Origin of the sequence: Cupriavidus sp. SW-Y-13, assembly GCF_009793345.1 — a bacterium.
Lineage (GTDB): Bacteria > Pseudomonadota > Gammaproteobacteria > Burkholderiales > Burkholderiaceae > Cupriavidus.
Genome location: NZ_WHLX01000003.1, coordinates 57,672 through 286,075 on the forward strand (window position 1 = coordinate 57,672; position 228,404 = coordinate 286,075).

Here is a 228,404-nt window from a genome sequence, read left to right on the forward strand (position 1 = left end):
ACAACGCTGGCTACGCTCAACAGGGCACCGTCGAGGCGTTGTCCGACGAGGAGCTGCGCCAGAACTTCGAAGTGAACTTCTTTGCGCCGATGGTCGTGCTGCGCCATGCGCTGCCGCATCTGCGTGGCCAACGCAGCGGGCACATCATCAATATCGCGTCGATCGTCGGCTATCAAGGCGGCTATGCGGGCTGGGGCAGCTACGTCGCGAGCAAGTTCGCGCTGGCGGGCCTGACGGAGTCACTGGCCGCGGAAGTCGCCGAACTGGGCATTCGCGCCACGGTGGTCTATCCCGGGCCGGTGCGCACCGATTTCCTAGCGAGCGGCGCCCTCGCAGTGGCCAAGCGGCAGATCGATGAGTACTTGGAGGCCAAGGCATCCCTTGACCTGCATCTCGGCACGCTGCATGGCCACCAAGCCGGAGACCCGGACAAGCTGGCACTGCTGATCATCCAAGCCGCCAGTGTCGAGTCGCCGCCGTTGCATCTGTTCGCCGGCAAGATCGCCAACGAACTGGCGGCAGTCAAAGCCAAGGCCGTCGCGACGGATCTCGACGCGTGGCGGGGTTCGTCCGAAGCCACCGATTTCTCGGACTGACTTTGCAGTATCTGAATGTCCCGGCTCTGCCGGGACATTTTTTGACGACGATAGGCGGGCAACAAACAAGTTAGGAGAGGTTCAGGCTCCTTCTCAATACCGTCGCGGGGTAGCTGCTAACGGCGGGCTCGATCTGACAACTATCGCCAACAAGCGACGTCATTCGGGTGCTAGCGGTACCTAAAACTGGCGCAGTATATTTCCGTATCGTTGTCCCGCAGATCGGGCCCCTCCGAGAAAACCAGACTCCACTGTGCAGGGGCTGCGCAGTCAAGATCGAGGCGACGAAGCCCAATGGTAACCATGGTCACCGAAAGGAGCAATTGAGCAAGGAAAGCTTCAGCACCCGCAGACCCCAAAAAGTGGGGTATCGGGCTGCACAACAGACTCATCAGATCGCCTACCTTCAAGCCGCGAAACACCCTATCGGTAGTGGTAGTCTTGATGCCGCGCCGCCCCTTCCTTCCCTTCCTTGCCGATGGCTCAGTACAGATCCGCCCGCGAAGTTAATGCGCCTCGGCCCATTGTCGCCTTTCGGATGGGTCTGATCCACGGCCGGCCGCAACTGACTTCCAATGCACTGTCATCTCGTGCGTCTCCGCAGCCCAGCCTTTTCGGGGGGGCGAGGAAGGTAGGGACTCGCAGGCGTGCCGATCGAAATCGCCCCACGATTGGGGGATGCTGCTACAGCCGCCCTACGTTTAGTATCGCGCGATACAACTATAAGCGCGGGAGGGGCAAGTGAAAGCGATACTCGGACTGTCTTCGTACGGCAGCGCCAAAGTGCAAAAGCGTGATAAGCAAAGGAACGATGTCTTTGAATCGGCTGAGCATCCGATCATGCGTTATACGTCCAAAGATATCGATTTGCGAATTATCCTCCGTGACTTTGAGAGCGTTACAGCGCCACGGCCCAGGCTGAATGCGTCAGCAATAGTCAGGGAATCAAAGCCGAACACTGTGCAGAGACCTATTACTTAAAACCCAACGTGCAATTTGGGTAGCGCGTCTGAAAAATTCTGCACGGTTTGGCTCAATTGGTTGAGGAGTTTCAGTATCCCGCGGCGAGCATTACTTCGGAGAGCTTTCATGAAGTGTCCCCCCGTATTGGCAACCGAGGCGGAGCGGCTACAAGCCCTGGCAGGATACGGGCTAGGCAGCGATAGGCCGCTGCCCAGCCTGGACCCGGTGGTGAAAATCGCCGCACGTATGTTCAAGATGCCTGTTGCTGCCGTGAACATGATCGGCAACGATCACGTATTTTTTGCGGCAAGCACGGGTTTCGAGGGCGCACAAGTCGACATGACCCGAGACGTTTCTTTCTGTGCACATGCGATCACCCGTAGCGAAGTCATGGTGGTGCCGGACGCCACGGTCGACGAACGCTTTTTCGACAATCCGCTAGTCACAGGGCCGACCAAGCTGCGCTTCTACGCCGGCGTCCCGCTGATGTCTCCAGATGGCCACGCCTTAGGTGCGCTCTGTGTGATGGACGGGCGGCCGCACTGCGACTTCTCAGAGGACGACTGCGAGCGTTTGCGCGAGCTGGCCAAGATGGCAGCGGATAGGCTGGAGTTGCGGCGCATCGAAATTCGTGCCGAGGAGCTACAAGGGTGTTCCCCGGACCTGCTGACCGATAGTCCGCCCACAGCTGTTGTGCTCTTCGATGAACGAGGAGATGTAGTTTCCTGGGACGCTGCTGCTGCAGCCCTGTATGGGTATGAGCTGACCGAGGGCTCAAGCCTGGCCTTTGGCAACCTGTTCCCCACGCGTGACAGGGCTGGATTGAATCGGTTGGTGACGGGTGCCGCGTCGGATGCGTTCGACAGGCCGCCAATGTTCGGGGGACTTCACGGTTTGCGCAAAGACGGCACGGAATTCCCTCTCAGGTTATCCGTGACGTGTGTGCGTACTGAAAAAGACAGGATGTTCAACGCCCATATTCAGGATCTCACAGCGCTGCAGCGTGAGGAACAGGCGTTAAAACGGCTTACGAACGTCGACATGCTCACCGGACTTGCCAACAGAGCGTCCTTTTACCGCCGAGTGGAAGACGCACTGACGCGTGCCTTGCCGATATCCGTAGTCATCGTGGACATTAATCGGTTCAAGGACGTCAACGCCACCCTTGGTAACGTGGTAGGCGATAGAATCCTTTGCGAACTGGCTCGCCGCTTGGAGAGAGCCGTTGGACCGAACGCTACGGTCGCACGCATCGGTGGGGATGAGTTCGCTATCCTGCAGCCAGAATGTGACGACTCCGGAAAGGCCAAGGATGTTGCTCACGCCGTGATCGGCCAGATGGCCGAGCCAATCGTCATCGACGGGCATGATGTACGCCTCTCGGTCAGTTGCGGCGTGGCCATTGCCCCACTTCATGCTCAGGAAGCGCTGGAACTAATCGGCAATGCGGAGCTTGCCCAGTTCAAGGCAGCAAGCATTGGCCACGGCCGATCGTTTGTCTTCTCTAGCGCGTTACGGAATGAAGCCGTTGCGCGCCGGATCCACAATATCGAGTTACATCGGGCCGTCAGCGACGGCGAGTTCGTTCTCTTCTATCAACCCCAGGTTCGCCTAAGCGATGGCTCTCTTACCGGTACCGAGGCGCTGATCCGCTGGCTGCATCCGCAGCATGGCCTTCTGTCTCCAGCGGCTTTCTTGCCCGCCTTGGAAGAGGGGGCACTGGCCTTGATTGCAGGATCGTGGATTCTTGACGAGGCATGTGCCCAAGCGGCGCAATGGCGCAGAGGTGGCGCCAAGGATTTCCGCATCGGCGTCAACCTCTTCGGTGCACAGGTTCACGCGAATGACATTTGTTCACAGGTCCTTTCAACCTTGGAGCGGCATGGTCTGCCACCGGAGGTGCTCGAGCTTGAGGTGACCGAGAATATCGTGCTCGATGGCGACGAACTCGTGCTGAAATCGCTCCAGCGCTTGCGTAGTCTTGGTGTGGGAATTGCCTTCGATGATTTCGGGACCGGTTATGCGTCGCTCAGCCTGCTCAAGCGCTTTCCACTGAGCCGGATCAAAATCGACCGTTCCTTCGTGCAAGGCATGCTCGAGTCAGATCGGGATGCTTCCATTGTCCGCGCGCTCATCGACATGGCACGCAGCTTCGGCCTCGAGACGATTGCCGAGGGGGTCGAAACCGAGGAGCAACGCGAACGCTTGTGCCGTCTCGGATGTCAGGAAGCGCAAGGCTACCTATTCAGTCGCCCCGTGCCAGCGTTTCAACTTGCCGAAGCCTTCAAAGCCGGCCCATCCATGGGCCGACTTTGAAGGAGGTCAATTGGCCGCTGCCATGTGGTTCGTCGGTATCGACAGAGAGCGACCCGCATACCAGTTGACGTAGTGCATTTCCCCAATTAATATCCGACCGTTCGGAAATAAATGTATCCACAATGGGGCGAACACGAGTTATTGATCAGGATCTGCTGCTAGACGCAGCCGAAGCAGTCGTCGCGCGCGACGGCGCTGCCAAGCTAACCTTGGATTCCGTGGCAGTGGAAGCCGGCGTGAGTAAGGCCAGTGTTATCTATGATCACAAGACGAAACAGGCCTTGATTGACGCCCTGGTAGCTCGAGCGCTGGCGCGCGATAATGCATTCAATCATTCGGCGGCTGAGGCGTTAGGCGATATCGACGCACGCGTGATTCGCGGCCGCATCGCCGCCGCAGCCCAGCCCCTCGCTCCCCGGCAGCGTGCTGTGGCATTGAGTCTGTGCGCTGCTCTAGCTCAAGATGCGGCATTGCGAAAGTCAATTCAGTCCAACCAGGGGGCAGTTATCGCCGCGGTGCAGCGCGATGCTGCGCAACCTGGCAAAGCATTGCTGGCGTACTTGGCGCTCGAAGGACTGAAGCTACTCGAAAGTCTGGACTTTTACACTTTCCCGAAGAAGGAGCGTGACCTCTTGCTTCGCGACATTGCTGGGCTCGTCGATCCGATTCCTCTTGCCGCCCTGCCAACGACCGCCGCCAAGCATCACCGTTGAGCATCGCTGGACCGGCGATGTTCGCGCTGCGAGCTACCGGTCGGCGGTGTTCCTCGCAGCCTCAAAAGTTTCAGGAAAAATTCTTCAATGCAAACTCCAGCTTCCGAGAATGCCGATCCGCCGTTGCCTGCTCGATTGTTTCTGACGGGAGGCAGCGGCTACGTTGGCCGCAACCTGATCAGGCACTTCACGGCGCGCGGGGCGGAAGTGATCGCGCTCGTTCGTACCGATGGAGCCCGCCGCATTGTGGAGTCTCTGGGCGCCATCCCGTTCGGGGGCGACCTGCACTCGGAGCAGCTTGTAGCCGGTATGGAGGGTTGCCAGGCGCTGATCCATGCCGCTGCGGATACCGATCATGGTCCGGCATCCGCGGCGCAGCGTCGCACGAATGTCGATGGCACGCGTAACGTGTTTGTCGCCGCCGCGAAGGCTGGCATCAGGCGCGCGGTCCATCTGAGCAGCGAGTCGGTTCTGTTGGACGGACACCCGCTTGTGGATGCGAACGAACGCATGCTCTATCCTGATCGACCTGCGGGTGGCTATTCCGCAACCAAGGCAGAAGCTGAGCGCATTGCATTGTCTGCCGTCAGCAAGGGAGTCGAGGTATGCGTGGTGCGTCCACGTTTTGTTTGGGGCCGCGACGACACGACGGCACTACCTCAACTGCTAGAGGCCGTCGATTCCGGGAGGTTCGCATGGATCGACGGCGGTCGCTACGCGACATCCTCGACGCACATCGCCAACCTGGCCCATGGCATCGAACGGGCACTGGTTGCAGGGACCTCTGGAGAAATTTACTTTATTGCGGACGCCGATTCCATCGAGTTTCGATCCTTCATCAACGCGCTGCTACAGAGCCAGGGTAGACTCGTGCCGGACAGGAACGTCCCACGGTGGCTGGTCTTTGCAATTGCCGCCGTTTGCGAACGAATTGCCGCTGTGACAGGTGGGCGCTGGCGCCCACCTGTCACGCTACAGTCTCTGGCCCCCTCCGCCGTCACTGTCACCGTGGACATCGCCAAAGCTCGCCGTGATTTGGGTTACGAGCCAGCGATTAGCCGCGAAGAGGGGCTTGCCGAGTTGCAGGCACTCCACGACGCCTGAAATATTCCACGACGGGGAGTACCCGGTGGCCATCACGCACCCGTCGGCCATCAGACGGCGGCTCCCTGGACGGCCTTCGCCAGTGGCTCAATGGTAGCCATCTCCTGGTCACTAAGTTCAATGCGTGTGGCTGCCACATTTGCTTCCAGGCGATCCGGGCGGCGCGTGCCGGGAATAGGTATCACGGTTACCCCGAGCTGCCTTGCTCGCGCGTAGAGCCAAGCTAGGGCGAGCTGCGCAGTAGAAACGCCGAGAGCGCTACTCATGCCGTCCAGCATCGATACCAAGTGACTATTTGCCTCCCGATTTTCGGCTTGAAAGCGCGGGAACTGATTGCGAACGTCCTTCGCGACGAGTCCTTCGGAAAATGCTTTTCCCGTTAGAAGTCCGCGACCGAGGGGCGCATAAGGGACCACCGCGATGCCTAACTCTGCCGCGACGGGAGCGACCTCCCGTTCAATCTGTCGACTAAAGACAGACCACTCGGACTGCAGTGCGGCGATTGGATGGATGGCGTGTGCAAGCCGCAGTTCCTCCGCGCTTACCTCGCAGAGTCCTATCGCCCGCACTTTGCCCACCTCGACCAGCTCTGCCATCGCCCCAATCGATTCATCTAGCGGAACGTCGGACGTACGCCGATGCATGTAGTACAGGTCAATGATGTCAACGCCCATTCGCTTGAGAGAGCCATCTACCGCCCTGCGGATGTAGTCAGGTCGATTACTGATGGTCCAATCGTCCGGACGATCTGCCGTCCTTGTGTAGCCGAACTTGGTGGCAACAACAGCATGCTCCCGATTCGCGCGGAGAAATGGACCGAGGAGGGTTTCGTTTGCCCCCAACCCGTACATGTCGGCCGTATCAAATAGCGTTACACCAAGGGACAGTGCACGATCGAGCGTGGCACGCGCCTGTAGGGCGTTGGTGTCACCGTAAAACTCGCTCATGCCCATGCAGCCCAGGCCCTGCACACCAACAAGTGGCCCAGCCTGGCCGAGGCGAGCCTTGGATAAAGAGGGGGTAGCGATTTGCATCCACGAGACTCCGATTCGAGATAGAGTCTGTTGTTATAAGCGTGTAGTTAGCTACAGAGTCAAGGAATTGAAGATGCGGATATCCGAATTTGCAAGACAAACGGGTCTTTCATCAGAGACGATCCGTTTCTATGTGAGCAAAGGCCTCCTGAAACCCAAACGTGGCACAGTGGGTGGGAGAAATCCCTACCAGATTTTCTCAGCCGATGACGTCACGGCCGCCCGGATGATTCTTCTGCAGAAGTCACTGGGATACTCGCTCGACGAGATCGCCGCGCTAAGCAAGGAGTACCGCTCAGGAGAGCGGTCGGCAACACGAACGGCCGAAGTGCTCCGCGCACAGATCGGCAAGCTAGAAGACAGACGCGCTCACCTGGACAACGCCCTGGCATTCCTGCATGGCAAGCTCGCCTGGATCGAATCGGGAAAGCAAGGAGACTCTCCACTGCTCCAAGCATACGAATGTCAAGATCCAACTAGCCTTTCGGTGCCAGCGCCATGACCGCCACGCCGCTACTGGTAGTCGCGCGCCGACGCATTTCCGGCGCTGTGTATTTCATTCCCAATTTGTCAGCACAACGCACAAGTGCCGGGAGTGAATCGATTTCCAGCTTGCTCATGACGTGCGCGCGATGGACCTTCACAGTTTTTTCGACGATGCCAAGAAAGTTGGCAATCTGCTTATTTCGCAGACCCGTCGTGACCATTGCCATCACCTCTCGCTCACGACTTGTCAGCCGTTCCATCTTTGCATCAAGTGCCGACTTGACTTCGCGTTCGCAATTACGTTGCGCCGCCAGATCCAGGGCGCGAGTAACTGCCCTGACCAGCCGATCTTCAGCAACGGGTTTTTCAAGCAGGTCGATTGCGCCCGCGAGCATCGTTTGCACCGTTTGGCTTACGTCAGCGTAGCCCGTCAGCATGATGAAGGGCATGTGCGGCGGGAGCAGCTTTAATAGTTCGTAACCGCTGATTCCCGGCAAAATGAGGTCGGCGACCACGCAGGTGGGACCTGTGATGGTATCCAGGGCGGGCCGAAACTCCTCGGCCGAACAAAATGTCCTTGATGAAAATCCTTTGGCGTTCAGTAGCCTACCTAACGCCTTACGAATGCTCTCGTCGTCATCCACAACAACCACAGTGCCCGTCATTGTGCACCCCCTCTAAGGAGCCAGGATTGACTCTCCTCACATTATTCAGCGCTCTCTCCGCCCACAACTGGGGTGGTACGAAAATTTTCAATACGATATTTAAAGATTTTTTGACGAACGCTTGAATTAAAAAAACTACGATGCCAGTTCGGAATCAACGTGTGAAGAACGCCAACAGAGAGGTGGTGTGGAGTCGACATCATTTTGCTTTTGCCCCGCCCCCTTGTCGTTGCGCCGGAGTCGGACGACCCGAGAGCCGTTTTTCCGTCCGAAGACCGAAGACCCTCAGACTCATTGGACAGGTTTCATTGCCAATGGCCAGTTGCAGCTCGCTTTGCAAACGACATTAAATGGCCGAACTCGGCCTTGATACTTGCTGGGCGAGCCCTCAATCTTGTCTCTCTCGCTGCTTTCGTTGCCACAGCACAACAGTGACGGCATGGTTGGGTGACTCTGGGGAATTGGCTACCCGGCCTGCCGCTGAGAGGACTATAGCCTACGCGATGGCTGGTAGGAAACCCACATTGGTGAACGCCAGGCGTATCGCGGCTTGAACCAAAAAAGTGCGGCGGCGCAAGCGTTATGTGCAGGGACCCGGGGCGCACGTGCTGTGTATCGCTGCGTCGAACGGTCGGCGCGCGATCTGCCTGCGTTGGAGGCGCAGGTCGACTGATTTTTCCGCGTTCTGCCTTCGCTGCTGCGGGCCTCGAGCTGGAGCGCCTGGAATCGCTCGCGCAGATAACAACGCGGATGCCCTCGAGCGTTTCGCCGCTGTGCGAGGTCGCTTGCGGTTTGGGCGAAAGCCGAGGACTCCCCCCGGCGAGCATTACCGCTGCGAGGATGGATTCGCGCAGCATATTCGTGCCTCCGGGTGTTTGCTCCCCTACGGTAAACTTCTCTCTGCCTGCTTTTGAACCAAATTTCTGCGGGAGGCCGGGCGTTCAAGATGAACGTTATTGGAGTCGAGATCACTACATTTGAGTATCGATTATTCTCACTCCCTGATAGAAATGCATTATCTATCGCGCTACGAGCGTTGTGCGACTTCCACCAAGGAGCCTTTCAATGCCCACGCCCCGGGTTCTTCCGCTTCACGCCCATCTATGGATGCTTTTCGGTAGTCTGGTTCTTGCGGTTGGGGCACTGACCTGTGCAATCAACTTTGTCATGACCAAGCAGACTCTGGAAAGGGCGACCGCTGACGCGATGCACCGCATCAGCCTCCACACTCTCGACGAGGTGGAAGATCTGATGCACCCAGCCCAGATGGCCGTCAAACTCGTCAGCCATAGCTCCCTTGCAGATGCGACTACATTGGAACAGCGGGTGCACAGACTCGCCTTGATTCGAGACGCGCTGGAAACTTCCCCCGTCCTGCAATCTCTGTACCTCGGATACGCCGACGGCAGCTTTTTTTACTTGCGGCTGCTGCGGACCGACGCCGAACGCCGACTGTTTCGCGCCCCTAAACAGGCTGCCTACGTCGTGCGCAGCATCGAAGCAGTCGCGCCAAGGTCGGCTGGCTCGAAAGGCAGACTGATTTATTTCGATGCGAGCATGGCGAAGGTAGGGGAATCCGAGGATGCAGGCTTTGCGGACAAATTCGACCCACGACAACGACCATGGTACCTCGGGGCGATAGGCGCCGGCGGACTGATCCGCACCGAACCCTACATGCTATTCGCCGACCAAGACGCGGGCGCGACGCTTGCCGTGCCGACGCCGAGCGGCCACGCCGTGGTGGGGGGAGACTTTCGGCTCGACTCGCTGGGACAGATGCTGGCCCGTGAAGAAAGCACGCCAGGATCGATGCTTGCGCTGCTGGATGCCGGCGGCAGGGTCATTGCAATAGATCGAAAGCCGCCGGAATCCGAATCCGCCCCGGATGCCATCAAACTGGAAGTGCTGCCTTCTGCTGCTGACTTCCAGATCCCCATTCTGACGCATGTTGCCGCGGGAATTGCAAACCTGCGATCGCAAGCGTCCGTGGGATCGGTGGAGTCGGTCGACGGCAGGAACTGGTACACCCAGATCGACCTCCTGACGCCAAGCGGTGGCAATCCGTTATTTTTAGTCGCGGCAATCCCGCAATCCGAATTGCTCAAGGACGCGCGGCGGCGGGCATTGGTGGGTTTGGCAGCGACGGCCATCATTATATTGCTTTCCATTCCACTAATTTGGTTAGCGGCGCGGCGTATTTCGGATCCATTGCATGCGTTGGCGGAGGGGTTGGAGGCGATCCACAAATTCGAGTTTCATAAGCCTGTCGTTGTGCAGTCGCGCATAAAGGAAGTCAATGCGCTGGCCGCGGCCACAGAGGTAATGCGACAGACTATTCAACGTTTTCTCATAATTGCGACAGCAGTCTCTGCAGAAACCAGACTGGAGAAACTTCTACCTTTGCTCCTCCGAAAGACGCTCAATGCGGCCGACGGCCGCGCCGGCGTACTGTATCTGGCCGATGACCAAAATTTGAAGGCGGTAGCGGCATTTGATCGAACTGGCGGGGACGTAACGGAAGACCTACCGTCGACGTCGATGGAGCAAGCCGTGCCGCTAGTGCGCTCGGCAGCCCTCACCCTTCTCCCACAGGTAGGCACCATGCAGGTCGACACAGTGAGCTCCACTGGTCTCGAGAAATTCGTATCGGGAGGCGTATGCCACGCCGCTGCGATCCCTCTCGTCACACGACTGCAAGAGCTGCAAGGTGTGATCCTTATCGTTAGAGATAGTCCGATGGAAGCTGCGCAGCTCGCCTTTGTCACGACGCTGTCGGGGCTTTGCGCAGGAGCCATCGAAGTGCGTGCGCTGACAGAGGCGCAGCGCGCGCTGTTCGACGCATTCATTAAACTGCTTGCAGGTGCGATCGACGCGAAAAGCCCGCATACGGGAGGGCATTGCGAGCGCGTGCCGCATTTAGTCAAGATGCTCGCCGCAGCGGCGTGCGAAGTAACTGAGGGCCCGTACGAGTCGTTCCAGATGACCGACTCACAGAAAGAAGCGCTACATGTTGCGGCTTGGCTGCATGACTGCGGCAAGGTGACAACGCCTGAGTACATCATTGACAAGGCGACGAAGCTCGAGACGCTTTACGATCGCATCCATGAAATTCGGATGCGATTTGAAATACTCAAGCGCGACACCGAAATTGAATTTTTGCATGCGGTTTCAGCCGGCGAGGACGAACGCGCGGCAAGGGCTTTGCGCGACGCGAAATGCCAGGCCTTAGACGATGAATTCGCATTTGTCGCCAGTTGTAACCAGGGCGGAGAATTCATGGACACCGCGCATAGGGATCGCTTGTTGGGAATTGCGTCGCGCAAGTGGCTGCGAACGATCGACGATCGACTCGGCGTTTCGCACGAGGAGTTTTCGCGCAAGGCTCGGGTGCCAGCACCGGCGCTGCCCGTATGGGAGCCACTGCTGGCCGACAAGGACGAACACATCATCGAGCGGACCGCGCACGACAGAATTCCTGCCGATAACCCCTGGGGCTTCAAGTTGAATACCCCACAACATCTTTACGATAGAGGCGAGTTGCACAACCTGCTCGTGAGCCGCGGCACACTCAGTACCGAGGAACGCTTCAAGATCGAGGATCACATCGTTCAGACACAGATCATGCTGTCGCTACTGCCATTTCCCAAAGCGTTACGCAACGTGCCGGAAATCGCGGGCGGCCATCACGAGAAGATGGATGGAACGGGCTACCCTCGACGGTTGCATCGAGAACAGATGAGCCCGCTGGCCAGGATGATGGCCATAGCGGATGTCTTTGAAGCGCTTACCGCGGCGGATCGTCCATACAAGCGTGCGAAAACGCTTTCGGAATCTATTCGCATAATGGCAACGGCTAGGGACCAGCATCACATTGACTCGGAACTATTCGACCTGTTTTTGACTTCGGGCGTCTATCTTCGCTATGCGGAACGCTATATGCGGTCAGAGCAAATCGACCACGTCGACATTGCGCAATACGTACGACCTGTCTGACGACAGCAACGCTACACTGGCATTTCTTCCAAAAAAAACCTATAAACCTTGCAAACGGCAATAATTCATATGCTTGCCGCTCAGCCTGGGACATCGTTCTCTCGCAAAGACTTTTGCTTGCCTTGAGCTCCCGAGAGAATCGGGCCGACACTCTTGAGAAGGATCAGGGATGCTCACAAAACTGAAGGCGGCGTTTCAATACTTCAACAGCGTGGTCCCGTTTCGGCTTGGCCCCGCCCTGATCACGACGGTCGTGCTGGTCACCCTGCTGCTGTGGCCGGTGCCGGCGGGGCTCACGCCCAAGGCGTGGGGACTGGTTGCCATCTTTCTGACAACCATCGTGGCGATCATCCTGAAGGTCATGCCTATCGGCGTGATGGCGATGATGGCTATCGTGGTGCTTTCGCTCTCGCAGGTGACATCGACGTCGTCCAAAGGCGCGATTGCCGATGCGCTGACCGCCTTCGACAGCCCTCTGATTTGGCTGATCGTGGTGGCCATCCTGATCTCCCGTGGTGTGAAGAAGACAGGCCTGGGTACCAGAATCGGCCTGATGTTCATCGCAATGATGGGGAAACGGACAATTGGCATCGGCTATGGGCTGGCCACCTGCGAACTGGTGTTGGCGCCGTTCACACCAAGCAATACCGCGCGTGGTGGCGGCATCGTGCATCCGATCATGAAGTCGATCGCCACGGCCTTCGACTCGGACCCGGCCAAGGGCACCGAGGACAAAGTCGGCACCTACCTGGCGTTGGTCAACTATCACGCCAACCCGATCTCTTCGGCCATGTTCGTGACCGCCACCGCCCCGAACCCGCTCGTGGTGGACTACATTGCCAAGGCAACCAATCAGGCGCTGCATCTGAGCTGGATGAGCTGGGCGCTATGCATGTTGCTGCCAGGCCTGCTATGCATGCTGGTGATGCCGCTGGTGATCTATGTATTGTCGCCGCCGCAGCTCAAGGCAACACCCAATGCGGTGGAGTATGCGCACACCGAAATGGCGAAGATGGGCCCGCTGTCGCCCAAGGAGCGGGTCATGATCTTCACCTTCGCCCTCCTGCTGCTGCTGTGGGCCAACATTCCGGCGATGCTGTTCGGCCCGGCGCTCACGCTGGATCCCACGGTGGTCGCCTTTGTCGGCCTGTTCGTGCTGATCATTACGGGCACCATCGACTGGGACGACGTGCTGTCCGAAAAGAGCGCTTGGGACACGCTGATATGGTTTGGTGCGCTGATCATGCTGGCGGAGCAGCTGAACAAGCAAGGCGTGATCGGGTGGTTCTCAACGGGCATGAGCAACGCGATCGTGGCCAGCGGCATCGGTTGGGGCGGTACTGCTGCGATCCTGGTGGCGGTTTTCGTGTTCTCGCACTACCTGTTCGCCAGCACGACGGCCCATATCAGTGCGATGATGCTTGCCTTCCTGACGGTCGGCGTCAATCTGATACCGTCAGCGTATGTGGTGCCATTCATGCTGCTGATGGCGGCCGGGTCGGCGATCATGATGACGCTGACCCACTATGCAACGGGTACGTCGCCAATCATCTTCGGCAGTGGCTACGTCACGATGGGAAACTGGTGGCGCGTCGGTTTTGTAATGTGCGTGGTCGAATTGCTGATCTTCGCGGTCGTTGGCAGTGTCTGGTGGAAAGTTCTCGGTCTCTGGTGAAGGGACTACTGAGACCCGTTTGGGCTCAGGGCGTGTTGCTCTTGCGCAATCAGGCTCATATTCCGTCCGAAACTGCCGTGACGAGCTCTTCGCCACGGTCACGGCATCATCAATAAGACCCCGTACGCCGCTGCCAGGCAGGATTCGACACAAGTTCTCCAGCGCTTTCAGGTTGGCGAGCATGGCCACGACCAGTGTCGAGCCGGACGAGCAATCGCATCAGTTGGAAGGTTCTGCACTTGCAGGGGACACTGTCCGCATGAACCCTGACCGTAGACGTTCACGTACTTTCCGTACCTCGCGAACGATACACGACCAGCGTCTTCAAAACCGAGGGCAGTCTTCACGTCCCGCTCGCCGCCGTGGCGCTCTAGGACCCGGCAGGCGCCGCAGACGCCCTGCCGCATGCAGCCGGCGCCTGTGCTTGATGGCCTTCGATGCTCAAGCGTCCCAGTCCCATCGGGTTTCCCTCCGCCGTTCGCGGCGCCAATGCCACACTGGCGCTTCCATCGAAAAGATCATATAAACCATAACATATGAAACACCGACGAAGCGCCACGCGGCCTTCGCCCAACTTTTCTCCAGACACGACGGAGGCACGCCATGCGGCAACCTAAGATCGTCATCGTCGGAGCAGGATTAGTTGGCGGGTCGGCGGCCCTATTTGCATCGGGGGCCATCCCAAGCGCGGAAATCGTGATCATCGATGTCGCGCGAGTCCGGGCTGAAGGGCAAGCGATGGACCTCGCCCACGCTGCGGCATTTTGGGGGCACAACCGCTTTTATGCAGGTGATTATGAGGACGCGCGCGGGGCGGACCTTGTCGTGATCACCGCCGGCGTTGGCGTGAAGCCGGGGGGGACGCGCCTGGACTTGGCCAAGACCAACGCGGCTATCGCGACGGAAATCGTCGATCGCCTCGCCTCCCTTGCCCCGGAAGCGATCTACCTCGTCGCGACCAATCCGTGTGATGTATTGGCCGCGGTTGTGTTTGACCGCCTGCGCGGCGCACGAGGGCGCGTCATCAGCACCGGTACTTCTCTCGACACCGGCAGGCTACGGTGGCTCCTTTCAGAACGGCTGGGCATCGTGGCACCTGCAATTCATGCCCACGTTCTGGGCGAACACGGCGAATCCGCGCTGATCGGCTGGTCCGGCGCAACGGTCTCTGGCATGCCCCTCGAAACGTTCTTAGCGAAGAGCGGCAAGGACCTTGGGCCTGCCAGTCGGGACCTGATTCTGCGCTCCGTTCACGAGGCGGCCAAGCTCATCAAGGAAGGCAAAGGCGCCACCCACTACGGCATCGCCAGTGCGATCGGGCGGATTTGCCAGGCAATAGTGCACAACACTGACCTCATTCTTACGGTGGGCATTGTGCATGCGGAAGTCGAAGGCGTGCCAGAGGTGTGCTTGTCGCTGCCGATGGTGGTCAACGGCAGTGGCGCGCAGTTGCTGGCGTATCCGGAGCTGGATTTCACCGAGCGCGAGGCCCTACGGCGCAGTGCGGGCGTCGTGAAGGACGCCACTGACAGCGTGCTAAAAGCCCGGTAGGGATTTTGCGCTCTTCAAAAACGACAAGCATCGCCGCCGCAAAGCGGCAGAACGGATCGTTTGTTCGTACACCTAGAAATCGTCGGTGTGAAGGACGATGTGATGGCCGCCATCCAATTCGCACTTACTGCGCGCCGCAACGTTGCGAATGCGTTCCCACCCTCTCTGAAACGCTTCGCCTATGGCCACATCTCGTTGCTGCGAGGCCACCGCTGCTGGATTGAGGCCGAAGTGGTCCTCAAGCGCTTGCAGCGTGACTACATACGTTTGGCTACGTCCCGCAATCAGGTAGTTGAATTGAACTGCAACGTCCCCTTCGACGTAAGCGATCCTGGGCTCTATCGGGTAGACCATCCCGCCTCCATGAGTTGGCGACGCCATTAGAATACACTGGCGCGAGCAGCGGCAGGTACGCCTTTTAGACGCGGCCTACGGTGAGCGCACTATCGGCGGACTGGCTGCGCGGTTTTACTATCGTCCAAGCGCCACGCCTCACGACCCGTCTCAAAATGGTGTCGAACTTTCCTACCGAATGTCCAGGTGGAGGAGCACGGGAAGGAGGCGGATAACCAGTACCCGCTAGCGACCGCCAACTAGCGCCCCTCTAATTAGCAGGATGGTGAGGCGCCTCGGATTCTTGATACCGTCTACTTCCGCCGCCAGCAACGTCTGGCGTCGACAAGACAAACGGAAAATGGGAAGAAGGGGTTAAGCCATGTTGAAGTGGAAATATCTATTTGGAGCACTGGTCGTTGGGACTGCCTTGGCTGGTTGCGGGGGAGGAGACGGCCAGAGTCCCGTGCAAACCGAGACGCCGGCGGCCCCCGCCGCACCGTCGCCAATCAAGTACTCGGGCACACTGTCCTTTGGCGACACCATCGCCCTCACCATAGACGCACCGGCCTCCGGCAAGCTCAAGCTCAGCTTTGTCGATTCAGCCTTTGGGCTGCGCGGCACCCTGATCGGAGTCTACGCGCGCACGGGCGAGAACTTCTCGGTGAGCGGCTTTGAGGCCGACAGTGCGGATCCGCCGCCGAGCGCCCTGATTGCCAAGCTGGCGGGCCTTGGCCTGAGCTTCCGGCTCGGCATGGATGGCCTTGTCGGCGAGATCTCCGGCGTGCCAAGCCTGCTTGGCACCAGTACCAGCATGCTCGCCGGTGACCTCTCTGCGAGCGCCGTAGCGACCGATATGCCGCCGTTGAGCAGCTTAGCCGGCACCTACAACGTATTGATGAACTTCGGCATCTACGACCAGGGCACCGGCAAGCCGCAATTGGGTCCAGTGAGCACACCAGCTAGCATGCGCTTCGATGCCGAAGGCAACGTGCAGCTGTGCACCAGCGTGGATATTGCGACTTGCGCTACCCCGCAACTGGGCCGCCTGACGCTAGCTGACCAGACGCGTTTTCCGGGTGCATATGACCTGGTGATGAACGGCGGCGGCTACTTCCGTGGTCGGCTGTTCGTCAACCCGAACGCCGGCATGCGCTTCGACATGAACTACGCAGAGTCGGGGGTGGTCGCGACCGGCACGTGGACCATCCAGCGCGCACGCGTGCTGGTCGCCGATGAACTGAACGGCACGTGGGCTTGCTCGTACGCCAACCGTGTCTTCGATGGCGCGACGGCAGTGCTGGACGGTACCTTGGCGCGGGAGACGCTGACCATCGCTGGCGGCAAGCTCACCATCGCTAGTAAGGCGCTCACGTTGCCGCTCCTGTTGAACAAATTCCAGGATGGCGTCACGTTGAACGGCGTGGCGATCGCTGCCGATGGCGACCTGGATGCCGAGCCAGGCGATCCGGCCGCCGTGCCGCCCACCTTCGCCCATGTCTTCCTGAAAACGGGCGCCGATTCGCTGGCGTGGCTCAACCTTTCGGTTGGCAGCGTCGTCCAAGGTACGTGCCGTCGCGCGTCCTGATATCGCGCTATCCTCGGACATTACTCTGCGCCGGCCTCCTGGCCGGCTTTCTTTTTACTTAGGTTCTCAGTCGCGCACCACGTGCCGCAGCCATAGGCTCATCAGCCCCGCGCGTCCGTGGACGCCGAATTTGCGGTAAATGCCGGTAACGTAGGAGTGCGTAGTGGAGACCGCTAGCCCGAGCCGTTCGGCGATCTGCTTCTCGCCGGCTTCGGTCAGGAGCAGGTTTAGCACCCGGCGCTCGTGCGGGGCAAGCGCGTCTAGCCCGTTCAGATGATCTGGCCGTTGGGGCAAGACGACGGGTCCGTGGCGCAGTGCAGTTACGTCCCGTGCCACACCAATGCGAAGCTGGTGCGCCGGGTGCCATTGAGCCGACCACGAAAGGTGGACGTCCGCACCGTTTCGGTGGCGATAGCGATTCTCGAATCCCACACGCTTCTTGCCGGCCAGAACCCTGTTGGCCTCGTGCAACGTCTCCTCACGATCCGCCGGCACCACCAATTCGAGCATGGGCTGGCCGACCAGATCGGACTGCCGGTAGCCGAGCACCTCCTCGCACACCGTGTTGGCGTAGCGAATCTCCCCGGTTTCGTCGACCAGAAAAACGGCGTCGGGAAGGCTGTCGGCCAGCGCAATCGCGCCATCCTCATTAAGAAGTGTCGTCATCGTGTGAGTAGCGATGCCTTTGCGAAGACGCAACTGCTGTGTGCGGGAGAAATTAATACGGATACTGCGGTTCAGCTTGAGCCGCTTGGGACAATAGCGCAGCGGCGCGCAGCGTCCTATCCGAAATCGCTCATCTGTGATGGTCGAACCCATGCACTCCTCGACCGATACGCATCGGCTACTGACGGCGCCACCTACGCGGGCGAGCCATGGACGCATGCGGCACCAGGGGGTGCCGGAGGACAACTCGTCGCCCCCGATCTGCGGAACCGCACGGCACAAGCAAGGCAGCCACTCTCCCACCTACTACTGCGCGATCAGCTTGACCCGCAAAGTGCGAGGCTATGGCCCGCCGCGGGCCATACATGCGGTCTGCCGAGGGAATCGACGTTACTCAAAAGGCGTGACTTTGAAAACTCTGCTATCACGAGAGCCGGCCAACGGCCAGCGCACCCGTTTTCTTCACGCACTGAGTTCTTCAATGAACTCGATGCAGCGGGTCTCAAAGAGGTGGGGACACCTTAGTAGCCCAGCGCGGCCTAGTGCCGACTAGCCGTGCGAGACTGTTACCGACGGTACCTGGAACGACGTCATGATCGAGCGCGCGTTGGGGATCGTCATCTGTTCGCCGGGCGGCGCCACGCCGGTCCACTCCCTTCACGTGCGCTGCCTCGACCAGGACGCGCGAAACTGATCGACAGCCGCAAGAATCCTTGGGCGGTGTTGATGCCATGCGCGGTGCCACGCGACGACGGGACCTTCCTACGGAACCGCGGATGTCGCTGTTGGCCTCGGCGAACCCGACGTGGTCATCAAAGCGAGTCGGAGCCAAACCAGTTGTTCTGCCTGTGGCGGAGTACGTGGCCGCCGACATCCGCTAAGACAATATGGAGAGACAACGGCTGCAGAATGCAAGCGCCCCGGCTGCGGCGACCCCTAGCAGGCTGCTGAAGTACTCATCGCGCTAGCGATGAGTCTTCCCCCCGCAAGGGTGGGGAGCTCTGCTTTTCACAATCCGGAAGCCGGACGTTACTGCATCGACTTTTCCCGCGTTTTGGCGCCCATTTCCGGCCTCATTACCGCGATTACTGCAACCGCGGACGGATTTGTCCCAGCGAGCGCATACGCACGAGGTTGTAGGCGGCCATGCTCAGCACAAACATCTGATCGACTTTCTTCAGGCCACGCACCATCACCTGACGCATGCGCCCCACGGTCTTGACCCACCCAAAGCCTTGTTCGATCAGCTTGCGCTTTTGTTGTGAGACCGCATACCCAGCGCTGCAAGCAATCGCCTCAGGAACTGCAGAGCGCCGCCCCGAGGTGTTCTGCGCCACGTGGGGCGTCACCTTCATTTCCAGACAGGCCTGAATGAACTCGTGCGCGTCGTAGCCCTTGTCCGCGCCCACGGTGACTTCTACATTCAGGTCTTCAATCACCTGCCTGGCATCGTTGAGCATGACCTTCGCTGCTTCGCGCTCGGCGTGTCCGTCTGCGTTGGTCACCATGGCGCTCACGACCAGGCCATGGCGGTTGTCGCTCAGGGTATGACCCATGTAGCGCAGCTCGCTAGCGGTCTTACCCTTGCGGTAGAGCTTGGCATCGGGATCGGTCTTGGAATCGTGCGTCTCGTTGCTGCGCTTGTGCCCCTTGAAGTCGCCGCCGTCGTTGTCGTCCTCGTCGCCGCCATCCTTGCGCACGAAGCTCTTGTGGCCGGCCCACGCCTGAATCAGCGTGCCGTCGACGCTGAAGTGTTCGCCTGACAGCCAGTTCTTCTTTTGCGCGATGGCAAGCACCTCGTTGAAGAACTGGATCACCGCATCATGCTTGATCAGCCGTTCGCGGTTCTTGGTGAAGACCGTGGGCACCCAAACTGGATCGTCCATCGACAGCCCGATGAACCAGCGAAACAGCAGGTTGTACTGGGTCTGCTCCATGAGTTGACGTTCGGAACGAATGCTGTAGAGCACCTGCAGCAGCATGGCCCGCAGCAGCTTCTCCGGCGCGATGCTGGGCCGACCGCCCTTGATATCGGCCTTGTACATCTGTGCGAACAATCGGTCCATCTTCACCAGTGCCTGGTTGGCCATAGCGCGAATCGAACGCAGCGGGTGGGATTGCGGAACGAAATCCTCCAGCCTCCGCATAGTGAACAAACTCTCGGTAAAGGTGTCTGCGCCGCGCATGAAAGTAGCGTTGGGTGGGGTCCTCAAATCAACGCTTCATCCAGTCGTCGCGCTGACGTCCGCTGGAGGTATTTCAGCAGCCTGCTAGGCCAAAGGATGTTCGAAGTGGTTTCTTGCGCCAATGTCGCAAGGCATACTGGAAAAGATACATGGCAGGCCACCTTCAATGGCGGTGGACGTGCTGCAGACAGCTACTACGTCTTCTTTGCCACCATTTACCCGTCGCTACGCCCAGCGAAAGTTCGGCATCAGATCTTTGTGCTCGTCGATGCTTAAGCCGCCGAGATCGTGGACGACTTGTTTAGTGACTTCCTTGGAGGCGGAGTCGCAGCCGGCGATCATGAGAATTTCATTGGGCGCCACACCGGATCGCTTCTGGGACAGGCTAAGGCGAGCGATCCCGCCACCCAGTAGACCCCCAAGCCACCAGAAGATCATGGCGCCAAAGGCACTGGAGCCCACGTACGCGAGAAAATTGGTCGCGGAGTCGGCTGGTGTGCCGAATTGATAGACAATCACCGCGCCTACAACTGATCCGATAAGAAGTCCCGAGACCGCAAATTCCTCCCGGTACGAAGTATGAGCTTTCTCTACGAGGGGAAGTCCTTCGACGGGCTGATCTCCGTTCTGAGCGAACCACGGGCCGCTGATTTTGGACGCGCCCGAGATGTCTCCGAGCGATGCTCGCACCTCTTGCGCCATCACCAAATCTTTGATCCGAAAATACAGTAGCGTGCGCATGATGTGCTCCAGTCAAGAAGGACGACTTCCATCGAGATTGCGGGGAACAGTACGAAAAATGATCTTTGTCTCGCAACTCGTTGAAACGTTATCTGTATTGCACCTTCTAGTCTGTCCGGTGACGTACACGCGCCGGAAGAAGTCGTGCATGTCCGCCACCGTACCGATTTTCCGCTGCCAGTCTGCCATTATCATCTGCCGGCGCGACTATCCATAGTTGTCGCGAATCTCTCTCAGATCAGAAATGCCGTTGTCACTCCGATCCGCTTTCCGATGTAGCCATGGTCTTTCATCACTGGCACCCATGTCTTAGACATAGGAAGAGATTTCAATAATGTAGTTAGTTCCTCGACGCGTTGGTCACTCAGAAAAAATCCCGCGATGTAAGGATCAAAAAGCGGCGGCGTCGTTGTTGAGTCGTTCCCCCATCCCAGGCTCTGTCATGGATACCTTGCCTGCGTTAATACAACCAGCACAAGGAGTTGCCATGAGAATTGCACAGATTGCGCCTCTTGCGGAGCGCTGCCCGCCTAGCCTCTATGGCGGGACCGAGAGGATTGTTTCTTATCTGACCGAAGAGTTGGTTAGACAGGGTCACGACGTGACGTTGTTCGCGAGCGGTGACTCCCTTACTCAGGCGGCACTCGTTTCGAGCTGTGATGTGGCGCTCCGACTAGGCGTGCGAATGCGCGACCCGCTTCCGTATTACATGATGATGCTCGATGACGTGTTCGCGAGGGCCGGTGATTTCGACATCCTGCACTTTCACATCGACATGATGCATTACCCGTTGTTGCAACAGGTGCGTACAGGGTTTGTCACGACCCTACACGGACGACTTGATCTCCCGGACATTTCCCCCTTCTACGCCCACTTTTTTGAGTTCCCCTTGGTCTCCGTGTCCATGGCACAGCGTTTTCCTCTGCCGGTCGCGAAGTGGGCCGGCACCGTTCTGCATGGTCTCCCAGAGACACTGCTTGCGTACCGAGCAAAGCCCGCAGGTGGCTACCTGGCATTTCTAGGCCGGATTTCGCCCGAGAAGCGCCCTGATCATGCTATTGAGATTGCCGCGAAGGCCGGTTTGCCCCTCAAGATTGCGGCGAAGATTGACGACGTCGACCGCGCGTATTGGGAAAGCACTATTCAGCCTCTTTTGGCAGCCTATCCTCAAGCGGAGTATATCGGTGAGATCAATGAGCATGACAAAGCAGCTTTTCTAGGAAATGCTTCAGCATTGCTATTCCCGATCGCGTGGCCAGAACCCTTTGGGCTTGTCATGATCGAGGCCATGGCATGTGGCACACCAGTGATCGCCTTCGATTGCGGCTCTGTCTCGGAGGTGATCGAACCGGGAGTGACTGGCTACATTGTGAAAACTGTCGAGGAGGCAGTGGCCGCCGTTGGCAAGATCTCAGAACTCCCACGAGCAGCTGTTCGATCGGCATTTGAATCCCGTTTTACTGCCGAGCGTATGGCTCGCGATTACGTTCAAATTTACCGGCGATTGACAATATCGACCACTGGTGAAGTCCCGCGCGGTACGACTGATGAACTCGTACTCGCCTAATGAGGAAAAAGATTCTATGCCGTCCGCATCGCCCACCCTGCTGGCCAATGCTGCACTGGTAAGTGGTGCCCCGCATGTTGCGCAGTTCTATATCCCAACATCGGCCTCGTTACAAGAGCGCCGGCCGCGGACGCTAAAACACGGAGACACCTTTGGACTGTTCGATCATAACGGTGACGCGGTCGGTGCCTCGGGCAGTCCTGAAGGGCTATATCACTTAGATACCCGACACCTGTCCTTTCTGCAACTCACAATCGATGGCGCTCGACCCATGCTTCTGTCATCGACATTGAGCGATGACAACTCCGCATTGACCTGCGATTTGACTAATCCTGATCTATCAGACATGGACGGTAGAGTTCGGTTTGAGCGCGACTTGATTCATATTCGCCGAACCCGATTTCTTTGGAACGGCACCTGTTACGAACGTATTATCGTGAGGAGTTTCGACGAGTTTCCGCGTCAGGTGCGACTTGAAATTAGCTTTGATGCGGACTTTGCTGACCTCTTCGAGGTGCGGGGCGCCCTGCGTCCGCGCCGGGGAACGCTGCACGCCCCGAGGGTCTCCGAAGAAACGGCAACTTTACGCTACACCGGCCTGGACAATGTCGTGCGAACTACACAGGTGAGCTTTCATCCAGCCCCGCTGGGCATGGGCGGCGACTGTGCAAGTTATGAGTTGATGCTCGAGCCAATGTCGACACAAAGACTCAGTCTCGAAATCCGCTGCGCATCGGTCTCGGAAGAGCCCGCCGAGCCCAGGAAATTTCTCAAGGCATTGCGGCAATCTCGGCGTGAGTTACAGCGAATGTGTCGTCCCGAAGCATTCGTCCATTCGTCTAACGAAATGTTTAACGAGTTATTACGCCGTAGTGTGTCCGACCTACATATGCTACTGACCAACACGCCGTACGGCTTGTATCCATATGCGGGGATCCCCTGGTTCAGTACGGCCTTCGGCCGCGACGCAATCATTACTGCGTTGCAGACGTTATGGATAAATCCTGATCTCGCTCGGGGTGTGTTGCAATATCTGGGCGCAAAACAGGCGAAGTTTGTAGATCGCCAGGCTGACGCAGAACCGGGCAAGATTCTGCACGAGACCCGACATGGCGAAATGGCGTTGCTTGGAGAGGTTCCCTTTGGACTTTACTTTGGGAGTGTCGACGCCACACCGCTGTATGTGGTTCTAGCAGGCGCATACTTGCAGCGAACGGGAGACCTTAAGACGATTGCCGGCCTTTGGCCAAATATTATCGCCTGCCTTAACTGGATCACAGACTACGGCGACCGCGACGGAGATCTCTTCGTCGAGTACGGCAGACAATCTGCGGATGGACTCATCAATCAGGGGTGGAAGGATAGTCGTGACTCCGTCTTCCACGCAGACGGCAAACTGGCCCCCGGCCCAATCGCGCTAGTCGAGGTGCAAGCGTATATTTACGGTGCGTGGCAAGCTGCTGCTTCCATTCGTGCTGCGTTGCAAGACACGAGCGGCGCGGCGGACTACACCGCCAAGGCTGAAGCACTACGCCAAGCTTTCGATGCGCGGTTCTATGATCCCGATCTCGGAACCTACGTTCTAGCCCTCGATGGGAACAAGCGACCATGCAGAATTGTAACGTCTAACGCGGGGCATGCCCTCTTTACAGGTATCGCGCTGCCTGAGCGCGTATCTTCGGTAGTCGCTAAGCTGATGAACAATACGAGCTTCTGCGGGTGGGGAGTTCGGACGGTATCTACCGATGCGCCGCGCTTTAATCCGATGAGCTATCACAATGGCTCCGTCTGGCCACACGACAATTCGATGATCGCGGCGGGCATGGCTCGTTATGGCTACCATGCCGAGGCTAAGCGTATCTTCGAAGGCTTGTTCTCAGCATCTGGATACATTGATCAACGTCGTTTGCCCGAGTTGTTTTGTGGATTTCCTCGCCAAAGAAGCCAAGGGCCGACCTTTTATCCTGTAGCCTGCGCACCGCAGGCTTGGGCGGCTGCCGCGCCGCTACTGCTCCTACAGGCATGTCTCGGCCTGGACTTTGACCCGTATGAACCTGCAATTACGTTCGATTCACCGTCGCTGCCGGGATTTCTTAATGAGGTATTCCTTGGCAATCTGAGTGTTGGCGGTGGGAGCGCCGACGTTGCCATTCGCCGTGTCGGCGCTCGGGTTGTCGTCGATGTTATTACACGCCGAGGCGAAGTCCAAGTGCTGACGCGAAACTGATCTCGCCATGCCGTTCGCCGCTCTGGAGCCGTCGCCGACTCAGTGAGCCGGTTGCCACCTTCAATCTCGGAGTTTCCCTGCGTATCCCACTAACGTGGGATGCGCGGAGTAATACGAGATCGGTGACGGCACAACGGAACGTCCCAATAGACAGGACGTCCGGTCGCCGTATCAAAATCCACAAAAGAACAGCCAACTACGTGGCTGCACCTCTGCATTGGACGACGCATTACACGCTTTGCTCGTTATCCTCGCGACCAGCGGTTCGCTGCGGTTGGCGTTCTTCCTCTTCGTCATCCTGTTCGGTCTCTTCGTCGATGCCGCCTGCTTCCTTTTCAGGCTGCGTGTAGACGCTTCCCACTTCCTCTTCGGGCTGCATGCCCCGCTCGCTATTTTTCTGTATCGGGAGCGCCCCACTCTCTTGCTCTGCGCCGCTGGTCTTATCCTGTTGTTGCGGTTTTCCTTGCTGTTGATTCTGTCCAGACTGCGTTTGCGGTGCCATGGTGTACTCCTAGTCGCGGCAGAATGCCACATATGGCTTATCGCAAGGGGCGTGCCAGCTCGCACACTTAGTCTTGTGGTAAGAAACGCTGCGCACAAGCGGCCAAGGCTGTGCCGGACGGTCGTATCAGGAACGACAGCTGCTACGTATCTCGTAGTCCTACCGGTAACGAACTTCCTTCTTGTAGGAATCGTTGGACCGTGATCCGTCCCCAGTCGACCCCATCGCGATACGCTTCGCCCATAAGATCGTTATCTCGACGCGTGGACGGCGTCCCGTCCAGACCGCTACGCCCTTTTTCCCATAGCGGCAATGCCGTCAACTCGTTGCGACATGTTGCATGATGCCCGCCAGCATACTCACCACGTCGCCATCACCGAGGGGGCGGTCACCGTCGCCACCGCCGCCAGGTGTGTACTGGCATCGGTTTCACTTACGAACAGCAATTGCCTTTAGCTTGTTGCTGCTGTGAGCCGGAAGGCGATTAGAAAGGGGGCGGACCACCCGACCGCGAGAGCGAGCCACTCGAGCGGCTAGTGAGCTAGAAGTTCAGGCGCCTCGCTGACTAGGCTGAACGGACAGACCAACTCCTTGCTCTCTCGCCGATGCAAGCTATCGGGCGGGCTCGACACCCATCGGTGTATCGCCCGGTGGTTCGTCGGTGGGGTCTGGCTGGAAATACCTCGCTGCTGCGCTTACTCCCGGTGAGCTCAGCTCGTGTCCCTCAAGAGGATACCTGTCCTGCACCTGGAACGTGGCCCCCGGCGCCCATCAGTACGACGTTGCGCAGCGGCCATTGGTAAGAAAGTGACGGCGCTCCTCTGAGGCCCTCGCGATCTGTTCTGGACCAGGCCCCTTGATTGGCTCTGGAGGCCAGGTCGTCGGGTATTCGAGGCGGGGGGGCAACCACGATCATCGCGCCGCCTCCGCGCCGCCCTCGACAGAAGGCACGATTACGGCGCCGACATCCTTTAGCAGCCGTTGAAATTCCGGCGATGCCAGAATTATTCGACCCGCGGCCGCCCGAAGGCGGTCGACGGATTCAGCCGACAGGGAAAACGAGGTGGGCAGCTGGTTCAGGTAATCCAGTTCTGCCTTGTCTTTCAATTGCGCAAACGACACGTCGATGGCGTATATGGTTGTGTCCGGTGTGCGTAGTGTCGGAGCTATAGAGGTTTCCGTATTCGCCGCGAAGGCGGATGATTGGCGGACGTCGCCCATCGCACGCCACCGCGCCTGGGTGTCCTTCAGCAACTCGATCGCCTCGTACGAATAGTGGTCGATAGGGACCCCCGTCGCCTTCACCAGTATTTCCAGCGTGCCGGGCGGAGACTCAAATTTGTCCCACTTGGTCCGCGGCGTGGAGAGAGAATTAACGACGAAAACAACAATTCTTCTTGCTCGGTCGAGCGGGCTTGGCCGCCCGATCAGATGCAGTGCTTCCATGAGTTCCAGGGAGTCCAGTACGCTGCGCATACCCAAGTTATCGGAGACTCCCCCATCGACAAGATGAATGTAAGGTCGCTCGGAGCTGTCTTCCAGTTCCGCTTCCTCTTTTAGGTGGCGCACTGCCCGTGCAGCCGGTCGCGGCGCTTCGGCAGCACTGATGAATGGCTTGACCCATTCGGGAGCACTATAGCCACAGTTTCCCCCGTAGTTGTTAAGTGTCACTGGGGTCAGTACCACGGGTACGGCCGACGAGGCGGCGGCAGCGCGCGCAAGCCGTACTGCATTGAGGTCGGAGCACAAAACGTCGAATGTGGCTTGTGTAAAGCCAAGGCGAGCGCCTGTCGAAATGTCGGTGGCGGAGGCAATTACAAACGGTCCATTCGCGCGTTGCAGGTCACCAAAGGTGGCACCGTTAAACAGGATCTCGTCGTAAAGATCGGCGGCAAGCTCGGAGCGACCCCACGCCTCCGCCCAGAGCGACGGCCAATAGGCAGGACTGAGCGTGCGCAGCGTAATTTCGCCTTGTACGTCCCTCTTGAGAAATCGCTGCTCATAGTCGTCGAAGAGCTTCTCGCCGTAGAGCCCATAAGCGAGAGCGGTGAAGCTTCCCCCAGAGACACCCGTAATCACGCTGACATGGTCGAGCAAACGGGATCGCGTCCCATTCGATCCGGTGATCTTTGTCCTTCGCAGAAACTCGAGCACGCCGTAGGAAAAAGCCGCAGCCCGGGTGCCGCCACCCGAGAATGCCAGGACCACTAAAGTTTCATTCGTAGCCAAATACTGCGACCGCGTGGTAAAGCGATAACCGGCGCTGGGGTCGGCGTGCTCGAGGGGCGGATTAACTGGCCGGCTCGCGCAGCCGCAAATTAGTAGGGATAACGCCAGTAGTGCGTATGCCGGATTCAAAATATGTGTCATTGAACGCCTCCTAGTTCTGTCGTGCTATCTCCCGGTCTAATGCGTAACCTCGCCTAGCGAGGGTCGTAGTGCCAAGACGTGTCAAATCTGAACAGCGGGGAGAGGAGACTCGCTCAAGATTAAAAGTCGCGCTGAGAGGCCATGCCGAGTGCAGCGAGGGCCGCAGCTCGCAAGTCGGCGCGGGCGGATAGATTGACAGCGATCGCGGCCAGTGTACCGCGAGCATCATGCCCCCCGGCGTATCCAAGACCTGCGATAGCACCCTTGCGAATATCCACGTCGACGCCGACGTTGGCCGCCTCGATCAAAAGGCTTACAGCTTCTTGTTTACTCAGACCCATGCGATTCTCCTAAAAACTGGGGTTACGAGACGGCCGCTCTGTAGCAGTAAGGATGACTGCTGCTGAGTATGGTCCCATTCTTGAGTTCATAGGCTCTGATTTCCTAGTGTCGGCAGTAGTCGACACGCCTCATTGCCAGCACGGTGCACTGAGTGGGTCATCCTCTATGCGTCGTTGCTCGTCGTGATTTTGTACACCCCCGTTGCCTGGGTCGACCAAACACTTAGCACGCGGTGTAGGCAGATGCGCAGACTTTCTCGACACGCAGCGGACGAGGGCCACTGCTGTGTTGCACTGAAGCCAGTCCAACAACGATACTGCGCGCCCTTGCTCGAAGACGTCGAAGAGTAGGACGAATACCCTGAAGAATGTGACATGCGGATCGCCCCGCCCGCCCCGATGACTATGGAGTCCCACGCGTTGGTCATACTGCGCTCCATCGGAGCACCATGATGGCGGCGCTGCGAGGCGAAAGGCGCCCTTTCTTGACGGAAAAAATGTCGGCGCGAAGCGCCGATTGGATTGTGTACTAGCTTACTTTCAGTATATAAATCTACATGACCAAACTTTGGCATTCTGACCCTGCCCGCGCCTACGCGGAATGGCAGTTCCGTGAGGCTACCGGCGCTGACCGGCGCCGATTTTCACAGCGATCTATCGTTCAGCACCGTGCAATGTTTGATCGATTTCACCGCTATGTAATTGCCCGCGGCACAACCTTAGCCAGCTTTGGTCCCGACGTATTGGACGGCTTTTGGCTTGACGGTGATGCTGTCCGCTACACCCCGGCAACTCGGATGCGTTATCTCAAGCTCATTGAGCGCTTGTGCAGGCATCTAGTTGCCATTGGCGTACGTGATGTCAATCCCGCTAGTGAAATCCTCTGCGGCCAGCCATGGCCGGCGATTGACCCCGAAGCGTTGTTCCTCTCCGAAGAGTTGGACAAACGACTACAGGAGTTCGTGCGGCCAGACGTCGAGGACAACCCGACAAAACTGCAGAAACGCGCTATCGTCGCGCTCTTCCTAGGGACCGGAGTCACCGCCAGCGAGGGCCGCGCAGTGCGGTTGCGGGACGTTTACCCGGAGGCATCCCCCCCCTACCTACACGTGCCAGCTCGACCACCGAAAACTGCCAGGACCGTCCACCTCGAGCCATTTGCTGTTGCGGCGCTCAAGGCTTGGCTCCAACTGCGGCGTACCTACGCCCACAATGGCGCCCTCCTCTTTACGCTAACGCGCGCCGGCACGCCCATCACAGACATGAGCTTCGGCAACATTGTTCGGGAGGCTTTTGCAACGGTTGGATGCGAAGCAGAAGACAAAGGCCCGCGGATCCTGCGCAATACCTACTGTCGCCGACAACTGCTAAAAGGCGTGACGGCGGATGAGGTCTCAGCTAGATTGGGGCTGACAAGCAACCGAACAGTCGCACGAATTGCTGCAACTATCGCTATACAAAAGGGGCGCTGATGCGCCCCCCTGTGGCATGTGAACGCTTCCGACGAAGGTTGCGCCATGGTCGCTGCTTGCAATGCCGGGCCTACGCACAGAAATTCCAGTGTCACACCCGCTAACACTGCCGGCATCCTGATACGCGACGTCATTGCCTTCGATGTCCGAGGCTCGCCTCGAGCACTACTTTCTGTTGGGCGCAGATGCTCCTGAGCGTGATCCAGTTCAAGCTCCTTGAAATTGGTGCTGCCCCTCCGCCGGGTGGACGTGCCCTATTGCCTTAGCTCAGTGATCTCGGGCGGCCGGCGGGGGAGTAATTCCCTGGCTCGTACACGGCCGAAGTCAGCCGAATGCGACTTGCTTCCTTGGAGTGAGCCGTTGCATGATACGGATATGCCCTTATCGCCGTATTTTTCCAAGCCACTCCGCAGTGTGCCGGGTTTAGCCTGCTCCGACTTCTTGCCTCGACGGACTCAAGCACACTTCTTGAGTGATTGGACGATTTCGCGTGTTGCTCATGAAGTTACTTAGGCCTTTTTCGGTTGACTTGCGTGGGCTGATTTTCCTTTTCGTTTTATTGTCAGTCCTTGCAACACTGAGCAACAGCCTCTTTGTCGCTTATCGCGTGCAGCGGGAGGCTTTGATCCGTGCGACGCTCGCGAGCAACGAAGCCTATGCGGCAAAAGTCGCATCGAGCATCGGCGAGTTCCTGGGCTCGGCGCACAATCACTTGAGATTCAGTGCCCTGGTTCTCTCCCGGCGATGGGACGATCCCGTGGCAATGCGTGAGGAGGCGCTGCGCCTGCAGGCTCAGGACTCAGACTTCAATGCCGTCGCGATCGTGGATGTGAATGGCAAGTTGTTGCACACGTACCCCGATGACAAAGAGACGATTGGCACGACGCTGCCGTCCGAAGGCATCCGCAAAGCACTTACCGAGCGTCGTCCATTGGTCAGCCCGGCGTACGTCTCCCGAGCCGGGAATCTGATCGTATTGATCTCGCAACCGATTTTCGATCAGTCCGGCGTGTTCCTCGGCGTGGTGGGCGGTGCAGTCCATCTGGTCGAGCAAGGCGCGTTTCACACCGTCATCAGTAACCACTTTCATCACGATGGGACTTTTGCCTTCGTCGCCGATGGCAATCGACGGCTGCTATATCATCCCGACCCGAAACGGATTGGCGAAGTACTCGGCTGGAGTCTGACGGTAGATGCCGCACTGCGCGGTGAGCGCGGCTCGGCTGAGGTTCCGAACTACCACGACATCCCCATGTTGGCTGGATATGCTCAGGTCGCTGATGCAAATTGGGCGGTAGTGGTGCAACAGCGCCGAGAACGTAGTCTCGCACCGCTTGGGAAACTGATGTGGGACATGCTCCTTGGAATGATTCCGGCTGGAATCCTCGGATTTGGACTTGTATTGGCCGGTACGGCATTGATCTCCTTGCCCTTGCGGCAGTTGTCCGCAGCTGCCGACCGATTGTCAGCAGCGGAGACCTCCGACGACCTGCGACGGATTCACGCCTGGTACCGCGATGCATCGGCCATTCGACAAGCAATGCTTACGGGGGTGCAGTTGCTCCATCAAAAGCTGGGGCGGCTTAGCCGCGAGGCGCACAGCGATCCATTGACTGGTCTGGCAAATCGCCGGGCAATGCAGGACCTCCTGACTCTGCTTTCCAGGACCGAGCAGCAATATTCGGTGCTTGCGCTAGACATCGACCATTTCAAGCGAGTGAATGACACTCATGGTCATGACGCGGGTGACACTGCCTTAAGAACGGTCGCGGAAATCCTCAAGGAGAACACGCGGGCTGGCGACCTTGCCTGCCGCTCCGGGGGCGAGGAGTTCACTTTGATTCTCCCCGATACATCGCGCGATACTGCGACGGCCATCGCAGAGCGGGTACGCGATACCATCGCCAGCACCCATGTTCCACAGGTTGGATATCTGACTATTTCCATTGGGATAGCGGTTCGAGACGCCAGCGCCATGACGCCGGAAAGCGTGCTGAAGCTGGCTGATGAACGTCTCTACAGCGCCAAAGAGGCTGGCCGCAACCGGGTAGTCGGGCCATCGTAAATTTCGTATCCAGCGTCGCCGAGAACCATCAAGCAAGCGCAAGCTCAATACACCTCGATGAGCCTTGGATCAGGGGCTTTTCTCATAGGTTGTGCCCGTCTGCCCGGGATGCCCAGCTCGGGAAGGTGCACGAGGCTGCCTATTGATTGCGGGTACCTTTAGCCGAACCACGGCCGGCTGAACGTACCAGTTGTCTTGGCCCGTTCAGCCGACGCCCCGCACGTCAGAATATTGTCGCCATCACGTGGTCTGCTCTGTCCTGCCCAAAGGGCGTTGGGAACTTCTGAATTGCGTGTCAGGCGGATGCCAAAACGAACCATTTTGGGTCATTTATCGGCGATTACGAGGCCAAAAAACGATCGATACGGCAGTCTTTGAGTACAGCCCCACCGTATAAGACAACCGTTTGATCACCCTCGCCCGTGCGCGACAGCGATGGCGGTCGTGGACCGATCCACTCACAATAGAATCGCGGCGCTTTGCGTCGCGGTACGAATGCCATTAGGCCCCCTAGCATAGATATCAGTGGTGCATTTGGCGTACCGGCGTCCTGCCCCGGGGATATTTGGCGGTGTGACCGGCCAGGACGAGGGATAGAAACCGGGGAGCTTCTTACACCTTGCCGCTTAGCCAGCGGATACTGCATATCCATGCAGTTCCGACGACGGACCCCGTGTGTCGCTTGGGCCACCCCTGCCCATCCCGCAAGGCTATGCCCCTCTGCGGTCTAGGCTACAACCTTTCAACCGGGATAAGGCGAGCCAGCCGTCCAGTGCTACGACTACACCGCACCCCTCCTATCGCTTTGTGAGCCACGGGCAAAGGCCGCCGATGTTGCGCACAACGATCGCGGCTGCATAGAAGATGCTCTGCGTTACTGACCTAGCAGGAGGCAGAGGAAAAGAAACCATCGCGGGTTGGAGAAGATAAAGCGAACGTTACGCGCAACGACGTCTCCAGGCGATAAACTATGCCTGCGCATCGGTGTCGTAGCGAGCCGCCTGTAGACTGTATCCAGCAGATTAGGAGATGGAATGTTGGCACTTTCTCCCGAGCGAGCCCAGCTGGAAGCAGTGGATCGTCATCTCGCACAATGCAGATCCCGAATTAGAGAGCAGATCCGGCGTATCAGGGCATGTCGCAATCGCGGCGGGGATGATCGGACGTCGCTGGAGCTACTCTCGCTTTTGCGGGAGAGCCAAACCCTTGTGCGTTGGCGCCGCCGCCAGATCTGCCATGCGCTGGTAAATAAGCTTCCCCTACAGCAAGACGTGGGCGGGCCTGCTTGACGTGCTCGCATTCCACCGCGAAAAACAACCCGTCCCGCTCTGGCATTTGAGCTGGAAGGGATGCTAGGTGGGAACCACTGGGTTCTGTGTACCCAAACGAAAAGCGATTTGCCGACGGGATCAAAGCGAAACGACCTCGCACCGTGGCACCTACCAATGGAGGGTGCCATTCATCGCGCACCGCGCCGATAATTATCCTGCGGGGGAAACTCCGTTCCTAACCCTTCGAGGCCACGCTATCCCTGCTTGGCCTTTTCTTTCTCCCCCCGGTGGCACAGTTCCCCTGCCCGTCCGCACTTTCTCCTTGGGGTCATGCAGGTTCTGAGGCTCGCGGATGCTATTTTTGAGCGCCTCCCATGCGTGCGAATGAGGCGCCCGACCCGAGTCTCGCCGCTCAGAAAATGGTGATGGAGAAAGGATTTACGGCAGCCGGCTGCGCGCCGCCGATTGCGACGGGCGCGCCAGTCAACGGGTCAATGCGGTACATGTAGACGTCGTCCGAAGTCGAGTTCGTGACATACAGGAACTGGCCACTCTCATCGATGGCCAGATTGATCGGCTGGGCGCCTGTCGCAACGGTGGTCGCCGCCGTGAGGCTTCCCGTCGCAGGGTCAATGACATAGGCGGTAAGGGTGTTGGCGCCCTGGTTGGACACATACAAATAGCGGCCGGAGGCGTGCAGCGCAATGCCCCGCGGACCCGCTCCCGAAGGGCACTGTGAAGCCAGCGTCAGTGCGCCGCTATTCACGTCTATTGCATACACCGCAATGGTATCGAGGCCCGCCTGCGTGACATACAGAAACGTCCCTTCCGGGTTCACCACCAGGTTGTACGCCCCCGCGAGCGTGTACGGCGAACCGGCAGCCGGCGCGAGCGCGCCCGTCGCGCTAACGTTGAACGCATAGAGCGAATTCGTACCCGTATCGGCCACGTACGCACGCTTGCCGGTCGGGTCCAGCACCATGGCGCGTGGCGCTGCACCCGCGGCGAACGGCGACCCGGCGATCGGCGTGAGCGCGCCGGTCAGCGCATTGACCGAGAACGCCGTGATGGTGCCGGACAGGCTCAAGGCGTAGACAGATTTGCCGCTAGGATGGGTCGCCACGGCCTGCACCGACGTTCCCGTCGGATAGGGTGAGCCGGGTCCCAAGGTCAGCCCGCCAGTGGCAGGATCCACCGCAAAGACGGCGAGTCCTCCGACATTGCCATTACCGACGAACAGCCGCATGTTCTTTGGGTCACCGCTCGCGGAGAGTGGCGCGGTGAACGGTGTGGGGACCGTACCGATCGAGGCCAGCACACCCGAGGATGCGTCCAGGGTGAAAGCCGTCACGCTGGATGCGCTGTAGTCGCCGACGTACGCAAAGCGGGACGCCTGGGTCGTGCAACTCACGGCCACGCTCGTGACATCGGCGTCTGCAGCGACGCCGGTGCCGGCGGTGACAACGCACTGCTGGCTTGGGAAGGAAGGCTGCTTGCGAACGGACACGCCATAGTGCGCGCCCCGTGCCACAGGCAACGCGAAGACGAACGCGCCATTGCTGCTGACCGCGAGGTCGTCGCCGGCGTTGTTCTGCAGGACCAGCCCGGCCCCTGCGAGTCCGCTCACGGCGCCCCGTACGTTGATGCTGGTAGTCGAACACACCACCGTGACGGCAGCAACGCCGTTTGCTGCGGCCGCGTTGCCACCCTCCACCGTGCATTGTTGATTGGGCGAAATGGGTTGCGTCTTGACTGTGACCGAGGGCGAGGTGCCCTCGTCAATCTGCTGGCTAAAGGCGAGCTCTCCATCGGCAGTCACCGGTAGCGTCTCGCCGAGACGGCTCTGAAGCACCAGGCCCTGCCCCGTCAGGCCGGAAACCTTGGCGCGGATCGTAACCTTGGGGACCGGCTCGGACGAGCCCATACCACCGGACTGATTCGACTCGTTATCGCCATCGGACCCGCATGCGGCCAGCGATGCAGCTACGGTCGCCAAGGCGGCGACGGCAAGCCAGCTTGCATGCCGGCGGGTTTGCGCACTCTTCCCAAAAGACCTGAGCATGTTCGACCCCTACCCGTATGAGTTCTTGGACGCTTTAGGCCGAGATCGTAACATCCAATGCGCCGCGCAGGACTCTTCGTCGAGGCCGGCATCATTGCCTGACGACCAGCCGCACGCAGCAAGTCAGCGCGCGCCGGTGTCACAACGGCGCCATGGGTAGTGCTAATGGCAAGCAGACGCGTCGTAACTTGGCCTGAGATGTGCGAACCGACCTATCTTGGAATCGGTCGAGGGAAAAGCGATGATCGAAGCGTGGCCGCCGCGCATGGGCCGATCTTAGTGGCGCAAGCGCTCATCAGGATGAGCAACCTGCGCACTACCTCTTAACCAATATCCGTCGGCCACTCGCCTCTCATTACAGATGTAGCTACCGCCGCACAAGCATCATGCCTCGCCCCCATGCGGAATTCCCGGGATGGGGCACTCGGAAGTTCCAATCGTCGAGCGTGTCAGTGCCTCCACCATTTCCCTGGTGCGCTCCGGCTCCTTCGTCCATCGCTCATAGAACTCAAATGGGCACTTGGCGACGCCGTGTGCGCCCTCACCCGAGTTGAGCTTGCCGGTGTAGCCGCGATGCAAAAGCTTGAATAGATGGTTGTTCGATTGTAAATTTCTGCGAGCATCCCGGATTAATCCCACTGACAGTTCGGCGTATTGGATACCCATTTCTTCCGTGCCGCACTCGCCCAGCGTACGTCCGTCGAACCCAATGACTGAAGAGCCGCCGAAGTACGAATAGACACCGTCAAAGCCCGTGGCATTTGCAACCGCCACGTAGCAGTTGTTCATCCAGGCCATGGTTCTGGCGACCATCATCTGCTGGTCTCGCGCCGGGTACATATATCCTTGGCAACGAACGACGAGTTCGGCTCCACGCATCGCGCAATCGCGCCAGATTTCCGGGTAGTTGCCGTCATCACAGATAATGAGGCTGATTTTGAGGCCTTTGGGACCGTCAGAGACGTAGGTTCGGTCACCGGGATACCAGCCCTCAATTGGGGTCCACGGCATGATCTTGCGATATTTCTGCACGATTTCGCCGTGGTTGTTCATCAGAATCAGAGTGTTGTATGGCACCTTACGAGGATGGTCTTCGTGACGCTCACCGGTCAGCGAAAATACGCCCCACACATCTGCTTTGCGGCACGCCGCGGCGAATATCTCGGTCTCCGGCCCCGGGATCGCCGAAGCCGTATCCAGCATCTCCGTCGCGTCGTACATGATTCCGTGCGTCGAGTACTCCGGAAAGACTACCAAATCCATTCCCGGCAGACCCCGCTTCATGCCTACGAGCATGTCGCCGATCTTTCTGGCGTTGTCGAGTACCTCCGCCGTCGTGTGCAGGCGGGGCATCTTGTAGTTGACTACCGCAACGCCAACCGTCTCATTCGAACTTCCAATATCACCGTGTCGCATCGTTTTAGCCTTTTATCCGTTTGATCTGCTTGCTCTTTGTCGTTGAATTGACTCCTCTTTTCCAAGAATCGGGCGCAATGATTCCGCCGTCGTCAGTCGGCGGCCCGACCCCGGTCAAGTGAGTGGATAGCTAGCGAAGACGGAGGTGACGCCGCGCTCCCCAAATGGCGGCACCACTCAGCGCCGCGCCCACCATCACGTAGTAGCTCGGTGACAGCGGATCGCCTGTCAACGAGCCGAGGCCAGTGAGAACAAACGGCGCGAATCCACCGAAGATCGTGACGCCGATGTTGTAGCTAAGGGACAGTCCGCTAGTGCGGATGCGGGCCGGGAAGATCTCTGACATCAGGGCAGGCAGAGGACCGAAGTAAAAAGCGATGAGCAAGCCGAGCATGCCCTGCACAAGGATGAGCGTTCCCAGGCTCGGCGATCGTTGCAGCATCGAGAATGCGGGGTGAGCAAAGAGGAACGCGACCAGCGCGGCAAGAATCATGGTCCGGGTTCGACCGATACGATCCGACAACATACCGATGAACGGTGCAACCATGAAGATGACGCCGCCGGTCACGATCGTGCCGACGAATGCGCTGGTCGGATCGACGTGAAACTGCTTGGTGGCATAGGTTGGCATGAACACCGACATCCAGATCGTGATCGTCGCAAGAATGATGAGTCCGGCGGATATAAGAACGCGCGCCTTCTCGTGCTTCAGCATCTCGACCATGGGGTGCTTCTCGGGCCTGACCTCGGAAAACTCCGCGGACTCATCGGTTGCGCGGCGAATGTATAAGCCGATGGGACCGAGGATCGCACCGAACAGGAACGGAATTCGCCACCCCCAATCCTGAAACTGATCGGGCGTGAGGGACCAGGTAAGGAACGCGCCGAACGCGGAAGCCATCATCATGGCAAGCCCCTGCGTCGCGGTTTGCCAGCTCGCAATGAAACCACGACGATGCGGATTGTGCTCGGCAAGCAAGGCCGTGGCGCTGCCGTATTCGCCACCGGCCGAGAAGCCTTGCAGCATCCGTCCACCGACGACCAGAATCGGCGCGATGATACCGATGGACGCATACGTCGGAGCCAGCGCGATGACAAGCATCCCGACCGTCATCAAAAGCAGTGAGAGGCTCATCACCTTTTTACGCCCGAGCTTGTCGCCGAGATTGCCCAGGTAGACCGCGCCCAGGGGACGCATGAAGAACGTCACGCCGAACGTCCCGAGAAACAATAGCAGCGATGCAGTCTCGTTGACCGCCGGAAAATAGAGCTTGGCGATCGTTCCTGCCATGATGCCGTAGATGTAAAGATCAAAACATTCGAACACATTGCCAAGCGTCGCGGCAATAATGGTGCCGCGTGCCGTGGAGGCACGATGCGTGGCGGTTACCATATCGATTGCAGCTTCTCTCATTATTTCCTCCTGACGGGAACAGCAAGCTGCGTTCGGGCAGCTCGCGGAACCCAGGACTACGATGGTGTGGGCCTGGAAGCGGCGGGCGTGGGAGTGCCTCAACTCCGCTTCTTTCAGGGGTCGGTGTGCTGGAAATAGCTGCTGTCGGAAACCGGGTGCTCAGAAGAACGGTACGATCAACGAGGCGTTACGCTTCGGGGGCGAACATGCCAGGACCGTGGTGATTGATTACGGTTTCGCCCTGCCCCACGCGAACGAACACGTAGTGGACATCGTCGCCACCCTCCAAGACCTCGCAGCGGTGGATCGCACGGCGAGGGAAGAAGGCATAGTCACCCTTGCCGATCTCGAACGACTGCTCGCCGTTCTCACCGAAGTCGACGCGAATTCGGCCCGACAGCATGAACATCACGCTGTCGAACTCCTTGTGGTGATGCCACTGGCTCGGCGCATCGATTGCCGTGACGTGGCATTGGCCCACCCATAGCTCTCCGGCCTCGAGCGCCTTTTTGCGGACCTGACCCGGCGTTTGCGGACCCATGGTCAACTGATCCGCCCTGATGAATCCGATCTCCTTGAAAAGGCCTGTGCTCATGTCTGTTTCCTTTGTGGTTGAAATCGTCCGACTTGTGCGACGGAACACCCGTAAGGTAGACTGATTAAATGAAGACAACCGGCCAAGTTCTGTCGGCAATCGGACACGCAGAAACACCCGCATTCGAGACGGCCGCGCGCCCGGTCGTCGGCTTTTCCTGCGACTACCACTCAGGCGTCTCGTCTGGCGTCCACAGCCACGCAAGGGCGCAATTACTCTACGCCATCGCGGGCGTCATGCGTGTCGAGACCTGCGATGCCAGCTACATCGTTCCCCCGACGACCGCCCTCTTCCTGCCCGCACACGCATTGCACTCCGTGAGCATGGATGGCCCGGTCGCCATGCGAGAGCTCTTCCTGCGAGAAGACGCTGCCGCCTCTGTAGGCGCGTCACCCAAGGTCATCGCGGTCTCCGGCCTGCTGCGAGAAGTGATCGTCGCTACGTGCGAGGAGCCCGCCGAGTGGGAACCGAACGGGCGCACACACCATCTCGCCGCGCTGGCGCTTGACGAGATCGCGCGGTCCTCGGCGCTTCCACTGCGGCTGCCGATGCCGAAAGACGACCGCCTGCGGCGCGTCGTCATCGCGCTCAGGGAACGCCCACACGACGACAGGACCTTCGAGGAATGGAGCGAATTGGCGAACGCCTCAAGCAGAACACTCGCGAGAATATTTCGGATAGAAACGGGTCTTAGTTTCCGTCAGTGGCGGCAGCAAGCACGATTGACTGAAGCGCTGAGCGCGCTCACCATGGGCGCGCCACCAGCGAAAGCTGCTGCTATCGCCGGATTCCAAAGTATTCCTGCATTTGGTGCTGCTTTTCGAGCGCTCTTCGGAATTACGCCAGGTCAAGCGCGGCATCCAAAACATGAACATAAGGGTTGACGGCAGGTAACTGCATGTTCAAAAACCGGTGTGGACAAAACATGCAGCGGCGTACTGAATCGCCGGCGCCTCCGCCCTCTCGATGCTCTCCGACGTCGATCCAGGAAAGACGCTCTCGGTGGGCGTTGCCGGTGCGTCGTATCAGGGCTACAGCGCTGGCGCGATCGGGATTTCCGCTCGAATCAACCCAGAGCATCAAGCTGCGGGCCGAGGCTGGCGTTTCTGCGGGCGGGACGACCGTCGGGGGGCATCGCCCACCAGTGGTGAGCCGGCTTGGTTTTAACAGAGGGACACCACAGAGGTCCGGCAGTTCTGCCCTCGGGCCTCCATCGGTGACTACAACCATCTATCCAAATCCATTCTGTGCGACGACACAAGCGGCCGAAGGCATCGCCATAGCCGAGGTCATTCAGCAAAATACGGACAGCAAGTCATCAAAAGACGAGTCTCTTCAAGCCCTGTATGAAATGCTCTCCCACGGGCATCGGTGCTCTCGCTATATATATTGGCCTTTGCAGCCAGCCTTCAGGATGCGGTCAGAGAGGTGATCGACCCCGAAGCAATGGCGTTCGGTGGGTTCTATCACGACGTGGGGAAGATATGGGTTCCGCCCGGTTACGTGCGAGAACTGCCGTTGATCAAAGCTGCGACGCTATCAGCAAGGCAAGGCGATCTCGAAGTTTTTCCGTCCAGGGACGATTTTCCCAGGCAATGTGAGTGACCCGCTCAGACACACTCAAATCCTGCTCGAAGATCTCAGTCTGCTGGGCGGCAAATTCCACATCCATGATATTGAGCGTAGCTTCGTCATTCAAGCGGAATGAGCGGTTATCAAAGTTTGTGGACCCCACAGATACGAGTAAATGGTCAACGATGAGTACCTTGCAGTGGTACATCGTTGGCCCATATTCAGCGATCAAGATGCCGGCCTTCAACAGTGCGCCCCAGCGCGCCCTCGACGCTGCGCGCACCGTCTCCGAGTCCATATACTTCCCCGGCACTATGACCCGAACTTTCACGCCTCTCGCAATTGCAGCCAACAACGCCTGTTCTGTAATCGCATCGGGGACAAAATAGGCTGCCGACAGATCAATAGTCCGAGTTGCCGCTGTGATGGCGAGCTGATACATCAACGCCATGCTTTCACTGCCGCCGGTAGGAGAACTGCTGAACATCTGCGCACGCACGCTTCCAAGAGGTTGCAACAGCGGAAAATAATCTTTCCCATGGGGCACGCGTCCTGTCACCTTGATCCAGTTATCAACGAATACCGACTGCATCTGCCCCACGACCGGTCCCTCCACCTGGAAATGTGTGTCGCGCCAGTGATCCGGATCTTGCGCGTTCCCCGTCCACTCCGGCGCAATGCCGACGCCGCCGGTAAAACCGATAGTGCCGTCAACGATGAGTAGCTTGCGGTGTGTGCGGTTGTTAAGCTTTCCCAGCGTAAACCATCGCACGGGGTGATACCGTTGAACCTCGACACCTGCTTTCGACATCGCATCGAGCACCGATTGATCGATCTTTGAACTTCCGACGGCGTCAAGCAGAACCTGGACCTTAACGCCCGCCTGCGCGCGTTCTGACAGAGCGCTCGCGAACGCGTTGCCAATGTCACCGGACCAGTAGATATAGGACTCGAAATTTATCGTTTCTCTCGCACCGCGTATGGCGTCCAGCATTGCGGGGAAAATTTCATCACCGTTCCTGAGTACGCGAAATCGATTCCCTTCAACGACGGGCGGCCCCAGCAGCACACCAAGTTCGTGCGCGAACTGCGGCGAGTCCAGACTATAAAGGCGATCCAGACGCGTCTCTATGCGCTTCTCACTGCCGATAAAGTTGTAAGCAACAAGGCTCAAGATAGCGGTAACGGCCGCCACGAAAAAGACCAGCAGGCAGTCGCGCGCAGTGAGAGATCGAAATGCGGAACGACGAATCACGCAGTCACCTTATAGTTGAATCCAAATTACTGTCTGAGGCGCAGCGAGAAGGCATGTCGCGCCAGCCGAGATCTGTCCGAATGAGAGGGCTAAGTCAACCTGGCTTAGACGTGTCCGTAGCTTGGGCGGATTTTTTTAGATATCGGTGTACCGGGGAAAGCTGGCACCGAGTGCGGTCAGCGGTGCGGAGGGAGGTTAAAGAACGGCCAGAGCGGCCAACCTGATCCGCATCACCATAGCCATGAAAATGGGAACAGCAAGCAAGAACACCAGGACTCTCAAGACGAACATGCCGCCGGGGAAGGCGCTGCAATCGTGCCCGGCCACGACAGGAGTTACTGGACGCAGCAGCGTGAGCCAATGCGCCTGCTCGCGACTCAAGATGGCTAATCGCGATCGACCATCCCGCGCCACACCGCCAGCCGCCGTCGCAGCATAGGATAAACTTCTGCGCTCCATGAGTTGCCGCTGAATAAGCCGTAGTGGTTGCATTGGGAGAGCGTAATGTGGTCCCGATATGGCGAAGGTATCTGTGTGCACAATGCATGCGCGGCGTGGGTCTGTTGTGCGCCCGTAATGGCGTCATCTGCGCCTTCTACGGTCAGCAGGCGGGTTTTACGCAAGCAATCCAGTCTGACAAGTGCGCCGTCGACACGCCACTTGCCGCGCGGCAACAGGAAGCGCCGAAAGACCACGTCAATAGTGCTCTCGATAAACTCGGCGGGCAAGTCAAGTGGGGCCGAATGGTCCGCTACCTCCGCCACGCTTGCCACTATGCCGCCAACATCTCCCCGAGACACGTGACACATCGCCTCGAGGAACCGTCCGACTTGCCGCGATGGGTCACCCGCCTGAGCAGAGAACTGGAGAAAACCTGGATACACTCGACGGCCGGCACCTGCGTAACCAAGCGGAACCCGTCCGGTACAGCGCTGTGCGAACCATTCCCGAGAAAGCTCCCGGGCCGCCCGACCGAGCGCAGTAGGATGACTTCTTGCGTCGATGGGCCCGCCCATCAGGGCGAGCGAGCGCAGTTCGGGACCGCCGCTGGCCGCCAACCGCGCGGCCGCTGCTAGCGCCGGCACCGTCGCTTGGCAGATCGCCAGGACGTCAAGTTCCCCGGGTCCGAGCCCAGACATGAAACTTTCCAGCGTCAGAACATGGTTGTTGACGTTCAGTGCGCCCGCTTCCACCGGAATGTCCCGGGCATCGATCCATTCGGTTACATACACGTCGGAATCATCGAGGAGTGACCGTACTACAGCGCGCATCAGCGCCGCCGGGTGGCCTGCTTGTGGCGTGCACAACATTAGCTTCGGACGCACCGAGTTATCTGTGCACGTGCGCGCGGAGAAATGAAGAAGCCGGCAGAACGGAGTGTGCGCGACGACGGTCACGCTGACGGGCACCGGCTCTCCAGATTCAGTGTGAATCGTCTCGATACCGAACGCCGGCGTACCAACGAAGCGCTTGGCCACTTGGTAAAGTCCGTAGGCCTGCACAAACTGTAGATGACGCAGGGTTTCAGCCACGCTCGGCTGCACATAAAACGGCCAATACGGGAGTCTATCCATCGCAACGACTTCGGCTAGCGTCAGTGACGTGGTATGTCTTTTCCATCTTTCTTTCCTTTACTCCCGTGGCGGAGCACCGCGAGGCGAAGTCGTTATCCGGGTCTGCGCCCGAGTGGGGAGGTTGCGGAAAAAAGCCCGCTAGCAGAGATGGTCGTCCATTGACGAACAAACATTTATGCACACGTCCTAACTGTAGATCCCCCGTTTCGACATGTGTGTCAGGTATCGTCTGAACGTTCTGCGATGCACAAAAATAGACAACTAAAAGCGTGGCTTCATTCACCCTGACGTTTTCCCCGGTTGCTCACTCTGTTCGTTAGGCACGCCTCCCGTAGTGGCGAGAAGCAGCAATGGTCAAGGCATCTCGCAGAACACTTCCAGAACGCTCCGTCAAGCGATCCCCGCTGATAGCTCGCCGTGCATCGAACGGGATCCACGTGGTCGGACGCGAAGCGTTTAGGACGGGAACCGACATCGGTGCGCTCCGTTTCCGAGTAGGCTATCAATAGGGGGAAATAAAATGATCAAGAATGCGCAACGTGCTCTGAGAAATCTAGAGCGTTACATCTCAGAGATCGCCGAGTTGTTAGTGCTCAAAGAAGAAGCTGTACAGTGCCTCCCGCACGGTCGGCGCGCTGACATGGAGACGCTGACTATCGCGAACCTTCGCGTTACGTTAGAAGCGATGCAAATGCGAGCAGCGGCGTTGCGCAGCGTTAGCGCACGGGCCGCGGAGACTCGCAAAGCCCTAAGAGCCAATGCGGACAGCTTCCGACACGGATCGAAAGCTACGGCTATTTGCTGCCCGCAGCTTGCCGACAGCGGCGCCGGAGTGGTCTCTATCGCTTGAAGTTGGCCAGATGCGCAGCCATTCGAAATCCCCAGGGCAGATTAATGGGTCGCCTTCCTACCGACCGAAATGCGAATGCGACGAAGACATGGCAGTTGATTCGAGCGGCCTGACGTTGCGGCATATGAGAGGTTGGCGACAAAGGCAGAGCAATCATGGAGTGAGACTCGGTAGCATCTGACACCTGCCCTTTGCGCGACCGCTGACCCCGAACGTCACCCCACCAGCTCCCGTACGGCCAGCACGGTGTGCGTGGTCGGGCGCCGGTCCAGAGGCAATCAAGGGACCAATGCCTCGGCAATATGGGGGAATCACTCAGATTGAGTCGTGCGCTGGGTACAGTAGTCAGGTGGTGGAAACGAGGCCATGTGCACGCTGGAAACCATTTTGCTCGGGTAAGAGCCGACCAGCTACAATAGCGCCAGTTTCTACGAGTCTTGACTTATGGGTTTTGAACAGCTTGCAGATTTGAAAGCGCACCTCGCCGCAAAGGCGAGGCTGCAGGACCAACAACGAAAGGCGCCATCGTTGGAGGCGCGCGGACAAAAAGGCGCAAGCCATGTCCACGACGCGAACCGTGGCGAGTCTCCTAGGGCCAAGAGGCATCCCGCGGCCAAGCGTTCGCCCAAAGATAGTGTCGACCCGACAGTCGTTCTCCTGGGAAAGCTGCAGAAGCGCTTTCCCCTCTCTTTTCCCAAGAAACCGGCACCAAAGGCCCCCCTCAAAGTCGGCATTCTGCAGGATCTCCTCTCCCAGAAAAGTGAGTTGAGCTTGAGTGAGGATGAAATTCGTGCCGCGCTTTCCACATGGTGCCGCGGCATTCGATATTGGGAGGCTGTTGTAGAGGGTGCCGTGAGGGTTGCGCTGGACGGGTCAGTTGCTGGACATGTAACAGAATCCGAGGCTTCGCGAGCTCGGCACTTGCTGGCTCGGCGGCAAAAACCTCCTGTAGAGAGCGCCCCCTGACTGCGGTTTTTGCCAGCTTACACAGGGTCCTGTCTTGAATTCATTGGTGCGCCGGGTTCTACGCCAGGTATTGTGAGCCTACAGTCTTGGCCACAAAACCCCCGGCCCGGAGTATTTCAGCACAGCAGCTTTGGTGGCCGTCGTTTGTCAACCAGGTGCCGCGAGTACCCATCGGCTCACGCGTCCACAGCTTTGAATGGGTAAGTACTCGAGAGCGTCGCCGAGGCGGTCGTTTCGCCAGACGGTAGGTTGTCCGTGGCAGCCGAAGGTTCGCCACCCACATCGCCCCCGGCGCTGAATGCGTCCATAGTCCCAAGCTCCTTGCGCTTCTGTGCAGTTAGATATGCAGCGAAACCGGCTCCAACCGCGGCCGCTGACATGTATGCGATTACGGGTAATGCTAAGCGAAGTACTCTGCTGATCATGGCGAGCTCCTGCGGTTCGATTTAGCAGCGCCGAGAATTCGTAGCCGCTACCTGCTCAGGGCAGCAGGAAACATGCCATAGCTTACGCCTCGAGACGTGGAGCAAACTGTGGCGTCGACGGCAATCCCTCATCGCGGGACTAATTGGTACCTACTCGGATGCGGCGGAGATTTTAGCGAGCCGGCTCGTGCGGCGATCTCCGTCATCGCTCAGTCTCCGAATGCCTGGTTTCTCTCGCCGGTCCGGCTATTGGCGACCCTCGGTCTAGGTGTGGCGTTGATGCCGGTGGAGACGGCAGAAGACGATCTGGTGAGCGACTCGGGAACGAAAGCTAATGGCGAGGGGCGTGTTGGCGTGTCCGCCCGGCGAGCCCCTGAGACGCGAACTCGGCTTAATCATCATCGCTGCCGAAGATGACATCTATGGCTGCCCTTCCCGCCAGCTCCGCTACCAGGTAGGCCCATCGCATCGTATAGGGTCCTCCGAACACTTTGACCCGTTTTCCGAACGCCGCCACGCCGGGAAGAGTCATTGGGCCTTCGACTTGAAACCAAACGTTGAACAAGTCTTTCTCAACACGCTGTATATCCACATGGATATCGAATCCGCGGTATGCGGTGACACGTTCCATCACACCTCCTTTCATCATGACGCTGTGCAAATACAACTCAGCACTGCCTCATGCTTCGTTGGACAGGAGACCGTCCTTACCAGGTCGAAATCGCCTTCATTGTGGCGAGAGGCATTTGGATGCCAAGCTTAGAATCAGTGAGAGCTTCCACTTCAATGTATGGACGTTCCGACTGGACGTTGCCGAAGATTGCCGCAAACGGAATGTCCGCAGCATCCCTACCTGTCCCAATGCGCAACAGTCCCGTGGGAATCGACACGCCAGAGGGATCCAGTAAGTACCAACCGCCCGACAAATAGACTTCAACAATCGCGTGAAAATCTGGCAGCCCCATGGAGGGGTCCGCGCCGTAGTCCAAGCTGCTGGAAATGCGCGCGGGGATACTTAGTGCGCGACAGACAGCGATCATCAGGTGCGCGAAGTCGCGGCAAACCCCAGTCCGCTCGACGAGCGTATCAATCGCAGAAGTCCTCTCGTTGGTGGAGTGGCTGAGAAAGCGCATATGATTGCGCGCCCATTCACGGATAGCGTACACGCGGGCATATCCCCGCCGCATACTGCCGAACTCCCGCATTGCAAATTCCATCATCCGATCGGATTCGCAATACCGGCTCGGTGCCAAATACGGTAGAACTTCGAAGGGAAGTTGAGCGACAGGTACCTCACGCAACGACTCCCCCTCATCCAAGCGGTGGGCGATCTCTACGACGGCTTCGTACCGGATCGCCAAGCGACCTTTCTTGCTATGGACGCGAAGCATACGATTGCAGGAATCGGGAAACGTGTATTCCGTGACCGGCACAGCCGGTGTCAGCGTCAACGTTTCCGAGACCACAGATTGCCTCGCGGTCCTGGCCGCTTGAATTAAGAATAAAAAATCAGCCGAAGGATCCAGTATTTCATAGGACAAGTTCACAAGGTACCTTAGGCGAATCATTTTTCCCCCCGCAATGCCAAGTTTTCGCTACACGAAAAATCTTACGTCCTCGTACCGATGAAGGGGGACCCGCTATTCGCTACGGCGCTTGTCGCGGTCGACGTGACCAAGTGCAGGGTAGATGTCGCTGTGCCAAGCACAAACAGAACAAGATGCGGTGCCCGGGCAACCATAGCGTGCCGAAGAAATTGCGACGCGCCCACCCTTTGACCGGTCATTGCAACGGCCAATTTAGCCGTTGATAGCCCTACCGCTCCGATCGCGCCCCCTCCGCAAGCGAGACCTTTCTCCGGAAGGAGAATCGGTTTGCTTCCAGTCGTCGGACGCGAACCGTAGCGCATCTAAAGCAATGCTGTTCGGCTGCGTCTCCAACGACACGCAGAGAATGTGTGACCGGTGTGGTATCGATAACTCAGAGGATACCCTTGTCCGGCCTTTGAGCGGGTAATTCTTCAACGGTCTGACGTTAGGAGGACCCAACTCCTCACCGAGGGAGCGACTGAGGCAGAGGAACGGCGAAGCGCCCGCAGGTAAGGGAATTGCTGGGAGAGCCGGAGAGATAGATTCGTTTCCTCTCGGGCGAGGCCACATACTCTCTCCTCGACAACGGGATCCGTACGCGCACGAGGGAGATTGGCACATATCCGGCCGCCCTTCGCTGCTACATCAGCCGACGTCGTAGATGCCGTAGCAGTCCCCTCTACGGTCGAACCGGAAGCGGCAACAGCGAAGTCTGCACTACTCTCCGCCCACGTCCAATTGGTCAGATCGCATCTTCAACGCCACAAGCAAAGAGAAGCGCTTTCCGTCTCTTCCTCAACTCCATCAGCACCATGGTGCTGCACCTCAGACGGTTACGGGCCGTCGCGCAGCGTACATATCGCGCGGAGCGCTATCCAACAGGTCTCCTCGCGCCCAAATCTGCGCGACGCCTGAGCGGTCTGTTCTAAGGTCAAGCCGACCACATTGAAAAGTTGACCCCGTCCTGAATGTGGGACTTCAGTCGCACTGTTACGCTTGAGCCTCGACTAGAACGCAGTAGATCCACGTTTTTCACAGGGTTTCACCGGGGGCGCGCACTGTCGGTTTCGCCGTGCTCGCGTCGATGAGATCGGCCGCAACAGTTAAGAAGTCTCTAGGATGCCCGATAATAGGTCACTAGGTTCCTCTGTTCGGTTTGGGGTTGCTCCGCAGGCTGCAGGCCTCAATCGCAATTTTTTACAGCCTATCAGGATGCACTACCGCGGGGTGGCCTCCATGCAACACCCGACAACACTCGCCTCGGTGAGCTAGCATTTGGGAGCAGCGATGCTAATCTGACAATGGGCGCCTCGGGGCCAGCGCCGCGGACACTCCCCGATGGCATATCGGCAATAGCCACCTGGCAAGCCTCCTCTCTCTTGGCTGCTTCGTACGGCAGCCTGAATGTTGCTGAATGTTATGCACATCGTTCTGTTGCGCAACGGTACCCGGGCGCTTATCCTTCCTGCCGGCAAGACCTTACTGGATAGTCCGCCTGAGGTGCGTTGCTGGCTGGGTGCGCCTTGTGATGACACCGCTACGGAGCTCACCGTCGACACACCCATGCTTGGCATTCATCCGCCAACGGTGCTGGCGCAGCTCCTGCAAAATGGGTTCTGTGCGCTCGACGCCTCTGGCGTTGTGCAGAACTTTCGTGCGAAATCTTGCTCTCCGGATGCCACAAGGACCGATCAGGCAATCATTGCAACCCCATATCCCTAACGGTGAACCCATCAGGCCGTCCTCCATCGCTTCCTTCGATCATGTCGCGTCCGAATGAAGGCACTCCGGGATTCTGAGCAAAAACGCAAGGTCTCAATCCTCAAACCGTGAGGAGAGTCTCTGAGAAATCGCAGTGGACACTTCTTGCCCAGGCTCCGTGGCCAACGTAGGCCGAAGCTAACAGTTGTTCCACCGTTCCATCCCGTGTTCGAGCCATCAAGACCCGAAACGCGCTCGCTGGTCGCCCAGTGGCATTACTCGCGACGACAGGCGCGCGAAGCCGCAGGCCTTACCACGCTCAATGCCATCGACTCTGACTTGGGCGAAAGATCAAGACATTCCGCAGACATTCCTGACAACAATGATGCCCGCCGCGCCCCCTTTTCGGAAATCGGGCAAACTCATGCTGCCCATCGCGGCGAACGTTAAGCCGATCGTCAGTAACGAGCGCTTCCTGTGTGTTCAGCGCCGAATCGTCGTCAGACAACCCGGGCAAGACGACGAGGACTTGAGCTCGGTCAGCTTTTCGGCGAACTAGCCCATCACGTCGCCGGCGATGTTGGATGTCAGTCCGTTCAGCGCAATGACTAGCGCGGACGCGTTCGCCTTTTGAGGGTTTCGCGCGACCTCCTTGCGCAGCGCCTTGGGCCGCAACGCGACCCTGTAGTTTTTCTGCCTAGTACGACTCGCTGAGCGCTGTCACGGGCTTATCTGCCGCCGAGGATGAGAATCGCCCTTCTTCGCTGGGGCGGCCTGCCACCCGCAGCCGGTTGGGCTGTGGCGGGCATGCTCGCTTCCCTCTCGGTCTAGATCCGGGCCGCAGCATTCTGGCGGCTGTACAGCGTATCGAAACACTTTCCGCTGCAGATCTATCCCACGATCTGTCAAGCCGCTGACCCGTAGTTCTCGCATGCGTGGTAGGCTTTCGCATATTCATCACCGCCGACACCCGTCGGGCGCCGAATTTCACTGTAGCCCTAAGGGACAAACGCTCACTCAGCCCCGGGGTGAAATACGAGGAAGGGTAGTAATTAGATCCGATCCTTCCCGCTTATAGGCGAAGATGCACTGGCATTGCCAGGGTCCTCGCTAGATGGTGAATGCTTTGTTCCGCGACACGAGCAACTTGCAGTTCTAGCAAGGAGGACGGTCAGTGCGGCATGTCAATATCAAACAATTGCGGTTCTTCTTATTACTCATGGAGTATCGAGATTTCGGTGCGGTAGCCGCTTGCGCCCAAGTGCGGATTCCCACTGTAGCGTACAACCTAAAAGGCTTGCGCGAAATAACCGCAGATCCGCTGTTCGTCAAGCGCTATGGACGGCTAGAGCCGACGCCCGGAGCCATCCGACTCGAGAAGACCGCACGACAACTTCTTGATAAGTGGATTGGTATGGTTCAATCCGATGACTGCAATGCGATCAGCTTCTTCCCCGGACGACAATACTCAATCGGATTTTCGTCATCCATCGGCGATGCGGCCGTGACCGAGACCGTAGGTAGTCTATGCCGACGTTTCCCGCAGCATAGTTTTATCGCGCGGCCAGTGGCGGACAAGGCGGCGCTGCTTGAATTCTTCGACACAGGCGATGTCGATTGTGCCTTCGTGGTAGATGGCGACGAAGCTCCCCACGGCGTGGTTTCGACAAGCGTCATGGCGACTCCCCGTTGGCTCATTAGCGCCAAGTCCAACACGAAATCTGTCCACTGGATTCTCCTGCATGAGGATCGCGAACACGGCAGTCCGCTTTTCCCATTTCTCGCCAACCAAGCGCTCATGCCTGGTCACCGGGAAACCGTGGTGTCGTCATGGAATTTGCAGATCTCACTGCTGCACTCGGCGGGCGGAACCTGCCCAGTCTTAGGATTTAACCTACCGCTGGTCACGAGCAAAGGCCTTACACGGGTACTTGAGCCCGCGACAAACTTTCCGGCCTGGGCCGCGCTGCATTTCTGGACTCGTCCCCGTAATACGGACGGCGTCGTCGTGCGCGAAATATTGGATATCGGCACATCAGTGCTTCGAAACGCCCTCAAGGCTTTCGACGGCCACCGCTTTATCACCCCACAGGCCACTCAGCAAGCACTGGCTATCGTATGGCCGCCTCAGGGCCAGATTCGTTGATCTCCTCGTCGCATTACTTGCCAATTGACTTCAAGATGCCAAACGACTGGCCGGTGAGCGACTCACTTCGGGCCGTCCATCTTGACCGGCTTGGCGTGCTGGCACTCTACGAGGGCGCGCAGCGGAGAAGACGAAGACGATAAGTGCGGCGCCGGCAAACCGGCATTAAGGGTGCCAGCGGAAATTGTCCGGCATAGCTACCTAGAATTTTGGTCCTGAATTCGTATCGACTTTGTTGCAGGTGCCGTCGAAGTCCTCGAACCCACCGGCCAAAGTCAGTTGCCCGGTCATTCGATCCAAGCGAACTTTAGCCCTGTTGACCGCATTCAGTTTGACCGTTCCGGTGATTTCCTTCTCCGCGACAAACACGTCGTTGAGCGTGAACCATCCGTCGCGTGCGCTGTTGAGCGGCGGCACGATTTCGTGCGGCAAACGCATCCTCACGTTATCAGCCGCGATTTCGACGTTCACTGATCCATTGAATGGCCGACGCCCCGTGGTTGAGTAATTCGTGCTCTTATCAAAGCTGTGAGTCTTGTTGTCGTATTCCATTCCGCTCGATACTCGCGACTCAAGCACCGATCCGGACCCCGTACACAGCAGCGCGGTCGTGTTCTGGGCATAGGCAACGGTGGCACCGCCGAACACCCAGGCGAGCACGACAGCAATTGATAGTACAACCGTCATCGGATTCTCCTGTAAGGGCTTTACTTCCGTTCTGACTCAGCACATATGGATGCGCATCTCGAAGATTAGAGGGTTTTGTGAACGGTCTCCGTTGATGCAGCCGAAACATATGTGAAGTTAAGGAAGGTCTGCGCAACACGAGCTCACGCAGATTTCCGGCGCGCGACGCCTGGGTGATTGCGAGATGCGCAAGTTTTTCATTAGATTGCCGTGCTCCTTCGCGTCGAGCAGTGTTCTCTTAGCTGTACTACTGGCGCCACGGCGCTACGCGCGACGCCCCGTCTCCTACCTTTCAGAGCTTTTTGCGCACCATCCACAGATTAGCCAACGCAAACAGCATTGTGATCTGCGCAGTATTCTTTGCGAGACCGCGATACCGTGCCTTCATATAACCGAACTGACGTTTGAGGACCCTAAAAGGATGCTCGACCTTGGCTCGGATGGCTGCCTTCACGCGCTCGATCTGGTCCAGCAACGAGTCAACTTCCTTGTTGACGTCCAGTGCTCTGCGCTTGCCCGGGCGCATGGCAACATGTCAGCGGAGGCCTTGCTTCTCGGATCGCTTGTCTGCACCTTGGTAACCTGCATCGGCAAACACATCGCACTCCTCACCGTGCAGTAGCGACGCAGCCGGAACACTGTCGTGCACGTTCGCTGCCGTGCCGATGACGGTATGCACGAGACCGGAGTCCGCATCTACACCAATGTGCGCTTTCATCCCGAAGTACCAATTGCCACCCTTCTGGGTCGAGTGCATTTCAGGGTCACGTTCACCGCCTGCATTGTTGAGTTGCATCCAGAACTGACCCACTAGACCCGGTAGGGTCCGGTTTCCGTGCAAATCAACAACGTTGATTCTTGGCAGGCGTGGTCATCAGCTCGGCGTGGTCGAGCTAGCTCGTATGCGTGTTGAGCGCTTCCGCAATGGACTGGCTTCGATTTAGCAGCGCCAGTCGTTTGTCGAGCGGGGAACGCGACCAGCCGAACAGGGGGGCCGCCTCATCGCGGAGCCCTGCAGTTGACCGTCGACCGGGGATATCGCAACTGGTTTCCTCGGGAAGGGGCCATGCCAGCGCGCTGGACGTTCCCGATCACCGCGAGCCGGTCGGCCTCAGCATTAGTCAGCACCTTGATCTTGACCGGATGGGATGACCCTCGCCGGGTGCGGCCATTGTGGCCCGGTAGCGACGCTCGCGGGCCACCACTTCGAGCTCGTGGCCGTGCGCTTCGTCCTCAAAGGGACGGATCAGAAATGTGGACCCGGTCAGTTCAGCACAATGGCAGGATCGAAGTCCCTGCGGGCTACGGCCAGGACAGGTTGTGCCAATACCAACAAAAAGGGTTTTGCATTGCCGGTTATCGCGGAAATGGGGAAACCCACTGTCGCACCGGGAACGTGATGCCCGATGGGGTGGAAGATGGAAGACCAGACTGTGCTGGCGAGCCACCGTTCTGCAGAAGCCGGGCACCTTGCGATGCGGAGTCGATGCGTCTGGGACGCGGTATGTGCCGAGAAGAATACCCAAAGTTTGGCAGGCAGGCAACAACCTTGAATGCTCGCGATGGCAGGACCCGATCATATCCCACGCTTTCTTTCCAACGGCGGTAGCTTTGAACTGGGGACGACGCGCGTCCCCGCCCAACGGCACGCATACGGTGGCGCAGTTCGCACCGCGTCGAGATACAGCGATACGGGAGATCGATATGCCGCGTACAAAAATCTGGGGCACCTTGCTTTCGCGTGAACTAGATGCTGGTGGCGGAGCGCAGGATCCCCAATGCCCCGATTCGCGCTGGATTTCCACTTTTCGTCAACAAACACATCGGCAGCCAACTCGGTCCTTGTACAACCTGATCCACCGCGACAGCGATGGATCATTGTTGCAACAACGAAATTGCCTGCCGAGAGAGAACTACGCTTAGCGTAGGCGCGCCGCTCGCGCAATGCTCTCCGCAAAAAGCGGCGTCTCGCGTTTGTTATGGTCCCCTGATGCGGCTTGACGATCCTTCGCCGCCTGCTCGAACGTGACGCCATTTTTGTCGACGAATGCGAGAAAGTCATCCGTCGGATGCGAGATGACACTGTTGGTGTACTCGGTCTTGCCGTCTGGCAGACCTTTCGCTCGCAACTCCCAGATGACTTGTACCTTGGTTCGGCCGTGGGGGGTGAAGACGTCCGACACGGAGACCATCTTGCAGTACTGCGGCTCCGCGACTTCTGCAACGTAGTGCTGAACGACGAGACCGGTGCCGATCATCTCGACGTTAATAGACATCCGCTTGCCATCATCCGTCCACGTGGCGCCTGCGGCAATGTGGTCCGGCGGCGCGCAGCGTTGGTACTCGGCGTCCGGAAGATTGAAGAGCCACTGCGCGATGTCGACCTTACTTATGTCAACGTCGATGACATGGCTAAAAGCGCTCTGCGAGAGGATCAGATCATTCCGAATGGTGGTCATTTCAATTCTCCAATAATTTTGGGGCTAATGAGCAACCGTAGTCGCTTATCTTTAGTCTCGCTCATATAAACGAGCCAGATCTTTTGAAATGATCAATATTTCTAGCTTTGCATAGATGATTGGGGGCGGCCTTGCATCGACAGGTCACAATGCCCCCCAAACTCGCCAGGGTTCAATCAATCGTGAGGATGATCTTTCCGACATTCTGGGAAGATTCCATGCGACGATGCGCATCCGCCGCCTTAGCCAACGGGAAAGTACTGTCAACAACGGGCTGCAGCCGAGCCCCTTCGTTGAAGTGATCGAGCCAGTGTTCGCGAAAGCGCCGAACCATTTGGTGCTTCTCCGCTTGAGTACGCGACTTCATCACCGTTCCGATGATCTGCAGATGCCGGTACAGGATCTGCGAGAGTTCCACGCTAACTTCTCCGCCACCCCCGAGCAGCCCGACCTGGATAAGCCGCCCACCATTTGCGAGTGACGCAATGTTCTTCGAGAAGAAAGGCGCACCGACAAAGTCGACTACTACATCGACGCCGCGCTTGCCCGTTTTCTCTGCGACAATCTTAGCGAAATCTTGCGTCTTGTAGTCGATCACATGGTCGGCACCGAGTTCCGCCACCCGATTGTGCTTTGACGCTTCGGAGGTTGCAAAGACCGTAGCGCCGGTTGCATGGGCCAGTTGGACCGCAGCTGAGCCGACACCACCCGCCGCAGCATGCACCAGGACGGCATCGCCTTTCTGCAACCGCCCGAGATGTAGCAGTGCTTCATGCGCTGTCACAAACACTTCGGGAATAGCCCCCGCATGAACGTAGTCCAAGCCAGCTGGAATAGGCATTGCCATGCGCCAATCGATGCGAGAGATCTCGGCATAAGCGCCGCCACCGACCACGCCCATGACGCGGTCCCCTGCCTTGTAACCATGCACTTCGCGGCCGACCTCAATAACTTCACCAGCGATCTCGAGTCCCATGATGGTCGAGTCACCGAAGTCTGGGCGGCCATAGCCTCCCCGCCGGTGCGTGAGATCGGCCCGATTGACGCCAGCGGCATGCACACGGACGAGCAGATCGTTGGGCCGCACTTCTGGCGTCGGGACGTCGTCGAGTTTCAACACGTCCGCCTCGCCGAACTCGGCAAACAGAATGGCCTTCATTTACATCTCCTGCTGTATGGTTGATGAATGACGTCCCGAGAGTTCATTGGACGGCGTGACTCCCTATCACTTAAGCTTGCCAGCCTCGATCTGCAGCGCGCGACCACGACGGCTCAATGGAAGATGCAAGTCGATGACGAACTCGTGTGTCCAGACGAAAGGGATCTCTAGCATCCTGGACACGTCTGACGGCCGAAGAAATGGTAGAAGTCCTGAGAAGCCAGGACAATTGGCTCCTGGGTGGGGATGGTTACGCCCTGTGCGGTCATAACCAGTGGCGTCAAGCCCGGAACCGATCGATCCCGGTCCCGGTGTTTTCGCGAAGTCCACGATATTGAGATTTCAAACTCTGTCATCCGCTACGCATCGACGCTGGAAAATCGCATGCTATCGTCGGATCCACGGCGCTGTCTGCTGCAGAATTGCATGACACCACGGGCAAAATACACCTACCCGCCAGGGCCCCTATATGCCGTCGGTGAAAGGCAAAAGAGTGCATCTAATACCGTAGTATTACTTGACGTCCAGCGAGTAGAGGATCATAAGGAGCCCGTCAGCGTGGCGACGACTGCGTCGGAAGATCAGAGCACAGGCGCAACCAAACATCGACTGAAAATCTTCGTAGTCAGGTTTCGTCTATCTTCCGAAGAGCGCTGTCGCTGAAGACACCCGCTGGTATTCAGGCATACCGCACGGCGACCCAACACCAATTTGTGTAGAGCACCTATGCCTGCCGTTCGCAGTGCACTCACGTTAAGTCGGCGCGCCGTGGCCTGCGCGGCAGCCGTGTGAAATTCAAATTGATGCGTTGAAGCGCAAATCCGCCTCTTCCGCGGCAAATACTCTTCGGAGGATTGCTCACATCCCCACCACACGTCTTCCGACGAGAGTCTTATGTCATAGCGCATCAAGATCGACAGCATGGAGCAGGTGCGCTTCCCAGCAGAGGCTCTTGGCGTTCTCTGGAGCACTCCTCACAGCGCAGACCTCACGCCCGTCGAAAATGATTCACCCCGTACTCAGTCTGCCTAAGACACGAACCTGCGAGAAGCACGCGACGAACACTTGCTTCCGAGATTGCCGGCTTGACCACTTCTCATCTTGCAGCCTCAAAGGGGTCATCGGCGGCGTGTTACCAATTGAACAGGCCGCGCAGAAAACCTCGACAGAGTCCATTCAAAGCGTGGGCAGATCATGGTGACATGGACGATGCCCAGATGGCTTCTTGCAGAGCCAGGCGGTATTAAGCTTGGAATGACTCCAAGATCATGTCGATCATCGCCCTCACGCGTGCAGTGTGCCGCAGGTCCTGGTGCATGACCAACCAGACTTCATAGGGTCTGGATCGCTCCCGATCCGGCCAAATTCGCACTAGGCCATCGCGCTCAGCCATCGGGACCGGAACCTCCCCAATGGCACCGCCCATACGTACCATCGCGCGCAGCATTAAGCTCGAATTCACGGCGCCGACCAGTCGCCCACCTTCGATAGGATGCCCCACCAAGGTTGGCGTCATATTGCGGGCAAGGTGGGGTTCATACATCACGAGATCGTGCCCTTCAAATCCCGAGGAAGGATCTGGTTCGCCCCGTTGTGCGACATACTGCCGCGAAGCATATAGTCCGACCGGCCAACGAGCGAGACGCCGTGCGACCAAGTCGGGGTTATCTGGTTTTTGATTGCGAATGGCAATATCGGCTTCCCGTCGCGCCAGATTCAACATCTGTGTCGACGTATTGAGTGTCACTCGGACATCAGGATGCTGCGCATGGAGTCGGGAGATCGCCGGTATGACAAACTCAAGTGCCAGAGAATCCGTGGTCGTGACCTTGACCTCACCGGCAAGGCGCGTGTCCGCACCCTTGGCCTGGCGGACCAGATCGTTGGCAGACTTCTCCATCTTTTCCGCAGAGCGCAGTGCATTTTCGCCAGCAGATGTGAGGACATAACCCTCCGATGTTCGCAAGAAGAGCGTCGCGCTGAGCGCGTGTTCGAGCGCTGCGAGTCGACGACCCACCGTTGCCTGATCCACTCCGGCAGCCCGCGCAGCGCCACGAAGCGTGCGCTCGCGATGGAGGGCGAGGAAGATTCGCGTATCGTCCCAGTTCACCGGTTCAAGCCTGTTTTTGTGTACCGGTGCCAAGAGTAACGCATTGGTGGACCAGACGGCTAGCGACAGCTATCGGCACTGTCCGCCTACGCTTCAAGCTGACCGAGAAGCTAGGCTGACGCTGACCAGAAGGCGCCGCTCGACATAGTCGCCGGGATTGCACACAATGCAAATACAATCGCATCGACTGGTGTACTTGCCAATTTCTCGGGAGCCAAAATTATGAAAATTCTTATGCGCTTCTTTACGTTCATCCATGGGCTGATGGCTATACTCTTCACCTGTGCGGCATTGATTTTGATCGCGATTGCTGCTCGAATGGGATTGACCGTATTTGCGAGTCAATGGGACGAGGCGAGCGCGCAATTTATCATTGAAGCTTTGGGACTGCTGGCCGGCGCCGTTGTTGCGCTGCAGATCGCCGAGACCATCGTGGAGGAAGAGGTCATACGTGAGGCTGACGTGAGCGCGCCGACGCGCGTACGACGCTTCCTGTCGCGATTCCTAGTGGTTGTCGTCGTCGCACTTGCCATCGAGGGGCTCGTGGCGACGTTCAAGGCACTGCACAAGGATCCATCGCAGCTTGGATATGCGGCCGGGCTAATTGCATCGACAGCCTTGCTGCTTGCCTCCTGGGGGCTGTTCGTCCGCCTCAATCGGTCTGCGGAAGAGTTGGAGCCGGAGGCCATGGCGGAGGCGAAACGCGAAGACAAGAAAGTGCAATAGTGCGGCACCGAACGTGCCGCCTGGTCCTCCCTAGCCTCAGTGAAGGTAGCCTGAATGCGGAGACCGCCCAAAGGTGACGTTGCGGCTGCAGACAGGGGAAGACCGGTATTCGGTTGAAAGCCGACCTAGATCCGGCGCTTCGTCGATCGTCCCCTGTGGGTCGATCGGAGCCGGCGGGCCGTGACTGCCGTCATCCGCTTGGCCGAGACCGGCCACAAAGAGATGTGTATCCATTGACAATGCACCCCAGCAATAAAAAAAACCACGTCTCGAAAGACGTGGTCTAACGCTCAAACGTTCGCAATCGGTTTCGCGAAAACAATACATTCGAACGGGGTATTTCGTATTATATCCGGGCGGCCCAATGCCCCCTTAGCAGCGATAACGCACCCCCAGCTTCGCGCCATTCGCATTGCTGTCGCCAAAGTACGGCAAGCTCGTTAGTGCCAGCAGTTCGCCGTAGACGCTGAAGCGGTATTCGTTCGAGCTCAGCGCGCGCCGACGCTGAAACCAACCCCCAGTGCCAGGTCCGTGCTGACCACACATATGTCGGCCAAGCGTGCCGAGGTGCCATGCAGGCAGTCGTAGCACAGGTTGGTGATGCCGTACACATGCGAGCGGCGGATTCTGCCATTGCCGGCCGTCCACTTGGTTTCGTGGCCCAGCTTCACGCCCAGGCGCAAGACAAAGCTGTTCCCGTTGTCGCACGACACGTTGGCGCCGTGATCGGTGAACGTATCGAAGCAGACCTGCGGCCAGTCAAGCTGGTCGCCGCGCCGCTGCCGGGTTGCGGTTGCGGTTGCGGTCGGCGAGCTTGGTGGCCAGCATCGAAGCGCGGCTAAGTCCCTTAGCGGCACGTTGCGCAGTTTCCATTATTCGATTATATTCGAATAATGGAAACAGACAACGCCCTTCAATCGCTTGCCGCGCTCGCCCATGCCGTCCGCCTGGCCGTCTTCCGCCTGCTCGTACAGGCCGGCCCCGAAGGCCTGCCGGCTGGCCGCATTGCCGAACTGATGGAGATGCCCGCGTCCTCACTGTCGTTCCACCTCAAGGAACTGCATCACGCCCGACTGCTGGCCAGCCGCCAGGAAGGCCGGTCGATTATCTACATGGCCCGCTTCGAGACCATGAATGACCTGCTGGGCTATCTCACGGAGAACTGCTGCGGAGGCAATCCGTGCTCGCCGGTTTCCCGCTGCGCCGTCACCACGGAGTCCTGAGCCATGAAGCGCTTCCACGTCCACGTCAGCGTGGCCGACCTGTCGGCCAGCATCCGCTACTACTCGACCCTCTTCGCCGCAGAGCCAACCGTCATCCGGGACGACTATGCGAAGTGGACGCTGGACGATCCGCGCGTGAACTTCGCGATCTCCAACCGCACGGAGAAGCTGGGCGTGGACCATCTGGGCATCCAGGCTGAGACGGACGCAGAGCTGGCCGAGATACAGGCACGCCTCGCCAGCGCCGACCTACCCATGCAATCCCAGTCCGAGACGTACTGCTGCTACGCGACCTCGAACAAACACTGGTCGGTGGACCCCACCGGCATCGCCTGGGAATCGTTCCACACGCTCGGCAACGCGCCCACCTATGGCGAATCGCGTGACCGTAGCGCCGAGACCGCTGCGTGCTGCGTGCCCGTCCCGTTGGACGCCGCACCGAAGCCTTCCGCCAAGACCACCTGCTGCACGTCGCAATCCGGCTGCTGCTGACCTAGTCCTAACCCGCCTTCCCCATCGAATCCTCGTGCGAGGAGGCACTCCCTCGCCCCAACGCCCAACAACCACCATGTCCGACAAGACCTTCAATGTACTGGTGCTCTGCACCGGCAACTCCGCCCGCAGCGTCATGGCCGAAGCGCTGTTCAACGTGCTCGGCAAGGGACGCTTTCACGCCTACAGCGCCGGCAGCCATCCTTCCGGCAACGTGAATCCCTTCGCCGTCGAGCGGTGCGAGTCGATTGGCTACGACATCTCCGGCCTGCGCAGCAAGAGCTGGGACGAGTTCGCCTTGCCCGATGCACCCAAGATGGACTTCGTGATCACCGTCTGTGACCAGGCGGCGGGCGAGGTCTGCCCGATCTGGCCGGGCACGCCCATCACGGCACACGGGGGTTTCATGGACCCGGCCGCCATCCAGGGTTCGGATGATGAGAAGCGCAAGGTGTTCGACCAAGTCTTCCGTCAGATCCTGAATCGCGTGAGCCAGTTCGTGAACCTGCCGCTGCACATCCTGGACCGCAATGCCATTCAGAAGGAGATGCGCGCCATCGGCGAGCAGCCTGTGGAGGCAGAGCAGTGAGCACGGCGCAACAGTCCGCCGCAGCGGCACAGCCCAGCGCCATTGGATTCTTCGAGCGCTATCTGACAGTCTGGGTGGCGCTGTGCATCGTGGCCGGCATCCTGCTCGGCCAATGGCTGCCATCGGTATTTCACGCCATTGGTGCCATGGAAGTCGCGCAGGTGAACCTGCCAGTCGGCGTGCTGATCTGGGTCATGATCATTCCAATGCTGATCAAGATCGATTTCGGCGCCATGGGCCAGGTCGCGGCACACTGGCGCGGCATCGGCGTCACGCTCTTCGTGAACTGGATGGTCAAACCGTTCACGATGGCGCTGCTGAGCTGGATCCTCGTGCGCCATCTGTTCGCGGGGTGGCTGCCAGCAGATCAACTCGATAGCTATATCGCCGGCCTGATCCTGCTGGCGGCGGCGCCTTGCACGGCGATGGTCTTCGTCTGGTCGCAGCTCTGCAAGGGCGATCCGTATTTCACGCTGTCGCAGGTGGCGCTCAACGACGCCATCATGATCGTGGCCTTTGCGCCGGTCGTCGCGCTGCTGCTGGGCCTGTCGTCGATCACCGTTCCATGGGACACGCTCATTACGTCAGTCGCGCTCTACATCGTCGTGCCCGTGCTGATCGCGCAGGTCATCCGCAGGACATTGCTGGCGCGCGGTGAAGCAACCTACAAGCGAGTTGTCGGTGCCCTCGGCCCGTTCTCGATCACCGCACTGCTTGCGACGCTGGTGCTGCTGTTCGGCTTCCAGGGCAACGCCATCGTCGAACAGCCGCTCATCATCCTGTTGCTGGCCGTGCCGATCCTGATCCAGGTCCTGCTGAACTCCGGGCTGGCCTATCTGCTGAACCGCAAGCTCGGCGTAGCCCACTGTGTCGCCGGCCCGTCGGCTCTGATCGGTGCAAGCAACTTCTTCGAGCTGGCCGTGGCCACCGCCATCAGCCTGTTCGGCTTCCAGTCCGGCGCGGCGCTCGCCACCGTCGTCGGCGTGCTGATCGAAGTCCCGGTGATGCTCCTTGTGGTTGGCGTGGTCAACCGCTCGCAGCACTGGTACGAATCGCATTGAGACACCTTATGACCGTCACCATCTATCACAACCCGGCGTGTGGTACGTCGCGCAATACGCTGGCGATGATCCGCAATGCGGGCATCGAGCCAACCGTCATCGAGTACCTGACCTCGCCACCCTACCGGCAGACCTTGCAGGCAATGATCCGCGAGGCCGGGATCACCGTGCGCGAAGCGATCCGCGAGAAGGGCACACCCTACGCCGAACTCGGTCTTGGCAACCCCGCGTTGAACGATGACCAGTTGCTCGATGCCATGCTGGCCCACCCCATCCTGATCAACCGCCCCTTCGTCGTCACCACGCTTGGCGTGCGGTTATGCCGACCGTCCGAAGTCGTACTGGATATTCTGTCGGCACCGCAGCAAGGCGCTTTCACCAAGGAAGACGGCGAGGCCGTAGTCGACGCACAGGGCCGGAGGATTCGATGACCGTCGATCTCCCCAACATCGTCCCGGCGGTGCTCGACACGCCGGACCTCCGCAAGCTGGAGCCAACACGCGTCAGCACCCACTCGCCGCGCATCCTGCTGCTCTACGGCTCGCTGCGCGAGACCTCGTACAGCCGCCTGCTGGTGCAAGAAGCCGAAGGGATTCTGCGGCACTTCGGGGCAGAGACCCGCGTCTTTGATCCGCGCGATCTGCCGATGACGGACAGCGCGCCCGCCGATCACCCGAAGGTGGTCGAACTGCGCGAGCTCTCCGAGTGGTCGGAAGGCCAGGTCTGGTGCAGCCCCGAGCGCCACGGCACGCTGACAGCCGTCTTCAAGAACCAGATCGACTGGCTGCCGCTGGAGATGGGCGGCATTCGCCCTACGCAGGGCCGCACGCTGGCCGTGATGCAGGTGTCCGGTGGCTCGCAGTCGTTCAATGCCGTCAACGCGCTGCGCGTGCTAGGGCGCTGGATGCGCATGGTCACCATTCCGAACCAGTCGTCGGTGGCCAAGGCATATCAGGAGTTCGACGCCAACGGCCGCATGAAGCCGTCGTCCTACTACGATCGCGTGGTCGACGTCATGGAGGAACTCTACAAGTTCACGCTGCTGGTGCGGGACCGCAGCGACTACCTCACCGATCGCTACAGCGAGCGCAAGGAAGCCGCACCCGCCCATGCGACGACGCTCGCGGCGGCGGCCATGCATCACGAGAACGACGCGCAGACCAGCGACACCGATAGCGGCGACGTGGAATAACAAGGAAGGGACGGACCGGCCATGGAGCCAAGCTCCCGTGCCTGTCCTGGGCCGCGCTACATCTCACGCTCGGGCTGGCCCTGAACCTGAGCATGCCAAGCGTTACTGTCGCGGCAACTGCAGCCAACAGGCGATTCCAGCAGGCGGCGCTCAGATGCCGATTGTCATTATCAAAATCGATATCCCACGCCGGCCACGAACACGTCCGTGTCCCGGTCATAGCCGGTGACAGGTACTTTCGACCCTGAGCTGCACGGGATGGGACACCCGGATCTCATGGTGGCCAGGTGTCCCATCAGGGATAGAACCTTACGGTCGACTCGGGAAGATGCCCTGCGTGCAGATCACGTAGTACAGGCCGGTCGGCTCCAGCGACCGCAAATCTGGCAGCCGGAAGTTGTTGACGCCATCGCCGCCGAACTTGACACCCAGCAGCGCGAACAGGGCCTGATTGCTCTGAATGCTCATGAGGCGCCCGTCGGCACGCACCCCGCCAGCCGCGAAGCTGGCGGCAGACAGCCAAACCGTGGCCATCGTGCAGTCACCGCTGACGCCGTCGCCCACGTTGGTGTCGTTGTTGCCCAAGCCGGGAATCGTGCCAGCCGGTCCCGTAGCGCCAGTTGCGCCTGTGGAACCGGTCGCGCCCGTGGCACCCGTTGCACCGGCTGGCCCGGTAGCGCCCGTTGCCCCCGTTACCCCAGTCGCGCCGGTAGCGCCCGTGGCGCCGGTCGGGCCAGTCGCACCCGTAGCACCCGTAGCACCCGTAGCACCTGTTGCCCCGGTAGCGCCGGTAGCGCCGGCAGAACCCGTAGCACCGGTGGCACCCGTATTCCCCTGAGCCCCCGTGGCGCCCGTCGGGCCCTGCGGACCCGTCGCCCCGTTGGAACCATCCACACCGTTTGCACCTGTAGCACCCGTTGCACCGGTAGCGCCCGTGGCACCCGTAGCGCCAGTGGGGCCCACCGGACCCACCTTGCCTTGCGCCACATCGCTCGACAGCGCTGCCAGGGTCGAATTGGTCAGCTTAAGCTTGGCCGCAATCTCTTCCAGACGATCGTCGTACTTGTCGCCGTTGCGGGGATTGAACTTCTGGTTCAACAGATTCAGCGAATCGGCGTCAACCCCGAGGGACGCCAAGCGCTGCTTGACCTGCGTGATGGCCAGCGCCAGCTTGTCGCTGGCGGCTGCGGCGGAGACTGTCGAGAAGCTGGTGAAAAATGCTTCGGTATCGGCACTGCCGGACGCTGCCGCGACAACTAGTTCGGTAATCGGCGTGACGTTGGTGGTGCCGGCACTTTCGATGTACGAATGCAACACTTCGCCCGAGGCTGTGGTGACGCGCAATACGCAAGGCAGAGCCAGATTTGCCGTGGAAGCGCTCCAGCTGCCATCTGTGCCGGTGGTGACGGTGGTTTGACCGCTGACGCATTTGATCGTCAGCGCCGCATTGGTGATGGGCGCACCCGTGGCCGCCGTGCCCGAAACTGTCGCTGCCGGCAGTGCCGTGGGGGTGCTGGCGCTCGTTCCTGTGTCGTCGCCGCCGCAGCTGGCAAGAAGTACCGCGGTGGCAATCGAAAGGGCGGCAGCCCATTGTCGTTTTTTCATTTTTCCCGTACCCGTTAAGATTGATAGTTTTCGAGGATCTGGCCTCCGGAGCGGGTATGCAGGGCCGCTGCTCGTGGCGGCAAGCATGTTAGCGATGATTGGATCGAACTGGGCATTACATTTTGCCCCCCCGTCGGGGGGCAGACAGAATGCGCGCATGATTCGCGCACGACCGGCAAAGCGGGTATCCTTCGCCCCGGATTTTTGCCACTCGGAGTCTCACGTGCCCCGCATCTGTCTGAACATGATCGTCAAGGACGAAGCCCCCGTGATCGAACGCTGCCTGGCCAGCGTCAAGCCGTGGATTGACTATTGGGTCATCGTGGACACGGGGTCGAGCGACGGCACGCAGCGCACGATCCGTGAGTTCATGGCCGACGTGCCGGGCACCCTGCATGAGCGCCCATGGCGCGACTTTGCGCATAACCGCAACGAGGCCATGGCCCTCGCCCGCACGGCCATGGCAGGCGCGGACGATTACCTGCTGTGTATCGACGCCGACGAGACGCTCCGCATGACGCCTGACTTCGCGTGGCCCGACCTGCAGGCCGACGGCTACCAGTTTCGCTGCGAGCTTGATGGCTGGCACTACTTGCGCAACGCACTAGTGCGCGCGCGTCAGCCATGGCGGTGGGAGGGCGTGCTGCACGAATTTCTGACGCAGGACGGGCCGCACCGTTGGGACCCACTGTCTCACGCCACCATCGTCGTGTCGCGCGACGGCGCGCGGGCGCGCGATCCGCAAACGTACGTGCGCGACATCGAGGTGCTGGAGAAGGCGGTTCGCGAGGCGCCCGGCAACACGCGCTATCGCTTCTATCTTGCGCAAAGTTGTCGCGATGCAGGCAAGCTGGACGAGGCCATCCGCCACTATGAGGAACGCGCCGCGATGGGCGGCTGGGAAGAGGAAGTCTGGTTCGCGCGCTTTCAAATCGGCGCGCTGCGAGAACGCCGCGGCGACGCGCTAGCCGCAATTCAGGCGGCCTATCTTGATGCCTACCAGCTTCGACCCACGCGCGCGGAGCCGCTCTGCGCGCTGGCGCGTTACCACCGGCTGCGGAGCGAATTCGCGCTCGCACACCTTTACGCGCAACAGGCCGCCGCCATGCCGCGTCCGCCCGACTCACTGTTTGTCGACGATTCCGTCTATGCCTGGCGCGCACTTGATGAACTCGTCGTCAGCGCTTATTACGTGGGCGCCATCGATCAGGGCCGCCACGCGCTTCAGCGACTGATCGCGGATCGGCAATTTCCCGAAAGCGAACGCGCCCGCATCGTGGCCAACTGTCAGTACTTTGGTATCTAGCCCGTCCGCGTGTTGGGACTGCCGCCTGCTCCGCCTATATCTTGGAACATGTCTCGCATGACCCGCTATCGGCCAAAATCCAGCGATGCTGGAAGGGCATGGCGCTGTGCCGCTCGCCGAGTGGGACGGCAATTGTGGCGTGGCAACTCGGTTGGCTAAAAGGCTGGCTCACCAAGCGCATCACGAATAGTAAGGCTGCTCCGTGCGTAAACCGCGACTCGGTCCATTGGGGAACCAGGGGTACACCGCAGTTCTGTCCGCCAACGAAGCCATTGCACTCACCAAGTACACAGCAGCACCACACCGCCAGGTCATCGCCTGCGAAACACCTACTGCCGGCGGCTGTTGATTCGTGGCGTTGCTCCCGACGCAGTCACGGAACGGCTAAGCCTGGCCAGCAACGGGACGGTTAAACGCATTGCCGCCACAATCCACGCACCCGATAGCCAAGATTGCCCCCTCTTTAGCCGGGAGGCTGTCGCAGGCTTGCTACGCCATACTCGCAGCTGGAATTTTCCGGACCAAACGAACTGAAAAACACCCGGGAGCAACAGCATGGTCACCACCCTTGCATGGGCTCTGTACGCCCTCACCCTCTTGGCGGCGCTTTTTGTAGGCCTGCACTGGATAATCACGAACGACCCGAGCTACGCATGGGTCGAGTAACGAGCAGCTTAGCGGCGTTGGCCATAATCGCCGCTGCACTGGGCACGGCCAACGCATTCACGAAATGCCAGCGCGCCGGCCGAGTGTTGTACACGCAGGATCTGTACTGCCCAACCGGTTTTGCATCGGTTGCAAGCACTGCCATCGGCACGGTCTCCACTATCGGCAAAAGTGAGGGCGTCCGCCGGCAAGAGCAGGAGTTCCTCGATGCGCGCGCGAGCACAGCTCGCTCGGCGTCGCAGAACTCTATCGCAGCTACCACGCCCGTGCAGGCCCAGTCGCAAGCCGCAGTATGCGATGCGCTTGCCGATCAAGCCAGGACGGTCGAAGCTTCGATGCGGCGCCCAAACCCCTCGTCGTGGCAAGACAACCTGCGCCAGCAGCACCGAGGGATCCGCGACCAACAGTACCGGATGGGATGCTAGGCTTCCCAAAATCTGGATATCGACAGGTCACCGGTCGTACATGGAAACAAGCCGGTCCCAAAACGTCGCAGCGCGTGGCGGCGGCCCTTGTCCGGCTTCACGCCGCCGCCACGCTGCTGGCTACCGGTGGGAAGCGATGGGCTACAAGATTCTCATACCCGGGGAACTGGTGCCGCGCATGCACCAATGCCAGACTTGGAGCGCAACGGACGGATGCCGACGGCTTGGCGCGCATAAAAAGGGCCGCCGACGAGCACGACGGCCGGTGTTTGAGTACCGCTCATCATGGAACGGGCGCCGGTGCGGTAGGTGTTGGAGGTGGTTGCCGCCGCGCTTTCGTGCCAAGTCATGCATGGCCTAGATGCCTAGCTTGTGTCCTTCATTGCGGCAAGGCCGGCACCAGCCTGCGTGGCGGATGTTGTTGTCGAGTGCCTCCCATTCGTGGCCAGACTCGCATCCGAAGCGGTAGGATGCGCGCTACGAGGCCGCAGAAAAGGCCCCTGAGCAGCAATGCGATTTCTATTGCAAGAAGCGCGACATTCTAGCTAAGCTGTCACGATCCGGCCAAACGCCGGAATTCTCGAAACAGGAGCTCCATGGCAACAAATAAGACGGCCGCCCCGAAGACTGCGGCAAAAAAACCGGCAGCGCCGGCGAAAAAGGCTGCACCTGCAGCAAAAAAGGCAGCTGCCGCTCCCGTGGCTAAGCCAATCAAGGACACGTTCAACAAGTCGAGCCTGCTCGCCCACCTGATGACGCAGACCGAACTGGACAAGAAGACGGTGCAGACCGTGCTTGCCCACCTCGAAAACACTATCGTCGGCGCTGTGCACAAGAAGGGCGCGGGTGAATTCACGCTGCCGGGCCTGTTCAAGGTGTCGGCCATTCAGGTACCAGCGACCAAGAAGCGTTTTGGCAAGAACCCCTTCACTGGCGTTGACCAATGGTTCGCAGCGAAGCCGGCTTCGGTCAAGGTGAAGGTGCGCCCACTGAAGAAGCTGAAGGACGCGGCCCTGTAATACCGCTGCCTATTAAGCAGAAAGGTCTGGCATTTGCCAGGCCTTTTCATTTTGCTCGGTGCGTACGCCGCTCGCCGTACTACCCACAGAGAAGGACAGACAGACTAGGGACGCAGCGTTCGACTTTCTTCTCGCGTGCCGACGGACAGTCCACAGGCGAGCGCCCGCATTGCTCCACGTTCCTTCGTTCTATCCTGCCGATCTGCTATCGGGCTTCGCACCGTTCGTGGTTAAGTATCTAGAACTTGGCAGGCAACCACCGGAAATGCGGCGACGGCAGAGAGCAGCCAATGCGACGTTGACGATCGCCCAACAAAAGGCCGCATTGGATTCGAGAACAGCTTTTTGTAGTCGATGAGGCGTCGAATCGAACGTCGGCCACCGCGCTGCTGCCGCCGGAACCCGGTGCTGCACTAAACTGTTTTCTCCCTCCTCGCCCAGCCGTTCCAGATCTCTGAGAATCATCAGTGCGTCGTCATCAGTCGATGCGACTAGATCTCCCAATTGAGACACCACGTCGTGTGTGGTCCGCATCAGCACGTGTTTCGCGCAGGAGCGGCGGTCATGAGCGAACAAGACGGATTTGACCAACCCAGCTACAAACCGATCCGGGGATGCGCATCGCACCGTCCGATGCCAGCCGTGTGTTCGACGAATTTGAACGTGCCGCGGGCGACGATATTTCCGGCACAGAGGGCCTATGCCGGTTTCTTCACGGGCAGATCCACTTTACGTCTCGTTAAGGGGCAGATACCCACTTTTGACCGTGCCTTCGCCTCCCCATTGCGGCTATGACGAAATGAGCGCGCAAGCTGGCCGTTCTGCAACACGTCAAAGCCCGCTATCCCAGCCGCGAAGCTCGCTGCTGATGGCGTACTGCGGGTGCATGGTGCGCCGCTTCCTTGACACAGATGGTCGAGGTGTTGCACTGCAGATTTGAGGCCCCCTTCTGACTGAGATAAATAATAAATATTTTCTATTGCCCGGTAATCTAAGATTCGAATAGGTGTTAGCCGTTGGAGCGAATTCTGACTTGGCAACCCACAAGTTGGAGAATCAGAATGAAGACACATGCAGAAGCAGGGCTCCTTGCAAAGATTGCACAAATGACACACACCCCGATCTACGATGTAGAAATGGCCTATGACGCCGCATGCGATGACTTGCGGAAGGACGCGAAATCACAGGACTACATTCCTCTTTTTGCGGCGAAGCGTGTGACCGCGCACTTCATGAAAGCAGCAGTACGCTGAAGTGGCGACTGTCGCCACAAACCGGAATACGTAGTGGCTCCCCACCCGCGGTGGCCCTCCGGGGAAACCACTTGAATTCAGTCGTTCCGAGCCGGGGTGGGTTGACAAGGTGCTGGGGCGCCTGAGGCTCCCGCCGAGCCGACAGATCGCTACGGCACATCGGTAGGCAACGTGGCATCGACAGAGGTCCCAATTGCGTCAGGTCCGTCCTGGTATATGCCTCCGTGTTCGGTACCGAGGCGTGCGTGCAGAGGCGTGGCGCAGCCAGTGCGGCGATGCCAGGAAGCACAACGCCTGCGTCGCTCGCGCGCCAGCAGGCCATCGGTCACGGCCGCTAACTTGCCGAACCAACGCTTCCCACGCTTACGGGCGCGCTCCAGACGTGCGCCGGTGCCGGCCATCGTTCCAAAGCAAGGGAAAGGGACAGTTATCAAGTGATCTGGCTGTGATTGCAGCGGAGCATCGCCTGGAAACATGCGTGGGTGCTGAGTGGCGAAATTGCAAAAAATCAAGGGGACCCTCATGCCAGCCCCGCTGGCACGCTAGCGTACCGACAAACCGTCGGCAACCGCCCACAGTCAAGCCAGATGTGATCCGAGCACGAGGGATGGCTGCTCAGTAGCCCCTGCCCCCATTCCACCGGACTGCGGAGGATCCATCGAAAACCGTGGTGTGGAGGATGTAATGCAAGCTAAGAGTGATGGCCACAGTGTGATCGTTTTCCCCGACCTTCTCGGTGGCTGGTATTTCGTAGAAATTGACGGGAAAGCCGTTTATCGCTTTGGTCCCTTCGAGTCATACAAAATCGTGAGCGATCTAGTGCCAGTTCTGTTTCCGGAAGTCCCCAAGTTGGAAATTTTGGAACCCACAGAATTCGATGACGATGCGCTGATGATCCTTGGCAATGGCGAACGGGTAGCGGAAACATCTAGGGAATAAGCAATTCGTTTAGTGAGTGGGCGCCCAGACCAGGGCGTCCCTCTCTGGCACGTTCTCAGTCCATTCCAATGATCCCTGCGGGGAATGTGAAGCACACCAGGATCGCCCCACCGTCGCCAACCATAGCCGGAAGTGGCCCGTACCTTCCCGCACGCGAGATCTGGGGGAACCAAGCAACCGCTTTTCCGCGTCCTCCCGCTCCTTCGAACTGAGAGGGGATCAATGACCGCAGCAGCCCAGAACGGTTCACCGGAGGCGCAGCACCATGGCTGACGTAGTCAGAATGTACTCTCTCACGACGTTAGCGAGGATCCGCGCTGTCGTGCCGCCGCCTCACGTATGCAATGGATGAAGTAATCTGACGGTGAGGTCATAATTGCGCCTTCCCGCTGAAGCAGCGCAATTTGTAACGCCGGCGGGTCCTCCGGTAGGTCGAGCTGAACCAGCTTGGGCTCCGGGGCGACAATAAGTACGTGCCGGGTCAGCGCCATAACAGTATCGACGTTGAGCAGTAGCTTGCTGGTCAGCAGATTCGACGTGGACCGCGTAATGCGACGCGGCAGCGGCAGGTTATAGCGTGCGAACACCGTTTTTATGTAGCCGGGAAACTGCTCGGTAGCATCTGCATGCAGCCATTCGGCATCCTGCAACTCGGCAAAACTCGTCGCACCAGCGTACCTGCTTCCGTGCCGTGTCACGAAGGCGGTGGGAAGCGACAACAGCGGCTCGCAGGCGACGAACGCGTCGTCCACCGGCGCCCCTGGCACCGCGGCCAGCGCAAAGTCCAGGCGGCTATTGCGCAAGTTGTCGAGCAGCTTCGGTAAGTTCCACTCGCGAAACTCGACCGATACCTCGGGCATCGCCAAACGGAACTGCGCGAACGCCTCTGAAATGACCATCGCCCCCGCCAGCGGCGACACACCAATGCACAGGTGCCCACCCACCACACCTCGCAACTCCGCCATATCAGCCTCAGCGCGTTCGAACTCATGCACGATCAGACGAGCGCGCGCTAGTAAACGTCGACCTTGCTCTGTAATCGACACACCCCATGAATTCCGCGTGAGTATTGCCACGCCAACTTCGGATTCCAGCTCACGCATCGCACGCGTGATTGCTGGCTGGCTCACGCAGAGCGCGCGCGCAGCGGCATTGATGCTGCCTTGTGCGGCGATTGCAGTCAGGGCTCGCAAATGATGCAACTTCATATCTATACGGCTTGATTTTCGACGGGTGCAGTTAGCTGTGCTCTGATACGGACGACGATAATGGGGCAGCACTATCGCTCTACGCCAGTATGCCTTGCGCACGTAATGATACGTCCCAAGCGCAGTGCGTCTTGCCCCGGAGTGGGGACCCACCGGCGGCGTACCAGTCGTACGGCGGCCCGCAGGCACCACTACCGCACATCAGAAATTCGTCCTGCCGTGCAGTACAGCGCATGCTATTTCGCTTTGGATACGCCGTCGCATTCAATCCAGGGGGACCCCACACGGCGCTATAACAATTCGTTATCCACATCCAGATTTGTGCGTACTCGCTTGCCCAAGATTTCCATAGCATGTCGACTTTGTATCACGGGCGACACCCATGATTTTCGAGCGAGATACTGAATTGCGGACCACGCAACCAGCAACGAATGCCGGGCCGACCCGCTTTTCGCGTGGACTGACTCTCCGTCGAGGCGGATCGGCCCTCCAGAACGACGGCATAGACCATCAACTCCGGCCTGGCAAATCACGCGCTACGCCACTCCAATCTCCTCCAGCTCAACAACATCCACGCACCACGGTGCGGCAGCTTGCTGCCGTCGCCAGTGTAGCGCGGAGGAACCCCTGCCCTCGCTGCAGAGCCTGTAGCGAATTTCGCCATCAAGAGGAGAAGAAATGAAACGCACGGTCCTGTGTGCGGTTGCCCTTGCAGCCGCCACCTTCGTAACGTCCGGTTGCTCGGATAGCAGTGCAGCCAGTGCTACCTATGACAGCGCACTCGACGCTGCGTCAAAGGCCCAGCAGCCGGCAGTCATGCAAATGCTGGAGCAGTTAGTCAATATTGAAACTGGAACTGGCGACACAGTCGGAATGCCTCAGATGTCGGACTATCTCGCCCAGCAACTCGCGGGGCTTGGTGCAACCGTCAGCCGCCACAAGGCTGAAGCCGGCGTGGTCGGAGAAAACATTGTGGGACGGTTCAAAGGCACGGGCTCGGTCAAGATTCTGATGATCGCGCATATGGATACCGTCTATCCGAGAGGATATATCACCAAGGCACCGTTCCGCATCGAAGGGAATCGAGCCTACGGCCCCGGCATCGCGGACGATAAGGGCGGCATCGCCGTCATTCTCAACTCGCTCTCAATACTCAAGTCGCGAAGCTTCAACGAGTATGGTGAGATCGTCGTCATGTTCAATACCGACGAAGAGAAAGGCTCATTCGGTTCGCGCGATCTCATTCAGCAACTGGCAGCGGGCGCCGACTATGTCATCTCCCATGAGCCCAGCGGAGAAACGGAAGGCATTGGCCTCGCCACGTCGGGTATTGCATACGTCGAGGCAACAATCACCGGCAAGGCGGCACACGCCGGCGTCGCCCCAGAACTCGGTGTCAACGCGCTGACCGAGGCAGCCGACCTCATCCTGCGCACGCAGGACATCGATAGCAAGGATAAGGAGATGCGCTTCAATTGGACGCTGGCCAAAGCCGGTAGTGCATCGAACGCTATTCCTGACTCCGCCACGCTGAACGCCGACGTCCGCTACGGTCGCAACGAAGATCTCGACGCGATCCAGTCGATGCTCGACGAGCGGGCACAACGCAAGCGCTTGGCCGCTGCCAAGGTTGAGGTGAGCGTCACACGCGGCCGGCCTGCCTTTAACGCAAATGATGGTGGCAAGTTCCTCGCCAACAAGGCGGCCTCGATCTACCAAGAGCTTGGCTATTCGTTGACAGTGTCCGACACCCGGACCGGAGGCGGCAGCGACGCGGCCTACGCAGCGTTGTCCGGCAAGCCGGTGGTGGAAAGCATGGGCCTCCCAGGCTTTGGCTATCACACCTCTTCGGCTGAGTATGTTTTGGTAGATGCCATCCCGCGCCGACTGTACCTGAGCACCCGCATGCTAATGGACCTGAGCCGCGGCCGCTAATTTCGTTGCATTGATTGTCTGCCGGGTCACCGGCAGGCCTCTCCTGGCCTATTGGAATTCACGATGCAGCGGATTCGTGATTTCGCACAGTCTTACTAACCATGAACGGCGGGCACGGTCGCGAACATCGCTTGCATATGACGTTACCGGAAACGGCCGCGTTGTGATGACCTTCAGCATCGTTCACTCGAATGCCGGTGATGGGCCCACCTTGGCAGTCAACTTCCTACACACACCTCTATCTTGCCGATCTGCCACCGAGCTTCGCACCGTCAGTACGCTTCGGAGATTTCGGCAATGATGATGTAGTCGGGCTGCGACCTTTCCCGGCCCACATTAAAGTCACGAAAGTCATGTTGTTAGGGCGACTAAGGGCGTATGCTGGGACTGCCGCCCTGGCGAGCAACCCACTAGGAGAAACACCATGGCCAAGAGTCAACTACGCAGCACTCGCGAAGCGAAGAAGCCCAAGCAGCCCCCGAAGCCGTCAGTGCCATCAAGCCCACTCAGCACAGTTCATTCTCGGGGTGGGAACGAAGGTGTCGCCAAGAAGAAGACATAAATCGAGGGGTCGCGGACAGGGGCCACTGATCAATGCAACTTGTAACGTCCACCCCAGGAAAATGATATCTCTACATTGAAAGCGCAGACCACTTCGGGAGGCGCATGATGACCCATCACAATACAGACCCCACTTTTCGCGGGCTTCCTCTCACAGCCGAGCAGGACTCGGAAATCCGTCACTACCTGAGCAGGAAGGCCAAGCTGGGCAAACCATGGAATACCCCCGAGCTGCGCGGGATGATTGAGGACATGTTGCTGCCGCCAAATATCGAGGACGACAGCCAAAACGACCTCCCATCCGACACGTTGGCCGCCGCAGAGCGCGCAGCCGCATTCGTCGATCAGGACATGGAGCCAATCGAGGCGTATGAGGAATTACATGCCGCAACGGAAGCCGAGAGCATGAAAGGCGATACGCAATAGCCGGACCGTCGCGTCGATAGTGAGCATGCAATCCGGCCCATCAAAGGCGTAGAACAAAGGACGACACGTGGCACTCAGTTTTTCCAACCCCAGCCGCAGCTATGATGGCACCAAGCATGGCGTTTGGTTCTGGGGTTACGACAACACACGCGAGATTACCTTTTTTGTGGAAGACCACGTGCTGATGAATTTCGACTCCGATCTCGAAGCCGACGAAGCTGGGGTGCTGGCATCCTTCGACCGGCATCGCGATGAGATCTTGAAGTTTGCTATGTCCCTCTATGTCAACGATCGGCGGCAGGCTCTCTACACGCTGCACTGAGAAACCCTTGTGCAGCGCGCCCCCGGTTCATGACACATGGCGGAACACGCTGGATAGAGAGTGAAATCGTCCCCTGTGGGTCGGGAACAGCCGACCGCCGCCGAATCTCGCAATACGTGTGCTGGACAAGACCCGCCCTCGCTACACCGGTGCGCGAGGGATGCCCTGTATGGACTCGGCAATAGGGGCCCATGACGCCCCAGCGATGCATTTCGAGTCGCCAGCGCTTGACATCTCGGCCGGCGCGAACTTTGCTTGCGATAGGAAGCGGCTCTCCAGCTATCGCACATGCCCTTGCAGACGCCCCCTTCACCCTCGGCCCATACTTGGGCCCTGCACTGCACTCTCTTTCGCGGGCAGACTCCGCCGCGCGCGTGCCTGTACGTACTCGCTGATCTGCGCCAAGGCGTCGCGCTATCGGCCATACTGGCCGAACAACCGCTGGGTGGTGCCTTGGGCGCATGGCTGGAGGCGGCCGCGATCGGCAGGACCCCGCCAAGGGCGCTGCAGTCGACCGAACTGCCCTCGGCGCAAGACCGGCGGGCTCTTTGCACATGGATTGCAGCCTACGACGTTGTTCTACAGCCGCAGACTCTGGGTGGGCGTTTCTGGAAGCCTGTAGATCAACTCTTGCAATCGGCGTGGGAGAGCCTTGGTCTGGCGCCTGGCGCAGTCGGCGAGATGCCGACCTGGTCCGGCGCGCAGAAGGGACTGGACCGCTGGTTTCGCGAACATTGCCGGCACCTTAGCGGGGTGTGACACCGCGTGCGGCGGTCGTCTGCGATATTGCCTACCCGGTGGTGGGACCGGCGCTAGTCGCTGCAGGTCCTGAGCATCGTGCGAAGAGCAGTTTTTCCCGTGCATCGCTGCGCACTCGGTTCGTCCTGTAAAGATAGTCCTACGCCCACCCGACGGCTGGACTACTAGGACGGGTCACGCACACGCGGGCGCAGCGCTTCGCGTAATCGCCTTGGCGAGCATCGGACCGGCCAGCAGTACGGTGAAAAGTCTAAGCGTTTGTACGGCCACAACGAAATTCATGTCCGCATGCGATCCCAACGCGACGGCAACGATCGAATCGAGCCCGCCTGGTGACGTCGCCAGATACGCAGTGATGAAGGTCACGGATGACAGGCTCGAGATCAGCCATGCCGACAATCCGCACATGACCAACATGGCTAAGATGCCTCCGAGCATTTCAGGCAGCGAGCGCAGCATGGGCAAGGCCAGCTCTCGGCGAAATTGCAGCCCGATGGCCCACCCGATGACCATGAAGCATCCCAGCAACAGCAGTTTGGGCACCTCCAGCGGGATGGGTATTGCTGCGGACCAGACCGAAGCCAGAACAAGTGGGGCGAGAAACGCGCCGGTGGCAATGGGGCGCCGCGTACCGAGCCAGCATCCCACCACACTGATGGCTACGGCGGCGACTGAACCGATCCCCGCATGCGACGCTGAAATTAGCGGCCCTTGGGCAACGCCGAGCGCCGCGCTGTCGTTAGCCACCATAGCATGCGCGAGAACGGGAACCGTGGCGACGACCATCACGACGCGCAGGTATTGCATGAGCGAGACGAGGATGCCATCGCCACCGTTCTGTGTAGCGAGGCTTCCCATCACGGCTGCCGCACCGGGCAGGCAACCCCACGCACCCGTGGTGCCAGGCAGGGATGAAAACCGAGTAAGGATCCAGCCCACGAGCACAGCGCAAGCGACCGTCAGCAATACGCCGAGGAGCACCCAAGCGTTACCAGCCGTAGCGCACAGGACCTTGACGTCGAGAGTGCTGGCAATTGCCACCCCTGTCATGGCCTGTGCAATGGCGACGAACAATGGCCGCACACGCGTGTGTGCCCCCGAGAAGCCGAAGCACATCGCCACAACCATCGCGCCAACCAGCGGGCTGGCGGTTGCGATCCAGGGCGTGAGCAACCATGAGAAACCGAGCGACCCGGCGAGGAGCACGATCCATTGCATTAAAAGAGTTAGGCTTGGCATATCCGGTATTCGACTAATCTTGTGTACTGATTTGGGTCATTGGGTGCATTCCGCGCCTTGCTTCAGCAGAGGGCGACACGGACGGCAAGCCCGCCCAACGAGGTTTCTTTGTATTTCGAGTGCATGTCTGCGCCCGTTTCGCGCATGGTGTGGATCACGGCATCGAGGGACACAGTGTGGGTGCCGTCTCCGCGCAGGGCCATGGCAGCGGCATTGACCGCCTTGACGGCGGCGATGGCGTTGCGCTCGATGCACGGAACCTGGACCAGCCCCCCGACCGGGTCGCAGGTCAGGCCGAGGTTATGTTCCATGCCGATCTCCGCGGCATGTTCCACTTGCTCGGGTGTGCCGCCGAGTACGGCAGCCAGCGCCCCTGCAGCCATGGAGCACGCGACACCGACCTCTCCCTGGCAACCCACTTCAGCGCCTGAAATCGATGCGTTCAGCTTGTACAGCGTTCCTATTGCCGCAGCGGTCAACAGGAAATCGCAGATGCCATCGTCGGTAGCATCCGGGACAAACCACACGTAGTAGTGCAGTACGGCCGGGATGATGCCAGCAGCACCGTTGGTCGGGGCGGTAACGACACGGCCTCCGGCGGCGTTCTCTTCGTTAACCGCGATAGCAAACAGATTGATCCATTCCATTGATCCGAAGAGGCTACCGGCGACGCCAGTGTCGGCGTCAAGCCGCCGCATCAGATCAGGCGCACGCCGTTGGATACCGGAAGACGGTAGTGGCCCGCTCACCGAGCATCCCCGTGTCACGCATTCCTCCATCACCTGCCAGATGTTAAGAAGACCGACTCGCACGCTGCCCGCGTCATTCCACGTGAGTTCATTTTCCAGCATTATTCGGGCGATCGATTGACCCGAACGTCGGCATAGTTCCAGCAACGCTGCGCCCGAATCGAAGAACCGGGGAGGACGCGCACGATCCCCCTGCCCCCGCGCTTCAGGATCCGCGGTAATGAACCCACCTCCGATCGAGTAATAAGTAACGGCGCTTAGCACCTCGCCACCGCTTGCCCATGCGCGAAGGGTGAGCGCGTTCGGGTGCGCTGGCAAAGGCAGGTTCTCGAAGCGAATATCGCGAGCCGAATCAAACTCGATGCTGTGCCTGCCCCCAAGCGTCAGACGCCTGCCTTCCGTCACGATCGCCATCAACTGAGGAACCAATGCCGGTTCGATGGCCTCTGGCGACTCGCCCATCAGACCCAATATCACGCCGCGATCCGTAGCATGGCCTCTGCCAGTGGCACCGAGAGACCCGTGCAGGGTGACTGTGACCGAGCGGACGCGCTCCAGGATGCCTTCCTGCCCCAGCCGGTCTATGAATGCCTTTCCGGCTCGCATCGGTCCCACCGTATGCGAACTCGAAGGGCCGATACCAATCCGGAACAGATCGAACGTACTTAGGTATTGAGTCATGATGAGTGCACTGGAACTGTCAGTGGTGAAACCCAAACGGGTCACTCCGTTTTGCGGCGTGCGCCGAATCGCCACAACGCGACAAGGCTTATCAGGCAGCAAGCTTGCACGTACCAGCCGGCCGATATTGGGTTGCCGGTCTGTTCGATCAGCCAGGTCACCACGAACTGCGCTGTACCGCCGAAGAACGTGACGGCAATGGCATAGGACAAACCGACACCGGTGGCCCGCATGGCAGGCGGAAAAGCCTCGAGCAGCGTGAGTAGCAGCGACGCCCCCCCGATTGCCATCACGGCACCGGACACAGCTAATGCGGCGATCGCAACGTAGGCTGTATCGGGACGGACATTGACGAGAAGGTGGAAGACGGGCATGACAAGCAATGCCGCGAAGCCGAACGTAGCAAGCAAGAACGGCTTGCGACGCTTGAGACGATCCGCCAGCAAACCAGACAGCGGTGATACAAGCAGCAGGACCACTGCCGACACCCCTGCCGAGAGAAAGCCAAGTGCCGCGGGCATGTGCATGACGCGCGTTAGATAGCTCGGCATGTAGTAGACCATCGTGTACAACGAGACAGTGGCGCCCATGATCGAGAGTGCGCCGAGCGCGACGCTTCGGAACTCATCGCGCAACACAGCAACAACCGGCAAAGACGTCGACGATTTCGAGCCAGAATCGCCCGCCGGAAGAGGCCGCTCATGTAGCGCTCGTCGGATGTATACGCCGACCGGAGCAACCAGCAACCCGAACAGAAATGGCACTCGCCAACCCCAGTCATACAGGGCTTCTGGCGACAACGTTCTGCTCAACACCATGCCGAACCCAGCACCAGCCAATGCTGCTGCCGCCTGGCTGGTGCTTTGCCAACTCACACGAAAACCGCGGCTCGACGTCGCACCCGACTCCATCAGATAAGACATCGACGCCCCCACCTCGCCGCCTGCGGCGAAGCCTTGCAATAGCCGACCAAGCACGACGAGCAACGGCGCCGCGATACCGAGGGTGGCATACGGAGGGCAAAGGCCTATCATCGCCGTCCCCAATGCCATTAGCCAAATTGTCATGGTCATTGCGGCGCGTCGTCCTACGCGGTCCGCATAGCCACCAAGTACGATCGCGCCAAGCGGCCGCATCAAGAATCCCAACGCGAACGTGCCAACGGAAAACAAGAGTGAAGTAATCGGATTTCCTGATGGAAAGAACTGCGCGCCAATCATCGCGGCGAAAAAGCTGTAGACGGTAAAGTCGAATATCTCAAGACCATTACCGATGGATGTTGCGAGTATCAGGCGCGTCTGTCCAATCGATGGGGCATCGGTACGCTGCCCTCGGCGAGCTGTTGCTGTCGTGGTCTGCATTGTGCTTCAGATGTGTAAAAGATCCCGGAACTGGGAATGGCAGCGGGGTGCCATGGTCAGAAGTTGTGATACATCCCGAGCGAAATGTCGGACACAGTGCTGCCCTCCCTCGCCGTGATGTTTCCGGCGCTCTCACGGTTGATCATCAGGTTTGAGCTCGGTCCGTTCTTCAGGATGCTGATACGGCCGTAGAGAGCGGTCCGCCTGGAGAGAAAGTGGTCGACACCAAGCGTGGCACCATAGGCATAGTTCTGCGCGGTGGTGGTGTGGCGATAGGTAAGGGAGGCGCGGTACAGATTCATGCCCACTAGACTCTGCAGACCGGTCGAATAGAGGCTCACGTTCGGAGAGCCTGCCACTTTCGGAGCCACGCGCGTGTAGGACGCCTGTCCGACGAAGGGTCCAAAGTCTCGGATCGCGCTGAGAATCATTGAATCGGTGCGTTGGGACGGCAGTGCCGGATCGGTACTGGCGCAACTGCCTGGCAGACCGCGATCGCAATAACTCTGTGCGTAGGCGAGGCCCACGAAGGTGGTGCCATCGCTATAGTTCGCCGTGAGCGTCTTCGCATGGATGGAGGTGCCAACGGATTGATCATCCTTTAGCGACAGACTGGTATCGACGAAGAAACTATTGAAAAATCGCGGCGAGATGTAGCGGACGGTCTTGTTGAGTCGGGCGAATGCATCGACGTTCCCGGCCCCGCCCATCCCATTCATGCTGACCATCGTGGCGAACACCGACTCATGCGAGTTCCCGAGGAATGGATCCGCCCCGATGGCTGCGGAACCCATGGAAGAATACTGCCTACCAAGAGTCATCTGCCCGTACCGCTGGCTATGCAATCCGATGACTGAATTGCGGTTAAACAGCGTGCCTGCCATCTGCTGCGCACCTGTGTCCGCCAGAAGCCCGGCCTCAAGACGGAAGAATGTGGTCCATCCCTGGCCAAGGTCCTCCTGTCCGTAGATGCCAAATTTGGAAGTCCAGGCGTTACCACTCTGTACTCTCGTCTGGGACTCGGAACCCGAACGGATATGGTTGATCGCCATATCCACGGTCCCGTAGAGCGACACCATGCTGCGGCCTGGTGCGACCCCAAGGGACTGTGCACCGAACCCCGTGCCGTTGCTGTTATAGATTCTCATCAGTTGGCTTTCTTGAGCTAGCACCGACGCGGAGGCCGAGACCGCTATCCCAACGATGAAGGATCGAATGAAGCTGTTCATTGGCAGAAATTGTAGGATGTGAGACGAATCGGTCGGCACTCGCTTGAAGTGCCCGCCGTAGCCAGATTGGGAAGCCATTCTTCGATGACCTTCCCGGACTGATTGCTTTCGCTCTTGTCCGGTGTTGCGCGGAACATAGTGTCGTGACTTGCGTAGAAGAAAGCTCGCGATATTTATTCAACGCGTGTACTTTCTTTCAGCGTCATCGGCCCCTTCCTGACGCCGAAAACAACTTGATTCATACTTTCATTGGCCTGGAAATTGCTGTAGTGAATCTATATCGATTTCGGTTAGTACTAGTCTGCGATGAAGCTCAACCAACTCAAGGCCCTCCTTGCAATCGCCGATGCCGGAAGCATTCACGAGGCGGCACGGATGCTCCATCTGACACCTTCTGCACTAAGTAAGGCGGTGAAGGAGCTAGAAAGAGAGTTTGGTACGGAGTTGCTGACTCGCTCCGCAAAGGGCATGCGCCTGACGGAGTGCGGGCTGATGCTGATCAACAGGTCACGCTTGATAGAGGCGGAGATTGGGCGAATGCACGAAGACGTGGCGCGCTACCGTGGCGCACTGGGAGGCAAACTCACCATCGGGCACACGGGCACCGCCGCTACGTTGCCGCTGGCGGAAACAGTTTCTGACTTTCTGCAGCAACATCCTGCCGTCGAGCTGACCGTCTTGGAACTGCGCGGCGCCCAGATCATCAGGGGACTCGACGATGGAACCCTCGACCTGGGCATCATCAGTCAATACGGCGCGCCCAAGACCAGCCTCCAATGGCACCGGATGCTGAGCTACGACACGATGCTCGTCTCAAACCGGCGCCGGGCCGAAAAGGATACTCTCGCCACGTTGCGCAATGAACCGTGGCTGATGCTTGATCCCATAGACGACGGGGAAAGCGCGGTGGCCACGTTGTTTGCACAGTTCGATCTTCCACCGCCGAAACGGATCGTGCGGTGTTCGTCGGTCGCGCTGTTTATCCAGTTGGCCGCACGCGTCGATACAATCATGCACTGCATGGATGCCGTGCGCCCCACTTTCGAGCGCTACCTCAGCGCCGGAACGATGCATCGCGTAAGCCTTCCGCATGCGTTGCCGAAATTGCATGTCTACCTTCAATATCGCGACGAAGCGCTCCTCACCGCGCCGACAGCGGACTTCGTGGCAAGCTATACGCATCACTGCCAACGATGGTCTGACAAGACGGCCGCGTCGCTGGTACGTATGGAGATGGCCGCATGAGACGTTAAAGTTGAAGTCGACCCGCGCATCGGCAACCAGCGCTCAATCCCGCATTCATGTTCCATGCCCTTGCATGATTTCCTTGGCGATCGTGTTGCGCTGGATTTCACTGGTGCCAGTGACGATTCGGTATAGCCGGAGCCTGCGAAAAATGAACTCGACCGGATGATTCTTGGTGACACCCACGTTGCCGTGGATCTGCACGGCCTTGTCGGCAATCTGGAAGCAGGCTTCGGAAACGAAGAGCTTGCACATCGACGCTTCCATGCGGACATCGATGCCCGCGTCGGCCTTGCGGGCAGCCGCCAGCACCATGCTTTCGCAAGCAAACAGGCTCGATGCCATGTCGGCCAGCATGTGCTGAATGGCCTGGAAGCGGATGATCGCCCCGCCAAACTGGCGGCGCGTGTTGGCGTACGCAATGGACAGGCGCAACGCCTGGCGGGCCAAGCCGATCATGGTCGGGCAATGCAGCAGCCGGTTAAGGCTGATGCGGTTCATCGCGAGCCGAAAGCCGTTGCCTTCTGCGCCAATGCAGTTGCGGCGCGGTACGCGGACGTGGTCCAAGATGATGTCGGCATCCACGTACTGTCCCGTGATGGGCACGCAGGCGGTATCGAGTGTAACGCCCGGACTATCGAGATCGATGAAGATGGCGGAAATGCCTTCATTGCCTTTGTCGGGATCCGTGACGCACATGGTGAGGGCGTAGTCCGCGAATACCGAGGCGGTGATGAAGTGCTTTCTTCCCGTGATGATGTATTCGTCGCCGTCGACGACTGCGCGTGTCTGGATGCTCGCCGCGTCCGACCCCGAATTCGGTTCCGTCATGGCAAAGCAGGCGCCGCGCTCGCCGGCGATCACGGGGTCGATAAAGCGCTCCCGCTGATAAGGCGTGGCAAACCGAACGAGATTGCCCACGCGCGAAGGACCGCCCCAGTCTCCCAGTACATGCGGAAACAGGATGGCCCCCGACGCGGCCACATCATCCTTGAGCTGGCACATCGCCTCCACCGAAAGGCCCTGCCCACCTAATTCGACGGGCAACTGGGCACCGTATAACCCCAACTCCCGGCTGCGCCGCCAGATGGAACGGACCAGCTCGCGCGAGATCCGGCCTTCGTAACCGATATTCTGCTCCCGCTCCCATGGAAGCAGTTCATCCTCCAGATAGCGATGCAGCGCGGCACGCAGGTCGCCAGGGTTGGCAGCAAGTTCGGGCATTTTTGACTCCTCTTCCGACCCCGACAGTGTTGACCGTGCAGCATTCCTCCCCCATGATCGGAACGTCAGTTTCGATAACGCGGCGGAATCATATGAGGCTTGAGGACCTGAACTATTTTTTGGAAGTGGCGCAGGCTGGGCACGTAGGACGTGCTTCGGAGAAGCTTGGCCAGAGTCAGCCGGCACTGACCAAGGGGGTGCAGCGTCTGGAGCAGGAACTGGGAATACAGCTCTTCGAACGCAATGCGAAGGGCATGACGCTGACGTCCGCCGGCTCGGTATTCTTTGAACGCGTGCTGCAGGTACGGTCCTCGCTCGACGATGCCATCAAGGAAGCCAACTACCTGCACCTCGGCAAGATCGGCCTGGTTCGCGTAGGAGTACCCGCTTCGATCCTGAGCATGTTTTTCTCGGAAGCCTGCACCGAACTCATCAAGCAGCGGCCAGCCGCCCATATCCAGATCTCCATAGGACTCAACGATTCGCTCTACTCGTCGCTACGGCTCGGCGACCTCGATCTGTGCATCGCCGCCCTGGCGCGCAAGGGCGATCCGGAGTTCGAGCAGATTCCGCTGTTCGACGATGAACTCGTGGTGATTGCACGTGATCGCCATCCGTTGTTGGGCCGACGCTCGCTGCGGCTTGCCGATCTGTGCGACTACTCGTGGCTGCTGCCCAATGCCAACGTAGTGGCGCGCCGACTGGTGGAGGCGCGCTTCGCCGAAGCTGGCCTACCTGCCCCAAACGTGGCCATGGAAACCAACTCGTCAGCAGCGGCTCTGCTGTCGGTCATCCATAGCAGCGATCTGTTGACGGTGCTCGGGCGACGCTCCGTGGCACAGACCCAGGGCCTCGCCATCCTCGAAATCGCGTCGGCCCGCTGGCCGCGTTCCATCGGTGTGCTGCGCCGCAAGGATGCCTATCAGTCTCCCCTGGCCGAGCGCCTGATCGAAATCCTGCTGGAACGTTCACAGGTCTACCGCGATACCTAAGTTGCCACGCACAGATTAGCCTCACCACGCCCCCTGCCGATTCCGTGGCGTTATCGGCAAAGCGTGCACCGCTATCGGCATGCATGGCGCCACTGCCTAGACTGGTCGCCCCATCCATCCACCGGGAGACATCATGAATCTGGGGCGATTCGTCGCGCGCAGCGCACAGTACTGGCCCGACCAGCCGGCCATCCTCTTTGCCGACCACAGTATCACTTTTGCCGAACTCGACACCCGTTCCAGTCGAGTGGCCAACGCGCTCCTGGGCCTGGGCCTGCAAAAAGGTGACCGCGTGGCCGTCCAATCCTGGAATCGGCCGGAGTTGATAGAGCTCGAAACCGCGCTCTACAAGAGCGGACTGGTCAAGGTTGCACTCAACGCGCGCCTATCCGATGACGAAGTGCTGGAGACGCTTGGCAATGCGGAACCCGCCGTGCTGATCAGCGGCCCGGTCCACGCGGAGCGCCTGCATGCCTTGGCCGATGCCGTGCCGTCCGTGCGCCACCGCGTGCTATTTGGTGGCACCGATCCGCGCTTTGTGAGCTATGAACAGATGCTGTCGCAAGCTTCCGATGTCAATCCCGACGTGGAACTGGCCGATGCCGATCTGGCAGTGCTTCACTACACGTCCGGCTCCACCGGCAAGCTCAAGGCCGCCATGCAGACCATGGGCAACCGCATGGCGTCGCTGCGCAAGGTGCTGACCGGACGCATGCGCGTCAACCCCGGCGACGTGCTGGCCTTGGCGGGCCCCATAACCCATGCCAGCGGCATGTTCATCCAGCCGTTCCTGTCGCAGGGCGGGAGCATCCTGCTGCACGAGCGGTTCGAGCCTGAGGGCTTTCTCGCATCGGTGGCAACGCATCGCGTCACGCATACCTTCGTCGTGCCCACCATGATCAACATGCTGCTGGCAGTACCGGACCGCGCGCGCTTCGATCTTTCCACGCTGCGCTCGATGACCTACGGATCCGCGCCGATGGCCCCGGCACGCATCGTCGAAGCCTGGCACGCGTTCGGGCCGATCCTGTCGCAAGGCTATGGCGCCGGTGAGACGACTGGCGGGCTGGTTGCACTGACTATCGACGATCATCGCGAGGCCATTGAGCAAGACAAGCCCGAGCGACTGGCTTCGTGTGGGCGTCCGTTCAGCGAAGCGCGCGTGTGCCTGGTAGACGATGCCGGCCGGAACGTACCGGCCGGCGAGATCGGCGAAATCGTGATCGCGGGCCCCGACGTGTTTGCGGGCTACTGGCGCGAACCCGAACTGACCTCTGCCGCGCTGCGCAATGGCTGGCTCCATACCGGTGACCTCGCGCGCGCCGACGACCGGGGCTATCTGTACATTGTCGACCGCAAGAAGGACATGATCATCTCGGGCGGCTTCAACGTGTACCCCGCCGAGATCGAAACAGTGCTCTACCAGCACCCCGCCGTCTATGAAGCCTGCGTGGTGGGCGTGCCCGACCCGGTCTGGGGCGAAAGCGTCAAGGCGGTAGTAGTGCTGCGCGAAGGCGCCAGCGCGCAGGCCAACGACCTGATCCAGCACTGCGCCGAACGCCTCGCCGACTTCAAGAAGCCGAGGTCTGTCGACGTGGTGGCCGAGCTGCCGAAGAACGCCAACGGAAAGCTGTCGCGCAAGGCAGTACGCGAGGTCTTCTGGAAAGACCACGACCGGCGCGTGGCCTGACCCTGCTAGCCAGTCCGCGAATGACAAAGACCCCGCCGCGAGCGGGGTCTCTTCGTTGGCGGGCGAAACAGCTTCAGCCCATCAGCGTTTCCGCAATCTCCCGATGCAGGCGCGCGTAGGGCACCTCGAACGGATGCGGCGACTGACCCGGTGCCGCGCCAAAGTGCGCGATCACGACATCGGCCGCCGGTGATACGTAGAGACGCTGGCCGTAGCGGCCTTGCGCCGAGATGCCCTGCAATCGGTCGTGAGACAGATAGAAGTAGTTGCGATAGGAGCCGCCTGGGTAAGCCGCCGCAAAGCGGCTTTCGGCAAACAAAGCCTTGTCACCGCCGGCGCGGATGTCGGACAGCACCGCCTCGGGGATGATCTGCCGGCCGTTGAAAAAGCCGTTGCCACGGATGGCTTCGCCAAAGCGTGCCAGGTCGCGCAGCGTCAGGCTCAGCCCGCCGGACGAAAACTCGGCACCCGTCTTGTCGACCGAGTAGAACCCATCGCGCTCGGTCGACATCGGCTGGAACAGGTATGTGGACATCAGATCCGCAAGCGATTTGCCCGTGACCCGTCGCAGCACCCAGGCCAGCGCCTCGGGCTGGCCGTTGTCGTAATACAGCCGCTCGCCATGACGGCCGGCAGCCGGCTTCCTCAGCACGAAGTCGTAGAAATCTGCGGGAGATTCGGGGCGGCGCGGCAGTAGTCCAAGCACTTCAAACACGCCACCGTCCTGAGCACCCAGCGCGGATGGGCGGTCGCCCATGTCCGGCCGCACGATGCCCGCCTGCATGTCGAGCAACTGCTGGAGCGTGGCGCTGCCCATCGCAGTGCCGCGCATTTCGGGCACGTAGCTTTCCGCCGTGGCCGTCAGGTCCACCTTACCCTCGGCCGCGAGTATTCCAGCGACGATACCGAGGTAAGATTTGCTGATCGAAGCGCTGCCATGCCGCAGGTGAGGCGCCATGCCATGCAGGTAGCGCTCGAAAACCACCTTGCCGCGATGCAGCACCATGAAGGCATCGATCTCCAAAGCGCCCAGCACTTGATCGAGTTCCATCTTCGAGCCGTCAGGACCCGAAACCATTGTTGCGCCATCGAGTGCCTCGCCCGATGGCAACGCCGAAGGTGCTGCGTCGCCGCGCCAGACATCGACGGTCGGCACCGACAGCGAACGATGGATCAGCGACCAGCGCAGCCACGGTAGCTTGAACCAGTTGGTAGGTCCCACGCGCGTTTCGGGGGCCGGCGGGAATCCGACCATCACCTGGCTTACAGGTACGGCATCGGTATGGGCCTGCATTGTCATTACTTGTGCGTTCACTTGTGCGCTCATGTCTCTCAGTCTCCAAATACACCCGAACGGCGAACGAGGTCGCCCCATGCGGTTACTTCGCTCTGAAGCTGCTGTTGCAGCTCGGCCGGTGTCAGCGGCTTCCAGCCGGACCACACCTCGTCTCGCTTGCGCGCCCATTCCGGCGTTGCATTGATCTTGTTGATCGACCGGTTCAGCGACGCGACGATGTCCGTCGACGTGCCGGTCTTGGCCATGAACGCCGTCCAGCCGGTGCGCTCATAGCCGTTAAAGCCGAGTTCGCGAAACGTCGGCACATCGGGCAGGTATTGCGAGCGGTCGGCCCCGGTGACCGTCAGAATGCGCACCTGCTTCTTTGCTAGCAGCGGACGCAGGTTGAACGTGTCGAGCATGACGTATGAGATCTGCCCGCGCAGCATGTCGATCAGCGCAGCGCCGGACGCCTTGTACGGAATGTGGGTGGCCTCGAGCTTGAAGTCGTCGCGGATCTGGAAACCGTACAGGTGCGATACCGATCCATTGCCCAGCGATGCGTAGTTCAGGCTACCCTGCTGCTGCTTTGCCCAGGCCACCCACTCCTTGAACGTGCGTGCGGGGTTGGATGCGGGCACCGCGAAACCGATCGGGGCCGAGCCGGACAGCGCCACCGGCACGAAGTCCGACAGCGGCTTGTACTGGAGCTTGCGGAAGTACGAAGGCGTGATCGTGAACGTGGCGTTGGCCAGCAGGAAGTCGTAGCCTTCGGGCGGCGCCAGCAGCACGGACTGGGCAGCGATCTGTCCGGCGGCCCCCGTCTTGTTTTCCACGATCATCGGCGTGTTGCGGTACTCGTGCGCCAGCGATTGCAGGAAGTCGCGCAGGCGCAGGTCCACCGGATCTCCTGCGCCCGAGTACGTGACAAAGCGCAGCGTGCGGCTCGGCCACTGTGCCGCCGAGGCGCGCAGGGGCAGCCCCAGGGCGCCAAGGGTGCCCAATCCCAGCAGGCCGCCGCCGGCCCCCGCGATGAAGCGGCGTCGATCCGCCGCAAAGTTTGATTCACTCATGCTTTGCCTTCTTCAATAGGGACGTGGTTGGCGCGATCAGAAAACGTGCTTGATGCCCAGGCTAACGGAGTAGCCGCTGTCGCCGCTGCCCTGGTCGATCGGAATGGAATTGATGGTAACGCTGCCGCCGGGCGAGTTACGGATATAGGCCACGCGGCTATATAGCATCGTCTGGCGCGACAGCGAATGGTCCACGCCAAAGGCCATGCCCAGCGGTCGCTCGGTCATCCCGACCACCACGCGCTTGACCGCCGCGAGCTTGATCGTCCAGGCAGGCGTGGCCACCCAGTCCATCGTGAGCGCGTAGTAGCGAGCGGCGGCCGTTGCCGCGATCTGGCTCGCGCTGTAGCCAAAGAGCGCGCCCAACTCCACCTTCCTGGCGATGTTGTAGGTGCCGCCCACGTAGTGGGACCGTGTCTGGCCTTGTGGGATGGTTGCCGTGGCCGGCTTGTTGGTGCTGGCCTGGAAGCTGTACATCAGGTAGACCGGCCCTCGAAAGTACTGGATGTTGGCGCCGTAGGTGCTGGCTTGCTGCGTCTCGCCGGGCACCTCGCCGAACGCATAGGTCGCCGATGCGGAGAGCCCGTTCCAGTCCGGCGTGTTGTAGGTGACGGCGTTATCGACCCGCGACGCGTAGGGTACGTAGCCCGTGCCCTGGGCGCTCGACTTGGCGACCAGTGTGAACGGAGACACCGCCGCATTCAGCGAGAACGGGTCGAGCCGCGCAATAACGTAGAAGGCCGGCGTGTACTGCCGCCCCATGCGCACTTCGCCCCAGTTCCCTTTCAGGCCGACAAAGGCTTGCCGGCCGAATATCGATCCGTTGCCGAAGAATTCGGCGCCCGTATCCATCCGGAAGCCTGCCTCGGCAACGAAGATTGCCTTCAGGTCGCCGCCCAGGTCTTCGACACCGCGCATGCCGAACCGCGAGGCCGCCTGGCGGCCATCTTCGACGCGGGCCACGCTGCCCGACCCATGCGCGTACTCCACCGCCTGGTCCGCGACACCGTACAATGTTACGGATCCCGCATGTACGGCACCGGCGCCTAGGGCCAGCCCTCCAACGGCAAATCGCCTCCTCCATCCCCCTCGCATTTCGCTCCCCCTCTTTTCAGATCTTGTCGCATGTCTCAGCGCAAAAGTTAGAGGAAGTTCTAGGGCGGAAGGATAACGTCAGTAGCTTGTCTGATAACGCAGCGGAATCATAAGGCAGGGCCGTCACACTCTGGTCATTGATAACCAATTGGATCCGAGCCCGGCTTCCATGTGGCTCATTGTTTCGCGAGCGGTCATTCGATGCCGTCGCGTCTGAAGACCGAGATGGGTCGGCGGCTATTGATCATGGCATTTTCGCCGACCTGTCTACGGCAGTGGCCGGCCACAGACGCCACTCGGGAGCGGCCGCGGGGATGCAACTGGCTTGCCCCGCGGTATCGAAACGTCACGGTCTTGCAAGTAGTACGGCGCACTTCTGCAAAGGGGCGGCGCTATACTTCGCGGCGATGCGTCCAGCGCATCTCCACCCAGCACCGCGAGAACCCACCTCATGACCGAAGCCACCGCTCTTACGCCCGACGAATTCCAGGAGCTCGACGATCTGCTGGACGACCTGCGCCAGCGCGCTGAGGAAATCCCGCAATGGGAATTCTGCGACGGCTTTCTTACGGCCTTGGTCTGCACGCGTCGCCGCATCCCCGCTACCGACTACCTGCCCATGCTGCTGGGAGACGGTGCGGTGCTCGACGTGCCCGAAGGCAGCCCGCTGCCGTTGCTGCCCGCGTTCCACGACGCGGCCCAGCAGACCCGCTTCATGGAGCTGTGGCAGCGCCGATGGAATGAGGTGGAGCACCAACTCGACCAGCCCGTGGAGACACTGGAGGATGACCGAACCTTCTATCCCGAGGCAATAGACATCCGCGGCGCCATCTTGAGCCTGCCCGAGGAAGAGCGCGCCGAGATGGACGGGCGGGAAATTCCGTCGTTTGCCCAAGTGTGGGCGCTGGGCTTCATGTTCGTAGTGGAGAACTGGCCCGAGGAATGGGCCGCCCCGCGCGACAAGGAGGTAGCCCAGTGGCTGGACAACGCGCTCGAAAGCATCGTCGCCCTGACCGAGGACGACACCGGCGAGCCAGAGGTCCGCATGTACAGCGAAGATGGCCCGCCCAGCACAAGCCAGGCGCGCCTGGAAACCTTTGGCGAGGCGATCTGGGCTGTCTACGACTTGCGCCAGATCTGGAAGAGCCTGGGCCCGCGGGTGGAGGCCGTGGTGACAGGCGACCAGCCCGGCCGCAACGACCCGTGCCCTTGCGGCAGCGGCAAGAAGTTCAAGAAGTGCCACGGGAGATAAGGGCAAAGCGCTGTCTCGCAGTTTGTAGCTGCACGTGGCCGGCCGGCGACATGCTCGTAGGGAGCCCTGTCCGGCGAGTAGCAGTCGTTCGTAGGAATGTCAGACGTCCACCTTGGGGCCGCTCAGCGGCCGTCTGGACGAGCGCAAACTGGCCCCCCCCCCCCGCGTGTCGCGCCCGGAAGCGGGCTCAACTCGCGACGAGGTTCAGAAACCGTTGCACGCTAGGATTATCGTTGCCGCGGAAGAACTGCTGTGGAGGCGCGTCTTCCACTACCACGCCACCTTCCATGAGTACGACGCGGTCGGCAACGTCTTGAGCGAAGCGAACCTCGTGGGTCACCACCAGCATCGTCATGCCTTCCCGCGCCAGTTCGCGCATGACTACGAGCACATCCTCGCGGAGCACGGGGTCGAGTGCGGACGTAGGCTCATCAAACAGGATCACGTCGGGATCCATGGCAAGGCCGCGTGCAATGGCCACGCGCTGCTTCTGGCCGCCGGACAGACGTGACGGATACTCATTGGCCTTGGCGCTCAACCCTACGCGCTCCATCAGCACCATCCCCCTTGCCATGGCCACCTTGCGGTCTATCTGGTCATGCGAGTGTACGGCCTGCTGCTGCAACGCAGGGTGGCGCCTCCACGGCCGCAGCGCAGGCATGAGGGTAAAGTCGCGGTAGCAAAGACGAATCAGCGGTGGTGCTCTGACGGCTTTGAGTTCCGCTGCGACATCGGCGAGCCGCTGCGCGTGACGTTCGCCCTGGACTGCTGTGACCGCGAGGCGATGAGTTGGGCGGCGACCACTGGTGGACATAGCGGCGACGTGGTCCGGGACGTGATGTTGGCCGCCGTCGAAAATCGCTTTGGAAACGCGCTGAAGACGCCGACGGAAATTGAATGGCTGACCGATAATGGCTCGGGCTACACGGCCGAAAAGACCAAGGAATTTGCGTCGACCATCGGCCTGAAGTCACTGACCACGCCGGTCTGCAGCCCACAGAGCAACGGGATGGCCGAGAGCTTTGTGAAGACCATGAAGCGGGACTATGGCGCCTTCATGCCCAAGCCTGATGCCGAGATGGCAGTTCGCAATCTGGCCATTGCCTTTGAGCACTACAACGAGCAGCACCCCCATAGCGCCCTGAATTACCGCTCTCCCCGCGAGTTCAGGCCTGCGATGGCCTTATCAATCTAAGGGTGTGACCGTGTCCGGGGACACGGGGGCAAATCCACCACCTACCATTGATCTGCGAAATATAGATACTCTTGGCTACTGAATCTGAGGACATTTTTACATCGAAGGTCACCACGGCGAAGTTGTCTATGATGCCCTCTACTCTATTGCTTCGTTTAGTGGAGCGTGGCGAGTTGTGCCTGACTCATCTTCTCGTTCAAACTTCCTGTTGATGCGACTAACCTTTCCCAGGGGAGCAAGCAACGATGCGATTCTCCAAGCGGTCAAAAGCGGGGCAAATGTGTCTGGCGGGTTTTGCACGGACGAGAGTCCACGCAGTCGCTCTTCGGGCGGCCCGCCCAATACATGTATGCGAAGGGTATATCCAGCCTTGTGGACATTCTCGAGCAGTCCAGCTTTTTCCAGCACTCTTCGGGCACGTCCGAAGTCATGGTTGGACAGCAGATTTGTATCGACAATACCTTTGCGAGTGAAACACTGCCCATCACGAAGCAGTGAGTACAGCAGTTCCGCACACTCCTGATCAGATTTGGTAGACCTCAACGCCATCTCCAAGGGCAACATCCCAACGACATTGTGCAGATCAACGAAGAAGGAGCAATCCTTCGTTGGTAGGAATAATCACGGTGCGACGATTCTCGTAAAGTTGCCACCTAACGGCTTTCCGACTTCCGCTTCACGAATAACGTCAAAGGCGTGTCGTCGCACTACTCTTAGGAGATGCGGAATGCTGTGACACGCAATTTCGAAATGTTTCCGGCGATATGTAGTCATTCCCAACCGGTCGGCACATCTCACCAGTTCCGCCAATGACCGGACCTCCAGCTTGTTCATGATGTTGGCCCGATGGACCTTCACGGTCTTTTCCACGACGCCCAAGAAATTCGCAACCTCCTTGCTACTGAGGCCCGTGGTGACCATTGCCATCACGTCTCTCTCTCTCTCGGATTGTGAGCCGTTGTATCCTTGCGTCAAGGGCCACCGGCTTCTCGAGAAGATCTACGGCGCCCAGCCAACATAGTCGACCGTCTGTGTTACGTCTGCGCAACTTGTCAAACACGATGAGGGTCAGGTGCGACGGCAGTTGCCTGAGCAGTTCGTGACCACTGATGCCAGGCAGAATAAGATCAGCGATCACACATGTTGGCCCGTCAAGGACGTCAAGAGCAGATCGACATTCTTCTGCTGAGCCAAACCTCTTCGATACAAATCCTTTGGCGAGTAAAAGGCGAACCAACGTCCTGCGGATGCTCTCGTCGTCCACAACAATCACGCTCCGGGTCATCGTGCGCACCTCTGCAGATTGGGGTTGACTCCTTCCCACCTTAAACAGCGCTGGCAACCATCACAATCGCTGGTCGGGCAGTACAAAAGCTTTCAAGATGCCTTGCGAAATCTCTTTCAACGGTTGGCGTTTATTCGTCACCCTCTAAGAAGCCTGCCTGGGGAGCTGCAGTGGCCAAAGGTCTTTCCCGCTGATCTCCTCGTTGGTGGATATTGAATGTCCATTCCCGAAGGACCTTCAGCGGTCATGCGCAAACGCTGACCGTGGTTTGCAGCACGTCCGCGCGCACGACTTCGCCCTCCAGGGCCGCGCCCAGGGTGCGCCGCTCGATCATTTCCATGTCGAGCACGGCAAGCGCATCGTCTGCGTCGGGTGACGCATCGAAGTAGTCGCGCAGGTCCGGGGAACGGCTGAAGGCCTGTGTGACCGCATGACCCGTGTCAAAACACGCGTGGATGTACCGGTCCGTCCCCCAAGTCTCCGGACTCGCATCCCGTGCTACGGGAATGCCGGCAACGACCGCGCGTACGTGGCCGAGTGCGATGCGGATCTAGGGGGCCGGCCGCCCGGCATAACGGGGCAATAGCCGCAGACGGGGATTTAGCCGGGTGATACCCTCGGCCAGTTCCGACACCTCCCGCCGGCTGTCCTCCTGCTCATCGGGGCCGCGGCGGCGGCGCTAGTTCAGAATGCCCATCACCATGCTCCGTTCAGGCGCGCAATATAACCTTCAGCCGCTACCCGTCGCGAGTCCGACACCGTCATGCAATCAGAAGCGCCTCGTATTCCGCCCGAAACTGTTGCAACGAGCTTTCCACCACCGTCACGGCGCCGTCGATAAGACCGCAGCGACCGCTACCGGGCAGGATGCTACACAGGTTCTCCAGCGCCTCCAGATCGGCACGTACGCCGTGGCCCGTGTCGATCCGGCCGAGCAATCGCATCATCTGGAAGGTGCCGCCCTTGCAAGGCGGACACTGGCCGCATGAGCCCTGGGCGAAGAAGCTCACGTACTCGGAGACCTTGCGGACGATACTGGTGTCTTCGGACACGACGATCATTGCGCCCGTGCCCAGACGCGAACGCCGTTGACGCACGGAGTCAAAATCGAGCGCCACATCGAGATCGCGCTTCGTTAGCAAGGTGTTGGAGGGGCCGCCGGTAAAGACCGCCTTGAATTCCTTGCCCTGAAGCATGCCACCGCCATGCTCGAACACCAGGGCCTCCAGACACGTGCCCATTGGCAGTTCATACAAGCCGGGACGCAGGACGTCACCCGAAAGAGAATAAAGCTTAGTTCCGGCAGCACTCCCAATGCCAAGACAGCGATACCACTGCGCACCGTTGCGCAGAATCCCCGGTACCTGTGCCAGAGTCTCGGTGTTATTCACGATGGTCGGCGAGCCATGCACACCATGTTCGGCGGGATAGGGCGGCTTTCGTCTGGGGAACGGGAACCCGCCCTCGACACTCGCGATCACCGCTGTCTCCTCCCCGCCGATGTACAAGCCCGAGCTGGGGATCACGTCAAGCGAGAGCGGGCCGCCAACCAAACGCCCGAGTTCCGCAAACAGGGCGTTCCCCCGCCACTGCTCCACCGACTGCCGCACCATATTGAGGGCCAACGGCTGATGCGGATTAACGTACAGCACGACATGATTGGCATGGGTCGCTGCCGCGGCGATGAGCGCACCCTCGATGACCTGGTGCGGCGTGTGCTCTAGCAGATAGCGGTCCTTGAACGTACCGGGCTCGTCCTCGTTGCCGTTGCAGATGATGTATTTGTCGCCAGCAGCGGCGGCGGCAACCGGCTCCCATTTGCGATGCGTCGGAAATCCGGCGCCGCCCATTCCGCGCAGGTCCGCTTGTTCGATTTCGGCGAGGATGGCAAGCGGATCGCGCAGGGCATTGGCCAGTCCCTCTCCGCCGCCGTATGCAAGCCAGGCGTCCAGGTCTGCGCCGATCCGGATATCGTCCCTTAGGAGAACCTGATTCAGCTTGTGCATCGCGCGCTCCGTGGATCGCTCATCGGACGCCGCCGCCCGCGCCGCCCCACTTGCCCCGGCGCAACGCTGCATCGACCCGCAGGTCGAAATGGGCATAGCCGGGGAAGAGTTGCGGTGCCTTGACATGCAGTGGTAGCCCGGCCAGCGTCAATTCCCGCTGCCAGGCGTGCACATGGCCGATGCCTGCGCGGCTGGCCTTGGCACCTGCGCCAAATTCCGCTGCCTTGGCCGCGGCCCGCCGCCCCATGCTCAGGATGTCGAGCAGCGCGTTCCCCATCAGGCGGTTACGCCCGTGAATGCCTCCCGTGACCTCGCCGACGCAAAACAGGCCGGGCACGCTCGTGGCACCGTCCTTGTCGATCGCCACGCCACCGTTCTGGTAGTGGAGGGTCGGATAAACGAGGAAGGGCTCCGCTGCCGCATCGTGACCGCACTTACGCGCGAGATGGCGCAGCGTCACGAGGCGCTTGGCCAGAATGCCGGGGTTCTCCATTTCCAGCGTCGGTGTGTCGAGGAAGACGCCAGTCTGGCCGTCCCGGTCAATGCCACGCCCCTGCGCGCATTCGCGCAAAATCGCCGAGGCCACGACGTCCCGAGGCTTAAGTTCGTCTACGAAGCGATCACCCTCGCCATTAATCAGCTTGGCACCTGCCGAACGCGCGGCTTCCGAAATGAGTCCGCCCGCCAAGTGCGCCGGATAGGCGATGCCTGTGGGGTGATACTGGAACGAGTCGAGTTCGCGCAGGCGTGCCCCGATCCGATAGGCCAGCACCAGACCGTCCGCAGTGGCACCGTAGTGGTTGGAAGTCGGAAACGCGTTCAGGTGCAGCCGCCCCGCCCCGCCGGTGGCGAGAATCACGGCACGCGTGCGCACCAGCACAAAAGCACGCGACTCGAGGTTGTAGATCACGGCCCCCGCGCAGCCGCCCCGCTCGTCGGACAGCAGCTCGACCGCCGGGCAGCGATTCCATACGTCGACTGCGGGATCGAGGTCCACCGCCTCACGCAGCACGCGCATCATCTCCAAGCCGGTGTAGTCCCGATAGGACAGGATGCGAGCCGCCGAGGCACCGCCGGGCTTCTTGCGCAGAAGGTTGCCGCCCATGGGCCGGCCCTCTTCCAGGTCGAACATCACGCCAAGCTGGATCAGCCAGCGAATGACATCGGGCCCATCCATCACCATCTGCGCCACGAGTTCTGGCTCGCCACAAAAGTGCCCGGCGCGCAAGGTGTCCTCAAAGTGCAACTGGGGACTATCGTCCTCGCCGACGGCCGTCTGAATCCCGCCTTCGGCCATAACGGTGTTGCTGTCACCCAGGCGCAGCTTGGTGGCGAGGATCACCTGCGCGCCTTGCTTTGCCGCGACGAGCGCCGCTGCGCATCCGCCGCCGCCACCGCCGATGATCAGAACGTCCGTGCTGATCACTTGCGCGCCCGCGATGTCGATATCGTCGATCAGCGCATTGGCTTGGAGATAGCGTGCGAGATCCGGCTGACAGGGCTCCCCCCGGTTCACGCCGATGCTCAGCGCCACACGCGCATTAATCCCATGGTCGGGGTGATAACCCTTGAGCAGGTCGTCGACCGAGGTGTCGTCGCTGCGGATTGTCGGCACCGCACCGGGCCGGTAGCGCTTGCGCGCGTCTTCGAAGGAAATGCCAGCGGGCATCGTTGTCGTCCCGATCAGCGCGGCGGCTGGGCGCCCGGCGCGTCGAAATCGATCTTCATGTCGCCGCGCTCGATCTGCTGCAGCCGACGCATCAGGTTCGCCGGACGCAGCGACTGCGCCGCGATCATCCGCCGCACGAACAGGCCGAGATGGTTGGGCCGGATATGCTCGGGGCAGGCCAGGGTGCAGAGGTTGCACATGACACACTCATCGAAGACGTCGCTCGACTCAGCCAGTTCGCCCGCGACGGCGAGATTGACGCCGCGCTGGACATCGAGACCCTTGGGGCAAGCCCGATCGCAGCCGCTGCAGTGCCGACAATGGGATGCTTCCGGGAAAATTTCGGAGAGGGCGCGCAGCGCCTGCCAACTGTCGCCGATTTCGTCCAGGCGATACCTGTGGCGGGACGAGACGGTGAAGTAATCCAGGAAAGCCACCTGCATGCCCTCTTCGACCAGCGTCTCGCATCCGAGGGCCGTCTTCACCTCCTGCTCGCCGCTGTGCCGCACCATGACGCGGCACGAACCGCAGACCCCCTGCCCCATGCAGCCAACGCCCTCGACCAGCGTCTCGCCCGCGTAGAGGAAAGCCTGCAGGATGGAGCAGTTGGCCGGCGCCTGGACCTGATGGCCTTCGATGCTCAAGCGTACCAGTCCCATCGGGTTGCACTCCGTCGTTCGCGGCGCCAACGCCACACTGGCGCCTCTTATCGAAAAGGTCATATAAACCATAGCATATGAAAGGCGAACGAACTGCCACGCGGCCTTCACTTCACTATCTACTGATTTAGCGCGAATAAAACCTGGCCAGGTTCAGATTCGATTCTTCCGGCGCGACGGAGGGAGGACGCACGCGACGCGGACATCGTCGTGATCACCGCCGTCGTCAGCGTAAAGCCGGGGCAAACGCGCCTGGACCTGGCTAAAACCAACGCGGGCATTGCGACGGAAATCGTCGATCGCCTTGCCCCCTTTGGCCCCGGATACGATCTACCTGATTGCGGCCAATCCTTGTGATGTGCTGGCCGACGTCGTTTTTTGACCGGCTGCGCTGCGCGCAGGAGCGCGTCATCAGCACGGGTACCTCGCTCGACACCGGGCGGCTGCGGTCGTTGCTCTCCGAGCGACTGGGCATCGTGGCCCCTGCGATTCACGCCCACGTTCTTGGCGAACACGGGGAATCCGCGCTGATCGGCTGGTCGAGCGCGACGGTCTCCGGCATGCCCCTCGACACGTTCCTGGGATTCACCGTTTTCCGCCGTTCGACCCAGGCGCGCTAAACGTCAGAGATCGGTTGTGGATTCCTGAGGGTGATAGTCTCCTCACCGGATACGCAAGAACAAGAACTGCTTCAACGCGTCACCAATGCCTACAACCGCCGGATGGGGCGTTGATCAGGATGTAAGTCGGTGGCATGCCATCGATATGGGCCGAACGTCAGCGTCAAGTCGCTCGTGGCTGTTACCCAGGTGGTGTACGAGACTTCCGGCGGCGGCGGCCGACGATAGGACCTTGGTCCAATGGAAGTCGAGCACTGATCGGACTACCGTTTCCGAGGTCAACTCTGGAGCAATGACATGAAGCCTGTTGCCATCCTGGCCGCCGTGATGTTTGCAGTGTCCGCACCAGTATTCGGGCAGACCACTACCTCGGCGCCTGCCTCGGCGAAGTCGCAGCCTCCCAGCGACGAGATTATCCACATGCGCCAGGAGATCTCCGCCGCGCGGAAGGCCTACAACACCAAGGTTTCGGAGGCAAAGAAGGTATACGACGAGGCAAAGGCCGCAGCGGCGAAGGAGCGCGATGCAGCGATCTCAGCCGCACGTGCGAACGCGAACCAAAAGAAGTCGTAGAGATCCGGGTGTTGCAGGCGGCGTGCCGAACAGGATGATGCTCAATACCGGCCTGGGCAATCCGAACTTCCTGCTCACCTCAATTCGGATACCGGGATGCGGCAGTTTCCATGCGGGCGCGCCTGAGGAATTTGCTGCCTCGATTCGATTCTCCCGCCGTGAACGCGCTCTTAGTCAGTCTGCCAAGGGCCTGGGAGGACGACACCGCCCCAGCACTCACAGACGCCGCAGACACCAGAATAGAGACTAGTGTTCAAACAAACGCACTGCTGAGTGGGATAACAGCAACGCTGAGGGACCGAAATGGCGAGAAGACTGAAGCAACTCGCAGTGATGGCTGCGGCATTGATAGCACTGTCATTGGCGACTAACTCCCGCGCCGATGAAGTCCCGCTGATTACCGGCAAGCAGTGGACCGACTCCTCTGAACAGACAAAAAAGGCCTACCTTGTCGGCATTGCCAACGTGGTTCAGGTTGATATCGCCTATCACGATGGCAAGCCACCGCCCGACGGGCAAAGCATCGTTCCTCGCTTTGCAAGGGGGCTCAGGGGCCATTCGCTCGACTCCGTGCGCCAGGGCGTGGATCGCTGGTACGCGGCGCATCCTGACCAGTTGCAGCGGCCCGTCATTGAAACGATCTGGTTCGAAATGGTTATTCCCGGTCTGCAGACAAAGAAGTAAGGTGACGCCATGAAACGACTCCAACTGATTGGTGCGATGCTAGTGGCCGCCGGCGCGGCAGGATGCACAAATATGACACCGCAGCAGCAAGGCACCGTGACCGGTGCTGGCATCGGTGCCGCAGCGGGTGCGGGCATCGCGGCCATTGCTGGAGGTAGTGGCTGGACTGGCGCCGCGATCGGCGCCGTAGCCGGCGGCGTAGCGGGCAATATCAAGGGAAGCAAACAGCAGCAGTGGTAACTTGCCTTGCCGGGCGGGGCGCCGCGGCGGGACAATAATCTCTGGGTCGCAACCTGTGACTCGTCAATCCCCCGCCACGGTGTCGCATGGACGTAATCCTCCCGTACTTGCAAACCCATGCCCGTGATCGAAGATCTCACAGCGCCCCTCGACAAGGAATGGCCGCTTCTGGATTTACATAAATTCATCGGCAAGGCCATTGATGGTCTCCCCGATCACGGGCAACCTTGCCTTTGGCTCAGAACGGGCAAGCTGGTGTTGTGTTCAACGCCCACTTCAAAACAGCAGCGATTCGCCACCTAGCAGTCGCCCTAATTCTCGCCGTCACAGCGGCGATATCTTCCTCCAAGGACACTGCGCAATGCGGGCAGGCCGCGGGATAACCCCTCAGTCAGTCGGCCGCCGGTAACACCAAGCTGCTGTGCTACCGCGCCTACGCCGTCCTCTACTCGCCCCAGACCTGCACCCCACTTTGGTCGGGGAGCGCCTGACTGGCGCTGCAGCAGATGCAGCCCGGACACTGCCACGCGACAGTAATTTCTACGAAGAATACCGCTTGCTGGCTTGCAATCGAAGTCTATTGACCTCCAACACAACAAGGCGACAGAGTTCTAAAATCTCCAGATCCCGACACTGCCCACGTGCCAGGAGAGCGAGACCTGCAAAGCTATCCCCAGCTCAGCCTCGGAGTTAGCGATATGCCCCCGCGCCTCCAAGAAGTGAATCAGGAGAGCACCGAGCCACCTTAGGCCATTGGTCCAATGGATTACTGACTTCGATGGGACTACTTTCCAAAAGCACGTCACTCTGACGGCGATTCTCCGGGCAGATGCATGTCGTCTATCAATTCGTCGCAAGAGAAATCCGCTAGAGATCGATCCCCGGCTCTCGATATCGTCGACCGCGTATCCGAGACGTGCTTCGGGCTATTCATGGCGCTGACATTCGTCGGCGCTGTTTCTTCCGCTACCGCAGGCCCCGATGCCGGCCGAACCATGCTGAGCACAGCCATTGGTTGCAACCTCGCCTGGGGACTGGTCGATGCCATCATGTACCTTGTGCGAACACTGGCGGGACGCGGCATGCTGCAGAAGCTCGTCGTCATTACCAGACGCGGCGATCCGGCATCCGGCATCGATGCGATTCGAGATGCACTGCCGCCGGCGATGAATGCCCATGTTTCCGATGAGGATCTCGAACCGTTGCGGCGGCGTTTCCTTAGCGGCGTGGCAGTTCCCACGCGTCCCAAGTTGCGTGGTGGTGACTTACTGGCAGCGCTACGGATCTTCTGCATCGTCGTGCTGGCGACCTTCCCCGTCGCGCTACCCTTCGTCCTGTGGCATGACGTTACTACGGCCCTCGTCGTCTCCCGAGCTCTGACCCTGCTCATGCTGTTCGCAAGCGGCGCGGCACTGGGACATTACGGCGGTATCAGTCCATGGCGCGCCGGCTTCGGCTTGATGGCGCTCGGTGTCGCCCTCACTGCGGCGGTCATCGCATTGGGGGGATGACGTGCGTGCGTTGCTGGCCGCTGCTGGGATCTGCCTGGCTTTCCAGTGCGCACATGCTCAACAGGTTGCCGTGGCCCAGCCGGATGCCACCGCGCCATCGCCGGTCTGGAGTGTGATGGCCACTGGCTTCTGGAACATGCCACGACATGAGGGTAGCTATGGCTCGGGCATCTTCGCTGCCGATCATGGCTCGCTTCATCTTGAGGCACGCGTCAACTACGAAGCGATACATGCCCAATCCGCCTTCATCGGTTGGTCGTTTTCCGGTGGCGAGACCGTGCAGTACAAAGTCACTCCCATCGTCGGCTTTGTCGCAGGCAGCACGCACGGCCCCATCGTCGGCGCGGAAGCGAGTCTGGCGATCAGCAAGTTCGATTACTACATCGAAGCAGAGTATCTGCCAGGTACAGGCTCCACCACACCCTACACCTATGCATGGAGCGAGCTCGGATACCGCCCCTTGCCGTGGCTGCGGTTGGGCTTCGTTGCACAGCGCACGCGGATCTATGGCGGCAATCGCGAATTCCAGCGCGGTGGTTTGCTGCAACTCACGTTCGGCAAGGTCACAGGCAGCATCTACTGGTTCAACCCGGCGTCCCATGACCAAGTGGTCATCGCTGCCGTGAGCCTGGCGTTCTAGCGGCAAGATCCCGTCCGCAAGCGCGGCCAGACTGCAATGAGATTGTGAGAGCGACGGCAATGGAAACTGACGAACTAGACCATGTGGTTGCACAAATCGCTGCAGACTTGGACTTTCCTCCCAAGCTTGTCAGTGCAACTATCGCTCGCCGCGCTTGCGCGAACTAAGCGCGGGTGCCTGTGTCCACACATACCTGCCATTGGTCTGGGCGAAGCGCGCCATCGCCCGACGTTCAAAACGTCAACACCGCGTATGCGATACAAGCCACTCTTCCAATCTGAGCGTTCTTCCGGCCACGGTTCGTTCGGCAGTGGGCAGTTTTCTCTAGATTCAGCCTCACGAAGACAAACGTTTTGCCGGCAGCCATTTGTGTGCTTCCACCGCGTCAGAAATAAGTGAAATCGTGCAACGAGAATTCTGACAGATGCATCTGCGGGGTTCGGGAAAAGGGTTGCGGTACGAGGCGGTCGTCATCTGGCAACGCCCCGCGACCGGCAGATTTTGCATCGAGCTTCAGTCGTCCGTAGACGGATCTGCGAATGACCGTGATGGGTCTCGGATTCAATGGGTCGAAGCAAAGATAGATCACTGCTAGTCGAGCAACCGCCGTCTAAACATTCGATGGTCCGTTCAGAGTCGACCGTTCCTCTGACACGAGCAAGTCTCTAGCCTGATGTGCTGAGGACTAAACCGGCGATTCCGGTCATCAGGCCATCTAACCGCAAGCGGCCTGAGTAAGCCAAACTTCAGTCGTTCGCTAGCCGCCCGCCCTGGTTTCCCACCTTTCCGAGCGCGAAAGCTACTGGACGCCGCCCCCACCGCCCCGGAAGCGGTTAGGCGAATCCGTGCCGGAACTAACCGCGGCCGACCGCCTGTCTCCCTCAAGCTGCTCATAACTCCATTTCAAGCCATGATGCTGACGCCGCCGTCGATGTACAAGGTTTCGCCTGAGAGCCGTCTGGCATAGGGTGTGGCCAGGAAGGCACAGGTAAAACCAACATCCATGATGTCGACCAGCTCCCCAAGCGGAGCGCGGGCACCCGCATCGTTCAGCATCAGATCGAAGTCCTTCAGCCCCGACGCCGCCCGCGTCTTGAGCGGTCCAGGGGAGATCGCGTGCACACGAATCCCCTGTGATCCCAGTTCGTACGCCAGATATCGCGAAGCAGCTTCCAATGCCGCCTTGACCGGCCCCATCACGTTGTAGTTCGGCACGACCTTGGTAGCACCGTGATAGCTCATCGTGAACATGACCCCACCGTCATGCATTAATGGCGCAGCCAGCCTGGCCATACGAACGAAGGAATGACAGGAGATGTCCATAGCCTTGCTAAAACCCTCCGCCGAGCAATTCAGCAGCCCACCCTGGAGGTCCTCCTTTGGCGCCCATGCAATTGAATGGACCAGGATGTCGAGCTTGCCCCACGTCTCCCCGATTTGTGCAAAGACTGCAACCAGGTCAGTCTGGTTCGACACATCGAGCGGCAGAAATATCGAGGCGTCAAGCCCGCGCGCCAGCGGCTCCACATAGGTCCGGGTCTTCTCGTTGGCATAGGTGATGGCAAGATCTGCGCCCAATTCCCGAAACGCCTTCGCGCATCCATAAGCTATAGAGGATTCATTTGCGATGCCACAGATCAGGGCTTTCTTCCCCTCCAGGATCGGTCGGTGGTTATCGATGGTCATGTTGTCGCTCCGTCAAATGTCATCTCCGGTACCACATCGGGCACCACTAGTCTCGCCTCGGTCGCGGCCAGCACCTCGGCCACCGAGACGCCGGGCGCCGTCTCCATCAGCACCGGCGCGCCGGACGCGAACGAAATCACAGCGAGTTCGGTCACGACCAGATCCACCGGCCGCAACGCGGTCAGCGGCAAGGTGCATTGCCTGAGAATCTTCGGCTTACCCTTGGCACAGTGCTGCATGGCGATGACCACTCGCCTCGCCCCCGCTACAAGGTCCATGGCGCCGCCCATGCCCGGCACGAGCTTGCCCGGAATGGTCCAATTGGCAAGAAGGCCAGCCTCGTCCACCTGTAGCGCGCCGAGCACCGTCATGTCGAGGTGATGCCCGCGGATCAGCCCGAACGACATGGCGCTGTCGAACGTGCACGCGCCGGGCAACGCGCTGACCGGCTGGCCGGCCGCGTCGGTTAGGTAGCGTTCGACCATGCCCGTTTCCGGGACGGGCCCGGTACCGATCAGGCCGTTCTCCGACTGAAAGAAGATGCGCATGTCATGCGGCACATAGTTGGCGACCAGGGTCGGAATGCCAACACCCAGATTGACCAACATGCCCGCCTGAAGCTCTTGCGCCACGCGTCTTGCAATGATCGTTTGTGCGTCCATGGCTCTCAGTGATGGGCTATCACGTAGTCCACCAATACCGACGGTGTGATGACGTGATCCGGTGGAATCATCCCAATCGGCACAATGTGCGCGGCATCCACGATGACCGTACTGGCCGCCATGGCGATGATCGGATTGAAATTTCTTGCGGTCAGGGCGTAGACCAGGTTTCCCTGGTAGTCCGACAGGAACGCCTCGACCAACGCAAACTCCGCGTGCAGCGGCGTTTCGAGGAGGTATTCGATGCCGTCCACCTCCAGCTTCCGCTTGCCGTGCTCGACAAGCGTGCCTACCCCCGTTGCCGTGAGAATGCCGCCAAGTCCACAGCCGGCGGCGCGGATGCGTTCAATCAAGGTGCCCTGCGGCACCAGATCCACTTCCAGTTCGCCCGCGATCATCCGCCGCTGCGTCTCCGGATTGAGCCCAATATGGCTGACGACGGCCTTACGCAATACGCCCGCTTCCACGAGCTTGCCAATCCCCCTGCCGGGCATGGCCGTATCGTTAGCGATCACCGTCAATTCGCGCTTGCCCTGCCGCGCGATCTCGTCGATCAGGCGCTCGGGCGTACCGACGCCCATGAAGCCTCCCACCATGACGGTTGCGCCATCCGGAATCATGGCGACGGCGTTTTCGATTTGGATGGTTTTCATGGCGCGGCGGCACCGATGACGGCACGGGTATGCCTGGCGATCATCAGCTCTTCGTTGGTCGGGACCACCCAGACCGAGACGCGGCTCGCCGCGCTGCTAATCCGCAATTCCCCGCGGCCATTCGCAGCGGCGTCGAGCTCCACGCCAAGCCAAGCCGCGTACCGGCACACCTGCTCCCGAATCTGCGCGGCATGCTCGCCGACCCCGGCGGTGAACACCAGCGCATCCAGTCCTTGGAGGGCGGCAGCGAGACTGCCAAGTTCGCGCCCGATCCTGTACGTGAACAGGTCGATGGCCAGCCGCGAGCGCGGTTCGTCGCTGACCAGCAAGGCGCGCATATCGCTCGAGACGCCCGAGACACCCAGCAGCCCCGACTTGCGATAGATCAGGTCCTCGATCGCGCGCGCATCAAACTTCAGTTCGTCCATCAGGTACAGGATCACGCCTGGGTCCAGGCTGCCGCACCGGGTCCCCATTGGCAAGCCATCCACGGCGGTGAAGCCCATGGTGCTGGCCACGCTGCGCCGGGCCGCGAGCGCGCACAGGCTGCTACCGTTGCCCAGGTGGGCCACCACAGTGCGGCCATTCGCGGCACGGCTGTCCATCTGCGGCAATACGCTGGCGATGTATTCATAGGACAGTCCGTGAAAGCCGTAGCGTCGCACCCCACGCTCCGTAATCGCCTTCGGCAGCGCAAACGCCTGGGCGAGCTCGGGCTGGGTGCAGTGGAACGCGGTATCGAAGCACACCACCTGTGGCAGATCGGGGCGGCGTTCCGCCAGCATCTGGATCGGCTTGAGATTGTGTGGCTGGTGCAGCGGTGCCAACGGGCACAGCGATGCCAGTTCCGCGATGACCTCGGGGCTGACCCTGAGCGGGCCCGTGTAGCGCGTGCCTCCGTGCACCACGCGATGACCGACGGCCGCCAGATGATGGCCTTCTCCATGGCCGCGCAGGAAATCAGCGACAAACGCCACCGCGCTGCCGTGATCGAGGACTTCGCCGGCTTCCCACCGCCGGCTGCCAATATCCCGGCCCTGTGCATCGACAGCCCGGAATGCTGGCGCGGTATAGAGCCCGTCGATACTGCCACGCAACACCAGTGGCAGCGCCTCGCTCTGCGCACAGTAGGCGCAAAATTTAATGCTTGACGAACCGGAATTAAGGACGAGGATGACATCAGCCATGGCATCACCCTACTGCTTTGGCGTTGTCCCGGCGCGCCTTGGCCACGAGCGCGGCCACCGCGCAGGAAGCGAGCCGCGTGAGGATCGAATCCGCGCGGCTGGTCAGGATGATCGGCACGCGAGCGCCGAGCACGATGCCGGCCGCATCGGCACCAGCCAGGAATGACAGGCTCTTGGCCAGCATATTGCCCGCCTCCAGATCCGGCACCAGCAGCACATTGGCACGGCCGGCCACCGGCGAGGCAATCTGCTTGATCCGCGCAGCCTCTAGGTTGATGGCGTTGTCCAATGCGAGCGGGCCATCGACCACCGCGCCGGTGATCTGCTTGCGGTCCACCATCTTGCAAAGGGCTGCCGCTTCGACGGTGGACGGCACTTTCGGATTGACGGTCTCCATCGCCGACAGGATGGCGACCCGCACCTCGGTCACGTGGAGCGCGTGGGCAAGGTCGATGGCGTTCTGGAGAATGTCGGCCTTCTCCTCCAGCGTCGGCGCAATGTTGACTGCGGCGTCGGTAATAATCAGGGCCTCGGCATGGCCCGGCACGTCCATCACGAAACAATGACTCACGCGTCGGCTGGTGCGCAGGCCAGAATCCCGCCTGACCACCGCCGCCATCAGTTCGTCGGTGTGCAGGCTGCCCTTCATCAGCGCCTCGACCTTACCTTCGCGCACCAGTTGCACGGCGGCGATCGCCGCAGCCTCGCTGTAGGGCACATCGATCATCGGATACGGCGCGATGTCAATGCCTGCGGTCCGGGCCAGTTCCTCGATGCGTGCCTTCGGCCCGACCAGGACTGGTGCGATCAGGCCGATCTTCGCCGCCTCCACGGCGCCTTCCAGCGAACTCCGGTCGCAGGGATGCACGACCGCGGTCGGCGTCGCGGGAATCGATCGGCAATACTCGATCAACCGGTGGTATTTCTCATGTTTCGCTTCCATGTACATGACTCCCGGTGCCAACGGTTCACGGCGTGGGTTTCGTTCGCTCGCCTCAGGCCGCGCGGCGTGGCCGTTCGGGCTTGGTGGCGAGCACGGCGCGAATCCGGGCAAGCATGGCCCTCTGTTCCTCCGAGGGCTGGCTGCCGGTCATCCGCTCGTCGGTGGCCAGCGTGTCCAGCAAGGCCAGTAACCGCCTGCGGTCGGCGGGCACGTGCAGCAGGATCGGCAGCGCCTCCAGCGCCTGCTCGGGCGCGTGCCGCACGATGATTTCCTGCCGTCCGCGTATCGTGCGCCACTCATACGCGTCGAGGTCGGGAAGGAAATCAGCATAGTCGTCGACCAGCTCCTTGCGCAGTTCCAGGCGCGCGAGCGGCAACGGCTCGCCCTGGCGCATCAACAGGACGGCCACCCGGGCGAGAGCATCGACATAGCCGCCGGTCGCCACGCTCGCGAGCGCCGCCTCGATTTCCGGCCGGGCCAGGGGCTCCGCGCCCATCGCGGAGATGGCCGCCGGGCGAGCCTTGTCGCCGAGATACATCGAGAACATGTTGGCGAATATGCCGAAGAATGACGCTTCCGTGACAGCGTCGCGCATGGCACGGTAGTGATCCAGCGCTGCGCTGATCAGTTCCGCGCCGGCCTGCTCGCGTTGGCGGAGTGGATGGGCCGCATCCAATGCCTGCCGGTTGGCCCTGACCGTCTGCGCGGCGGGGCCGAGCCATGCCAACCACGGGTTCATGTCCGAGAACGCCCAGTTCTGCATCCGCAGCGGATGGAACTCGCGCAGCAGTCGCGCCGTCATGTCGTTGGACATGGCCTGCACGAACGGCTGCGCAAACAGTTCGTAGGCGCGCTGGTTAAATTCCGACAGCGCGGCCACCGCCTCGAACGGCCGCTCGTCCCTGCGTTCGAAGCGATTGAGTCGAGCGACGATGTCTTCGAGGCGAAGCTCGCGAAACTCCACCTGGTACTCGACGGGCCCGTTACCATCCTGCCCCTGATGCTCGGTGATGACCATGCCGTACAGACCTGGCGGCAACAGTTCGATGGACTTCAGTACCGATACGATCTGCGCATGTTCCTTCCTGGCGACACTGCCGGAGACGAAGATGCCCAGGTGCCCGATGCTCTCGTGCATCATGCCAACGATGACCTGGCCGCGCGCCTTGATTTCTTCTGTGCTGCTGTACAGGTCCGCCACCCAGTTGAACGCCTGCTGCGGCGGGGTGATGTTGTCGCCCATTGATGCGAACAAAATGATGGGTGACTTGATATCGCGCAGGTCGAAACCCTTGCCGCCAGTGGCCTTGACGTCGCCGGACCATAGCTTGTTTCCCACGAAGAGATTGCGGGTGATCCATTCGATCTCTTCGCGGTTCATCAGGTAATAGCCGCCCCACCAGCGTTCGAACTCGAGGAACCGCGGCGGCTCGGTGTCGATCTTTTTGTAGAGGTTGTAGTACTTGTCCCAGAGGCTGTTGGCCGGGTTCAGGTTCTCAAAATTCTGCACAAGATGGGCGCCGTCGAACTTGCCATCGCCGAGGTCGGCGGAAAACGACGACAACCATGTCCCGCCGAGCAGACCGCCGGCGTATCGCATTGGGTTGTCGCCCTCGCCTTCCTGCCACGCACCGCTCCAGTACGACATGGGCGCGCCGTTGATGACGATCGGGCCGGTATCGGCGGGATTCGAGGCGGCCAGCATCATCGCCGCCCATCCGCCCTGGCAGTTGCCGATGATGGCAGGCTTGGCGCTGTCCGGATGCAGTCTGCGCACCTGCGTGACGAACTTCTGTTCCGCATCGCAAACATCGAGAAGGGTCTGCCCCGGCTCGGGGTCGCGGAAAAAGATGACGAAATAGACGGGGTGGCCGGCGCGCAGCGCGACGCCTACCTGCGAATCGTCCTTGAATCCTCCTATACCGGGGCCATGGCCGGCGCGCGGATCGATGATGATGTACGGTCGGCGGCTATTGTGGACGGTCACGCCCTCGGGGGGCGTGATCCTGAGCAGGGCATAGTTGACAGGCCGCTCGAAGGTGCGTCCGTCCATGACCGTCTCGTAGTCGAAGTGGAGCACGGGCTTGAGCCCATGTGTGGCATTCTCGACGAATTGGTTGCCCCGCTGCCGCAGCGTGTCCCAGTAGAGAATGGCACGCTGCGCGGCATCGACCACGTAGGCGCCAGCGCTCATGGGATCGGTACCGCCATACAGGGCCGCGGCATCGTCGGGCGCACAATCGGTCTTCTGCGCCGCCTGCACGCGCTTGCTGAACGCCTCCTGGGCAAGACCCATGCGTTTCCGGAGGACGATGCCGGTCTTGATCCCGACCTCGTGTGCGTGGGAAAGTTGCTTTGCAGCATCCATGTTGTTCACCCAAGGGGTTGAATACGGCAGCCGTATGACAGGAAACAGCCAACGGGTCGGTTGTGCGCCGCGGAAACCGGAACTCTAAGAGTTGTTTCGCCCGAGGGCTAAGTCAATGAGACGATGGTCCAATGCCAGCACCTACAGCAGACGCTCTGCCTCTCTCCCAGCAGTGTCATGCGCGCCAATATCGTGGCCCGCGCAATACGCGCAACCAGAAAGGCTCTAACCAGGGGCAGATCGCCTGGAGTGCTTACAGTCAGACTCCAGGTCGTCACCGGGCGTCGTGCTGTCATCGGGTTGAAGCACATTCATCCGGCTCAGCCGCATGCGCCGGCGCTCGATGAAGAGATAGGCCCTGGCGTTGGTGAATGCCTCCTGCATCCCTTCCATCTGGCGCTCCAGTGCGCTGGGTATTTCACCTTACAGCGAAGCGGTGACTCCGGCGAAACCGCCGGACCTGGAGCCATATCGAGACATCGATCCGCTAGTTTGCCCGGCAGTACAGCACCATCACGTCGTGACCGATTCGGCATTCACAAATACCGACCGGATACTGAACGGACGCGTACGAATCCCGGACTACCTGTGGCAGGCGAAAAAAATGGCTCGCTTTGCTCAGCACGCCGGATAGCTGGCTGCCCGCCTTTTAAGCTTATCGGCGTTCAATAATGGGCCGGCTAATCCAACTCAGGCATCGCCATAAAACCCCTGGTCAGGCGGGCTGGGGTGGGACAGGCGACATTGGGATGGTGCTGTCCGAATTGGATCGACTGCCAGCCGGCAGCTCACCGCTGCAGGTACCGTGAATAGCATCCGTACAAATTATGCGTATCTGCTCATTCCGGTAGAATCTGCTCAAATTGCTGAGCAGATTCGACTCCATGGCGAGCGAACTAGTCGAACGAAGGGCAGATACTCGAAACTGAGCAGATTCCTCTCCGCGATATATGAAAACAACACCCGCACACGTCTTGGAGGCAATTCGCCAACTAGCGGTAGCCGGCCGCGAGCACGTTTCCTCAACGGATGTAATCGAAGCCACCCGAAGCAGTTCCTCCACCGTGCGCCGGCATCTCGATGCGCTGTGTGTCAGTGACGAGCTGATCCGCACTGGCCAAACCCGCGCCACGCGCTATACCCTCGCTCGCCCGGCGCCAACAACTGAGCCTTCGGTGGCTCCGCCCACGGTGCCGGCCTTGCCCGACCTTGCGGCGGCCGCGCACTCGGAGCGGTCGCCAGCGTCCCTCGCGCTGCGGGACAACCTGCTCTAGTCGCTCGGCGCGCGATCCGGTTACCTACCTGCGAAGCTTCGTCGATGACTACGTGCCGAACGAATCGGCGCAGATGCCTAGCGCCTTGGCAGACGAGCTCTACCGCTCGGGCCGTTTGACTGTCCAACAGCCCGCGGCAACCTTCGCGCGCAAAGTGCTCGAGCACCTGCTGGTGGATCTGTCGTGGTCGTCGTCACGGCTGGAGGGCAACCGGTATAGCCTCTTTGGCTACTTCGACAACTGTTTGAGCGCGGTGAGGATGGCACGGACGGCGACGCTGTCATGCTGTTGAACCACAAAGCGGCCATCGAGTTTTTTAGTCGATGCCGTGCCCACCCAAGGAATGACGCTCTCCGTGATCCGGAACATGCCATCCTGATGCAGGACTTGCTCGCCGACGCCCACGTTCTGGGTGCGATCCGTAACAAAGTCGTGAACATCGCGGACACGTGTATGTGCCTACGCAGAAGCCCGCGGTGCTCGATGAAATGCTGCGGCACATCATCGAGAAGGCGCAGCACATCAAAATCCCGTTGGCAAACGTCGATGACGCGGTGATCGCCCCTTCAAGTTCGATGCCGATGTACGGCCAACCCAAAGTCTCTATAAACAATTCACTGGTGAGGTAAGGCCTAGAATTGGCTCGCTCGACTTCCGCGTCATCCAAATGCTGTGGGCAATCCCGAGTTGGCCGATCAACCGATGCTATAGTTGCCGCCAAAAGTTGTGGGCGGCCAGGCCACATAGCTGCGGGCCGCTCGTACAAAAACTCCACGGGTACTGGTCATGCGTTCCTTTGCAATCTTTACATTGCCGCCCGCGCGGCATGAAGTCGTGCGGCTGGGCCGCATTCTCTTTGTGTTGCTTTGTGTGGCATGGCTCGCGCTGGTGACAGGGTGTCTATCCGATGACCCCGCCGTTAGCGACGCGCCCGCGACCCTGCAGGCCCCGGCGGGTCTAAGCTACGCCATGACCTCTGCCACGTACGAGGTTGACCAGGCAATCGTGCCGAACCAGCCTAGCGTAAGCGGCGGCGCCGTCGACCGGTACAGTGTGGCGCCAGCACTGCCCCTAGGCCTCGCCCTCGACGCCGTCACGGGCATCATCCGTGGCACGCCCGCTGCGATCTCCGCCTCCACGATCTATGTCGTGACCGCCGAGAATGCGGCCGGCAGCGCCACGGGCCGCGTGCAGATCGAAGTCCGCAGCACTCCGGCTGCGCCGGCCGGCTTGGCCTATCGCGATTCGACCGTGATCTACACCGCCGGCCAGGCCATTGCCAGCAACGCGCCCACCAGCAGCGGCGGTCCGATTACCAGCTACCGCATCGCGCCCGCTCTGCCGGTGGGCCTCACCTTCGATAGGGCGAGCGGCATCATCGCCGGCACGCCGACCGTCGTGACGGCAGATACGGCCTATACCGTGACAGGCAGCAATGAGACCGGCGAGACCACGGCCACGCTGCGCATTGAGGTGGCAGCGGCCATTGTGCCGCCAACATCGATTACCTATCCCGCATCCGACCTCATCCTTTCAGTTGGCGTACCCCTCGTGCCGCTGACGCCGTCCCTCACGGGCGGCGCGGCCACGGCGTTTGCCGTCAGTCCCGCGTTGCCATTGGGTATGAGCCTCAATACCGGAACCGGCGTGATCGCCGGCACGCCGACCGCGGGTCAGACGCAGACGGTGTACACGGTCACGGCCAGCAACAACGGCGGCAGCGCGCAGACCCAACTGCGATTGACTGTGACGTCGACTGGCAGCTTCACCACGGTGCAGTCTCTGGCCACGCCTGCATACGACAGCACATCGACACCGCTGGCGAATGGCAAGGTACTGGTCGCCGGGGGCAGTGCGGGGGGCGTCCCAACCAATGCGGCGGTGCTTTTCGATCCCGCCACTGATACGTGGGCACCGACGCCGAGCATGTCCATTGGCCGCACCAATGCGACGGCCACACCGCTCCAGGACGGCCGCGTGCTGGTCGTCGGGGGCCGCACGGCCACCGCGGAGATCTACGACCCCATCGCTGCCGTATGGCTGGCCGTGCCGAATATGTCCGTGTCGCGCGAAAACCATACGGCCACCTTGCTCCCCGACGGACGGGTGCTGGTCATGGGTGGCTATTGGGGGGGCAGTTATTGGGACACCGCCGAAATCTACGACCCTGTCACCAACCTCTGGACGACCATGGCGACACGTCTGTCCACGCCACGCGCCAACCATGCGGCGACACTGCTGCCCGATGGCAATACGATACTCGTCGCCGGTGGCACCAACCTCATAGATGGCTTCGCCCCGAATGCCGAACGCTTCCCGGTCAATGACGCCGGTCCGAGCTCAGCATTGGCCTACCCCGGTGGCCCAAGCTTGGAGAACCAATCTGTGGCGTTGCGCGACGGCAAGGTGCTGGTGATTGGCGCCGGCAACTTCACGGCCTCGCTCTACGATCCGGCCACGAACGAGTGGACGGTCAGCACGAGGGGTGCCGTGCGCGGGTGGCCGACCATCACCACGCTGCAAGATGGCCGCGTGCTGGTGGCGGGCGGGATCGCGGGGGGTACCGTCCGGCACGCTTCCACCGAGATCTACAACCCCGGCACCAACGTCTGGAGCGCTGGCGCGACCATGGCGGCGGCGCGGAGCAACGGCACGGCCGCATTGCTCAATGATGGCAGCGTACTGATGATCGGCGGCGTGAACGCCAGTGGCAATGTGAGCACCGTTGAGCGGTTCGAGCCCTGAACGTCCCCTGAAGACTGCTCGACGAAGGCGGGTCCTCGCGCAGGACCTGCCCGCCGTCCGGGCCCCGAAACTTGGCCCGCAGGTGCCGATTCAAGAAAAATGAGGTTCCCGACGTTATTCAATGGGAGTTATAGCGGCCACCAAGAAGGCAGCCGCGCTGGTCTCCGCTGTTCGGGGACAGGCAACACGCGCTAGCGCCGACAGTCGCGCGCAAGGCAGCGGGCGATAGCGCCGCGCCAAAACCAGAAAAAATTACGGGTCGGATCCATGTTTCCACGCCTTCCTGCCAGCGCACGCGCGTTCGGCATTGCCTTGCTTGCGACCGCGGTACTTGCTGCCTGCGGTTCCGATGACAATGCCACTCCGGCCCAGTCGGCTACGCCAGGCGCCATCAAGGTTGTCGTAGACACAAGCAGCGCTGCGCCGGTAGCAGGCACCACGCTGACGTTGAAGGCGACGGTGTTTGCCGCCGATGGGAATGAGGTGAAAGGCGCAAGCTTTGCCTGGACGTCTTCCGACGAATCCGTTGCCGTGGTCACAGGGGCTTCGGACAAGTCGCCGGCAGGAATCTCGGCTTCGGTTGTGGTCGGCACCTATGCCACTGTGCAGACCCACAATGCTGGCGTAGCCGATATCACGGCCATGGCGACGCTTGCCGATGGCGGCCGAGCCACCGCGGTTACGCATCTGGTAGTGCAGTCGACGCCCGCAAAGTCGTACACGCTGACGCTGTCGCCCGCGATCCTGACAGTGACCGCCGGCGCGGCGGCTCAAACCGTGACCGCCGCCGTACGGCGCTCGGATGGCGTCGATGGTATCGCCGACCTGACCAACTGGTCGTGGAGCACCGGCGATATCACTTTCCCTGTGACCGCAGCGGTGGACGGCCATTCAGCACAGATCAGCAGTCCATCATATGCCACGCTGGCTGGCGCCGCCGTGCTCGCCGCCTGCGCGGATACACCCACAGGAGCACGCCTGTGCGGCAACGCCGCGCTAGCCCGCCCGACCACGGTGCCGCTGCCGACTTACACGGTGGGCGGTACGGTGTCCGGTCTGGCCGCGGGGAAGAGCCTGATGCTGGCCGGGGCCAACGGCGATACGGCGGTCGTCAGCGCCGGCGGAGCGTTCTCATTCCCCACCGGGCTTGTCGCCGGGATGCTGTATGGCGTCACTGTGTCTGGCCAGCCTGCCGGCCAGACATGCACCGTGCAGAACGGCAGCGGCACCATCGCCGGCACCAACGTTACCGATGTGACGATCAACTGCGTGCAGGCCCAGTTCGTGGTCGTGCCCAACAGCGTGGATATGAAGATTTCGGTCTATCGGATCGATCCGCGCAACGGAACGCTTGCGGCAGTGCCTGGCAGCCCGTTCGCCACAACGAGAAGGGTAACTGACATCGCCTTCCTGCCGTCGGGACTGGTGGGCTACGCAATCATGCGCGACGACGACGCGGTGGAGGCATACCAGCTGGACCCAACCAGTGGCGCCCTGAGCGTCATCCCCGGCACGAGCGCGCCGACACACCCGACGCCGGAGGTTATCACCATGCATCCGACTGGCAAGTGGTTGATTATTGGCGCAGGGCGAACTGTCCTCGCATTCAGCATCGACCCCATCACCAACACCGCGACAGCCACTGGACAAGGATACTGGAGCGGTGACTTGAGCGGTCGTACGTCAGGTGTCGCCGTGTCGCCGAATGGCCGGGTTATCTATTCGGTGAACACCACAACGGACGAGGTGTGGTCCATGGCCTTTGATCCGTTGCTCGGCACAGTCGATTTGCCAGACACAACGCCACCCACTGGCTCAGGCGCGCGTAGCGCTGTGGTGTCTGCCGATGGCCGGATGCTGTACTCCCTGAACATGTCCAGCAACACGATCGGCGTCGGCGCTATCGATCCCGTTAGGGGTGCCGTGACCGCGATTGACGTTTTCCCGACGATGCTTTCGCCCACCGACATCGCGCTCGCCCCCTCGGGCCCCTTTGCCTATGTCCTGACTGGTGGGCTGAGTGCAAATGGGATACAGGTGGTGCGGCGCGATATGACGACGGGTTTGTTCGATCAGAACCTGGGGAGCACGCCCACCGGCTTCAATGCGCAACGCCTGCGCGTCGATCCGAGTGGGCGCTTCCTGTATTCGCCGTCCTTCCTCGGCGAGCTCTACGGATTCGCAATCAATTCAACCACTGGTGCGCTGACACCGGTTCCGGGCAGTCCATTCCCCACGGGCAATGGCAATATCGGCATGGCGATTGTCGAGCCGCTGCCATAGAGCGTCGGACCCGAAGGTCCGCGACAGACACCACGCAATGCGCAAACATCCTGGAGTCGGGCCAGCCGACCGTCAGCCGGCCCGTCGGTAACGCCAAGCTGCTGTGCTACTGCGCCTATGCGATCCTCCACTCGCCTCAGACCCGCACGGCACTGTGGTCGGCAGAGCGCCTGACTGGCGCTGCGGCCGATGCGGCACGCACATTGCCGCGCGACAGTGATTTCTACGAAGAAGACCGTCTGCCCACTGGCGACCGTGCCCAACTGCGGGACTTCGCACGATCTGGATATGATCGAGGCCACCTTGCCCCGAGCGGTGACTTCGCCGATAAGGCATCGCAGGCCGAAAGCTTCAGCATCGCCAAAGTCGTTGCCGCAGAACAGCCCGTCGAACCGCCGGACCTGGAGCCATATCGAAACATCGACCCGCAAGCTCGCCCGCCAGTACGGCACCATTCACGTAGTAACCGGCCCTGCATTCACCCGTGCTGCCCGAACGCTGAACGGTCGCGTCCGCATCCGGGCGTCGGTGCCACAGCCTACGTCGTCCGCAACGATGCGACGCAGGCGTACAGCGTCATCAGCATCAGCGAACTGCCGTCAAAGCGTAGCGCGGCACTGGATCTGCCACCGCCCACCCCGCATCCGAGGGAAAAGGTTGCTCGGCGTGTTGCATTTGCCTGGCTCGTTGGGAGCGAGAAAACAGGCAACGCTGCTGCCAGGAAACCCTCCGGGTTGGTTCAGCATACGGGAGCGCTGGCAACACACGTGCTGGCCTACGCCCGATAGCATCCACCGAGAAGGAACATGTTCCTTTCAAAAAGGACGAAAGGCGCGTCTTCTGACGCGCCTTTCGCAGGGCAACGGCGGACCTTGCCATGAGTCAGCGCAACATCCAGGCCGCGAGGCCGATAGAACGACAACGGGATGAACGCCCCGGCCAGCAAAGCCAGCGAAAGCAAAAGCAAAAGAAAAAGGAAAAAGCGGGACGGACTCGCGCCAAGGCACGCTTGTTCCGACTCAGAACCTCCTCTGTGCGGCCAGATTGGAATGTCCGGTCAATGCCCGAGCGTTATCCGTCCAACGTGTATCTGTGACGAGTCTGGCCGCATCGCTGCATCGGTAACCGGCCGCAACAGACACACTACGGGCAGGATCGCCGTGTTGGCGTGCCGGGCGCGCCGATGCCATTTTCCTTGCGAGCGGAGCGGATCCCGAACGCGAGCGCGCTCAGCAACGCTAGGCACCACGCACCGGCCATGCCATAGAACATCACAAGCCGGAAGCCATGCACAAGGGCCGCGTGAGCAATCGCGCCTTGCGGGTCCGCCGCCTCCATCATGGCGTTGCCCTGAGCAAGATGTGAGGCATTGCCGGCCGCGATCTGTTCCGCGAGCATGCGCAGCGTCGAACCGTCGCGAGCACCGGGCAGTGCGCGCGCAAGGTAAGCCTGCACCCCTTCGAGCAGGATGAACCCCATCACGGCGATATTGATGGCAAGGCTGATCAGCCGAGCACTCATGTCGATGCCCGACGCCATGCCGGCACGGTTCGACGAGACGGCCCCGGTAGCCGTGTTGGTGACCGGCGTATTGGTCAGGCCCAGCCCGGCTCCGCACAACAGGCAGCCAGGCAGCATGGTGAGCCAGCTCGCGTGTTCCATGCCAGCGCCGACGCGCATCAGCATGAAGCCAAGTCCGATGGTGAACATGCCAAGCGGAATGACCCTGCGTGCTTCGAATCGAAGCATCAGCCGCTCGGCAATAGGAGGCACGAGCAGTGTAGGCAGCGTATAGGCGAGCAGCGACAATCCGGTGTTCACATTCGTGTAGCCAAGCGCACCCTGGAAATATATCGGCAGATAGATCATGAACGGCCAATAGCTGAAGTTCATGCCCATCGACCCGGACAGCGCGCCCGAGAAGGCGCGGATGCGGAACACCGCAAAGTCGAACATGGGTCGGGCGCTGTACTTCTCTACCAACACAAATGCGACCAAACTCGCCGTCGTTACCGCGACGAGACTCAAGGCAAGCGGACTGGCATAACCGAGGTCCGGCCCCTGCGTGATGACATAGACCAGGCCGAAGCACGAGACCGAAAGCGTGACGATGCCAGCCACATCCAGATGCTGCGCATTGGGATCGCGCGACGCCTGCACGCCGGCCAGCACGAGTGCCACCGACACGCAGGCAATCGGCACGTGTACCAGAAACACCCACTGCCAGTTCGCGATGGCGACGATCAGCCCACCGATCGTCGGACCGAAGCCGAGCCCGATCCCAAAGATGATGCCCCATGCGCTGAATGCCTTGCTGCGTTCGCGGCCTTCCTGAAACTGATGTGAAAGCACGGCGACCTGGCAGATCAGCATGGCGCCGCCGGCCATCCCTTGCAGGAACCGGCTCAGGATCAGCACGATTGCACTTTGCGCGAGTCCGCACAGCAGCGATGTCAACGCGAACATGACGATGCTGATCACATAGACACGCTTGCGTCCAAAGCGGTCGGCCAGCGCTCCGGTGGCCATCAGCACCGTGGTGCAGGCGATGGTGTACGCATTCATCACCCACTGCAGTTGCCTGAAGTCGGCGTTCAGCAGCGCTTCGAGCGTGGGGAGAATTGTCGGAACGCTGGATATTTCCAGGCCGAACATCAGCGAGGTCAGACAGACGGCAGCAAGTGCGAGCCGATTGGCGGGTAGTCGGGACATTGTCATGGGTGGCGGGGATAGCGGGGGATTGCTGAGCGTGGCGCATGCCGGTTGCGCGTCGGAAAGGCGCGCAGAACCACTTGGAATTACTATATCGGGAATCCTGATCCCGATTCGCGGCATTATTTCCCGCATGCGGTTCCCTATATTCCCCAAAAGGACACTACATGGTCGACCAGCTCGATGGCGTCGCCGCCTTTGTACAGGTGGTAGAAGCTGGCAGCTTCACGCTTGCCGCCGAACGCCTGCATCTCACGCGATCGGCGGTCGGCAAGGCGGTGGCCAGACTCGAGACGCGCCTTGGCGTGCGCCTGCTCCACCGGACGACACGCAGCCAGACGCTGACCGAGGCAGGCCAGGCGTTCTACGTTCGCTGCAGCCGCGCAATTGCCGAACTCGACGTCGCCCAGGCCGAACTGGACAGCGGTCACACCGAGCCGCGCGGCCGCCTGCGGGTCAGCGTGCCGCTCGCATTCGGCCACCTTTGCGCTGCGCCGGTGCTGTTCGACCTCGCGCGCAAGCATCCACGGCTCCAGATCGATATCTCCTTCACGGACCGGACCGTTGATCTCATCGAGGAAGGCATCGATCTCGCGGTCCGCATCGGCACGTTGCACGACAGCGCGAGTCTTGCCGCGCGGCGCCTCGGCGTGCAGCACATGTGCATCGGCGCGGCGCCGTCCTATCTAGCCCGGCACGGCAAACCGGTCGACATCGACCAGTTCGAAGGACATGCGGGCATCTTCCACTCGCGCTGCGGCGTGCTGTCGCCCTGGCGCGTGCGCGAGCCCGACGGCAGCGAGCGGGAGTTGCCGGTCAGGCCACAACTGAGTCTCGATGACGTACAGGCCATTGCCGGCGCTGGCGTTGCCGGGCTCGGGCTCGTGAAGCTGCCGTCCTGGCTGCTCGAGCGCTATATCGCCACCGGCGAACTGGTACTCGTGCGGGGGCACTGCGGCAGCCAGCCGCTGCCTATCCATGCCGTGTGGCCAGCGACGCCGTATCTCCCGCTGAAGACCCGCCATGCGATCGACGCGCTGGTCGCCGAGATCGCCGGGATGCAGCTTGCCTGAAGCGGCCGCGTCAGCACGACTGCCGGCTTTAGTATGCCGATCCGCTGGCGGCCGTGGCCGGCACGCTCGCACCGCCGCGATGGAGCAACGGCTCCCGGCGTGACGATCCACGCATAAATATCGATGATGAGGCACATCCGGGATGCTATCAATGCTTGCACCGCCTTATTGAAGTGCTATCATTGATAGCGTGGTAACAAGGAGTGACGATGGCAAATCTTTTGGTAAGAAATGTCGATGAGAGGCTTGTGCAGAGATTGCGCGAAGTAGCCGCTGCTCACGGCCGTAGCGCTGAAGCCGAACATCGTGAAATCTTGGCCAAGGCGTTGGGCGGGACAAAGCGCAGGAGCTTTGCGGAAGTTCTGATGAGCATGCCCAATGTTGGCGAGGATGCCGACTTTGCACGCGTCGATGACGTGGGAGAGGCCGCACGTGTATTTGGTTGACACCAATGTCATTAGCGAGGTACGAAAACGCCAACGCGCCAACAAAGGTGTGCTGACATTCTTTCGTCAGGCAAGCAAGAGGGATGACGGTCTCTATCTTTCAGTGGTCACTGTGGGAGAGTTACGACGTGGTGTCGAAGTGGTCCGTCATCGTGGCGATGAGCAGCAGGCGGCAATACTTGATGCATGGCTGAAGGTTGTTTTAAGTGACTTTACAGAGAATATTCTATCGGTGGACGAAGAAATTGGCCAGGTGTGGGGACGTCTCCGCGTTCCCCATCCTGAGCATGCGCTAGACAAGCTAATCGCCGCGACGGCCCTAATACACGACCTGACCGTTGTAACGCGCAACGTGGAAGATTTCGCGGGGCTGGGTGTTCGGGTGCTGAACCCATTTGACTAAGGAAAAACTCATGTGCTGGGCGTTCAGATGCGTTTTTTGATGCTCCTCGTGTTCTTGGTTGTGTCCCCCCGTGGTTATAGCTGGGAACTAAAAACCAAAACGGACTCGATGACCGACGAGGTGCGGCGGTCTGCCATGACACGGAACGCACAAGGCTTTGAACTTTCGTTCTATCGCATAAGTCCTGCGGGTGCTGTGTGGGCAAATTTCTCCCTACCCCCAGATAGTGTTGACGTCTTAGGTAGCCAGTCCCTCATGTACCGGATCGACCAATTGAAGCCGGTCGAACCAGATGCCGGCAGGAACTCGCGAATTCCTGGACTCTCCGATATGGTGAAGCGTGAGCCCAAGTGGGTAAATTTCTTGGTATGGCATGGCAAGGACCAACCGCTGACTGGAACGCTCCGGGACTTTATGGAAGGGAAAAGCGTGATATTCCGCTACTACCTTGCCACAGGCGGCAGTAAGGAGACAGCATTCGATCTGCGTGGCGGAAAGGATGCCATTGCGCAGGCCGTCGAAGTAGATGCGAATCCCGACCCTGCCGCCGTGGCGCAAGAAAAAGCTCGCATAGCTGCCGCAAGCGAGGCGATGGAGAAGTGCAAGCAGGAGTTTAGCGGCACGGATAGGCAGACGATGATGAATCGCATTAATTGTCTACAACAGGCAGTTAAGGCCGCTGCCGAAGCAGAGAGGGCGGCGAGATAGTGCCAATTGTTTGCCACTTCCATTCGCTGGGCACCATGCGCGGCGCGAAGGTTGTGGCGGATTCGGGATTGAATTGACCCTAGGGGCGCTTGACTGCGTTATTGATGAAGGCGGTGTCGCTGTAGCCACCGATGGCCTCGTCCACCCAACCGCCTGCAATGCGAACGGCCACAGAGCCCGTCTGCCAATCGCCGTGCTAGATCAGAGTGGCGACATGACGCCCTGGATGCTCGGCGTACGCACCGAGTTCCGTATCGATGTCGGCTTGTGTAGTGTGGGGACGTTTACCTGGCACCTTCCTGTTGCGCACGCGATAAGCAGAAGCGGGCCGAAGCTCTGCGCTTCGTTAGTGGCGACCCACCCCGTGATTAAACGTGCCGCAAGAGTGAGAGGTGTCGTCACGTCGCGTCACGGGTGGTCCATTCAATTCTGCCACGCAGACACTAACCCGTTCTCGACGTACACATATTGCCGCTTGGATGTGGAGATTTCATAAACCCATTGCTCGCGGGTTCCATAACGTGTCGTCGTACTGTTGATCTTGCTGGGGCGTCCCCAGGAGCAAATTAGGCCCGTGCTCGACATTCCGATCTGAATTTTCTTTCCGGCAACATTGTCCTGGTCTCGGCTGTTCAGCGCCCCGCGCTTTTGGAGTTCAGCCAGAACACGATCCTTGTTTGAGCCCATGTAGTAGGCGGCGCATAGATTTTCGTTTGACTGCTGCGAAAGCTCGGCCTCATCCATCATTGAGATTCTGGCCGGCGAACCTGCGCATCCGGCGAGGATTGCGGCAGAAAGGCAAATGGCTCCAAGTCGCATGGCGTTTTCCTGAGACGCGCTAACCGAGTAGCAGAAGGGCTAGATTACCGATCCCGCGCGGTTTGGCAATATAACCATCGTGGGGTGCGTTGCGCGGCCTGATAATGCGGACCTTACGGCGCTCGCCACATTGATGTTCAATTTCGAGGTCGAATTTACGCTTTCGCTTCCTCGCCCATCGGCATCGAGACGATCGATCTAGACTGTGCTCGCGCCTTGCGAAATAGCCTAAGACACGTCGGGATAGTCCGCAGAGAAATTAATCACGTTGTGACATATTTAACATAATAACCATTATAGCTACTGTTGGTATGTTCTGAAGTGTTGCGTGTGGGACGGCACGGAGACTTCAGATACCGCAACGGAAAAGTGCTTTTATGGTATCTTTCGCCGTTGCGTTTTGTTGTGGGTTTAGGTTTTATGTTCGTTCAGGTCAGCGCCGCCGCCGTGCCACGGGCGCTCCGGGGGGTTGCGCTGGTCGACAGCAACCACATGCCCAGGTACTGGGCCGCGGTCTGGCTGGTCATCGCGGGTGCGCAATGGGCAACGTCCACGCAGACCATGCGGCTGCGGTACATCGAGAACCTGTATGAGCATGCGGATCGGTCATTCAAAGCGAATGCGCTGGATGACGCGCTATCCGACCTTGACGATGCCCGGCTTGCGGACATTCTCGAGTCGTGGTTCGTGAGTCTGCGTAATCAGCCTGTTGCCACTCGCAGCAATGAGGACCGGTGGCAGACCGGACTGGCATTCGTGACATCGGTGGTCACATGGCTGTCGAAGTCGGCGGACGCGAAGATGCGACAGATCGAGGCGCGCATCCACCGACTATCAACGCTTTACCGTCAGCTTCACATTCGCCAAGGTGCCCGCAGCGAGACCGTTCGGTCGTTGCCCTCCAGCGTGGTCGAGAATCTCTATCAGATCCTGGATCCGGAATCGGATGCCAATCCCTTCCAGCGCGCGCACACCCGCTGGCGGGTCTTCATCGCCTTCGTGCTGATGCTGCATCAGGGTCTGCGCCGCGGCGAACTCTTGCTGCTGCCAGCAGACGCCATCAAGAGCAGCTATGACCGCGAACTTGGCCGGACAAGGTACTGGCTGAACGTCCGGCAAAACGAGTATGAAGAAGTTGGCAGCGACAGCCGTTACTCGAAACCCAGCATCAAAACGCTCCATTCGGTCAGGCAAATTCCCGTCAGCGACGCAACGGCGGGCCTGGTGCAGATCTATTGCGAAAATTACCGGGGCCGGCCTTCCCATTCGTTCATGTTAAGCGCCCAGACTGGCGGCCCTCTTTCCACAGAGTCGTTGACGAAGATCTTTACAACGATATCGAAAGCGTTGTCTACGGATGTGCTGCAGGAACTGCACGACCGCACCGGAAAGAAGTCGGTCACCTGCCACGACCTCCGGCACACCAGCGCCGTATTGCGGCTTCACCAGCTGCTGGAGCGAGGCGACTCGATGCCCGAAGCGCTGCAGAAACTGCGTACATTCTTCGGATGGTCGAAAGAGTCGGACATGCCGTCGCGCTATGCTAGGGCTGTCTTTGAAAGCCGACTCGCGAGCGTATGGAACGACGCATTCGACGATCGTGTGGCCTTGCTGCGCGCGCTGCCGCAGGGACGCTGATCATGCTGGAGGCCTTCCCATCCCGGCTTCGTGGGCAAGCCGAGCCATCGGTGCTCGAAAGCATGGTGGCGTCACTGCCGGAGCTACCGCCCGTTGTACGCTACTACGACGACTTCGACGACCAACTCCGCTCCATCCCGGCAGTCCGTCAGACAGATGTCTTCGGACTTCACATCAATGGTCGGATGTCCCGGCTCGACTTTGGCCGGTATCCTGCTGTCTACGGCGCTGTGCAGAAGCATCTACTGGTCTTCCTGTTGGGCGAAGACTTGCATATCTCGACCTGCTTCAATGTATTGATCGCAGCAATGCATCTCGATGTGCATGACGTCGACCGCGTTGTTGCAGCCGGCCCAACCCGCATATCAACGATATGGATGGCGCTGCGCGCCCGTCAGTTGCCGGTTCACGCCTATCGTTTCGTTAAGGCGGTTCTGCGGCTGCTATGCAGACATCGCCAGCACGGGTGGTCCGAGTCCTATCTGACCTATGTCAGCGCTGCCCTGCCCGGCCCCGCGTCGGACTCATATGCCGGTGTGCGGTCGGGCGATGTCTTCCTGAGTGCTGATGAAGAAGCCGTAATCGTTCGCTACCTGGACGAAACGTCGGACCTCGTGAGGGCCCGAGGCTGGTCAGGCATCGCGCACGACGAGCTTTGCGAGGCTGCGATGGTGCTCTGTTCCTATCAGTTCGCCATGCGCCCAATTCAGGTCGCGATGCTGACGATGCGTGATGTACGGGTCTGGCAGACAGAGCCCCGCGGCGAACCGGCCGTTCACCTCACGTTTCTCATGGTCAAGCAGCGGGGAAGGCTTCGAAAAAGGCCGATGGTCCGTCGTGTGAAACAGGAGTGGGCGGTGCTGTTCACGGCCCTGGTCGCCTATGCAGATTTGCAAGGTCGTGACGCGAGCGATCGCGTCTTCGACGTCAGTTCCAATCATGAGGCCGGCTCTCGCATCGCCCGCTGCATGGAACGCCTCATCGGGGACGGCGCTTGCGCGATGGACCTTCGTCATACGGCAGCCCAACGCCTCGTTGACGCTGGTGCAAGCCACGAAGAACTCGCCGAGTTCATGGGGCATTCCGATGTACGGACGGGGCTGGTGTACTTTGCGGCATCAGCCTCTCACGCGGAACGGGTCAACAGAGCACTCGGCGCGTCAGATATATACCGGCGGGTGGCAAAGATCGCGCACGATCGGTTCATCTCCCCGGAAGAACTCACCCAGCTCAAGGGAGAACAGCAGATCGCCGGCGTGCCTCACGGCATCCCGATCGCCGGCATCGGCGGCTGCACGTCGGGGCAACCAGCCTGCCCCTACAATCCGGTGACGTCGTGCTACGGGTGCAGGAAGTTTATGCCTTTGCACGACAAAACGATGCACGAGAGTGTGCTGGCCGCAATGCGTGAAGTGGTCTTGCTCTTCGAGCAGAGTTCTCGTGGTGATGCCCAATCGCCGGCCTACCTGCAACTGCAGCGCACGATCGCCGAAATACAGGCGGTCATCGACGAGTTGGAAGGCGAGCGCCGATGAACCCACACTACTCTGCCTTCATCGAGTTGGGCAAGGCACTCGTCCGTGAAAAGGGCCTGCACTGGGACATACCTCTGGACGAGGCAGGCACTGCTCGTGACGGTGTCGGCTGGAATCTGACGGCGGTTACCGGTGACGTGCCACCCCCAAACCACTACCTGCGAGATCTCGGCGCTGAGGCGAAGGCGCTGGCTATCGTCAATGCAGAGCGCGTCGAGCGTGGCCTGATGCCACTGCCCCGGCGAGCGCTGGCTGTCTCGTGGCAAGACCTGATTAAAGCAGCGGTGGCTGAACAGTTGCTGTTCAGGCGTAACACCACGCGGTATGTGGCACATAGCATCGCGCGTCCATTGCGGGTGCTCGCTACGTGCGTGGACAAGGCCCCGTGGCAGCTGACCGCCGACGATCTGCGTGCGGCTGTTCGTATTGCAACAGCATGTCAGGCGACCGGCAAACTGGGGGATCAGGTGGTCGGCATCGTCAAGACGGTGTTTGATGGTCAACACATTTGCGATGCGGGCCCATTGTACTCGTCGCTAGCTGTGCCGCGCATGCAAGTAAAAGGTACGAGCAAGGCAAAGCATACCTGGTCGCAGGATGAACTACGGGCCGACTTGGAGGCTCGCAAGCGCGGCGAACGCCTGCCTGAGCGCCGGGCGTTCTGGGAGCTGACCCGCATCGTGATGACCGAACGGCCACGCACGTTCATGGACGAGCTGCGATTCGCTGCAGTGCGCACTCTGATCGTGACCGGCATGCGTGCAGGGGAAGTTGCGTTGCTGCCGGCCGACTGGAAGCGTGAGCGGACGTATCTGGACTCGAAGGGTCGTCCAGCCGGTGAGTCCGGTGGCATCTCGACATCCTTGATGGTCCGCCACTTTGCGGAAAAGCAGCAGGACGCTGAAACGGACAGTCGCGTCCTGTTTGAAAGCGCTCAGCCGGTCCCGGAAATGTTCCGGGCGTTGCTGACAGAGACACTCGACCGTGTAGCCAAGCTCACAGAACCGCTCCGCGCGACGCTGAAACTGCAATGTGAGACGGAGCGACTATTGCCATGGTATCCGGTCGACAGTCTCGTACCTGTCATCGAGCTTTACACCCGTCTGGCAGGCAACCCGTTCTGGCTAGGCATTGAGCGAGATCCGTTCATAAAACGCTACCGCGATGGCCTCGATCCGTCAGTGTTTGATGAACTGTATGACCACCAGTGTGCGCTGTGGCGAAATGGCACACTGACCCTCGACATGTCTGTCTACGTGTTTGGGAATCGTCTGGTGAAGGCGATGCGTGAAGGCAAGACAAGCATGCGCTTCCGATACGCTAATGGCTCGCCGATCAGCCTTGTAAAGCGAATGGAGTGGCACGCTGCGTACTTGCACGTTGGCGAGCTCGAGGAGCATATGCGGTTCACGACGCCAACGAAGATATCCGACACCATGCGGCTTCCGCTGGCCACTGGGTTCGTTGGGCCCTGGGAGTTACTGTTCGTGCAGCCCAAACGGTCCGTGGCCGAGGAACGCGACGACGGGCTTTGCGATGTGACCCGCTACATGTCGGTCAACCGACCAGACCCTACGTTCATCGGACAGTCACTGGGTGACGCAAAGCAACTGCCGACGCTGTTTGAAAAGTACGGACAGACTGACGAAGACCGGGCCTTGAAGATCGAGGCACACATGCTGCGCCACATGCAGAACACCGAGCTGTTCCGGCTTGGCGTTGCCGACACGATCATCTCAAAGCGCTTCAACCGGCGCAGCGTTGCACAAAGCTATGAATACGACCATCGCAGCCTGGCGGAGGATCTTGACCAGATTGAAATTCCACAGGACGTCGAGATCCTCCTCGGCGAAAAAGCCGGCACGGTTGCCCGACTCATCAAGGGTGGCAAGGCAAGCGGTCCGATCGTCGATGCCTTCCGGCGCATCCAGAAAACGGAGGGCGACGCGGCCGCATACGAGTACCTGCGCGCCGAAGCGGACGGATTCCATGCCACCCCTTATGGGCACTGCCTGAACTCGTTCACGGTCGATCCGTGCGCCAAGCATCTGGAATGCTTTGCCGACTGTCGTCACCTCTCGGCCACTGACCTGCCGGAGCACAGGCGGAACCTGATCCGGCTCGAGGGTCAGCTCAAGCTCGCCGTGGAAACGATCAAGGCCCGCCCATCGATCAGCATTGGTTGGCAAAACCAGCTCGACCACGCGGAAAAACGGCTGACTGGCGTACAAGGGCTGCTCAAAACGCGGCCGGGCGACCGTCCCTTCCCCGACGGCATTGACCTCTCCTTGCCCCGACAACAGGGAATACTTGATGAATAAAGCCAATGAAGCGGCGTCGGCCGATGATGGGAAAATGCGCGAGATTCTTGAGCTGTTGCTGACCGACGACGAGGACATCTCGGCGCGCGCCGTCGCCCGGCTGCATCCGTCCATCAAGGCAGCGTCGTCGATCACCCGCAGCGAGTCACGCCGCAGGCTGCTTGCCGAGTATCAGCAGCGCCAAGCGGAATACCGGCGCTGGCGTGGCCGCGCTGCCAAGCGACCTGGCGCTGACATGGCCGCGACGCTTGCCGACAAGGACCTCAGGATTACGGAGCTTGAAGCCACCGTGCAATTGCTGACGGCTTCCCACCTCGCAATGCTACGTGCCGTTGGTGAGCTGGGCGGATTCAGCAAGTGGGCCAGATTCTACGAGCAGTATCGTGACGCCCGGGACAAGCTTGCAAAACTTGGCGCCCTACCCGAAGCGGCAATCGTCGCGATGCCTGAGAATCCTAAACGCCGGAACTAAGCGCGGCGACGCTGAATGCCATCCGGCGTGATACTGTCTGCATTGATGCTCGCAGCCACGAAATGGCTGCGGTTCCGCGGCGGAAGCCGTCTCTCTCCCGAAAGGAGCGTTCATGTCCTATTGCCCCTTCTTCCAGACCCTGCATGACGAAACCCGCCCTGTGGGCAACCTCGGCCGGGGAACACATTACTCCATCCTTCGGGCGCCGGTCTGGCATGACGAGCTTCTGAACCGGCTCGATCGCTGCGCATTCCTTGACCTCGCAGTCATCTGGGACGAGGACCATGACGATCGCGTGATCGACGCGCTCATGATGCTTTACGTCGGCGGCCTGCTCTCACCTGTGCGGTATATCGGGGAGCGCAAGGGTACGCTCTCTGTGTTGTTGGCTCCAAATGCAATGCGGACCTGGACCCCGAAGGCGCTGCAGCAGTATCGCGACGATATTGAGGATGTTTGCCAGTGCCTGGAAGATCCGTGGACGGCAAAAGTTGACTCCGTCGATGGGCGCGAGCACTCGATCATCCACAGTTCGGCCGAGAACGTCTCCATATATCTCCGCAACATCGACGTGCTGTGGGAACTGGGGGTCAAACCAAGGACGCGATAGTAGTCCCACGCCCAAGTGTGCAACGCGCAACACCGCAGCCGTCAGACTCCCGGCCTGGCGTGTCCTTCCGTTGCGCCTCCACACAAAGCTCAACGCAACGAAGACTGGTGCCACGGGCACGCAACACGTGCTAGCCAAAAAAGTGGGGGCCCTGTGGAAAATCCGTCCGTCTTCCGGCTGAAATACAACAAAATCTGAAAACCAAAACCAACGCAACACTAGGCCATAGGTGCCAAGAATGTGCATCTGGTAGCTACCAGATATCCTGCGGCCTCACTCTTCGGCTAAAACGATCCAATAACAGCGGAGGCCAGGCCGATTGCAGGCGTATAGAAGATGGATGTCTGCGCACGCACCAAGCTGGAGTAAATTTTCCGCTCGGCCGACGCCGGCCCCGCCCCGCGCCGCAGATCCACGGGCGCGGCTCCCGTTCATGGGCGACGGGGACGCAACGCGAATGCTTGACATGCTGCTCAGTGGCGTACGCTCAAATGGCAATTTCGCCACATCGCTTGAGTGCCCGCAATGCAGCTTGCCTTCTTCCCGCACAACACAAAAGTCGAATTTGATCCGGCGGCGCCCGCCCTGATTGTCCTGGCGTGTTCCGGAAGGAAGGGCACCGTCCGCTCCCCTGCTTTGCAGCTCTACCGGGGCGTGATGTACCAGACCTACCGTGCCCACTTCCCATGCGACGCCGCCGCGCCGGCAATGGTGATCCTCTCCGCAAAACACGGTTTTGTAGCGCCCGACGACACGCTGGACCCGTACGATCTGCAGATGACATCTGCCCGCGCTGACGAAATCTTGGCGGGGCTGCAGCAGTCGGTAATGCAGGTGGCGTGGCCACTCAGGGCCAGTAAAGTACTCCTCGCTGGCGGGCAAACGTACCGGCGCGTGATGCGCGCTGCCATCGGTCTGGTCGGTGCATCGCACCTGCCGATAGAGGAGGTCAGTGGAGGCATTGGCTACCAGCGCTCCCAGCTCGCCAAGTTTCTTGTCGAGCAAGGCCGCCCTGCCCTTGCCGACCAGTGCGGCTTCCATCCGAACGGCCAGCCGCTGTACAGGAGATACGGGGTCTATGCGGTCGGAGACAGCGTACTTTTCAACGACCCTGGTCCCGGGCGGTCGGCGCTGAAGCACGCTGTCCTGCGTGAGTTGTTCCATGGCCCGGCTGGCCCCACCGCATGCGCCGACGTCGACGATACGGTTGCTGGCCGGGCCCGCGTCGTCTCCAGGTGGATCTCGCTCGCCGGCATTCGATGCCGCGCGGACGAACCGGCAGCCCATCCCCCACCGCTGGCAGCAACGACCGCATCGAAGATGCGGTAAAGGTTGTCGGGAGGCGCAACTTTCAGTATATAAATACGGACTATGGATACCCTTTGGCACCTTGATCCCGCGCGCGCTTACGCCGACTGGCAGGCGCGCGAAGCCGCCGGCGCTGACCGGCGGCCCTTCTCCCAGCAATCCATCGTTCAGCATCGAGCTATGTTCGACAGGTTCCACCGCTACCTGGTCGGTCGCGGCACGACGCTGGCCAGCTTCGGCGCTGACGTTCTCGATGGGTTTTGGCTCGATGGGGAAGCCGCCCAATCCTCTGCGGCGACACGCATGCGCTACCTCAAGCTCATCGACCGCCTGTGTAGACATTTGGTTGCGATCGGCATCCGCGATGCGAATCCCGCCAGCGAACACGTTCGTGGCCAGCGCTGGCCAGTCGACGACCCCGAACCCCTCTTCCTGCCCGAGGATGTCGACCAGAGGCTGCAGGACTTCGTGCGGCCGCAACCCTATGATGATCCCGCAAGGCTGCAAAAACGCGCGATCGTTGCGCTGTTTCTCGGCACCGGAGCGACATCCAGCGAAGGGCGCGCTGCACGCCTACAGGACCTGCACCCGCAAGCATCCCCGCCGTATCTTCACGTGCCGGCGCGCCCGCCGAAAGTTTCACGCACGGTTCATCTGGCGCCGTTTGCCTTGGCAACGCTGACCGCCTGGCTATCCGTTCGCCGGGGCTTGCCAGTCAATGGCGACCTGCTGTTCACGCTCAAGCAAGCCGGCACACCCATCACAGACATGAGCCTTGGCAAGATCGTGCGCGAAGCATTTGCCGCCATTGGGTATGAGGCCGAGGACATGGGCCCTCGAATTCTTCGCAATACCTATTGCCGGCGACAGCTGCTTGGCGGCGTAGCTCCGGATGCTGTGTCTGAACGATTGGGATTGGCCAGCAACCGAACCGTCGTGCGCATCGCGGCAACCATCGACACGGCAGAGGCCGGCTGACGTGATCCCCCCTTGCGTCGGGAGGCCGTCCCAAGGCACCTAGGCCATACTCGCTGCTCGCCGGACAAATGGACTGAACAACACCGGAAACACGAGAATGGTCACCACGTTTGCATGGGCGTTCTATGCCCTCACCCTCCTAGCCGCCCTGTTTGCAGGCCTGCGCTGGATTATTCGGAACGATCCGAGCTTCGCATGCGTCGAGTAACGATCCAGCTCGCTGTGCTGGCCATCGCCATTGCACCGCTCGCTACTGCCAACGCCTACACAAAATGCCAGCGCGGCAACAAGGTGCTCTACACGCAAGAGTTGCATTGCCCGACCGGTCACACAGCGGTCGCCACAGCCGTATCAGGCACCGTATCGACGGTGGGCAAAAGCGACGCGATCCGTAAGCAGGAACAAGACTTCCTGGTTTCTCGTGCCACGAACGCTCCCGCGACGGCGCATATTGTCAGCAGCACGGCACCCGTTCAGGCTTCGTATGGTCCTGCATGCGAGGCACTCACCGAGCAGGCCCGGGCGATCGAAGCCTCGATGCGCAGGCCCGGCGATGCGCAATGGCACGACAGCCTGCGCCAGCAACACCGTAGTGTTCGCGATCAGCAGCATCGATTGGGTTGTTAAGCTCCGGGGCTGAAGCAATTCGTAACACTGCAAACATGACGCGCAAGGTGAAAGCACCATCACAGACAATTCAAGACGACAGGCCGTCGCGCTCGTCGCGCGCAACGGCCGCACTCGCCCGTCTTCAAGCGGCCGCCACGCGCCAGGGCTTTATCTGCCACGCCACCGAATGGGGAGGTGTCAGCGCGAAGCTCTGGCTTGAGTGTGAAAAAGGACACCGCTTTGAGCGCGCAGCCTACGGCGTGCTTTACAAGCAATCGGGCTGCCCCGAATGCAGCCGCGCAGTACCTGCCGCCAAATTTGCCAAGCTCGTAGCCGAGCGCGGAGGCCAATGCCTGAGTGGCACCTATCTGGGTGGCGAAGCCCTTCACAGAATTCGCTGCCAGGCGGGGCACGAATGGACTCCCGAGGGGCGTAGTGTGCTGGCGGGCTACTGGTGCCCTATGTGCGTGGGCAAAGGGGAGCATGCAACCTCAAAGGGGCCATCCGCCAAGTATGGACTGGCCGACCTCCAGGCCAAAGCGGCGGAACATGGAGGGCGATGTCTCGCGACCGCCTACGGGAGAGGCCGGGACTACTATCCTTTCCAGTGCGCAGCCGGCCACCGCTGGGAAGCGATGGGCTACAAGGTGCTCAAGGGCAATTGGTGTCGCACCTGCACCGATGCCAGATTGGCGGCACAGAGAACCGACATCGATGGTCTCGCCCGCATTCAAAGTATCGCGCTCGCGCATGGCGGCGAATGCCTCAGTACAACTTACCTCGGCACCGGGGCCAACTATGCGTTCCAATGTGCAAACGGCCATCAGTGGACCGCATTGGGTAACAACATTCTCCAGGGTCGCTGGTGCCGGCGTTGCCGCAACGAGAGCCAGAAGCTGGGCATCGAGGCGATGCATGCGCTGGCAACGGCACGCGGTGGGCGCTGCCTCTCGGACACGTACACCCACGGGAAATCCAAGCTCAAGTGGGAGTGCCATCGTGGCCACGTATGGGACGCGACTCCCTCGGGGGTAAAGGGAGGCCGCTGGTGCCCATCCTGCGCGATTCTGAACACTATCGTTGCAAAGAACCATCGTAAGCGTAAGCGCTACGAGACCGTAGGGAAGACGCCAAGTTAGCGATTCTCCCGTTGCGTAACGATGCGCATTCTGGCTAATCTCTAAGGATCCGGCCGGAGCGCCGGCGATTTCCCCGAACAGGAGCCCTATGGCAACGAAGAAGACGGCCGCCCCGAAGACTGCGGCGAAGAAACCGGCAGCGCCGGCGAAGAAGGCTGCACCGGCAGCGAAAAAGGCAGCCGCCGCGCCCGTGGCAAAGCCGCTCAAGGACACGTTCAACAAATCCAGCCTGCTCGCCCACCTTGTGACGCAGACCGAGTTGGACAAGAAAACGGTGCAAACTGTGCTGGTGCACCTCGAGAACACGATCTCCAGCGCCATTCACAAAAAGGGCGCCGGAGAATTCACGTTTCCGGGGCTGTTCAAAGTATCGGCGATTCAAGTGCCAGCGACGAAGAAGCGCTTTGGTCGCAATCCCTTCACCGGTCAGGACCAATGGTTCGCCGCAAAGCCGGCTTCGGTCAAGGTGAAGGTGCGCCCGCTGAAGAAGCTGAAGGACGCAGCCCTGTAACTCATCACGCGGCCTAATAAGCAGAATGGCCTGGTATTGCCAGGCCATTTCGTTTTTGTTGCGATGGAATTGGTTCTTTGCATGGCCGAGTTCGGCTGTAGATTCAACCGGTCAACGCAACGGTCTGATGGAATCGTTCAGCGGGTGTATCGAAGTTTAATGTCTTTCTCGGCCGTTCATTGAGTCGCCTTGCTATGCCGTTGAGCTTTGCCTGGGAATAGATGGAGAGATCCGTCCCCTTTGGGAGGTACTGCCTCAGCAGGCCATTTGTGTTCTCGTTGGAACCGCGTTGCCAGGGATGTTGAGGATCGCAGAAGTAGACCTTGATGTCGGTCGAGACTGTGAAGCGTTTGTGATCGGCCAGTTCTTTACCGCGATCCCACGTCAGCGATTTGTACAGTTCCTGTGGCAGCTTTCCAGCATGTTTGATCAGCGCGTTGACGACGGTCTCCGTGTCTTTGCCGGAGACCTTCAGCAGCATCACGAACCTTGTCTGACGCTCGACCAACGTCACGATCTGGCTGTTTGCACTGCCGAAGAGCAAGTCGCCTTCCCAGTGGCCAGGTATCGCGCGATCTTCAACGTTCGCAGGGCGTTCGCTGATCGGAACCGCCTCACGAATTCTTCCGCGCTCGTCAGTCTTCGCCGAATAGTTGCGCGAGTGACGCATGATCCGACACCGCCTCAGATGTGCGAGCAACTCCTTCTTCAGGGCGCCGCGGGCCTGGACATAGAGGCTACGATAGATGGTCTCGTGTGACACCTGGTAGTCCTTGTTGACCGCATAGTCGTGCTTGAGCCAGCCAGCAATCTGTTCCGGAGACCACTGCATCTTCAGCTTGGTCGCCACAACCTGTGCCAGCGTAGGATTTCTGATGAGCTTACAGGTCTTCGGACGGAGCGCGCGAACCCAGGCAAGCTCATCGGCTTGACTTGCGCGATAGCTTTGGCTGCCGCCATTGCGCCGCAGCTCCCGGCTAATCGTCGATGGGGCGCGTCCGAGCCGGCAGGCGATCGACCGGACCGACAGACCCGCCACTACCGAGCGAGAGATTTCTTCCCGTTCGGCGAGGGTCAAGGCAAGCCTGGAGCGGTGTCGCGGTGACGGTTGGATACCGCCGGACTTCGCCAGGATCCCTTGAACTGATGAATGGTACCGATCAAACAGCCGGGCGATCTGGTGAAGCGTGTCCCCTTTTCTCCACCGCTCCCACATTAGTGCCTTCTGAGTCTCGGTGTAGTAAATCCGGCGCCTTTGTTTCATTTGCAGCACCTCCACTGCTTACGCAGTGTCTAGTGTTGCATCGACCCATTGAATCCACGGCCATTCTCGGTCGTTGCACTTTGGTCGATGAACGTCTGCTCTACGAGCAGGAACCGACGCTGATTCAGCCCCGATAGCGGCGCCCGCTCGAAGTCGTCTAGCGTCGAGCGGCAGCACCGGTCACGTCACCCCTTAGTCTTTCATCGGATGGTATTTGCCCCATCCGAAGTAATCGTTATAGATTTGCGCGGCCTCGTCGTAGGTTTCGGCATCAAACGTCGTCAGTAGCACCGGCTTGCCTTCGAATAAGTGGGCTTGCGCTTCGAATTGTCCCTTTTCGATAAGCGCGTTTTGTCCACTTCCATCAATGTCTGAAATGGCTTGCCAAATCTCATATGTCTTGCTCATCCTGTTTCCCCTTATGGTACGAAAGCCATGCCTTTTTGTACCTCAATGTCAATTCGCTCACTGCCATTGACTGCAATGACCTCATCATTGCGGAAGGTCTGTTTCGTCGGGCCTATTCCGCCGCCTCTGCTGGCGTTCACAACAAACCGCTTGGCTCTCACTAGAGCCTGTGAGCGAGCTTGATACTGTTTCTTTGTCATGCGCCCTTCAAGGGCTTCCAGTTTCGCCAAGCCGGACGCTGCAGGAAGCGGGTCCGCCTGCGCCCACGCTTCAACATCGCCAGCGCCCTCATCTGGATAGCCAGGACCTTGCGCCTGAATCCGTCCTCGGTGATCGGTTCTCGGACTATTTCCCGAACAGGCTTCGATCAGTCGTGTCGTCCAGATCGCCAGCCATTCCCAAGGCTTCTTTCCTCCAACATTGGGAGCAAGTACATCCCATGGATTCGGCGTGTAGGTACCAGGAATCGAGACTGATGCTCCCAGAGTGGCGCCGGGTGCCGGTACGGCCTGCGCATGCGCGGAGCCGAAGAGCCAGTTGAATAGCTTCGAGATCCACCCCATCCATGCGCTGAACGGATTGGCCCCTGCCTCTTCTGCCGATGTTCTGGCCAAGGCCAGTGGTTGTTCGTCCGGGTCCGGGCCAGTGAGCGACTGTCCATTGAACAATACGTCGATGAGCCGGTGCGCCGTATCGTAAGTGTAGTTCGTGACGTGTCCATTGGGACTGGTCACCTGGACCTTTTGGCCAATCGCATCGTACTGATATGCCGTCACGTTGTCGCCATACAGATACTGGAGCACGCGACCGCGCTGATCGTACATATACTTGACTGTCACGCCTTCTAGATCGACCGCTTCGAGCAGGCGTCCGGCGGGATCGTATTGCACGGCGCGCGACGCCCTACCTGTTCCGTCGGCCGCAGACGTCAAGTTGCCTTGGGTGTCATAGCCAAACGTCCACTGCCGGGTAATCGCACCATCACCTGCTCGGTCAATGCCGTCATGAGCCCGCTAGCGTCATAGCCATAGCTGTTACTGGACACCGCCCCAGATGGCGCTGCGTTGAGGCCCTGACTGCCATTGGCGTCGGCTGTGGGAAACCACCCATGGGCGGACATTTCACCCATCCCGCCATAGGTGAAATAGTCGACTCGCCCTGGCGCAGCCACCTTCAGCGGCAGATTCCATGTGGAATGCCACTCGGTAGTCGTCTTCTTCGCGTCGGCCGTGCCGTAGCCTTCGATGCGTTGCGTCTCGCGACCCGTGGCGTCGTAGCTGTAGCGTGTTTCGCTGCCATTCCGATCGACCGTACGACTGACGTTGTTGCCGGCGTCATACTGAATCGTGTTGAACGGATCACCGAAACGAAATCGTCTTGCGTGCACGATACCCGCGCGGTAATGCTCGACGTCCATATAGATGCCGGCACCACGTCCCGTCTACCAGGATCGGAGCAAGGCACGAGTCTTTGCGTCAGAGAATTCCACACCTCCCGACTTCACACTGACGACACGCCCCCCCGAAGAGCAGGTACGCGGGTAAACCCCATCACATAAAAATATCGACTTTTTAATATTTTGTCGCCAAAATAGAATGCATCGTTCGGCACAGAATGTTCTCATGTCAACTACAAGCCTTGGCCCCAAAAGTCAGACGCTGGCCGTCTTCGAATCGATTCGTGGAGAAATCCTGGATGCCCGCGTGGAGCCGGGGAGTCGGCTGCACGTGGCATCGCTGGTGGATCGTTACGGTGTCAGTCAGAGCGCGGTGCGAGAGGCGTTGTCCCGCCTCGTCGCCGACGGGTTGGCGATCGCGCTGGACCAGAAAGGTTTTCGGGTTGCGCCTGTCTCCATTGCCGACCTCCATGACCTGACCGAATCTCGGATCGAGATGGAATGCGTGTCTCTACGCCGGTCGATCGAGCGAGGGGATGCCGCCTGGGAGGCGCGCGTACTGGCGGCCTATCACGAACTGTCGAGGTCGACGCCCGTTGCCGTGGCGGAGTTGCAAGGCGCCATGCTTCCATGGGCTGTCCTTCATCGCAGGTTCCATAACGCACTTGTGAGTGCTGCCGGATCGGATTGGCTGGAGCGCTTCCGGGAGATCATGTTCGACCAGTCAGAGCGATATCGCATGCTTTCCGTCTCGCATCCCGTGGGGCCGCGCGATGTGAACGCCGAACACCGTGCGCTGATGGACGCCGCGTTGGAGCGCAACGTCGACAAGGTCAACGAACTCGTGGCCGCCCACTTCCGTGAGACCGCCAACGTGGTGACCGCAGCGATGGAACAACGGGCGAAGGATGCTAAATGAGCCAGATAACGCTCACCTTCGACAACGGTCCGACCGAAGCAGTCACGCCTTGGGTCCTGGATGTGCTCGCGAAATACGACATTCGATCTACCTTCTTCGTGCTCGGCAAGAACATCGTAGAGCCGAGTAATCGAGCCCTAATGCACAGGGCTCGCGAAGAAGGACACTGGATCGGCAATCACACCTTCACGCACGAGGTGCCGCTGGGCAAGTCCACCGTCGAGTCCGCCTGCGACGACGAGATCGGCAGGACGCAATCGTTGATCGGCGACGCGGCTCATCCTGACAAGCTATTCCGGCCGTTCGGCGGCGGCGGGGTCGTCGGCCCTCACTTGCTGAGCCCGGCCGCCTGCACGTATCTCGAAACCGGCGGCTACACCTGCGTGCTCTGGAATTCGATTTCACGCGACTGGGAGGATCCGGACGGATGGGTGGACACCGCATTGCAGCAATGCGCGCACCTTGAAAACGCACTAACGGTCCTCCACGACTACGAGACCGGTGCGATGCGCAATCTCGAGCGCTTTATCGTTCGGGCACTCGAAAGAGGTGACTCGTTTCAGCAGGCGTTCCCACCTGCCTGTGTGCCAATGCACCGGGGCGTCCGAATACTTCCAATGGATTCATTTATCTGTACGCCGGTACGAGCCATCGAAGGAGATCATCAATGAGCACCGAACAAATGACGGGCGGCGGAATCATCGTGACGCCCGATGAAGCGACGCCGATCCAGCCGTTCGGCCTTGATATGCGCGTACTACTGAGTAGCGAAGCCACCGGCGGCACGATCTCGGTCATCATGGCATCACACAAGCCGGGCGAAGGCCCCCCCGACCACCTGCATCACATGCAGGAGGAGTGTTTCTTCATTGTCGAAGGCACATACGAACTGACGGCCGGAGACGTCACGCGCACGGTCGGCCCCGGCACGATCGTGTACCTGCCGCGCGGTGTTGTACACCGCTTCAAGAACGTCGGCACCACGATTGCCCGGATGCTCGACTGGAGTGTTCCAGGCGGACAGGATCGTTACTTCACCGAGATTTCCAACTTGGCCGGAACAGGTTTCACTGGCGCAAATATCGCGGAAATCAGCGAGAAGCACGACACCCACTTCCCAACCTCGCACTAATCCCTCTCACGATTTAATTCCCGCAACCCGGAGGCACTGCTCGTGTGTCCGGGCGGGGAAACTCACGCCCAGAAAATAGGAAAGCTCATGCGATTCGTCACTTTCAAGACACGCACAAATGCTCGACCGTCCCTTGCCGTGCGTACTCCGGAAGGCTTGCGCGCCCTCAATGGTTTCGACGCCCCTCGCGTCCCCCAATGTCTCCAGACGTTACTCGCCCTCGGCCCCTCCGCAATGCGCGAGGCGGCTGCAGTCATCGCGCAGTTGGGCGAGCCGGTCGACATGGACCAGATCGTCTACCTCTCCCCGATACTCGCACCGGCAAAGATCATCTGCGTGGGCCTTAACTACCTGGACCACACGAAGGAAAGCAACTTCGAGCAACCCGCCTACCCCACCCTTTTTCTTCGTGTCGCTTCAAGCTTTGTTGGGCATGACGACGCACTGATCAGACCCAGGTGCTCCGAGCAGTTCGACTACGAAGGAGAACTGGTCGCGTTCATTGGGAAGGCAGGCAAGCACATCCCGAAATCGGCGGCGCTTGATCATGTCGCCGGATACTCGGTGTCAAATGAAGGGTCGGTGCGCGACTATCAATTCAAGTCGCCGCAGTGGACGGTGGGCAAGAACTTCGATCGGTCTGGCTCAATTGGGCCCGAGTTCGTTTCCGCAGATGAAGTTCCCCTGGGCGGCGCCGGCCTGAAAATCGAAACGCGACTCAATGGAAAGACGGTGCAATCGTCGAACACTTCGGACATGGTCTTCGACACGGCGACGGTCATCTCGCTTGTCAGCGAGGCAATGTCACTGGCGCCTGGCGACATCATCTTGATGGGCACGCCGGCCGGCGTCGGCCTTGCGCGCAAGCCTCCGCTTTACATGAAGCCCGGAGACATCGCAGAAGTCGAGGTGGAAGGTGTCGGCCTGCTGCGCAATTCCGTGGCCGACGAGGAATAGTCGCCATGGCCGAACGGCTTCAAGTCAAGCTGCTAGTCGGTAGCCTGCGCGAATCCTCGATCAATCGCCGCCTTGCAGCGGCGTTGACGAACCTGCTCGCTCCGGACATGGATTGCGCCATCGTGGAAATCGGAGCGCTTCCACACTACAACGAGGACGAAGAATCGCGGGCCGACCCTGGCGTACTGAAGTTCCGGAGCGCTTGCATTGCCGCCGACGCGTTCATCTTCGTCACTCCGGAGTACAACCGGTCAATCCCCGGCGTTCTCAAGAACGCCATCGATCACGGCTCCAGACCCAAGGACAACAGTATCTGGAAGGGGTTGCCCTGCGCGATCGTCGGTGCATCTCCAGGTGTACTCGGAACGTGCATGGCCCAGCAGCATCTGCGAAACATTCTTGCCGCGTTGGATATGGCAGTGATGGCCCATCCGGAAGCCTATATCCATGCCAGGCCAGGACTGCTCTTGGACGACGGCCTCGTAACGGACGAAACCGTTGCGCAGTTTCTTGCACGCTGGTGCAGTTCCTTCCGCGACTGGACCCATCTGATCGGCCGCAACCGGTCGCCATGAACGGCTAGCGACACGACAACAAGCATCAAATACAGACAGCCGGCCCGACCGGCGCACGGAGACCATATGAAACCTACTATCGTTGTTCGTAACCTCGTCGTGGCGGCGTCCCTCGCCTGTGCCAGCGCGGTAGCGCTTGCACAGGCGTGGCCTACCAGACCTGTCAAGGTCGTGATCGGCGTGCCCGCCGGACTTGCGGCTGACGTCATTGCCAGACTCTATTGCGAGAAGCTTTCCAAGGCACTGGGACAGCCAGTAGTGGTCGACAACAAGCCGGGAGCCACCGGCAACATCGCCCAGGACGTGGTAGCGAAAGCGCCGGGGGACGGCTACACACTGTTGTACGCCGTATCGAACTCGTTCGTCAGCAATCCATTTGCCTTCAAGAAGCTACCTTTCCGCGTAGACACGGATTTCGTGCCGGTTGCCCAGACGGTGCGCAACGGCCTCTATCTGGTCACGAGCAAGGACTTTCCCGCCAAGACCGTGCCGGATCTCGCCGCACTCGTACGCGCTCATCCTGGCAAGTACAACTACGCCTCCTACGGGATCGGCGGCTTTCCGCATCTGGTGATGGAGCTTGTGCTTAACCAGGAACGCATGGATATGGTGCACGTCCCTTACAAAGGGGGCGCGCTGCAGGAGGTCGTGGGCGGTTCGGTGCCGATGGTCTGGGAGCCTGCGGCAAACGCCGTGCCGTTCATCCGCGAGGGACGCGTCCAGGCACTCGCAGTGTGGGGCTATGGAAAACGCAATCCGGCAACGCCAACCGTGCCGAACATCGCAGAGTTGGTTCCCGGCACGGATGTGGGGAGCTTTCAAGGATTCTGGGCGCCGGCTGGCACACCACGCGACATCGTCATGCGCCTGAATCAGGAGATCACGAAGGCGAGCCGAAACCCCGAACTGATCGAGAAAATCCGAATCGCGTATGCGGAGCCAGTGACATCGACGCCTGAAGACATGGCCGCCGAGATCAAGCGTGAATCGGTGAAGTGGGCACAATTGATCAAGGCCAGGAACATCCGCCTCGACTAACGGCAGTGTACACACAGGGAGCGCGTATGGATGATGCAACAATGGCGATCATGCTGGCCGAGTGGAGCTGCACGAAGGCCATTCACAGATACGCAAAAGCGGCAGACGGTAACCACGTCGAAGCGTTTCTCGACGCCTTCACCCCCGACGGGATCTGGCTGCGCCCCGACGGGCAAGCCGTAAAAGGGCATGCCGCGCTGCACGCGTTTTACGTGGCGCGGCCGCAAAACTACTCGCGACACATCATTTCAAACATCGTGGTCGATGTACGCGACGCCGACTATGCCACCGCGACGTCAATAGGCGTCGTCGTAAAGGCCATGAGGCCTGTCACGTTCCCCCTGACGGTGCTCCCTCAACTGTTGCTCGCTGATTACGAAGACAGCTTTCGTCGTTGCGACGACGGTCAGTGGCGTATTTCGCACCGTCGCGTGACATTGCAGGCCGATACCAGGTCGTCATAACTGCGAGGTGCGAGGCCGCGCCTCCACCTGCGTATTTCCCACCCTTGAAGCACCCCCTTCGCGCCGCGACGCTGCTCGTGTGTTCGCGACGACTGCGTTCGTCCGAACGCAGTCGATTGCAGATAAAAGTTCATAAAAATGGAGGAGACCATGCAAAGTTCGAAATGGATTTTCGGTGCGCTGGCGGTTCTGCCCAGCATCGCGCTGGCACAATCGTCGGTCACTCTCTACGGGCTAATCGATAACGGCGTCGAGTACATTAACCACGTAGGCGCGGCAAGTTCTGGCGTGGTACGCATGCCCAAATTTACGGGCACGGTGCCCTCGCGCTGGGGCATGCGCGGCACGGAAGATCTCGGCAGCGGAATCAAATCCATGTTCGTTCTGGAGTCCGGATTTGCACCGGAGTCTGGAACATCTGCCCAGGGCGGACGTCTGTTCGGCCGCCAGGCGTACGTGGGCCTGAGCAGCGATCGCTGGGGCCAGCTCACGTTTGGCAGACAGTTCACAATGCAGTTCTGGGCGACGCTCGACTCCGACATCCTGACCTCGAACGTGTACGGCGGCAACGTGGTGGATTCCTATCGGGCGAACCCTCGCGCTGACAATGCTATTGGCTACCGCGGAAAGTTTGGCAACATCACCATCGCCGGTACCTACAGTCTTGGGCGTGATGTCGTCAGTGCACCTGCCGGCGCCAACTGCGCGGGTGAGAGCCCTGCAGACAAGCAAGCCTGCCGCGGATGGTCGGCGATGATTGCCTACGACACGAACACGTGGGGCGTTTCCACAGCCTACGAGTCGTTGCGCGGCGGCGCGGACGCCACCGGTGGACTCACGAGCAGCGGGCTCAAGGACAACCGGATAATCTTCGGCGCATATTCGCTGATGAACAACGTCAAGGTGGGCATAGGCGGAACGATTCGCGACAACGACGGCAGCACGACGCCGCATAGCCAGCTTTATTACGTCGGCGCAGCTTACGACCTCACGCCTGCGCTTAACCTCGCGGCGCAGATCTATTGGCTGCGCTACAGCCACAGCCCAAACAAGGCATGGCTGGAAGCGGTGCGCGCGACCTATTCGTTCTCAAAGCGCACGTCGGCGTATGTGACAGCGGGCTTTATCGACAACCGTGGCAATCTGTCGTTGTCGGTAAGCAGCGGCGACAACACCAACACTTCCCCGACACCCGGCGGCAACCAATTCGGGACGATGGTGGGGTTGAAGCATGTGTTCTGAAAGACTGGGCCGACGTGAAGCTTTAAAAGCCCAGGTCTATGCGAGATTCTTCCACACTGCAGTCTCTCGCGCGACAGCTTACGAACGCTGAACGGACGTTTGATTTAGTCAGACGATAGTCCGCTTAGGGTTATAAACCGACCTTGACTCAAGCCTTTGGTGACTGGTCCCAACAACTTCGGCGCACTTCCCCAGCCAGGACCTTGCAACTACCAGCCGCTTCCGAAGGCGGTGCAGAGGCTGGACTCTGCATGCCCCTCCCTGCATCTGTGCTCGGCTAGGGGGCGGCCAGTACCACCGCCCCGTCGTCCTCAGCCTCGCACCAAGCATTCGAACCTTCTCCGAACCGCACGGTCGGGCCAACATCTGAAGATTTCCGGCCTACGATCAACAAAGCCCACAGAAGCGCAGGATCTTCTCTACATGTCACGGAATTGTATGAGACTGAGCTCTTCGCGTTAATGTCGCGCTTAAATTCACTGTATGAGAGGGACGATTCCAATTTTTTCAGCAAGCATGCGCTCGTACACCCCGAAGTGAAGATCGACTTCAGTCTGGCTAACAACGGTCATCTCTATATTAAGCTGCTCCGCTTTTAGCCCAAATATTGTGGCCAGCGCCAGTTCCAGATGCGGGACGACATCCTTATCCTTTGGAAAAGTCGTGCCAATATTGATTGAGTACGAATTCGAGCGATCCGCAACAACTTCTAGCAGGCGGGCGGCGGCGCTCATGTTGTGCTCGACGCCAATGCGGGCGAGCTCAGCGATGCTGCGCATTTTTTCAGTCGGGAACCCGCGAACGCACCGAAGCCGGATGCGGTGAGGGCCTAACGTAATCCAGTCAGTATCGAACTCCATAGTCACCTCTTTTCTTGGGCTTGCTTCTGGAAGCCACCTCTTTGCCGGGAGATTGAGAAGGGTCTCCCGGCCTCCCATGGCACCTACGAAATTTTGATTTCAATGCGTCTTGGACGCGCCTCGTCACGGCGTGGGATGATGAGTTTCAGGACACCGTCCTCTAACTGGGCTTCGATTTGTGTGGGGTCTAGATCGGCACTGATGACAAACGACCGCGCAAAATGAGGCTGGCGAATCTCGGCGTGCTGAACCCGCAAATCCGCCGGCATCGGCACGACGGCCTCTGCTTCCATATGCAAAGTCCCGTCGTTGACATTTACCTGAAGCTTTTCACGGCTTACTCCAGGAAGGTCGGCCCACAGCGTCACGCCATTCTTGTCTTCCACGATGTCAACTGCGGGGACCAAGGTCATTGTGCGGGTGGCCTCGTTCTCATGGCGTTGGGCCATGGGACCATCATTGCGGTGCGCGACTTGGGTGGTGTCGTTCATGGCAGGCTCCTTCACTTATTTGACCGTAATCGCTCTCGGCTTGGACGCCTCCCGCTTACCTACACTGACTGAGAGGCAACCGTTGGCATATTTGGCCTGAACCTTGTCAGGGTCAGCGCCTTCCGGGAGCTCAATGACTCTTCTGAAAGAGCCGATAAAGCGCTCCTGCGCATAGCGTCTTGCCTCCGGCATGTCTTCTTGCCAAACTGCATGTCGTTCGCCGCTGATGGTCAACAGCCCACGGTCTATAGCAACTTCGAGATTCTCCTGCTTGATACCCGGTGCAAACGCAACGATCTCGATTGATTCGTCAGTGGCACCAACATTAATTGGAGGGAATGCGCCGAAGCGCCCGGCGCGGATGCTGGAAGGAAATCCTCCAAACAGGCCCGTCATCTGCTTTTGCAGTCGTTCGAGGTCACTGAAGAGGTCGGTCCCGAAGAATGCGTCAGCCATGGTCGTATCCTCCTGAAAAAGGCGCAGTGAGGAGTGAGGGGCATTACGCGCTCCCATTCACCTGCCTCACTGACGGCAAACAAATAGAAACACGCAGCGCGACGTCGCGACTGCCTGAGCGGAAGTAAAAATAGCAACAGAAAAGCGCCTTTTCAAGAGGACGATTGAGCACATAAGACCGAACCCGCAAAAGATCACTTGGCGCGCCGAGTATTGGACGGCTTTGCGCATGCACGAAAGCCAAGGGGGGCGAAAGGCGTCCCTTGTCAGGCAATTTCGGGGCAAGTTGGAAGTCTTGGCAAAGTACGTTCGGCCTCGCTACGATAAAACAATCTGAATTGCCTCTGCTTGCCATGCACATAGTTCTGCTGCGCCGCGGTAGCCGCGCCCTGATCCTGCCCGGCGGCAAGGACCTGATCGACTGCCCGCTGCTGGTGCGCCATTGGCTGGGCGCGCCTGACACGCGCTGTGCTACCGAGTTGACCAGGGACACGCCGTTACCTGGGATAGCCCCCCCTGTGGTACTGGCAGAGGTTCTGCAGAAAGGCTTCTGCGCGCTTGATGTGTATGGCGTGGTACACGGCTTCGAATCGCCCTTGCAGGCAGATTTCACCGACTAGATTGTCCGAGATGCGGACACAAGTGCCACTGATCTGTTAACCGGTGCGGGGGGCTCGACCGAAATCACCAGAGTAAGGCTCCGCATTTGCCCTTACGCTCAAGCCGAAAAAGCGTAGCTGCAGACCGCCCGCTGCCGATTTGCTCTGAGATGGGACATCCTTTCCTACGCCATCGCATGGCGACTTGGGGTCGGTTAGAGCGGGCCGCTCCAGGCGGGCGGCCGTCCGGCAGGCCGTCGGTCCAATGTCTCTTTCCCCCCTCGTATGGCGCCGATGGCGGGTCACAAAAGAGCCCGCGAGGACTTCCTGTCGGCGAGCGAAACCTGCACGCCGTCGGTGTTGTATTGGGTAGCCAGCGTGGACAAGCCCCGGGACGAGTGCAAAAAGAAGCGGAAGCGGAAATTCGCCAGCAAGGTGAAGTCGTATGCCAAGCAACGCGTCCCTTGTGAGGCGAGGGCGAAGTCTGATGAGGCTCGGGCGGCGATTTCTGCCGCCCCCTTATCGTGGCGGGAGCGGGCGTCCTGTGCTTAAATGCGGATGCTGGGGCCCGACCGTCACTCCACCATGTCTACCAGCGTCGGGCAATGATTTCACCATGTCCGCCCCCGAATCTACTTGGCAATACTCCGCACACATGCACGCGGAGGTCACGCAAACGATCGTCAGCCGCGCCTTGCCGTACTCGCCAGTCGGCATCACGAGGGTGCAAAGCACCCGGCGCCACTCCGGCATGACGGACCCCTACGAGCGAGAACCAGCCTACCTGGTCATCCTGCAGCTGCGGCCGTTCGGCGAACAGGAACTCTGGCTCGGCGGCAAGCCCGCACCGCATGTGCCCTACGGCGCCGGCTGGCTGGCCATCTACGATCTCGAACGGAACTGGTCTGCCAACCTGATCGGCGAGTACGACTGCATGCAGTTCTACATCCCGCAGGCCGCCTTGACCGAAACCGCCAAAGACCTCGGTATCCGCGCCGTACAGCACCTGCACTGCCCGCCTCACCTGGCCGTTTCCGACCCCGTGGTCCACCACCTGAGCCAGGCGCTGCTGCCGGCGCTGGCGCGCCCGGAGCAAGCCTCGGCGCTCTTCATCGACCATATGGCGCTGGCGCTGCGCGCCCATCTGGTGCAGACCTACGCCGGCGTGCAGGTGCCGGCTCGCCGCGTGCACGCCGGGCTGGCGCCTTGGCAGGAAGACCGTGCCAAGGCGCTGATCATGGCCCATCTCGATGGCGAGATCCTGCTGGAGACACTTGCAGAAGCCTGCGACCTCTCGCGCGCGCACTTTGCCAAGGCATTCCGCGTAAGTACCGGCATGCCGCCGCACCGTTGGATGGTGCTGCAGCGGATCGAGCGCGCTCAGCATTACCTGGCTCACAGCAACCTGTCGCTGGGCGAGATCGCCCATCTGTGCGGCTTCGCCGACCAAAGCCATTTCACCCGCACCTTCGGCAAGGTCGTGGGCATCAATCCGGGCGAATGGCGCCGTCAGAAGCGGCATTGATGCGCCATCTATGCCTGGCGTATCGCGCATTGCGGGAATAGAGCACACGTTTGTACAAAAGCAGCACACCGGTTCTATTAACAGACGGCATCGGCTCGTAAAGTCCAGCATGCCGCTGGATTCAAGGAACTGCCGCATGAGCGTACCGAACACCTTCGAACCCCGGCGAGCTATGGCGAGTTTACCCCGCAGCAGCACGCCGGCTTCGTGCCCGGAATGTTAATAGGCAGATCCGCTGTCGGCGCTGGGCTGAATTACCGACCATAGCCGCTATTGCATATCGTTGCCTACGCCCGATGGATTGCGAGAAGTATCGATCAATACAATACCGACAACCGCAAGCCTCTGGCACGCGGCGAAAAAATATCATTCAACATCGGGCCTTGAAGCCCGGCGCCACCTCTTCGTTCCATGTCGTCAATTGGCTATCCCACCCCACTCACTAAACCGCGTTTCGACGAAGCTTGGCTTGAGCGATGTGCGCGCGTGCGTCTGTTTGCCGAGGGAGAGATTGTTTGGAACCGCGTGACCGATCGCGCAACCAACACCACGTGGATCACAGCAAGCGCGCGTTGGTCGGCAGGCGATGGATGCCGCCGGCTCGAGCGGGAAAGTGAGCTGGTAGATCGGCTTCATCCGAACTGGGCCGTGGCGCCGGTGGAGACCATTCGCACCGCCGATCGGCTGGTATTATTGTACAGTGACACCGGTCACTCCAAGCTGGAATCAATAGCGCACGGAGTTTCGCTTTCGATCGACCGTTTCTTGCGCATCGCCATTGGCGCGACGCATGCAGTGGCCGAAGCGCACGCGCGTGATCTGCTCCACCGAGACATCCGTTCGGCCACGCTGGTGGATGCCGGGGACGGGCGCATCTTGCTGGCATCATTTGGTTATGCCGCCGACCTGCTAGGTGACACGCCGCCCGCCGCCATGCCGTGGAACCACGACGCTATCGCTTACGCTGCACCGGAGCAGGCGCGGGTTCACCATCCGTATAGCGACCAAGCAAGCGACTTGTACTCGCTGGGAGTCGTACTATACAAGCTGTTGACCGGAATGCTGCCGTTGCGCGCGGACTCGAACGCCGCGTGGCTGCACGCCCACGTTGCGGTTCAGCCGGTACGGCCTAATGCCGTCAGGGAGATGCCTGCCCAGTTGAGCGAGTTGGTGCTCAAGCTAATCGCGAAGGACCCCGCGGACAGGTACCAAAACGCGCAGCTGCTCCAAGCCGACCTGCTGCGCTGCCAGTCGGAATGGGAACGGCTTCGTGACATTCCATCATTTGAACTCGGCCTGTCCGGCGCGCCGCGCTCCATTGCCCGGCCACAATGCCTGTTTGGCCGCGCGGCGGAGATGGATTTGCTGACCGCAGCATTCGAGCGGGTCGCACTTGGCGGCCACTCGGAACTCGTGCTGGTATCCGGGGCGCCAGGCGCGGGCAAGTCGGCTCTGGTAGACGAGTTGACTCGCGCAAGCGGATCCTACCCGAGCCGTTCCGCCACAGGCAAGAGCGACCAGCAGCAACGCGACATTCCTTTCGCACCTGTGGCGCAGATGCTGCGTTCGCTTACCGTTCGGCTGCTAAGCGGTGATAACGTGTCCGTGACCCGCGTGCGCGAGCGCCTAGCAGCCACTGTAGGGGCCAAGGGGCAGCTTCTCGTCGACCTGGTGCCGGAGATCGCGCACGTGATCGGACCATGTCCTGCACTACCGGAGCTTCCAGTTCCCCAGGCGCTGATCCGCGCGCATCGCACCATATTGCAGGGGCTATCAGCATTCGCGCTGGATGGGCTCCCGCTGATTCTGTTTCTCGATGACCTCCAGTGGGCTGACGACTCCACGTTGGCATTGCTGTCCGCTTTCACCAACCAACCGCCTGAGGGTGTTCTCCTGGTCGGGTCTTACCGCAATCACGACCTAGGGTTGTTGGAGCAGATGGGCGCGATGCTTTCCTCGCTGCGTAGCAGCGCGGTGAGGATGACGGAGATCGAGGTCCGCCCGCTTTCGGTTCCTGACGTGAGCGCCCTGGTCGCAGCTATGCTCAACCGGCAAGTCGACGATGTTGGCTCGTTAGCCAACGTAGTCCACGAAAAAGCGGCCGGGAATCCTTTCTTCATTTATCAGTTGCTGCGCTCTCTGGCCGACGAGGGTGTGGTTCGTTTTGACTCGGACGCGGGCGAATGGACATGGGACAGCGCCGAGGCCATGCGGCGCCGCTATTCAGACAATGTGATCGACTTGATGATCCGGCGGCTGGACCGGCTTTCCGTGGACGGCCGGGAGATCCTGCGCCAACTCGCCTGCATCGGCCATCGCGTCGATGGGCACCTGCTGGCGCGCGTGGCAGGTGTGCGTCCGGCCCAACTGCAGCTAGCAGTTCAGTCATTGGTTGATGCCGGCCTGTTGCTGCGCGATGGCCGGGACTATGTATTTCCGCACGATCGCGTGCTAGAAGCGGGCTACGCGCTGACACCTAGCAGTGATCGTCCGGGAGAGCATGCGCGTATTGCAGCCGTGATGATCGATCTCTGGCCGGAAGCGCCTTCGGAGGTCGCGTTTGAGATAGCTAACCAGATCGAGCGGGCGATGTTGCATAACGTGTCCTCGCATGAACGGGTGCAGTTTGCCGGCGCGCTACTGGTGGCAGCGCGGCGCGCACGCAAGGCTGCCGCGATCGATCAAGCTGTGAGCTATCTCGAGGCTGCGTCGGGTATGGTGGAGTTGGATTGGTGGACGGACCAATATCCACTTGCCGTCGCCATTAGCATGCTGCACTGTGAGTGCTTGCTATCCCAGGCACGGCTCGATGCTGCAGCGAGCGAGATCGAGGCGCTGCTGCACAACGCCGTGCAATCGATCGACAAGGCCGCGGCATATCGTCTTAAAGCGACCCTGCAAACGATCAACTCTGAATACGAGGGAGCAATCTCCGCGGCGCTTGCCGGCCTAACGTTACTGGGTATCGAGTTGCGGCGTTCGGCATCGCCCGAACAAGTCCGCCAAGCCTACGAGGACGTAAAAGGTGCCCTAGACGGTCGCCCTATCGCCGAGATTGAGCATCTTCCTATTGCCGATGACAAGCAGATCGAAGTGGCGATGGGCCTGCTGTCTACGCTAATCTCGTCGTTCTTCGTCAACGACGAACTGTGCTTCTTCCACGTCGCGAAAATGGTGGAACTCACACTTAAGCATGGAGCTACGCAAGACAGCGCTTACGGATTTGCCTGGTTCGGCGTGAAAATTGCTCATCTGTACGAGGCCTACGAAGAAGGCTTGGCGTACGGCGAGGTGGCGTTGCGCCTGGCCCGCCGGTTGAACAACGAGAGCGGCCACATCGCCGCACTGGTGGCCGTGGACCAGATGAGCCCGTGGACGCAGCCGCTTTCGTCAGCGTTGGCGCGCATCCGCGAGGCGGGTGCAGCGGCCCGTGCCGTGGGTGATGTGCCCATGCAATGCTATGCGTTCAATCACTTGATCTCCGATCTCACGGCGATGGGCGAGCATCTCGGGTATGTACAAGATGAGATTCGTCTCGGGCTAGAGTTGACCCGGCGTGTTCAGTATAAGGACGTTGAGTTAATCCTCACGGCACAACAAGCATACGTACGCGGAATGCGGCACGGCCCTTCATCACTCGGTGAGACGGATGGCGAGCATCAGGCCCATACGGGAAGGCAGCCAGGGGAAATGGGGGCTAGGTCAATGTCCACCGTGTTCCTGATGCATCTATACGAAGGCATGAGCGCGTTCTTTCTGGGCGACGCGGCGCATGCAGTCGAGTGCCTTGCGTTAGCTGAGTCGCTGGAATGGGCCATGCCTGCGCACATCAACGCCTGCGACTGCTTAGTGTTCGGCGCGCTGGCGCAGGCCCGGGTGGCCCATGTTAGCGGCAATCGGGAGGAGGCCGTCGCGTTCATCGTCGCTCGCCGCGCCAGGCTGGCCAGATGGGCGGAGCTCAATCCCGCAACATTTCGTGGCAAGCTGTTGTTGGTCGATGGCGAACTCGCGCGACTGCTCGGCGAGGATGTCAGGGCGATGCAATGCTTCGAGCAGTCGGCGAGCGCGTCTGCAGTGGCTAGCTTCGTCCACGAACAAGCACTTGCGCATGAAGCGGCAGCACTGCATTGCGACGCTTTGGAGCTGAAGACTTCGGCGCGGCAACATGTGCGCATGGCGCGGGACTGCTACCGACGCTGGGGCGCTAACTACAAGGTGAGCCAACTTGAGACGCACTATCCTTTCCTTGCTGAGGAGGTAATCTCCGACCCGGCTTCCTCGGACGACGGTGGGCAGGCTGCGCTCGACCTGGAAGTGGGAATTAAGGCTGCTCAGGCCTTGTCCGAAGAAGTGGTACTCGATCGCCTCATTGAGACGCTGATGTCGAACATGATCGTGCATGCCGGCGCTCAATACGGGCTGTTGCTGCTAATGCGCGATGGGAGCCCCTTAATCGAGGCTACGGGAAGGGTGCAGGGTTCCCATGTGGCAGTGACCCTCGGTACCCTTGCGCCAACTGCTGACGTTATGTCGCTCGCGGTACTGAACAACGTGGTCCGAACAGGCCGTACGCTCGTGATCTCCGACGCGCAGGCGCACGCGATGTCAGAACTTAACGCGGAATCTGCAACGCGCGTGCTGCGCTCGGTTATCTGTCTGCCGCTGGTCAAGCGCGGCACTTTGATTGGAGTCTTGTACCTAGAGAACAATCTGGCGCCCGACGTATTTACGCCGAGTCGCACGGCCATGCTCGAGGTTCTGGCACCCCAGGCGGCGATTTCACTCGAGACCGCGCGGCTGTATGCCGAGTTGATCGACGAGAACGCCCGGAGGGCTAAATCCGAAGCCGCGCTGGCGAGTGCACGCGCTGAACTCGCCCGCACCTCTCATCTGACCGTGATGGGTGGCCTAGCCGCCTCGATCGCACATGAAATTAACCAACCACTCGGCGCCATCATTTCGTGCGTGGACGCGAGCCTGCGGTGGCTACAGCGAGCCACACCCGATATCGGCGAGGCGCTGGGGGGGCTAAACCAGATTAGGAACGACGGCCTGCGGGCTGCCGAAATCGTGCGCGCATTACGTTCGCTGGCCAAGCAGGCGCCCGCCGCGTTGGGTGCTATGGTGGTGGACGATGTGATCCATGACGTAGCCAGCCTGACCCGCGCCGACATCGAGGCGCATCAGGTGAACCTGATAACTCGCCTGGATGCGGCGAAGGCAATCGTCATTGGGGATCGCATCCAGGTGCAGCAGGTCGTTCTGAATCTGATCAGCAACGCAATCGACGCCATGCGCGAAACCCCGCCCAAGGCCCGCGAGCTGATCGTCAGTTCAACCGTGGACACCGGCTATGTGGTGGTGAGCGTGCAGGACACTGGCACTGGGATCGCCGCCGGGACGCTCGCTCGCATCTTCGATCCGTTCTTTACGACAAAGGAAACCGGCATGGGAATGGGGCTGGTAATCTGCCGTTCGATCATGGAAGCGCAGGGTGGCACTCTCGAGGCATTTTCGACCGAAGGGTTGGGAAGCATGTTCGTGTTTCGGCTGCCTATGGCGACGGAGGCCCAACTCGCTGAGTTGGAATCGAGCTAACGCAGCGTTTCGTCCTTGCCAGAATAGTTGGCGCCCCCTTCAAGAGGACGCTGGCTAATTAGGTTGAAAACTCCATAGCGTGCTGAACTCCCCCGGAAAGCTGTACTTCAGCGCGCGATGAGGATAGCCGCCCGTTGGAATGCTCAAAGGCGCGCCAGATTGCCCCTCATCCGTTCTAGGTCTACATTGGACGCGGACAGGGGCCGGAGAACGCCTTAGTGCGATTTCACACTAATCGCCAGTGCCAACCTCAATGACCTCAACCTGCGGGCCAACGGAGATGGGCACCCATTTTTATGGCGCCAGCTTTGAAACATTGCGGCCACTGCCTCACGCAAGTTGGCCGTCGCGGTAGCTCTGGCGCCCGACATAGCGGAAGTGAGCTAGTTCGGCGCGATACTGCTCGAAGGTTTCCTCGTTGACAGTCTCAGCGTGGTAGTGCGGATTGGAAAGCACGCGCCGCAGCAAACGGGCAGTATGCTGGCAGCGCCTGGTGCGCGCATACGGAGAAAAAGCAATTGTCGCACAACGCTCACCCCGTCCAAGTCATTCGCATCCGGCGCGCCTACGTGCCGGCTTCTCCCGATGACGGCTTCCGTGTGCTGGTCGATCGCGTGTGGCCTCGTGGAGAAAGCAAGGCAACGCTCGCGCTGGCCGAATGGGCCCGTGACCTTGCGCCAAGCACCGAACTACGCCAGTGGTTCGGCCACCTTCCGGAGCGCTGGGAGCTGTTCCAGACCCGCTATCGCGCGGAACTTGCCACCGACGCGCAACAAGCGCGCCTGCGCGCACTGCTGGTGGCGGCGGGAGGCCGGCCGATCACGCTGGTGTACGGCGCGAAGGACGAGCAGCACAACCAAGCTATCGTGCTTCGAGAGGTGCTGCTCGCACTGTGCCGCGCTTAACTTCTCAGCCGTTGCCGACAAGCCAATCGGGTGCAATGCGCATCCAAACGACGGGATATCATAGGATTTCGGTCGTCGACCTCGAGGTAGCACACTGTCGCAAAAGGGTCCGTCACGGCCCACTCGCCGAGCCCCCCTACGTCCCGCACGGGAATTATGCGATTGAGTCTCGGCAACCAATGAATCGGCAAGATCCGAAACTGCCCCCGCACGAAAATTTTGGTCCTATGCTTCGGCTCTTCGGAGCCTGCGGTGCCTCCGGACGCATGCTGAGGAGATCAGTAACTCGCTGATCCATGGAAATCTCCGGCCGTCACATGCTGCAATACCCCTTATGCCAAGGAGATAAGCGATGGATGACCATACCCAGATTCTCGTCTGCAAATGCGGGGTCCCCGTCCGGATTCGCGAACTCCACTTCGAAATCGGAGGCAATCAGGCCTTGGACTGGGCGCCATGTCCGCTGTGCTACCGGAAGCTCTACCAGATGAGCGTCGAAGGGGTCGTTTCAGCGGAGCTGGTGTCGGAGGCGGAGTGGGACTAGCGTCCTCCGCACGAGGATCCCGCAACAGACGCAAAATAGTTTCCCATCCACTTTAGGAGCTAGTCATGACTACCTCCCAATCATCTGTCACCCACCGTGCCCCGTGGAACAAGGGAAGACTGACGGGGCAGAAGCCTCCGTTGAAGTTATCGGAGATCTGGGCCATCCGTACGCGCCTTCAGCTCACTGCTAACACGAGAGACTTAGCGATGTTCAACCTCGCCATCGACAGCAAGCTGCGCGCGTGCGATCTGATTCGCCTCCGCGTTCAGGATGTCAGTGTAGGAAGCCAGGTTGGCATGCGTGCAACAGTCATGCAACAGAAGACGCATCGACCCGTGCAGTTTGAGATTACTGGACAGACTCGGGAATGCCTCCAGAACTGGATACGCGCACGGGGATTAAGCTGCGGCGACTTTCTGTTCCCCAGCCGTTTGCGTTCTTCGCCGCATCTATCGACCCGACAATATGCCCGGTTGGTCCATCGCTGGGTGGCGTCAATCGGCCTCGACACCTCCGCTTATGGAACGCATTCAATCCGGCGAACTAAGGTCTCTTTGATCTACCGACGGACACGGAACCTGAGAGCCGTCCAACTGCTCCTCGGTCATACCAAGCTCGAGAGCACCGTCAGGTATTTGGGGATCGAGGTTGATGACGCTTTGGAGATTGCAGAGCAAACTGAAGTCTGACCTTACATCCGGCCGGCAAGCGGTCGCTTGCCGGCCAGGAGCTGCCTCTCAGGTATGATCCACGTCAGGCATCGCTGGCCGCACTTTCGATCATAGAAAACTAAAGGTTAGCCTCGAACGTAATAACCGCGATGAGCAAGTCTAATGCGCGAGGTAAAGAGGAAGTGAAAATGAATGACACATCCGCAATTTGGGCGCCGATTTGCGGATTTGTATCGCGATTGCGCTGTTGGGTTCGTGTGGCAAGGAGATGCGACGTCTCGTTGGAAATAGGGCATTGGGGACAACTTCTGATTTTGTCGACTGAGGGGTATCTTGAGGGACCCGGTGGGCCAATCCCGCTTCGAGACGTCGAATGGGTCGAGATTTCTACAAGCCTCGTCAAGGGCGGTATCGCAGGACGTCCGCGGGAGATGATCGATGTAAGGGAAGAAATTATTGCTGGACTGCGAGAACTCCCGCTTAGATGGGAAGTCCGTGACGGAATATGGGCAACGGCAAGGGCATTCGAAGAGGTACCCGTCCAGATAGTCCGCATCGTGAACCCGCTTGTGTCGAATTCGGGATCAAGCCTGTAGCGAGGAGATCCACGGCCCTCATGTTCGAGGGGGCGCTGTCGGGGTTCGGCCAGGAACGGTCATCCTGCTGCAGCGTAGAATTGTCTCGACACCGGTCATTGGAGCTACCTTATCTGGACGATTGGTAGCCCAGCCGTGAGCAGCCGCTGATATGCTTCGAGAACTAAGATTCCCGAACGGGGGTTGTGGGCAACTCATAAAACAAGAGACTATGGCCGATTTGGAGATTGTGGAGATCTGTTACGAGAACGGCGGCGTCAAATATCGTTACTCTCAGTACCTACACTTGCATGCTCGTACCACAATGAGCCTCATTGATAATCCAGAACGCGGAGGGGGCAGGTGAAGAAAGAATTCAAGCTAACTGCGGAAGAGATCAAACCATTGGCTACCGGCCGTGGTGGGTGCATTGCTACCGATCGGATAACAGTGGACGGTTTCCCGGTCAGGTTCATGTACCGGGAGGCACCAAACAATCAAGTTGATAGTGGCTGGCGGTTCATGAGCGGTTTTGAGGACGACGCTTACATGGACAACGCCAAGAATCATGGCGCCTATGACATCAATACGATTGCCAACTACGACCCAAGCATCATTCCGTTTCTCGACGCCCCAGTGGGAAGCGTGTTCGAGAAGCATCCGGAATCGGAGCAGTTTTTAGCCGTCCAGGACTGGAAGCCCCGCGAAGAGTAAAGTGTGACTGCTCGGGGATCCTTTCTTTCTCGATCTCACGAGCAATCCGCCCACGGTGCAACTTTGCTTGCGCCAATGCGGCGTTTGAGCGTGTTCCTTTAGCACCCTCATTCAAGGCGTACATCGATTCTTTGGACATCGACCCGGGCATGATCTGATGCGGTGGCCAGTGCAGGCATAGCCGGACCGAGGCCAACCAATTTCCGCCGCTCGGGTAGCCAACGATGGGTCGGAAACGGGTTCCGGCGCCCACCCGCCCTCGTGCATTAGCTGCCACGGCCGAGTCCGGCCAGAATGGAACATTCGACACGGCCACAGGGTTAAGCCACTGTCACTTCGCCGTCATCCTGTCACCTGACCCACAACTGCTGACAACTGCTTGATCGGGCAAGCGCCAATAACGTGGCGTCACTGAAGATCCAGAGCCGCCTGCCGGGCGATCGCCTTTTCACATTCAGAAAGACCCTTGACCGATTGCTCGAAATCGGCCATCAACTGCGCGAACGTATCGAAGCGATAGTTCGTTGCACATGGGACGAAAACGGCCCCATCGACTTTCGACTTATATCCTGCCGTGTAGGTCTTTTGGGACAGAATTTTTTTGGTCTGGCTATTCAGCAATCGCACATGCACGATAACCCACGGCTCATAAGGCGCATCGATAGCGCCGTTGGCGATCTGTCCGACGGGTCCGAACCATACGCTAAGAATTGCATCGCTGTCGGTCTGTATATGTGAATAGTCATCGGACCCATCTTTTGACTTTGCGAACTGGTCAGGTAGATAGGATACCTGCAATCCGTTGCCAGCGAGTTCTCGTTGCAGGTCGCTTACGAGCAAGGTGGCCAGCTTGGTCGAGCCACCGTTGTACGCATCAACGAACGTCTTATTGCGTGAAGCCTCGGCCCCCCCTGCAATCGCCCCTCCAATTGCGCCTCCCAACGCCGGTAGCCCAGACAGGTTGCGCACCATGACGCTGTTGGATTCGCTCACACGCAATAGTGCTACAGTCCTGATTGGTCCGACAGCAGACTTATCAAACGAGATGTTGGGTGTCGTAGCACATCCGGCCAGGAGGAAAATTCCCGTTGAGATGCAGGTGAGGCGGGAATAAAAGGGACCCATGTATTTTTTTGATATTAAAAACTGCATTTACGCTCGACGCGGACGATCTTCAATTTTATCGACGGTCAGCTATATCTCATATTGCCTCGGCACTCCCGTCCAGAGAGGGGTAGCGCGAACTCATTTGCTTCAATGCCCGCTCGCCGTAAAGTTGACGGGTCGCCCTGGAAGATCCCAATGGCTTGTCGACACTTCTCCGGACGTGGATGTCCAGTCGATCTTTTACCGGCACGTCGGCTTTGCCGTTATGCGAATGACGGCTTACGAAGATATTCGCAGTCCGCTAAGGGTCGGCAATTGCCTCTGGCACCCGCAAGCGCTGACCAGGACGCGCCGAGGGCGGCGACCGGCCACGGGCGGTCGTTGGCACTACCGCGAAGCTCGCAGAACGGCAGCCTCAAAATCCTGGAGCAAGTGGGCTGCCGTCGACTCATTTCCCTCCTGATAGGCAAGAAACGAATCATCAAGCAACGACTTTAGCCTACTGAGAATCTCGGCGCCTTTCACTCTGGTTTCGACGAACACCAATCCATTTCGCAGCTCATCAAACGCTTTATCCAGATTCATCTGCTGGTCATCACGCAGAAAATCCTCATAGGGGAAGTCATCCGGCGCGCTCAAGAGAACGTACGAGATGAAATCGACGTAGGTCTCGAAACTATGGATCCACGGCAAGTTGTCGCTGTTCAAACCGGCTTCCTTTTCACTGGGGCTATTAAGCGCGGACTCGTTCGGGTGCACGTCATTCTATCGTTCTGTCCGGGCGATGGCGTGCCACTGACGAGGCTGCGACCGCGGCATTTCGTCTCGCAAATGACCGCTTGCGGGAATCGCTATCGTCCGCTATGGGTCGCAAGCTGCCTCTCCCGCATCAGCGACCTGTGCATGCCGCAAAAGAAAAAAGGCCCCGAACGTCGCAGCGCCGGGGCTGATGAGAAGGCTTAGCAAAGCGCAAGTTGCGCCTGGTCATTACCGAGTCGCTCCCAATGGCCGCTCGCCGCGGTTGGGAGATCCTCAAACGGGATAGATCGGGCCACAACGTTTTTGACGTCGTACTCCAGGGTTAGCCCAAGCCGGTCCTTAAACGCCGTTCGCCTAGCGATCTCGTCGTGCTCGAGCTTCTGCGTGTGCGATAGCGTCAAACAACCGTAATGCGCATACCAGCGATACCCCGCCGTTACCGAGCCAGGACCTCCGTCTGCGTCGTGCATGTCAAGAAGCCGATCGATCTCGAACTCCGCAATAAGGTGCGCAGCTTCGATGTCGACGTCAAACTGCTGCGCCGTCGGCAGGTCCAGCACCGCCCGTCCATCCGCCGCGACCATGAGACTCGGTTCGCAAGAGCTCCCTTCCGTCAACGCCTCCCGCATTGGATCGCGCAAACCAGTCCAATCCGCATGGGGTGCCGAGTCGTCCCATTCGCTGCCGACGTGCAGATACCGCGCGACAGGCATAGCAGACTGGGGAACGTCAGGCACTTGCGGCACGTCGTATCGGATTCCCCGCACCTGAATGTCTCGAAGGTCGGCCCAGGCTGAGAAAGGCTTCGCAACCCCGTTCAGCGACTGCATTGCGTCGACTGCGATCATCATGTCAAGGGGCAGCAACTGAAACTTCGGCTGCTCGCCAACGCCGGCGGCACGCCGTTGCTCGTCATAGTCCAGTTGGAGCATGTAGCGAGTCAGCGCGCGCAACATCGAGGGGTGATATGTGTCCGGCAATACCCTGATGTAGCCACCGCGAATGGTGCGCCCGATCCAGTGGCGTCGCGACCAGTCGAAACGAGTCGCCCGGATGAAACGATTCAGCTTTTGCAGGCCCGCAGCATACGCGTACCGGTCGTCATAAGCCACCATGTTCGCGAGGCTCTTGTCTTCGGCCATCTGGCAGACGTGGCAGCCCAAGCGCGCACCACATTTCCCTTGCCGCCGGCCGCCGCCGCCATCCAGTATCGCGTCAGCCACGACAGCGCATGACGTCCCGACAGAGTGCGCATAGATGCGCCGCATCTCCTCGAAATCAGAAAACCCGGGGCGGGTACCTCCCGCATACAGTCCCACAGCTTCCCAGATATCGTCGTCACTCCAGTGGGCCACAGGGCTGATGACCAAGTCACCATCCTTGTTGCGCGATGCGACGTTGGCAGAATCCCCGCGCAACCGCATTCCGGCCGCGCGCCGCGTGCTTTCATCGTATCGGCTGCCAAGGCTGGTCACCGGCTCAGCGAGGCCCTGCTGTCCAAACTCGCGAAATAGCCTCCGACGGAAGCTGCGCTGCGGCCCGATTTTGAGATCGGTCGAGCAGTCGCCGTGGGTGCCAGGAAAACTCGGCAGCGCACGGCCAGACAGCACCTTCAATTGAAACGTCGATGCCAGCGACGGCGTGACGACATGTGCCGACACGGAAATGCCATGCGCCTTCCCAAATTCGCGCATCCGGCGCAACTCCGCACGGTAGTGCCGGGAGACTTCAGGAGACTCCACGAGGGTGTCGCCTGTCGTCACGACTACCATCGGCTTGCCGCCGGAGTTGTGATGCAGTAGCGCGGCGTGCAACACCAAGGCTGCGACAACGCTGCTGTCCTTGCCGCCGCTGTAAGCAACGATGACAGGGTGGCCAGCGGCGAACAATGCGAGGATTGCTGCAATGGCCTTGTCGGCCTTGCGATCCACTGGGTCGCACACGCCCTGCGGAAAAAGAGAGATGGTTTCCATTTGGTCCTCAGTAAGGACCAGCACCCAACGGGTACTGGTCCCGTTGGGTTGAAAATTCGTGTCGGCCACAAGTGGCTCGACGTCAGAGAACTTCGCGAAGGCGAAAGTAAAATGCCCATGCACCCCAGGTGGGGGCATGGGCATGCAGGCTATGCAGCGGTCCGGTGTCCGCCAAGCCGGTCAGGCAGCTCTGCGTGCGGGCGGCAGCAGGCCGAACTTGGCCAGTGCTTTCAGATTGGTCTCGATGTACGTCGTCATGCCGTCGATCTTTACCGCGAGGTAGTGCTCGAAGCATGCGGCGTCCTGCGAGACTTCCACCTTTCCTGCGGCCCTGAACGCAGCCAGCAGGCTGTCGCGGTCGACATTCGCACCTTGCCAGCCGAAGATGCGAATGAATGTGTGGACACTCCGACGACGCGGAATCAGCTTCTCGGCCTCTTCGGCCGTCACAAACGTGGTGGTCATGTCTTATGCTCCAACGCCGCAGTTATCGCGGCAATCATTCGTCTCCATTAACGGACCGGGCGCCGATGTCGATAGCCCCACTGCCGAGGTAGACATTGCAACGGGGTCGTCTGCGACGTAGGTGGCAACGCCCAAAATCAGACCGTCTGCAAGCGCGGTTCGAACACTGGCACCATCCTCCAGATTCGGCATGTGCTGCACCAGGTCGTCGGCGAGCACGCGTAAGAGGCGTGCCGCGGCGTCGACAGTCGTGCCGCCTCCAGGAATAGCCGAGTCGGCCACTTTGAGTACGACCATCAAGGTCATTTTCGCAACCTCCAAAAGAAAATGCCCGCTTCCTTTCAGGAAACGGGCATAGGGTTAGTGAATGGCGCGGTCCTACTGGAGCGCCAGCGCAACAACATCAATGACGCCGTCAGCGTCGTCCACCAGATCGGGAGTCTGTGAAATGAAGAACTCCCGCTCATAACCGCCGACCCGCAGCACCTCGCGCTTCATCCTCATGAAGGCGCGCTTGCGGTCCGGATCCAACGGGCCATCCGCTTCATCGGTGAACAATGTCTGGAAAGGCTGCTGCGCATCCTGCGCCCGATAGAGGGCGATTCCGCGCGTCAGGCACTCGTTGATCCAGACTTTCTGCCCACCCGACATCACGCCAAACTCTTTCGTGGTGTCGGTATTGGCGTCGATTACGTTGATGGAGAAGCCCTCACGCAGCTCGCCGCTGGCCAGCGCCGTCTGTGTCTGGATCGCGATGGTGAATCGCGGTCCATAGCAGGCCAACAGCAGGTCATTGACGATCTGTGTGATGGCGGGGCCCGCGTCGTCGATGGACAGCGCAATCACGCCATCGTTGCCCAGGCCTTTTGCGAGCAGCTTCCATAGCGCAATCTGGTCGGACAGCGCTTGCGTCTTCGCCTCTGTCGCCGGCATGCCGGCAAGTTCGACATCTAGACGCTCACGCTCAGCCGCCAACATGCTCTCCTGGCGAATCAAGGATTCGATCCGACCGGCAATTGCAGCAACAGCCTCCCGGCTGCCTGCAATCTGGCGATCCATCTGGGCCAGCATGCCAGTCACGTCCTCCGTGGCCAGCGTCGCCAGTTCCCGACGTACCGCTTCAAGTTGGGATTGCACGTCCGCGATATCGCGCTTGTGGCGCTCAATGCGTGCCGCATCCTCCTCAGTCAAAGCCGTCAGATCGCGTTCGACCTGTGCCACTCCCGCACGCGCGGCGTCCAGCATCGGCTTCTTGGCAGCCATCGCTGTGAGTCGCTGCAGCAGTTGCTGATCACGACCGAGGTGGCCCTCCAGTGCCGACAGTGCAGCGCGTGCCGTGGCACGCTCAGATAACGAGCCTTGCATCGATTGCACCTGCTCCAGCTTCTTTCGATAGCTTTCGCGCAGCGCTTTCACCGACACAACCTGCTCTCCGAGCTTCGCCTTCGCATTGCGAGCCTGTGCCAGTAACGGACACGTGGCGTGCATGGGATCATCACGGCATGGCACCGTTTCAATGACCTCGGCTTGCAGTCTGAGCGAATCGGCCAACTTCGCGCCGGCGACGCCCTGCTGTTCCAGGCCCTTGAGCTCCGTACTGAGCGCCGCATGCTCGACCTGAACAGCGTCGAGCTTCTCCACTGCAGTGCGTTGGCTGGCGATCTCGTCCTGCCTCCGGCCAATAGCCAGTTGCAGGATGTCTCGTTCGCCCGCCGCCGCTTCAATGTCTGCCGCGTCCGCCAATACAGCACGATGACCCGCCGCTTGCCGATCCAGATCACGCCGGCGCGTCGTGACACGTCCGGCAGCAGCCTGTTCTTCGTTGGTCAACGATGCTGCACGCTGGTCCAACTCGCCCTTGCGCTGGTTCAGTTCCCGCAACCGCGCTTCGGTACCGGCATTTGCGGCCTGTTTCGCCGCCAAGGTCGCACGCTCCTGTAGCAGCTTGGCACCCTTAGCAGTTTCGGCCTCGCGCGCATTGCGCTCGGCATCCAGGCTCTCGCCCATTTGCCAGATCTCCCGGGCCACTGCCGCTGCTCGATCCCGCTTACCTGTGAGGGTCAGCACGTCTCGTTGCAGGGCGTCCAGGGAACGGGTAAGCACCTTCGCAACCTCGCCCGCTTTCGCAGACAGGTCACGCAAGTGATCGATCCCGAGCAGCTCCGCGAGCAGCTTCTTGATCTCGCCGGGCTGATAGCTGGCGAGCGGTCGCCGGTTTTGAGCAGAAAACACACTGGTGAAGAACGCCTCGGGCGAACCCAGGACGGCTTCGAGACACCGGTTGTAGGTATCCGCCTTGCCGTCCGACAGCGTGCCGTCGGCCAGTTGCAGCGGCTCCCAGTCGCCAACGGCGCCCTTTTCAAACAGGTAGTACTCCGCCTTGCGGCTCTTGCCAGGGTTGCGAAACGCGAACGCGGAGCGGTATGTCTTGCCGCCGTGCTCCCATTCCAGATCCTTCTCTGCGCGCGGAGCGCAGAGGTGATCCCAGTATGAGAATGCGTCGGCCGACATTTTGCTCGCGTGGCTCGGCATGATCGGAAACGGATGAAGGTTGTCCATGATCGTCGTCTTCCCTGCCCCATTGGGGCCGACCAGGGCGATCAGGCCACCAGGCACCGTCGACAAATCCACCGTGACGCTATCTCGATGCATGCCGTCACGGATTCCATGGAATCCAGACAGCGTAAGCTTCAATGGGCGCATTCGAAGACCTCCTGCACGTCAAAGGAATGGAGGTAGTCCGACGGCACTTCCATCGCGCTTTCGTCCCATTGCGGAACGTCGGGCAACGAAGGTGCATCCTGCGCAGGTTTGCCTGCAATTGCCCGCTCGACTGAACGGCGGGCATCGGAAAATTGCTTGCCTGCGAGCTTCATCACAGCGTCCCAGTCCTGCTGGCCGGTGAGGGCCCGCAGTTCCAGTTCGCTCCACTGCGAGGCCAGGCCGTTGGAGAACGACCAGATCAAGTCCTGCAGTTCCTTGGACGGCGCTACGGCGAAGAAGGTGTTGCCACCTGCCTCACCCAGGGCCATCACCAGCATGTGGTCGCGCTTGGCAATCACGGCGCCGCGGCCGGGGCCGAACGGCTCATACATCATGCACTGCGTAAAGCCGTGCTGCTCGCTGAGGCGTTTGGCCATGTCCGAGCGGTTGATAAAGGTTTCCTCAACGAAAAGCCAGTCCGGACCGGCGTGGTAGAGAATCATCTTGCACTCCAGATAGAGACGGAGTGCGCCCCAGACGGGAAGCACCCGTCGGGTAGATAGAAAGAAAATGGATACTGCGGGTCGATGCGTCAGGGACGCGGGTAAAACCAGTTTTCGACAGCCTCACGGGCTGTCGGAACATGGCTTTCGCATGTTCTAGGGATTGGCGTATCGCTACGCAAAAAGATCGTCGGTGAGCCAGTTCATTGGCGCGCCCGCGGTGGCAACGGGCGCTATCGGTTCCGTTACCGGCACGGCAGATATCGCCTCAGGTGCGACGTCAGCCTCCTCCAGGTCCAACTCCGCCAGTGTCGCTATGAACGACGGCGCAGCAACTTCTACACTGGGGATCACCTGCGTAACAGGGACGGACATCTCGGCAAGACCCGCCAGCACCTGATCGGCAATCGCCTGTGCATCGAGGTTTTCCAGCATCGACAGACTGTCCAGCAATGGGTTCGCGTCGACGCCCGTCAGTTCGCACCATCGCCCCAGCTTCTCGGACAAGGTTGCGGCCCGACTGATGCCTTCGGCGCGGCTGCGAACGGCAGGCAGGACACGTGCTTCCAGCTTGACTTCCGCACAGGCAGCAAAGAGCGCCAGGATGGCGTCACGATCCACGAGTTGACGATGCTCCTCGTTGACCGTCCAGCGCACGCGCACGCACTTGTGGGCAGCGTCGGCCGCGATCTCGGCAAGCTTGGCCATGTCTGGCGGTCCGTCGAAGTCGATGCAGACGGCCTCGCTCGCCGGCGTCTTCACTTGGGTCGCTACTGCCTCCCCCGGTGAAACCCGCCACTGCAAATAGCCCTTTGCGCCGATCTCGCCGTAGTGGAACCGTCCGATGGAACCCGGATAGCCCACTACCCTGCCTTCACGTTCCCACTGCTGGGCACGATGAATGTGCCCCAGCATGAACGCGTCACAGTCAGCCTCGAATAGCGCACCGATCGTGAACTCGTGGTCGAGTCCAGCCATCGGCACGCCATGCTCCGTTTGGCAACCGTTGACGGTGCCGTGCGACACACCAATCGTACGAACGCCCTGTGAGCGCCATTGACGATTCACAGTGCCTGCGGCGGCCAGATAGTCGGCCAGGTGATCACCAATCGCCGTCGCAGCGTTTGCTACGCCGGCAGCGGCCGCCAATACGGCCTTGTTGACCGTTGGCACGCAGGTGAACACGACGTCCGGCAGACCGTGTTGCGTCAGGAGCCCTTCTATTTCTGACTGGTCGAAGATCGCGCCACTGCTCGGAACGAACGTCTCGCCAATGAGCGCTACCTGGTGAATCCGGTCTGCGACGTACACGGGACAACTCGCTCCGATCAGTCGAAACAGATCCAGCGTGCCCGGCGGCTCGTGACTGAATGTTCCCTGCAGCATCAGAACTGGCATGTGGGCGGACAACTGATGGATGCGTCGCGCCAACGCGGATAGCGCCGGCGTGTGGGCATCGAGCCGGTGGTCCGTCGAATCGCCCGACACCACGGCAACACGGCAGCGACTTGAGATTGCGTTCTCCACCGCAAAACCAAAGCAACGATCCGCCTCGGCTAGATGCCCAGGGGAGTAGTGCAGATCAGAGAAGTGCGCAGCAAGAAATTTGCTGACAGCGTCTAGCATCATGGAACCTCCAAGGAAATGTGCCGGCACGCGGCAAGAAAGAGAGAAGGAAGCCCGAGGGCTTCCTTCAATTACCGGCACAAGGCTGGCGAGAGTTATGTAGCGACGTCGGCGGCGATGGCTGCCACCTGCTCGCGGAAAGCCAGCGGATTGGCCAACGCGGTGCGCAGTTCCTCCAGGAACCGCTGCACATCGTGATCGCGCTTTGACCAGCCGCGCCCGAAGGTCGCTGTTGCAAATGCCTTGAGCTGTCGGGCGCCATCCTCGCTGTTGAGACCAAGATGCGCTACGAGATCGACGTACTCGGACTCGTGGCGCTTGATACCCGTTTCACGATTGCTTGCGAGAGTCGCAGCATCAGGTTGTGGCGAGCTTTCCGCTGTTGCTCCGGTCTGCGTGGCATCCGCCAGCGGCTCACTCTCATGGCCTTGATCCGGGGCCGATACCTCCCCTTCGCCTTCCAGTGCCGAGACAGCCTGTGTTGCCATCTCCAATGCGGGTGTGCGGCGGTCAGATCCGTCGAGCAATGCAGCGATATCGATATCGGCATCCAACGTGATGAGCCATTGCATCTGGCGCACCGCACGGCCATCTTCATCGATCCGGCTGATCTCCACTTCCTGCTTGGACATCCAGAACTTGACGCCGACCAACTTGCCGCGCGCCATGGCTACTGTCTGCATCGCAGCATGCGCCTTCTGCAGAACGTAGATGGACGTGGTCGGAAGCTCGATGAGGCCGAGGCCGCTGATGCTGGGGATCGCGAAGTAGAACTGCGCCGCAACCTTGCAGAGCCCGTGCTGGTATTGCGGGCACATTTGAGGATCGCAGATGCCGTCCGGAATGGCGTCATCCTGGCGAAGGATGATGGTACGGCCACCCCACACGCGCCTGGCGCGACTCGCACGTTCGTCACGCACCGGGGGCGCGTACATCTTGCAGTAGCGCCTGCCGTCGGGACCGTACTCCGAGAAGTACTGGCGTCCGCTTTGGGTCCAAGCAACGAGCTGGTTGGGCATGTTGCTCAGCCAATCGTCGAAGGCGAAGATGACGGGAAAGCGCCACAGTCGATGACCATTGCCATCACCACGGTCTTCACCGTAGCGCTGCACGATCTCGTCGGCCACTGCAGGGTTGCTGAAATCGGAGCCGCGGCAGGTGAACCACGCCACGTTCTTGGGAAAGAGCGGGTTCTTGATCCCCGTTGTCTTCTCGATTTCGCTACCGATCGCTTCGAAGGACTTGCCTTGTGCGAGCAGCCGGTCATGGATCTTGACGGCTTTCTCGTTGCCACGGGCGGTCTTGGTCAGAACCTTGATACCCGGGCGGATCTTGCCAATGATGGGCGGCCGCATGGGCCGCTCCTCTAGCAGGCTTCGGCGCCCGCCAGGCTCGCTGTAGGTGATGGGTGCATGCATTCGCTCTTTCTCCTATCAAGGAAACGAACGACGTTCGCCCGGATGGACGCAGCATGCTCCCGAAGGCGCAAGGCTGTGTCTGCCCCGCGCTGGGTCGTTACTGAATTGAGGAAGTTCGCTCTCGCGGCTTCCGGAAGACTGGCGACGTGAGCCGCCTCACAAAGTGCCCGCCACGCCTGCGGCATGTCCTGATATTCGGGACGGCGCAGGTTCAGCGTTGCCGCGATGGCGGCGGAAATCTCGGCGTTCTGGTGATGCATCAGGTGCTCCTGGAATCGAGGTCTCTCATCCAGAAACAAAAAAAGCCCGCCCCGGTTTGCGCCGGCAGCGAGCTTTGTTAGACAGGAACCTGCAACGCCACGCCCCTTCCGGGGGCGTGGCATCGAGGGAGCGGCGCACGATTGCGCACGGCTCTATGTTGAGGACGTAAAGTCGCCCTCGTGCAGCATGGTCACGCTGCACAACAACCCTTTTCGCGAACCCACAGGTTCGGCCGCAGGTTCACGGATCGGCTCGACGTCTGCCGTTCTGCCTAGGAGGGGCCTTTGAGAGAGCTCCACATGGTCCCAGGCTCAAACGGTGTCCCGCGTGCACTCATGAAGAGGCACAGCAAGGAACGCGTATTACGAGCTGATGAGGGGAAGTGTTCGGCGAAAACACTTAGCACAAGAGATATCCACACTGGTAGCCAACCAGTCGGCGCGTGCGCAGATGCACGACTTGAACAAAGAGATGGACTCGCCAGGAGTCAGGATCGATGCGTCAGTGACGCGAGGTGTGAAAGCATTGTGGCACAGGACTTTCTTTCAAAACTGGCGAATGCTCGGCAATTTTGCGTAGCTTTCGAAGTCATCGGCTGTCCGTTCTTGTCCGACAATTCCGGGTGAGAGAGCATCCCTATACATGGACAAATGGCCGAACAGGATCCACCCAAGAAGCCCAGTACGGGCCTCAGGCCCATCGAGCGCCTGAACAGCGAGGAACGTCTGAGCCGGCTGACGCCAGCAACGGCATCCGCCACCCACCACGAGTACTGCTCGAAATTCGCACGCGATTTTCTCGACGCACATTTCTACTACTGCTCGTCCAAATTTGTCGTGGCGCGCGCCGGTAAGGTCAAGGCGCTGGATGAAGCGTTTCGGGAAGCGGAAGGATGGTTCTCCAAAGCCTTGGAGTGGATCGCGGGGCAAGATCAGATCGAGATTCCGCTCTTCTATGAGAAGAGAGAGGTGCAAGTCTCCCATTCCTTCGCGGGCCGGCTACTGCGACTGCTGATGCAGTACGACAGGATCTTCGCCGAGACGCTCTACAGTCTCAACTGCGGGTCCATTACCGGCGACGCTCGCGAGACCACCACGGTCATCGCCGCCAAGCGGATCAAATCGATCCAACAACTCTGCATCCCGGACACCGACAAGTTCGGCGCCGACGGCACCCTCCTCAATTCTTCCCGGAGCTAGACCCATGGACATGCGTGAAATCGAGCAGCTTCATGCTCAGTACGCCAAACCTGCCCTGACCATCGATATTTCACCCTCGCCCGCACGTCCCTCCGCATCGCCCCTGCGGCTTGGCGCCGCAATGAGTGGCGCGGGTGGCGACGATGCGCACGTGGCATCGCCAGGGGGCAGGGTCGTGAATCCGCGTGCTTTGTGGGCAGTTGTGTTCGTAGTTGGCGCTGCTGCCATGTTCCTGATTGGCAGCTCAATGGGAAAACGCGATGCTCGGGCGCAAAGCTCGGAGTTCGCACTGGCAGCTAGCGCACCGGGGTCCATCCCAGCTTCAGCCGGACAAGCACAGCCTGGCCCCGTGGCCCATGAGTGGCCGGCTCGCAACGAAGCCGTTGACGCCGTGATCGCGCCGTCCAGCACCGTTGCAGCAACGCCCGCGTCCGCGGCCGACGCCCCGAAGATCGCCCTCCCGAAGCCGGAACCCGTAAAGCCGTCCTCGCCCCCGACAAAGGCCGTTTCCCCCGCCATAAGCGCAGCGACGCCCACCGTCCAAGCAAAGGCCCCGGCTCCCGCACCGTCGGTGCAAGCACGCCCTGCCGTCCCCCAACAAGCCGTTCCCAGCCGCGACATTAAACTGTTCTGAGTTGATATGACCAGCACCCCTACTTTCAGCCTACTGCGCGCCGGCATGAGCATCCACGGCGATCTCGTATCGGAAGACGGTTTCACCTGTCTCGCGCTCGTCACGGGCAACGTCAGGGCCACCCATGGCCTTCTGCACATCGGCCGCGGCGGCGTCGTGCACGGTGACGTGGAGGGCGAGCACATCATCATCGACGGCACGGTCGAAGGCGACGTAAAGAGCCGTGCGTCGCTCAAGATCAATGGCCGCGTAGTGGGTCGCATCTTCTACGCAGGCACGATTCGGCTCGGTGAGAATGTCGCGCTCGAAGGCAGCTCGATCACGCGCGTCTCTGCCGTCGGATACTCCATACCCCCCCAAAAGGAGGATACCGTCCCAACGCGCATCGACGAATCAGAAGCATCGAATACCACGAGTTGAGAAGGAACATGTTCCTTTCAAAAAGTGCGAAAGCTACTGCCTGAGACGCTTCTTTCAAAGACAAAAAGGCCCGACAACATCAGTTGTCGGGCCTTTTTGTTAGTACACGCGTCGCAGCGTCATGAGTTCTGCTTGCGTAAAAACGTTGGGAAATGTGATCCACGGAAAATCGATGGCGTTTGCGGGATCGCGGAAGGACACGTAGGGGAAGTCGTCATCCAGCTGTACCCGGAAGATACGTGGCGCGCGGCCCCTACTTTTGACTTCGTACACTACGCCATGTCTCAGATCAAAGACAAAGGTTCCCATGGTAAGTGCTACAGATGTCCGCAGACCCTGCATGTATCGCAGGTCCATCCAGGTATCGTAGCTGACGGTGGTCGCGCGATCACGTGTCTGCGCAAGCCACATGTTGAACAATCCGGTGAACCGGTCTTTTCCAAAGCGGGCAACTTCGAGAGGTTGTGGTTGCATGAGCTGGTCCTGCGCTCGCTGCACCCTGTTTCCCGCCGTGCTTCGACAGGCGTATTGGCCCCGCAACACCGTGCTAGTTGCGTCGGCCCCACGAAACAGCCATCGCGGGTAACGGGTATAGAAATCAATTGGGAACATGGCAACGAGCAAAAGAAAAAGCCCCGGGCTGAGCCGGGGCTTAAGAACCTGAAACGACCACTCCAGTACCGGACAACGGCACCAGAGCGGATCGCTTGAGGGGGAGTAGAAAGGTCGTTCGAGATTGCCGTTAGGCGGTATCGCCCACGAGTTCGATGGCCGCATCCCAGGCACGTTGCTTGAGCACGGCACCAGCGCCAAACCATGCGGAGTCGAGACGGTTACCCGCAGAGCGTGCACGCTGCTGATGGTCGACATACTCGGTCACGCTGTTCACCAGACCCCAGGCAGTACCCGAGGCCGATTCCAACGCGGCGCCGCGGCCTGCTCCGTCAAAGAGATTGAGCACGGATTTCAGGCCACGCTCGTTCATCCTTACGGGCGAATCGGCGCCCTCCTTCGCCAGCGAATAGGTGAAGAGGCGCTGGAAGAACCGCTCGGACTCGGCCTGGCTCACCTTGCGCGCTGCCAGTTCGTGCATATTGGCCATGAAGCCATCCCACGACGAAATCGCGATGCCCAGTTCATCCTTCACGGCACGCGGATCGAACTGGCTACGGTGTGGCACTTTGACGGCGCCACGGTTGCGACCCAACGCGATTTGCAGCGTGTTGTTGCACACCACACGCACGGACGTAAACTGTGCCGTGGTCGCCAGGGTGCCATCGCAAGCGGTGGCCAGCAGCAGGTAGCCACGGACCTCGTCACCACCCTTGAGGGTTGCCGACTGCCCCGTGCGCGCGAGTGCCCAGAGCTTGCGGCCCTCTTTCAACACACCAGCCGTTTCCAGTTGATAGCCGCCGACCTGTACGAGGTCCCGATAAAACTCCAGGATCTCGGAGGGTTGCACGACCTGGTAGCGCTGCGACACCGTCGACAGCGGCTTGCCGTTGTCAGAGCGGTACAGCACCTTTTGCTCGGGGAACGCCTTGATCGGGTCGAGATCGTGGGAGCCAACGCGAAACATCACGTTGGTTTCCTCGATACGCCAATTCATGCCGGCGGCTTCGGCCCAGACTTCGAGTGGCTGATGCTCGGCCAGCCGGTTGCCCAGGCCGTGCCAGGGGGTTGCGCCAGCGTATGCCATGGTTTGAACGAGGTGGGACATTGAAGTACTCCTAGAAAATGGAAGATTGCGAGCGCAGCCGGTGCTGACGCTCGCGAGTGAACGAAGGGATTGGAAAGGAATGGAACTGACGGCCGCACTGAATGCACGGTCGCAAAGGAGACGCTTGCCATCACCGCCAGCGGCGAGTCATGACAACGCATCGCGGGGCTACAGCAAGGTGGAGTGCATGGGGATCGCGAGGATGCCCAAAGAGTCATCCCGACAGGGAGTAGTCCCTGTGGGCGGTTTCAAGAGATAGCTGGCATGTGCCGGCGAGGGGTCGATGCGTCGAAGACGCGGGTAAAACTCGGTTTGGACTGAACCGCATTCAGTACAAACAAAGCTCTGCCAGATAGCCTAAGGGTATCGAAGAATCCGCTCAGTACTGCCGCCGAAAGCTCGGCATTCGGATAGCTGATTTGAGAAAAAGCCCCCCGCCATAGCGGCCGGGGGGGAACAATCAAGCAACGGCTTCAGCCTGCTGATGCTGCGCAAGCCGCGCGCGCGCATAGGCGAGCGTGCCGTCTTTAGCGCGCAGCGGGCGCGAAGCGCGCTTGGCGGGGTCGACGATGCAATATCGTCGAGTGGCTCCGCGTGCGTGCTCCATCAGCTCCGAGTAGCCAGCCGCGATGCAGAAGTCCACGTATTCGCGCCCCGACATCACCTGGCCGTTGTCCAGGCGATATCGCGTGCGCTCGGCGAGTTGCCGCGCGTCTTCCAATGCACGGTCGGCGCGCGCCTGAGCCTTCTCGATGGCTGAATGCGCTTCCCACGCCGACTGTTCGTCGGCAGAGAATCCACACATCTCAAAGATCCGCCGGCGACGTTGCGCCGCCGTGCACTGCAAGAGATCCACGCCCGTGACATCTCGCAACGCCCGCTTGGACTCGGTGTTCCAGTCCTTTGGGTTGTCGAAGATGTCCAGCACTGCAGCGATATTTCGTGCCATCACGGCCAGCGCAACGCGATTGGGCCACTCGTAGCCGTACGTGTCACGTTCAATTGCTGCTGCGCGTGTCCGCCGGTCAAACTCGCGTTGGCTGATGCTCGACGCTTTGCGCTCTGTTGTGGCTCGGTCCACCGATGCCTGATACTGGCGCTGGCACACCAAGGTGCGAATTCGCGCCGCCAGGGGCGTTGCTGGTTGAGCGTTCTCTCCTTCCAGCGGCTTGGGCGTCGGCATGGTCCGCGGAGGCAGGAGGCCGGCCGCAAACAGCGCGTCATCGACCTGGACGAAGGTACCGTCGCTGGGCACGTTGCGCAACGCAGCGATCAGCTTGCCGACGTTGTGCGTCGTGATTTCCAGCTTCTCGCCGCGCATGGCCTGGCAGAGCGCTTGCAGCAAGTTGGGGGGCAAAGCCCCTCGCAGCGCCGGCACCTCGATGAGCGGCCGCATCCAGAGTTCAGAGCGGGCGTGATGCGGGTTGTCGCGATAGGTGTTGATGATGCACTCGCGTACCTTTTCGCCACGCATCAGCGCGTAGGCCACATGGACTTCGTGACGGCAGTTTGGACTGGCAGCAGGGTGATACAACGGCCCGTTCGTGCCGTAGCCGAACCGACGGATGAACTCGCCGCAAACGAACTCGGTGATATCGAATGCCCCCTGCTCTTCGAAGAGGTCAACGGTCTGGAACAGCGGGCCAGCATCGTTTTGGGACATATCGATGGCTTCTTCGGGGAAGTACGCCAGGCGGCCGGCGGCTACCACGGCGCCCCACGCGGCGCGGCTCATCTCATGTGGGCGCAGGATCTTGCCACTGAGACGAACGATGAAGCGATCGACCTCGTCGAGAATCATGGAGAGGATGGCACGGCGGGTACCGATCGGGCGAACAGCGAACTTGCCGCCGGTAATTTGCGCAACTGTGATCGCGCCGCGTTCAACGTGGCGTACCGCGATGTCGTCGACGCGCGGTGCTGCCTTGCCGTCGCGGTCATCGTTCAAATATTGCAGCACGCCGGCAAGCGTCGTGCGATGCTCGGCGCGCTGGCCGATGTGAATGACATACATGGTGGGCTCCGAAACGGAGCATGCCCTTTCGGGGACATGCCCCGAGAGGGTTGGAAGGGATTGGCCTATGCAGGCACAGCCGCTTTCGCGAGGTAGATGGCCTCGAGTAGCGCGCCGGCCGTGATGCGCCAAACCGCGCCGCGCGCATTGCCAACGGCAACGGTGCGAATCGGTTGGAAGCAGTCGGAGTCGAGCAGCGCAACGACGGTGGACATCGGCAGACGCCACAGGCCGACGATTACCTCATCGTCAGCAAGCGTTTCGCTGGGGACATTACTGGTGAAGGTCTCGTAGAAATCGCCGGTCGCAGCTTCGACCAGCGACAACACTGGGCGGTCGTTCACTGCGTAGAGTTCAACCGCAAAGCGCAAGGGACCGGGAGAGCCGGCTAGGCCGGTTCCGTCGATGGTGATGGGCATGGGAATGGTTTCACGGACCCACCGCCTTGCGGGATGGACCCGCAAGGGTTGAAGAAGATGGGTCAGGCTACGGCAGCCATGCGCCGCGCAGACTTGCCACGACTGGCAAGGACACGTGCCGCCGCGACCTCCGCGAGGATATCGGCGTCGACAACGCGCCAGATTTCGCCCTGGTCAAAGCCAATCTGACTCCAGCGGCCGGTTTGCACAAACTTGCCGGTCTCAAGCAAAGCAGCCTTGAGGTCGAGCGGCAGGTTCCAATCTCCCGTGACAAGGATTTCGTCGTCGCCCAGCGTGGCATCGGGCAGATTGACCGACAGCACGCCATAGGGCATGTCGTCGTCAGCGCAGACAAACGAAATGGCAGTGCGAAGGTTGGTCGAATAGACGCTGGCACACAGCAACACACCAGCCGGGTAGCTGGCCAGACCTGCGCCATAAACGATACGGTCCATCGGGGTACTCCTTTGGTGGGGAGACGCCCCGACGGGACGACGCCCGTGTGGGTGGGGGAAACGAAAAACGCACCCCGAGGGGTGCGTTCAAGTGGTGGGCCGACGAATCGGCTCGAATTGAGAGAAATAAGAGTTCGGAGGATCAGCCGTTGCGGTCCAAGTCCCGGAGCCTGCGCGAGCGGTCTGCGTTGCGCAACACCCAGAGAAAAAATCCCGCAATGCCCAATCCAAACATCAGTACAAATGGACCAAACATCACTTATCTCCTTTGAGAAACGCCGATCCGATGGCCAATAGTACCCCAGCCAAGATAATGAGACACGCGCCATTCAGCAAGACTGTCGCGGTCCAGCCGGGCCGACCGGCTGCATATCCGACGACTCCGACGACTGCAGCGGCCGAAAGCGTATGACAGTATCGGCCGTAGGCATGCAGTTGATCCTTACTCGGATCCCTGAAAGCTTCGGCAATACGCTTGGCCCACGGTTCTCGTATCGCATGTTGCATGTCCAGTCGATAGCTGGCCTGCGCAACATGAAGCATGGGAACCGCCTCGCCTTTGTACTGCGCGACTAGGGCGTAGCCCTCGCCAGCTTCCGTCGCCGCCGAAACACGCAACGACATTCGCTTAGGCAACTCCACCACTTCATCTTTGTGCAACGTCGCAAAGCCAGTGGTTTCTTCGCCAGAGGTTGAGGTGAACGTGACTTTGATAAGTCGGGTCATGGTACCTCCGGTCAGCTACGACGCCCCGCCACCACGCGAAGCGTGGCGACAAGGTTTGCATAGCCCTGGTCGCTGGCCAACGAATCAACGCTGACCGCGTTGTCACGACCACCGGTGAGGTCATTGCGGCCGCGGCATGTCCGGTAGGACATGAGCACGCCGCCTTCTGCACCAGCGGGATGCTGGATCTCGATCAGCAACGAATCGGTATGCAACGCGAACACATCGACGTCGCGACGACGCTTTCGATGCTCGCGGATGGTGAATTCGCGCGGGCTGAGCGCCATGTCACCGGCAAAGCGACGGAGCACACGGCAAGCATCCCGACGAATAGTCTGGCAGGCAGCGGAATTGGTCGGTTGATGCCGACGGGTAAAGGACTTGGGAAGTTTCATTGATGTCTTCGATAAGGACGGGACATCCCTTCCCCATGGGACGAGTGTCCCAACTGGGTTGGTGGTCCGGACATGCCGGACAGGGTCGATGCGTCAGAGACGCGGGTAAAAGCGGCTTGCCCAAGCCTTGGGGCTTGGGCAAGCCCTCTCGGGCTTGCGAAAAGATGTCCCCCGTGAGGGGGATGGTGAAAGGATATGGGGAGTTCCGTGAGGAACCCTTCAGCGCGACAGGCGATAGTTGCCCGCTGCAGCGACCAGGTACAGCTGCTCACCAGTGGTGAATTGCTGGTCAGCGTCCTGAGTCACTACGATCTGGCGGCCGTCATCCTTGCGGACGATGACCTCCACACCATTGCGACGGTTCATGCGGCTGGCCACAGCCTGCGCCGCCACGGAAGAGACCGTGCCCGACAGCGCGCCGGCAATGTAACGACCGTTGCCACCACCGATGACACGAGCACCAAGAAGGCCACCCACGACCGCCCCAACGATACCGGGGACGCCGCTATTGGCCGACGAATAGCCGTCGCTGTCGACGATCGTGACCTGACGGACACGAACAACAGTGACGACTTCCACGGAGCCGGTGCGCAAAGCTTCCGAGCTGCGATAGGCATTCGGAGACGTCTGCTGTACAGCGCAGCCGGCAAACATGGAACAGGCAAGGAAAAGTGCGAGGAAACGCTTGAACATGATGGCCTCAACGAAAAAAGGGCCAACATGCCCACGGGCAGGAAGGCCCGTGGTGGGAGAAGAAAAAAGCTGTCCGGCTATACAACCGGAAGTGTCGATGCGTCTGAGACGCGGTAGGTGCAGGAATGTTAGCAGCCGTTAAGGGAATCAGCAACGATTGATGCGCGCGATTGCCAGGGCATCCACGAGAGAGATGCCGTACTCCAAGGCGGGGTCGGCGTGGAGCCAAAGCGGGGACCCGCAAAGAGGGTTGAAAATCTCTTCGCCCCCCCATATGAATACCAGTCGCGGTAGCAACTCTCCACTACCTTCGTCATGCATGGTGTCGTCGTGCATCGTGATATACAGGCCGAGCCGCGGATAGCGAGCGTGGTACCGTGCGAGGTCAGCGACCGTCGCACCGCGAAGGCCTCCGGCATCAGCACCGAAGAACCGGAAGCCGCGAACGGCAACCTCGCGCCCCATTTCGCGCGTCGATGCAAATGCACGCTTGGCATTCATGATGGCGATGTACTGCGCCAACCCATAGACGTCATAGACGAACTGGTTGGCCAGCTTGCCCGTTACCGGGCCGATCGCCCCATGCGAGGCAAATTCCCAATACGCCGCGTAGCCCATATACACGAAGACTTGCACAAACATCAAGGCAGCGGCCGCATAGTCGTCGACACGCCTCATCGCCTGCGAATCAACAGCGACTGTACGCGAGCGAACTTCACTCCAGAGAAACCAGCTCATTGCTACCAGCATGGCCGGGAACCCGATGGCGGCAAGGAAATGCTCGCCGCAGGCCATGAGCTCCCGTGGAATGGTCAGCCAATCCGCCGAATAGTAGCCCTTGTATTCGAAGTATCGGAAGGCGCGGGACGCCAAAGCAACCCCGCAGAGTCCAACGGCGAGACGAATATTTGTGAAAAGGAATTTTCTAGCGTTCATTGTTGAAAGAAGATGAAGGGCCATGCCGTCTCGCGAGATCAGACGGCGCAGCTCACATGACGGGTCAGGCCAACGAATCCAGGCGGACTGAAGTTGCGCTCACGGTGATGCGGACCTTCTGAGTCGCAGGGATTTCCAGCGCCTTTCGCAAATCGACGAGCGGCAAACGCTCACCGAAGTCATCGCCGCCGAAACTGCGGTACGCGTTCTCGTAGAAATCCGCGTCCTTCGCTGGATTGCAGCCCTTGAAATAGAACAGGCACTGCTTTTCGGGCGTGGCGCCCGTGCTGTAACCGACATACGCACCGTGGTCCTTCGCGATGAAGAATTGGTCCGAACCGGCTGCATCACAGAAGGCGACAAGCGATGCGACTTGCGTGCGGGAAAGAGTGATTTGAGGCATGGGATTGCTCCTAGAAATTGGCGGAGCACTCCCACAGCGGGATGTGCCCCGCGATGGGTGAAAGGGAGGGCTAGAAACTCAGACGCCGCCGGCTTCGCGTGCCAGTTGGTCCAGCATCGCCTCGATGACTCGCTCGCGCCGAGCTTGCAGTGGCAAGGCATTGAATTCCTCGCCATCGGCGAGATACGTGAGCGCGTCGACAACGGCAATCCATTCGCTGGACTGCACAGCAATCCGAACCGCACCTGGCAACGAAAGCCGCTGGCTTGCAATGGCGAGCACGGCATCGAACCGAGACAGGTCCAGCCGACGACGGCATTCCAAGCGCTGTTCGATGTACCCCGACAACAGGAAGGACGCATACGCACACAGTGCAACGTGATCCTCGTCTGCCAGGGCTTGCATCCATTCAAGTGCCGCCGTGCGTACCATCACGTGCAACGACTGCCGGTGGGTGGCAGGGACGGTATCGTGACGCGCTAACTGCCATCCCCAACCGAAGCCTACGGCGTAGAGATCCGTCAGCTTTCCGTCCACGATGTGGGGTTCGGCGTCAAACCACTCAGTACGGCTTCCTTCGACGTGCCGCACTGCGTTGCGCGACTCAACGAAGGATAGATTCGGCAAAAGCTCGCACAGCCGCTGTACGTCCGCACGACTAAACATCGGATACGTCAGCGTGTGCCACGGCTTGCCATTCCAATAGCCAGTAGCGATAGCACCAGCAGGCAGCCAGGGGCCCGTCACGAAGATGCGACGAAAGGCGGACTGGGCCGGGATGTGAGGGGTGGAAATGCTCATGAAGTGCTCCGAAATTGATGGAGCACTCCGCCAGGGCAAGTGCCCCAACGGGATAATGAAGTGTGTGGCCGAGTGCCACGGGTCGATGCGCCGGAGGCGCGAGGTGTGGCGCAATAGTAGCAGCCAGGCCTGCCGTCCTGCAACGAGCGCACAAGAGAAAAAAGCCACTCCCGCAATGGGAGTGGCTGTTCAAGCGGATTGTCGCGGCTTGCGTTTGGCACGGGCCTTTGTCGCGCCCAGCTTGTAGCCGAATCGCTCCCATGCCGTCGGGTCCAACGGCAGCGCGCTGGTGCGCCCTGTCGCCAGATTGACGAATGAGCCGCAGTACTGAAGCGTACCCGTGCGAAACAGCGTCCACAGCAGGTTGTACGCTTGCACTGCGATCGCCTGATTGATGACCAACGACTGCTTCTGCAGTGCCTCCGCCATCGAGCACGACGGCGCGGTGTCGGCCTTGTCCCCTTTCGGGTCCAGCAGCTCGGGAAACAGGTCTCCCACGTGGGGAAGCCGCTCCTTCGCCTTGCCACGCACCTGCCCAAGAATCACCTGGCCACGATCAGACTCGTTGCCGCAGTCCAGATAGTAGCCACCGGTACCCCGTTGCATCGCGCCGAGGATTGCCTTGCGAGCGCCCCGTGTGTCGACGCAACCGATCACCATGTCGCACACGAAGCGGTCACCGCTTCCAATCCGGCGGGTCTGCGCTTGCCAGCGTGTTCCCATCAGGTTGTTGAGGCGGTTCACGATCAACGTGGCTTTGGGCTGTCCCACATCCACCGGGTAGAACCCCTGCCGGCCGACATTGGTCTCGCTGACGGTATCGTCATCGTAAACCGTACAGTCGATGCCGCCAGGGTGACCCAGCTCGAGCATGGCGTGGTGCAGCCGCGCGAGATTGGGCAGCAGCGCGCTGCCCGTGCCACCGGCACCGACAACAACTACTTTCCACGCGCGCGTTGTCATCGCTGCCGGGATTCGATGTGCGAAGGTCATGCCAGCACCTCCTCGCGCGCCGCAGCGTACCAGTCGCCCGGCACACGCTCCACCGTCTCAAAGATGCCCTTGGCACAGAGCCGCAGCGCCATCGAGGGCGTATAGGCCGCACAGTTGCCGAGCACGAACGCGAACTTCACGTCATGACAGTCATCCGCATCGTCCGTAGGCGAGAAAAATGCCGGATGGCTGCCGTGGGAATGACAATCCACCACCAGCACATCGTCATCAGCCAGCGCGGGACGCTCATACTTCAAGTGTCCGGCGCTGTGCTCGATGATGCCGAGCGGAATCAGACGAAAGATTCCGGTCACCGCATTCCAGACTATCCACGCCCCAGTTTCCTTCGGGTACGCGGCACGCGCCATGGTTGCGAACTCGCCGATCAACTCGCTAGGTACGCGGCCGCAGTGCAACTGCGTTGCCTCAGCCGCCTCGCCATAGGGAATGGCGGTGGGATGGCTGAAGACACCCAGCTGGCGCACCACGCGCAGCCAGGGCCGTGCGATTTCCAGAAAGACCCCGTTGGACGCAATGAGCAAGCGCTCACCGTGTTTTACCATCGCATCGAGCTGGCCGAAGCGCGGCACCATGACGGACGGAAAGGACTGCTGCAAAGCATTGTCTGCAGGATGCATGCTACTTCTCCAGTTTGCCGGCGATCAGATCGGCCAGCGTGTATTTCATGCGAACGAGGACTTGCTTGGGAAAGTCAGGAAACTGGGCATCCAGCATGTCCTTCCAGAAGGCGTAGGCACCGCGCTCGTACTTGACGCGCTTGCCTCCGTGATTGGGATGGGTGAATGCCGAGTTGAAGAACCCGTCTTCCCAGCCTGAAATCGATGCCACATCGATCTGCTTTGGCACATGTGCTGAGCCGATGCAGATCTTCCCGTGGTCCCACGTGTTGAAGTACGGCGGCTCGAACAACACACTCTCCGGTACCGGGCGCTCCTCCCCTTTCAGGGCGAAGACCTTGAAACCGGATTGCGATGCCTGGAAGACCAGCGCTGGGTGCGCAACAATGGCGCTACGCTCGCCCAGCTCCTTGCACTTGAAGAACACGCGACGCCGCGTGGCTGGACACCACCACGTCACTGCATTGGGGCTGATCGACAGCACATTGGGTGTCAGGAACTCGCCCTTGGGAAGGGCGTGCTCTGCTACCTCACGAACTGCGTGGATCAATGCCATGCGATTCAGTGGCACACCGGCGCCGATCACCGGGCGCCCGGATGCTTCTGATTCGATGCGATGGGCGGTGGCGTAAGAAAACTGCCCCGGCCCTTCCCCGTAAAACAAAATGGCCCCTTGGAGGGCCACTTCATGAGACCGCGAGGCGGTCAGGATTTCGGCCATGTGGCCCTCCTAGTCAGAAATAAGTGTGAGAACCCGATCCAGCGCCGCAATGATCTTGAGCATCCCGCTTAGATCCTTGAACTGCTGCCGAATCGCCTTTGGCTCGTCCGCGATGGGAATAAAACACTGGAACATCGTTGCATCGCCGTTGCAGTTGAGTCCGTCATAGAGGTCATCCAGCACCTGCGTGACATAGTCCGACTGCGTATAGGCAATGGTGGCCGCCGCATAGGCCGGTTCGGCCCATTGGGAACCCGAAACAGCCGATCGGTCACCCTGGCGCTTTACCGCTAGATTCAGTTCCGCCAGCGCGACGCACAGGTCCTTTATCCAGCCTTGATGGCTGCGAGCCAGCTCGTAGAGCTTCCGGCTACCAAAGGCCCTGAGTTTGCGCGACTCCGGGTATGCGTGACAGAACGATGGAAGCACCTCATCCGGCGCCAGTTCCGGCCGAACTGCGGACGGCAGGTACCGCGCGATATCGTCCTCATCCAGGCCGCACTGTTCCTTGAGGAACTCACGCGCGTCGTCGTCGTTGGTCAGGGTGGAGTCGTACTCCCAGTGCCACCGCGCGAACAGGTCGAGCAGTACCTCTGGCGTACGGAGAAACAACGATTTGGCACCCGCCACGTTGATCAGCGACATGGCCGTGTACAACAGATGGGGATGCACGGACCGCAGCGCGTTCGCACGAGCCTCGCCGATGAAGTACGCTTCATCGCCAGGCATGTCGATGGCCAGATACAGCGGCGCATCCACTTGGTCATCCCAACCGAACTGCATCAGTTGATCCCTCGCTGCGCCGATATCGAGGAGCGAGAAACTGAAGTTCAGTCGCCGGCAGCTTGGCATGCGCGCCGCGAGCCACGCGAACATGGCCTGCGCGAACGCATCTCCCGCTCCAGTAGGATTGACGACGTCACGTGCACGAAGCACGCCTGTTGCGAACTGGGCCCGGACCAATTCCTCCGCTTCGACCTCGTCTCCGAAAGTCAGAAGCGCACGGCCGGGGGTCGCGTCCGGGATGGCAGGAAGCGTCAGAAAATCATGGGCAGGTCGACATCGGGCAACGGGATGCTGTCGCGCAGGCGTCCATCCGGATTGTCCCGCATCGACTGATGGAACAAACGACCGAGGATCGAACAGCATTGTTGAATCTCCTCAGAATGTAAAAAAACCGCCCTTTCGGGCGGCTCATTGGTTGTCGGGAACTGGCGGGTAGCCAGTGCCTTCATCAGGTCAGATTTGCGCATGCCGCGCCCTTGGCGCCGGCGGCGCGCACGAATGTGAAGCGAGCAACACCGTCCTTTACTTCCGGTCCGTCCACCGCAGCGGTGGTCAGTTCGGGATATTGAGCGGAGTAGACATCGCGCACCTGGTCGGGCGAGAACTGCGGACCGACATCTTGCAGCGTCATGCCGTTGTAGGAAAACTCGCGCTTGAGCTTCGTGACTTCGAGTGCCATGGCGAGATCTCCTTACAGCAGCGATGCGAGGTCGGTACCCGTGTTGGCCGGTGCGGCGGTGTCAGCTTTCGCTTCTGCCTTCGCCTCGACCGGCGGGGTGCCGGCATCATCTTCATCGTCGTCGTTACCATCCGCAGCAGCGCCGCCCGAGGGCGTTGCCGCCTTAGCCAGCGCCTTCGTTGCCTTGGTGGACTGGGTGGATTTGGCCGCATCCAGAATGGACTTCGTGGCTTCGGCCTGCTCGGCCAGCGAGCGATGGGAATTCGTCACGCCCGTGAGGGTCGCAGCGAATTCCGCATCGAGCTCTGCCGGCGTCGCGGTGAGAGACAGTGGTGTGGTCAGGGCCGCGTCAGCAGCGTTTTTGATAACGGGCATGACGACTACTGTCATGGCTTCGCCAGTCATGGACAGAGTGAGAACGACTTTGTCGGCCGCACGCACGAGGGGTGCAAGTTCAGTGAACATAGGTGAAATAAATTGGGGGAGAAGGAAAAGACAGAGGGCGCCGGTGGCGCCCTCTGGATGGGTGAACGACTAGTAGTGCAGGACCTTTGGCACCTTGCCGGTGTAGTCGAAGTCCTTCACCGCCAGCAGGCCGGCAATGACTTCCGGCTTGGGCTTGTTAAACAGCTTGGCGAACTGGTCACCCAGCGCCTTGCGGATACCCATTTCGTCGGCGAGAACCTTCATCTCCGACTTCGTGAGCATTTCCAGAAAATCCTGGGCCTGCTGGAGATTCCAGTGCGGCCGCAGGTCGAGTTTGTGATACCGGCACAACTCGCGGAGGTTACCTACCTCCACGCCGTCGATTGCTGCAACCGTCAGGCCGATCGTCAACTGCTGTCGTTTCTGGGCGTCCAGCGCGTGGACGGCCGTCAGACAACCCTGCAACGAGGACGACGACTTCTGCTCGGTCAGCTTCTCGAAGAACTTGCCCATCACGTCGCCGGCGATATTGCGCGCCAGCCCGTTCAGTGCAACCGCCAGAAGATACGAGTTGGCCTGCTCAGCGTTCTGCGCGACTTCCTTGCGCAGCGCCTTGCGCCACAGCGCGGTCCGGTAGTTCTTCACCTTGTCCGATTCGCTGATCGACGTCACGGGCTTCTCGGCGGCCGAAGCCGACGAGAAGCCTTTCTTGGCCGGTGCTGCCTTGCCTCCCGCAGCCGGTTTGGCTGCAGTGGGCTGAGCGGCGTCCTTCTCTGCCTTGATCCGGGCAGCAACCTTCTGCTGGTTGCAAACCGTGTCGAAGCATTGACCGCTGTAGACCTTGCCCATGGAACCGGGTAGGCCGCTGACCGCGGCGCCGAAGTTCTGGCAGGCGTGGCAGGCTCTCGCCTGTTCATCGCCGACACCCGTCGGGCCTTCGACCTTCAGCTGGATCCGAGTTTCGTTGTCACCTGCTCGGATAATGCGGACGATGGGGTACTCGTCCTTGAGGCCGAAGGCAATGCCTTCGAGCTTCTTGGTGAGCTTGTCGTCGTAGCACGCGCGGTTGGTGCAGTTGCCGGTGGCGATGGCCTCGCCGAACATTTCCGTCTGCAATGACGAATTGTGCGGACAGGCCGTGCACTCTGCCTTGTCGAAGATGGCGGCTTCGAGGCTGCACGCGGCGGCCTCAATCGTCTTTCTCAACTCCGCAACGGGCTTTTTCTCGCGCACGATGACCGGCAGGATCGTGGCCTGCTTGTCCTTGGCGAGCGTCGCCAACAGTTCGGCGTGGCCTAGTAGAATCGTACGGGTGTTGAGCGCATCCAGAACGGATTCGCTGCAGTTCATCAGCGCCAGGCGTTTATCGAGCGTGGAGCGCGACCAGCCAAGCTGGCGGGCCGCTTCATCGCGGTCGCCCTGCAGTTGGCCGACAATTTCGGCTGCCGCCACAGCCTCCTCTGAAGGAGCCATGTCAGCGCGCTGTACGTTCTCAATGAGCGCGTAGCGACGGGCCTCGGCATCGGTCAGAATCTTAATCGTGACCGGTACATTGTAGCCATCGCCGTGAGCCGCAAGCGCCGCACGGTAGCGACGTTCGCCGGCCACAACTTCGTACTCGTGGCCGTGCTCATCATCTTCGATGGGACGAATCAAAATCGGCTGAATGACACCGTCGACGCGAACGGATTCGGTCAGTTCTGCCATCTGGACAGGATCGAAGTACTTCCGCGGATTGCAGCCAGGACGGATGCTGCCAATAACGACAGTGGGGTTTTGCATTGTGGGTTCTCGCGAGAAAAGGGGAACCCGTTGCCGCACCGGGAACGTGGTTCCCGATGGGGTAGATGAAGATGGACTACCAGGCTATGCTGGCCGGCCACCATACTGCAGAAGCTGGCACCTTACGGTGCTGGGTCGATGCGTCTAGGACGCGGTAGGTGCGCAGAGAATACCTAAAAATCTGGCGCCGGACAAGATAGCGCCGTGCCGGTCCCGGAGACCAACGAAGCGTTACCCCTCCGCGCCCTCCATCTTTGGCTTAAGGCTGACCCAGTAGCCAGTGCCGTTCTGCTGGTTCATCACCAAGTCTGGATACGTGCGGACCATGTCGGACAGCGCGGCATGGCCAAAAACCTTAGGGGAAAAGCCAGGATCGGTGCGCTTGAGGTACTGGCCGAGGGCGCCCAGACCCACCCAGCCATCTGGCGTATCGCCAGCGAGAAGCTCAACGGCACGAATCACGGCCTTGGGCCGTCGCTTTGCCGGCGGCTTGGCAGGCACCATGGCGACCTTCGCCTTTGCAGTATCAGCCGCTTCCGGGACAGGATCAGGCGCTTGCCACTCAAAGAACTATTCGCTGGCATTGCGTAGCGCGTCGGGAGTCTTTTCTTCCCCGACAATGTGAACGGTGGCGCCACGCTCGCGCAGCTTGCGGCAAAGGTAGGCAAAATCCGAGTCGCTGGTAACCAGGCAGAAGATGTCGGCACGGGAATCGAACATGGCTTCCATCGCGTCCAGCGCGAGGGCGATATCGGCCGTGTTCTTGCCGGCTGCATATTGGTATTGGAGACAAGGGGTGAAAGCAAGCCGAACCAGAGCCTCTTGCCACCTGTTGGCCAAGGTTGAATGGTTGCCGTAACCTCTGCGAAGCACCACGCGCCCGAACTGGGGTACTACCCGGAGTGCGTATTCGAGAATTTCGGGGGTTGTATTGTCGCAGTCCACTAGTACCGCAACTCGTGACTCTGCCGCTGCTGATTGACCCGCCATCCCCTTCCCCTATGCGTTGTTATCTGCGCATGATATTGGCGGGTCGCCGCACCTGTCTAGGCCGGTTCGTAGGCGATTTTGCAACCCGGTTGGGCAGTCCATTCACGGTGCGGAGGGGCGGGGCTTACCGTCGACGCGGAATGATGGCAGCCAGACACCCTGGCCTGGCGCCTTGATCACAGCACCTTCCACTGTCACCTCATGGCCAACGAGGCCGCGAGCCTCATCAAGCGGCACCCCAACCAACTCCCAGCTTTGATGAGAAGCTGTCTCCAGCACAACGTTCGGAAAGGCCGCACTACCCTTGATGTGGATCTCGCCTTCGAGCTTCAATGCCTTCGCGTCCGTTGCCGCCGCCGCGCAGGCTGTTAGACCTAGCGCAACCAGTACGGACAGTACGATGTTCTGCATGGCAATCCCAGGATAGGAAAAGGGGCGGCGCATGCCGCCCCGTGGGTCTTACTGGATTACGACTGACAGCGTCGAGTTGGCCGGCACCTTGATGGTTTCGGCATACGTCCCGCTCACGGCCTTGCGCACGACAGGCAGGCTGGCGTAAGGCTGGATCATCGTCGGCACCGTCTGCGTCAGCGTGCGGCTGGCCAGCAGCGCCTGCGGATCGATCACCGGCAACGTGAAGCCACCCTCTGCGCGAGCCGGGAAGCCGAAGCCGGCAGGACTAGGCGCCTTCATCAGCGCGCCGGACGTGGCGGCGAAGCGGCGCAGTTGCTCGCCAAGGCTGGACGTCGGCGCGATCGCCTTGATCGACGCGTCTAGCACGGCAACGGAGTCCGTGCTGGTGACGTTGGTCAGCAGGTGCTTGTAGAACCCCAGGCCAAGCTGTCGGTCCAGGAAGCCGCCGAGCGAGCCGGACACCGAATAGCTGTCGCACGTCGCGCCGAACGGGTCCCACGCCAGCAGGCTGCAGTTGTACGAGCCTGCCTTATAGCCGATGTAGTTCGGGAAGCGCACGTCGCGGATCGCATTGTAGGTCGGGTCGATCGACTGGCTCGCGAAGTCTTCCATCATCATCGCCGTGCCCTCTTCCAGCCATGTGTCGAAGGCATAGGCCGGGCCCTTCACCACGCCGCGGCGGTAGAAGTTCTGCATGTGCATGCCTTCGTGCGCCATCGTCAACAGCATCGACTGCATGCCCGACGCACCACCCAGGTACAAGGTCTCGGCATCCAGATACAGCGACACCGACTGATTGCTGAGCGGCTCGGCGGCCGCCGTGAGCGCATTGCGGCCATAGAAATAGCCGACCATGCCAAACGGCGTGGCGTTGTTGTCGAAGTTCAGGATCACGATGTCGATCGGCTGCGCAACGGCGCCAGAGATCAGATCGGCGTACGGGTGCGGACCCCACACCGGGCCGCCGGTCTGCTTGAGCAGGTCGTAGATCTTGCCGGTCGGCACGAAGCCCGCTTCCAACGCGGCGACAATCGACGCGTTGACCTTGAGCGGGTTGTTCTCCGTATCCTCGACCCAGAAGTTGACGACCGTGCCATCGGCGGTCGTATCCGTACGGACCAGCGTGGTCGCCCGCGAACTGTTGTCCTCGTGATACCAGTTGCGCGTGTCGCCCACGGTGTAGGCTGCGCGCAGCGGCGCCGTGGCGCCGAACGTCGACAGGCTGGCACCAGTGCCCCGCGCGCCGGCCTTGGCGGCCCAGCCGTCGCGGTTGTAATCGGTGATCCGGCCCTTGGCGGCGCTGACGCCGTTGTCCCACTGGATGGCGCTCGCGGCGACCGTCGGCAGCTGCGACGCGGTCAGCGCAACGGTCGGCATCGTCTGGGCGGTGCCGGACTGGTTCGTGAACACCAGAGTCACGTCCTGGCCAGTCAGACCGGCGATGTTGATCGGCATGTCGACGGCGCCCGTCGTTGCATTGATGCTCTGCCAGACACCGATACCCGAACCGGCGTAGGTGTTGGCGTCTACGGCGGCACAGCCCGAGCATGCCGGCGACACTACGCTTGTCGGTTTGGCCGCCGGTTCCGCTGGCGTCTGCGTGCCCGGCGTGCCCGATGTACCCGGCGCGGCGGTGGTCGTCGTGGTCGCGCCTTGCGCGGCCGGCTCGCTGCCGTCACCACCGCCTCCGCAAGCGGCCACGACGGCGGAAGTCAGCAGTGCCAAAGCAAGCGACCCCGGGAAAGACAAAGCGCGTTGGTTGCGCATGGATTTTTCTCCTTGTTCTGATTGGCCACGAACTTTCAGCACGCGGCATCTGAATATCGGCAAAGGCGCCGCTCCCATCACCCCGCTTTCTGGGGGAAACCCCAATCCAAGTCCCGCCGCGCGCGGCAGAAATGCATCGCGTTTCCGAGTCCCCGAAATCCGAATTGGCATCAAGGGGCTTCACAAAAAAAACGCCCTCACGAGGAGGGCGGGTAGGAACGGGTCCATCTGAGAGAGCTTCCGTAGCGGGGCGCGCTACAGAACCAATCTTATGGTCTAGTGGGTCAGTCGATGACCTCGAAAGATCGTCAATTTCGACGCCTTTTCGCCGTCAGAACAGCGCAAGCTGGTCATCAGGCACGAAGACCCGCATCGCGGCCGCCGGCACGCTTGGCTGCTTGGGGTCAGCACTCACGTGAACGGTGACTGCAACGTTGTCCTCGTCAAGCAATGGCGAAGGATTCGGCTCAGTACAATCAGCCGGCGCTGGTGCCGCTTCGCCCAACGATTCCATTGCCTCACGGAAGCGCTTGAGTCGCAGCTTTGCACCCCAGCCACCAAGGACGTGAGCCGGCGTGAACCACGTGCCCCAGGCTTCGACGGACAGCGCGTTGCCGTGCACGACGATGGCGGGGATATGCAGGAGCGACAACTGCACGTACGCCATATGCACACAGCGTGGATCGATGTCGATACACGTCGCATGCATCGTCTGCTGGTAGTCGCGCCCGGCGTCGTTGAGCGCATCGGCGCAGGCGATCACCATCCCCGCAGCACCACAGGCCGGCTCGCTGATCGTGACGAAACCGTCGCGATCAATGTAAGGATTGCCATCGCCAATGTTGATGCTCGCCATCAGACGCGAGACGCTGTAGGGCGTGAAGAACTGCCCTGCCCGATCGTTGCCGAGCTCCAGCATCATGTACGTCTGGCCAAGAATGTCTGCCAGGCCGTCGCCGTGCGGCACCAGCTGCTGCACCCGCTCTTCGAAGGTCATGGTCAGGGCGCCCAGCATGCGTGAGAACCGGTCCGGGTCCTCGCGTTCATAGCGCTTCACGATCTCCAGATAGCGCTTCTCCCGCGCATCGAACTGGTGGCGATCCACCGCGTTGCTGATGGCCAGCGCCGATAGCTCGACAAAGTCGGAGAAGACCTCGTGCATCGAGTGCCGGTGCCCAAAGGCTTTGAAGTAGGAAAGTAGCTGTTTGTGGGGATCGCTGGCGGTGCCTTCGAACTTGCGTTTGGCGGCCTTACTCATGAGCGGCGCCTACGCAGAAATGGGTACGCTTGGCGGTTGTCGCGATAAAACTGCAGGGGCTTTGGAGCATTTCGGACTGTCGAAAAAAGTCCGGAAGCACTCCCGTGCCGGGTATGCTCCCGGACGGGTGGAAGAAAATGTGGCTCAGGCGCCTACGATTAGCGCCAGGCGCTCTGCGAGCTCGCGCTGCAATCGGATCTCCCATTGCTCGTTGAACTGTCGGATCTCGACGCCCGGGAAGGCCCGCCGCTGAGGCGAGAGGAATGGCGCATCGACGCGAAACTCATTGAGACAAGCGGCCATTGCTGGCTGGCCCGCGCGCTTGGCGAAGACCGCCAAAGCTGCTACAACGCGTTTCACTTCCGCTACTTCGCCGCCACAAAGCCAACGCATGCCCGACGCTTGTCCTGCCGCTGGCTCAGATAGCGCGGACAGCCGCAGGATCCCGAACTGTCGCGTCAACTGCATGCTCAGTCCCGCGTGATCCGAGAATCTGCGTCGTAGCACTCTGACTGCCTCCCTCCAAGCCAGCGGCTGCAAGCTTCTTGCAACCAAGACGTGCCAGAGCTTGTCGAGATCTGGGACTTGCCCCGCGTCGATCACCTGCCAGACGTTTCGTGGGCCATCGAGCGAGACCCTTGTTTCGTCGACACGTTCGCCAAGTTGGCGACTCGCTTTGTCCACAAGGTTCGCTGTCAGCCGCTTGAGAAATGCACGCCGATACCGCAGCCGAGATGCGGTCGAATGCCGGCAAGCGAGACGCTCAGCATTTGGAAACAGCGTAGCCTCCAGCTTGGCGACCCGATCCATATCGGCCGTGCTGCATTGTTCTGCGGCCAGAAATTGGCCAATCAACTGGTTGTACATGGTCTCGAAAGGAATGCCGGGACCGGGCCGCAGGGACTCGGTCCCATGCGGGGTTAATGCTGCGGCTTAGTGCAAGCCGAGCGATGGCACAGTGGGCGTGAAGCCCATGGCCCACCATTGCGCGACAGGGTGATTCGGGAAATCCGGAATCTCGGCACCCCGGAAGATCTTCGGCACGAGCACAATCGCCGAAGGCCGCGCAAGCACGGCTTCGCGCCACTTCTCCTGCAGCCGAAGCCAAGTCAGTTCGGCGCGGGCGATGTGATCCCATTGGAGCGGCAGCAACGACTCGTCGAAACGGTCGGCGCCTTCGGCAGTCATGACCGCGACGACTTCGTGATAACGCCCCAATTCATGCGGAAAGCCGCGACGTACGAAACGGAGAATCGCGGGGTCCGGGTTGCCGAAGATGCGTTGCAACTGGCGGATGTACACGGCGCACTCGCGGCGCGAGCGTTCGCTATAGTCATCGCGGCCAACCTGTGCGCACGGTTCTTCGGCCGGGACAGGCCCGACTTCGATATCGAAGGTTTTGGAATGGAACATGCGTTTCCCCTTGAGGATGGGAAACGCCCCATCGGGAGCGCTTCCCGGATGGGTGTAGGACGGCGCGCGAGCCCAAAGGACAGCGCGCCGCAGTGATCAGACCGGTTGGTCCGAGAGATGAGAGAACCTGGCCAGCACCCACAGCACAGCAATGGCCAGATTGGCCACTACGAGCGTGGAGAGCTGAAACGAAAGCAGTGCGACGTTCGCCGAGGTGACGATAAAGAACAACGCGGCGAAAAGGATCACAACCAACGCAACGATGGCGGCGGCCGTTTCCGGGGTTTCAATGAAGGGCATGATGGCTCCAGACGGAAGACGGAGCCATGGCCCATTAGGGACAAAGCCCCGATGGGTGAAAGGAAAGAAGATGGCCGGTAAGCCGGCGGTATCGATGCGCGTAGCGCGGAGAATCGGGCGAATCTTACCGCGCCTGACGACGCCATACAAGAATGAGGCGTCTAGCCACGCTTGAGAGCCGCTGCGCGCGCTCGGCGGTTTGCCTCTCGCATACGGTTGACCACCGCCCAACGCCGCTGTGCGACCTCTTCTGGATTTTCCAGATTGGAATAATCCTGCACTGGTCCCTCGCCAATGAACGGCCTGTAGTCCTGGGGAAGCTTGCCTTCCGCCTTGGCTTTGTCGCGTTGTAGGCGGCCAAGCAAATCCGTGCTCTCGGTGATAGCGACATAGTCCCAGCGCGTGGGGACGGCATCCTCAGCGAACCAGACCTCGCCCTCCCCTTCGCCCACGAGCGCGACCACGTCGTACACGCTACCAACCGGCGAGGGCACGGCCCTCACCTCGAAGCGCAGGACCTCGGGCCGTGGGTGCCAGAACACACGTTCCAGGTAGCGCTTGAAGATGAACGCGTCCATCCGGGCAATCTCGCCATATTGCGGCTCGCCAGGCGCGATGAACTGCGGCTCATGTTTCGGGCGATTGCCCAAAGAGACTTCGCGGGCGGTGGGTGTGGGGGCTTGGGACATGGGAATTCAGTGAAAGGCGCCTGAAATTCTATCTCTTTCGGGGCCTACGCCCGAAATCCTGCCGCCAGAATGGTTGGCGGCGAACTTCGCCCGCCGGCCAGCTTGACTTCGAGATGGCGCCGGTATCTTGGTCTTAGACCACCTTATACCCAGCCGCCATGCGATTCACCCGATTCGGACGCCACGACCCCATCAATTTCAATACCCGCCGCCAGGCCGCCTTTGCACGCAAGCAGCAGCGCGAGCGCGACAAATACCCGCTCTTTGCGGACCACGTCGCAGCCGAACAGCATTCGCCCGACGAAGAGTTCGCGCGCCGACAGCGTCGCTCAGACAACTTGGAACGCACGACGCGCACCCTGCACGCCCGGATCTGGCGCGAAAAGCGTGCCGTCTACTTTTCCTTGAGCGTAGAGCAGCGCGCAGAGGTGCGCGCCAAGTGGCTGGCATGGACCGGCCCTACCACCGCACTCTATTACGCCTACATCGTGGACAACGCCAGTGGCGAGGCAGCGCGCCGCGCCGAAACATCCCGCGCGCACACGTTGGAAGTCCGACGCCGCGTCCTCGCGAACATGCCCGAACAAGCCGCCCTGGAGATGGCATGACGCCTACCGTCGAGCAGGAACAGGTTGTGGAGGCGGTGCGCGCAGGCGGCGCCGTCAAGGTCAAGGCGTACGCCGGCGCCGGCAAGACGTCCACCTTGCGCATGGCGGCCGAAGCGCGCGGCCGCGCACGCGGTCTCTATCTCGCCTTCAACAAAGAGATAGCCAATGAAGCGGCGCGCAAGTTCCCGCAGAACACCCGCTGTCGCACGGTGCACTCGCTGGCCTACAGCGGCACGCGGCCCGAGATCACCCGCAAGCTGAGAAATCCGGTGGAGCCGCCCCACCAACTGGCGTTGCGCTATGGCTTCGGGAAACTGCGCCTGCCCACGACGATTGGCAAGGATCTGGAACTCAGTCCGAGCAAGGTCGCCCGGATGGTGATGGACGGTGCCGCCCGCTTCTGCCGATCCGCCCAGCCCGAACCGCTCGCATGGCACATCCCGGTAGAGGCGATCGTAAAGGACGAGGAAGCCGAGCATCTGCGCGAATCGCTGTTGCCGTCCGTCAAGCGTCTCTGGTCGGAATACCTTGATCCGGCGGCGCCCTCAGCCATTTCGCACGACTGCTACGTAAAACTCTGGCAACTCAGCCGCCCCCGCATCGGCGCGGATTTCATCCTGTTCGACGAGGCGCAGGATGCGGATGGCCTCATGCTCTCCGTGCTGCGCACCCAGCAGTGCCAGGTCATCTACGTTGGCGACCCTTACCAGCAAATCTACGAATGGCGCGGCGCCGTGAACGCCATGGAGCATATCCGCGCGCCCGAGTGCGCACTGACTGAATCGTTCCGCTTCGGCCCCGCTATCGCCCAGCTCGCCAGTCGCGTGCTGCAATTGATGGACGAGCAAACGCCCGTACGTGGCCAGGACCATGTCGCTTCACGCGTCCTGCACGAGTCCTCCCCCGGCCAAGACCGATTCGACGCCATCCTGTGTCGAAAGAACGCCACGGTGCTGACCCACCTCGCGCAAGGCATCGGCCGCGGCGACCGTGTGGCGGTCCGAGCCAACGTCGACGAATTGCGCGCCTTCGCGGACGGCGCAGAGCAGCTCATGCGCGGCCAGCGCGTCGGCTTTCCAGCCACCCTCGCCCTCTTTGAGACGTGGGATGAGGTGCAGGAGTACGCCGAATCGTTTGCGGGCCGGGACCTCAAGCCACTCGTCACGCTGATCGACAACGAAGGTGTTGATTACCTGCGCCTGATTCTCACCCGCGTCTCCCCGGAGGACGAAGCCGACTACATCGTCTCGACCATCCATCGCGCGAAGGGCCTGGAATGGGACGGGGTGCAGCTTGCCGGGGATTTCAAGTTCAAGAACGGCGACGACGGGAAGCTGACCATGGCGCCGGAAGAGATGCGTCTGCTCTATGTGGCCATGACCCGCGCCAAACACGTGCTCGACGTGAGCGAGATCCGGCGCGACCTGTACACCATGTTCCGGGATGCCGGCGCCTAAGGAGACCAGCATGATTACCGTGCGAATTGGCGGGAGCGAGTTCCCTTTGGACGATGTGCTCGACGAGCCGGGCCGCTACGCGCGCCAGCTTGAGCGTGCCAAGACGGTCCAGGGGTTCGCCGAATGCGGATGCGGCACCCGGCGCCCCCGACCCAAGCTCGTCATCCGCCGTCACCGGGACATCTTCCTGCTGGCACGATGGCCGGAGCAGGCGCATCACCACGCCGCGGGCTGTCCATTCAACCGCGCATCGGCGATCAAATCCGGCACGGTGGACAACCTCGACGCCTTTCGCCTCCAGGACGGCCGACACGACATCCGGCTTGGCGCCACACTCACGGCCAGTGCGCGGACGCCCGCAAGCACTGTTCAGCGCTCGCCGGACGGCAAGAGCAGCAAGCCGCAACGACGCTCTGCCGGGCTGCTGGCGTTCCTCGAGTACGCATGGGAACAATCCGGTCTGAATGTATGGCCGGGAACGGGGTATCGGGGCTGGACCGCCTGCTGGTCCCAACTGACGTCCGAGCTTGCGGACTGCCGAATCAATGGCAAGCCGGCCGACGGACTGCTGCACATCGTGCAGCGGTGGGACGCCAGTCGCCGCACCGAGATCCTCGCCGAGTTCGAAGCGTGGCAGGCCAGGCTTGCGCCGACTGCGGCCGGCAGCCCTCGCGGCATTGTGATCGGTCAGATCGAATCTCACGAGCCGTCGCAGTTTGGCGGCAAGCTGGTGCTTCGCCAGAGCCGGCAACGCTACTTCCTCGCTGCAGACCTCTATGCACGTCTGCAGGCGTCGTTTGGCGGTGCCCTGTCCGCCGCCGGCAAAGACGACCAACGCTGCATCGGGCTGCTGCTGGTCGAGATGTCCAAGAGCGGATACCTGCGGGTAGTGGACGCCGCAGCGATGCTGGCCAACAGGCACTTCCTGCCATGCGACTCGTCCCATGAGATCGACATGGCGGATCACCTGATCGCTCAGCACCGCGCGTTCCGCAAGCCGTTGCGCCACACCCAACGCGCTGCGGTCCATCCAGATTTCGTGTTGACCGATGTCGCGCCAGAAGTCGTCATCGAGGTACTCGGCATGTCGGGCAACGCCGACTATGACGCCCGCATGGCCGAGAAGCGCGCGTACTACCTTTCCACCGGCACGCCTTCGATCGAGTGGGACGCCACGGCCGAGCCGATCTCAAGCGTCCGATTGCCCCCAGCGAATCGCACTCATGACGGCGCCTGACATTGCCATGGCCGCGCTGGCGGATCGGCAATATGCCCGTGCGCTGGACCTGGTCCAGCGTTTCCGTGCAGCGTCCGTGGCCTTGGTACAGCGCTATCTGGATGTCGATCCGCTCGTTGCCGAAGCGCTTCTGATGCGCATGTCGCAAGAAACGACGCTCGTGCGACGAATGCCAGACGGCCTCTATCTCTTCGTCGGCGAGATCATCGGCCAAGAGCTGCAGGCCCTGCACGGCTTCGCCCGGGAAGTCTTGGCGGCGCTTAGAACTGACTACATCGACGTTGAGCAACTGCGCGCCGCGGCCGCGCGCCACGGGCTCGACCCTACAGCTTGACTTCGGCCCAAGCTCGATAGGCTATCCAAGAAAAGTGAATCCGGCTCGACGGGACTAACTGCCCGCGTCACCTCCACCGCGACATCATATGGAAAAGCATACCGTACGAGAAAACATACTACCGACGGGCGAGCCGCCGTTGCTGGCTTCACCATCCCGGCGGCTCGCCGCAGCCCGCGCCAAAGGCGGCTACCTCGTGCATCTCGTGGATCTCGACAAGGGCCAAGCCCTTTGCGGACACAAGCCACGTCACACGGCCACGCGCATGAAACGGCGCGCTGGCTGGCAACCGTATGGCGCGGTGCCGCCCACCTGCCAAAAATGCAAAGCCATCCACCAGCCCGGAGAAGCCCATGCCGCTCTTTAACGTCGACATCGTGTACCGCGCGGTCATCCAGGCCGATACGCCTCAGGCTGCATGCGTCGTCGCCGTGCAGGAGCGGCTGAATATCGAAGGCGACAGCATGGAGCCGCGCATCGAGCTTGCCGGTCGCGTGCGCGCGCCGTCCGACCTCGAGGATGGCTGGACTGAAGCGGACACGCCGTATGGCGGTGACGGCGCCGCGTCGATCCGTCAACTGCTCCTGGCCGATGCGGCACCCGAGCGTGATCCCCTGACGATGGATATGTTTGAGGAGCAGGCATGAGCGAGAACACAAAGATCGAATGCACTGACCACACGTGGAACGCATGGGAAGGTTGTCAGAAGGTTGGCCCGGGTTGCGACCATTGCTATGCCGAAGCCCGCAACCAGCGGTTCGGCGGCGGCACCGCCACGAATTGGGGCCCTGGCGCACCCCGACGCCGGACCTCCACCGACAATTGGCGCAAGATGTTCCGATGGAACGCTGCGCACGATGCCTTCGCTACCGTCCACGGCCGCCGGCAGCGCGTCTTCTGCGCGAGCCTGGCCGATGTCTTCGACAACGAAGTGCCGATCGAATGGTTCATCGACATGCTCGATGTATGGCGGCAGACGCCGAACCTCGATAAGTTGGTGCTGACCAAGCGCATCGGCAACGCCACCAAACGGCTCGGAGAGGCGTTCAACACGCTGATGCTGCGCGATGACTGTGCGGACAATCCGCTCGTACCTTGGCTGGCCACCTGGATTGCCGGCAACGCGCCCGCCGATATCTGGCTCGGTGCGACGATCGTGAATCAGGCCGAAGCAGACCGCGACATCCCCAAGCTGCTCCGCACCCCGGCCAAGACGCGCTTCCTCTCGATGGAACCCCTCCTCGGTGATGTCGACGTGTTTTCCAAGATGACCGGCGAACTGTTGCACACCTCGGACAATGACTACGACCCTGGATCAATCGACTGGATCATTGCCGGCGGCGAGTCCGGCCGCGGCGCTCGGCCGATGAGCCCCGACTGGGCTCGCGGCCTGCGCGACCAGTGCGCGTCGGCCGGCGTACCGTTTCTGTTCAAGCAATGGGGTGAGTGGATACCAATGCTGGGACAGGCCGACAGTGTTCCGGTTGGTGAAAAGACCACAACGCCGGACGGCTGGGTAATGGGCTGGGCCGGAAAGAAGGCGGCTGGTCGCCAGCTCGACGATACGTTGCATGACGACTTTCCGGTGACGGCGCTGGACGTCGCCGCCGCATGCGAGCGGGCTTTGGCGAGAGGGGCACTCCGATGCAACAGCTGAATCTGTTTGGACATGTGGCTGCGGCCTTCGCAGACGCACCCGCTGAAGGTATCGCCACGGCGCAGCTCTACGATGCCGTGGCCACCGCAGCCGGGGTCGATCTGGCAGAGGCGCGTGCCAAAGTGCCGGTCGGCACGGCAGGCGCCTTGCACAGCCCCTTCAAGCGGGCCGTGCGCTGGCACCAGCAGACGCTGAAGTCCATGAACATCGTGGAGCGCGTGGCCGACCGCGCCGGATTCTGGAAGCTGACGCAGCCTGTCACGAAAGAGTTGGATCGCGCCGCCGACGGCGTGCGGCTGGTCGCCTTCAGCACCACGCTGGGTATGGCCGTCTGGGCTCGCCATGAGGACGTGTTTCGCGGCCTTGGCGAGCCGATCGCTTTGTGCGTCACGTCACCCCCGTACCCGCTGCGCCAGGCGCGAGCCTATGGCAATCCCACCGAGGCGCAATACGTCGATTTCTTGTGCGAGGCACTGGAGCCCATCGTTGCGGGCCTCGTTCCTGGCGGCAGTATTGTGCTCAATGTATCGAATGACATCTTCGAGCCGCGCAGCCCCGCTCGCTCTCTCTATATAGAACGCCTGACGTTGGCGCTGCACGACCGTCTCGGCCTGTCGCTGATGGGGCGCGTTCCCTGGGTCAACTACAGCAAGCCGCCCGGACCCACGCGGTGGGCCTGCGTGGAACGCGTCCAGCTCACATCTGCCTACGAACCGGTGCTCTGGTTCACAAACAATCCTGCCTGCGTGCGGGCCGACAACCGCCAAATCCTTCAAGCCCACACGGAACGGCACCAACGACTGATCGCCGCCGGCGGCGAGGCGCGCAATGCCGTGTACGGCGATGGCGCCTATCGCATTCGGCAGAGCGCCTTCGGGAACCAGACGGCCGGGCGGCTGCCCCGCAACGTCATCGAACGCGGCCACAGCTGCGCTGACACTCGCGCCTATCGCCGTGCCGCCCAGGCACTCGGGTTGCCGACGGGCCGCAGAGCGACTGGGCCGGCGGTGGATCGCAACGGAATGGATCCTCCAATACGCGCGCGGCGCCGCCGAGCTGTTCCGCCAGTTCGACGGCTTTCAGATGCACCCGGCCCTGCAATGGGCCACCCAACCAAAATGACCATGACGCCCTACGACGACAACGAACGCGAATACCCCGAACCCGAAACCGTTCTCGCCATCCGAGGGGCCATTGCCACCGGCCAGACGGGTGGTCCCATGGGCCCGCCTGGACACTGGCTCAATGAGTTCTGGCAGATCGGTGCCGCGCTTCGCGACCATGCCGAAATCCTGCACGGCTTCCAGACCACTGCCCGCCAAGACCTACTGGACACCACCAGCCACTATCTCGGCGCCGAGATGGCGCTGATCGAACAGCCCAACCACCCCAATTGATCGGGCGCAGGCCGCCGGCAGGCATAATGCGGGCATTTTCAGCACCGGATTCTCACCATGCCCAGCGGCCTTCTTCAATGCGCCCACTGCGATGGCGCCCCGCTCTACATCGCCGGGCGCCTCCAGGCCGTTATCGTTTGTGAAGAGTGCGGCATGTCCACGCCGCCGATCCGAATGGACTCCGCCGACATCAAGGACGCAGTCTTTTCCCAGCTCAGCGCGATCTGGAATAATCGCGTCGAGCATCGCGAGGCGGACGCGGATGCCATCTCAATGAACGCGCGCCGCGCCCTCACCACGTCCGATCTCCCCTACTTCCTGAACCTCCTCGCCTCGACCAGCACGGACTGGGAAACGAAAGGTCCAATGTTCGCCGCGATGGCTGCAGCACTCGCCCAGCCAGGCTACGAGTTCAAGCACGTAGATCCGCCCGAGACCGTGATCTCGCAGGCGGCGAGATACCAGAAGCTGTTGAAGCGCGCGAAGATCATCTACATCGATGGCGCGCCGATGATCCGATTCGATCATGTGCCGGCGCTGTGCGCCGAGATTGCCGAAGAATCGCTCGCGGACAAGGACTGGCCGCTCCTGGATCTGCACGAGTTCATCGGCAAGGCCATCGATGGGCTTCCCGATCACTGGCAGCCTTGACTTTGGCCCAGAACGGGCAAGCTGGTGTTGTGTTTAACGACCACTTCACCACAGCAATGATTCGCCACCTTGCAGTCGCCCTCCTTCTCGCCGCCAATGCGGCAGCCGCCTCCGCCAAGGACACTGCGAAATGCGGGAACATCCTGGAGTCAGGCCAACCTGCAGTAAGCCGGTCCGTCGGTAACACCAAGCTGCTCTGCTACCGCGCCTACGCCGTCCTCTACTCGCCCCAGACCCGCACGGCACTGTGGTCCGCTGAACGTCTGACCGGCGCCGCAGCCGACGCAGCCCGCACGTTACCGCGCGACAGTGATTTCTATGAAGAAGACCGCTTGCCGGCTGGCGAGCGTGCGCAGCTGCGAGACTTCGTACGATCTGGATACGACCGTGGCCACCTTGCCCCGAGCGGTGATTTCGGAGACAACGCGTCCCAGGCCGAAAGTTTCAGCCTCGCCAACGTCGTGCCTCAGAACAGCACGTCGAATCGGAGGACCTGGAGCCATATCGAGACATCGACGCGCAAGCTCGCGCGTCAGTATGGCGCCATCCATGTCGTGACCGGTCCGGCATTCACCAATGCCGCCCGAATGCTGAACGGCCGCGTGCGCATCCCGGACTATTTGTGGAAGGCGATCTATGTGCCGGGCGTCGGTGCCGCAGCCTACGTCGTCCGCAACGATGCGACGCAGGCATACAGCGTCATCAGCATCGGCGAACTGGCCCACTTCACCGGCATCGATCCGTTCCCGGCTCTGGCGCCGGCAAAGCAAGGCGTCGCATTGGATCTACCGCCGCCGACCCCGCATCCGGGGGAGAAGGCTGCCCGGCGTGTCGCATTTGCCTGGCTCGTTGGACACGAGAAAGCTGGGGAAGCGGCTGAATCCCTCGGCGGGCTCGTTCAGCACGCCGGTGCGCTGGCCACGCTCATGCTGGCCTACGCCCGGTAGGATCCCGCGGGAAGGAACATGTTCCTTTCAAAAAAGACGAAAGGCGCGTCAAAAGACGCGCCTTTCGCTTTCATACTGGCCGATTTCCGGTCAGCTTCGTGCCCAAAGCCACGTTCCGAGGCCGAAGTACAACGATAGCGGGATGGACGCACCCGCCAGCGAAGCCAGAACAAAGCGGAGCCGGGAAGGGCGCAGCGGCGCCCGCGCAAGCTCAATAGCGCGCCAGCGGACATTGTCCACCATGTCCCGTACCTTCGGGTCCACCGTAGACTCGTCGAAGCCCGCCAGCCACACCATGTCGGAGTTGTGAATCTCGCCCACGAAGATCGATATCTCACTGGCCCCCAACACCCTCGCCCGTTCCACTGCGAACTCCAGCATGAAGACGCTTCGCAACGGGATGTTGAGCTCCGGCTCGATCATCGCGAGCCAGCGCCAATCAGGGTCGGGGAACACCGGTCCACGGCGGTCGCCCCCGCCCGCCCGGCGACGGCAATTCTCCACGAGGTAGATGTACGGTTCCGGAAAACCGGCAATCCTGCGCCGCTCGTCGGGCGAGAGCGCATGGAAGGCGGCAGAGCCACCGATGTCCTGAAGACGACGAAACCCGTTCGCACCGAAACGGTCCGCCATCGTCCGCCGCTCGCGCCGCATGCCGGCGGCCACCATAAACATACGCATCGGCGTGAGAGCGGCTTTGAACTGCATCCGGAATGCATCGCGCAGTGGGATCTCAGTCCAGTCGTCCATCTCGACCTGGATGCCTCGGTACAGCTTCGCGAACTTCGTCTCGCCAAAGACAAGCTCTCCCGGGGCCTTTTCGATCGCGTCTTCGACCAGAGCTTTGTACTGGCGATTGGTGCCGCCCGTCAGACCATGGAGCACGCCATAGACATGGCAAGTGACGCCGCGATATCGGATCGTCGCGGCATCGAGGCGTTGCGGGATCTCCGCGGTGCCTGCGAGCAGCTCCGCGACTGGCACGTATTGTGGGGAGGCCGCATGCATCGCGTCACCGGCCACCGGCGCCACCGTTGACCGCGTCCTTGAATCGCTGACCGGCCTTGAACTTCACGGTCTGGGCTGCCTCGACCCGAATTTCCTCGCCGGTGCGCGGATTGCGCGCCATACGTTCGCCACGCTCGCCTTTGCTGAAGGCGCCGAACCCCACAAGGGTGAGTGTGTCACCCTTGGCAACGCCATCCATGATGGCAGCCAGGGTAGCATTCAGTACTTGCTCTGCCTTGGTTTTAGACAGACCGTCCACGCCGGCAACGATCGCATCGATGAGCTCAGCTTTAGTCATGTTTCATCCTTCCGATTGGGTTGGGTTCTCGAACGTTAGACATTCTCCTCGACGCAATGCCACGTTATCCGGCGAAAGCTATCGATTGTTTAAGCGCTTTCCCTGGAATGCACCTGCATTCCCGTCCACCACCCGTCACGCTGCTGCGGATCAAGTGGGCAGTCCGACGTCAGATGACGTATCGCTGACCTCGGCCGGGGGATCATTCCTTGCAGGGGACCGCCTCCCTAATTGCCACCAGTTTCGTGCAGGGCACGAGACGATACAGGCAGGCGCGACTCACTCCAAGGGCGGCTGCCGCGCGACTCATGTTGCCGTTCACCTTCTCTAGGATCGCAATCGCCGTCGCGACATCCGGTCGTGGGCGCGGTTCGCGAGTGTGTGTACCCAACATCGACGCCGCCTTGTTCGGGCTTTTGTAGCCTGCAACTTGGCCTAGCCTCAGGAGCCCCTGACGATGGAGCTTCGTAGCCACCTCAGCCCCTCCCTTCACTGCAGCCTGCACTCCTGTCACCGCCACATACTGACTGTTCACAAACTCGTGCCGGAGCCCTATAGACGTTATCCCCATCTCCTCCGTTGTCAGGCCATGCCTATGAAGCACGTAGTAGTAGTGAGCGCGCCAGCGTCGAAAAGTGTAAGGCGCAGGAATCATGCAGCCATCCGAGGGATTCTCAAGCTCCTGCGCGTCCAACAAAGCCTGCCACTGCTCGGGCGTTTCAATTGGGAGCTCGCGGACACTCTTACCCTCGGATGTTCGATTTACAAACAGCATTCCCGATTCACTGATGTGCCGAGGTTGCAACAAGAATGCTTCAACGGGACGCAAGCCAAACAGCAGTTGCAACCTCAGTTGGATTGCAATATGAGGTTCACGGGGCGCAATTTTTCCGATTACGTCAATCGCTGAAATCTTGTTTCCGGACCAAGTTTTGTCGGCTTGGGCTGAGTAGCTTCTGCGGTACGCTTCTGGGCGCTCAAGATACTCACGCATTGGCCGTACGATCTGAGGCTTTCCAATCCATAAGGCAAACGCTCTAAAATGCGTGAGCTTATTTTCCACGGTTCCGGGAAGCTGCTTGAAGTCGACGATCCACTTTCTAACGAGGTGCGCGATATGCTGTGAATCACAATCAAAAGGTGTCTCGATCGTGTATCCATCGTCAATTAGTTCGCGAAACGATGCAAGATGAGTTGTTAGTCGAAGCAGCTGCGTCTGGGCCGATAGCGTCGAATTCCGTCCGACTGGAATAGTCAACTTCGCCAGCGCAAGATTCTTGTAAGCCTCGGCAAAGGCCTGAGGCAATCGGTATCGAGCAGCAACTGCATTCACTTCGCTGGGAAGCATGTCATTCCTCCCCTTTCCCATCTGCTGTGGCGAGAATTCGGTAGAGCTTCGCTCGTGAAATCTCCAGGGCTCGGGCGGCAACTGCCTTATTCCCATCGGCAGCCTTAATCGCTGCTTTGACCTCGGCTACCGTCAACTCTCGCCGCGCCATTGCCAATTGCGTCGAGTAAGTCGAAAGATAGGCGTTCGCCTTAGTTGCCCGGCTGTGACCAGCGGCCTCCACGACCTTGCGCATTGCTTCTCGGTGCGCTTCTGCATCCAGAATCTTCCCTCCCCCCTTCACTGCCGCAGCCTGCCCACTGTGCCGCTCGTACATTTGCTGCAGGAACTGATGCCGCAATCCGTGAGCCGTAACGCCTACCCCACCCTTTGTAATGCCATGCTTCTCCAGAACCGTATAGAACCGCCGGCGCCATTGATTCTGGGTGAACGTCGCGGGGATCAGTGTGCCGCGACCAGGGTTCGTGGACTCTGCGAGGCGAGCCGCCTGACCCAGTAACTCGTACTGCCAGTCAAACTCGATAGGCACGCGCCGCGGACGGCCACCCTTGGTGCCATCTTGAACGTGCAGCATGCCCGATGGTAGGAGGTCCATCGCCGGTCGCAGCCGCCAGCTTTCCTTTGCTCGCAGGCCGAAACCCGCCTCGAGTTTCAGTTGCAGCGAGACATGGCGGTCAGTCACCTCGATCTCGGCAATCTTCGCCAGGGCGTCGATCCCATTGCCTTCCCAGGAGCGGTCCTCTTTCGCGACGTAGCCGCGGACATAGCCGTCCGGTCGCACCGTGTAGTCTTCGATCCGCCCCACCATGTTGCCTTTGCCCATCCACGACATGAAGGCGCGCAAGTGTGTCAGCCGCAGTTCTACGGTACCGACATTCAACTTGCGATCTTCTACCCAGTAACGGACCAGCCAGCGAATGTGTTTCTGCCGGATTGCGTACGGCGAGGTTATCGCCATGCCACCAATGCGCCGTAGTTCCACCACCATCGCAAGCAAAGCCTGAATCCTCTGGCGTTGCGACATTTGCGACAGCGATCGACCGCTCACGCGCGTGCCGCTATGGGGAAGGTGAAGGTGCTCGGCCGCCAGGACGGCGAATTCCGCCTTGAACCTCTCGGGGAGGTTGTACTGCTCCAGGATCGGGCGCAGGTTGATCGTCTTGCTCATGTTTGCTCTCGCAATAGCGTTGCAGGGCCGTGCCAGCCGCACTACCCATGTCAGGACAGCACCGACCCCGATTCGGATCTGTCCCGTTCGGTGCACCGGGGTACCACCCCCAGCTTGCCGGCCCACCCAGCCGGTCCTACCACTACTCTCCCGGTCCTTTAGCGATGCCAAACCGATCGGCCCTGAGCATGGAAGCAATGCGTCGTGACCGTCCGCTTACGCGGACACGCAGGGCTCTCGCCTTGCGCGCCGCGTGCGCGGCCACCCTATCCGGTGCATCTGCTGATGCCGGCCTGTATTCGTGAGGATTGCGTCCACACGCCTGCGGCCGATGCCGTGATGGGTGATTACCTGTTGCGCCGTTCTGGTACCGGTGGCGCCCCCCGGATCGATATCTGCTCAGAAGCCTGCGTTCACCGTTTCTCGGCACGCAAAGCAGCTCCCCACCCCAAAGTCAGATCATCCCCGCCGCAGTGTGTCGGGCTTCGTGATCCGCACCCAGCCACGCGGCTGTAAGGGTGTCGGGCATACGCGGAATTTCCACAGAGCACCTGTCCGGTGTCCGGCTTCGGAATTGTCCGCACTACGGTCTATTTTCACAAACAGACCGCCAATCGGCTTGGTATCGCGGGGGCCGGTGTCCTCACTATCCGACACGGTCCACTTGATTTGATTGAAAAAAAAGCCGGTGCAATTTCCGGCATGAACAGTGAGCCCTGCAGTACCCCTCCGTAAGGAAGGATCGAAGGCCGTTTTGTGCCGCCCAATGGCGGCGGAGTCGATGCGTCGGGGACGCGGTAGGTGCGCCAAGCATAAACCACGGAACGATTCACTGGCAACGCTTCGCACCGGAAATCCACCAGCTTTCGAAACTTGACTTCGATTTTCCGACGGTAGAGTGGGTGATAGCGATGTGCCACGAAGTCGGACCACATCGGAGCATACGGGACTTGATCGGATCAAGTCCCACGTAGTGCCACCATGTGCCATCAAGTACGTGGGACATGATGGCACCAGATAGCACTTGCTCCGACCAGGGCGAAGATTGTCCGGCGATGGCGCATCGACCGAAACTACCCCATCCAGTGAGAGGAAGCTTGTCCATGAAACAACAAAACGACCTTATCAAGCACCCGACCATCGCCATCGACGTTGGCTACGGCAATACGAAAGCCGCGTGGGCAATGGGCGCAGAGATCGCGACGAATATGTTCCCGTCGCTCGCACCGCTCGCAGCGAACAGTTCCCTGAACTCCTTCGGCGGCGGAGTGTTCAAAGGCCGCAATGTCCTCGAGGTCGTAGTTGATGGTGCGCGGTACGAGGTGGGCCCCGGCGTATCGATCAGTGGCGCGCATCACACCGGCCGCGCGCTGTCGGAAGACTTCGCAACTACCCCAGGCTACGCCGCTCTCCTCGCCGGTGCGCTGCACTACGCCGGCGCGCGCGACGTTGAGCGCCTTGTCTTGGGCCTTCCCGTTCACAACACGCAGAAATACGCTGCGCACCTGAAGGACCGCTTCGCCGGAACCCATGACTTTGGCTGGGGGGAAATCCATATCGGCAGTGTCCTTCCCCTACCCCAGCCTCTGGGCACGCTGATCAACTACATCCAGCAACGCGGCAAGAACTATGATCCGGACAATGCATACTTGGTGATCGACGTCGGCTATTTCACGACCGACTGGGTTGTGGCGCGCGGCTACACGGTCGACGACACGCGTAGCGGTGGCGTTCCCGGCGGCGCAGCGCGTATCTATCAGCAGGTCGCAAGCCTGATCACGGCCGACCGTAACCAACCGGACGCCGGCATCGAGCGCATCGACCAAGCCATCCGGGAATCCAAGCCACTCGTGTATTTTGGGGAGGATCTGGATATGGCGCCCTATCTTTCTGAAGCGATGGCGCTCACGAATCAGCCCGTCAAGGAAATCCAGACGCGCGTGGGGCGAACGGACGACTTGCGTGCCATCATCCTTACGGGCGGCGGCGCGCAGCTCTACGCACCGGCCATTCGTGCTGCGTTTCCCCTGAATCCCATCCACATGATGGACTCGCCGTGTTTTGCAAACGTACGTGGCTTCTACACGATCGGCGCCGCCACTCGGCAGGCAAGCCGAGCCGCGTAAGGTACGGCCATGGACAAGGTTCAAATGACGGTGACGCTGGTCGAGCCAGATTTGCTCGCTTACCTGCGTCAGTTCTCCGATCCACGAGAGCGGTCCTTCATGCTGCGCATGTTGGCATTGCGCGGGCTCCAGTCAGGACGGGCCGGCGGGCAAGACGCCATGGTCTGGCCACCAGTGCCAGGTTCGCCAGTGGTTCATGGCAGCTTTGATGCCACGCCGGCGCGAACGCCTGCCCCCACACCTCATGACCCGACAACACGAGGTTCTGAGGCTCGACCACACAACGAGGCACCGCTATCAGCGCCGACGGTAGCTTCGCCCCCTGCGGCGACAGAACCAGTGCAAGGCGCAATGGAGAAGAGTAATGCTGGCGCTGCACTCGACCCCTTGGCCGGCCTCGACATCGGCGCCCTCAACGACGCGCTGGCCCGATACTAGACGAGGGCTTGACCGGCAACAGTTATGTGGCAAGCTACAGAAAACCTCACGGAGATCCACATGAAATTCTTCGACTTCCTCTCGACCAATCATGACATCAACCGGTTCGTGTTCGCTACCGTGATCTGCTACTGCGTTGTGGAAGCTGTCGTGGCGGTCTACCGAGGCGCCAAGAATCGTAAGACGGCGTAGGCGAAATACACAGGCCACAAACGAAAAAAAGCCCAGCGATATGATCGCTGGGCTTTTTGTTTAAGGTTTGGGCACACGTCAGTGAAGCGTGCCAGGGGCAAGGCAGAAATCCACCGCCGAGTCATACGAAAGATTGCCTTCGAGCAGCGTGAGGCTATCCCGCCCGTCCTTCCTGTAGACGTGAAAGAACTGCGCATCGGACTTCCATGCCTGCACGTCCTGAGTGGGCGTGCTGCGCATGGCGTGGATATGCAGCTTGTTGACAATCATCGTGAATCCTTTCTGTGGCATCGCATTCTCCGTTGAGGACTGCCACGAGGGAATCCGCCCCTGTGGGCGAACCCACAGGGCAGATGTTAAGGATTGCCGCATATGCGGCGGAAACTAGGCGGCGACCGCCTGCTGCGAAATCTCGCGCAGCTGATAGACCGTGCGCCACTCGTCGCAGAAATCACTACCCCGAACCTTCGGGCGATGCAGCACGACGTTGAAGCCTTCGTGCCGTAGCCGCTTTTGCAGGGTAAGTGCGTCGGCCATACCGGGAGACTTACCGGTCCTTGCATCGACCTTGTCAAAGTCAGCGAAGATGTGCACGGTGTGAATCCCGAGATCGCGCGGTACCACGAACTTGCTCATCAGCACTCGGTTAAGGCACGACCAGGTCGGCACGCGAAACAGCATGTAGGCGGCGTAGGCATTCTCGATGCCTTCGGCCACACCGATCTCGCCATGGCGAGGCGACATCAAGCGGACAGCACCACCATCCAGCGGCAGCGCGCCCGTGTAGTTACGCTTGCTGGGCAGAATCTCGCCGTCCTCCGACACGACCATTGCTTTCTCCGGCTTGTTGGGATGCAACGACGTACGATGCACGGTGGCAAGCCTGCCGTCTGCCAAGCGGTACTCGGCGATGATGGTCGGAAACTTCCCAACCACCTTTCGCTCATGCCAATAGTCCTGCTCGGCCATACGTAGCGACTGCGGGATGGGAGCACGCAGGCCCGGCACCCTTGCCGCGAGGTAGCGCATGGCTGCATCGCCGGGTTGAATGGGCTTCGATTTGCCGATTTGCTTCATGACTCGCCTCATCAACTCACTTGGTGGGACGACTTTGCGTGCCGGCACCCGTGCCGCAACCGGTGGGAGCGGCTCACTGCACTGACCATTGAGCCGACGCTTCAGCTCCGAGTAGGACATGTTGGTGTATCGACGGATCAACTCCAGACCGTCGCCACCAGCGGGACTACCGTTATTGCACTTGCGACATACCCAGTCGCCGCGGCCGCGGTTTTGGGTATAGGAAAACCGGTCCTTGCCTCCGCATATCGGGCAGGGACCAGGCCGACCGCGCCAGAAGGCATCCGTGAGGATGCCGGCTGGCAGATACTGAGCAATGAGGGCGTCCCACTGCTCTGCCTTCCAGCTCTTCACAATCACACTGATATCTTGCATGGGATGACTCCTGGTGGAGTGGTGGGTCGATGCCTGAAACAGGCGAAGGAACGCTTGCTCAAAAGACATCCCGGCTTAGCCAGAAGGTCTTTTCAGCATGGCGTTGCATGCGGGGGGAAGGAAGATGCCGAGCGCCTTGCTAGCGACGTCGAAGATAGAACTGCTGCTGCCGGATAGCCGGCAGCAGCAGCAAAGTGCGAATGAGTGTGGAGGAGCAACGGCCGTTAGGCCGTAGTGAAAATCCGCCTATCGCCGGAATGGAATTCCGTCGAGTGCCGTGTTAGCGGCGTACGGAATGTCATCATCTTCGAAACCATCACGTTGCGCGCCGCCGCCGGCATAACCGCCTGACGATTGCCCAGAACGTGCGCCGTAACCGGTGCCCGACGAACGCTGCTCCTGGCGCTGACCTTGGCGTTGACCAGTGTTGGTGGTTTGGTATCCAGCACCGCCTTCTTCGTGCCCGCTGTCATCACCAGCCGCTTGGCCGCCTTGGCGACCTCCCAGCATCTGCATCTGATCGGCAACGATCTCGGTGCTGTACTTATCCTGACCGGCTTGGTCCTGCCATTTTCGGGTGCGGATACGCCCCTCGATGTAGACCGACGAGCCTTTCTTCAGATACTGGCCGGCGATCTCTGCCAGCTTGCCGAAGAACGCAATCCGATGCCATTCGGTCGCTTCCTTGAACTCGTTGGACTGCTTGTCCTTGTAACGATCGGTAGTGGCGATGCGAATGTTAGTGACCGCGTCACCGCTGGGCAGATAACGGGTTTCAGGATCGGCCCCGAGGTTACCCACGAGGATTACTTTGTTAACGGATGCCATATCCTTCCTTGTCAATGAATGCGATTGATCGACCAGACCCAGCGGTCCCAAAGCTTTTGCTCGCCCGTGGTGTCGTCACGCAGAGGTTGACCCGTTTTCTGGTCGAATGCAGGAACCTTCTCCTTATAGAGGCGTTTGACGCCGACGCGCTCGCCTACCTTGCATCGGGCATCGGCCAGGACCTCCTTCAGGCCCTCGCCTTGCAGCGTCTTCACGCCAGCGCCCGTGTCGAGCTTCACTGCAAACGACGTGTAGGTGCGCTTGCCACCCGGTTTGCGATTGGGGAACTCCATCTCCCCCCATTCGAGCAGCGTGCCAACGGTGTACGTCGAGGATGAGGCGCCAGAGTCAGAAGCGTTGCGACGAGCCGTTGCACCATCATCGACCTGCCCCGCTTTCGGGATGCTTGGATGATGCTGCCGAACGACCGCTTTCGATTCGTCATGTGCCGGCGGTGCCGCGTGCAGCTTGGCGTCCCGAACGACCTTCTCCGCAACGGACTGCAGGGTGTCGCCGTCCGCGTCGTGGATGCCGACCTTGCTCCATCGCGGCATCACTTCGGGCAACAACTTGTCACCGAACGACGTGTGTTGGATTGTCCGGTCGAATACGGCCTTGAAATGCACCACGCGATCGCCCTCGTCCCGGAACAGATGCGGCACACCGCCAATGTTGATCTGGAATTCGTTGTCTGCGCCGGTCCCCACCTGAACTTTTTCGCTGTGGGGTGAAGCATTCTTGTGGCCAAGCAAGGAACTGGCCGCTTGCTTGAGGATATTGAAAAGTGACATGGGGAATTCAGAGAAGAGAGCCGCAGCACTGTCTGCGCACCTCGTCGAGGTCAGCTTTCAGGCGAGCATGGTTAAGGATGACGTCCTGCAGCACCTCGGGACTCACGCCGCATACCGCACAGACGTAGGTATAGGGCAGCGCACCGTCCCAGTAGCCGAAGATCCAGCCGATGGTCATGGAGTAATCCTCCAGGTCCAGCGAAGCCTTGTTGCGGATCCGGTCACGTAAGAGATCAGCACAATCGACTAGTGACTCGGGCATGTTGTCGCCGCGACGGCTGTCACAAGCCAGGCTGATAAGCGCATCGATCATCAGCTCTCGAACCGATTCGCTCCAAAGCGATGGGTCCGGCAGTGGATCGACTTTCGGAGGGGGCACAACGATTGCGGCCGCTTCACCGAAAAAGTCCAGCTGCCACCCTGCTGCCGTTGTTTCCATGATGGTCTCCGGACGAGCATCCGAAGACCCACCTGTCGGCGGGGTATCGAATACCCGCGACAGGTGGAATGAGGCCGCCCAGAGTTGGGCGGCTATGTGTTAGGAACGATCGTGCGTTCCAGTGCGACGGATTGGCGTAACCACGGCCGAGCGTTCGTACTGCTTCTCGGGTGGCTGCGTTGATTCACCGACCGACGGCTCCTTGTCGGCCGCCTTTTCCGGCGTCGCCACCTTCGGCGCTGCCGGTACGACCTTGCTCCATTGGACTGCCTTTTCCTTCAGAAAGAAGAACAGGACAGCCGTCAGAAACATGGCGACCAGAAAGGACTGCGATGCTGCATACAACGCCATTGCCCATGCGAAAAGCTTGAGCGGACGCTTGATCAGGTTATTGGCAAAGGATTCCATGGTTTCTCTCGAGAAACGTTTGAAGGGATTTCCTGGCGGATGCCAGGCGATTTTTCGATGCTCAGACGAGCAAGGAATCCATGGAAGCGCGCACGAACAGGAACGCGCTTGCGACATGCGGCACATGTCGTAAAGGCGCTACCGATCTGTACAAAAAGGGAAATGGGCGGGGCGCAAAGCGCGCCAGATTTGGCGCTGCGCAAGGCCGAGGTGGCCACCGCTATATCGATGCGTCGAGGACGCTGAAGGTAGCGAGACTCTACACGCGAATACACAACGTGACAAGGCCACGCCTGCCCGGAACGTTGGGCTCAAAAGAGATGTCCTGGGGCTGAGCTTTCACAGTTTTTGAAAGGAACATGTTCCTTTCAAAGCCCAACCTGTCTATACAGGCCACCCCCGCTGAAGGGGCATCTACCTTCATTTGCTTAAACCCAAGTCGATAAAAGAGATACAGAAGCACCGCTGATTCGAGGTTGACTAACGAAAGCGATATGGTTTTGCCTCGCTTTCGAGTCTCACGACCACTGAACAACGTCATAAGCTTCTCCCTGATCGCTGCATCTGTTTCTCGTCTCACTTGACAATGAATTTCGAGTGGTAGGTTGAAGGAGTTGCGGCGCACACGGGTCCGCATCACTCTCCTTCTTGACGGGGCAAACAATGACAAAAAAGGGAAAAGAAGACGACGACAAGGCCAAGTTCGATCTTGTCAATCCGAACACATCAAACTCAATGCGAGAGATGGCGGTCCATGAATTGGGCCAGTATGTCGACAGTGCCGCCATCGGCCGAATCGTCCAGGCAGCGCAAGAGATCGAACTCTCGCGCAAGCGCATTCTCAGCGAGCACACGACCATCGGCTCGCGCATGTTCCAGATCTACCACACGATCCTCACATCGTGTCAGAAGCGATTCGGAACGGAGGAACGAGCTCAGAACGAGGCAGTCACGTTGCTGTACGCATTCGCTGCCAAGGCTTTGCGCATTTCGCGTGGCTCCGCCATCAAGTACCTCCAGGCGTTTCACCACTTTTCCGACAACGCAGATGCCATCACGTTTCTGAACCTCGGTGAACTGACAATCTTGAAGCGTGCGGACATCACCGAGGATGAGATCCAACGCTTCGTTGACGCTCGAAAATCGGACGAAGCGTATTCGCGCAAGGACATCATTCCTTACATCGAGTGGTCGCGCAAAACGCATCAGGACCTCAACAGCGTCATGGCCACGCTGCAAGCTGCCGAGGACCAGTTGAATGAAAGCCTCGAGCGCCAACGGGATCTTGAAGCACAGATGCGAGCCATGCGCGAGCAAGCGAATCTCTCAGACGCGCAGAAGCTCTCCCAGAAGGAGCAGCTCGATCGATCCACGGCCGCTCTTAGCTCTCAGGCAAACACTGTCGAATCCTTGCAGGTCCTCGTTTCGCGATTGACCGGCGAAAGAAACGCATTGCAGAAGTCTCTAGCGGAATCGAAGATTCGTGAAGTCGTGAAGGAAGTCCGCGTCGAAGTCGTGCCGCCGGAGTACAAGGATGTGGCGGACGCGGTCATCGAAGCCAACAAGCAATTGGACGAAGCAAAGGCCCAGCTCCGCGAAGCGCAGCAGCATCTGGGGGACCTGAATGTCCAGATTCAGGGACACGAGTCCCAAGTGGCCGACTCCCGCAATACAGCGCTACGTATCGACGGCCTTTGCGCGGACGTGGATGACGCGTTAAACAAGCTTCGCGCCACGATCAAGTCGATCAAGAAGAAGGAACACGGCGCCGCATTGCTGTCGCTGCGTCGCACGGTTGAGGCCTTCCACAACGAACTGATTGGCCTGACTGGAGCCTGAAATGCAGACGAACCATTCCCGCTCCATCTTCGAGCAATTCATTCTTCCAAGCTGGGTGCAAGACCGCGCGCTATCGGCCAATCTGCGTATCAGCAATTTCGTCGTGAATGCTGTAGCGGTACGCCCCGAACTGGAAAGCGTCTTCCGTGTGTCCCACGACAACCTTTTTGCGTTGCGCAGCGACCAGGAGCAATCCAACAAGGTCTTCTGCACGCCATTCCTTGCGTTCGCGCCTACGCTGTCTTCTGTCGCCGATTGGCGGTCGTTCATTGAGGGCAGCATGCCCACTATCACGATGGATCGGCTCCAGGCTTCCCTGCCGAGCGATCTCTCTGTCGTTGAGCGGCTGGCACTGGAGCACACGAATCGGTCCTACATCACTGCGCTCTATGACATGCTGAACATGTCTGTGCTCGCCGCTCCGCTGATCGGTATCTCAAACGAACTAGCAGCATATTTGCGATCTGTGCCTCAGCATGAGATGGATGTCGCCATCTCCGAGCGTCTGATACCCCTGTTCCACTGGCGCTTTGCCGACGAGATGTTCTGGCTTGAGACACACGCCGGCCGACTAAGTCGCGAACTCATCGCGCATTTCCTGATGGAAACGTCGCCCTTGCGCACGGATCGCCTACCCCACTCCGAAGCTTGGGGAAAATTCCGGCTGGAGAATTTCGTCCGCGATGCTCTGTTCGAGGCGTTCCTGTACTTCGCTTGCCGTGCCAAGAGCGTCTCTTCGCTTTTCAACACCAGCCTCGAGGCCGCCCGGGATGCCTATCGTCGGATCCACGGTAAGTCGTCGCCGTCCGGCCAGCCTCCCTCTTCGCTAACTTGGTTCATCGATACGCCGGCCCGTCGGGTGCAATCGACATTCCAGATGTGGCTGTTCCGTTCAGCGATCGCGTGTGACGTTTCTACGCCGGAGAGCTTCGTTGCCGCCATGGACATCAACAAGTCGTTCTTCGCCGATGACTGCAAGGTGCCACCGGAACGCTCTATGCATCTGGCCCGCTCGATGGCCATGAACGAAGAGTTGGCGGTCTGGCCGTGCCGGAAATGTGGGACGCCCTACTTGGCTTCGAACTCCTCCGAGAAGATCGAGCTGCTGCATTCCTTCACATGTCCCTGCTGCAACGGAACGTTGACTGCAACTCGCGGCGGCAACCGGCGACGTGGGCCAAAATAGCCTCCCAGCCAAAACCCCTTAACAGGAGAGAGATCTTGGGCGGCTTGATTACCCTTTTTTCGATTTACTTTGCACCGGCAGTGATCGCCTTCTACTTCGCCAGGAAGGACGGAAGATCAGCATTGGCATGGGTCGTTATCTGCGTTTTCGCAAACTATCTGGGCTTGCTCGCGTACTTTCTGACTCGTGGCGGCCCCCCGACACGAGAGAGATATGTCGAAGCTCACCCTGGCTGTCTTACTCCCCGCGGCATGAGCTGCTATCACTGCGGGTCCCAAAGCATTCGCGTATGGCGCGAGCAGGCTTTCGTGAAGGTCCGCCAGTACCATATATGCAACCACTGCGGGAAGACACTCTATCGCTCGATGTAGCCCCCCACGAACTGGGGGTTTAGACCCGCAACGATGCGGCCGATACATCTACGGTCCGCGATCTTGTATCCTTGCGGCCTCTGTCATTTTTGATACTTGAACATGCGTCTGCTACTCGCCTTTTTGCTGCCTTGGTTCCAGTTTTTCACGATTGGAAGACCCTTTGCGGGAGCAATTTGTCTGCTCCTGCAACTGACACTCGTCGGCTGGATTCCCGCAGTGATTTGGTCGACCTATGCATTGAGCCAGTACAAGACAGATCAGAAGATTCAAGCTGCCCTCAACAATCGCGGGCGGTAATTTTTTCGCCGACTTGACTTGCGGATCAAGCCGGTAGGATGGAATCAAGCGTCTCGAATCGAAACGCGGTCCATCCTGAACAACAGAGGAAGAAAGAAAATGCAAAAGACCAAACTCGCTCTCTCCACGATCTCGGCTGCTGCCCTTCTCGCTCTCGCCGCTTGCGGTGGTGGTGGCGGTGACAGCGGCGGCTCGACCCAACAACCGAGCACTCCCACGCCTCCGGCGCCCGTTGTCACGGTGCAAGGCGGCGCTACAGCCGTTGCGGGCGACCCGCTGGCAGTTGTGTTTGTACCCCATACCGAAACTTCAACGCGGCCCGTTCTTCAATCTATTTCGCACGCAGCGTTCCCCTCCGCGCTGCAGAAGGCAACCGCCGAAGGCGCATACACTCAAGTCGGAATCGATGCCAACAGCCTTATCACCCTGACGGGTGGCAAGATCGTTGATGTCAGCGGCAACGGCGACTATGCCATTGGCCGTTGGACGGATGGGACATCGAGCCTGGGTAACGTCAGCGTAAATCAAGGTGACCACTATGCCATCGGAAGACCGTTGAAGCTGGTCCAAGATCTGACCCTGCAGCCGGACCTCTCCATCGGACCGAAACTGCATTGCAGTTCCATCGCGAGTACTGCACCGACGGCAATCAGTGGCAATTTTGCCCCAGGCAAGCTCAACTCCGCTACGGCCGTGATCTCCATGGGTGGCCCGACACTTGATACGTTCACGCTAAACTTGGCAATCGGAGCAGACAGCAATGCGACGGCGACTGTTTCCGGCACGATTCTTAATGGACTGTTCCAATCTAACGGTGTTTTGCATCATGTGCAGACGCTGGGTACTTCTCAAGCGAGCCCTTATCTCGTGATCGGCTATACGATGCCTACACCTTCCAGCGGCGACGCGAGTGGTGTTGTCGTGCTCAAGTGCCAGTGATCGCAGCCGCTACAGTGAAAAAGCCGGCTATCGCCGGCTTTTTGTTTTGGAAAGGGAAATGTCCGCTCCCTCTCAACTCTGATTCGAGCTATTGTACGTATTCGTAATGACAGCTTTTGAGCCGTTTGGACAGGGCGTCCCGAAGGGCACGGGAAGCTGGCCAGTCCCCCCTGGCCAAGAGACGCAGATTCCTTCGTTGCCGTAGACACCGTTACCGCCCTCCCAGAACCCAACGATTTGCCCCTGACTAGTCCCCCCCGCCGATCGCCAGAATCCGTTCTGGCAGGAGAGCGTTTTGCCGTTAGGGTCACTCCGAATTGCACCTTGCGGATCCGCACAGCCCCAGCCGTCTTGTACCTGTTGCCCGCCGGCGGCAGATGGTACCAAGGCGCCAGCCGCATACAGATAGCCGCTGGAGACAACGTTACCCGAAGCAGTAACATTTCCGTTGGACTGAACAGAATTTGCCGTGACTTGAGCTGCTTGCATAACGCCGCTGATGAGGGCACTGCCGTTTGACTGGACATAGTTCCCGTACACACCGTTGCCGGAGAGATTCCCTGCGGCAGAAACACTTCCACTTGACGCAACGTTCCCCGCCGCCGAAACCGATCCATTCGATTGGAAATTCCCCACGCGATTCATCGCCTGGTTGTTCGCATCCATCGCACCGGTCAGGTTCAATGAACCGTCACGCTTGTAGAACTGATTCATGGACTGGGCGAGCAACGAGCTGGAACCGATGCGCATCGCCAACACACCAACTGGCTGACCGGCCACGGGATTCGGCGCCTGCCAGCTTGCGGCCATCCCGGTGATCGTCGCCGGCGTCTCGGCGAACGTGACTCCCGAATCCTGTCCCGCCTTGACCACCGCAGCGCCCATGAGGTCCGTTCGAATGCGACCAAACGCGTCACGGTAGCCGGTCGTGGAATAGACAAGCCCAGGGATCGAGCAGCCCGAGATATCTCCCGCACAGTTCGTCGGCGTGAGATCGATCCTGAACGACAGCCCGAGCGGGCTGATGTCCGAATACCCGATAGGCAGCAACCCGAAGTTGATGAAGTCCTGCACGGTCGGGTGCAGCGGGTCTGCCACGCCAATGGTCTTGCCGCCCACAGTCAGGTTCGTCGACCCAGCCGGGCTTTTCGCCAAGGCAGTGAATGCCTCGAAGGTGTAGGTGTTCGCCGCCTGTGCGATGTTGGACATGTAGTTGCCCGTCCCGATCGCAAGGTTTTCCTCCTGATCCGCGTAGGCCCAGGCCACCGATCCCACCAGCGCAATACTGCCCACCAGCAGGCCCATCGAATAATTGTTCAACAACATATTCCGCTCTCCTATGCCAAAGCCCGGCCATTCGGCCGGGCATGTCTATGCGACTAGCGCCCTCGTCAGGACATGAACAGGTTGAGGGTGTTGCTGTCGCCGGAGCACTTCACCTTGCTCGGGTCCACCGAGCCGCCGACATCCTTGATCGTCGTGCCGTTCACGACGATCCGCCCGGCACTGCTCTGGAAGGCCGCCACAATCGCGGGGCACGCGGCATCGGGCTGATTCGGCACGGTGTACTGCACGCTGTCGTTATTGCTCAGCAGGCGTGCCGGCGCCACCGTCAGCGTGCCGCCACCAGGTTGAACCGAGATCGTACCGCCCGTGTCCGTCATCGTGGTCAGATCACGGAAGACACCGTTGTCGATCAGGGAGGTGACGGAGACCTTGCTGTACTGGCCACGGTAGTTCGTCTTCACCTTGCCCATGACGTTGTTCAGTTCCGTCGTCAGTTGCTGGACCTGCGTATCCACCGAGTTGTGCGAGAACAGCACCAGGATCGCAACGAGGGTCAGGGCGGCGAGCAGCAGGTAGAAGCCGTATTCATCAAGAATGCCGCCGTGCTGGCCGCGCAGACGCGGGTTGCTGCGAATGCGCTTCCATTGTTCGGATCGGCTCAGTTGATTGAGCGGCACGGTGGAATCGATTGCGGCGCTTTCGGTGACCGAGGCGTCGTCTTGCAGGTTGCGAGTGTCCATGTTTGTTCCTTGTCAGTTGGATGGGAGGGCGGATGGGTTGATACTTTTCTGGTGCGTGCGAATGCTGTTGGTCTGCATACTGGACTTCAGCTCGCGCGCCATGAATGCAGGCATGAAGGCCAAGCTGGTGATGAGAATGATGAGCAGGATCGATGCCTTGCGATTGAACGACGAGGCGCGTTGCTCCAGTTCGCGCGGCGCGGTTTGCAGCAGGGTGTGGGAGACCGTGCCCAGCATCTTCGACAGATCGTCTTCGTACTCGGCGATATCCTGAATACGGAACGCGGTGTCGCGGTCGAACAGTCCGGTGTCGAAGATCTTCCCGCCGGCATTCGGACTGTCTTCGAGCGCGATCTGGATGCGCTCGATGTGCTGGGCCAGGTACGGGTAGGCGTGCTCCCGCATGAGATCCAACGCGGGCGACAGATTTTTCGAGTCACCCCCAAAGCGCTGCGTCACCGCCGACATGGCCGATAGAAACTGTGCACTTTGGAAACGCCGGAAGAAGTCGAACAGGATGACCTTGTTGTCGAGCCACTGGCGGTACTTGCCTGTGTAGTTCTTCAGCGCCTTGACTACCCAGTAGCCCAACGCAAGCTCTCCGGCCAGTACCAGCCAGCCCCAGTTGCGGAGAAATTGCGCGGCATAGTGGAAGGTCTTGGCGATCGGTCCGTAGGCATCCACCGGCAGCAGACTGGCGAAGCTGCGATCCAGCATCGGTGCCACGAGGAACGCCATCGCGCCGACATATACGTGAAGGATGATGATCGTGAGGCCGACACTGGCCAGCATGATCACGATATTGGCTTTGGCATCGTGCATCGCACGCAGGTTTTCTGCGAGCTTGAACAGCCCCTGCTTCAGGTCGCCGCCCTGCTCTGCTACGGCCAGGATGGCCAGATCCTCATCCGGCACCGTGCCGCGCAAGATCTCGGCCAGACGCGATTCCTGCGTTTCTCCATCCAGACCTTCGCTACGCGCCAGCCACAATGCCGCCAGAATGCCAAGCGGCTCGCCGGCCCGACGTGCCGCATCCTTGGCGAAGTGGTTGGAGATCGGCTCGCCCGGCATTTTCTCGATGCGCATGGCCAGGTCGTAGTAGTAGTCGGCCCGCTTCGCACCGAACTCGAAGCGCGCACGCCAGAGCTTGTCCGGAAAGCGGCCCACGGAGGTATGGGGACGCGTCGCCACAGTGCCGCGCAGGTGCTGGCGGCGCTTCAGCGCCTTGATGCGGGACATCATGCTGCACCTCCTTTCACGCGGTTCAGCATGCGCTTGAGGCGTTGCTCATAGCCGTCCAGCGAGAGAATGCGCTCGGCCTCGCGCGGGTCTACCGTGCCGGCGTAGACGTGGTACATCGCGACTTCGAATACCGACTTTCCGGTGCAGTCCGGGATATCAAAGCCCGTTTCCCGCTTTTCGCGCTGATGCGCCTGTAGCTCGATGGCACGGGCATCGCGGATATACATCAGGTCCAGCTCGTCCGGCTCGAACATCTCGGCGGCCATGACGCGGCCGCGGATGCCGTTCAGGTCCGGCAGGTTGGCGCGGCGGCACTTGTCGCAGCCCTCCAGGCGGCGCAGGCGAATGCCGTCCACGTTGAACTGGAAGAGCTTTTCGATCTGATGCAGTTTCGCTGCCCCCAGAATCTCCTTGGCCTCAACGCCGTGGTGGCCACAATCGCAGGTCTTCGGCAACAGAGCCTGATAAACGTACAAGTTCACGAAGCCGGGCGTGGCCAGCACACTGCGCGGGATGCGCAGTTCGCTGTCAGCAAGACGGTCCGTCGCGGCCACCGCCGAGGGGGCGTGGACTGTGGTCAGTGCACGGAGGCCGGCACCGGCGACATCGCGAAAAAGACCAGCCGATTCGAAGTCACGCACTTCGCCGATCATGACGAAATGCGGATTCATCCGCTTCAACTGACGCTTCGCCACAATGAACGGATCGTCGTCGCGGTTGGCGCCATCCAGTTGCCGCGACACCGAGAAATGGTGCGTACCGCGCGCCATCAGCTCAACCGGGTCCTCGATCGACATCTTGTTCATCCAGCCGGGCAGCCGCTGCATCACGGCATGCGCCGTGGTCGTCTTGCCCGAGCCAACGGTACCGACTAACACAACCCCACCACCCATCTGCATGGTGCAGCGATCGATGACGTCGGCCTGCTGCTGGAAGAAGCCCAGGTCCTTGACGAAATCGACGTCGTTCGTCGCCGCCTTCTCACGGTTCACCCGCATAACCGTCAGGTGACCGTCGGCGCTTTGCATCGATGCCCAGCGGAACACCAGCGGTACGCTCTCGACCTCCGCGCGCACGCTCGTCTGCTGAGGCAGGATGCGGCTGAAGAGACCTTGCGAGCCACCCTTGCCCTTCTGCCAGACGTGGCCGAGCATATCCAGCAGATCGCCCGTACGAATCTGGAATTCTGGCGGCGATACCAGGTGCCCATCGATGGCAAAGCGGATCTGCGAGAGTTCGCTGTTGTCCTTGGCCTCGAAGTGGATATCCGACGCCTGCTCCCGGAGCGCAAACTGTGCCGCCGCGAGGAATGTCTGCCACAGCGCATTGGCGTTGCGAGCGCCTGGGACGGCCGTGGCAGCACGCCGCGCCCTACCCTCGACGCCACGGGACAGCGCAGTCATGACCTGCGGCGCGGCCGTATAGAAGAACGGCGTGGCTGCCTCATAATGCAGGCGCGACTGCCGGAGGATTTCCTCGGTCACGTCCGAATGCTGCATCTCGTCCAGCAGAATGAGCGCGAACTTGCCGCGCGATCCCACTACGCCCTCTTCCACCAACACCGGACAAAGCTGGTGTCGCAGAGATTGCGCCATGCCCAGCTCGTCGTAGATCACGCGCACGAACGACGGCAGATCGTCGGTCGTACGGATTTCTGTGGTGGGCGATGCGTGCGGGGCGACAGCAGCGAGCACCGGTTCGACCGGAGCCGACGACTGCACCACGGAGCCTGTTCCCGACAGCACGGTAATGCCGCCGCTCGAGGCCGGCATAAGGGTCTTGGACTTACCAAAAATTTTCATGACCGGGCTCAACCTTTCACCGGCGCGGCGGCAGGCGCAGCCAGCGAGCCGACCTGCGCCGGGGCGGACGTAGGCGACGGGCCCGGCTGCATTGGAGGCGTCACCGGCGGAAATGGTGTAAAGCCGGGGGGAGCACCCGAAACTGGTAGCGTGCCGCCGGGTTGCGTTCCGCCAGGAAGCGGCCCGACTTGTTTCGACGTCGGACGGCCTTCACCGCCCGATTGCTCACCCGACAGAATCACCGCGTCTTCATCGATCCTGGCCGCATTGATCGTCTGCTTGCCGCGCGAGAGTTTTGTCCCGGCTTCGGAAATGGCAACCACCTTGTAGCCGCGCAGCGAGCCGCCAACCTTGGCCGCATAGACTTGGTCGCCCCACTTCACATAGCTTCGCAAGGTCAAGGGCAACCCCGCTGCGCGTCCATCCACGCCGTAGATCGCAACTGTTTTGGGGGCCTCATCTCGCGCGCTTTGCTCGGACGCCGCCGGCGTGGCGGCCACCGATGTGGGCGCGGGATTGCCCTTTGCGAGATCCTGGTCGAGCTTCTGAAGGGCGAGTTTCGCATCCTTCTCCAGCAGTTCTTGCGTGACGGTTTTCACGCCATCCGCATGCGCAGCGCCAGCGGCCAGACAAACAAGAAGTACGGTCGAGATTCGTTTCATTGGTGTGCTCCATCGCGCGCGTAGGCGTCGCCCTTGGCTTCGATCATGAATTTGGAGTCGTTGATAGACGGGTCGGCGTCCAGCTTGACGGTGAGGGTGAGTTCACTGACGGACACGTTCGGTGGGAACGCGCCGACCATGCCGGCATTGCGCAATGGCCCGTTGATCTCCCATGAGGCGATCCGATAGATCGCCGGGACCGAACCGAGTCCCTCCGGCGGAATCGCGCCGAATGGCACCATTTCGTTGAGCACGGCCTTCGTGGTCGCAGGCCGCATCAATTGAAGCGTCGATCCCAGATCGGTGCGCAACGCCATGCTCGTCGGCAACGACTCGAGGACCTTGCCAAGCGGTGTCGGCGGCCCGAACGGCACCTTCGCGCTCACCGTCACGTCGTTGTCGTCCTTGCCGAAACGGGGGTTCGCAAACACATCCGGCATGTCGGCCAGAAACGTGGTGTTCGTCGCACCACGCGTGCCGCCTCCGCTCTTGCTCGCATCCAGGCTGTAGACCGCGTCGCACTCCGCCATCGGAGACACGACGGTCTTGCAAGTAATGGTGGCGAGCTTCCACCCACCCACGACAACCGGTACAGACTCCGCAAACCAACGAGCAAACTGCGGGATGGCAACTGCCGCCTTGGCCGATGGCGCAACTGAGCGTGCCATGATGTCCTCGGCATACCGCTCCGCGGGGCTCTTCTGCGGCGGTGGCGGATTCTTGCGAATCTGGTACGCCTGGTACTCGGCCATGCCGTACTTGCCGCCGACGGCAGCAAGAAGCCCGACAATCGCCAGCATCGCCAACCGCTTCTTGGTCGCCGCAGCACTCGGCTTGCGCAGCGCCGTATGAGAGTCAGCGGCGGCGGCAATCGCATCGAGGTGCAGTTCAACAAAGCTCAGGGGCGTCGTCACCGACATCAGTTGGGCCAGCTCCGGCAGGTTGCCGGCCAAGCGGAACGAGCCACCGGCCTTCTGTGCAAAATCCCTGACTACCTCCGAGAGCGTGGCCTCATCCGCAATGACGCGGTCGAAGCCCACGCGTGGGCGGCCCTTCAGGATGCCGCAGACGAAATACCCGACGTGCGCGCCTGCGTTCTCCAGCCGATACGCGAACAACACGTTCGGCAGCAGGTCCGGGATGCGGGCAATGGCAACGGCGGCCGAGTAGATCTTGTCCTTGATCTTGGTCTGTGCATCTTCGGGCGCGAGGTACCCCATGTGAAGCGCCGCGCCGTCATGCCAGATCCGCCCTGCCTTGACCTCCTTTGCCACCTTGGCGGCCAGGTCCGGCGCCGGCGCATTGCCCGTGAGCGTGCGCCAGTTCATCCCGAAGGCAAGCGTCTTGCCATGGATATTGACAATCATCGTGCCGCCCCTTCGGCAGCGCTCGCGGCGGCTTCCGCCAGGCCGCGCCGCTGGCGCAGAAACGCCCGGTAGGCCCGACGCTCGTCGGCAATGACGGTCTGCTGATTCTCGACGCGAGTGAGGATGATCTCGCCAACCGGGAACAGGTCCAGCCGCCGGCGCAGTTCATCCTGCCACGCTGCGCGGAACTCATTGCGGTATCCGAACTGCTGGTACAGAAATAGCATGCCGAGTGCGGCCGATGACATCAGCATGGGCAGCAGAAACTGCACGATTGCAACCGCAAGCCGCTCGGGGTCCGTCTGCGCCGCAACCAGAATGGTCTTGATCGCCACGACAGTACCCTCCGGTGCGAGCAACAATCCACCCAGCGCAATCCAGAACAGGATCACCGGAATATTGCGAATGAGCCAGTGGAGGAAGGTCACGCCCGCGCCTACGACATTGACCGTCTGCCGCAGGTAGGTGCTCACGGAGAACGCAGCGCGCTCGCGCATCGCGGCGTACTCAGCGTCGGAGATCGCGCCGCGGGCGGTGCCATCTACCTCCACCGTCCAGTAGTTGTCGTCGGATGTGATCATCCGGCTGCGGAGGGACAGGCTGTAGGCAGCCAGCAAGCCTTGGCCGAACAGGGTGACCGCCGCCATCACAATCCCTACCCCGATCCTGTCTGCACGAGATTGCATGGCAACGGCCACCAACCACGGGAGCCAGGTGATGATCGCGATCGGCCTGCGCCACTGATACAGGCTTACCAGATCCGAAATGAATTGCCGAAGTGCGCGCATGATTTACCTCGCCTCGCCCTGGTCCTGCACCATCACGGTTGCCAGCAGCAAGGTGAACGTGCGGGTCTTCGATACCGTCTGCGATCCGCCCAGGATCATCGGCAGGGACTCGCCGAGCGTGCGGCGCGTGTTCTGCGTGTCGTCCTGGTCCAGCGCCGTCATGAGAACGGTCTGCCCGTTGCGCACGATGAGATCCTGCTTGGGGATGCCTTTGCCGACAAGATTGATGGTCTGCACCGACTGCTGGTTGTCGCCAGAACCGGACGTGAATTTTTCGAGCGGGCCATCCTGTTTGGACTGATCCAGCGCGATCGTCAGGTTCACGTCATCGCGCGAGGTCGCGTCGGCATAGACGGCGAGCTTGAAGCCGACCGTCGCGGTCGATGTCGTGATGCCGGGGACGCCACCCGTGCCGCCCACGCTCGAGGCAGCCGGTGTGGTGCCGGACACGTACGAGAACGTACGACGGTTGTTGTACTGGAACCCGTGTCGGTTGCGCATCGAGACAGGAATCGTCAGGTTCGACGTCACCGTGCCGTATTGCTTGAGCGCGCTGACGATGGCCTGCGTTCCGCTGAATCCGCCCGATGTCAGGTTCAGCCCCAGGCTGCCGGCGGACGACGAGACCAGCGTAGCCGGTGACAGGGCCGTCGCCGTGAAGCCGGGCAGGTTGTTCAACGCCTTGGTCAGCACCACATTCCAGTCCACACCCGCTTCGCCGTTGTCGGACACGGTCAGGTCGATCATCTGGAACTTGAGCGTCACCATGCGCGAGTAGATCGCCACCTGACGACGCACGATCTCGTCGGCGGCATCCACCGCTTCCTTGGTATCGCGCAGCGTCAACAGGCCGGTCGCCGGGTTGAGTTCCGCGTTACCAACCAGCGTCATTGCCGGCTCGATGCTCTTCTTCACCCCAGCCAGATCGTCCTGATCCTTGATCTCCGACTTGGCCACCGCGTCCACCTGATTGCTCTGGCCGCCGCTGGTGCTACCTGAGCTCGAGCCTTGAGCGGACTGCTTGAACTCGGTGGTGAACGAGTTGGTGCCGGCCTGCATCGGCAGTTGCCACGTCTTCGTTACGAGCCGGTAGAAGCGGATGACGCCCTTCTCGCTGTTGAATTCCCAGTTGATACCGAGGCGCGTGGCAACGGTATCGAGCATGGTCGCGAGCGGCATCTTTTCGCTGTTCTTGAACTCGACATTCAAGGCGTTATCGAGCAGCGGCGTCGCTTGCGAAGCCGGGGACAGGCCGCCGCCAGCGGTCAGCGCGCCGGGCAGCGGGCCGTTCAGGGTCGGTGCCGGGCCCAGGCCCTGCGCAATGGGATTGACGGCGCCCTGGCTCTGCGTTGAACGCAACTGCTGTGCGGCCTGCTGTCCCAGGCTGCGCGGAAGCAAGAGGCTCGGCGGCAGGTAGACATCCGACTCGATCTTGACCGGAATATTGGTCGCCATCTGGATGCGCTGTGCGACCACGGCGAGCGATGTCGAGCGCTCAGCGAACATGACGAGCGTGTCGACATTGGCGCGCAACGCGACGGGGAGCGTCACGTTGCGGGCAACCGGGACGCGTTTGCCAGCGAGGTAGGGGCGCGCCACATCCTGTTCGGCTTCGACTGCGGCCCGGTCGCGGCGAATCCGGGCGTACAGGTCCTCGGTGGTCTGCATGGACTGCGCCGTCGTCGAGTCGGTCGCTTGGCGCACGTCCTTGAGCAACGACGGGGAGACACACCCTGCGAGCGTGGAGCAGACAAGCGCGGCGCCGGTCGCCGGGCGAAGAATACGGGTCAACATCATTGCTTTCCTCACTTGGACGGGTCGCACTTCGTGGTGAGCTTCACCACGCGCACATAGTTGTTGGAGTAGAAGCAGGGCTTCAGGCTGTAGTCGGTCATCTCGGTCGCGGACAGCACGCGCCGCACGGCGGTCTTGAAGTCACCCGAGAACGCGTCAGACGCCTCGATGGGCACGTCTTGGTCGACTTCCCATTGCGCGGCCGTCCAACCCGCCTCCCGGGCCCACTTTTCAATGAGGACGCGGTAGTTCGCGTCAGCAGGCGACACGCTCCAGCTCCGCTCCAGCGGTGCCGACGGGCTGAGGGGCGGCACGGTGCTCGGAACTGCGGTCACGGCTACCGGCGTAACGGCGGCTTGCACGGCGTTAGGCGTACTCGCCACAGCCGGTGCAATCGCGGCCACCGTAGTCGGCTTAGCGCGCTCGCCCGCCAGCACTTGCCACCCCCCGCCAGCAAGCGGCTTTGTCGGCTCGAAGTTGCCGAACGGCTCAGCGCCAAAGGGGCCGGACGCTGGCACGGCCGCATGGGCGCATACCGCAAAGGCGGCCGCACCGGACAAAAGGGTCCGGGAGATCCGGGCGAGCATTCGAGACTGGTACATGGCTGATTTCCGTTTGAATTCGAATGGGTTACTTGCTGGTGGATTGCAGCTTCTGGTAGACGCGGTTCGCGTAGCGCAATCGCTTGTCGGGCGAGCCGGCGTTGTAACAACCGACCGCCGTCCAGGTATCTCCGTATCGGCGCAGGCAATCGGCGAGGATCCACGTGCCGACGTAGGCGTTGGTGCAGGGATCGAACAGGCTCTGGCGCGTGATGCCGTACTTGGCGAGGCGCGGCAGATGCACCGAGTTGATCTGCATGAGCCCGATGTCTTCGCTGCCGTTCGTGTTGGTGTTGGTCACCCACGAGCGCATGCCGGATTCGACCTGTGCGATACCGCGCGCCAGCGTCGGGCTGACCCGGTGAAAGACCGCGGCTTCGTCAAGGCAGTCGGCCTGAGACGCTGTGGCGAGGGACATGCCGACGACGAAACAGGAGAGGAGAACCCGGCGCATCCTGCTCATTGGACGCTCGCTGGCCGTTCGTAGAAACGGACCTCGGGCAGTCGATCTACGCGGACAACATTCCCGTCTGCGATGACAGTCAGGTGATCCGAGACGCCGTTGTACTTGTAGTACCGGTCCTTCTGCTCGCCGCTGCCCTGATGGCTGTCACCAAACACCGAAATGCTCGCCATCGACTTGGCAAAGCTCAGGTATGTCACGCCATCCTTCTCGAAGACGCGCTCGAGTCCTGCTCCGTTCTCTCGGGGGAAGAGGAAGTTGATGCCGGCAACGCGTGCCACTTCGACGCGCTTGCCCCCGCTCGATGCGATGAACTGGTCGACCACAGGGAACGAGAGCACCTTCTCTGTGTCGTCCCACTTGGCACGCAGCTTGTCGCCCGTTGCATCGCGCAGCTCCAGTTCCTTCGGCTCCGCGTCAAACCGGACCTCGATCCGACCGTTCTTGGCGTCACGAATCGCCAGCGCGTTAAATGCGGATGCCAGCGTCGGACCTTCGGGCAAGGCGGTGGCCGCTGGCGTGGCGTCAGCAACCGGCACACTGGCCACGGGCGCAGACGCACGGATCATCCCAGGCATCGCCGGCTTGTCAGTCTCCACCGCAAATGCCTTCGGTGGCGTGGCACGCAGCGCGATGTTGCGGCGGGCGAAGTCGATCTCCGCGTACAGGTTGCGTTGGTCCAGGACGCGTGCCAGCGCCTGCAGCCAGTTTTCGCCACCCCGCACATCGAGCGTCACATCGTCTGTCAGGGGAATGTCCTTCTGAGCCGTACCGCTCCAACCTGCCGGGGCAATCGTTTTGACCATCTGCGCGAGCGGCAAGGCGGACCGGCCGGCACGCACCAACGGCAATTCCGTATAGCTTCCGATCAGGGCGAGCCGCCCAGAGATCGCGGCGAGGCTGCGCGGCAAATCGCCAGCGGGGTTCGCCGGCTCAGACGTAAAGCCATTGGCGCGCTTCCAACGAGCAACGACCGGCTGGCCATTGACCGAGTAGCGCACGACGTCGGGTACGCCGTCGAGGACCCAGTAAGGCCCACTCTGGATCGCGCCGTTGGCCTGCACCATTTGACCGAAGCGCGGTTGGATGTAGGTCGACTGACCATCGTTGAACACCATGGCCGGACGATCCGCCGCACGCGCCACGACCTGATAGTCGAAGTCCAGCGGATTGGTGTCGGCTGCGAACGCGTGTGTCGCCACCAGCGCGAGAGCAGAGAGAATGAGCGGCCTGATCATTAAAATTGTGCGACGTGTTTCATGAATCGGGAGAAGTACGGTCCACCGCGCTCAGGATTCGCGCTGTGGTACCAGGCCACGGCTTTCATGGCCGAGCCGCTGCGTTGCAGGTTCTCTGCAAGAATGTCTTCGGCCACGCGGATGTTGGTGGCGGGGGCGAGTGCCTCCCAGGGCGACGCGAAGCGCTTGCCGTGGTAGCACCAGTTCACCTGCATGAGTCCCACATCGAAGTCGCAACGGTCATTCGCAAGCAGACGGTTGATGGCCGCATAGGCTTCCTCGCGCGTGGCGAAGAACATGCCGCGACCCGCCACGTTGAGCGTCCACGGCCACGGACGACCCCGATACGACGACTCGTTCATGGCGATGCCGGCAGTGATCTTCGGATCGACGCGCACGCCCATCTGGGCAAACGGCTCGGTCTTTGGCGCGCACGCCCAGCCACCGCGTCGCTCGGCCAAAGCTTCTTGCGCAGCATCGTTCAACACATTCGGCCGCAACCAGCCTTCTCGCGCGAACAGTCGGGCAATCAGCGTTGCCTTGCCACCCAGTGTCACGACCGGACCATCATCGGCACCCGGTTCGATCTGCGCACCGAGTAGCCGCGCGGACCAGCCAAGAAACGCATCGAGGCCGCAGTACAGGACCGGCTTGCCCTCCAACATGTGGACGCGTGCCTGCCCGTCCGCCTTGACGACGATGGCGTTGGGGCTGATGACGGCCTCGATCGTTGCCGCCTGCGCGCCAATCGAAGCGGCCATGCCGATCAGGAGCGTCGCAAGCCACTTAGTCACGGTAGGGCTCCAACACGATGTCGTGCTTGACCTGCACCATCATCTTCTGCCCCGGCTCGGTGGTGATGGTCGGGCGAATGTTCTGGTTGCGGTTCAGGATCGTCTGCGCCGTCTGAGTCGCTACCTGCCCGGCCGCATTGCCGTACGCCACCAGACCCGAGGGCCCTACCGTGGTCGTTGTCGGGTTGTCGTTGAAACGCAGCGACAGCGCACCGATCACGAGCGCACCGCCGAAAATCTTGAGGAAGTGGTTGTTGACGTCGCCCGTATTGCCGGCCGTACCGTCCGGGTCCGCACCCTGCATGCCCATCAACGGAACGGTTTTGCCGTTCGGCAGCTGCATGCGCACGAAAGCGGTCAGGATGCGTTCCTGGCCCACCGCGATATCGGCGCTATACATGCCCACCAGCGTCGTGCCGGCCGGGATGATCTTGCACGTGCCCTTGACCGTGTCGTAGACGTCCTGCGAAACGGTGGCCCGGAACTCACCCGGCTTGTCCGAGTTGAGGCCGCCCGCGAAGTTGGCGGGAATGACGAAGCCGCGGCTCAGCGTGCAGCGCGGCAGCTTGCCATCGAAGCCCGTGCGGAGCGTGTTCGTACTGCCTGCATCGCGCAGGAACTGCCGGTCGGCCGACGCGGGTTGCGCAAGACCATCGGCGTTCGGTGCTGCCGCATTGGCCGCAGCGGCCTTCGCCGCCACGGCCTGCTGGATCGCCCGCATCTGGTTCGGATCCGTCACGTCGGCGAGGCCCGCCGGCTGCTTCACCTGGTTGACCTGAGACTTCCGCGTGCCACTCTTGAACACCGATGCGGTGAAAAGGTCGTCCTCCGCATTTTTCTTCGCATCAGGCGAAACCGTGGACGTTCCCCTTCCCGCGCCACCTAGATCGCCGGCGGTCATGACGGGCGCTTTCGTGTCCGTAGAGATGGCCTGTTTGCGCTGCTTGTCAGCTTCCTCGCGCGCCTTCTCCGCCTGCGCACGAATGGCTGCATCCAGGCTCTGGCCGTTGTCCGCGCTACCAGCACGCTGCTTGATTTCATCGGCTCGCGCTTGCTGAGCCTTGGCGTCGAACTGCTCGTCCGACACGGTCTGGAAGTAATAGCCCAGGGCGCCAACCATCAGCGCGGCCACACCGCCCAGTGCAAGGACGACGTTGCGCGGCAGCTTTCCCTTGACGGTACGCTCCTGCGCCTCCGTCACGTCCGTGACGTTCTCTGCTTTCTGCTTGCCGCGCATCAGAAGAGCCCCAGGATGCGGCGACGGCCACGTTCGATCTTCACCTCATCGTCACCGGACCGCAGCACGACCGTGTCGGCCAGGCGCTGCACGACGAGATATCCACCCCGCCGAATGGCGTTGACGACCACGAAATCGCTGCCATCCTTGATGAACGCCACCGGCCAGTTCTGCAACGCGGCATTGGGCAGGCGCAGCCACAGGGCCTTTCCATCATCAAAGGCGGTCTCCGGCTTGAAGCTGGCGCTGCCCGAGATGGCGTATTCGAAGTTGAGTTGGTCCGGCGATACGCCCACCGCATCAGCGTTGCGCGATGCGTCCGCCTCGCCGGGCTTTCCGTCATCGGCGGCGGTCGCGCCCGCACGGGCGTCGTTGCGCGCCTTGATCTTCGCGGAGATCGATGTGGGAATCTTGAAACGCACCTTCTGGTAGAAGATGCCGCCAAGCGGCGATGACACGAGCGTGAATTCGTAGCTGCGCTTGTTGGTATTGACCGACAGCGTGTTGACCAGGCCCGCGGCCTGCGGCTTCACGTAGAGGTGATTGGCGCCGTCGGTGTCGTAGTCCCACCGGACGTTCTCGCCCCAGGCCGGGTCACCAACGATCTGCTCATCGTCCGGGAACTCGATCGTCGTAATCTTCAGCGGCGCGCTCAGCACACGGAAGATTTGGTCCCGGCTGTAGGTGAACACGACCAGACGGGAGTCGCCCGGCAGCGCGATCGGATCGACACCGCCATTGAACGGGTTGGCCGGATTCATGGCATCACTGAGGTCACCAATGCCGAGTCCTGACATACCGGCGCCGGTGCGGCGCGCACTCTTGTCCGCAGCGTGGCTATCCGGCGCGGACAGCAGCAATGCCACGCACAGCGCAATGGCAAATGGGATGAACCGGGAGGGGGTACGAGCGTCCATGGGCGTGTGCGCGGCGATCAGGCCGCGGATTTCTGAATGCTGAAGAAAATGGGGTACACCCCAAACGGATTGGTACCGAGGACAGCTTCTTTGTCCGCAGGCCTGGTCTGGTACCGGAAGGTGATCGTGTAGCGCTGCTTGCGCGGCTTGTAGCCGTCTTCGGTCGTGGTGGTGACAAACTCGACCACGACTGTGCTATCCGGCAGGCTCGCAATGTTGATGAACTTCGGTTCGCGCGTGAGCGTCGGGGAGGACATGACCTGGCGGAAGGGTTCGTCCTCCTGCACCCATGCGTTGAATTGGTCTTTGGCAGAGCCGAGCATCTGCTCGCGCACGGAGCGCAGGTTGGCGGCCATGCGCGATGACTCGATCTGGGGCGTCAGGATCGGCTCGACGGTGAACCAGCGCTGCACCAGATCCTTGAGTGCTGCCTGCACCTGACGCTCGTCGGGACGAAAGGCGTCCAGTTCACGAGTGATGGGCTTGCCAGTCACGTCGGACGACACGCCGACGACCTTCACGACCGACGGCGGCGGCTCACGCGTCAGAATGGCCGCCACTGCAATCACGCCCAGTCCAACCGTCGCGAGCTTCCAGTGATTGCGGTCCACGGCGATACGCGTGGTACGGTCGAAGATCGCTTGCTCCGGACTCTCATTGCCGTACATCCCGGGCGCAACGGTCAGGGGCTTGGCTTTGTCGGCGGATTTCTTGAAGAATGGCATGCTGCGGCGGTCCAATTGGATGCCGCCCATTGAATCAGCGAATCGCCATCCGATTGCCGCGAAAGCTATGCCAATTTGCGGAGCTTTCCATTTTTCTGGTGCGCGTGCCCATCTCGGTCGTGCCACGGCCGCATCGCTGCCAATCGTTCGCGGTGAAGCGCGGAATGCCACGGACGAGGTTTCGTCCCATAGACGAATTGTCGCGACCGACTAAGAACTCGAATACTCAGGTTTTGACCGTGCGATTCGCGTTTTTTGAAAGGAACATGTTCCTTCGTTGAAGCCGAGGAACAATCGGCGAAAACGCGGACTTTGTCGAAAGCTCATGAAAATCGCGTAGCTTTCGCCCCCTTCCTCTCCTGTTTGCCCGCCAACAATAGCGGGCATGGAATCGCCCACCAACACCCACCCTCTTCTGCAGTTGACGCAGCTAGCTGACAGCGCGGTCTCGATGTTCTTCGAGTCGCTGTCACCCCTGCATGACGTCATCCATAGCGCCGACGTTGCCGAAGTCATGATCAATCGACACGACAGCATCTGGGTGGAACGCCGCGGCGTGCTAACCAAGCTCGATATCGTTCTGGACCCGATCAAGGTGGAGGGCGCCGTGCGCTCTCTGGCCTCCTCGGTGGAAAAATCGGCGGTACGCGGCACGGCGCAGGGCATCATTAATGCCGGGCACAAAGGTCTGCGTATCGCGGCGGTCATGCAACCGACAGCCATCGACGGCCATGCGCTCAGCATCCGGCGGCACCGGGAGACGAATCTCTCGCTCGAGGACTACGCCAGAGCTGGCGCATTCTCGCTACGCAACGCCGTCACACAGGAAGAAGAGCCAATCTTCCTGGGCAGCGAGGAAGACGAGGCTCTGGCCCGCGCGCTTGAGCAACTGATGGTTCGACGCAAGAACGTCATCGTGGCTGGCGGCACTTCCTCGGGTAAGACGACGTTCCTCAATGCACTGGCCGGCAAGGTGCCGGTCGGAGATCGCGTTCTCACGATCGAGGACACGATGGAGCTCAAGCTCACCGTCCCCAATCTCGTACGGCTGCTCTCCAACAAGGACAAAGGTGTCACGACCCAGCACCTTGTCGCTCTCGCCCTGCGCTTCCGACCCGACCG

213 protein-coding genes and 5 pseudogenes (2 of these 218 cut by a window edge) are annotated in these 228,404 nt (G+C 60.3%); 100 read left to right on the top strand and 118 right to left on the bottom strand.

Annotated elements, in window-relative coordinates:
• From GA566_RS27785 to GA566_RS27800, 4 genes are all read left to right on the top strand, one after another.
• Nucleotides 1-596 carry the 3' portion of an SDR family oxidoreductase gene (locus tag GA566_RS27785; protein WP_160474803.1) on the top strand. It extends 253 nt beyond the left edge of the window, so the window shows 596 of its 849 coding nt (coding positions 254-849); its start codon lies beyond the left edge, outside the window; its stop codon occupies nucleotides 594-596.
• Between the two features lie 1,089 nt (nucleotides 597-1,685).
• The gene (locus tag GA566_RS27790; protein WP_160474804.1) at nucleotides 1,686-3,875 is read left to right on the top strand and encodes an EAL domain-containing protein; all 2,190 of its coding nucleotides are present in this window, start codon (nucleotides 1,686-1,688) and stop codon (nucleotides 3,873-3,875) included.
• Between the two features lie 122 nt (nucleotides 3,876-3,997).
• Nucleotides 3,998-4,588, top strand: a complete 591-nt coding sequence (locus GA566_RS27795; protein ID WP_160474805.1) for a TetR family transcriptional regulator — start codon at nucleotides 3,998-4,000, stop codon at nucleotides 4,586-4,588.
• An 87-nt stretch (nucleotides 4,589-4,675) separates the two neighbouring features.
• Complete coding sequence (locus tag GA566_RS27800; RefSeq protein ID WP_160474806.1) at nucleotides 4,676-5,692, top strand: NAD(P)-dependent oxidoreductase; 1,017 nt, start codon at nucleotides 4,676-4,678, stop codon at nucleotides 5,690-5,692.
• 50 nt (nucleotides 5,693-5,742) lie between these two features.
• On the opposite strand, the gene GA566_RS27805 is transcribed toward GA566_RS27800, so the two are convergent.
• Nucleotides 5,743-6,726: an aldo/keto reductase gene (locus tag GA566_RS27805; protein WP_160474807.1), complete on the bottom strand. Its 984-nt coding sequence runs from the start codon at nucleotides 6,724-6,726 to the stop codon at nucleotides 5,743-5,745.
• Between the two features lie 73 nt (nucleotides 6,727-6,799).
• Between GA566_RS27805 and GA566_RS27810 the strand changes: the two genes are divergently transcribed.
• Complete coding sequence (locus GA566_RS27810; RefSeq protein WP_160474808.1) at nucleotides 6,800-7,228, top strand: MerR family transcriptional regulator; 429 nt, start codon at nucleotides 6,800-6,802, stop codon at nucleotides 7,226-7,228.
• On the opposite strand, the gene GA566_RS27815 is transcribed toward GA566_RS27810, so the two are convergent.
• Nucleotides 7,203-7,877, bottom strand: a complete 675-nt coding sequence (locus GA566_RS27815) for a response regulator transcription factor (RefSeq protein WP_160474809.1) — start codon at nucleotides 7,875-7,877, stop codon at nucleotides 7,203-7,205. The two genes, GA566_RS27810 and GA566_RS27815, sit on opposite strands and share 26 nt — an antisense overlap.
• A 1,167-nt stretch (nucleotides 7,878-9,044) precedes the next feature.
• On the opposite strand from GA566_RS27815, the gene GA566_RS27820 reads away from it, so the two are divergent.
• Nucleotides 9,045-11,870 carry an HD domain-containing phosphohydrolase gene (locus tag GA566_RS27820; protein WP_237380876.1) on the top strand — a complete coding sequence of 942 codons (2,826 nt, stop codon included), beginning with the start codon at nucleotides 9,045-9,047 and terminating at the stop codon, nucleotides 11,868-11,870.
• A 169-nt stretch (nucleotides 11,871-12,039) separates the two neighbouring features.
• Complete coding sequence (locus GA566_RS27825; protein ID WP_160474811.1) at nucleotides 12,040-13,545, top strand: DASS family sodium-coupled anion symporter; 1,506 nt, start codon at nucleotides 12,040-12,042, stop codon at nucleotides 13,543-13,545.
• Nucleotides 13,546-13,599: 54 nt separating this feature from the next.
• On the opposite strand, the pseudogene GA566_RS33410 reads toward GA566_RS27825, so the two are convergent.
• Nucleotides 13,600-13,832: pseudogene (locus GA566_RS33410) on the bottom strand (NADH-ubiquinone oxidoreductase-F iron-sulfur binding region domain-containing protein); the annotation flags it as partial.
• A 316-nt stretch (nucleotides 13,833-14,148) separates the two neighbouring features.
• On the opposite strand from GA566_RS33410, the gene GA566_RS27830 reads away from it, so the two are divergent.
• Entirely contained in the window at nucleotides 14,149-15,096 is a 948-nt protein-coding gene (locus GA566_RS27830) for a lactate dehydrogenase (protein ID WP_160474812.1), read from the top strand.
• Between the two features lie 72 nt (nucleotides 15,097-15,168).
• Here GA566_RS27830 and GA566_RS27835 read toward each other — a convergent pair whose 3' ends face one another.
• Nucleotides 15,169-15,450, bottom strand: a complete 282-nt coding sequence (locus tag GA566_RS27835) for a DUF1488 family protein (protein ID WP_160474813.1) — start codon at nucleotides 15,448-15,450, stop codon at nucleotides 15,169-15,171.
• A gap of 445 nt (nucleotides 15,451-15,895) precedes the next feature.
• Between GA566_RS27835 and GA566_RS27840 the strand changes: the two genes are divergently transcribed.
• Nucleotides 15,896-17,017 (top strand): hypothetical protein, encoded by a 1,122-nt coding sequence (locus GA566_RS27840; protein WP_160474814.1) that lies wholly within the window; start codon nucleotides 15,896-15,898, stop codon nucleotides 17,015-17,017.
• Between the two features lie 66 nt (nucleotides 17,018-17,083).
• On the opposite strand, the gene GA566_RS27845 is transcribed toward GA566_RS27840, so the two are convergent.
• From GA566_RS27845 to GA566_RS27855, 3 genes are all read right to left on the bottom strand, one after another.
• Nucleotides 17,084-17,836, bottom strand: a complete 753-nt coding sequence (locus GA566_RS27845) for a PAS domain S-box protein (protein ID WP_237380877.1) — start codon at nucleotides 17,834-17,836, stop codon at nucleotides 17,084-17,086.
• Between the two features lie 932 nt (nucleotides 17,837-18,768).
• Nucleotides 18,769-19,869, bottom strand: a complete 1,101-nt coding sequence (locus GA566_RS27850; protein ID WP_160474815.1) for an IS5 family transposase — start codon at nucleotides 19,867-19,869, stop codon at nucleotides 18,769-18,771.
• A gap of 225 nt (nucleotides 19,870-20,094) precedes the next feature.
• Complete coding sequence (locus tag GA566_RS27855; RefSeq protein WP_160474816.1) at nucleotides 20,095-20,610, bottom strand: hypothetical protein; 516 nt, start codon at nucleotides 20,608-20,610, stop codon at nucleotides 20,095-20,097.
• A gap of 487 nt (nucleotides 20,611-21,097) precedes the next feature.
• Here GA566_RS27855 and GA566_RS27860 point away from each other — a divergent pair, with 487 nt between their 5' ends.
• Complete coding sequence (locus GA566_RS27860; protein WP_160474817.1) at nucleotides 21,098-22,177, top strand: glycosyltransferase family 4 protein; 1,080 nt, start codon at nucleotides 21,098-21,100, stop codon at nucleotides 22,175-22,177.
• A 16-nt stretch (nucleotides 22,178-22,193) separates the two neighbouring features.
• Entirely contained in the window at nucleotides 22,194-24,404 is a 2,211-nt protein-coding gene (locus GA566_RS27865; RefSeq protein ID WP_160474818.1) for an amylo-alpha-1,6-glucosidase, read from the top strand.
• Between the two features lie 229 nt (nucleotides 24,405-24,633).
• On the opposite strand, the gene GA566_RS27870 is transcribed toward GA566_RS27865, so the two are convergent.
• The 3 genes from GA566_RS27870 to GA566_RS27880 all read right to left on the bottom strand — a co-directional run bounded on the left by GA566_RS27870 (nucleotide 24,634) and on the right by GA566_RS27880 (nucleotide 27,617).
• Nucleotides 24,634-24,906 (bottom strand): hypothetical protein, encoded by a 273-nt coding sequence (locus GA566_RS27870; protein WP_160474819.1) that lies wholly within the window; start codon nucleotides 24,904-24,906, stop codon nucleotides 24,634-24,636.
• A gap of 912 nt (nucleotides 24,907-25,818) precedes the next feature.
• Nucleotides 25,819-27,276, bottom strand: a complete 1,458-nt coding sequence (locus GA566_RS27875) for a patatin-like phospholipase family protein (RefSeq protein ID WP_160474820.1) — start codon at nucleotides 27,274-27,276, stop codon at nucleotides 25,819-25,821.
• A gap of 119 nt (nucleotides 27,277-27,395) precedes the next feature.
• Nucleotides 27,396-27,617, bottom strand: a complete 222-nt coding sequence (locus tag GA566_RS27880; protein WP_160474821.1) for a hypothetical protein — start codon at nucleotides 27,615-27,617, stop codon at nucleotides 27,396-27,398.
• A gap of 674 nt (nucleotides 27,618-28,291) precedes the next feature.
• Between GA566_RS27880 and GA566_RS27885 the strand changes: the two genes are divergently transcribed.
• Nucleotides 28,292-29,089 carry a site-specific integrase gene (locus GA566_RS27885; RefSeq protein WP_237380878.1) on the top strand — a complete coding sequence of 266 codons (798 nt, stop codon included), beginning with the start codon at nucleotides 28,292-28,294 and terminating at the stop codon, nucleotides 29,087-29,089.
• Nucleotides 29,090-29,588: 499 nt separating this feature from the next.
• On the top strand, nucleotides 29,589-31,154 hold the full coding sequence (locus tag GA566_RS27890; protein WP_160475109.1) for a sensor domain-containing diguanylate cyclase: 1,566 nt from the start codon (nucleotides 29,589-29,591) through the stop codon (nucleotides 31,152-31,154).
• 1,683 nt (nucleotides 31,155-32,837) lie between these two features.
• Here the strand turns inward: GA566_RS27890 and GA566_RS27895 are convergent.
• The 4 genes from GA566_RS27895 to GA566_RS27910 form a co-directional block, all read right to left on the bottom strand.
• Entirely contained in the window at nucleotides 32,838-34,487 is a 1,650-nt protein-coding gene (locus GA566_RS27895) for a beta-propeller fold lactonase family protein (RefSeq protein WP_160474822.1), read from the bottom strand.
• Between the two features lie 384 nt (nucleotides 34,488-34,871).
• Nucleotides 34,872-35,903: an aliphatic amidase gene (locus GA566_RS27900; RefSeq protein WP_160474823.1), complete on the bottom strand. Its 1,032-nt coding sequence runs from the start codon at nucleotides 35,901-35,903 to the stop codon at nucleotides 34,872-34,874.
• A gap of 130 nt (nucleotides 35,904-36,033) precedes the next feature.
• Complete coding sequence (locus tag GA566_RS27905; RefSeq protein WP_370459375.1) at nucleotides 36,034-37,317, bottom strand: MFS transporter; 1,284 nt, start codon at nucleotides 37,315-37,317, stop codon at nucleotides 36,034-36,036.
• Nucleotides 37,318-37,504: 187 nt separating this feature from the next.
• Nucleotides 37,505-37,912, bottom strand: a complete 408-nt coding sequence (locus GA566_RS27910) for a cupin domain-containing protein (RefSeq protein WP_160474824.1) — start codon at nucleotides 37,910-37,912, stop codon at nucleotides 37,505-37,507.
• Nucleotides 37,913-37,980: 68 nt separating this feature from the next.
• On the opposite strand from GA566_RS27910, the gene GA566_RS27915 reads away from it, so the two are divergent.
• Together GA566_RS27915 and GA566_RS33750 are read left to right on the top strand one after the other, a co-directional pair.
• Complete coding sequence (locus tag GA566_RS27915) at nucleotides 37,981-38,796, top strand: helix-turn-helix transcriptional regulator (RefSeq protein WP_160474825.1); 816 nt, start codon at nucleotides 37,981-37,983, stop codon at nucleotides 38,794-38,796.
• An 82-nt stretch (nucleotides 38,797-38,878) separates the two neighbouring features.
• Complete coding sequence (locus GA566_RS33750; RefSeq protein WP_160474826.1) at nucleotides 38,879-39,079, top strand: YadA-like family protein; 201 nt, start codon at nucleotides 38,879-38,881, stop codon at nucleotides 39,077-39,079.
• A 355-nt stretch (nucleotides 39,080-39,434) separates the two neighbouring features.
• Here GA566_RS33750 and GA566_RS27925 read toward each other — a convergent pair whose 3' ends face one another.
• Entirely contained in the window at nucleotides 39,435-40,739 is a 1,305-nt protein-coding gene (locus tag GA566_RS27925) for a phosphatidylserine/phosphatidylglycerophosphate/cardiolipin synthase family protein (RefSeq protein WP_370459376.1), read from the bottom strand.
• 386 nt (nucleotides 40,740-41,125) lie between these two features.
• Nucleotides 41,126-42,271: a polyhydroxyalkanoate depolymerase gene (phaZ, locus tag GA566_RS27930; RefSeq protein WP_160474827.1), complete on the bottom strand. Its 1,146-nt coding sequence runs from the start codon at nucleotides 42,269-42,271 to the stop codon at nucleotides 41,126-41,128.
• Nucleotides 42,272-43,607: 1,336 nt separating this feature from the next.
• On the opposite strand from phaZ, the gene GA566_RS33755 reads away from it, so the two are divergent.
• Entirely contained in the window at nucleotides 43,608-44,129 is a 522-nt protein-coding gene (locus GA566_RS33755) for a ProQ/FinO family protein (protein ID WP_160474828.1), read from the top strand.
• 816 nt (nucleotides 44,130-44,945) lie between these two features.
• Here GA566_RS33755 and GA566_RS27940 read toward each other — a convergent pair.
• Complete coding sequence (locus GA566_RS27940) at nucleotides 44,946-45,185, bottom strand: hypothetical protein (RefSeq protein WP_160474829.1); 240 nt, start codon at nucleotides 45,183-45,185, stop codon at nucleotides 44,946-44,948.
• A gap of 76 nt (nucleotides 45,186-45,261) precedes the next feature.
• Nucleotides 45,262-46,122, bottom strand: coding sequence for a transglutaminase family protein (locus GA566_RS27945; protein WP_160474830.1), 861 nt, complete (start codon nucleotides 46,120-46,122; stop codon nucleotides 45,262-45,264).
• Nucleotides 46,123-47,547: 1,425 nt separating this feature from the next.
• Between GA566_RS27945 and GA566_RS27950 the strand changes: the two genes are divergently transcribed.
• Nucleotides 47,548-47,865 (top strand): hypothetical protein, encoded by a 318-nt coding sequence (locus GA566_RS27950; RefSeq protein WP_160474831.1) that lies wholly within the window; start codon nucleotides 47,548-47,550, stop codon nucleotides 47,863-47,865.
• A gap of 1,153 nt (nucleotides 47,866-49,018) precedes the next feature.
• The gene (locus GA566_RS27955; RefSeq protein WP_160474832.1) at nucleotides 49,019-49,990 is read left to right on the top strand and encodes a LysR family transcriptional regulator; all 972 of its coding nucleotides are present in this window, start codon (nucleotides 49,019-49,021) and stop codon (nucleotides 49,988-49,990) included.
• Between the two features lie 201 nt (nucleotides 49,991-50,191).
• On the opposite strand, the gene GA566_RS27960 is transcribed toward GA566_RS27955, so the two are convergent.
• The 5 genes and pseudogenes from GA566_RS27960 to GA566_RS27980 all read right to left on the bottom strand — a co-directional run bounded on the left by GA566_RS27960 (nucleotide 50,192) and on the right by GA566_RS27980 (nucleotide 56,405).
• Entirely contained in the window at nucleotides 50,192-50,677 is a 486-nt protein-coding gene (locus GA566_RS27960; RefSeq protein WP_160474833.1) for a hypothetical protein, read from the bottom strand.
• 292 nt (nucleotides 50,678-50,969) lie between these two features.
• Nucleotides 50,970-51,461: pseudogene (locus tag GA566_RS27965) on the bottom strand (IS5 family transposase); the annotation flags it as partial.
• 1,135 nt (nucleotides 51,462-52,596) lie between these two features.
• Nucleotides 52,597-53,136, bottom strand: a complete 540-nt coding sequence (locus tag GA566_RS27970; RefSeq protein WP_160474834.1) for a hypothetical protein — start codon at nucleotides 53,134-53,136, stop codon at nucleotides 52,597-52,599.
• Nucleotides 53,137-53,308: 172 nt separating this feature from the next.
• The gene (locus GA566_RS27975; protein ID WP_160474835.1) at nucleotides 53,309-54,295 is read right to left on the bottom strand and encodes an NAD(P)H-quinone oxidoreductase; all 987 of its coding nucleotides are present in this window, start codon (nucleotides 54,293-54,295) and stop codon (nucleotides 53,309-53,311) included.
• A 1,243-nt stretch (nucleotides 54,296-55,538) separates the two neighbouring features.
• Nucleotides 55,539-56,405: a LysR family transcriptional regulator gene (locus tag GA566_RS27980; RefSeq protein ID WP_160474836.1), complete on the bottom strand. Its 867-nt coding sequence runs from the start codon at nucleotides 56,403-56,405 to the stop codon at nucleotides 55,539-55,541.
• 222 nt (nucleotides 56,406-56,627) lie between these two features.
• On the opposite strand from GA566_RS27980, the gene GA566_RS27985 reads away from it, so the two are divergent.
• On the top strand, nucleotides 56,628-57,131 hold the full coding sequence (locus GA566_RS27985) for a hypothetical protein (protein WP_160474837.1): 504 nt from the start codon (nucleotides 56,628-56,630) through the stop codon (nucleotides 57,129-57,131).
• Between the two features lie 488 nt (nucleotides 57,132-57,619).
• Here GA566_RS27985 and GA566_RS27990 read toward each other — a convergent pair whose 3' ends face one another.
• The gene (locus GA566_RS27990; RefSeq protein WP_160474838.1) at nucleotides 57,620-57,988 is read right to left on the bottom strand and encodes an autotransporter outer membrane beta-barrel domain-containing protein; all 369 of its coding nucleotides are present in this window, start codon (nucleotides 57,986-57,988) and stop codon (nucleotides 57,620-57,622) included.
• 36 nt (nucleotides 57,989-58,024) lie between these two features.
• Here GA566_RS27990 and GA566_RS27995 point away from each other — a divergent pair, with 36 nt between their 5' ends.
• From GA566_RS27995 to arsH, 6 genes are all read left to right on the top strand, one after another.
• Complete coding sequence (locus GA566_RS27995; protein ID WP_160474839.1) at nucleotides 58,025-58,354, top strand: helix-turn-helix transcriptional regulator; 330 nt, start codon at nucleotides 58,025-58,027, stop codon at nucleotides 58,352-58,354.
• 3 nt (nucleotides 58,355-58,357) lie between these two features.
• Nucleotides 58,358-58,846: an ArsI/CadI family heavy metal resistance metalloenzyme gene (locus GA566_RS28000; protein ID WP_160474840.1), complete on the top strand. Its 489-nt coding sequence runs from the start codon at nucleotides 58,358-58,360 to the stop codon at nucleotides 58,844-58,846.
• 76 nt (nucleotides 58,847-58,922) lie between these two features.
• Complete coding sequence (locus GA566_RS28005; RefSeq protein WP_160474841.1) at nucleotides 58,923-59,435, top strand: arsenate reductase ArsC; 513 nt, start codon at nucleotides 58,923-58,925, stop codon at nucleotides 59,433-59,435.
• A complete protein-coding gene (arsB, locus tag GA566_RS28010) occupies nucleotides 59,432-60,496 on the top strand; it encodes an ACR3 family arsenite efflux transporter (RefSeq protein WP_160474842.1) in 1,065 nt (354 codons plus the stop codon). Before GA566_RS28005 ends, arsB begins: the two co-directional genes overlap by 4 nt.
• Before the next feature lie 8 nt (nucleotides 60,497-60,504).
• Entirely contained in the window at nucleotides 60,505-60,927 is a 423-nt protein-coding gene (gene arsC / locus GA566_RS28015) for an arsenate reductase (glutaredoxin) (protein ID WP_160474843.1), read from the top strand.
• The gene (gene arsH / locus GA566_RS28020; RefSeq protein ID WP_160474844.1) at nucleotides 60,924-61,688 is read left to right on the top strand and encodes an arsenical resistance protein ArsH; all 765 of its coding nucleotides are present in this window, start codon (nucleotides 60,924-60,926) and stop codon (nucleotides 61,686-61,688) included. Before arsC ends, arsH begins: the two co-directional genes overlap by 4 nt.
• 309 nt (nucleotides 61,689-61,997) lie before the next feature.
• On the opposite strand, the gene GA566_RS33635 is transcribed toward arsH, so the two are convergent.
• Nucleotides 61,998-63,293 (bottom strand): tail fiber protein, encoded by a 1,296-nt coding sequence (locus GA566_RS33635; RefSeq protein ID WP_202126974.1) that lies wholly within the window; start codon nucleotides 63,291-63,293, stop codon nucleotides 61,998-62,000.
• A 223-nt stretch (nucleotides 63,294-63,516) separates the two neighbouring features.
• Between GA566_RS33635 and GA566_RS28030 the strand changes: the two genes are divergently transcribed.
• The 5 genes from GA566_RS28030 to GA566_RS28050 all read left to right on the top strand — a co-directional run bounded on the left by GA566_RS28030 (nucleotide 63,517) and on the right by GA566_RS28050 (nucleotide 68,901).
• On the top strand, nucleotides 63,517-64,599 hold the full coding sequence (locus GA566_RS28030; RefSeq protein ID WP_370459377.1) for a glycosyltransferase: 1,083 nt from the start codon (nucleotides 63,517-63,519) through the stop codon (nucleotides 64,597-64,599).
• 653 nt (nucleotides 64,600-65,252) lie between these two features.
• The gene (locus GA566_RS28035; RefSeq protein ID WP_160474846.1) at nucleotides 65,253-65,690 is read left to right on the top strand and encodes a hypothetical protein; all 438 of its coding nucleotides are present in this window, start codon (nucleotides 65,253-65,255) and stop codon (nucleotides 65,688-65,690) included.
• 596 nt (nucleotides 65,691-66,286) lie between these two features.
• Nucleotides 66,287-66,709 (top strand): HU family DNA-binding protein, encoded by a 423-nt coding sequence (locus GA566_RS28040; protein ID WP_160474847.1) that lies wholly within the window; start codon nucleotides 66,287-66,289, stop codon nucleotides 66,707-66,709.
• 1,061 nt (nucleotides 66,710-67,770) lie between these two features.
• The gene (locus GA566_RS28045; protein WP_160474848.1) at nucleotides 67,771-67,962 is read left to right on the top strand and encodes a DUF3562 domain-containing protein; all 192 of its coding nucleotides are present in this window, start codon (nucleotides 67,771-67,773) and stop codon (nucleotides 67,960-67,962) included.
• A gap of 684 nt (nucleotides 67,963-68,646) precedes the next feature.
• Entirely contained in the window at nucleotides 68,647-68,901 is a 255-nt protein-coding gene (locus GA566_RS28050) for a hypothetical protein (protein ID WP_160474849.1), read from the top strand.
• Nucleotides 68,902-69,194: 293 nt separating this feature from the next.
• Here GA566_RS28050 and GA566_RS28055 read toward each other — a convergent pair whose 3' ends face one another.
• Nucleotides 69,195-70,109, bottom strand: coding sequence for a LysR family transcriptional regulator (locus GA566_RS28055; protein ID WP_160474850.1), 915 nt, complete (start codon nucleotides 70,107-70,109; stop codon nucleotides 69,195-69,197).
• Between the two features lie 678 nt (nucleotides 70,110-70,787).
• On the opposite strand from GA566_RS28055, the gene GA566_RS28060 reads away from it, so the two are divergent.
• The 3 genes from GA566_RS28060 (at nucleotide 70,788) to GA566_RS28070 (ending at nucleotide 73,353) form a co-directional block, all read left to right on the top strand.
• The gene (locus tag GA566_RS28060; protein WP_160474851.1) at nucleotides 70,788-72,044 is read left to right on the top strand and encodes a glutamate carboxypeptidase; all 1,257 of its coding nucleotides are present in this window, start codon (nucleotides 70,788-70,790) and stop codon (nucleotides 72,042-72,044) included.
• Between the two features lie 669 nt (nucleotides 72,045-72,713).
• Nucleotides 72,714-73,031 (top strand): hypothetical protein, encoded by a 318-nt coding sequence (locus GA566_RS28065; RefSeq protein ID WP_160475113.1) that lies wholly within the window; start codon nucleotides 72,714-72,716, stop codon nucleotides 73,029-73,031.
• A gap of 67 nt (nucleotides 73,032-73,098) precedes the next feature.
• Nucleotides 73,099-73,353 carry a DUF1488 domain-containing protein gene (locus GA566_RS28070; protein WP_160474852.1) on the top strand — a complete coding sequence of 85 codons (255 nt, stop codon included), beginning with the start codon at nucleotides 73,099-73,101 and terminating at the stop codon, nucleotides 73,351-73,353.
• Nucleotides 73,354-74,286: 933 nt separating this feature from the next.
• On the opposite strand, the gene GA566_RS28075 is transcribed toward GA566_RS28070, so the two are convergent.
• The 4 genes from GA566_RS28075 to GA566_RS28090 all read right to left on the bottom strand — a co-directional run bounded on the left by GA566_RS28075 (nucleotide 74,287) and on the right by GA566_RS28090 (nucleotide 79,371).
• A complete protein-coding gene (locus GA566_RS28075) occupies nucleotides 74,287-75,351 on the bottom strand; it encodes an AbrB family transcriptional regulator (RefSeq protein WP_160474853.1) in 1,065 nt (354 codons plus the stop codon).
• A 62-nt stretch (nucleotides 75,352-75,413) separates the two neighbouring features.
• Entirely contained in the window at nucleotides 75,414-76,781 is a 1,368-nt protein-coding gene (locus GA566_RS28080; RefSeq protein ID WP_160475114.1) for an L-serine ammonia-lyase, read from the bottom strand.
• A 41-nt stretch (nucleotides 76,782-76,822) separates the two neighbouring features.
• Nucleotides 76,823-78,142 carry an MFS transporter gene (locus tag GA566_RS28085; protein WP_160474854.1) on the bottom strand — a complete coding sequence of 440 codons (1,320 nt, stop codon included), beginning with the start codon at nucleotides 78,140-78,142 and terminating at the stop codon, nucleotides 76,823-76,825.
• A 56-nt stretch (nucleotides 78,143-78,198) separates the two neighbouring features.
• Complete coding sequence (locus GA566_RS28090) at nucleotides 78,199-79,371, bottom strand: porin (RefSeq protein WP_160474855.1); 1,173 nt, start codon at nucleotides 79,369-79,371, stop codon at nucleotides 78,199-78,201.
• A 306-nt stretch (nucleotides 79,372-79,677) separates the two neighbouring features.
• Here GA566_RS28090 and GA566_RS28095 point away from each other — a divergent pair, with 306 nt between their 5' ends.
• A complete protein-coding gene (locus GA566_RS28095) occupies nucleotides 79,678-80,616 on the top strand; it encodes a LysR family transcriptional regulator (RefSeq protein WP_160474856.1) in 939 nt (312 codons plus the stop codon).
• A 54-nt stretch (nucleotides 80,617-80,670) separates the two neighbouring features.
• Here GA566_RS28095 and GA566_RS28100 read toward each other — a convergent pair whose 3' ends face one another.
• Nucleotides 80,671-81,840 (bottom strand): acyl-CoA dehydrogenase family protein, encoded by a 1,170-nt coding sequence (locus GA566_RS28100; RefSeq protein WP_160474857.1) that lies wholly within the window; start codon nucleotides 81,838-81,840, stop codon nucleotides 80,671-80,673.
• 92 nt (nucleotides 81,841-81,932) lie between these two features.
• On the opposite strand from GA566_RS28100, the gene GA566_RS28105 reads away from it, so the two are divergent.
• A complete protein-coding gene (locus GA566_RS28105) occupies nucleotides 81,933-82,832 on the top strand; it encodes a LysR family transcriptional regulator (RefSeq protein WP_160474858.1) in 900 nt (299 codons plus the stop codon).
• 133 nt (nucleotides 82,833-82,965) lie between these two features.
• Nucleotides 82,966-84,522, top strand: a complete 1,557-nt coding sequence (locus GA566_RS28110; RefSeq protein WP_160474859.1) for a long-chain fatty acid--CoA ligase — start codon at nucleotides 82,966-82,968, stop codon at nucleotides 84,520-84,522.
• Between the two features lie 73 nt (nucleotides 84,523-84,595).
• On the opposite strand, the gene GA566_RS28115 is transcribed toward GA566_RS28110, so the two are convergent.
• The 3 genes from GA566_RS28115 to GA566_RS28125 are packed head-to-tail and all read right to left on the bottom strand — an operon-like array spanning nucleotide 84,596 to nucleotide 87,966.
• A complete protein-coding gene (locus tag GA566_RS28115) occupies nucleotides 84,596-85,849 on the bottom strand; it encodes a serine hydrolase (RefSeq protein WP_160474860.1) in 1,254 nt (417 codons plus the stop codon).
• A 5-nt stretch (nucleotides 85,850-85,854) separates the two neighbouring features.
• Nucleotides 85,855-86,871, bottom strand: coding sequence for a tripartite tricarboxylate transporter substrate binding protein (locus GA566_RS28120; RefSeq protein WP_160474861.1), 1,017 nt, complete (start codon nucleotides 86,869-86,871; stop codon nucleotides 85,855-85,857).
• Nucleotides 86,872-86,907: 36 nt separating this feature from the next.
• A complete protein-coding gene (locus GA566_RS28125; RefSeq protein ID WP_160474862.1) occupies nucleotides 86,908-87,966 on the bottom strand; it encodes a porin in 1,059 nt (352 codons plus the stop codon).
• 451 nt (nucleotides 87,967-88,417) lie between these two features.
• Between GA566_RS28125 and GA566_RS28130 the strand changes: the two genes are divergently transcribed.
• Nucleotides 88,418-89,218, top strand: coding sequence for a YecA family protein (locus GA566_RS28130; protein ID WP_160474863.1), 801 nt, complete (start codon nucleotides 88,418-88,420; stop codon nucleotides 89,216-89,218).
• Between the two features lie 187 nt (nucleotides 89,219-89,405).
• Here GA566_RS28130 and GA566_RS28135 read toward each other — a convergent pair whose 3' ends face one another.
• The gene (locus tag GA566_RS28135; RefSeq protein ID WP_370459378.1) at nucleotides 89,406-89,792 is read right to left on the bottom strand and encodes an ATP-binding cassette domain-containing protein; all 387 of its coding nucleotides are present in this window, start codon (nucleotides 89,790-89,792) and stop codon (nucleotides 89,406-89,408) included.
• Between the two features lie 12 nt (nucleotides 89,793-89,804).
• On the opposite strand from GA566_RS28135, the pseudogene GA566_RS28140 reads away from it, so the two are divergent.
• Nucleotides 89,805-90,413 (top strand): annotated as a pseudogene (locus GA566_RS28140) (DDE-type integrase/transposase/recombinase); the annotation flags it as partial.
• Nucleotides 90,414-91,034: 621 nt separating this feature from the next.
• On the opposite strand, the gene GA566_RS33760 reads toward GA566_RS28140, so the two are convergent.
• The 5 genes from GA566_RS33760 to GA566_RS28165 form a co-directional block, all read right to left on the bottom strand.
• Nucleotides 91,035-91,340 carry a LuxR C-terminal-related transcriptional regulator gene (locus GA566_RS33760; RefSeq protein WP_160474865.1) on the bottom strand — a complete coding sequence of 102 codons (306 nt, stop codon included), beginning with the start codon at nucleotides 91,338-91,340 and terminating at the stop codon, nucleotides 91,035-91,037.
• Nucleotides 91,312-91,698 (bottom strand): response regulator, encoded by a 387-nt coding sequence (locus tag GA566_RS33765; protein ID WP_160474866.1) that lies wholly within the window; start codon nucleotides 91,696-91,698, stop codon nucleotides 91,312-91,314. Before GA566_RS33765 ends, GA566_RS33760 begins: the two co-directional genes overlap by 29 nt.
• A 761-nt stretch (nucleotides 91,699-92,459) precedes the next feature.
• Complete coding sequence (locus GA566_RS28155) at nucleotides 92,460-93,704, bottom strand: NADH-quinone oxidoreductase subunit F (protein WP_160474867.1); 1,245 nt, start codon at nucleotides 93,702-93,704, stop codon at nucleotides 92,460-92,462.
• 19 nt (nucleotides 93,705-93,723) lie between these two features.
• Nucleotides 93,724-95,373: an FAD-binding protein gene (locus GA566_RS28160; protein ID WP_160474868.1), complete on the bottom strand. Its 1,650-nt coding sequence runs from the start codon at nucleotides 95,371-95,373 to the stop codon at nucleotides 93,724-93,726.
• 14 nt (nucleotides 95,374-95,387) lie between these two features.
• On the bottom strand, nucleotides 95,388-96,026 hold the full coding sequence (locus tag GA566_RS28165; RefSeq protein ID WP_160475115.1) for a 2Fe-2S iron-sulfur cluster-binding protein: 639 nt from the start codon (nucleotides 96,024-96,026) through the stop codon (nucleotides 95,388-95,390).
• A gap of 216 nt (nucleotides 96,027-96,242) precedes the next feature.
• On the opposite strand from GA566_RS28165, the gene GA566_RS33430 reads away from it, so the two are divergent.
• The 8 genes from GA566_RS33430 (at nucleotide 96,243) to GA566_RS28195 (ending at nucleotide 100,300) form a co-directional block, all read left to right on the top strand.
• Nucleotides 96,243-96,389, top strand: coding sequence for a hypothetical protein (locus GA566_RS33430; RefSeq protein WP_370459379.1), 147 nt, complete (start codon nucleotides 96,243-96,245; stop codon nucleotides 96,387-96,389).
• Nucleotides 96,371-96,652, top strand: a complete 282-nt coding sequence (locus tag GA566_RS33435; RefSeq protein ID WP_237380883.1) for a hypothetical protein — start codon at nucleotides 96,371-96,373, stop codon at nucleotides 96,650-96,652. The genes GA566_RS33430 and GA566_RS33435 overlap by 19 nt, the downstream gene beginning before the upstream one ends.
• A gap of 297 nt (nucleotides 96,653-96,949) precedes the next feature.
• Nucleotides 96,950-97,225: a hypothetical protein gene (locus tag GA566_RS28175; RefSeq protein WP_160474869.1), complete on the top strand. Its 276-nt coding sequence runs from the start codon at nucleotides 96,950-96,952 to the stop codon at nucleotides 97,223-97,225.
• A gap of 303 nt (nucleotides 97,226-97,528) precedes the next feature.
• A complete protein-coding gene (locus GA566_RS28180) occupies nucleotides 97,529-97,909 on the top strand; it encodes a hypothetical protein (RefSeq protein ID WP_202126975.1) in 381 nt (126 codons plus the stop codon).
• Nucleotides 97,910-97,918: 9 nt separating this feature from the next.
• Complete coding sequence (locus tag GA566_RS28185; RefSeq protein WP_160474870.1) at nucleotides 97,919-98,149, top strand: YMGG-like glycine zipper-containing protein; 231 nt, start codon at nucleotides 97,919-97,921, stop codon at nucleotides 98,147-98,149.
• A 117-nt stretch (nucleotides 98,150-98,266) separates the two neighbouring features.
• Complete coding sequence (locus tag GA566_RS33045; RefSeq protein WP_202126996.1) at nucleotides 98,267-98,452, top strand: hypothetical protein; 186 nt, start codon at nucleotides 98,267-98,269, stop codon at nucleotides 98,450-98,452.
• 629 nt (nucleotides 98,453-99,081) lie between these two features.
• On the top strand, nucleotides 99,082-99,660 hold the full coding sequence (locus tag GA566_RS28190) for a VIT1/CCC1 transporter family protein (RefSeq protein WP_370459380.1): 579 nt from the start codon (nucleotides 99,082-99,084) through the stop codon (nucleotides 99,658-99,660).
• Nucleotide 99,661: 1 nt separating this feature from the next.
• Nucleotides 99,662-100,300, top strand: coding sequence for a hypothetical protein (locus tag GA566_RS28195; RefSeq protein WP_160474872.1), 639 nt, complete (start codon nucleotides 99,662-99,664; stop codon nucleotides 100,298-100,300).
• Nucleotides 100,301-101,203: 903 nt separating this feature from the next.
• Here the strand turns inward: GA566_RS28195 and fabI are convergent.
• From fabI to GA566_RS28230, 7 genes are all read right to left on the bottom strand, one after another.
• Nucleotides 101,204-101,986, bottom strand: a complete 783-nt coding sequence (gene fabI / locus GA566_RS28200; protein ID WP_160474873.1) for an enoyl-ACP reductase FabI — start codon at nucleotides 101,984-101,986, stop codon at nucleotides 101,204-101,206.
• Nucleotides 101,983-102,648, bottom strand: a complete 666-nt coding sequence (locus tag GA566_RS28205) for a 3-oxoacid CoA-transferase subunit B (protein ID WP_160474874.1) — start codon at nucleotides 102,646-102,648, stop codon at nucleotides 101,983-101,985. The genes fabI and GA566_RS28205 overlap by 4 nt, the downstream gene beginning before the upstream one ends.
• Nucleotides 102,649-102,653: 5 nt before the next feature.
• Entirely contained in the window at nucleotides 102,654-103,301 is a 648-nt protein-coding gene (locus GA566_RS28210; protein ID WP_160474875.1) for a 3-oxoacid CoA-transferase subunit A, read from the bottom strand.
• Entirely contained in the window at nucleotides 103,298-104,488 is a 1,191-nt protein-coding gene (locus GA566_RS28215) for an acetate/propionate family kinase (RefSeq protein WP_160474876.1), read from the bottom strand. Before GA566_RS28215 ends, GA566_RS28210 begins: the two co-directional genes overlap by 4 nt.
• Nucleotides 104,489-104,492: 4 nt before the next feature.
• Nucleotides 104,493-105,431, bottom strand: a complete 939-nt coding sequence (locus tag GA566_RS28220; RefSeq protein ID WP_160474877.1) for a phosphate acetyltransferase — start codon at nucleotides 105,429-105,431, stop codon at nucleotides 104,493-104,495.
• Between the two features lie 52 nt (nucleotides 105,432-105,483).
• Entirely contained in the window at nucleotides 105,484-107,799 is a 2,316-nt protein-coding gene (locus tag GA566_RS28225) for a DUF3141 domain-containing protein (protein WP_160474878.1), read from the bottom strand.
• A 1,502-nt stretch (nucleotides 107,800-109,301) separates the two neighbouring features.
• Complete coding sequence (locus GA566_RS28230; RefSeq protein WP_160474879.1) at nucleotides 109,302-109,478, bottom strand: hypothetical protein; 177 nt, start codon at nucleotides 109,476-109,478, stop codon at nucleotides 109,302-109,304.
• Nucleotides 109,479-109,528: 50 nt separating this feature from the next.
• Between GA566_RS28230 and GA566_RS28235 the strand changes: the two genes are divergently transcribed.
• The 6 genes and pseudogenes from GA566_RS28235 to GA566_RS28255 all read left to right on the top strand — a co-directional run bounded on the left by GA566_RS28235 (nucleotide 109,529) and on the right by GA566_RS28255 (nucleotide 115,197).
• Nucleotides 109,529-109,702, top strand: coding sequence for a hypothetical protein (locus GA566_RS28235; RefSeq protein WP_160474880.1), 174 nt, complete (start codon nucleotides 109,529-109,531; stop codon nucleotides 109,700-109,702).
• A gap of 157 nt (nucleotides 109,703-109,859) precedes the next feature.
• Nucleotides 109,860-111,818: a kelch repeat-containing protein gene (locus GA566_RS28240; protein ID WP_160474881.1), complete on the top strand. Its 1,959-nt coding sequence runs from the start codon at nucleotides 109,860-109,862 to the stop codon at nucleotides 111,816-111,818.
• Nucleotides 111,819-112,085: 267 nt separating this feature from the next.
• The gene (locus GA566_RS28245; protein WP_160474882.1) at nucleotides 112,086-114,101 is read left to right on the top strand and encodes a beta-propeller fold lactonase family protein; all 2,016 of its coding nucleotides are present in this window, start codon (nucleotides 112,086-112,088) and stop codon (nucleotides 114,099-114,101) included.
• Between the two features lie 50 nt (nucleotides 114,102-114,151).
• A pseudogene (locus GA566_RS33585) lies at nucleotides 114,152-114,445 on the top strand (DNA/RNA non-specific endonuclease); the annotation flags it as partial.
• Nucleotides 114,390-115,031 (top strand): DNA/RNA non-specific endonuclease, encoded by a 642-nt coding sequence (locus tag GA566_RS28250; RefSeq protein WP_255459670.1) that lies wholly within the window; start codon nucleotides 114,390-114,392, stop codon nucleotides 115,029-115,031. The pseudogene GA566_RS33585 and the gene GA566_RS28250, both read left to right, overlap by 56 nt.
• Nucleotides 114,979-115,197, top strand: a complete 219-nt coding sequence (locus GA566_RS28255; protein WP_160474883.1) for a hypothetical protein — start codon at nucleotides 114,979-114,981, stop codon at nucleotides 115,195-115,197. The genes GA566_RS28250 and GA566_RS28255 overlap by 53 nt, the downstream gene beginning before the upstream one ends.
• 47 nt (nucleotides 115,198-115,244) lie before the next feature.
• Here the strand turns inward: GA566_RS28255 and GA566_RS28260 are convergent, their stop codons facing one another.
• Entirely contained in the window at nucleotides 115,245-116,819 is a 1,575-nt protein-coding gene (locus tag GA566_RS28260) for an MFS transporter (protein ID WP_160474884.1), read from the bottom strand.
• 161 nt (nucleotides 116,820-116,980) lie between these two features.
• Between GA566_RS28260 and GA566_RS28265 the strand changes: the two genes are divergently transcribed.
• The 4 genes from GA566_RS28265 (at nucleotide 116,981) to GA566_RS28280 (ending at nucleotide 119,443) form a co-directional block, all read left to right on the top strand.
• On the top strand, nucleotides 116,981-117,886 hold the full coding sequence (locus tag GA566_RS28265) for a LysR family transcriptional regulator (RefSeq protein WP_160474885.1): 906 nt from the start codon (nucleotides 116,981-116,983) through the stop codon (nucleotides 117,884-117,886).
• A 209-nt stretch (nucleotides 117,887-118,095) separates the two neighbouring features.
• Nucleotides 118,096-118,332: a DNA-binding protein gene (locus tag GA566_RS28270; protein WP_160474886.1), complete on the top strand. Its 237-nt coding sequence runs from the start codon at nucleotides 118,096-118,098 to the stop codon at nucleotides 118,330-118,332.
• Nucleotides 118,319-118,735: a type II toxin-antitoxin system VapC family toxin gene (locus tag GA566_RS28275; RefSeq protein ID WP_160474887.1), complete on the top strand. Its 417-nt coding sequence runs from the start codon at nucleotides 118,319-118,321 to the stop codon at nucleotides 118,733-118,735. Before GA566_RS28270 ends, GA566_RS28275 begins: the two co-directional genes overlap by 14 nt.
• A 12-nt stretch (nucleotides 118,736-118,747) precedes the next feature.
• Complete coding sequence (locus GA566_RS28280) at nucleotides 118,748-119,443, top strand: hypothetical protein (RefSeq protein ID WP_160474888.1); 696 nt, start codon at nucleotides 118,748-118,750, stop codon at nucleotides 119,441-119,443.
• Nucleotides 119,444-119,866: 423 nt separating this feature from the next.
• Here GA566_RS28280 and GA566_RS28285 read toward each other — a convergent pair whose 3' ends face one another.
• Complete coding sequence (locus GA566_RS28285) at nucleotides 119,867-120,262, bottom strand: hypothetical protein (RefSeq protein ID WP_160474889.1); 396 nt, start codon at nucleotides 120,260-120,262, stop codon at nucleotides 119,867-119,869.
• A 420-nt stretch (nucleotides 120,263-120,682) separates the two neighbouring features.
• On the opposite strand from GA566_RS28285, the gene GA566_RS28290 reads away from it, so the two are divergent.
• From GA566_RS28290 to GA566_RS28335, 10 genes are all read left to right on the top strand, one after another.
• Nucleotides 120,683-121,900 (top strand): tyrosine-type recombinase/integrase, encoded by a 1,218-nt coding sequence (locus GA566_RS28290; RefSeq protein ID WP_008648470.1) that lies wholly within the window; start codon nucleotides 120,683-120,685, stop codon nucleotides 121,898-121,900.
• Nucleotides 121,840-123,435 (top strand): site-specific integrase, encoded by a 1,596-nt coding sequence (locus GA566_RS28295; protein ID WP_237380096.1) that lies wholly within the window; start codon nucleotides 121,840-121,842, stop codon nucleotides 123,433-123,435. Before GA566_RS28290 ends, GA566_RS28295 begins: the two co-directional genes overlap by 61 nt.
• A gap of 26 nt (nucleotides 123,436-123,461) precedes the next feature.
• The gene (locus GA566_RS28300; protein ID WP_237380094.1) at nucleotides 123,462-125,756 is read left to right on the top strand and encodes a hypothetical protein; all 2,295 of its coding nucleotides are present in this window, start codon (nucleotides 123,462-123,464) and stop codon (nucleotides 125,754-125,756) included.
• Nucleotides 125,749-126,228, top strand: coding sequence for a hypothetical protein (locus tag GA566_RS28305; protein WP_008648465.1), 480 nt, complete (start codon nucleotides 125,749-125,751; stop codon nucleotides 126,226-126,228). Before GA566_RS28300 ends, GA566_RS28305 begins: the two co-directional genes overlap by 8 nt.
• A 112-nt stretch (nucleotides 126,229-126,340) precedes the next feature.
• Nucleotides 126,341-126,838, top strand: coding sequence for a hypothetical protein (locus GA566_RS28310; RefSeq protein WP_008648464.1), 498 nt, complete (start codon nucleotides 126,341-126,343; stop codon nucleotides 126,836-126,838).
• 525 nt (nucleotides 126,839-127,363) lie between these two features.
• Nucleotides 127,364-128,167: a DUF6884 domain-containing protein gene (locus GA566_RS28315; protein ID WP_202126977.1), complete on the top strand. Its 804-nt coding sequence runs from the start codon at nucleotides 127,364-127,366 to the stop codon at nucleotides 128,165-128,167.
• Between the two features lie 42 nt (nucleotides 128,168-128,209).
• On the top strand, nucleotides 128,210-129,124 hold the full coding sequence (locus tag GA566_RS28320) for a tyrosine-type recombinase/integrase (protein WP_160474890.1): 915 nt from the start codon (nucleotides 128,210-128,212) through the stop codon (nucleotides 129,122-129,124).
• Between the two features lie 195 nt (nucleotides 129,125-129,319).
• On the top strand, nucleotides 129,320-129,751 hold the full coding sequence (locus GA566_RS28325; RefSeq protein WP_160474891.1) for a hypothetical protein: 432 nt from the start codon (nucleotides 129,320-129,322) through the stop codon (nucleotides 129,749-129,751).
• A 35-nt stretch (nucleotides 129,752-129,786) separates the two neighbouring features.
• Nucleotides 129,787-130,872 (top strand): hypothetical protein, encoded by a 1,086-nt coding sequence (locus tag GA566_RS28330; RefSeq protein WP_160474892.1) that lies wholly within the window; start codon nucleotides 129,787-129,789, stop codon nucleotides 130,870-130,872.
• Between the two features lie 88 nt (nucleotides 130,873-130,960).
• Entirely contained in the window at nucleotides 130,961-131,383 is a 423-nt protein-coding gene (locus GA566_RS28335) for an HU family DNA-binding protein (protein WP_160474893.1), read from the top strand.
• 103 nt (nucleotides 131,384-131,486) lie between these two features.
• On the opposite strand, the gene GA566_RS28340 is transcribed toward GA566_RS28335, so the two are convergent.
• From GA566_RS28340 to GA566_RS33440, 4 genes are all read right to left on the bottom strand, one after another.
• On the bottom strand, nucleotides 131,487-132,647 hold the full coding sequence (locus tag GA566_RS28340; protein ID WP_160474894.1) for an IS30 family transposase: 1,161 nt from the start codon (nucleotides 132,645-132,647) through the stop codon (nucleotides 131,487-131,489).
• Between the two features lie 192 nt (nucleotides 132,648-132,839).
• Nucleotides 132,840-133,055, bottom strand: coding sequence for a hypothetical protein (locus GA566_RS28345; RefSeq protein WP_160474895.1), 216 nt, complete (start codon nucleotides 133,053-133,055; stop codon nucleotides 132,840-132,842).
• 11 nt (nucleotides 133,056-133,066) lie between these two features.
• Entirely contained in the window at nucleotides 133,067-133,945 is an 879-nt protein-coding gene (locus tag GA566_RS28350) for an RHS repeat protein (RefSeq protein ID WP_370459381.1), read from the bottom strand.
• Between the two features lie 38 nt (nucleotides 133,946-133,983).
• A complete protein-coding gene (locus GA566_RS33440) occupies nucleotides 133,984-134,472 on the bottom strand; it encodes an RHS repeat domain-containing protein (RefSeq protein ID WP_237380887.1) in 489 nt (162 codons plus the stop codon).
• Nucleotides 134,473-134,677: 205 nt separating this feature from the next.
• On the opposite strand from GA566_RS33440, the gene GA566_RS28360 reads away from it, so the two are divergent.
• From GA566_RS28360 to GA566_RS28395, 8 genes are all read left to right on the top strand, one after another.
• The gene (locus GA566_RS28360) at nucleotides 134,678-135,370 is read left to right on the top strand and encodes a GntR family transcriptional regulator (RefSeq protein ID WP_160474896.1); all 693 of its coding nucleotides are present in this window, start codon (nucleotides 134,678-134,680) and stop codon (nucleotides 135,368-135,370) included.
• Complete coding sequence (locus GA566_RS28365; protein WP_160474897.1) at nucleotides 135,367-136,041, top strand: polysaccharide deacetylase family protein; 675 nt, start codon at nucleotides 135,367-135,369, stop codon at nucleotides 136,039-136,041. The genes GA566_RS28360 and GA566_RS28365 overlap by 4 nt, the downstream gene beginning before the upstream one ends.
• The gene (locus GA566_RS28370) at nucleotides 136,038-136,502 is read left to right on the top strand and encodes a cupin domain-containing protein (RefSeq protein WP_160474898.1); all 465 of its coding nucleotides are present in this window, start codon (nucleotides 136,038-136,040) and stop codon (nucleotides 136,500-136,502) included. The genes GA566_RS28365 and GA566_RS28370 overlap by 4 nt, the downstream gene beginning before the upstream one ends.
• Nucleotides 136,503-136,589: 87 nt before the next feature.
• Nucleotides 136,590-137,459, top strand: a complete 870-nt coding sequence (locus GA566_RS28375) for a fumarylacetoacetate hydrolase family protein (protein ID WP_160474899.1) — start codon at nucleotides 136,590-136,592, stop codon at nucleotides 137,457-137,459.
• A gap of 5 nt (nucleotides 137,460-137,464) precedes the next feature.
• Nucleotides 137,465-138,034 (top strand): NADPH-dependent FMN reductase, encoded by a 570-nt coding sequence (locus GA566_RS28380; RefSeq protein ID WP_160474900.1) that lies wholly within the window; start codon nucleotides 137,465-137,467, stop codon nucleotides 138,032-138,034.
• 66 nt (nucleotides 138,035-138,100) lie between these two features.
• Nucleotides 138,101-139,072 (top strand): tripartite tricarboxylate transporter substrate binding protein, encoded by a 972-nt coding sequence (locus GA566_RS28385; RefSeq protein ID WP_160474901.1) that lies wholly within the window; start codon nucleotides 138,101-138,103, stop codon nucleotides 139,070-139,072.
• 26 nt (nucleotides 139,073-139,098) lie between these two features.
• On the top strand, nucleotides 139,099-139,536 hold the full coding sequence (locus GA566_RS28390; protein ID WP_160474902.1) for a nuclear transport factor 2 family protein: 438 nt from the start codon (nucleotides 139,099-139,101) through the stop codon (nucleotides 139,534-139,536).
• Between the two features lie 150 nt (nucleotides 139,537-139,686).
• Nucleotides 139,687-140,778 carry a porin gene (locus GA566_RS28395; protein WP_160474903.1) on the top strand — a complete coding sequence of 364 codons (1,092 nt, stop codon included), beginning with the start codon at nucleotides 139,687-139,689 and terminating at the stop codon, nucleotides 140,776-140,778.
• Nucleotides 140,779-141,254: 476 nt separating this feature from the next.
• Here GA566_RS28395 and GA566_RS28400 read toward each other — a convergent pair whose 3' ends face one another.
• The 3 genes from GA566_RS28400 to GA566_RS28410 form a co-directional block, all read right to left on the bottom strand.
• A complete protein-coding gene (locus GA566_RS28400) occupies nucleotides 141,255-141,638 on the bottom strand; it encodes a hypothetical protein (protein ID WP_160474904.1) in 384 nt (127 codons plus the stop codon).
• A gap of 83 nt (nucleotides 141,639-141,721) precedes the next feature.
• A complete protein-coding gene (locus GA566_RS28405) occupies nucleotides 141,722-142,129 on the bottom strand; it encodes an Hsp20/alpha crystallin family protein (RefSeq protein ID WP_137927060.1) in 408 nt (135 codons plus the stop codon).
• Nucleotides 142,130-142,144: 15 nt separating this feature from the next.
• Nucleotides 142,145-142,585, bottom strand: a complete 441-nt coding sequence (locus GA566_RS28410) for an Hsp20/alpha crystallin family protein (RefSeq protein ID WP_160474905.1) — start codon at nucleotides 142,583-142,585, stop codon at nucleotides 142,145-142,147.
• A 353-nt stretch (nucleotides 142,586-142,938) separates the two neighbouring features.
• On the opposite strand from GA566_RS28410, the gene GA566_RS28415 reads away from it, so the two are divergent.
• From GA566_RS28415 to GA566_RS28445, 7 genes are all read left to right on the top strand, one after another.
• Nucleotides 142,939-143,205: a hypothetical protein gene (locus GA566_RS28415; protein ID WP_160474906.1), complete on the top strand. Its 267-nt coding sequence runs from the start codon at nucleotides 142,939-142,941 to the stop codon at nucleotides 143,203-143,205.
• Between the two features lie 595 nt (nucleotides 143,206-143,800).
• A complete protein-coding gene (locus tag GA566_RS28420; protein ID WP_160474907.1) occupies nucleotides 143,801-144,709 on the top strand; it encodes an AraC family transcriptional regulator in 909 nt (302 codons plus the stop codon).
• 486 nt (nucleotides 144,710-145,195) lie between these two features.
• A complete protein-coding gene (locus GA566_RS28425) occupies nucleotides 145,196-150,307 on the top strand; it encodes an AAA family ATPase (protein WP_370459382.1) in 5,112 nt (1,703 codons plus the stop codon).
• A 518-nt stretch (nucleotides 150,308-150,825) separates the two neighbouring features.
• Nucleotides 150,826-151,212: a DUF488 domain-containing protein gene (locus GA566_RS28430; protein ID WP_160474909.1), complete on the top strand. Its 387-nt coding sequence runs from the start codon at nucleotides 150,826-150,828 to the stop codon at nucleotides 151,210-151,212.
• Nucleotides 151,213-151,564: 352 nt separating this feature from the next.
• Nucleotides 151,565-151,756 carry a hypothetical protein gene (locus GA566_RS28435; protein WP_137927043.1) on the top strand — a complete coding sequence of 64 codons (192 nt, stop codon included), beginning with the start codon at nucleotides 151,565-151,567 and terminating at the stop codon, nucleotides 151,754-151,756.
• Between the two features lie 65 nt (nucleotides 151,757-151,821).
• Nucleotides 151,822-152,448 carry a tyrosine-type recombinase/integrase gene (locus GA566_RS28440; RefSeq protein ID WP_160474910.1) on the top strand — a complete coding sequence of 209 codons (627 nt, stop codon included), beginning with the start codon at nucleotides 151,822-151,824 and terminating at the stop codon, nucleotides 152,446-152,448.
• A gap of 920 nt (nucleotides 152,449-153,368) precedes the next feature.
• Nucleotides 153,369-153,719: a DUF2185 domain-containing protein gene (locus GA566_RS28445; protein WP_160474911.1), complete on the top strand. Its 351-nt coding sequence runs from the start codon at nucleotides 153,369-153,371 to the stop codon at nucleotides 153,717-153,719.
• A gap of 408 nt (nucleotides 153,720-154,127) precedes the next feature.
• Here the strand turns inward: GA566_RS28445 and GA566_RS28450 are convergent, their stop codons facing one another.
• The 10 genes from GA566_RS28450 to GA566_RS28495 form a co-directional block, all read right to left on the bottom strand.
• A complete protein-coding gene (locus GA566_RS28450; protein WP_160474912.1) occupies nucleotides 154,128-154,712 on the bottom strand; it encodes a hypothetical protein in 585 nt (194 codons plus the stop codon).
• 501 nt (nucleotides 154,713-155,213) lie between these two features.
• Nucleotides 155,214-155,585, bottom strand: coding sequence for a hypothetical protein (locus GA566_RS28455; protein WP_160474913.1), 372 nt, complete (start codon nucleotides 155,583-155,585; stop codon nucleotides 155,214-155,216).
• Nucleotides 155,586-155,785: 200 nt separating this feature from the next.
• Nucleotides 155,786-157,558 carry a phosphoadenosine phosphosulfate sulfotransferase gene (locus GA566_RS28460; RefSeq protein ID WP_237380889.1) on the bottom strand — a complete coding sequence of 591 codons (1,773 nt, stop codon included), beginning with the start codon at nucleotides 157,556-157,558 and terminating at the stop codon, nucleotides 155,786-155,788.
• Between the two features lie 180 nt (nucleotides 157,559-157,738).
• A complete protein-coding gene (locus tag GA566_RS28465; protein ID WP_160474914.1) occupies nucleotides 157,739-158,023 on the bottom strand; it encodes a hypothetical protein in 285 nt (94 codons plus the stop codon).
• Between the two features lie 3 nt (nucleotides 158,024-158,026).
• Nucleotides 158,027-158,329, bottom strand: a complete 303-nt coding sequence (locus GA566_RS28470; RefSeq protein ID WP_160474915.1) for a hypothetical protein — start codon at nucleotides 158,327-158,329, stop codon at nucleotides 158,027-158,029.
• Nucleotides 158,330-158,401: 72 nt separating this feature from the next.
• Nucleotides 158,402-160,726 (bottom strand): SMC family ATPase, encoded by a 2,325-nt coding sequence (locus GA566_RS28475; RefSeq protein ID WP_160474916.1) that lies wholly within the window; start codon nucleotides 160,724-160,726, stop codon nucleotides 158,402-158,404.
• Nucleotides 160,714-161,229, bottom strand: a complete 516-nt coding sequence (locus GA566_RS28480; RefSeq protein ID WP_160474917.1) for a hypothetical protein — start codon at nucleotides 161,227-161,229, stop codon at nucleotides 160,714-160,716. Before GA566_RS28480 ends, GA566_RS28475 begins: the two co-directional genes overlap by 13 nt.
• A 174-nt stretch (nucleotides 161,230-161,403) precedes the next feature.
• Nucleotides 161,404-162,855 carry an exonuclease SbcCD subunit D gene (locus GA566_RS28485; protein WP_370459388.1) on the bottom strand — a complete coding sequence of 484 codons (1,452 nt, stop codon included), beginning with the start codon at nucleotides 162,853-162,855 and terminating at the stop codon, nucleotides 161,404-161,406.
• 95 nt (nucleotides 162,856-162,950) lie between these two features.
• On the bottom strand, nucleotides 162,951-164,210 hold the full coding sequence (locus GA566_RS28490; protein WP_202126978.1) for a hypothetical protein: 1,260 nt from the start codon (nucleotides 164,208-164,210) through the stop codon (nucleotides 162,951-162,953).
• An 11-nt stretch (nucleotides 164,211-164,221) separates the two neighbouring features.
• A complete protein-coding gene (locus GA566_RS28495) occupies nucleotides 164,222-164,533 on the bottom strand; it encodes a hypothetical protein (protein ID WP_160474920.1) in 312 nt (103 codons plus the stop codon).
• Between the two features lie 651 nt (nucleotides 164,534-165,184).
• On the opposite strand from GA566_RS28495, the gene GA566_RS28500 reads away from it, so the two are divergent.
• The gene (locus GA566_RS28500; RefSeq protein WP_160474921.1) at nucleotides 165,185-165,733 is read left to right on the top strand and encodes a hypothetical protein; all 549 of its coding nucleotides are present in this window, start codon (nucleotides 165,185-165,187) and stop codon (nucleotides 165,731-165,733) included.
• A 640-nt stretch (nucleotides 165,734-166,373) separates the two neighbouring features.
• A complete protein-coding gene (locus GA566_RS28505; protein ID WP_160474922.1) occupies nucleotides 166,374-166,787 on the top strand; it encodes a polymer-forming cytoskeletal protein in 414 nt (137 codons plus the stop codon).
• Between the two features lie 99 nt (nucleotides 166,788-166,886).
• On the opposite strand, the gene GA566_RS28510 is transcribed toward GA566_RS28505, so the two are convergent.
• The 26 genes and pseudogenes from GA566_RS28510 to GA566_RS28635 all read right to left on the bottom strand — a co-directional run bounded on the left by GA566_RS28510 (nucleotide 166,887) and on the right by GA566_RS28635 (nucleotide 188,205).
• A complete protein-coding gene (locus GA566_RS28510) occupies nucleotides 166,887-167,261 on the bottom strand; it encodes a hypothetical protein (RefSeq protein WP_237380891.1) in 375 nt (124 codons plus the stop codon).
• Nucleotides 167,262-167,529: 268 nt separating this feature from the next.
• Entirely contained in the window at nucleotides 167,530-168,507 is a 978-nt protein-coding gene (locus tag GA566_RS28515; protein ID WP_160474923.1) for a DUF932 domain-containing protein, read from the bottom strand.
• Between the two features lie 460 nt (nucleotides 168,508-168,967).
• Nucleotides 168,968-170,521: a hypothetical protein gene (locus tag GA566_RS28520; protein WP_160474924.1), complete on the bottom strand. Its 1,554-nt coding sequence runs from the start codon at nucleotides 170,519-170,521 to the stop codon at nucleotides 168,968-168,970.
• Between the two features lie 65 nt (nucleotides 170,522-170,586).
• Nucleotides 170,587-170,940 (bottom strand): hypothetical protein, encoded by a 354-nt coding sequence (locus GA566_RS28525; RefSeq protein ID WP_160474925.1) that lies wholly within the window; start codon nucleotides 170,938-170,940, stop codon nucleotides 170,587-170,589.
• A 62-nt stretch (nucleotides 170,941-171,002) separates the two neighbouring features.
• Complete coding sequence (locus GA566_RS28530; protein ID WP_160474926.1) at nucleotides 171,003-171,395, bottom strand: hypothetical protein; 393 nt, start codon at nucleotides 171,393-171,395, stop codon at nucleotides 171,003-171,005.
• Between the two features lie 255 nt (nucleotides 171,396-171,650).
• A complete protein-coding gene (locus tag GA566_RS28535; protein WP_160474927.1) occupies nucleotides 171,651-172,121 on the bottom strand; it encodes a hypothetical protein in 471 nt (156 codons plus the stop codon).
• 11 nt (nucleotides 172,122-172,132) lie between these two features.
• Nucleotides 172,133-172,516 carry a hypothetical protein gene (locus GA566_RS28540; RefSeq protein WP_160474928.1) on the bottom strand — a complete coding sequence of 128 codons (384 nt, stop codon included), beginning with the start codon at nucleotides 172,514-172,516 and terminating at the stop codon, nucleotides 172,133-172,135.
• A gap of 219 nt (nucleotides 172,517-172,735) precedes the next feature.
• Nucleotides 172,736-173,209, bottom strand: coding sequence for a glycine zipper 2TM domain-containing protein (locus tag GA566_RS28545; protein ID WP_160474929.1), 474 nt, complete (start codon nucleotides 173,207-173,209; stop codon nucleotides 172,736-172,738).
• Nucleotides 173,210-173,356: 147 nt separating this feature from the next.
• Entirely contained in the window at nucleotides 173,357-174,169 is an 813-nt protein-coding gene (locus GA566_RS28550; RefSeq protein ID WP_160474930.1) for a hypothetical protein, read from the bottom strand.
• Nucleotides 174,170-174,209: 40 nt separating this feature from the next.
• On the bottom strand, nucleotides 174,210-174,548 hold the full coding sequence (locus tag GA566_RS28555; RefSeq protein ID WP_160474931.1) for a DUF3085 domain-containing protein: 339 nt from the start codon (nucleotides 174,546-174,548) through the stop codon (nucleotides 174,210-174,212).
• Between the two features lie 78 nt (nucleotides 174,549-174,626).
• On the bottom strand, nucleotides 174,627-175,349 hold the full coding sequence (locus GA566_RS28560) for a hypothetical protein (RefSeq protein WP_160474932.1): 723 nt from the start codon (nucleotides 175,347-175,349) through the stop codon (nucleotides 174,627-174,629).
• A 189-nt stretch (nucleotides 175,350-175,538) separates the two neighbouring features.
• Nucleotides 175,539-176,342 carry a PRTRC system ThiF family protein gene (locus tag GA566_RS28565; protein WP_160474933.1) on the bottom strand — a complete coding sequence of 268 codons (804 nt, stop codon included), beginning with the start codon at nucleotides 176,340-176,342 and terminating at the stop codon, nucleotides 175,539-175,541.
• Nucleotides 176,339-176,980: a PRTRC system protein A gene (locus tag GA566_RS28570; protein WP_160474934.1), complete on the bottom strand. Its 642-nt coding sequence runs from the start codon at nucleotides 176,978-176,980 to the stop codon at nucleotides 176,339-176,341. Before GA566_RS28570 ends, GA566_RS28565 begins: the two co-directional genes overlap by 4 nt.
• Nucleotide 176,981: 1 nt before the next feature.
• Entirely contained in the window at nucleotides 176,982-177,701 is a 720-nt protein-coding gene (locus tag GA566_RS28575; RefSeq protein ID WP_160474935.1) for a PRTRC system protein B, read from the bottom strand.
• 9 nt (nucleotides 177,702-177,710) lie between these two features.
• Nucleotides 177,711-178,850: a PRTRC system protein F gene (locus tag GA566_RS28580; protein WP_160474936.1), complete on the bottom strand. Its 1,140-nt coding sequence runs from the start codon at nucleotides 178,848-178,850 to the stop codon at nucleotides 177,711-177,713.
• Between the two features lie 85 nt (nucleotides 178,851-178,935).
• The gene (locus GA566_RS28585; protein WP_160474937.1) at nucleotides 178,936-179,166 is read right to left on the bottom strand and encodes a PRTRC system protein C; all 231 of its coding nucleotides are present in this window, start codon (nucleotides 179,164-179,166) and stop codon (nucleotides 178,936-178,938) included.
• A gap of 12 nt (nucleotides 179,167-179,178) precedes the next feature.
• Complete coding sequence (locus GA566_RS28590) at nucleotides 179,179-179,631, bottom strand: PRTRC system protein E (protein ID WP_160474938.1); 453 nt, start codon at nucleotides 179,629-179,631, stop codon at nucleotides 179,179-179,181.
• A gap of 69 nt (nucleotides 179,632-179,700) precedes the next feature.
• Nucleotides 179,701-181,374, bottom strand: coding sequence for a PRTRC system ParB family protein (locus GA566_RS28595; RefSeq protein ID WP_160474939.1), 1,674 nt, complete (start codon nucleotides 181,372-181,374; stop codon nucleotides 179,701-179,703).
• A gap of 231 nt (nucleotides 181,375-181,605) precedes the next feature.
• Nucleotides 181,606-182,364, bottom strand: a pseudogene (locus GA566_RS28600) (NYN domain-containing protein).
• A 102-nt stretch (nucleotides 182,365-182,466) separates the two neighbouring features.
• Nucleotides 182,467-182,775, bottom strand: coding sequence for a hypothetical protein (locus GA566_RS28605; RefSeq protein WP_237380893.1), 309 nt, complete (start codon nucleotides 182,773-182,775; stop codon nucleotides 182,467-182,469).
• Nucleotides 182,776-182,823: 48 nt separating this feature from the next.
• Nucleotides 182,824-184,545: a hemagglutinin gene (locus GA566_RS28610; protein WP_160474940.1), complete on the bottom strand. Its 1,722-nt coding sequence runs from the start codon at nucleotides 184,543-184,545 to the stop codon at nucleotides 182,824-182,826.
• 331 nt (nucleotides 184,546-184,876) lie between these two features.
• Nucleotides 184,877-185,803, bottom strand: a complete 927-nt coding sequence (locus GA566_RS28615; RefSeq protein ID WP_160474941.1) for an N-6 DNA methylase — start codon at nucleotides 185,801-185,803, stop codon at nucleotides 184,877-184,879.
• A gap of 144 nt (nucleotides 185,804-185,947) precedes the next feature.
• Entirely contained in the window at nucleotides 185,948-186,670 is a 723-nt protein-coding gene (locus tag GA566_RS28620; protein ID WP_160474942.1) for a hypothetical protein, read from the bottom strand.
• 66 nt (nucleotides 186,671-186,736) lie between these two features.
• Nucleotides 186,737-187,216, bottom strand: a complete 480-nt coding sequence (locus GA566_RS28625; RefSeq protein WP_160474943.1) for a hypothetical protein — start codon at nucleotides 187,214-187,216, stop codon at nucleotides 186,737-186,739.
• Nucleotides 187,217-187,312: 96 nt separating this feature from the next.
• Nucleotides 187,313-187,516: a hypothetical protein gene (locus GA566_RS28630; RefSeq protein WP_237380895.1), complete on the bottom strand. Its 204-nt coding sequence runs from the start codon at nucleotides 187,514-187,516 to the stop codon at nucleotides 187,313-187,315.
• Between the two features lie 161 nt (nucleotides 187,517-187,677).
• A complete protein-coding gene (locus tag GA566_RS28635; RefSeq protein WP_160474944.1) occupies nucleotides 187,678-188,205 on the bottom strand; it encodes a hypothetical protein in 528 nt (175 codons plus the stop codon).
• A 158-nt stretch (nucleotides 188,206-188,363) separates the two neighbouring features.
• On the opposite strand from GA566_RS28635, the gene GA566_RS28640 reads away from it, so the two are divergent.
• The 4 genes from GA566_RS28640 to GA566_RS28655 are packed head-to-tail and all read left to right on the top strand — an operon-like array spanning nucleotide 188,364 to nucleotide 191,841.
• Nucleotides 188,364-188,813, top strand: a complete 450-nt coding sequence (locus GA566_RS28640) for a hypothetical protein (protein WP_160474945.1) — start codon at nucleotides 188,364-188,366, stop codon at nucleotides 188,811-188,813.
• Complete coding sequence (locus tag GA566_RS28645; protein WP_160474946.1) at nucleotides 188,810-190,270, top strand: 3'-5' exonuclease; 1,461 nt, start codon at nucleotides 188,810-188,812, stop codon at nucleotides 190,268-190,270. Before GA566_RS28640 ends, GA566_RS28645 begins: the two co-directional genes overlap by 4 nt.
• Nucleotides 190,271-190,280: 10 nt before the next feature.
• A complete protein-coding gene (locus GA566_RS28650; RefSeq protein ID WP_160474947.1) occupies nucleotides 190,281-191,507 on the top strand; it encodes a DUF1173 family protein in 1,227 nt (408 codons plus the stop codon).
• Nucleotides 191,494-191,841 carry a hypothetical protein gene (locus GA566_RS28655; RefSeq protein WP_160474948.1) on the top strand — a complete coding sequence of 116 codons (348 nt, stop codon included), beginning with the start codon at nucleotides 191,494-191,496 and terminating at the stop codon, nucleotides 191,839-191,841. Before GA566_RS28650 ends, GA566_RS28655 begins: the two co-directional genes overlap by 14 nt.
• A 148-nt stretch (nucleotides 191,842-191,989) precedes the next feature.
• Here GA566_RS28655 and GA566_RS28660 read toward each other — a convergent pair whose 3' ends face one another.
• Nucleotides 191,990-192,217 carry a hypothetical protein gene (locus GA566_RS28660; RefSeq protein ID WP_160474949.1) on the bottom strand — a complete coding sequence of 76 codons (228 nt, stop codon included), beginning with the start codon at nucleotides 192,215-192,217 and terminating at the stop codon, nucleotides 191,990-191,992.
• On the opposite strand from GA566_RS28660, the gene GA566_RS28665 reads away from it, so the two are divergent.
• Genes GA566_RS28665 through GA566_RS28690 form a run of 5 tightly spaced genes read left to right on the top strand, consistent with a single transcriptional unit; the run spans nucleotide 192,195 to nucleotide 196,493 of the window.
• Entirely contained in the window at nucleotides 192,195-192,488 is a 294-nt protein-coding gene (locus GA566_RS28665) for a hypothetical protein (RefSeq protein WP_160474950.1), read from the top strand. The genes GA566_RS28660 and GA566_RS28665 overlap by 23 nt on opposite strands.
• A complete protein-coding gene (locus GA566_RS28670; RefSeq protein WP_160474951.1) occupies nucleotides 192,485-193,498 on the top strand; it encodes a phage Gp37/Gp68 family protein in 1,014 nt (337 codons plus the stop codon). The genes GA566_RS28665 and GA566_RS28670 overlap by 4 nt, the downstream gene beginning before the upstream one ends.
• Nucleotides 193,486-194,895 carry a DNA methyltransferase gene (locus GA566_RS28675; RefSeq protein ID WP_237380897.1) on the top strand — a complete coding sequence of 470 codons (1,410 nt, stop codon included), beginning with the start codon at nucleotides 193,486-193,488 and terminating at the stop codon, nucleotides 194,893-194,895. Before GA566_RS28670 ends, GA566_RS28675 begins: the two co-directional genes overlap by 13 nt.
• A 57-nt stretch (nucleotides 194,896-194,952) precedes the next feature.
• Nucleotides 194,953-195,546: a hypothetical protein gene (locus GA566_RS28685; RefSeq protein WP_160474953.1), complete on the top strand. Its 594-nt coding sequence runs from the start codon at nucleotides 194,953-194,955 to the stop codon at nucleotides 195,544-195,546.
• Nucleotides 195,547-195,602: 56 nt separating this feature from the next.
• A complete protein-coding gene (locus tag GA566_RS28690) occupies nucleotides 195,603-196,493 on the top strand; it encodes a DNA/RNA non-specific endonuclease (protein ID WP_160474954.1) in 891 nt (296 codons plus the stop codon).
• 90 nt (nucleotides 196,494-196,583) lie between these two features.
• On the opposite strand, the gene GA566_RS28695 is transcribed toward GA566_RS28690, so the two are convergent.
• The 4 genes from GA566_RS28695 to GA566_RS28710 all read right to left on the bottom strand — a co-directional run bounded on the left by GA566_RS28695 (nucleotide 196,584) and on the right by GA566_RS28710 (nucleotide 200,315).
• Nucleotides 196,584-197,501 carry a hypothetical protein gene (locus GA566_RS28695; protein ID WP_160474955.1) on the bottom strand — a complete coding sequence of 306 codons (918 nt, stop codon included), beginning with the start codon at nucleotides 197,499-197,501 and terminating at the stop codon, nucleotides 196,584-196,586.
• Between the two features lie 4 nt (nucleotides 197,502-197,505).
• Entirely contained in the window at nucleotides 197,506-197,799 is a 294-nt protein-coding gene (locus GA566_RS28700) for an HU family DNA-binding protein (protein ID WP_160474956.1), read from the bottom strand.
• Between the two features lie 202 nt (nucleotides 197,800-198,001).
• Nucleotides 198,002-199,147: a helix-turn-helix domain-containing protein gene (locus tag GA566_RS28705; protein WP_160474957.1), complete on the bottom strand. Its 1,146-nt coding sequence runs from the start codon at nucleotides 199,145-199,147 to the stop codon at nucleotides 198,002-198,004.
• A gap of 1 nt (nucleotide 199,148) precedes the next feature.
• Nucleotides 199,149-200,315 carry an integrase domain-containing protein gene (locus tag GA566_RS28710; RefSeq protein ID WP_160474958.1) on the bottom strand — a complete coding sequence of 389 codons (1,167 nt, stop codon included), beginning with the start codon at nucleotides 200,313-200,315 and terminating at the stop codon, nucleotides 199,149-199,151.
• A 1,103-nt stretch (nucleotides 200,316-201,418) separates the two neighbouring features.
• Between GA566_RS28710 and GA566_RS28715 the strand changes: the two genes are divergently transcribed.
• Both GA566_RS28715 and GA566_RS33590 read left to right on the top strand, forming a co-directional pair.
• Complete coding sequence (locus GA566_RS28715; protein ID WP_160474959.1) at nucleotides 201,419-202,441, top strand: PRTRC system protein D; 1,023 nt, start codon at nucleotides 201,419-201,421, stop codon at nucleotides 202,439-202,441.
• Nucleotides 202,442-202,939: 498 nt separating this feature from the next.
• Entirely contained in the window at nucleotides 202,940-203,071 is a 132-nt protein-coding gene (locus GA566_RS33590) for a hypothetical protein (protein WP_255459678.1), read from the top strand.
• 78 nt (nucleotides 203,072-203,149) lie between these two features.
• Here the strand turns inward: GA566_RS33590 and GA566_RS28720 are convergent, their stop codons facing one another.
• From GA566_RS28720 to GA566_RS28745, 6 genes are all read right to left on the bottom strand, one after another.
• Nucleotides 203,150-203,362 (bottom strand): hypothetical protein, encoded by a 213-nt coding sequence (locus GA566_RS28720; RefSeq protein WP_160474960.1) that lies wholly within the window; start codon nucleotides 203,360-203,362, stop codon nucleotides 203,150-203,152.
• A 93-nt stretch (nucleotides 203,363-203,455) separates the two neighbouring features.
• The gene (locus GA566_RS28725) at nucleotides 203,456-204,523 is read right to left on the bottom strand and encodes a primase-helicase zinc-binding domain-containing protein (RefSeq protein ID WP_160474961.1); all 1,068 of its coding nucleotides are present in this window, start codon (nucleotides 204,521-204,523) and stop codon (nucleotides 203,456-203,458) included.
• 246 nt (nucleotides 204,524-204,769) lie between these two features.
• A complete protein-coding gene (ssb, locus tag GA566_RS28730; protein ID WP_160474962.1) occupies nucleotides 204,770-205,351 on the bottom strand; it encodes a single-stranded DNA-binding protein in 582 nt (193 codons plus the stop codon).
• 11 nt (nucleotides 205,352-205,362) lie between these two features.
• A complete protein-coding gene (locus GA566_RS28735; protein ID WP_202126979.1) occupies nucleotides 205,363-206,142 on the bottom strand; it encodes a hypothetical protein in 780 nt (259 codons plus the stop codon).
• 7 nt (nucleotides 206,143-206,149) lie between these two features.
• On the bottom strand, nucleotides 206,150-206,581 hold the full coding sequence (locus tag GA566_RS28740) for a hypothetical protein (RefSeq protein WP_160474963.1): 432 nt from the start codon (nucleotides 206,579-206,581) through the stop codon (nucleotides 206,150-206,152).
• 99 nt (nucleotides 206,582-206,680) lie between these two features.
• Entirely contained in the window at nucleotides 206,681-206,989 is a 309-nt protein-coding gene (locus GA566_RS28745; protein ID WP_160474964.1) for a hypothetical protein, read from the bottom strand.
• A gap of 663 nt (nucleotides 206,990-207,652) precedes the next feature.
• On the opposite strand from GA566_RS28745, the gene GA566_RS28750 reads away from it, so the two are divergent.
• The 5 genes from GA566_RS28750 (at nucleotide 207,653) to GA566_RS28770 (ending at nucleotide 211,624) form a co-directional block, all read left to right on the top strand.
• Nucleotides 207,653-208,828: a hypothetical protein gene (locus GA566_RS28750; RefSeq protein ID WP_160474965.1), complete on the top strand. Its 1,176-nt coding sequence runs from the start codon at nucleotides 207,653-207,655 to the stop codon at nucleotides 208,826-208,828.
• 1 nt (nucleotide 208,829) lies between these two features.
• Nucleotides 208,830-210,014, top strand: coding sequence for a FlhC family transcriptional regulator (locus GA566_RS28755; protein ID WP_160474966.1), 1,185 nt, complete (start codon nucleotides 208,830-208,832; stop codon nucleotides 210,012-210,014).
• Entirely contained in the window at nucleotides 209,948-210,385 is a 438-nt protein-coding gene (locus GA566_RS28760; protein WP_160474967.1) for a PLD nuclease N-terminal domain-containing protein, read from the top strand. The genes GA566_RS28755 and GA566_RS28760 overlap by 67 nt, the downstream gene beginning before the upstream one ends.
• 102 nt (nucleotides 210,386-210,487) lie before the next feature.
• Nucleotides 210,488-210,685: a YqaE/Pmp3 family membrane protein gene (locus tag GA566_RS28765; protein ID WP_160474968.1), complete on the top strand. Its 198-nt coding sequence runs from the start codon at nucleotides 210,488-210,490 to the stop codon at nucleotides 210,683-210,685.
• Between the two features lie 99 nt (nucleotides 210,686-210,784).
• On the top strand, nucleotides 210,785-211,624 hold the full coding sequence (locus tag GA566_RS28770; RefSeq protein WP_160474969.1) for a hypothetical protein: 840 nt from the start codon (nucleotides 210,785-210,787) through the stop codon (nucleotides 211,622-211,624).
• Between the two features lie 72 nt (nucleotides 211,625-211,696).
• On the opposite strand, the gene GA566_RS28775 is transcribed toward GA566_RS28770, so the two are convergent.
• The 15 genes from GA566_RS28775 to GA566_RS28845 form a co-directional block, all read right to left on the bottom strand.
• Nucleotides 211,697-212,950 (bottom strand): adhesin, encoded by a 1,254-nt coding sequence (locus tag GA566_RS28775; RefSeq protein ID WP_160474970.1) that lies wholly within the window; start codon nucleotides 212,948-212,950, stop codon nucleotides 211,697-211,699.
• 65 nt (nucleotides 212,951-213,015) lie between these two features.
• Nucleotides 213,016-213,651 (bottom strand): type 4 pilus major pilin, encoded by a 636-nt coding sequence (locus tag GA566_RS28780; protein ID WP_160474971.1) that lies wholly within the window; start codon nucleotides 213,649-213,651, stop codon nucleotides 213,016-213,018.
• A gap of 12 nt (nucleotides 213,652-213,663) precedes the next feature.
• Entirely contained in the window at nucleotides 213,664-214,893 is a 1,230-nt protein-coding gene (locus tag GA566_RS28785; RefSeq protein WP_160474972.1) for a pilus assembly protein TadE, read from the bottom strand.
• The gene (locus GA566_RS28790; RefSeq protein WP_160474973.1) at nucleotides 214,890-216,695 is read right to left on the bottom strand and encodes an ATPase, T2SS/T4P/T4SS family; all 1,806 of its coding nucleotides are present in this window, start codon (nucleotides 216,693-216,695) and stop codon (nucleotides 214,890-214,892) included. The genes GA566_RS28785 and GA566_RS28790 overlap by 4 nt, the downstream gene beginning before the upstream one ends.
• 8 nt (nucleotides 216,696-216,703) lie before the next feature.
• Nucleotides 216,704-217,357, bottom strand: coding sequence for a hypothetical protein (locus tag GA566_RS28795; RefSeq protein ID WP_160474974.1), 654 nt, complete (start codon nucleotides 217,355-217,357; stop codon nucleotides 216,704-216,706).
• Nucleotides 217,354-218,724 carry a type 4b pilus protein PilO2 gene (gene pilO2, locus GA566_RS28800; protein WP_160474975.1) on the bottom strand — a complete coding sequence of 457 codons (1,371 nt, stop codon included), beginning with the start codon at nucleotides 218,722-218,724 and terminating at the stop codon, nucleotides 217,354-217,356. Before pilO2 ends, GA566_RS28795 begins: the two co-directional genes overlap by 4 nt.
• Complete coding sequence (locus GA566_RS28805; protein ID WP_160474976.1) at nucleotides 218,721-219,512, bottom strand: hypothetical protein; 792 nt, start codon at nucleotides 219,510-219,512, stop codon at nucleotides 218,721-218,723. The genes pilO2 and GA566_RS28805 overlap by 4 nt, the downstream gene beginning before the upstream one ends.
• A gap of 3 nt (nucleotides 219,513-219,515) precedes the next feature.
• Nucleotides 219,516-221,309 carry a protein PilN gene (locus GA566_RS28810; RefSeq protein WP_237380899.1) on the bottom strand — a complete coding sequence of 598 codons (1,794 nt, stop codon included), beginning with the start codon at nucleotides 221,307-221,309 and terminating at the stop codon, nucleotides 219,516-219,518.
• A gap of 8 nt (nucleotides 221,310-221,317) precedes the next feature.
• Nucleotides 221,318-221,908: a toxin co-regulated pilus biosynthesis Q family protein gene (locus tag GA566_RS28815; protein WP_160474977.1), complete on the bottom strand. Its 591-nt coding sequence runs from the start codon at nucleotides 221,906-221,908 to the stop codon at nucleotides 221,318-221,320.
• Between the two features lie 28 nt (nucleotides 221,909-221,936).
• Complete coding sequence (locus GA566_RS28820; protein WP_160475122.1) at nucleotides 221,937-222,362, bottom strand: lytic transglycosylase domain-containing protein; 426 nt, start codon at nucleotides 222,360-222,362, stop codon at nucleotides 221,937-221,939.
• Nucleotides 222,363-222,367: 5 nt separating this feature from the next.
• Nucleotides 222,368-223,609 carry a pilus assembly protein PilL gene (locus GA566_RS28825; RefSeq protein ID WP_160474978.1) on the bottom strand — a complete coding sequence of 414 codons (1,242 nt, stop codon included), beginning with the start codon at nucleotides 223,607-223,609 and terminating at the stop codon, nucleotides 222,368-222,370.
• Nucleotides 223,609-224,403, bottom strand: coding sequence for a transglycosylase SLT domain-containing protein (locus GA566_RS28830; RefSeq protein WP_160474979.1), 795 nt, complete (start codon nucleotides 224,401-224,403; stop codon nucleotides 223,609-223,611). Before GA566_RS28830 ends, GA566_RS28825 begins: the two co-directional genes overlap by 1 nt.
• Nucleotides 224,396-225,640: a TrbI/VirB10 family protein gene (locus GA566_RS28835; RefSeq protein ID WP_160474980.1), complete on the bottom strand. Its 1,245-nt coding sequence runs from the start codon at nucleotides 225,638-225,640 to the stop codon at nucleotides 224,396-224,398. The genes GA566_RS28830 and GA566_RS28835 overlap by 8 nt, the downstream gene beginning before the upstream one ends.
• Nucleotides 225,640-226,557, bottom strand: a complete 918-nt coding sequence (locus GA566_RS28840) for a TrbG/VirB9 family P-type conjugative transfer protein (RefSeq protein ID WP_160474981.1) — start codon at nucleotides 226,555-226,557, stop codon at nucleotides 225,640-225,642. The genes GA566_RS28835 and GA566_RS28840 overlap by 1 nt, the downstream gene beginning before the upstream one ends.
• A gap of 17 nt (nucleotides 226,558-226,574) precedes the next feature.
• Nucleotides 226,575-227,282, bottom strand: a complete 708-nt coding sequence (locus GA566_RS28845; protein ID WP_160474982.1) for a VirB8/TrbF family protein — start codon at nucleotides 227,280-227,282, stop codon at nucleotides 226,575-226,577.
• Nucleotides 227,283-227,667: 385 nt separating this feature from the next.
• Here GA566_RS28845 and GA566_RS28850 point away from each other — a divergent pair, with 385 nt between their 5' ends.
• A protein-coding gene (locus GA566_RS28850; RefSeq protein WP_160474983.1) for a CpaF family protein crosses the window boundary here: on the top strand, nucleotides 227,668-228,404 show its 5' portion. 313 nt of this gene lie beyond the right edge of the window; 737 of the gene's 1,050 nt are visible here — the first part of the coding sequence; it begins with the start codon at nucleotides 227,668-227,670; its stop codon lies off the right edge, out of view.

What these genes read in the sequence shown, in the direction of transcription:
- GA566_RS27790 (WP_160474804.1), top strand. Translation starts at nt 1,686, where the DNA reads ATGAAGTGTCCCCCCGTATTGGCAACCGAGGCGGAGCGGCTACAAGCC.
- GA566_RS27795 (WP_160474805.1), top strand. Translation starts at nt 3,998, where the DNA reads ATGGGGCGAACACGAGTTATTGATCAGGATCTGCTGCTAGACGCAGCC.
- GA566_RS27800 (WP_160474806.1), top strand. Translation starts at nt 4,676, where the DNA reads ATGCAAACTCCAGCTTCCGAGAATGCCGATCCGCCGTTGCCTGCTCGA.
- GA566_RS27805 (WP_160474807.1), bottom strand. Translation starts at nt 6,726, where the DNA reads ATGCAAATCGCTACCCCCTCTTTATCCAAGGCTCGCCTCGGCCAGGCT.
- GA566_RS27810 (WP_160474808.1), top strand. Translation starts at nt 6,800, where the DNA reads ATGCGGATATCCGAATTTGCAAGACAAACGGGTCTTTCATCAGAGACG.
- GA566_RS27815 (WP_160474809.1), bottom strand. Translation starts at nt 7,877, where the DNA reads ATGACGGGCACTGTGGTTGTTGTGGATGACGACGAGAGCATTCGTAAG.
- GA566_RS27820 (WP_237380876.1), top strand. Translation starts at nt 9,045, where the DNA reads ATGACCAAGCAGACTCTGGAAAGGGCGACCGCTGACGCGATGCACCGC.
- GA566_RS27825 (WP_160474811.1), top strand. Translation starts at nt 12,040, where the DNA reads ATGCTCACAAAACTGAAGGCGGCGTTTCAATACTTCAACAGCGTGGTC.
- GA566_RS27830 (WP_160474812.1), top strand. Translation starts at nt 14,149, where the DNA reads ATGCGGCAACCTAAGATCGTCATCGTCGGAGCAGGATTAGTTGGCGGG.
- GA566_RS27835 (WP_160474813.1), bottom strand. Translation starts at nt 15,450, where the DNA reads ATGGTCTACCCGATAGAGCCCAGGATCGCTTACGTCGAAGGGGACGTT.
- GA566_RS27845 (WP_237380877.1), bottom strand. Translation starts at nt 17,836, where the DNA reads ATGGGTTCGACCATCACAGATGAGCGATTTCGGATAGGACGCTGCGCG.
- GA566_RS27850 (WP_160474815.1), bottom strand. Translation starts at nt 19,869, where the DNA reads ATGCGCGGCGCAGACACCTTTACCGAGAGTTTGTTCACTATGCGGAGG.
- GA566_RS27855 (WP_160474816.1), bottom strand. Translation starts at nt 20,610, where the DNA reads ATGCGCACGCTACTGTATTTTCGGATCAAAGATTTGGTGATGGCGCAA.
- GA566_RS27860 (WP_160474817.1), top strand. Translation starts at nt 21,098, where the DNA reads ATGAGAATTGCACAGATTGCGCCTCTTGCGGAGCGCTGCCCGCCTAGC.
- GA566_RS27865 (WP_160474818.1), top strand. Translation starts at nt 22,194, where the DNA reads ATGCCGTCCGCATCGCCCACCCTGCTGGCCAATGCTGCACTGGTAAGT.
- GA566_RS27870 (WP_160474819.1), bottom strand. Translation starts at nt 24,906, where the DNA reads ATGGCACCGCAAACGCAGTCTGGACAGAATCAACAGCAAGGAAAACCG.
- GA566_RS27875 (WP_160474820.1), bottom strand. Translation starts at nt 27,276, where the DNA reads ATGACACATATTTTGAATCCGGCATACGCACTACTGGCGTTATCCCTA.
- GA566_RS27880 (WP_160474821.1), bottom strand. Translation starts at nt 27,617, where the DNA reads ATGGGTCTGAGTAAACAAGAAGCTGTAAGCCTTTTGATCGAGGCGGCC.
- GA566_RS27885 (WP_237380878.1), top strand. Translation starts at nt 28,292, where the DNA reads ATGTTTGATCGATTTCACCGCTATGTAATTGCCCGCGGCACAACCTTA.
- GA566_RS27890 (WP_160475109.1), top strand. Translation starts at nt 29,589, where the DNA reads ATGAAGTTACTTAGGCCTTTTTCGGTTGACTTGCGTGGGCTGATTTTC.
- GA566_RS27895 (WP_160474822.1), bottom strand. Translation starts at nt 34,487, where the DNA reads ATGCTCAGGTCTTTTGGGAAGAGTGCGCAAACCCGCCGGCATGCAAGC.
- GA566_RS27900 (WP_160474823.1), bottom strand. Translation starts at nt 35,903, where the DNA reads ATGCGACACGGTGATATTGGAAGTTCGAATGAGACGGTTGGCGTTGCG.
- GA566_RS27905 (WP_370459375.1), bottom strand. Translation starts at nt 37,317, where the DNA reads ATGAGAGAAGCTGCAATCGATATGGTAACCGCCACGCATCGTGCCTCC.
- GA566_RS27910 (WP_160474824.1), bottom strand. Translation starts at nt 37,912, where the DNA reads ATGAGCACAGGCCTTTTCAAGGAGATCGGATTCATCAGGGCGGATCAG.
- GA566_RS27915 (WP_160474825.1), top strand. Translation starts at nt 37,981, where the DNA reads ATGAAGACAACCGGCCAAGTTCTGTCGGCAATCGGACACGCAGAAACA.
- GA566_RS33750 (WP_160474826.1), top strand. Translation starts at nt 38,879, where the DNA reads ATGCTCTCCGACGTCGATCCAGGAAAGACGCTCTCGGTGGGCGTTGCC.
- GA566_RS33755 (WP_160474828.1), top strand. Translation starts at nt 43,608, where the DNA reads ATGGGTTTTGAACAGCTTGCAGATTTGAAAGCGCACCTCGCCGCAAAG.
- GA566_RS27940 (WP_160474829.1), bottom strand. Translation starts at nt 45,185, where the DNA reads ATGGAACGTGTCACCGCATACCGCGGATTCGATATCCATGTGGATATA.
- GA566_RS27945 (WP_160474830.1), bottom strand. Translation starts at nt 46,122, where the DNA reads ATGATTCGCCTAAGGTACCTTGTGAACTTGTCCTATGAAATACTGGAT.
- GA566_RS27950 (WP_160474831.1), top strand. Translation starts at nt 47,548, where the DNA reads ATGTTGCTGAATGTTATGCACATCGTTCTGTTGCGCAACGGTACCCGG.
- GA566_RS27960 (WP_160474833.1), bottom strand. Translation starts at nt 50,677, where the DNA reads ATGACGGTTGTACTATCAATTGCTGTCGTGCTCGCCTGGGTGTTCGGC.
- GA566_RS27970 (WP_160474834.1), bottom strand. Translation starts at nt 53,136, where the DNA reads ATGACCACCATTCGGAATGATCTGATCCTCTCGCAGAGCGCTTTTAGC.
- GA566_RS27975 (WP_160474835.1), bottom strand. Translation starts at nt 54,295, where the DNA reads ATGAAGGCCATTCTGTTTGCCGAGTTCGGCGAGGCGGACGTGTTGAAA.
- GA566_RS27985 (WP_160474837.1), top strand. Translation starts at nt 56,628, where the DNA reads ATGAAAATTCTTATGCGCTTCTTTACGTTCATCCATGGGCTGATGGCT.
- GA566_RS27995 (WP_160474839.1), top strand. Translation starts at nt 58,025, where the DNA reads ATGGAAACAGACAACGCCCTTCAATCGCTTGCCGCGCTCGCCCATGCC.
- GA566_RS28000 (WP_160474840.1), top strand. Translation starts at nt 58,358, where the DNA reads ATGAAGCGCTTCCACGTCCACGTCAGCGTGGCCGACCTGTCGGCCAGC.
- GA566_RS28005 (WP_160474841.1), top strand. Translation starts at nt 58,923, where the DNA reads ATGTCCGACAAGACCTTCAATGTACTGGTGCTCTGCACCGGCAACTCC.
- arsC (WP_160474843.1), top strand. Translation starts at nt 60,505, where the DNA reads ATGACCGTCACCATCTATCACAACCCGGCGTGTGGTACGTCGCGCAAT.
- arsH (WP_160474844.1), top strand. Translation starts at nt 60,924, where the DNA reads ATGACCGTCGATCTCCCCAACATCGTCCCGGCGGTGCTCGACACGCCG.
- GA566_RS33635 (WP_202126974.1), bottom strand. Translation starts at nt 63,293, where the DNA reads ATGAAAAAACGACAATGGGCTGCCGCCCTTTCGATTGCCACCGCGGTA.
- GA566_RS28035 (WP_160474846.1), top strand. Translation starts at nt 65,253, where the DNA reads ATGGGTCGAGTAACGAGCAGCTTAGCGGCGTTGGCCATAATCGCCGCT.
- GA566_RS28040 (WP_160474847.1), top strand. Translation starts at nt 66,287, where the DNA reads ATGGCAACAAATAAGACGGCCGCCCCGAAGACTGCGGCAAAAAAACCG.
- GA566_RS28045 (WP_160474848.1), top strand. Translation starts at nt 67,771, where the DNA reads ATGAAGACACATGCAGAAGCAGGGCTCCTTGCAAAGATTGCACAAATG.
- GA566_RS28050 (WP_160474849.1), top strand. Translation starts at nt 68,647, where the DNA reads ATGCAAGCTAAGAGTGATGGCCACAGTGTGATCGTTTTCCCCGACCTT.
- GA566_RS28055 (WP_160474850.1), bottom strand. Translation starts at nt 70,109, where the DNA reads ATGAAGTTGCATCATTTGCGAGCCCTGACTGCAATCGCCGCACAAGGC.
- GA566_RS28060 (WP_160474851.1), top strand. Translation starts at nt 70,788, where the DNA reads ATGAAACGCACGGTCCTGTGTGCGGTTGCCCTTGCAGCCGCCACCTTC.
- GA566_RS28065 (WP_160475113.1), top strand. Translation starts at nt 72,714, where the DNA reads ATGACCCATCACAATACAGACCCCACTTTTCGCGGGCTTCCTCTCACA.
- GA566_RS28075 (WP_160474853.1), bottom strand. Translation starts at nt 75,351, where the DNA reads ATGCCAAGCCTAACTCTTTTAATGCAATGGATCGTGCTCCTCGCCGGG.
- GA566_RS28080 (WP_160475114.1), bottom strand. Translation starts at nt 76,781, where the DNA reads ATGACTCAATACCTAAGTACGTTCGATCTGTTCCGGATTGGTATCGGC.
- GA566_RS28085 (WP_160474854.1), bottom strand. Translation starts at nt 78,142, where the DNA reads ATGCAGACCACGACAGCAACAGCTCGCCGAGGGCAGCGTACCGATGCC.
- GA566_RS28090 (WP_160474855.1), bottom strand. Translation starts at nt 79,371, where the DNA reads ATGAACAGCTTCATTCGATCCTTCATCGTTGGGATAGCGGTCTCGGCC.
- GA566_RS28095 (WP_160474856.1), top strand. Translation starts at nt 79,678, where the DNA reads ATGAAGCTCAACCAACTCAAGGCCCTCCTTGCAATCGCCGATGCCGGA.
- GA566_RS28100 (WP_160474857.1), bottom strand. Translation starts at nt 81,840, where the DNA reads ATGCCCGAACTTGCTGCCAACCCTGGCGACCTGCGTGCCGCGCTGCAT.
- GA566_RS28105 (WP_160474858.1), top strand. Translation starts at nt 81,933, where the DNA reads ATGAGGCTTGAGGACCTGAACTATTTTTTGGAAGTGGCGCAGGCTGGG.
- GA566_RS28110 (WP_160474859.1), top strand. Translation starts at nt 82,966, where the DNA reads ATGAATCTGGGGCGATTCGTCGCGCGCAGCGCACAGTACTGGCCCGAC.
- GA566_RS28115 (WP_160474860.1), bottom strand. Translation starts at nt 85,849, where the DNA reads ATGAGCGCACAAGTGAACGCACAAGTAATGACAATGCAGGCCCATACC.
- GA566_RS28120 (WP_160474861.1), bottom strand. Translation starts at nt 86,871, where the DNA reads ATGAGTGAATCAAACTTTGCGGCGGATCGACGCCGCTTCATCGCGGGG.
- GA566_RS28125 (WP_160474862.1), bottom strand. Translation starts at nt 87,966, where the DNA reads ATGCGAGGGGGATGGAGGAGGCGATTTGCCGTTGGAGGGCTGGCCCTA.
- GA566_RS28130 (WP_160474863.1), top strand. Translation starts at nt 88,418, where the DNA reads ATGACCGAAGCCACCGCTCTTACGCCCGACGAATTCCAGGAGCTCGAC.
- GA566_RS28135 (WP_370459378.1), bottom strand. Translation starts at nt 89,792, where the DNA reads ATGGCAAGGGGGATGGTGCTGATGGAGCGCGTAGGGTTGAGCGCCAAG.
- GA566_RS33760 (WP_160474865.1), bottom strand. Translation starts at nt 91,340, where the DNA reads ATGGCAATGGTCACCACGGGCCTCAGTAGCAAGGAGGTTGCGAATTTC.
- GA566_RS33765 (WP_160474866.1), bottom strand. Translation starts at nt 91,698, where the DNA reads ATGACCCGGAGCGTGATTGTTGTGGACGACGAGAGCATCCGCAGGACG.
- GA566_RS28155 (WP_160474867.1), bottom strand. Translation starts at nt 93,704, where the DNA reads ATGCACAAGCTGAATCAGGTTCTCCTAAGGGACGATATCCGGATCGGC.
- GA566_RS28160 (WP_160474868.1), bottom strand. Translation starts at nt 95,373, where the DNA reads ATGCCCGCTGGCATTTCCTTCGAAGACGCGCGCAAGCGCTACCGGCCC.
- GA566_RS28175 (WP_160474869.1), top strand. Translation starts at nt 96,950, where the DNA reads ATGAAGCCTGTTGCCATCCTGGCCGCCGTGATGTTTGCAGTGTCCGCA.
- GA566_RS28180 (WP_202126975.1), top strand. Translation starts at nt 97,529, where the DNA reads ATGGCGAGAAGACTGAAGCAACTCGCAGTGATGGCTGCGGCATTGATA.
- GA566_RS28185 (WP_160474870.1), top strand. Translation starts at nt 97,919, where the DNA reads ATGAAACGACTCCAACTGATTGGTGCGATGCTAGTGGCCGCCGGCGCG.
- GA566_RS33045 (WP_202126996.1), top strand. Translation starts at nt 98,267, where the DNA reads ATGCCCGTGATCGAAGATCTCACAGCGCCCCTCGACAAGGAATGGCCG.
- GA566_RS28190 (WP_370459380.1), top strand. Translation starts at nt 99,082, where the DNA reads ATGGCGCTGACATTCGTCGGCGCTGTTTCTTCCGCTACCGCAGGCCCC.
- fabI (WP_160474873.1), bottom strand. Translation starts at nt 101,986, where the DNA reads ATGACCATCGATAACCACCGACCGATCCTGGAGGGGAAGAAAGCCCTG.
- GA566_RS28205 (WP_160474874.1), bottom strand. Translation starts at nt 102,648, where the DNA reads ATGGACGCACAAACGATCATTGCAAGACGCGTGGCGCAAGAGCTTCAG.
- GA566_RS28210 (WP_160474875.1), bottom strand. Translation starts at nt 103,301, where the DNA reads ATGAAAACCATCCAAATCGAAAACGCCGTCGCCATGATTCCGGATGGC.
- GA566_RS28215 (WP_160474876.1), bottom strand. Translation starts at nt 104,488, where the DNA reads ATGGCTGATGTCATCCTCGTCCTTAATTCCGGTTCGTCAAGCATTAAA.
- GA566_RS28220 (WP_160474877.1), bottom strand. Translation starts at nt 105,431, where the DNA reads ATGGAAGCGAAACATGAGAAATACCACCGGTTGATCGAGTATTGCCGA.
- GA566_RS28225 (WP_160474878.1), bottom strand. Translation starts at nt 107,799, where the DNA reads ATGGATGCTGCAAAGCAACTTTCCCACGCACACGAGGTCGGGATCAAG.
- GA566_RS28240 (WP_160474881.1), top strand. Translation starts at nt 109,860, where the DNA reads ATGCGTTCCTTTGCAATCTTTACATTGCCGCCCGCGCGGCATGAAGTC.
- GA566_RS28245 (WP_160474882.1), top strand. Translation starts at nt 112,086, where the DNA reads ATGTTTCCACGCCTTCCTGCCAGCGCACGCGCGTTCGGCATTGCCTTG.
- GA566_RS28250 (WP_255459670.1), top strand. Translation starts at nt 114,390, where the DNA reads ATGATCGAGGCCACCTTGCCCCGAGCGGTGACTTCGCCGATAAGGCAT.
- GA566_RS28255 (WP_160474883.1), top strand. Translation starts at nt 114,979, where the DNA reads ATGAGTCAGCGCAACATCCAGGCCGCGAGGCCGATAGAACGACAACGG.
- GA566_RS28260 (WP_160474884.1), bottom strand. Translation starts at nt 116,819, where the DNA reads ATGACAATGTCCCGACTACCCGCCAATCGGCTCGCACTTGCTGCCGTC.
- GA566_RS28265 (WP_160474885.1), top strand. Translation starts at nt 116,981, where the DNA reads ATGGTCGACCAGCTCGATGGCGTCGCCGCCTTTGTACAGGTGGTAGAA.
- GA566_RS28270 (WP_160474886.1), top strand. Translation starts at nt 118,096, where the DNA reads ATGGCAAATCTTTTGGTAAGAAATGTCGATGAGAGGCTTGTGCAGAGA.
- GA566_RS28285 (WP_160474889.1), bottom strand. Translation starts at nt 120,262, where the DNA reads ATGCGACTTGGAGCCATTTGCCTTTCTGCCGCAATCCTCGCCGGATGC.
- GA566_RS28290 (WP_008648470.1), top strand. Translation starts at nt 120,683, where the DNA reads ATGTTCGTTCAGGTCAGCGCCGCCGCCGTGCCACGGGCGCTCCGGGGG.
- GA566_RS28295 (WP_237380096.1), top strand. Translation starts at nt 121,840, where the DNA reads ATGGAACGACGCATTCGACGATCGTGTGGCCTTGCTGCGCGCGCTGCC.
- GA566_RS28305 (WP_008648465.1), top strand. Translation starts at nt 125,749, where the DNA reads ATGAATAAAGCCAATGAAGCGGCGTCGGCCGATGATGGGAAAATGCGC.
- GA566_RS28310 (WP_008648464.1), top strand. Translation starts at nt 126,341, where the DNA reads ATGTCCTATTGCCCCTTCTTCCAGACCCTGCATGACGAAACCCGCCCT.
- GA566_RS28315 (WP_202126977.1), top strand. Translation starts at nt 127,364, where the DNA reads ATGCAGCTTGCCTTCTTCCCGCACAACACAAAAGTCGAATTTGATCCG.
- GA566_RS28320 (WP_160474890.1), top strand. Translation starts at nt 128,210, where the DNA reads ATGGATACCCTTTGGCACCTTGATCCCGCGCGCGCTTACGCCGACTGG.
- GA566_RS28325 (WP_160474891.1), top strand. Translation starts at nt 129,320, where the DNA reads ATGCGTCGAGTAACGATCCAGCTCGCTGTGCTGGCCATCGCCATTGCA.
- GA566_RS28330 (WP_160474892.1), top strand. Translation starts at nt 129,787, where the DNA reads ATGACGCGCAAGGTGAAAGCACCATCACAGACAATTCAAGACGACAGG.
- GA566_RS28335 (WP_160474893.1), top strand. Translation starts at nt 130,961, where the DNA reads ATGGCAACGAAGAAGACGGCCGCCCCGAAGACTGCGGCGAAGAAACCG.
- GA566_RS28340 (WP_160474894.1), bottom strand. Translation starts at nt 132,647, where the DNA reads ATGAAACAAAGGCGCCGGATTTACTACACCGAGACTCAGAAGGCACTA.
- GA566_RS28345 (WP_160474895.1), bottom strand. Translation starts at nt 133,055, where the DNA reads ATGAGCAAGACATATGAGATTTGGCAAGCCATTTCAGACATTGATGGA.
- GA566_RS33440 (WP_237380887.1), bottom strand. Translation starts at nt 134,472, where the DNA reads ATGGACGTCGAGCATTACCGCGCGGGTATCGTGCACGCAAGACGATTT.
- GA566_RS28360 (WP_160474896.1), top strand. Translation starts at nt 134,678, where the DNA reads ATGTCAACTACAAGCCTTGGCCCCAAAAGTCAGACGCTGGCCGTCTTC.
- GA566_RS28365 (WP_160474897.1), top strand. Translation starts at nt 135,367, where the DNA reads ATGAGCCAGATAACGCTCACCTTCGACAACGGTCCGACCGAAGCAGTC.
- GA566_RS28370 (WP_160474898.1), top strand. Translation starts at nt 136,038, where the DNA reads ATGAGCACCGAACAAATGACGGGCGGCGGAATCATCGTGACGCCCGAT.
- GA566_RS28375 (WP_160474899.1), top strand. Translation starts at nt 136,590, where the DNA reads ATGCGATTCGTCACTTTCAAGACACGCACAAATGCTCGACCGTCCCTT.
- GA566_RS28380 (WP_160474900.1), top strand. Translation starts at nt 137,465, where the DNA reads ATGGCCGAACGGCTTCAAGTCAAGCTGCTAGTCGGTAGCCTGCGCGAA.
- GA566_RS28385 (WP_160474901.1), top strand. Translation starts at nt 138,101, where the DNA reads ATGAAACCTACTATCGTTGTTCGTAACCTCGTCGTGGCGGCGTCCCTC.
- GA566_RS28390 (WP_160474902.1), top strand. Translation starts at nt 139,099, where the DNA reads ATGGATGATGCAACAATGGCGATCATGCTGGCCGAGTGGAGCTGCACG.
- GA566_RS28395 (WP_160474903.1), top strand. Translation starts at nt 139,687, where the DNA reads ATGCAAAGTTCGAAATGGATTTTCGGTGCGCTGGCGGTTCTGCCCAGC.
- GA566_RS28400 (WP_160474904.1), bottom strand. Translation starts at nt 141,638, where the DNA reads ATGGAGTTCGATACTGACTGGATTACGTTAGGCCCTCACCGCATCCGG.
- GA566_RS28405 (WP_137927060.1), bottom strand. Translation starts at nt 142,129, where the DNA reads ATGAACGACACCACCCAAGTCGCGCACCGCAATGATGGTCCCATGGCC.
- GA566_RS28410 (WP_160474905.1), bottom strand. Translation starts at nt 142,585, where the DNA reads ATGGCTGACGCATTCTTCGGGACCGACCTCTTCAGTGACCTCGAACGA.
- GA566_RS28415 (WP_160474906.1), top strand. Translation starts at nt 142,939, where the DNA reads ATGCACATAGTTCTGCTGCGCCGCGGTAGCCGCGCCCTGATCCTGCCC.
- GA566_RS28420 (WP_160474907.1), top strand. Translation starts at nt 143,801, where the DNA reads ATGTCCGCCCCCGAATCTACTTGGCAATACTCCGCACACATGCACGCG.
- GA566_RS28435 (WP_137927043.1), top strand. Translation starts at nt 151,565, where the DNA reads ATGGATGACCATACCCAGATTCTCGTCTGCAAATGCGGGGTCCCCGTC.
- GA566_RS28440 (WP_160474910.1), top strand. Translation starts at nt 151,822, where the DNA reads ATGACTACCTCCCAATCATCTGTCACCCACCGTGCCCCGTGGAACAAG.
- GA566_RS28460 (WP_237380889.1), bottom strand. Translation starts at nt 157,558, where the DNA reads ATGGAAACCATCTCTCTTTTTCCGCAGGGCGTGTGCGACCCAGTGGAT.
- GA566_RS28465 (WP_160474914.1), bottom strand. Translation starts at nt 158,023, where the DNA reads ATGACCACCACGTTTGTGACGGCCGAAGAGGCCGAGAAGCTGATTCCG.
- GA566_RS28470 (WP_160474915.1), bottom strand. Translation starts at nt 158,329, where the DNA reads ATGACCTTGATGGTCGTACTCAAAGTGGCCGACTCGGCTATTCCTGGA.
- GA566_RS28475 (WP_160474916.1), bottom strand. Translation starts at nt 160,726, where the DNA reads ATGCGCCCATTGAAGCTTACGCTGTCTGGATTCCATGGAATCCGTGAC.
- GA566_RS28480 (WP_160474917.1), bottom strand. Translation starts at nt 161,229, where the DNA reads ATGATTCTCTACCACGCCGGTCCGGACTGGCTTTTCGTTGAGGAAACC.
- GA566_RS28485 (WP_370459388.1), bottom strand. Translation starts at nt 162,855, where the DNA reads ATGCTAGACGCTGTCAGCAAATTTCTTGCTGCGCACTTCTCTGATCTG.
- GA566_RS28490 (WP_202126978.1), bottom strand. Translation starts at nt 164,210, where the DNA reads ATGCGGCCGCCCATCATTGGCAAGATCCGCCCGGGTATCAAGGTTCTG.
- GA566_RS28495 (WP_160474920.1), bottom strand. Translation starts at nt 164,533, where the DNA reads ATGCATCACCAGAACGCCGAGATTTCCGCCGCCATCGCGGCAACGCTG.
- GA566_RS28500 (WP_160474921.1), top strand. Translation starts at nt 165,185, where the DNA reads ATGGCCGAACAGGATCCACCCAAGAAGCCCAGTACGGGCCTCAGGCCC.
- GA566_RS28505 (WP_160474922.1), top strand. Translation starts at nt 166,374, where the DNA reads ATGACCAGCACCCCTACTTTCAGCCTACTGCGCGCCGGCATGAGCATC.
- GA566_RS28510 (WP_237380891.1), bottom strand. Translation starts at nt 167,261, where the DNA reads ATGCAACCACAACCTCTCGAAGTTGCCCGCTTTGGAAAAGACCGGTTC.
- GA566_RS28515 (WP_160474923.1), bottom strand. Translation starts at nt 168,507, where the DNA reads ATGTCCCACCTCGTTCAAACCATGGCATACGCTGGCGCAACCCCCTGG.
- GA566_RS28520 (WP_160474924.1), bottom strand. Translation starts at nt 170,521, where the DNA reads ATGTATGTCATTCACATCGGCCAGCGCGCCGAGCATCGCACGACGCTT.
- GA566_RS28525 (WP_160474925.1), bottom strand. Translation starts at nt 170,940, where the DNA reads ATGCCCATCACCATCGACGGAACCGGCCTAGCCGGCTCTCCCGGTCCC.
- GA566_RS28530 (WP_160474926.1), bottom strand. Translation starts at nt 171,395, where the DNA reads ATGGACCGTATCGTTTATGGCGCAGGTCTGGCCAGCTACCCGGCTGGT.
- GA566_RS28535 (WP_160474927.1), bottom strand. Translation starts at nt 172,121, where the DNA reads ATGACCCGACTTATCAAAGTCACGTTCACCTCAACCTCTGGCGAAGAA.
- GA566_RS28540 (WP_160474928.1), bottom strand. Translation starts at nt 172,516, where the DNA reads ATGAAACTTCCCAAGTCCTTTACCCGTCGGCATCAACCGACCAATTCC.
- GA566_RS28545 (WP_160474929.1), bottom strand. Translation starts at nt 173,209, where the DNA reads ATGTTCAAGCGTTTCCTCGCACTTTTCCTTGCCTGTTCCATGTTTGCC.
- GA566_RS28550 (WP_160474930.1), bottom strand. Translation starts at nt 174,169, where the DNA reads ATGGCCCTTCATCTTCTTTCAACAATGAACGCTAGAAAATTCCTTTTC.
- GA566_RS28555 (WP_160474931.1), bottom strand. Translation starts at nt 174,548, where the DNA reads ATGCCTCAAATCACTCTTTCCCGCACGCAAGTCGCATCGCTTGTCGCC.
- GA566_RS28560 (WP_160474932.1), bottom strand. Translation starts at nt 175,349, where the DNA reads ATGAGCATTTCCACCCCTCACATCCCGGCCCAGTCCGCCTTTCGTCGC.
- GA566_RS28565 (WP_160474933.1), bottom strand. Translation starts at nt 176,342, where the DNA reads ATGACCTTCGCACATCGAATCCCGGCAGCGATGACAACGCGCGCGTGG.
- GA566_RS28570 (WP_160474934.1), bottom strand. Translation starts at nt 176,980, where the DNA reads ATGCATCCTGCAGACAATGCTTTGCAGCAGTCCTTTCCGTCCGTCATG.
- GA566_RS28575 (WP_160474935.1), bottom strand. Translation starts at nt 177,701, where the DNA reads ATGGCCGAAATCCTGACCGCCTCGCGGTCTCATGAAGTGGCCCTCCAA.
- GA566_RS28580 (WP_160474936.1), bottom strand. Translation starts at nt 178,850, where the DNA reads ATGCTGTTCGATCCTCGGTCGTTTGTTCCATCAGTCGATGCGGGACAA.
- GA566_RS28585 (WP_160474937.1), bottom strand. Translation starts at nt 179,166, where the DNA reads ATGGCACTCGAAGTCACGAAGCTCAAGCGCGAGTTTTCCTACAACGGC.
- GA566_RS28590 (WP_160474938.1), bottom strand. Translation starts at nt 179,631, where the DNA reads ATGTTCACTGAACTTGCACCCCTCGTGCGTGCGGCCGACAAAGTCGTT.
- GA566_RS28595 (WP_160474939.1), bottom strand. Translation starts at nt 181,374, where the DNA reads ATGCAAAACCCCACTGTCGTTATTGGCAGCATCCGTCCTGGCTGCAAT.
- GA566_RS28605 (WP_237380893.1), bottom strand. Translation starts at nt 182,775, where the DNA reads ATGCAGAACATCGTACTGTCCGTACTGGTTGCGCTAGGTCTAACAGCC.
- GA566_RS28610 (WP_160474940.1), bottom strand. Translation starts at nt 184,545, where the DNA reads ATGCGCAACCAACGCGCTTTGTCTTTCCCGGGGTCGCTTGCTTTGGCA.
- GA566_RS28615 (WP_160474941.1), bottom strand. Translation starts at nt 185,803, where the DNA reads ATGAGTAAGGCCGCCAAACGCAAGTTCGAAGGCACCGCCAGCGATCCC.
- GA566_RS28620 (WP_160474942.1), bottom strand. Translation starts at nt 186,670, where the DNA reads ATGTACAACCAGTTGATTGGCCAATTTCTGGCCGCAGAACAATGCAGC.
- GA566_RS28625 (WP_160474943.1), bottom strand. Translation starts at nt 187,216, where the DNA reads ATGTTCCATTCCAAAACCTTCGATATCGAAGTCGGGCCTGTCCCGGCC.
- GA566_RS28630 (WP_237380895.1), bottom strand. Translation starts at nt 187,516, where the DNA reads ATGCCCTTCATTGAAACCCCGGAAACGGCCGCCGCCATCGTTGCGTTG.
- GA566_RS28635 (WP_160474944.1), bottom strand. Translation starts at nt 188,205, where the DNA reads ATGTCCCAAGCCCCCACACCCACCGCCCGCGAAGTCTCTTTGGGCAAT.
- GA566_RS28640 (WP_160474945.1), top strand. Translation starts at nt 188,364, where the DNA reads ATGCGATTCACCCGATTCGGACGCCACGACCCCATCAATTTCAATACC.
- GA566_RS28645 (WP_160474946.1), top strand. Translation starts at nt 188,810, where the DNA reads ATGACGCCTACCGTCGAGCAGGAACAGGTTGTGGAGGCGGTGCGCGCA.
- GA566_RS28650 (WP_160474947.1), top strand. Translation starts at nt 190,281, where the DNA reads ATGATTACCGTGCGAATTGGCGGGAGCGAGTTCCCTTTGGACGATGTG.
- GA566_RS28655 (WP_160474948.1), top strand. Translation starts at nt 191,494, where the DNA reads ATGACGGCGCCTGACATTGCCATGGCCGCGCTGGCGGATCGGCAATAT.
- GA566_RS28665 (WP_160474950.1), top strand. Translation starts at nt 192,195, where the DNA reads ATGCCGCTCTTTAACGTCGACATCGTGTACCGCGCGGTCATCCAGGCC.
- GA566_RS28660 (WP_160474949.1), bottom strand. Translation starts at nt 192,217, where the DNA reads ATGTCGACGTTAAAGAGCGGCATGGGCTTCTCCGGGCTGGTGGATGGC.
- GA566_RS28670 (WP_160474951.1), top strand. Translation starts at nt 192,485, where the DNA reads ATGAGCGAGAACACAAAGATCGAATGCACTGACCACACGTGGAACGCA.
- GA566_RS28675 (WP_237380897.1), top strand. Translation starts at nt 193,486, where the DNA reads ATGCAACAGCTGAATCTGTTTGGACATGTGGCTGCGGCCTTCGCAGAC.
- GA566_RS28685 (WP_160474953.1), top strand. Translation starts at nt 194,953, where the DNA reads ATGCCCAGCGGCCTTCTTCAATGCGCCCACTGCGATGGCGCCCCGCTC.
- GA566_RS28690 (WP_160474954.1), top strand. Translation starts at nt 195,603, where the DNA reads ATGATTCGCCACCTTGCAGTCGCCCTCCTTCTCGCCGCCAATGCGGCA.
- GA566_RS28695 (WP_160474955.1), bottom strand. Translation starts at nt 197,501, where the DNA reads ATGCATGCGGCCTCCCCACAATACGTGCCAGTCGCGGAGCTGCTCGCA.
- GA566_RS28700 (WP_160474956.1), bottom strand. Translation starts at nt 197,799, where the DNA reads ATGACTAAAGCTGAGCTCATCGATGCGATCGTTGCCGGCGTGGACGGT.
- GA566_RS28705 (WP_160474957.1), bottom strand. Translation starts at nt 199,147, where the DNA reads ATGCTTCCCAGCGAAGTGAATGCAGTTGCTGCTCGATACCGATTGCCT.
- GA566_RS28710 (WP_160474958.1), bottom strand. Translation starts at nt 200,315, where the DNA reads ATGAGCAAGACGATCAACCTGCGCCCGATCCTGGAGCAGTACAACCTC.
- GA566_RS28715 (WP_160474959.1), top strand. Translation starts at nt 201,419, where the DNA reads ATGAAACAACAAAACGACCTTATCAAGCACCCGACCATCGCCATCGAC.
- GA566_RS33590 (WP_255459678.1), top strand. Translation starts at nt 202,940, where the DNA reads ATGAAATTCTTCGACTTCCTCTCGACCAATCATGACATCAACCGGTTC.
- GA566_RS28720 (WP_160474960.1), bottom strand. Translation starts at nt 203,362, where the DNA reads ATGCCACAGAAAGGATTCACGATGATTGTCAACAAGCTGCATATCCAC.
- GA566_RS28725 (WP_160474961.1), bottom strand. Translation starts at nt 204,523, where the DNA reads ATGCAAGATATCAGTGTGATTGTGAAGAGCTGGAAGGCAGAGCAGTGG.
- ssb (WP_160474962.1), bottom strand. Translation starts at nt 205,351, where the DNA reads ATGGCATCCGTTAACAAAGTAATCCTCGTGGGTAACCTCGGGGCCGAT.
- GA566_RS28735 (WP_202126979.1), bottom strand. Translation starts at nt 206,142, where the DNA reads ATGTCACTTTTCAATATCCTCAAGCAAGCGGCCAGTTCCTTGCTTGGC.
- GA566_RS28740 (WP_160474963.1), bottom strand. Translation starts at nt 206,581, where the DNA reads ATGGAAACAACGGCAGCAGGGTGGCAGCTGGACTTTTTCGGTGAAGCG.
- GA566_RS28745 (WP_160474964.1), bottom strand. Translation starts at nt 206,989, where the DNA reads ATGGAATCCTTTGCCAATAACCTGATCAAGCGTCCGCTCAAGCTTTTC.
- GA566_RS28750 (WP_160474965.1), top strand. Translation starts at nt 207,653, where the DNA reads ATGACAAAAAAGGGAAAAGAAGACGACGACAAGGCCAAGTTCGATCTT.
- GA566_RS28755 (WP_160474966.1), top strand. Translation starts at nt 208,830, where the DNA reads ATGCAGACGAACCATTCCCGCTCCATCTTCGAGCAATTCATTCTTCCA.
- GA566_RS28760 (WP_160474967.1), top strand. Translation starts at nt 209,948, where the DNA reads ATGTCCCTGCTGCAACGGAACGTTGACTGCAACTCGCGGCGGCAACCG.
- GA566_RS28765 (WP_160474968.1), top strand. Translation starts at nt 210,488, where the DNA reads ATGCGTCTGCTACTCGCCTTTTTGCTGCCTTGGTTCCAGTTTTTCACG.
- GA566_RS28770 (WP_160474969.1), top strand. Translation starts at nt 210,785, where the DNA reads ATGCAAAAGACCAAACTCGCTCTCTCCACGATCTCGGCTGCTGCCCTT.
- GA566_RS28775 (WP_160474970.1), bottom strand. Translation starts at nt 212,950, where the DNA reads ATGTTGTTGAACAATTATTCGATGGGCCTGCTGGTGGGCAGTATTGCG.
- GA566_RS28780 (WP_160474971.1), bottom strand. Translation starts at nt 213,651, where the DNA reads ATGGACACTCGCAACCTGCAAGACGACGCCTCGGTCACCGAAAGCGCC.
- GA566_RS28785 (WP_160474972.1), bottom strand. Translation starts at nt 214,893, where the DNA reads ATGATGTCCCGCATCAAGGCGCTGAAGCGCCGCCAGCACCTGCGCGGC.
- GA566_RS28790 (WP_160474973.1), bottom strand. Translation starts at nt 216,695, where the DNA reads ATGAAAATTTTTGGTAAGTCCAAGACCCTTATGCCGGCCTCGAGCGGC.
- GA566_RS28795 (WP_160474974.1), bottom strand. Translation starts at nt 217,357, where the DNA reads ATGAAACGAATCTCGACCGTACTTCTTGTTTGTCTGGCCGCTGGCGCT.
- pilO2 (WP_160474975.1), bottom strand. Translation starts at nt 218,724, where the DNA reads ATGATTGTCAATATCCATGGCAAGACGCTTGCCTTCGGGATGAACTGG.
- GA566_RS28805 (WP_160474976.1), bottom strand. Translation starts at nt 219,512, where the DNA reads ATGCGCGCACTTCGGCAATTCATTTCGGATCTGGTAAGCCTGTATCAG.
- GA566_RS28810 (WP_237380899.1), bottom strand. Translation starts at nt 221,309, where the DNA reads ATGATGTTGACCCGTATTCTTCGCCCGGCGACCGGCGCCGCGCTTGTC.
- GA566_RS28815 (WP_160474977.1), bottom strand. Translation starts at nt 221,908, where the DNA reads ATGTACCAGTCTCGAATGCTCGCCCGGATCTCCCGGACCCTTTTGTCC.
- GA566_RS28820 (WP_160475122.1), bottom strand. Translation starts at nt 222,362, where the DNA reads ATGCGCCGGGTTCTCCTCTCCTGTTTCGTCGTCGGCATGTCCCTCGCC.
- GA566_RS28825 (WP_160474978.1), bottom strand. Translation starts at nt 223,609, where the DNA reads ATGATCAGGCCGCTCATTCTCTCTGCTCTCGCGCTGGTGGCGACACAC.
- GA566_RS28835 (WP_160474980.1), bottom strand. Translation starts at nt 225,640, where the DNA reads ATGCGCGGCAAGCAGAAAGCAGAGAACGTCACGGACGTGACGGAGGCG.
- GA566_RS28840 (WP_160474981.1), bottom strand. Translation starts at nt 226,557, where the DNA reads ATGGACGCTCGTACCCCCTCCCGGTTCATCCCATTTGCCATTGCGCTG.
- GA566_RS28845 (WP_160474982.1), bottom strand. Translation starts at nt 227,282, where the DNA reads ATGCCATTCTTCAAGAAATCCGCCGACAAAGCCAAGCCCCTGACCGTT.